The 230686-nt window shown below is 41.8% G+C and carries 184 protein-coding genes, 4 tRNA genes, 7 pseudogenes and 3 CRISPR repeat arrays (2 of these 198 cut by a window edge); of the genes and pseudogenes, 82 read left to right on the top strand and 113 right to left on the bottom strand.

Features of this window, described 5'->3' with window-relative positions; translation table 11 throughout:
- The 4 genes in view from BDD30_RS17620 to BDD30_RS17605 are tightly spaced (at most 50 nt apart) and all read left to right on the top strand, a layout consistent with a single transcriptional unit that may run on beyond the window.
- Window positions 1–4686: the end of a hybrid non-ribosomal peptide synthetase/type I polyketide synthase gene (locus tag BDD30_RS17620; protein WP_231849137.1), read on the top strand. The gene continues 7764 nt to the left of window position 1, outside the view; the window shows 4686 of its 12450 coding nt (coding positions 7765–12450); the start codon falls outside the window, past its left edge; its stop codon occupies window positions 4684–4686.
- The gene (locus tag BDD30_RS17615; protein WP_015834811.1) at window positions 4683–5948 is read left to right on the top strand and encodes a tetracycline resistance MFS efflux pump; all 1266 of its coding nucleotides are present in this window, start codon (window positions 4683–4685) and stop codon (window positions 5946–5948) included. Before BDD30_RS17620 ends, BDD30_RS17615 begins: the two co-directional genes overlap by 4 nt.
- A gap of 28 nt (window positions 5949–5976) precedes the next feature.
- Window positions 5977–9174 (top strand): non-ribosomal peptide synthetase, encoded by a 3198-nt coding sequence (locus BDD30_RS17610; protein WP_015834812.1) that lies wholly within the window; start codon window positions 5977–5979, stop codon window positions 9172–9174.
- Between the two features lie 50 nt (window positions 9175–9224).
- Window positions 9225–9584 (top strand): nuclear transport factor 2 family protein, encoded by a 360-nt coding sequence (locus BDD30_RS17605; RefSeq protein ID WP_121302772.1) that lies wholly within the window; start codon window positions 9225–9227, stop codon window positions 9582–9584.
- Here BDD30_RS17605 and BDD30_RS23230 read toward each other — a convergent pair.
- The 16 genes from BDD30_RS23230 to cspE form a co-directional block, all read right to left on the bottom strand.
- Window positions 9516–9722, bottom strand: a complete 207-nt coding sequence (locus BDD30_RS23230; RefSeq protein WP_147408140.1) for a hypothetical protein — start codon at window positions 9720–9722, stop codon at window positions 9516–9518. The two genes, BDD30_RS17605 and BDD30_RS23230, sit on opposite strands and share 69 nt — an antisense overlap.
- Window positions 9723–10000: 278 nt before the next feature.
- A complete protein-coding gene (gene cheZ, locus BDD30_RS17595) occupies window positions 10001–10651 on the bottom strand; it encodes a protein phosphatase CheZ (protein WP_015834814.1) in 651 nt (216 codons plus the stop codon).
- A gap of 9 nt (window positions 10652–10660) precedes the next feature.
- A complete protein-coding gene (gene cheY / locus BDD30_RS17590; RefSeq protein ID WP_015834815.1) occupies window positions 10661–11050 on the bottom strand; it encodes a chemotaxis response regulator CheY in 390 nt (129 codons plus the stop codon).
- A 196-nt stretch (window positions 11051–11246) separates the two neighbouring features.
- The gene (locus BDD30_RS17585) at window positions 11247–12299 is read right to left on the bottom strand and encodes a protein-glutamate methylesterase/protein-glutamine glutaminase (RefSeq protein WP_041382014.1); all 1053 of its coding nucleotides are present in this window, start codon (window positions 12297–12299) and stop codon (window positions 11247–11249) included.
- Window positions 12292–13179 carry a protein-glutamate O-methyltransferase CheR gene (gene cheR, locus BDD30_RS17580; protein WP_041382016.1) on the bottom strand — a complete coding sequence of 296 codons (888 nt, stop codon included), beginning with the start codon at window positions 13177–13179 and terminating at the stop codon, window positions 12292–12294. Before cheR ends, BDD30_RS17585 begins: the two co-directional genes overlap by 8 nt.
- Window positions 13180–13185: 6 nt before the next feature.
- Window positions 13186–14820, bottom strand: a complete 1635-nt coding sequence (locus tag BDD30_RS17575; protein WP_015834818.1) for a methyl-accepting chemotaxis protein — start codon at window positions 14818–14820, stop codon at window positions 13186–13188.
- 53 nt (window positions 14821–14873) lie between these two features.
- Window positions 14874–16568, bottom strand: coding sequence for a methyl-accepting chemotaxis protein (locus BDD30_RS17570; RefSeq protein WP_015834819.1), 1695 nt, complete (start codon window positions 16566–16568; stop codon window positions 14874–14876).
- Between the two features lie 167 nt (window positions 16569–16735).
- Window positions 16736–17233, bottom strand: coding sequence for a chemotaxis protein CheW (gene cheW, locus BDD30_RS17565; RefSeq protein ID WP_015834820.1), 498 nt, complete (start codon window positions 17231–17233; stop codon window positions 16736–16738).
- A 53-nt stretch (window positions 17234–17286) separates the two neighbouring features.
- Window positions 17287–19332: a chemotaxis protein CheA gene (gene cheA / locus BDD30_RS17560; protein WP_015834821.1), complete on the bottom strand. Its 2046-nt coding sequence runs from the start codon at window positions 19330–19332 to the stop codon at window positions 17287–17289.
- A 15-nt stretch (window positions 19333–19347) separates the two neighbouring features.
- Entirely contained in the window at window positions 19348–20331 is a 984-nt protein-coding gene (gene motB, locus BDD30_RS17555) for a flagellar motor protein MotB (RefSeq protein WP_015834822.1), read from the bottom strand.
- On the bottom strand, window positions 20328–21215 hold the full coding sequence (gene motA / locus BDD30_RS17550; protein ID WP_015834823.1) for a flagellar motor stator protein MotA: 888 nt from the start codon (window positions 21213–21215) through the stop codon (window positions 20328–20330). The genes motB and motA overlap by 4 nt, the downstream gene beginning before the upstream one ends.
- A gap of 137 nt (window positions 21216–21352) precedes the next feature.
- Window positions 21353–21934 (bottom strand): flagellar transcriptional regulator FlhC, encoded by a 582-nt coding sequence (flhC, locus tag BDD30_RS17545; RefSeq protein WP_015834824.1) that lies wholly within the window; start codon window positions 21932–21934, stop codon window positions 21353–21355.
- Between the two features lie 2 nt (window positions 21935–21936).
- Window positions 21937–22287 carry a flagellar transcriptional regulator FlhD gene (gene flhD / locus BDD30_RS17540; protein ID WP_015834825.1) on the bottom strand — a complete coding sequence of 117 codons (351 nt, stop codon included), beginning with the start codon at window positions 22285–22287 and terminating at the stop codon, window positions 21937–21939.
- A gap of 2303 nt (window positions 22288–24590) precedes the next feature.
- Complete coding sequence (locus tag BDD30_RS17535) at window positions 24591–24911, bottom strand: hypothetical protein (protein WP_015834826.1); 321 nt, start codon at window positions 24909–24911, stop codon at window positions 24591–24593.
- Between the two features lie 799 nt (window positions 24912–25710).
- Window positions 25711–26409 carry an MgtC family protein gene (locus tag BDD30_RS17530; protein ID WP_041382020.1) on the bottom strand — a complete coding sequence of 233 codons (699 nt, stop codon included), beginning with the start codon at window positions 26407–26409 and terminating at the stop codon, window positions 25711–25713.
- A 455-nt stretch (window positions 26410–26864) separates the two neighbouring features.
- The gene (cspE, locus tag BDD30_RS17525) at window positions 26865–27077 is read right to left on the bottom strand and encodes a transcription antiterminator/RNA stability regulator CspE (RefSeq protein WP_015834829.1); all 213 of its coding nucleotides are present in this window, start codon (window positions 27075–27077) and stop codon (window positions 26865–26867) included.
- 481 nt (window positions 27078–27558) lie between these two features.
- Between cspE and BDD30_RS17520 the strand changes: the two genes are divergently transcribed.
- Both BDD30_RS17520 and BDD30_RS17515 read left to right on the top strand, forming a co-directional pair.
- Window positions 27559–28077 carry a YlaC family protein gene (locus BDD30_RS17520; protein WP_015834830.1) on the top strand — a complete coding sequence of 173 codons (519 nt, stop codon included), beginning with the start codon at window positions 27559–27561 and terminating at the stop codon, window positions 28075–28077.
- Between the two features lie 117 nt (window positions 28078–28194).
- A tRNA-Asn gene (locus BDD30_RS17515) sits at window positions 28195–28270 on the top strand.
- Between the two features lie 127 nt (window positions 28271–28397).
- On the opposite strand, the gene BDD30_RS17510 is transcribed toward BDD30_RS17515, so the two are convergent.
- Window positions 28398–29471 carry a hypothetical protein gene (locus BDD30_RS17510; protein WP_015834831.1) on the bottom strand — a complete coding sequence of 358 codons (1074 nt, stop codon included), beginning with the start codon at window positions 29469–29471 and terminating at the stop codon, window positions 28398–28400.
- Window positions 29472–30208: 737 nt separating this feature from the next.
- Here BDD30_RS17510 and BDD30_RS17505 point away from each other — a divergent pair.
- From BDD30_RS17505 to BDD30_RS17485, 5 genes are all read left to right on the top strand, one after another.
- Window positions 30209–30284 (top strand) — tRNA-Asn (locus BDD30_RS17505).
- 249 nt (window positions 30285–30533) lie between these two features.
- Window positions 30534–30609: transfer RNA gene (locus BDD30_RS17500), tRNA-Asn, on the top strand.
- A 212-nt stretch (window positions 30610–30821) separates the two neighbouring features.
- Complete coding sequence (gene pyrC / locus BDD30_RS17495) at window positions 30822–31880, top strand: dihydroorotase (protein WP_041382864.1); 1059 nt, start codon at window positions 30822–30824, stop codon at window positions 31878–31880.
- A 201-nt stretch (window positions 31881–32081) separates the two neighbouring features.
- On the top strand, window positions 32082–32336 hold the full coding sequence (gene bssS, locus BDD30_RS17490; protein ID WP_015834833.1) for a biofilm formation regulator BssS: 255 nt from the start codon (window positions 32082–32084) through the stop codon (window positions 32334–32336).
- 199 nt (window positions 32337–32535) lie between these two features.
- Window positions 32536–33138: a response regulator transcription factor gene (locus BDD30_RS17485; protein ID WP_015834834.1), complete on the top strand. Its 603-nt coding sequence runs from the start codon at window positions 32536–32538 to the stop codon at window positions 33136–33138.
- A gap of 59 nt (window positions 33139–33197) precedes the next feature.
- Here the strand turns inward: BDD30_RS17485 and trhO are convergent, their stop codons facing one another.
- Complete coding sequence (trhO, locus tag BDD30_RS17480; protein ID WP_015834835.1) at window positions 33198–34256, bottom strand: oxygen-dependent tRNA uridine(34) hydroxylase TrhO; 1059 nt, start codon at window positions 34254–34256, stop codon at window positions 33198–33200.
- 207 nt (window positions 34257–34463) lie between these two features.
- Complete coding sequence (locus BDD30_RS17475; RefSeq protein ID WP_015834836.1) at window positions 34464–34700, bottom strand: DinI-like family protein; 237 nt, start codon at window positions 34698–34700, stop codon at window positions 34464–34466.
- Window positions 34701–35033: 333 nt separating this feature from the next.
- Between BDD30_RS17475 and BDD30_RS17470 the strand changes: the two genes are divergently transcribed.
- Both BDD30_RS17470 and BDD30_RS17465 read left to right on the top strand, forming a co-directional pair.
- Window positions 35034–35975, top strand: coding sequence for a Kdo(2)-lipid IV(A) acyltransferase (locus BDD30_RS17470; protein ID WP_015834837.1), 942 nt, complete (start codon window positions 35034–35036; stop codon window positions 35973–35975).
- A 580-nt stretch (window positions 35976–36555) separates the two neighbouring features.
- Window positions 36556–38094, top strand: a complete 1539-nt coding sequence (locus BDD30_RS17465; RefSeq protein WP_015834838.1) for a peptide MFS transporter — start codon at window positions 36556–36558, stop codon at window positions 38092–38094.
- A gap of 67 nt (window positions 38095–38161) precedes the next feature.
- Here the strand turns inward: BDD30_RS17465 and BDD30_RS17460 are convergent, their stop codons facing one another.
- The 4 genes from BDD30_RS17460 to BDD30_RS17445 all read right to left on the bottom strand — a co-directional run bounded on the left by BDD30_RS17460 (window position 38162) and on the right by BDD30_RS17445 (window position 40820).
- Window positions 38162–38872 (bottom strand): AraC family transcriptional regulator, encoded by a 711-nt coding sequence (locus BDD30_RS17460; protein WP_015834839.1) that lies wholly within the window; start codon window positions 38870–38872, stop codon window positions 38162–38164.
- Between the two features lie 56 nt (window positions 38873–38928).
- The gene (locus BDD30_RS17455; RefSeq protein WP_015834840.1) at window positions 38929–39264 is read right to left on the bottom strand and encodes a tRNA-binding protein; all 336 of its coding nucleotides are present in this window, start codon (window positions 39262–39264) and stop codon (window positions 38929–38931) included.
- A 144-nt stretch (window positions 39265–39408) separates the two neighbouring features.
- Window positions 39409–39780: a hypothetical protein gene (locus tag BDD30_RS17450; RefSeq protein WP_015834841.1), complete on the bottom strand. Its 372-nt coding sequence runs from the start codon at window positions 39778–39780 to the stop codon at window positions 39409–39411.
- A 206-nt stretch (window positions 39781–39986) separates the two neighbouring features.
- A complete protein-coding gene (locus BDD30_RS17445) occupies window positions 39987–40820 on the bottom strand; it encodes a MurR/RpiR family transcriptional regulator (RefSeq protein ID WP_015834842.1) in 834 nt (277 codons plus the stop codon).
- A gap of 304 nt (window positions 40821–41124) precedes the next feature.
- Between BDD30_RS17445 and BDD30_RS17440 the strand changes: the two genes are divergently transcribed.
- The 8 genes from BDD30_RS17440 to iolB all read left to right on the top strand — a co-directional run bounded on the left by BDD30_RS17440 (window position 41125) and on the right by iolB (window position 53011).
- Window positions 41125–42636: a CoA-acylating methylmalonate-semialdehyde dehydrogenase gene (locus BDD30_RS17440; protein WP_015834843.1), complete on the top strand. Its 1512-nt coding sequence runs from the start codon at window positions 41125–41127 to the stop codon at window positions 42634–42636.
- 16 nt (window positions 42637–42652) lie between these two features.
- Window positions 42653–44587 carry a 3D-(3,5/4)-trihydroxycyclohexane-1,2-dione acylhydrolase (decyclizing) gene (gene iolD / locus BDD30_RS17435; RefSeq protein WP_197535138.1) on the top strand — a complete coding sequence of 645 codons (1935 nt, stop codon included), beginning with the start codon at window positions 42653–42655 and terminating at the stop codon, window positions 44585–44587.
- Window positions 44588–44950: 363 nt separating this feature from the next.
- Window positions 44951–45937, top strand: a complete 987-nt coding sequence (gene iolG / locus BDD30_RS17430; RefSeq protein ID WP_015834845.1) for an inositol 2-dehydrogenase — start codon at window positions 44951–44953, stop codon at window positions 45935–45937.
- Between the two features lie 125 nt (window positions 45938–46062).
- Complete coding sequence (locus BDD30_RS17425; protein WP_041382024.1) at window positions 46063–47730, top strand: solute:sodium symporter family transporter; 1668 nt, start codon at window positions 46063–46065, stop codon at window positions 47728–47730.
- Between the two features lie 365 nt (window positions 47731–48095).
- Window positions 48096–49229 (top strand): Gfo/Idh/MocA family protein, encoded by a 1134-nt coding sequence (locus BDD30_RS17420; RefSeq protein WP_015834847.1) that lies wholly within the window; start codon window positions 48096–48098, stop codon window positions 49227–49229.
- A 72-nt stretch (window positions 49230–49301) separates the two neighbouring features.
- On the top strand, window positions 49302–51206 hold the full coding sequence (locus BDD30_RS17415; RefSeq protein WP_015834848.1) for a bifunctional 5-dehydro-2-deoxygluconokinase/5-dehydro-2-deoxyphosphogluconate aldolase: 1905 nt from the start codon (window positions 49302–49304) through the stop codon (window positions 51204–51206).
- A 39-nt stretch (window positions 51207–51245) separates the two neighbouring features.
- Window positions 51246–52136, top strand: a complete 891-nt coding sequence (iolE, locus tag BDD30_RS17410; protein ID WP_015834849.1) for a myo-inosose-2 dehydratase — start codon at window positions 51246–51248, stop codon at window positions 52134–52136.
- A gap of 47 nt (window positions 52137–52183) precedes the next feature.
- Entirely contained in the window at window positions 52184–53011 is an 828-nt protein-coding gene (gene iolB, locus BDD30_RS17405) for a 5-deoxy-glucuronate isomerase (protein ID WP_015834850.1), read from the top strand.
- Between the two features lie 98 nt (window positions 53012–53109).
- A CRISPR array of direct repeats spans window positions 53110–53557; the repeat unit is 28 nt; unit sequence TTTCTAAGCTGCCTGTGCGGCAGTGAAC.
- 129 nt (window positions 53558–53686) lie between these two features.
- Here iolB and cas6f read toward each other — a convergent pair.
- The 6 genes from cas6f to cas1f form a co-directional block, all read right to left on the bottom strand.
- A complete protein-coding gene (gene cas6f / locus BDD30_RS17400; protein ID WP_015834851.1) occupies window positions 53687–54241 on the bottom strand; it encodes a type I-F CRISPR-associated endoribonuclease Cas6/Csy4 in 555 nt (184 codons plus the stop codon).
- Between the two features lie 9 nt (window positions 54242–54250).
- Complete coding sequence (gene csy3, locus BDD30_RS17395) at window positions 54251–55264, bottom strand: type I-F CRISPR-associated protein Csy3 (protein ID WP_015834852.1); 1014 nt, start codon at window positions 55262–55264, stop codon at window positions 54251–54253.
- A 22-nt stretch (window positions 55265–55286) separates the two neighbouring features.
- Entirely contained in the window at window positions 55287–56249 is a 963-nt protein-coding gene (csy2, locus tag BDD30_RS17390) for a type I-F CRISPR-associated protein Csy2 (protein ID WP_015834853.1), read from the bottom strand.
- Complete coding sequence (gene csy1 / locus BDD30_RS17385) at window positions 56246–57601, bottom strand: type I-F CRISPR-associated protein Csy1 (protein ID WP_015834854.1); 1356 nt, start codon at window positions 57599–57601, stop codon at window positions 56246–56248. The genes csy2 and csy1 (BDD30_RS17385) overlap by 4 nt, the downstream gene beginning before the upstream one ends.
- A 91-nt stretch (window positions 57602–57692) precedes the next feature.
- On the bottom strand, window positions 57693–57815 hold the full coding sequence (locus BDD30_RS25145; protein WP_479687542.1) for a hypothetical protein: 123 nt from the start codon (window positions 57813–57815) through the stop codon (window positions 57693–57695).
- 8 nt (window positions 57816–57823) lie between these two features.
- Window positions 57824–58804, bottom strand: a complete 981-nt coding sequence (gene cas1f / locus BDD30_RS17380; RefSeq protein WP_041382026.1) for a type I-F CRISPR-associated endonuclease Cas1f — start codon at window positions 58802–58804, stop codon at window positions 57824–57826.
- 147 nt (window positions 58805–58951) lie between these two features.
- Window positions 58952–59399: direct repeats of the CRISPR family, unit length 28 nt; unit sequence TTTCTAAGCTGCCTGTACGGCAGTACAC.
- Between the two features lie 923 nt (window positions 59400–60322).
- On the opposite strand from cas1f, the gene BDD30_RS17375 reads away from it, so the two are divergent.
- Window positions 60323–60640: a hypothetical protein gene (locus BDD30_RS17375; RefSeq protein WP_041382028.1), complete on the top strand. Its 318-nt coding sequence runs from the start codon at window positions 60323–60325 to the stop codon at window positions 60638–60640.
- 483 nt (window positions 60641–61123) lie between these two features.
- Here the strand turns inward: BDD30_RS17375 and BDD30_RS17370 are convergent, their stop codons facing one another.
- From BDD30_RS17370 to BDD30_RS24775, 5 genes are all read right to left on the bottom strand, one after another.
- Entirely contained in the window at window positions 61124–61519 is a 396-nt protein-coding gene (locus tag BDD30_RS17370; protein WP_015834856.1) for a DUF1240 domain-containing protein, read from the bottom strand.
- Window positions 61516–62481 carry a hypothetical protein gene (locus tag BDD30_RS17365; protein ID WP_015834857.1) on the bottom strand — a complete coding sequence of 322 codons (966 nt, stop codon included), beginning with the start codon at window positions 62479–62481 and terminating at the stop codon, window positions 61516–61518. Before BDD30_RS17365 ends, BDD30_RS17370 begins: the two co-directional genes overlap by 4 nt.
- Window positions 62482–63023: 542 nt before the next feature.
- Window positions 63024–65360 (bottom strand): primase-like DNA-binding domain-containing protein, encoded by a 2337-nt coding sequence (locus BDD30_RS17360; RefSeq protein WP_015834858.1) that lies wholly within the window; start codon window positions 65358–65360, stop codon window positions 63024–63026.
- A gap of 96 nt (window positions 65361–65456) precedes the next feature.
- Window positions 65457–65816, bottom strand: a complete 360-nt coding sequence (locus BDD30_RS17355; RefSeq protein WP_015834859.1) for a hypothetical protein — start codon at window positions 65814–65816, stop codon at window positions 65457–65459.
- Entirely contained in the window at window positions 65809–65934 is a 126-nt protein-coding gene (locus tag BDD30_RS24775) for a hypothetical protein (RefSeq protein ID WP_269450416.1), read from the bottom strand. Before BDD30_RS24775 ends, BDD30_RS17355 begins: the two co-directional genes overlap by 8 nt.
- A gap of 189 nt (window positions 65935–66123) precedes the next feature.
- On the opposite strand from BDD30_RS24775, the gene BDD30_RS23740 reads away from it, so the two are divergent.
- Window positions 66124–66435 carry a YlcI/YnfO family protein gene (locus tag BDD30_RS23740; RefSeq protein ID WP_041382032.1) on the top strand — a complete coding sequence of 104 codons (312 nt, stop codon included), beginning with the start codon at window positions 66124–66126 and terminating at the stop codon, window positions 66433–66435.
- Between the two features lie 601 nt (window positions 66436–67036).
- Here the strand turns inward: BDD30_RS23740 and BDD30_RS17345 are convergent.
- The 6 genes from BDD30_RS17345 to BDD30_RS17320 all read right to left on the bottom strand — a co-directional run bounded on the left by BDD30_RS17345 (window position 67037) and on the right by BDD30_RS17320 (window position 71055).
- Window positions 67037–67843: a phage antirepressor Ant gene (locus tag BDD30_RS17345; protein ID WP_015834861.1), complete on the bottom strand. Its 807-nt coding sequence runs from the start codon at window positions 67841–67843 to the stop codon at window positions 67037–67039.
- Between the two features lie 21 nt (window positions 67844–67864).
- Window positions 67865–68140 (bottom strand): helix-turn-helix transcriptional regulator, encoded by a 276-nt coding sequence (locus BDD30_RS17340; RefSeq protein ID WP_041382034.1) that lies wholly within the window; start codon window positions 68138–68140, stop codon window positions 67865–67867.
- Window positions 68140–68355, bottom strand: a complete 216-nt coding sequence (locus BDD30_RS17335) for a helix-turn-helix transcriptional regulator (RefSeq protein ID WP_041382036.1) — start codon at window positions 68353–68355, stop codon at window positions 68140–68142. The genes BDD30_RS17340 and BDD30_RS17335 overlap by 1 nt, the downstream gene beginning before the upstream one ends.
- A 121-nt stretch (window positions 68356–68476) precedes the next feature.
- Window positions 68477–69433: a hypothetical protein gene (locus BDD30_RS17330; protein ID WP_015834862.1), complete on the bottom strand. Its 957-nt coding sequence runs from the start codon at window positions 69431–69433 to the stop codon at window positions 68477–68479.
- Between the two features lie 144 nt (window positions 69434–69577).
- Entirely contained in the window at window positions 69578–70792 is a 1215-nt protein-coding gene (locus BDD30_RS17325; protein WP_015834863.1) for a tyrosine-type recombinase/integrase, read from the bottom strand.
- Between the two features lie 175 nt (window positions 70793–70967).
- A tRNA-Ser gene (locus tag BDD30_RS17320) sits at window positions 70968–71055 on the bottom strand.
- Window positions 71056–71237: 182 nt separating this feature from the next.
- On the opposite strand from BDD30_RS17320, the gene tusE reads away from it, so the two are divergent.
- Window positions 71238–71567, top strand: coding sequence for a sulfurtransferase TusE (gene tusE / locus BDD30_RS17315; protein WP_041382868.1), 330 nt, complete (start codon window positions 71238–71240; stop codon window positions 71565–71567).
- A gap of 12 nt (window positions 71568–71579) precedes the next feature.
- Here the strand turns inward: tusE and yccX are convergent, their stop codons facing one another.
- Entirely contained in the window at window positions 71580–71858 is a 279-nt protein-coding gene (gene yccX, locus BDD30_RS17310; protein ID WP_015834865.1) for an acylphosphatase, read from the bottom strand.
- 207 nt (window positions 71859–72065) lie between these two features.
- Here yccX and hspQ point away from each other — a divergent pair, with 207 nt between their 5' ends.
- Window positions 72066–72386 (top strand): heat shock protein HspQ, encoded by a 321-nt coding sequence (gene hspQ, locus BDD30_RS17305; RefSeq protein WP_071823725.1) that lies wholly within the window; start codon window positions 72066–72068, stop codon window positions 72384–72386.
- Window positions 72387–72505: 119 nt separating this feature from the next.
- Here the strand turns inward: hspQ and csy1 (BDD30_RS17300) are convergent, their stop codons facing one another.
- The 5 genes and pseudogenes from csy1 (BDD30_RS17300) to BDD30_RS17285 form a co-directional block, all read right to left on the bottom strand.
- Complete coding sequence (gene csy1 / locus BDD30_RS17300; protein ID WP_015834867.1) at window positions 72506–73861, bottom strand: type I-F CRISPR-associated protein Csy1; 1356 nt, start codon at window positions 73859–73861, stop codon at window positions 72506–72508.
- 555 nt (window positions 73862–74416) lie between these two features.
- The gene (locus BDD30_RS23735) at window positions 74417–74593 is read right to left on the bottom strand and encodes a hypothetical protein (protein WP_158307072.1); all 177 of its coding nucleotides are present in this window, start codon (window positions 74591–74593) and stop codon (window positions 74417–74419) included.
- Between the two features lie 660 nt (window positions 74594–75253).
- Window positions 75254–78538, bottom strand: coding sequence for a type I-F CRISPR-associated helicase Cas3f (cas3f, locus tag BDD30_RS17295; RefSeq protein ID WP_015834868.1), 3285 nt, complete (start codon window positions 78536–78538; stop codon window positions 75254–75256).
- A 104-nt stretch (window positions 78539–78642) separates the two neighbouring features.
- A pseudogene (locus tag BDD30_RS17290) lies at window positions 78643–78789 on the bottom strand (type I-F CRISPR-associated endonuclease Cas1f); the annotation flags it as partial.
- 208 nt (window positions 78790–78997) lie between these two features.
- Window positions 78998–79866: direct repeats of the CRISPR family, unit length 28 nt; unit sequence TTTCTAAGCTGCCTGTACGGCAGTGAAC.
- Window positions 79867–80281: 415 nt separating this feature from the next.
- Window positions 80282–80695: a CoA-binding protein gene (locus BDD30_RS17285; RefSeq protein WP_015834871.1), complete on the bottom strand. Its 414-nt coding sequence runs from the start codon at window positions 80693–80695 to the stop codon at window positions 80282–80284.
- Between the two features lie 114 nt (window positions 80696–80809).
- Between BDD30_RS17285 and BDD30_RS17280 the strand changes: the two genes are divergently transcribed.
- Window positions 80810–81268 (top strand): methylglyoxal synthase, encoded by a 459-nt coding sequence (locus BDD30_RS17280; protein WP_015834872.1) that lies wholly within the window; start codon window positions 80810–80812, stop codon window positions 81266–81268.
- A gap of 48 nt (window positions 81269–81316) precedes the next feature.
- On the opposite strand, the gene helD is transcribed toward BDD30_RS17280, so the two are convergent.
- Window positions 81317–83371 carry a DNA helicase IV gene (gene helD / locus BDD30_RS17275; RefSeq protein ID WP_015834873.1) on the bottom strand — a complete coding sequence of 685 codons (2055 nt, stop codon included), beginning with the start codon at window positions 83369–83371 and terminating at the stop codon, window positions 81317–81319.
- A gap of 119 nt (window positions 83372–83490) precedes the next feature.
- Between helD and yccS the strand changes: the two genes are divergently transcribed.
- Window positions 83491–85638 (top strand): YccS family putative transporter, encoded by a 2148-nt coding sequence (gene yccS / locus BDD30_RS17270; RefSeq protein ID WP_015834874.1) that lies wholly within the window; start codon window positions 83491–83493, stop codon window positions 85636–85638.
- 51 nt (window positions 85639–85689) lie between these two features.
- On the opposite strand, the gene BDD30_RS17265 is transcribed toward yccS, so the two are convergent.
- A complete protein-coding gene (locus tag BDD30_RS17265) occupies window positions 85690–86292 on the bottom strand; it encodes a TfoX/Sxy family DNA transformation protein (RefSeq protein WP_015834875.1) in 603 nt (200 codons plus the stop codon).
- A gap of 245 nt (window positions 86293–86537) precedes the next feature.
- Here BDD30_RS17265 and sulA point away from each other — a divergent pair, with 245 nt between their 5' ends.
- Together sulA and ompA are read left to right on the top strand one after the other, a co-directional pair.
- The gene (gene sulA, locus BDD30_RS17260) at window positions 86538–87056 is read left to right on the top strand and encodes an SOS-induced cell division inhibitor SulA (protein WP_041382041.1); all 519 of its coding nucleotides are present in this window, start codon (window positions 86538–86540) and stop codon (window positions 87054–87056) included.
- A gap of 557 nt (window positions 87057–87613) precedes the next feature.
- Window positions 87614–88714 carry a porin OmpA gene (ompA, locus tag BDD30_RS17255; RefSeq protein ID WP_015834877.1) on the top strand — a complete coding sequence of 367 codons (1101 nt, stop codon included), beginning with the start codon at window positions 87614–87616 and terminating at the stop codon, window positions 88712–88714.
- A gap of 139 nt (window positions 88715–88853) precedes the next feature.
- Here ompA and matP read toward each other — a convergent pair whose 3' ends face one another.
- Complete coding sequence (gene matP / locus BDD30_RS17250; protein ID WP_041382042.1) at window positions 88854–89309, bottom strand: macrodomain Ter protein MatP; 456 nt, start codon at window positions 89307–89309, stop codon at window positions 88854–88856.
- A 204-nt stretch (window positions 89310–89513) separates the two neighbouring features.
- On the opposite strand from matP, the gene BDD30_RS17245 reads away from it, so the two are divergent.
- Together BDD30_RS17245 and fabA are read left to right on the top strand one after the other, a co-directional pair.
- Window positions 89514–91244 (top strand): AAA family ATPase, encoded by a 1731-nt coding sequence (locus BDD30_RS17245; protein WP_041382870.1) that lies wholly within the window; start codon window positions 89514–89516, stop codon window positions 91242–91244.
- An 83-nt stretch (window positions 91245–91327) separates the two neighbouring features.
- Complete coding sequence (gene fabA, locus BDD30_RS17240; RefSeq protein ID WP_041382044.1) at window positions 91328–91846, top strand: bifunctional 3-hydroxydecanoyl-ACP dehydratase/trans-2-decenoyl-ACP isomerase; 519 nt, start codon at window positions 91328–91330, stop codon at window positions 91844–91846.
- A gap of 1159 nt (window positions 91847–93005) precedes the next feature.
- Here the strand turns inward: fabA and rmf are convergent.
- From rmf to rlmKL, 6 genes are all read right to left on the bottom strand, one after another.
- On the bottom strand, window positions 93006–93173 hold the full coding sequence (gene rmf, locus BDD30_RS17230; RefSeq protein ID WP_041382046.1) for a ribosome modulation factor: 168 nt from the start codon (window positions 93171–93173) through the stop codon (window positions 93006–93008).
- A 246-nt stretch (window positions 93174–93419) separates the two neighbouring features.
- A complete protein-coding gene (gene pqiC / locus BDD30_RS17225) occupies window positions 93420–93983 on the bottom strand; it encodes a membrane integrity-associated transporter subunit PqiC (protein WP_015834882.1) in 564 nt (187 codons plus the stop codon).
- On the bottom strand, window positions 93980–95629 hold the full coding sequence (pqiB, locus tag BDD30_RS17220) for an intermembrane transport protein PqiB (protein ID WP_015834883.1): 1650 nt from the start codon (window positions 95627–95629) through the stop codon (window positions 93980–93982). Before pqiB ends, pqiC begins: the two co-directional genes overlap by 4 nt.
- Before the next feature lie 20 nt (window positions 95630–95649).
- On the bottom strand, window positions 95650–96897 hold the full coding sequence (gene pqiA, locus BDD30_RS17215) for a membrane integrity-associated transporter subunit PqiA (RefSeq protein ID WP_015834884.1): 1248 nt from the start codon (window positions 96895–96897) through the stop codon (window positions 95650–95652).
- Between the two features lie 88 nt (window positions 96898–96985).
- On the bottom strand, window positions 96986–98896 hold the full coding sequence (locus BDD30_RS17210; protein ID WP_015834885.1) for an ABC transporter ATP-binding protein: 1911 nt from the start codon (window positions 98894–98896) through the stop codon (window positions 96986–96988).
- Window positions 98897–98901: 5 nt separating this feature from the next.
- The gene (gene rlmKL, locus BDD30_RS17205; protein ID WP_041382048.1) at window positions 98902–101019 is read right to left on the bottom strand and encodes a bifunctional 23S rRNA (guanine(2069)-N(7))-methyltransferase RlmK/23S rRNA (guanine(2445)-N(2))-methyltransferase RlmL; all 2118 of its coding nucleotides are present in this window, start codon (window positions 101017–101019) and stop codon (window positions 98902–98904) included.
- A 104-nt stretch (window positions 101020–101123) separates the two neighbouring features.
- Here rlmKL and BDD30_RS17200 point away from each other — a divergent pair, with 104 nt between their 5' ends.
- The 4 genes from BDD30_RS17200 to BDD30_RS17185 all read left to right on the top strand — a co-directional run bounded on the left by BDD30_RS17200 (window position 101124) and on the right by BDD30_RS17185 (window position 106828).
- Window positions 101124–102236 carry a YcbX family protein gene (locus BDD30_RS17200; protein WP_015834887.1) on the top strand — a complete coding sequence of 371 codons (1113 nt, stop codon included), beginning with the start codon at window positions 101124–101126 and terminating at the stop codon, window positions 102234–102236.
- Window positions 102237–102485: 249 nt separating this feature from the next.
- Window positions 102486–103784 carry a glycosyltransferase gene (locus BDD30_RS17195; RefSeq protein ID WP_015834888.1) on the top strand — a complete coding sequence of 433 codons (1299 nt, stop codon included), beginning with the start codon at window positions 102486–102488 and terminating at the stop codon, window positions 103782–103784.
- A 226-nt stretch (window positions 103785–104010) separates the two neighbouring features.
- Window positions 104011–105294, top strand: a complete 1284-nt coding sequence (locus BDD30_RS17190) for a glycosyltransferase (RefSeq protein ID WP_081461593.1) — start codon at window positions 104011–104013, stop codon at window positions 105292–105294.
- Between the two features lie 235 nt (window positions 105295–105529).
- Window positions 105530–106828, top strand: a complete 1299-nt coding sequence (locus tag BDD30_RS17185) for a glycosyltransferase (RefSeq protein ID WP_015834890.1) — start codon at window positions 105530–105532, stop codon at window positions 106826–106828.
- A gap of 478 nt (window positions 106829–107306) precedes the next feature.
- Here the strand turns inward: BDD30_RS17185 and BDD30_RS17175 are convergent, their stop codons facing one another.
- From BDD30_RS17175 to BDD30_RS17165, 3 genes are all read right to left on the bottom strand, one after another.
- Entirely contained in the window at window positions 107307–107852 is a 546-nt protein-coding gene (locus tag BDD30_RS17175; protein ID WP_015834891.1) for a cell division protein ZapC, read from the bottom strand.
- 191 nt (window positions 107853–108043) lie between these two features.
- On the bottom strand, window positions 108044–109054 hold the full coding sequence (pyrD, locus tag BDD30_RS17170; protein ID WP_015834892.1) for a quinone-dependent dihydroorotate dehydrogenase: 1011 nt from the start codon (window positions 109052–109054) through the stop codon (window positions 108044–108046).
- A gap of 197 nt (window positions 109055–109251) precedes the next feature.
- The gene (locus tag BDD30_RS17165; protein WP_041382050.1) at window positions 109252–109458 is read right to left on the bottom strand and encodes a hypothetical protein; all 207 of its coding nucleotides are present in this window, start codon (window positions 109456–109458) and stop codon (window positions 109252–109254) included.
- Between the two features lie 393 nt (window positions 109459–109851).
- Between BDD30_RS17165 and BDD30_RS17160 the strand changes: the two genes are divergently transcribed.
- Entirely contained in the window at window positions 109852–110388 is a 537-nt protein-coding gene (locus tag BDD30_RS17160) for a hypothetical protein (protein ID WP_015834893.1), read from the top strand.
- Between the two features lie 234 nt (window positions 110389–110622).
- Here BDD30_RS17160 and pepN read toward each other — a convergent pair whose 3' ends face one another.
- The gene (gene pepN / locus BDD30_RS17155) at window positions 110623–113235 is read right to left on the bottom strand and encodes an aminopeptidase N (RefSeq protein ID WP_015834894.1); all 2613 of its coding nucleotides are present in this window, start codon (window positions 113233–113235) and stop codon (window positions 110623–110625) included.
- Between the two features lie 345 nt (window positions 113236–113580).
- On the opposite strand from pepN, the gene pncB reads away from it, so the two are divergent.
- The 5 genes from pncB (at window position 113581) to BDD30_RS17130 (ending at window position 120981) form a co-directional block, all read left to right on the top strand.
- Complete coding sequence (pncB, locus tag BDD30_RS17150; protein WP_015834895.1) at window positions 113581–114795, top strand: nicotinate phosphoribosyltransferase; 1215 nt, start codon at window positions 113581–113583, stop codon at window positions 114793–114795.
- Window positions 114796–115003: 208 nt separating this feature from the next.
- The gene (gene asnS, locus BDD30_RS17145) at window positions 115004–116404 is read left to right on the top strand and encodes an asparagine--tRNA ligase (protein ID WP_041382052.1); all 1401 of its coding nucleotides are present in this window, start codon (window positions 115004–115006) and stop codon (window positions 116402–116404) included.
- A gap of 323 nt (window positions 116405–116727) precedes the next feature.
- Window positions 116728–117873, top strand: a complete 1146-nt coding sequence (locus tag BDD30_RS17140; protein WP_015834897.1) for a porin — start codon at window positions 116728–116730, stop codon at window positions 117871–117873.
- A 518-nt stretch (window positions 117874–118391) separates the two neighbouring features.
- Window positions 118392–119555 carry a porin OmpC gene (ompC, locus tag BDD30_RS17135; RefSeq protein ID WP_041382054.1) on the top strand — a complete coding sequence of 388 codons (1164 nt, stop codon included), beginning with the start codon at window positions 118392–118394 and terminating at the stop codon, window positions 119553–119555.
- A 235-nt stretch (window positions 119556–119790) separates the two neighbouring features.
- On the top strand, window positions 119791–120981 hold the full coding sequence (locus BDD30_RS17130; protein ID WP_041382056.1) for an amino acid aminotransferase: 1191 nt from the start codon (window positions 119791–119793) through the stop codon (window positions 120979–120981).
- Window positions 120982–121226: 245 nt separating this feature from the next.
- Here the strand turns inward: BDD30_RS17130 and BDD30_RS17125 are convergent, their stop codons facing one another.
- The 4 genes from BDD30_RS17125 to BDD30_RS17105 form a co-directional block, all read right to left on the bottom strand.
- Window positions 121227–121874 carry an MBL fold metallo-hydrolase gene (locus BDD30_RS17125; RefSeq protein ID WP_015834900.1) on the bottom strand — a complete coding sequence of 216 codons (648 nt, stop codon included), beginning with the start codon at window positions 121872–121874 and terminating at the stop codon, window positions 121227–121229.
- 45 nt (window positions 121875–121919) lie between these two features.
- The gene (gene mepK / locus BDD30_RS17120; protein WP_041382058.1) at window positions 121920–122468 is read right to left on the bottom strand and encodes a peptidoglycan L,D-endopeptidase MepK; all 549 of its coding nucleotides are present in this window, start codon (window positions 122466–122468) and stop codon (window positions 121920–121922) included.
- Window positions 122469–122567: 99 nt separating this feature from the next.
- Window positions 122568–124274: a L,D-transpeptidase gene (gene ldtD, locus BDD30_RS17115; protein ID WP_015834902.1), complete on the bottom strand. Its 1707-nt coding sequence runs from the start codon at window positions 124272–124274 to the stop codon at window positions 122568–122570.
- 441 nt (window positions 124275–124715) lie between these two features.
- Window positions 124716–125372 (bottom strand): TetR/AcrR family transcriptional regulator, encoded by a 657-nt coding sequence (locus BDD30_RS17105; RefSeq protein WP_015834903.1) that lies wholly within the window; start codon window positions 125370–125372, stop codon window positions 124716–124718.
- A gap of 171 nt (window positions 125373–125543) precedes the next feature.
- On the opposite strand from BDD30_RS17105, the gene BDD30_RS17100 reads away from it, so the two are divergent.
- The 3 genes and pseudogenes from BDD30_RS17100 to BDD30_RS17090 form a co-directional block, all read left to right on the top strand.
- Window positions 125544–126857 (top strand): FAD-dependent oxidoreductase, encoded by a 1314-nt coding sequence (locus BDD30_RS17100; protein WP_015834904.1) that lies wholly within the window; start codon window positions 125544–125546, stop codon window positions 126855–126857.
- Between the two features lie 532 nt (window positions 126858–127389).
- Window positions 127390–127632, top strand: a pseudogene (locus BDD30_RS17095) (IS110 family transposase); the annotation flags it as partial.
- 210 nt (window positions 127633–127842) lie between these two features.
- A pseudogene (locus BDD30_RS17090) lies at window positions 127843–128271 on the top strand (Tn3 family transposase); the annotation flags it as partial.
- 105 nt (window positions 128272–128376) lie between these two features.
- Here the strand turns inward: BDD30_RS17090 and BDD30_RS17085 are convergent.
- Together BDD30_RS17085 and BDD30_RS17080 are read right to left on the bottom strand one after the other, a co-directional pair.
- Window positions 128377–128754 (bottom strand): type II toxin-antitoxin system VapC family toxin, encoded by a 378-nt coding sequence (locus tag BDD30_RS17085; protein ID WP_041382062.1) that lies wholly within the window; start codon window positions 128752–128754, stop codon window positions 128377–128379.
- Window positions 128754–128957, bottom strand: a complete 204-nt coding sequence (locus tag BDD30_RS17080) for a type II toxin-antitoxin system VapB family antitoxin (protein ID WP_015834907.1) — start codon at window positions 128955–128957, stop codon at window positions 128754–128756. The genes BDD30_RS17085 and BDD30_RS17080 overlap by 1 nt, the downstream gene beginning before the upstream one ends.
- A gap of 300 nt (window positions 128958–129257) precedes the next feature.
- Here BDD30_RS17080 and BDD30_RS17075 point away from each other — a divergent pair.
- Window positions 129258–129704: pseudogene (locus BDD30_RS17075) on the top strand (IS110 family RNA-guided transposase); the annotation flags it as partial.
- Between the two features lie 104 nt (window positions 129705–129808).
- Here BDD30_RS17075 and BDD30_RS17070 read toward each other — a convergent pair.
- The 13 genes from BDD30_RS17070 to BDD30_RS17010 form a co-directional block, all read right to left on the bottom strand.
- Window positions 129809–130900 carry a type II secretion system F family protein gene (locus tag BDD30_RS17070; RefSeq protein WP_231849138.1) on the bottom strand — a complete coding sequence of 364 codons (1092 nt, stop codon included), beginning with the start codon at window positions 130898–130900 and terminating at the stop codon, window positions 129809–129811.
- A gap of 13 nt (window positions 130901–130913) precedes the next feature.
- Window positions 130914–132470 carry a GspE/PulE family protein gene (locus BDD30_RS17065; protein WP_015834910.1) on the bottom strand — a complete coding sequence of 519 codons (1557 nt, stop codon included), beginning with the start codon at window positions 132468–132470 and terminating at the stop codon, window positions 130914–130916.
- Between the two features lie 23 nt (window positions 132471–132493).
- The gene (gene pilP / locus BDD30_RS17060; RefSeq protein ID WP_049795209.1) at window positions 132494–133033 is read right to left on the bottom strand and encodes a type IV pilus biogenesis protein PilP; all 540 of its coding nucleotides are present in this window, start codon (window positions 133031–133033) and stop codon (window positions 132494–132496) included.
- Window positions 133020–134288 carry a type 4b pilus protein PilO2 gene (pilO2, locus tag BDD30_RS17055; protein ID WP_121302768.1) on the bottom strand — a complete coding sequence of 423 codons (1269 nt, stop codon included), beginning with the start codon at window positions 134286–134288 and terminating at the stop codon, window positions 133020–133022. The genes pilP and pilO2 overlap by 14 nt, the downstream gene beginning before the upstream one ends.
- A gap of 36 nt (window positions 134289–134324) precedes the next feature.
- Window positions 134325–135926, bottom strand: coding sequence for a PilN family type IVB pilus formation outer membrane protein (gene pilN / locus BDD30_RS17050; protein ID WP_015834913.1), 1602 nt, complete (start codon window positions 135924–135926; stop codon window positions 134325–134327).
- 4 nt (window positions 135927–135930) lie between these two features.
- Window positions 135931–136272 carry a toxin co-regulated pilus biosynthesis Q family protein gene (locus BDD30_RS17045; protein ID WP_041382064.1) on the bottom strand — a complete coding sequence of 114 codons (342 nt, stop codon included), beginning with the start codon at window positions 136270–136272 and terminating at the stop codon, window positions 135931–135933.
- Between the two features lie 85 nt (window positions 136273–136357).
- Window positions 136358–136882 carry a hypothetical protein gene (locus tag BDD30_RS17040; RefSeq protein ID WP_015834915.1) on the bottom strand — a complete coding sequence of 175 codons (525 nt, stop codon included), beginning with the start codon at window positions 136880–136882 and terminating at the stop codon, window positions 136358–136360.
- Window positions 136883–136966: 84 nt separating this feature from the next.
- The gene (gene pilV, locus BDD30_RS17035) at window positions 136967–138520 is read right to left on the bottom strand and encodes a shufflon system plasmid conjugative transfer pilus tip adhesin PilV (protein ID WP_015834916.1); all 1554 of its coding nucleotides are present in this window, start codon (window positions 138518–138520) and stop codon (window positions 136967–136969) included.
- Between the two features lie 114 nt (window positions 138521–138634).
- Window positions 138635–139432 carry a prepilin peptidase gene (locus tag BDD30_RS17030; RefSeq protein WP_015834917.1) on the bottom strand — a complete coding sequence of 266 codons (798 nt, stop codon included), beginning with the start codon at window positions 139430–139432 and terminating at the stop codon, window positions 138635–138637.
- 72 nt (window positions 139433–139504) lie between these two features.
- Entirely contained in the window at window positions 139505–140071 is a 567-nt protein-coding gene (locus tag BDD30_RS17025) for a type 4 pilus major pilin (protein ID WP_041382067.1), read from the bottom strand.
- A gap of 651 nt (window positions 140072–140722) precedes the next feature.
- A complete protein-coding gene (locus BDD30_RS17020; protein ID WP_015834919.1) occupies window positions 140723–141511 on the bottom strand; it encodes an ABC transporter permease in 789 nt (262 codons plus the stop codon).
- 1 nt (window position 141512) lies between these two features.
- Window positions 141513–142325, bottom strand: coding sequence for an ABC transporter permease (locus tag BDD30_RS17015; protein ID WP_121302743.1), 813 nt, complete (start codon window positions 142323–142325; stop codon window positions 141513–141515).
- 36 nt (window positions 142326–142361) lie between these two features.
- The gene (locus BDD30_RS17010; protein ID WP_015834921.1) at window positions 142362–143327 is read right to left on the bottom strand and encodes an ABC transporter ATP-binding protein; all 966 of its coding nucleotides are present in this window, start codon (window positions 143325–143327) and stop codon (window positions 142362–142364) included.
- A gap of 1129 nt (window positions 143328–144456) precedes the next feature.
- Between BDD30_RS17010 and BDD30_RS17005 the strand changes: the two genes are divergently transcribed.
- The 20 genes from BDD30_RS17005 (at window position 144457) to BDD30_RS16905 (ending at window position 170342) form a co-directional block, all read left to right on the top strand.
- Window positions 144457–144906 carry a phage tail protein gene (locus BDD30_RS17005; protein WP_015834922.1) on the top strand — a complete coding sequence of 150 codons (450 nt, stop codon included), beginning with the start codon at window positions 144457–144459 and terminating at the stop codon, window positions 144904–144906.
- A 214-nt stretch (window positions 144907–145120) separates the two neighbouring features.
- Entirely contained in the window at window positions 145121–146200 is a 1080-nt protein-coding gene (locus BDD30_RS17000; protein WP_015834923.1) for a phage tail sheath family protein, read from the top strand.
- Between the two features lie 11 nt (window positions 146201–146211).
- Complete coding sequence (locus BDD30_RS16995; RefSeq protein WP_015834924.1) at window positions 146212–147624, top strand: phage tail sheath family protein; 1413 nt, start codon at window positions 146212–146214, stop codon at window positions 147622–147624.
- Window positions 147625–147672: 48 nt separating this feature from the next.
- On the top strand, window positions 147673–148878 hold the full coding sequence (locus tag BDD30_RS16990) for a phage tail sheath C-terminal domain-containing protein (RefSeq protein WP_015834925.1): 1206 nt from the start codon (window positions 147673–147675) through the stop codon (window positions 148876–148878).
- A 13-nt stretch (window positions 148879–148891) separates the two neighbouring features.
- On the top strand, window positions 148892–149350 hold the full coding sequence (locus BDD30_RS16985; protein ID WP_015834926.1) for a phage tail protein: 459 nt from the start codon (window positions 148892–148894) through the stop codon (window positions 149348–149350).
- A complete protein-coding gene (locus BDD30_RS16980; RefSeq protein WP_041382070.1) occupies window positions 149347–149526 on the top strand; it encodes a DUF5908 family protein in 180 nt (59 codons plus the stop codon). The genes BDD30_RS16985 and BDD30_RS16980 overlap by 4 nt, the downstream gene beginning before the upstream one ends.
- The gene (locus tag BDD30_RS16975; RefSeq protein ID WP_015834927.1) at window positions 149513–150196 is read left to right on the top strand and encodes a CIS tube protein; all 684 of its coding nucleotides are present in this window, start codon (window positions 149513–149515) and stop codon (window positions 150194–150196) included. The genes BDD30_RS16980 and BDD30_RS16975 overlap by 14 nt, the downstream gene beginning before the upstream one ends.
- Window positions 150193–151794, top strand: coding sequence for a phage baseplate assembly protein V (locus tag BDD30_RS16970; protein WP_015834928.1), 1602 nt, complete (start codon window positions 150193–150195; stop codon window positions 151792–151794). The genes BDD30_RS16975 and BDD30_RS16970 overlap by 4 nt, the downstream gene beginning before the upstream one ends.
- A gap of 12 nt (window positions 151795–151806) precedes the next feature.
- Complete coding sequence (locus tag BDD30_RS16965; RefSeq protein WP_015834929.1) at window positions 151807–152253, top strand: GPW/gp25 family protein; 447 nt, start codon at window positions 151807–151809, stop codon at window positions 152251–152253.
- Complete coding sequence (locus tag BDD30_RS16960; protein WP_015834930.1) at window positions 152250–152666, top strand: hypothetical protein; 417 nt, start codon at window positions 152250–152252, stop codon at window positions 152664–152666. Before BDD30_RS16965 ends, BDD30_RS16960 begins: the two co-directional genes overlap by 4 nt.
- A gap of 208 nt (window positions 152667–152874) precedes the next feature.
- Window positions 152875–155583, top strand: a complete 2709-nt coding sequence (locus BDD30_RS16955) for a hypothetical protein (protein ID WP_015834931.1) — start codon at window positions 152875–152877, stop codon at window positions 155581–155583.
- A complete protein-coding gene (locus tag BDD30_RS16950; RefSeq protein ID WP_015834932.1) occupies window positions 155580–158933 on the top strand; it encodes a hypothetical protein in 3354 nt (1117 codons plus the stop codon). Before BDD30_RS16955 ends, BDD30_RS16950 begins: the two co-directional genes overlap by 4 nt.
- A gap of 109 nt (window positions 158934–159042) precedes the next feature.
- Window positions 159043–160263 carry a tail fiber protein gene (locus tag BDD30_RS16945; protein WP_015834933.1) on the top strand — a complete coding sequence of 407 codons (1221 nt, stop codon included), beginning with the start codon at window positions 159043–159045 and terminating at the stop codon, window positions 160261–160263.
- A gap of 63 nt (window positions 160264–160326) precedes the next feature.
- Complete coding sequence (locus BDD30_RS16940) at window positions 160327–161982, top strand: contractile injection system tape measure protein (protein ID WP_015834934.1); 1656 nt, start codon at window positions 160327–160329, stop codon at window positions 161980–161982.
- A gap of 9 nt (window positions 161983–161991) precedes the next feature.
- The gene (locus BDD30_RS16935; protein ID WP_015834935.1) at window positions 161992–164079 is read left to right on the top strand and encodes an ATP-binding protein; all 2088 of its coding nucleotides are present in this window, start codon (window positions 161992–161994) and stop codon (window positions 164077–164079) included.
- Between the two features lie 24 nt (window positions 164080–164103).
- On the top strand, window positions 164104–165006 hold the full coding sequence (locus tag BDD30_RS16930) for a Pvc16 family protein (RefSeq protein WP_015834936.1): 903 nt from the start codon (window positions 164104–164106) through the stop codon (window positions 165004–165006).
- 71 nt (window positions 165007–165077) lie between these two features.
- The gene (locus BDD30_RS16925; protein WP_015834937.1) at window positions 165078–166061 is read left to right on the top strand and encodes a hypothetical protein; all 984 of its coding nucleotides are present in this window, start codon (window positions 165078–165080) and stop codon (window positions 166059–166061) included.
- Window positions 166062–166252: 191 nt separating this feature from the next.
- The gene (locus tag BDD30_RS16920) at window positions 166253–167221 is read left to right on the top strand and encodes a hypothetical protein (RefSeq protein ID WP_015834938.1); all 969 of its coding nucleotides are present in this window, start codon (window positions 166253–166255) and stop codon (window positions 167219–167221) included.
- Window positions 167222–167807: 586 nt separating this feature from the next.
- The gene (locus tag BDD30_RS16915) at window positions 167808–168701 is read left to right on the top strand and encodes a hypothetical protein (RefSeq protein ID WP_041382073.1); all 894 of its coding nucleotides are present in this window, start codon (window positions 167808–167810) and stop codon (window positions 168699–168701) included.
- Window positions 168702–169292: 591 nt separating this feature from the next.
- Window positions 169293–170342, top strand: a complete 1050-nt coding sequence (locus BDD30_RS16905) for a fucose-binding lectin II (protein WP_041382075.1) — start codon at window positions 169293–169295, stop codon at window positions 170340–170342.
- Between the two features lie 250 nt (window positions 170343–170592).
- Here BDD30_RS16905 and BDD30_RS23930 read toward each other — a convergent pair.
- The 8 genes and pseudogenes from BDD30_RS23930 to cmoM all read right to left on the bottom strand — a co-directional run.
- A pseudogene (locus tag BDD30_RS23930) lies at window positions 170593–170832 on the bottom strand (Txe/YoeB family addiction module toxin); the annotation flags it as partial.
- A 301-nt stretch (window positions 170833–171133) separates the two neighbouring features.
- Entirely contained in the window at window positions 171134–172084 is a 951-nt protein-coding gene (locus tag BDD30_RS16890) for an Rpn family recombination-promoting nuclease/putative transposase (RefSeq protein ID WP_015834941.1), read from the bottom strand.
- A 146-nt stretch (window positions 172085–172230) separates the two neighbouring features.
- On the bottom strand, window positions 172231–172470 hold the full coding sequence (locus BDD30_RS16885) for a type II toxin-antitoxin system prevent-host-death family antitoxin (protein ID WP_015834942.1): 240 nt from the start codon (window positions 172468–172470) through the stop codon (window positions 172231–172233).
- A 110-nt stretch (window positions 172471–172580) separates the two neighbouring features.
- The gene (locus tag BDD30_RS16880; RefSeq protein WP_387794786.1) at window positions 172581–172757 is read right to left on the bottom strand and encodes a hypothetical protein; all 177 of its coding nucleotides are present in this window, start codon (window positions 172755–172757) and stop codon (window positions 172581–172583) included.
- A 139-nt stretch (window positions 172758–172896) separates the two neighbouring features.
- Window positions 172897–177345 (bottom strand): chromosome partition protein MukB, encoded by a 4449-nt coding sequence (gene mukB / locus BDD30_RS16875; protein WP_015834943.1) that lies wholly within the window; start codon window positions 177343–177345, stop codon window positions 172897–172899.
- The gene (mukE, locus tag BDD30_RS16870; RefSeq protein WP_041382077.1) at window positions 177342–178064 is read right to left on the bottom strand and encodes a chromosome partition protein MukE; all 723 of its coding nucleotides are present in this window, start codon (window positions 178062–178064) and stop codon (window positions 177342–177344) included. Before mukE ends, mukB begins: the two co-directional genes overlap by 4 nt.
- Window positions 178045–179367 carry a chromosome partition protein MukF gene (gene mukF, locus BDD30_RS16865; protein ID WP_015834945.1) on the bottom strand — a complete coding sequence of 441 codons (1323 nt, stop codon included), beginning with the start codon at window positions 179365–179367 and terminating at the stop codon, window positions 178045–178047. The genes mukE and mukF overlap by 20 nt, the downstream gene beginning before the upstream one ends.
- A complete protein-coding gene (gene cmoM, locus BDD30_RS16860) occupies window positions 179364–180149 on the bottom strand; it encodes a tRNA uridine 5-oxyacetic acid(34) methyltransferase CmoM (RefSeq protein ID WP_041382079.1) in 786 nt (261 codons plus the stop codon). The genes mukF and cmoM overlap by 4 nt, the downstream gene beginning before the upstream one ends.
- 153 nt (window positions 180150–180302) lie before the next feature.
- Here cmoM and elyC point away from each other — a divergent pair, with 153 nt between their 5' ends.
- Entirely contained in the window at window positions 180303–181139 is an 837-nt protein-coding gene (gene elyC, locus BDD30_RS16855) for an envelope biogenesis factor ElyC (protein ID WP_015834947.1), read from the top strand.
- 82 nt (window positions 181140–181221) lie between these two features.
- Here the strand turns inward: elyC and kdsB are convergent, their stop codons facing one another.
- The 6 genes from kdsB to BDD30_RS16825 all read right to left on the bottom strand — a co-directional run bounded on the left by kdsB (window position 181222) and on the right by BDD30_RS16825 (window position 188266).
- Window positions 181222–181971 carry a 3-deoxy-manno-octulosonate cytidylyltransferase gene (gene kdsB / locus BDD30_RS16850; RefSeq protein ID WP_015834948.1) on the bottom strand — a complete coding sequence of 250 codons (750 nt, stop codon included), beginning with the start codon at window positions 181969–181971 and terminating at the stop codon, window positions 181222–181224.
- Between the two features lie 3 nt (window positions 181972–181974).
- The gene (locus BDD30_RS16845; protein WP_015834949.1) at window positions 181975–182154 is read right to left on the bottom strand and encodes a Trm112 family protein; all 180 of its coding nucleotides are present in this window, start codon (window positions 182152–182154) and stop codon (window positions 181975–181977) included.
- A gap of 370 nt (window positions 182155–182524) precedes the next feature.
- Window positions 182525–182740 (bottom strand): cold-shock protein, encoded by a 216-nt coding sequence (locus BDD30_RS16840; protein ID WP_041382082.1) that lies wholly within the window; start codon window positions 182738–182740, stop codon window positions 182525–182527.
- Window positions 182741–183162: 422 nt separating this feature from the next.
- Window positions 183163–184158, bottom strand: coding sequence for a tetraacyldisaccharide 4'-kinase (gene lpxK / locus BDD30_RS16835; protein ID WP_015834950.1), 996 nt, complete (start codon window positions 184156–184158; stop codon window positions 183163–183165).
- Window positions 184155–185903: a lipid A ABC transporter ATP-binding protein/permease MsbA gene (msbA, locus tag BDD30_RS16830; RefSeq protein WP_041382084.1), complete on the bottom strand. Its 1749-nt coding sequence runs from the start codon at window positions 185901–185903 to the stop codon at window positions 184155–184157. The genes lpxK and msbA overlap by 4 nt, the downstream gene beginning before the upstream one ends.
- A gap of 35 nt (window positions 185904–185938) precedes the next feature.
- Window positions 185939–188266 carry a ComEC family protein gene (locus BDD30_RS16825; protein WP_121302741.1) on the bottom strand — a complete coding sequence of 776 codons (2328 nt, stop codon included), beginning with the start codon at window positions 188264–188266 and terminating at the stop codon, window positions 185939–185941.
- Window positions 188267–188851: 585 nt separating this feature from the next.
- Between BDD30_RS16825 and BDD30_RS16820 the strand changes: the two genes are divergently transcribed.
- Both BDD30_RS16820 and BDD30_RS16815 read left to right on the top strand, forming a co-directional pair.
- Window positions 188852–189664, top strand: a complete 813-nt coding sequence (locus BDD30_RS16820; protein WP_041382086.1) for a 2OG-Fe(II) oxygenase — start codon at window positions 188852–188854, stop codon at window positions 189662–189664.
- A gap of 4 nt (window positions 189665–189668) precedes the next feature.
- Window positions 189669–190304: a LysE family translocator gene (locus BDD30_RS16815; protein ID WP_015834954.1), complete on the top strand. Its 636-nt coding sequence runs from the start codon at window positions 189669–189671 to the stop codon at window positions 190302–190304.
- Window positions 190305–190454: 150 nt separating this feature from the next.
- Here the strand turns inward: BDD30_RS16815 and BDD30_RS25100 are convergent, their stop codons facing one another.
- The 3 genes and pseudogenes from BDD30_RS25100 to BDD30_RS24765 form a co-directional block, all read right to left on the bottom strand.
- Window positions 190455–190598, bottom strand: coding sequence for a bacteriocin immunity protein (locus BDD30_RS25100; protein ID WP_015834955.1), 144 nt, complete (start codon window positions 190596–190598; stop codon window positions 190455–190457).
- A gap of 37 nt (window positions 190599–190635) precedes the next feature.
- Window positions 190636–190701 carry a bacteriocin immunity protein gene (locus BDD30_RS25095; protein ID WP_422615916.1) on the bottom strand — a complete coding sequence of 22 codons (66 nt, stop codon included), beginning with the start codon at window positions 190699–190701 and terminating at the stop codon, window positions 190636–190638.
- A 2-nt stretch (window positions 190702–190703) separates the two neighbouring features.
- Window positions 190704–192153 (bottom strand): annotated as a pseudogene (locus tag BDD30_RS24765) (S-type pyocin domain-containing protein).
- Window positions 192154–192581: 428 nt separating this feature from the next.
- On the opposite strand from BDD30_RS24765, the gene BDD30_RS23730 reads away from it, so the two are divergent.
- Window positions 192582–192731 carry a hypothetical protein gene (locus BDD30_RS23730; protein WP_170152968.1) on the top strand — a complete coding sequence of 50 codons (150 nt, stop codon included), beginning with the start codon at window positions 192582–192584 and terminating at the stop codon, window positions 192729–192731.
- Between the two features lie 119 nt (window positions 192732–192850).
- Here BDD30_RS23730 and ihfB read toward each other — a convergent pair whose 3' ends face one another.
- The 8 genes from ihfB to ansB all read right to left on the bottom strand — a co-directional run bounded on the left by ihfB (window position 192851) and on the right by ansB (window position 200835).
- Window positions 192851–193135 (bottom strand): integration host factor subunit beta, encoded by a 285-nt coding sequence (gene ihfB / locus BDD30_RS16800; protein ID WP_015834958.1) that lies wholly within the window; start codon window positions 193133–193135, stop codon window positions 192851–192853.
- Between the two features lie 64 nt (window positions 193136–193199).
- Complete coding sequence (rpsA, locus tag BDD30_RS16795; protein WP_041382882.1) at window positions 193200–194873, bottom strand: 30S ribosomal protein S1; 1674 nt, start codon at window positions 194871–194873, stop codon at window positions 193200–193202.
- Window positions 194874–195046: 173 nt separating this feature from the next.
- Window positions 195047–195739: a (d)CMP kinase gene (gene cmk / locus BDD30_RS16790; protein ID WP_015834960.1), complete on the bottom strand. Its 693-nt coding sequence runs from the start codon at window positions 195737–195739 to the stop codon at window positions 195047–195049.
- 180 nt (window positions 195740–195919) lie between these two features.
- On the bottom strand, window positions 195920–197206 hold the full coding sequence (gene aroA / locus BDD30_RS16785) for a 3-phosphoshikimate 1-carboxyvinyltransferase (RefSeq protein WP_041382091.1): 1287 nt from the start codon (window positions 197204–197206) through the stop codon (window positions 195920–195922).
- A 128-nt stretch (window positions 197207–197334) separates the two neighbouring features.
- Window positions 197335–198423: a 3-phosphoserine/phosphohydroxythreonine transaminase gene (gene serC / locus BDD30_RS16780; RefSeq protein ID WP_015834962.1), complete on the bottom strand. Its 1089-nt coding sequence runs from the start codon at window positions 198421–198423 to the stop codon at window positions 197335–197337.
- 165 nt (window positions 198424–198588) lie between these two features.
- Window positions 198589–199080, bottom strand: a complete 492-nt coding sequence (locus BDD30_RS16775) for a GNAT family N-acetyltransferase (protein ID WP_015834963.1) — start codon at window positions 199078–199080, stop codon at window positions 198589–198591.
- Window positions 199081–199088: 8 nt separating this feature from the next.
- On the bottom strand, window positions 199089–199364 hold the full coding sequence (locus BDD30_RS16770; protein WP_015834964.1) for a type II toxin-antitoxin system TacA family antitoxin: 276 nt from the start codon (window positions 199362–199364) through the stop codon (window positions 199089–199091).
- A 427-nt stretch (window positions 199365–199791) separates the two neighbouring features.
- Window positions 199792–200835, bottom strand: a complete 1044-nt coding sequence (gene ansB, locus BDD30_RS16765; RefSeq protein ID WP_015834965.1) for an L-asparaginase 2 — start codon at window positions 200833–200835, stop codon at window positions 199792–199794.
- A gap of 138 nt (window positions 200836–200973) precedes the next feature.
- On the opposite strand from ansB, the gene ycaO reads away from it, so the two are divergent.
- The 4 genes from ycaO to pflA all read left to right on the top strand — a co-directional run bounded on the left by ycaO (window position 200974) and on the right by pflA (window position 207064).
- Window positions 200974–202737 carry a 30S ribosomal protein S12 methylthiotransferase accessory factor YcaO gene (gene ycaO / locus BDD30_RS16760; RefSeq protein ID WP_041382095.1) on the top strand — a complete coding sequence of 588 codons (1764 nt, stop codon included), beginning with the start codon at window positions 200974–200976 and terminating at the stop codon, window positions 202735–202737.
- Window positions 202738–203053: 316 nt separating this feature from the next.
- On the top strand, window positions 203054–203911 hold the full coding sequence (gene focA, locus BDD30_RS16755; RefSeq protein ID WP_015834967.1) for a formate transporter FocA: 858 nt from the start codon (window positions 203054–203056) through the stop codon (window positions 203909–203911).
- Between the two features lie 56 nt (window positions 203912–203967).
- Window positions 203968–206250, top strand: coding sequence for a formate C-acetyltransferase (gene pflB, locus BDD30_RS16750; RefSeq protein WP_015834968.1), 2283 nt, complete (start codon window positions 203968–203970; stop codon window positions 206248–206250).
- Between the two features lie 73 nt (window positions 206251–206323).
- On the top strand, window positions 206324–207064 hold the full coding sequence (gene pflA, locus BDD30_RS16745) for a pyruvate formate lyase 1-activating protein (RefSeq protein ID WP_015834969.1): 741 nt from the start codon (window positions 206324–206326) through the stop codon (window positions 207062–207064).
- Between the two features lie 193 nt (window positions 207065–207257).
- Here pflA and BDD30_RS24315 read toward each other — a convergent pair.
- Window positions 207258–207365: pseudogene (locus tag BDD30_RS24315) on the bottom strand (type VI secretion system tube protein Hcp); the annotation flags it as partial.
- 370 nt (window positions 207366–207735) lie between these two features.
- On the opposite strand from BDD30_RS24315, the gene BDD30_RS16735 reads away from it, so the two are divergent.
- Together BDD30_RS16735 and BDD30_RS16730 are read left to right on the top strand one after the other, a co-directional pair.
- Window positions 207736–208539 (top strand): BPSS1780 family membrane protein, encoded by an 804-nt coding sequence (locus tag BDD30_RS16735; protein WP_041382097.1) that lies wholly within the window; start codon window positions 207736–207738, stop codon window positions 208537–208539.
- Window positions 208540–209262: 723 nt separating this feature from the next.
- Window positions 209263–210063 (top strand): BPSS1780 family membrane protein, encoded by an 801-nt coding sequence (locus BDD30_RS16730; protein WP_041382099.1) that lies wholly within the window; start codon window positions 209263–209265, stop codon window positions 210061–210063.
- An 83-nt stretch (window positions 210064–210146) separates the two neighbouring features.
- Here the strand turns inward: BDD30_RS16730 and serS are convergent, their stop codons facing one another.
- From serS to lrp, 5 genes are all read right to left on the bottom strand, one after another.
- A complete protein-coding gene (gene serS / locus BDD30_RS16725) occupies window positions 210147–211436 on the bottom strand; it encodes a serine--tRNA ligase (protein ID WP_015834972.1) in 1290 nt (429 codons plus the stop codon).
- Window positions 211437–211540: 104 nt separating this feature from the next.
- A complete protein-coding gene (locus BDD30_RS16720) occupies window positions 211541–212884 on the bottom strand; it encodes a replication-associated recombination protein A (protein ID WP_015834973.1) in 1344 nt (447 codons plus the stop codon).
- Between the two features lie 7 nt (window positions 212885–212891).
- Window positions 212892–213503 (bottom strand): outer membrane lipoprotein periplasmic chaperone LolA, encoded by a 612-nt coding sequence (gene lolA / locus BDD30_RS16715; protein WP_015834974.1) that lies wholly within the window; start codon window positions 213501–213503, stop codon window positions 212892–212894.
- 74 nt (window positions 213504–213577) lie between these two features.
- On the bottom strand, window positions 213578–217066 hold the full coding sequence (locus tag BDD30_RS16710) for a DNA translocase FtsK 4TM domain-containing protein (protein WP_015834975.1): 3489 nt from the start codon (window positions 217064–217066) through the stop codon (window positions 213578–213580).
- A gap of 130 nt (window positions 217067–217196) precedes the next feature.
- The gene (lrp, locus tag BDD30_RS16705) at window positions 217197–217691 is read right to left on the bottom strand and encodes a leucine-responsive transcriptional regulator Lrp (RefSeq protein WP_011145896.1); all 495 of its coding nucleotides are present in this window, start codon (window positions 217689–217691) and stop codon (window positions 217197–217199) included.
- 507 nt (window positions 217692–218198) lie between these two features.
- Between lrp and trxB the strand changes: the two genes are divergently transcribed.
- From trxB to infA, 5 genes are all read left to right on the top strand, one after another.
- Window positions 218199–219161 (top strand): thioredoxin-disulfide reductase, encoded by a 963-nt coding sequence (gene trxB / locus BDD30_RS16700; protein ID WP_015834976.1) that lies wholly within the window; start codon window positions 218199–218201, stop codon window positions 219159–219161.
- Window positions 219162–219289: 128 nt separating this feature from the next.
- Window positions 219290–221059 (top strand): heme ABC transporter permease/ATP-binding protein CydD, encoded by a 1770-nt coding sequence (cydD, locus tag BDD30_RS16695; RefSeq protein WP_015834977.1) that lies wholly within the window; start codon window positions 219290–219292, stop codon window positions 221057–221059.
- A 1-nt stretch (window position 221060) separates the two neighbouring features.
- A complete protein-coding gene (gene cydC, locus BDD30_RS16690) occupies window positions 221061–222812 on the top strand; it encodes a heme ABC transporter ATP-binding protein/permease CydC (protein WP_015834978.1) in 1752 nt (583 codons plus the stop codon).
- A 6-nt stretch (window positions 222813–222818) separates the two neighbouring features.
- Window positions 222819–223520 carry a leucyl/phenylalanyl-tRNA--protein transferase gene (gene aat, locus BDD30_RS16685; RefSeq protein WP_015834979.1) on the top strand — a complete coding sequence of 234 codons (702 nt, stop codon included), beginning with the start codon at window positions 222819–222821 and terminating at the stop codon, window positions 223518–223520.
- Between the two features lie 144 nt (window positions 223521–223664).
- A complete protein-coding gene (gene infA / locus BDD30_RS16680) occupies window positions 223665–223883 on the top strand; it encodes a translation initiation factor IF-1 (protein ID WP_002211347.1) in 219 nt (72 codons plus the stop codon).
- A 70-nt stretch (window positions 223884–223953) separates the two neighbouring features.
- Here the strand turns inward: infA and clpA are convergent, their stop codons facing one another.
- Both clpA and clpS read right to left on the bottom strand, forming a co-directional pair.
- Window positions 223954–226230, bottom strand: a complete 2277-nt coding sequence (clpA, locus tag BDD30_RS16675) for an ATP-dependent Clp protease ATP-binding subunit ClpA (protein ID WP_041382101.1) — start codon at window positions 226228–226230, stop codon at window positions 223954–223956.
- Between the two features lie 31 nt (window positions 226231–226261).
- Window positions 226262–226582, bottom strand: a complete 321-nt coding sequence (gene clpS / locus BDD30_RS16670) for an ATP-dependent Clp protease adapter ClpS (protein ID WP_015834981.1) — start codon at window positions 226580–226582, stop codon at window positions 226262–226264.
- Between the two features lie 345 nt (window positions 226583–226927).
- On the opposite strand from clpS, the gene cspD reads away from it, so the two are divergent.
- Window positions 226928–227149: a cold shock-like protein CspD gene (gene cspD, locus BDD30_RS16665; RefSeq protein ID WP_015834982.1), complete on the top strand. Its 222-nt coding sequence runs from the start codon at window positions 226928–226930 to the stop codon at window positions 227147–227149.
- Between the two features lie 71 nt (window positions 227150–227220).
- Here cspD and macB read toward each other — a convergent pair whose 3' ends face one another.
- Window positions 227221–229164 (bottom strand): macrolide ABC transporter ATP-binding protein/permease MacB, encoded by a 1944-nt coding sequence (gene macB / locus BDD30_RS16660; protein ID WP_015834983.1) that lies wholly within the window; start codon window positions 229162–229164, stop codon window positions 227221–227223.
- The gene (macA, locus tag BDD30_RS16655) at window positions 229164–230276 is read right to left on the bottom strand and encodes a macrolide transporter subunit MacA (protein ID WP_015834984.1); all 1113 of its coding nucleotides are present in this window, start codon (window positions 230274–230276) and stop codon (window positions 229164–229166) included. The genes macB and macA overlap by 1 nt, the downstream gene beginning before the upstream one ends.
- A 315-nt stretch (window positions 230277–230591) precedes the next feature.
- On the opposite strand from macA, the gene BDD30_RS16650 reads away from it, so the two are divergent.
- Window positions 230592–230686 carry the start of a LysO family transporter gene (locus BDD30_RS16650; RefSeq protein WP_041382103.1) on the top strand. Its footprint extends 805 nt past the window's final position, so 95 of the gene's 900 nt are visible here — the first part of the coding sequence; its start codon is at window positions 230592–230594; the stop codon falls past the right edge of the window.

Here is a 230686-nt window from a genome sequence, read left to right as displayed (position 1 = left end):
AAAACGCCGCAAGCCTTGCTTCAGCAAGGGGAACGTTTAGCGATAGCACTAACTACCAGTAATGAGCCACTGGCAGATATTGCCGGGACCTTGCAACAAGGACGCAGCGCCTTCAGTGAACGTGCTTTTGTTCTGGGAAAAGATCGGCAGCAACTAATTAATCAACTACACCAGCTGTCGCCGCAGACTGTTAATCGCAAACAACCGCATCGAGCCGTAATTTTTATGTTTCCTGGGCAAGGAAGTCAGTCTATTGAAATGGGTCAATCGCTCTATCTGCATGATGGCGTATTCCGCCAACAATTTGATCGCTGTGCCGAACTGCTACAACCACACATCAAACTGGATATCAGGCAATTAATTTATCCGCAATCGGAACGTGACAATGCGATTAGCCGGTTAAATGCTACACGTTATACCCAGCCTGCACTGTTCACTGTTGAGTATGCGCTGGCCCGTCAGCTACAAGCTTGGGGCATTACACCCCAGGCAATGATTGGTCATAGCCTCGGTGAACTGGTTGCTGCCTGTGTAGGGGGGATGTTAGAGCTGGAAGATGCACTGGCATTGGTAGCCAATCGTGCTGCAATCATGCAACGTCAGCCTACAGGGGCAATGCTGGCAGTACAAGCATCATCTGAACGCATGGCTTCGCTGGCACCAGAGTGTGAATTTGCAGCGATCAACGGACCTGAACAGTGCGTGATAACTGGCAGCCATGACAATATTTCGGTACTTGAAGAGCAGTGTAACAAGGCAGGTATTGCTTGCCGACGGTTAAGGACATCACATGCATTTCATAGTTCATTGATGGATGCTGCCGCACAGCAGATGCGGGAATTCAGCGCTGGCTTCACGCTACAATCCGATACTATTCCGGTGATATCCAATATCAGTGGCAGTTGGTTCAATGAACAGGATCGCAATAATTCTGGCTATTGGGGGGATCATCTGCGTCAGCCGGTACGCTTCTATGACGGTATTCTTACGTTGCTAAACCATTATGATCATCCAATCCTGCTTGAAGTGGGTCCGGGGAGTGCACTGACCAGCATGCTGAAAGATCTACAGCAGAAAGGCCAGGTTCAGATACTGACCACGATGCGCCATACTCGCCAGCAAAAACCGGATGAAGAGGTGCTGCTCAATACCATCGGGCAGTTGTGGCAGCAAGGCGTCGCCATCGATTGGGCTGCATTTGGTCATTCACACAAATTACATCGGGTTATTCTGCCAGTGTACCCCTTCCAACGCCAACATCTCTGGTTGGAACCCCCTGTTACTACATCAGATACCGTAATAAGTACACAGCGTGAAAAACTACCGGCTTTCACACAGTCATCAGATAGAGAGGGGGTCACACAATTTACTGGTAAGCTGGATGATCATATCTGGTTTATTGATGAACACCGCATCTTCGAAGGGCAAGGAGTATTACCGGGCACAGGTTGTCTGGAATTAGTGCGTCGTGCTTTTCACGAATTGCAATCCGGTGGCACAGCAACTTTCAGTGAGGTTTATTTCCCCTCACCGTTGGTACTATCGTCAGGTGTTGAGCGTCAGGTTCGCATCAGTTTGACCACCATTGATAGCGGCTTTGCTTTTACGCTGGAGTCTCACAGTGATAGTGATGACAGATGGCAACTCCACGCAAACGGCAATGTGACTGCCGTATGCCCTCCACCAGCAGAGATTGCTTCGCCTGATGAGTTATGTCGGAATTTGCAGCTTGAAGAAGTTACCGATGCGCCAGAGCGTTTCAATCAGGCATTTACTGACTATGGACCACGCTGGCAATGTGTTGCAGGTGTCTGGATGGGTGATCGCTGTGCATTGGCACAATTGCGGCTCAATCAGACATTTATCGATGATTTGCCTGATACTGCATTACATCCGGCTTTGCTTGACTTGAGCACAGCATTCTTACATGCCTGTCTGTTACCGGGTGATGCTTCAATACCGTTCCATTATGGTTCGCTGACGCTGCACCAACCATTATGCGCCGAATTTTACAGTCTGGCGGTTGAGACAGCACCACGAACCTATGACATCACATTATTTAGTTGGGATGAGAACCAAAATTGTAAGCAAGTACTGGTTGAAATCCACGGTTACCATTTACGGCAGTTCAACTCGTTACCTCTCCAGACAGCGCGCGAGTCGAATGTAGCCCAGTGGTGTCGTCACCCTCGATGGTTGCCGAAACCACTGGACGAAGCAAAGCAGAATCGTGCGCCGTGGCTGATTTTTGGCGCTCAAGCCGCTGAGCTGAGTGATTTATGGGAAGCAGCAGCACCCGGTAGTATTGTTGTTGAAGATGCAGATGAGTTTCAGCAACAGGGTACTTACCGCTTCAGTTTGCGTAAGGATCAGCTTGAAGATTATCAACAACTGATAGATTGTCTGATACAGCAACAACTGTTGCCAGAACGTATTATCTGGTGCTGGACTGCAGCAGTGGTTCCTCAACCAGAGGCTGCGTTTGAACAACTGGCGGCTGCGATTAAAGCGCTTACCGGTCATCACAGGGTTTTTGATATCACCCTAATTTCCCGTGGATTGCAGGCAGCCAGGGTACTGGAAGCCTGTCATGCCGCACCCGCGCTTGGTTTACTGGGAATCCTGGCGGCAGAGTATCCGGGATGTTCTGCTCGTCATATCGATCTGGATGACAACACCTTTGCTACACATCAATCACTAATTGCAGAACTGTACACGGATATACAACCGGACGAGGCAACCGAAGGAATGCCGGTTACCAGTATTATGCTTACACAGGGTAAGCGTGAATTGCAGACATTTGCTGAGCTTGATGAGATACCTCACCGGCAAATTCTGCGTGATGGCGGTGTTTACTTGATTACTGGTGGTCTGGGGGGTATCGGTCAGTTACTAGCGCGCTACATCAGCAATAAATGCAGTAAGGCTAAACTCGGTATTTTGAGCCGCCGGGAAACTCATCCGGCAAATGAAGCTTTCCTTGATGCATTACGGAAATCTGGTGCTGAAGTCATAATATTGCGCGCCGATGTCGCTGATGGTGTGGCATTAACCGAAGCACTGGCACAGATGCGGGCAAGATTTGGTGCTATCAACGGAGTGATTCATTCAGCAGGTATTGAAGCCAGTGGATTACTGGAGCATAGCACATCGCAGGATTGGCGGCATGTGATGGCGGCAAAGATAAGTGGTACACAGCAATTGATGACAGCAATTCGACAGGACTCTCTCGATTTTGTTCTGTTGTGCTCTTCACTTGCCTCATTGATAGGTGGAATTGGTCAAGCAGACTATGCGGCAGCTAACCGTTATCTTGATGCCGTAGCGCATTACTGGCGACAACAGGCTATACCAGTAACATCCGTTAACTGGGATACCTGGGCTGAAGTGGGGATGGCAGTGAATTATGCTGCACGCCGTAAAGAAAGTGTAATTGGTCTCAGTAATCAAGAGGGCTGCGCTATTTTCGATCTGGCTATTACCGGAATGGAAACACAGGTCGTTGTCAGTAAATTCACTCCAGTGCGACGCACCCAATCACGGAATTTATCGGCGATAGCTGATTCCGCCAGCCCAGAGGAAGCGGTTCGTCAATTGTGGTATGAGCTACTGGGTGAAGAAACGATTAATCTAGAAGATGATTTCTTCGAACTGGGTGGTCATTCACTGTTGGCAACGCAGATGATCTCCCGTTTGCGTGATCATTTCCAGCACTGTCTGACGCTAGCGGAGTTTCTCGAACAGCCGACCATGGCACGTGTTGTCCGTTCACTATCTGATGAGAAAAAGGCCCAGGCTCCTGAGAATGCCCATATCCGCTATTGCCTGGTGCCAATTAATCACGGTGGTAATGGTAATTATTCACCCTTCTTTTGTGTACCGGGTATGGGCGGCAATGTTACCCAATTTATGCCCCTGGCCGCAGCGTTACCACGAGAACTCCCATTTATCGGTATGCAGTATTTGGGGCTTGATGGAAAAACAGCGCCGCACCAATCGGTGGAAGAGATAGCAACACATTACATTGCCTGTTTGCGCTCGGTACAGAAGCAAGGGCCATATCATATTGGCGGTCATTCATTGGGTGGCAAAGTGGCTTATGAAATGGCGCGGCAGCTTCATGCTGAGGGAGAAAGCGTCGGTTCTCTAGTGCTACTCGACTCTGCCGCGCCACCCTATGCACCGGTTCCGTATCAGGAAGATGCTGATATTGCCAAAGTTATTCTAGGTATTTTTGCCTACTACACTGACCGGCTGGAAATGATCGACAGTTTGGATGACGACAAAATGCGGGCATTACCGCGTGAGGCGTTACTGAGCTATATCAAAGATCAGCTAAAACGTTTCTCGTTGATTCATGCACAAAATGATATGGGCTCAATTAACGGATTGTTCAATGTCTATCGGGCTGCGTCGGATATGTCACCGAAATACCGCCCAACACCACTACAGTTGCCAATTCCTATGCTGTTAGTAAAAGCGGTGGAACCACTACCGAAAGGGGTTGTTGTGCCGGAAATACGGGAGACCAATGCCTGGGGTTGGGAGAAGTTTTCCACCCTTCCCATTCATATCGCAGAAGTGCCGGGGAATCATTATAGCTGTCTGATGGAAGAGCACGTAGCACATGTATCGCAGGCAATAATCCATCACTTTCCGTCAATCATAAAAGGAGGACAGGTATGAGTGATTCTTTCTCAACGACTAGCCTTCCTGATACCCGGCAGCATAAACGCCGATTGGCAGTCATTCTAATGACATTGGCTGTGGATGCTTTGGGTATCGGGATTGTCCTTCCTGTTTTACCCAATCTGTTGCGGGAGATTGCTCCGCAACCACCAGAAGCGGGTGTGCCGTTAATCGGGTTATTTGTCTCACTATACGCTTTTGCACAGTTCCTTTTTGCCCCGTTGTTAGGGACGCTTAGCGACGCTTGGGGAAGGCGACCGGTATTGCTTTCAACACTGTTTGGCACAGCGCTGAGCTATACGCTGGTGGCGACTGCGCCATCGCTAGGATGGTTAGTGGCCGGTATATTTCTTTCCGGTTCCACCGCCGCCAGTACTTCCGCTGCATCGGCTTACGTAGCAGATGTTACACCAGAAGCACAGCGGGCCGCACGTTTCGGTCTGGTCAGTGGTGTTCTTGGCTTCGGCATGGTTGCCGGGCCCGCCTTCGGTGGGTTATTAGGCATGATTGCACCGCGTCTGCCGTTTGTGATTGCTGGATCACTGGCAGCAGTGAACGCTATTGCCGCTATGTTTGTTCTGAACGAAAGTCTCACCAAGGAGAACCGATGTTCGTTCGACTGGCGCCGTGCCAATCCTTTGGGTAGCTTGAAACTACTGGCGACGGATGGGGTACTGAGACGATTAGTTTATGCTTCAGCTCTTGGCATGGTGGCTTATGGTATTTTTCTGGCCTGTTTTGTCTTACTCAATGAGATGCGTTTGAACTGGGGACCACGTGAAAACGGTCTGGCACTTACCGGGCTTGGCGTCGGGATCATCATCACGCAAACTTGGTTGCTAAAAATATTCGTGGCGCGCTGTAACGAATACCGCACTGCAATCATCGGTTACGGATTCTATATGTTGGCGTTCATCGCTTATAGCCTGGCCGTATCTCCCCTTATTGTTGCCGGTGCAATTGCTTTGCATGCATTGGCGTTGATCAGCGATTCAACGCTGCGTGCTCTGATTTCATTGCGTGCAGGCAATGAGCGACAAGGGGAATATCTGGGCGCGCAGAACTGTATGTTAGGTCTGGCTATCACTGCCTCGCCGCTGTTGGGTGCGTTCTTGCTGCATTTTTCATCTCGTCAGGGACAATCACTCTATTTTCAAGGGGTTCCCTTTATCGCTGCTGTAGTTGTTTGCTTCTGCGCCATATTGATTTTGCTACGTGGCTCTCTGGCAAACATTAAGTTACGCAATTTGCATAAATAAAAAGATCACCAGCCTGTGAGGATTAATTATGACACAACATCAAGGGACCTATTACCCCCTGACCGCAGCACAGCAGGAAATTTGGCTGGCTGAACAATTAAGTGCAAGTGCAGGAATTTATAATACGGGTTGTTATATTGATATTTCAGGCGCTATCGATATTGAGACACTTAACACGGCATTGTTCCAGTTGATAGATGAAGCTGAGTGTTTACGAGTGGTGGTTGTGCCTCATCCGCAAGGACCACAGCAACAGATCGTGACCAATCTGCAATGGACATGCCCACTTATTGATTTATCTAACCATGTGGATGTGTTGACAGAAGCTGAAATCTGGATGAAGGCTGAATTAGTGCGGCCAATGGATTTAACACAAGGGCCGTTGTTTGGTTTTGCGCTGCTAAAAATCAGTGATGAACGCTATTTTTTGTTCATCCGTGTCCATCATCTGGCTAGTGATGCTTTTGGCACTACGTTACTGATTCAGCGGCTTGCTGAACTGTATACCCAGAAATTGACTGGTGCCGATGAGCTGGAAAATCCTTTCGGCCCCCTTAGCGCTCTGCTGGCTTTTGATGAAGAATACCGTCGCTCGGAAAATTTTCAATGTGACCGTCAGTGGTGGTCACAGTATATGGCAGACCGAAGTGAGCCACAGAGTCTTGCCGTGGGAGCGAAACCCGGTCAGTTCGCCGACTTGGGTTCGTTCAGTTGTACCCCGTGTGAAATCCCGGCAAAGGTCAATGATATTCTGCGTACTCAGTGTGAAAAGAGTGGAAGTAGTATGGCGCAAATTATTATTGCTATTGTTGCTTCCTGGATTTCTCGTATGACCGACAAACAGGATATTACTTTAGGTATGCCAGTCACCGCGCGTTCAGGGCGTGTGTTACGTAGTATCCCGGGTATGGTATCCAATGTATTACCTCTGCGTCTGACAATAGATCCTGCTCATTCCATAGGTGACATTGGTAAACAGGTCAGTCAGGAAATTCGCCAGTTACTCCGACATCAGCAATATCGTTCTGAAGATATTTATCGCGATTTACAGCGAAATGGTTCTGCCTCCCGCTTGTTTGCACAGAATATTAACGTAATGTTGTTTAACAGCAATGTAAGCTTTGCGGGTAATCTTGGACGTACCCAAAATTTGTCCAGTGGACCGGTAGAAGACCTTACTGTGACCATTTATGATCATGGCGAAGGCCAAAGTTTACAGTTTACGCTCGATACCAATGATAACCTCTACACTCCCTACGATATTAACCTTCAGAAATCGCTTTTTCAGCACTTCCTCACTGAATTGCTAACCGATATATCACGCCCCATTGGTGAACTGACATTACCAAATTGGCACATAGGAAACAGCCTACTACCAGCACGGCGTACCGTATTAAATGAGGAAACACTAACCGCATGCTTTGAACAACAAGCAATTGCAATGCAAGATAGGGTGGCACTCACTTATCAGCAGGAAAATGTTAGTTATACAGTACTGAACCAACGTGCTAACCAACTGGCGCGCTATCTGGTATCACGACAAATAGGGCCGGAACAGCGTGTTGTAGTCTGTTTACCGCGTTCCATTGAGATGATGGTGACACTGCTGGCTATCATCAAAGCGGGTGCTGCTTACGTACCCGTGGAGGTGGATTATCCGCAAAGTCGACTTGATTTTATGATTGATGATGCTGAACCTGCCTGTGTGATCACCACCAGCGAAATTGCACAACGCCTGACAACCAATACACCCATGTTATTGCTAGATGATACGGCGTTGATTGCCAGTCTGGAAATGCAGAGTGTTGCTGATCTGTCCGATAAAGAGCGCTTGCAACCGCTGATTTCAGCACATCCTGCTTATATCATTTACACTTCTGGCTCCACCGGTGTGCCCAAAGGCGTGGTAGTGACTCATCACAATGTGATGCGTTTGCTACAAAGTACTCAGCGCTGGTTTAATTTCTCTGAAGCCGATTGTTGGACAATGTTTCACTCTTATGCTTTTGATTTTGCTGTCTGGGAGTGTTGGGGAGCATTGTTGAATGGCGGGAGACTAGTGATTGTTCCCTGGGAAATCAGCCGTTCATCCACAGATTTTTTGCAGCTTTTGATTAACGAAAAAGTGACGGTGTTAAACCAAACGCCTTCAGCGTTTCAGGCGCTGATCCATGCTGATCGAGAAACTCCTCAACTTGGGCAAAATTTGACGCTACGCACGGTGATTTTTGGCGGAGAAGCGCTGAATGCACACATCCTGGTAGAGTGGTATCAAAGACATGATGATAACGCTCCTCAGTTGATCAACATGTATGGTATTACTGAAACTACTGTACATGTGACCTATTTCCCTCTTTCACGTGAAATCGTTGCGCAGCCTGCTTCAAGTCTTATTGGTGAACCTATTGATGATCTCAGTATTTATATTCTCGATGAGGCTCAGTGCCCAGTTCCGGTAGGTTTTGTGGGTGAGATATATGTGGGCGGTGCTGGGGTAGCACATGGTTATCTGAATCGTCCTGAACTCACTGCTGAACGCTTTATTGCTGATCCTTTTGTTGACGCAGACGCACGCATGTATCGCACTGGTGACCTGGCAAGATTACGTCGAGATGGGGTACTGGACTTCCTTGGTCGCATTGACGATCAGGTTAAAATCCGCGGCTTCCGTATTGAATTGGGCGATGTGGCGGCAGCGCTAAATGCACACCCTGATATCATGCAGTCTGAGGTCGTTGTGCGTGAAGATGAAGGCCAACAGAAGCGGTTGGTGGGTTATGTCATTGCTCATCATGGGATTACGCTTGAATCACAGTTAATACGGGCCAGTCTGGCCACATACTTACCTGAAGCGATGATTCCAGCGGCAATAGTGCAACTTGATCATTTTCCATTGACCATTAACGGCAAGCTAGATCGTAAGGCGTTGCCGAAACCTATATGGAACAGTGCAGTAGTCAATGAAAGTAAAACCTTCAGCCCACGAGAACTCTCGCTTTGTTGTCTGTTTGCCGAGTTGTTGGGAGTAAAAAATATCTCTCCAGAGGATAATTTCTTTGAGCTTGGTGGCGAATCATTGGTTGCAATGCGGGTAATAGCAAGAGTGCGTAGTGACTTCGGCGTTGAAATAACGTTACGCGATCTCTTTAACGCTCCGAGGATCAGCCAATTGGTGCAACGATTAGACGCTTTACAACAGGAAAATGAAGTCGTCAGCCAAAACTAAATTTTTAACGCGATGATGCTGCCAAGTAAATAAACAGAGGACAAAACATGATGAGCCAAATAGATGAGTTAACCACAGAGCTTATCTGTGCAATGAATCAGTATGACCTTAAACAACTGGATAATATTTTTTCTGAGAATATTTCACTTCATTATCCGGGGCTTCGTCCAATGGTAGGTAAAAAGATGTCGCTTATTTTTCTCAAGAAACTTTTCTCAAATTTTAAATATTTACATTTTACGCAAACCGGTTTCATTGCCAGTAATAACAAGGCTTGCATTATTTGGGAAAATGAAGGACGTCGTAAAAATAGTGATATTTATAGCAATATGGGCGTAACATTAATCGAAGTTATGGACGATAAAATAGTTTTCCTCAGCGATTACTTTAAATTTGAAGTGCCTAATTGAGCAGAGTATCGCCGTAATAAAAATTTTGTGCTCTCTGGGTGTTGTATTTGGTTTATCTAAATGGCCTTGCACATTATCGCTATACCCTTCATCTTTCAAGCTGCTGCTTTGTTGGCTGCTTTCACTCACCCCAGTCACATAGTTATCTATGTTCCTGGGGATTCGTTCACTTGCTGCCGCGCCGCAACTCGAAATCTATTAGGTATACACCCTTGTTTTATTAATGAGTCTAGCCTCCAGAGAAAGGTGAAACGGTGACCATAAACCGTTTCACCTTTAACAACCATTGCCAAAAGATAACCACAACCGTTCTATTTTATTCCGTCAGGAAGAATAAGATTAATGTCGAAATACCATCAATATCTTCCCAAAGAATCTTTAATCTTAAAATAACAGGCTTACCCCACCACTTTTATTCAGAAACCTAAGCTATCCAGTAGATCATCAACCTGGGCCTGATTAGCAATCACACCCACGCCATTTTGATTCACTTGCGGGCCATTTAGTAAGCTATCCGTTTCTTTCTTCGCGTTCACCATTTGGTCAGCCGGTATGTTTTCCATCAAGACCATCACCAACTGTTTTTCTATTTCCTGAATAACATCCATCATGCGCTTAATAACCTGGCCGGTAAGATCCTGAAAGTCTTGTGCCATCATGATCTCCAACAGTTGGGCATTGGTAAACGCAGTATGCTCAGGTACAGTCTTGAGATAATTTCGAGTATCCATAACCAATGAGCGCGCCACAGGCATTTCAACGGGATTTTCAAACCACTCATCCCAGCGTTTCGTCAGAGATACTGCCGATGATTCCAACTCATTTTGACGAGGTTGCGCCGCCTCAACACAATTAAGCGCTCTTTCAGCTGCCTGCGCAGTCATCTGCACAACATAGTCCAGACGCTCTCTCGCATCAGGTATTGCCTCAGCAGCCTGGGCAATGGTTTGATCCAATCCCAATTCACGTAAACTATCGCGCAACATCCGCGTAAGCTGGCCGATACGGCTGATAATTTCACTGGCACTAATGGTCTCATCCCTTGGCATGACCGGATTTACACTCATTATGTCTCCTTAGAGGCCCAGTTTTTCAAATATTTTGTTGAGCTTTTCTTCCAGAGTAGCTGCGGTAAAAGGTTTAACAACATAACCACTAGCCCCGGCTTGTGCGGCAGCAATGATATTTTCTTTCTTCGCTTCTGCGGTCACCATCAAAACCGGTATCTTAGCCAATTGTGCATCTTCACGAATGATTTTTAACAACTCTAAACCATCCATATTGGGCATATTCCAGTCAGAGATAATAAAGTCAAATTGAGATGAACGAATCTTAGTCAGAGCCTCTGATCCATCCTGAGCTTCTTCTACGTTGTTGAAACCCAACTCTTTCAGTAGATTACGAACTATGCGTCGCATGGTTGAGAAATCATCAACCACCAGAAATCTAAGATCCTTATTCGCCATAAAAACTCCTTGAAATTATTTATCAGTCAGCACAGAGCCGCTTAAGAAATTAAATTTATATACCCTTCATCCTTCAAGTTGCTGCTTTGTTGGCTGCTTTCTCTCACCCCAGTCACAGAGTTATCTATGCTCCTGGGGATTCGTTCACTTGCCGTCGCGCTGCAACTCGAAATCTATTAGATATATACGACTGTCATTAAATACGAACAGCCTGCCCCGAGCTTATTTTTGCCAGCATTCTCTTACTCATTTTGAGTATATCCATGACCTCATCCACAGCTCCCAGCTGTATTGCCGCCCTTGGCATACCAAATACGACACAACTTGCTTCATCCTGAGCTAACGTGTACGCTCCGGCTTGCTTCATTTCCAGCAATCCCGCTGCACCGTCACTGCCCATTCCTGTCAGCAGTACACCAACAGCATTCCTTCCCGCAAATTTAGCGACGGATCGGAACAATACATCTACAGACGGACGATGACGATTAACAGCCGGTGCATCAGTGATCAAAACCTGATAATCAGCACCATTACGACACAGTTCCATATGACGATCACCCGGAGCAATGTACGCATGCCCTGGCAAAATTCGCTCGCCGTTTTCAGCTTCTTTTACCGTAATTTGGCTAAGTTTATTCAGTCGTTCAGCAAAAGAGCGGGTAAAACCAGGTGGCATATGTTGAGTAATAAGCAGTGCTGGGCTGGTTACAGGTAATGGTTGCAACAAACTCTTTATTGCTTCCGTTCCTCCCGTAGAAGCCCCTACTGCAATCAGTTTTTCGCTGGATAACAGAGGCTTAAAACTTAAAGGAGCAGAATCTGCCGGTGGGGTTATTTGCACAGACAATTTAGCCTGCGCGGCTGTCCGCACTTTTTCTGCAATAAGTTCACTGTAAGCCAGCATCCCTTCACGAATACCCAATTGGGGTTTGGTTATAAAATCAACAGCACCAAGTTCTAATGCTCTTAATGTGATTTCAGAACCTTTAGCAGTTAGAGAAGAAATCATAACCACAGGCATTGGCCGTAAACGCATTAATTTTTCCAAAAAATCAATACCATCCATGCGTGGCATTTCGACATCTAACGTTAACACCTGTGGGTTATGTTTTTTAATGAGATCACGAGCCACCAGTGGATCTGGCGCACAAGCCACTACCTCCATATCCGGATGGCTATTGATGATCTCTCGCATGATTTGTCGCATAAGCGCTGAATCATCGACACAAAGAACAGTAATTTTATTCATGACCTCTCCTTGCCTGGCCTACACCGTAAACGGTCTGTCCTTGCAAGTAGAATTCCCGGCTGATTTGAGTGACATTTTCGGAATGCCCGGCAAAGAGCAATCCATCGGGTTTTAATAAAGTAACAAAATGATGCAGTATCCGTTCCTGCGTCTTTTTATCAAAATAAATCATTACGTTACGACAAAATATGGCATCAAATTTACCTTCGAGCGGCCAATTGGCATCCAACAAATTGAGGTGTTGGAATGTCACCATGTCAGCAATCTGCGGCCGGACTCGGGCATAACCTTCATAAGAGCCAGTGCCTTTAAAAAAGTAACGTTTCCTCTGTTGATCGGTTAGCTGACGCAATTCATCCAGACGATAAACACCTTTACGCGCTTTCTCCAATACATTGGTATCAATATCACTGGCAATAATCTTTACCCGGTGAAAACGAGGCCCTAATACATCACTCAGTGTCATCGCAATTGAGTACGGTTCTTGTCCCGTAGATGCTGCCGCACTCCATACCCGGTACGATCCATTTTTTTTACTCGCATGCTTGGCTAACAAAGGGAAATGATGAGCTTCCCTGAAAAAAGCCGTCAGGTTAGTCGTCAATGCATTGATAAATTCCTGCCACTCATCACTATCAAGATCGTTTTCAAGAATGAATAGATATTGACCAAAATCACGGATGCCAAGTGTACGTAAGCGCCGAATTAAACGGTTGTAAACCATCTCCCGTTTATGTGCAGCGAGCACAATACCCGCACGTTGATATATAAACTGGCAGATGCGCTCAAAATGCGCATCTGACATGGTATAGCGCTGAATCATGTGACTCAGCGGTGGAGACGGCAAGCTTGCCGCTGAAGCAATTAAATTTGATTTCATCTGGCCTCAGCGAGTCTGACTGACTGCCCCTTCGCTATCCGCAGATCTCAGCGTCCGTGCAAGTTCATTTTCAAGCTTGTTTTCTGAATTATTGGGTAACTCAAATTGCGCTACAGTTTTCACCAGAATATCAGCTTGATCTTCAAGCGCCGCTGCTGCCGCAGCTGACTGTTCGACCAATGCTGCATTCTGCTGAGTAACCTGATCCATCTGGGTAACAGCTTGGGCCACTTGATGAATACCCCGACTCTGTTCATCGGATGCCGCAGCAATTTCGGCCATGAGATCTGTGACCTGATTTACTGAAGTCACCAATTCATTCATGGTTTTCCCTGCATGGCTAACCAGCTCAGAACCTTGGCTTACCCGCTGAACTGATTCACTAATTAATGTCTTAATTTCTTTCGCTGCTTCAGCACTTCGCTGTGCAAGATCCCTCACTTCGCCAGCAACAACAGAGAAGCCACGACCTTGTTCGCCTGCCCGCGCAGCTTCTACCGCCGCATTAAGTGCCAGGATGTTAGTCTGGAATGCAATGCCATCAATAACACTGATAATTGCACTGATTTTCTGCGAACTGTTAGCAATTTCATCCATCGTCTCGACAACACCTGCTGTCAATTCACCACCTTTAGAGGCTGTTTTCGATGCAGATACTGCCAATTCACTAGCCTGACGTGCATTTTCAGCATTTTGTTTTACCGTTGCAGTCAATTGTTCCATACTGGCGGCTGTTTCTTCCAGTGATGCAGCTTGTTCTTCGGTACGAGAAGAGAGATCGGTATTACCCTGAGTAATTTCCTGAATACCGCTATACATCAGGTTAGTATTCTCTTTAATCAAGGTAATGGAATTAACCAGTGAATGCTGCATATCACGCAATTTGAGGAATACTTCACCAATTTCATCATTAGTGAAAACAGCAACTTCTTTGTTTAACTTCCCTTCTGCAACATGCTGGAAGTGACTACGCATATTGGCGAATGGCCTGAGAAGATTTCTTTTTAACCACCAATGAGCCGCCCAGGCAACCACCAATACCATTAGGATCGCGCCCGCAAACATGGCAGTTGCGATTTGATAATAAAATCGACCATCTTGGACGGCGGTAGTAATCTCTTCGCCAATGTACTGCATATAATGGTTGAAATCAGATTCCAGTTGCTGCTGATATTTTTCTGTCGGCTGATCTAAAAAAGCATCATAATTACCCTTTTCTAAGAAAACCGAAAGTTCCCTAAGTGCTTTTATATATTCCTTGTAGCTGGTTTCCACTGATGCCAGTAATACACTGCTGCCATCTTCCTCATTTAATTTAGGCAAAGAAATAAACTCTGCAAAATGCATCTCAGCCTTATCCAGCGTTTCTCTGACATTAGCGACCATACCACTAATATGATCCTCAGATTGCTGTAGTGTTTTGCCTACGGCAATTCTATTAAGTGTATTACGCGATTGCAGCAAAGCTGCCCAGCTCAATCCTAATGAATCTCTTTTCTGCGTCCCCAGATCAATCCGTTCGATATAAGCCTGATCTGTGTGAATTATTCCAAGAGATAAACCACTTGAGATTATCTGCATTAAACAAAACATCATCAGTAACAGATATAAACTGGTTGATATACGAAGCCTGCCCAACATGTAATCACCTCTGTTAACGGCTGCATATGCAGCCGTAGCTATCGCTTAGTGTTTTAAAATGTTTCCCAATTAGACTGTTCTTCCACGTTACTGACTTTTTTCAATACAGGTGAATTCGATTTAACAGGAAGAGTTTTGACCACAGGTAAATGCTCAGTTTTTGTTTCAGGCTGAGGTTTATCGTCAAGATTCGGTAATTGGAATAGAGAAACCAGCTTCTTCAATCCAGCTGCTTGATCTTCCAATGCAGCAGCAGCAGCCGCTGACTGCTCAACTAAAGAAGCATTTTGCTGTGTTACACGATCCATTTCAGAAATCGCCAAGCCAACCTGAGTTATCCCTCTGCTTTGTTCATCTGAAGCAGATGCAATTTCACCCATAATGTCAGTTACGCGGGTTACTGAACTGACAATGTTGTTCATTGTTTCACCAGCACTTTCAACCAGAACAGAACCCGTATCCGCACGGCTAACTGAATCTTCTATTAATGCTTTAATTTCTTTTGCTGCTTCAGCGCTACGCTGTGCAAGGTTACGAACTTCCCCTGCAACAACCGCAAAACCTCGTCCATGTTCACCCGCACGCGCTGCTTCTACCGCAGCATTAAGCGCCAGAATGTTAGTCTGGAACGCAATAGCATCAATAACACTGGTAATATCAGAAATTTTCTGTGAACTCCCAGCTATTTCATGCATTGTCTGCACAACATTCGCTACGACTTTCCCGCCCTGACGGGCAATCTCAGAAGCACTATCAGCCAGGTTACTTGCCTGACGAGCATTTTCAGCATTCTGTTTTACTGTTGCTGTCAGTTGCTCCATGCTTGCTGCCGTTTCTTCCAAAGAAGCAACCTGCTCTTCCGTGCGTGAAGAAAGATCATTATTTCCGGCAGCAATTTCACTGGTTCCGTCATAAATACTTTCACTGCTCTGACGAACACTACTCACCGTGTTGATGAACTCTTTCTGCATATGCTTCAGGCCAACAGCTAACATACTCATCTCATTTCTGCCTGAAATCGCAATATTCTGTGTCAAATCACCGGTAGAAAGCGCTTTGATATTCTCCAGCAATTTATTTAATGGATTCAGTAAACTATGCTTGATACCAACCCAGCTGAAAATCATGGCTGAAACCAGAATCAGCATGATAATACCCAGCATAATCATCGCATTTCTGTAGGATATGCCGGCATCAAATACCACATCGGAATAGAGATGATCGTTTTGAGTCAGATAGAAATTATATTCTTCCTCAAAAGCACTCTGATATTTGCTAGTTGGCTGATTGAAAAATTCGACTGCCCGATCATGTTCAATCAGGACAATGAGATCATGAAGCGCCGAAATATAAACATCATAAGCTTTTCTAAGACGATTCAGACTTTCTGTTTCATGAATAGGCAATTTAGCGGTCTGTTCGTATTGTTCAAAACGCTGCTCTGCAATAGAAAGGTTACTTCTGGCATCAGTCAGTAACTGCTCCAACGTGTAGTAATTATCGACACCCTCATCTTTTTTCATCATGTAACGAATGCCAGCACGGTTTAAACTGTTACGGGCCTGTAACAAATTAACCCAAGTGTCATTCAAAAATGTCTGCTGTTCCCGCATCTTATCCAGTATTTCTAGATTTTCTTTGTTACTTTTCAACTCATGGAAGAAAAGTCCCCCGGATATAAATTGCAGAGCACCAAATAATATGATGACCGCCATCAGTCCGGTCACTATTTTCATTCGGTTAAACATGTTTTCCCTTTTTACAATAGATCAGCATGGGTCTGTTATCGGCATCACCAAAGAAAACTTTATTATTTAATTAAAAGAAATTTGAATATTTTTTCTGATTTGGCATTTACGGGAATACAGACAAAAAATAGCTGCCATCTGTCGATGACGGCAGCCATATTTAATGATTAGTTTTTAGCCACAGAATCTACCAGAGCCATCTCTTCACTGTTAAGCAGCTTCTCAATATCCACCAGAATCAGCATGCGATCATCAAGTGAACCCAAACCAGTCAGATACTCAGTAGACAATGTCACTGCAAATTCTGGAGCCGGGCATATTTGTTCAGCTTTGAGCGATAAGACATCTGAAACACCATCAACAACAATGCCGACCACGCGGTTTAATAGATTCAAAACAATTACAACGGTATTATCATTATAGGTAACCGTTTCTTGAGCAAATTTAATTCTCAAATCAATAATAGGAACAATAACACCGCGTAGATTGGTTATTCCTTTAATGAACGCAGGCGTATTCGCAATACGAGTGACCTGATCATAGCCACGGATTTCCTGCACTTTGAGTATTTCAATACCATACTCTTCATCACCCAAGGTAAAAACCAGATATCCTTCTCCGGCAGTTTCTCCTGACAATTTATTAAAAGCTTCTATGGCCGACATGATCTTACCTTTTACTGTGAGATTGACTATTTTTCTATGGAGGCAAGCCCCACTTAGTGCTTATTTTTTTCTAATAATTCAGCTTTACTGACCGCCAATTGGTCATGGTTAAGTTGCTGCAATGCAGAAACATCAATAATCAGCGCCACACTACCATCTCCCATAATTGTAGCAGCAGAGATCCCCGGTATTTTGCGGTAGTTACTTTCGATATTTTTCACAACTACCTGATGCTGTCCAACTAACTGATCAACCAGTAAGGCATAACGCCGACCCGCACTTTGTACAATCACAACAATTCCTTTCGTCGGATCTGTCTTCGCATCAGGAATATCAAAAACCCGGTATAACTTAATCAGTGGCAAATATTCTCCTCTCACATGCAGTAATTTTTCATCACCAGCCAGTGGATAAATATCTTCTTCCTGTGGCTGAAGAGAACTCACTACTGCACTTAATGGCAAAATAAACACTTCCTCGTTGACTTTCACTGACATACCATCAAGGATTGCCAATGTTAGAGGTAACAGAATCCGTGTAACTGTCCCTTTACCGGCCTGGAAACTAATTTGGATTTGTCCACCCATTTCTTGAATATTTCGCTTAACCACGTCCATGCCCACACCGCGACCAGATACATCTGTCACAACTTCAGCAGTGGAAAAACCGGGAGCGAAAATCAACATAGCAACCTCTTCGTTACTCATGTTTTCACTCACTGACAACCCTTGTGACATTGCTTTAGCTAGAATCTTTTCACGATTTAAGCCAGCACCATCATCAACAACTTCGATACAGATATTTCCCCCCTGATGCTCAGCAGAAAGGGTCAGGTTGCCCGTTTCAGGTTTGCCTGAAGCGAGTCGAATTTCAGGTTCTTCAATACCATGATCAAGGCTGTTACGGACCAGATGGGTCAACGGATCAATAATGCGCTCAATTAAACTCTTATCCAGTTCAGTAGAACTGCCAACCAAAGTCAGATCCACCTTTTTATTCAGTTTGCCCGCAAGATCCCTGACTAAACGAGGGTAGCGGCTAAATACATATTCCATTGGCATCATGCGGATAGACATAACAGACTCTTGCAAGTCTCTGGAATTTCGCTGTAGTTGAACCATACAATTCAACAAATCACCATGTGAAGTCGGTTCAAGATCGTTGCAATGCTGTGCCAACATAGATTGGGTAATAACTAATTCACCAACCAAGTTTATAAGCTGATCAACCTTCTCAACTGCAACCCGAATACTGGAAGATTCGGCACGTTGACGTGGTGAACCAGCTGGTGGCACAGGTGCAGGACGCCCGACAGGCAGTGTAGAATTTTTTTCCGGTTCAGTAGATTTGGCTTCAGCTGTGTCTGTATTTTTAACTTCAGCTTTTTTGAGTTCAGCGACTGGCAAGAAAGTTATCTGCTCCGGTTCAATGACAAAACAGAGTACTGCCGTAATGTCATCTTCTGTGGCTGATGTTACCAATGATGCTTCAACACTATCTCGAGTCTGTTCCGCATCATAAACCTCCCCTAGATTACCCAGTTCCTCTAGCATTAAAGAAACTTCGCGCTCTTTTAGACCAGAAAGATGAACTCGGATTCTACCTTGTTGGCTTTTAGTCGCAGCAGGCTCTGGTTTTAATTCTGGTTCGGATTCAGGTAGCTGCGATGTCGTCACAGATACGGCGGGCTCAACCTCACCTTCATTTTCTTTCTGTACTTCCAATGCAAGCTGGCGCAATGTCTCACAGATGTAGGTAAAAGTACTTTCATCCGGTTCCTGAGAACTTTTATAGGCATCCAACTGTTGCTGCATAATATCTTTGGCTTCCAAAAACAAGTTGATAATGTCAGTTGTCAGACTCATTTCATCTCGTCTGGCACTGTCTAACAAATTTTCCAGAACATGCGTAGTTTGCTGTAGTTTAATAAAACCAAAAGTCGCAGCCCCACCTTTTATTGAGTGTGCACTACGAAAAATAGCATTCAATTGTTCTTGATCTGGCGCATTTGGATCGAGCTGCAATAAATGCTGCTCCATATCCTCAAGCAATTCATCTGCTTCATCAAAAAAGGTCTGATAAAACGCGGTAATATCCATTGTTACTTTGTTACCTTAATCGGTATCACGATGAGGCTCAGCACCCGGTGATATTGGTTGAGCCAATATTGTGATTTTGTTGGATTGTTGTGATGACCCACTCTCAGCCGAATCTTTTCCTATCACCTCGTTAATTTCCTTACTATCATTAATAATCAAGGAATTGCTGCCGGTGTTTTCCTGTTCAATCTGCTTTTCCGCTTGCTTATTGAGTACTAGAATACTTATACGACGGTTAACGGGTGAACTCGCATCTTCCTGCTTTAGACGAACCGTTGAAGCCATACCGACAACTCGCAGTATTTTTTCTTCATCCAGTCCACCTATCAACAACTCTCTCCTTGACGCATTTGCACGATCCGCGGATAGTTCCCAGTTACTGTAGCCACGCTCGCCATTAGCATATTTCAAGTCGTCTGTATGACCGGACAGGCTGATTTTATTTGGAATATCGTTCAAGATGGGCGCAATCGCTCGCAAAATATCGCTCATATAACTTTCAACTTTTGCACTACCAATCATAAACATTGGCCGATTTTCCCGGTCTATAATCTGGATGCGTAACCCCTCATCCATCATGTCAATTAGCAAATGTGGACGTAATGCTTTAAGACGGGGATCAGTAATAATTAACTGATCGAGTTGCTCACGCAATCTGTTCAATCTGCGAGCGTCATCGTTAGCTTCAACAACTTCAACCTGACGAAGAGTATCGCCTTCCTGATAAAGCACATCCAACCCTCCCCCTGGAATAGGATTAGAGCTATCGCTACTACGTTCCCCTTTATTTATTGCAACTTGCAATGGAGTACGAAAATATTCTGCAATGCGGGTCAATTCCTGCGGGCTAGAAATTGCCAGTAACCACATAACCAGAAAAAATGCCATCATCGCAGTCATAAAGTCAGCATAGGCAATTTTCCATGAACCACCATGATGCTTGATGTCATTCCTTTTACGTCTTTTTACCTTAATGACAGAGACGTTTCGTGCCCTCATATTTGCTCTTCAGCTTCTTGCTGGATAGGCGCTTTCACCCGACGAACATGTTCTTCCAATTCAGTGAAAGAAGGGCGATCTGTGAGATATAAGGTCTTACGACCGAACTCAACCGCAATCTGAGGCGCATAACCATTCAAGCTTGACAATAACGTTACTTTAATGCATTGCATCATTTTGATGTGTTCACCGCTGCGCTGGCGTAAAAGCGTTGCAAGTGGAGAAATAAAGCCATATGCCAACAAAATACCAAGGAATGTTCCAACCATTGCATGGGCAATCAATGCACCAAGTTCTCCTGCCGGACGATCCGCCGAACCCAAAGCATTAACAACTCCCATCACAGCAGCAACAATGCCAAAAGCAGGAAGTGAATCACCAACCATCATAAGACTGGTTGCTGGGATCTCACTTTCCTGCTCATAAGTTTCAATTTCTTCATCCATCAAAGCTTCAATTTCGTGAGGATTCATATTGCCGCTCACAATCAACCGCATGTAATCGGTGATAAAATCCATCAAATGCTTGTCCTTAAGCAAACGCGGATACTGGGTGAAAATATCACTCTGCTGAGGATGTTCGATATCTCGTTCTAACGCCAAAACACCATGTTGGCGGGATTTGGCTAACAATCGGAAAAGCAAAGCCATCAGATCCATATACATCACTTTGTTATATTTGGATCTCCGCATGACTTTGGGCAAAACACGCAATGTTGCCTTAATCGCTTTTCCGTTGTTACCAACAATGAAAGCACCGATACCAGCACCAGTGATAATTAAAAATTCAGCGGGTTGATAAAGTGCGCCCAAATGACCACCTACAATCAGGTAACCACCGATTACCGCACCAAAAACTACGATATATCCTAAAAGTACTAACACGCGATATCCTTTAGCTAAGTTGGTGAGCGGATGGGAAGTTGAACAGTTTGAGAATTCAGAATGGCGGCAATTTCAATACAGGTTACAGGAAGAAAAATATAAGTCCGTAACCTGTAGGAACAAATTCCCATTTAAATTCACATTGCGCGCTGAGCAAGTCCATCCAGCAGTTGTGAATTAGTATCGGCAGATTGAGAAGAAAGTTTACGTTTTTTTACTGCACGTGATGGTGGTTGGCAAAGGCTACAAACAAAGCTATTTACAGGTTGATGAGCATGAGTAATAAAAGTTCCTCCACAAGTACGGCATTGTGAAGGTTGCAACATACCACTGTCTACAAAACGTACCAGAGTCCAGGCACGAGTCAGTGCCAAGACAGGTGCATCTCCTTCAACAGGAGGACATTGTTCAAGATAGAGCCGATAAGCTTTAACAACTGCCTCTACACCATCACAATAACCACTCTTGAGTAAAAAACGATAGGCATTGTAGAACATTGATGAGTGAATATTCTGTTCCCAAGTCATAAACCAATCTGTTGAAAAAGGTAACATTCCTTTGGGCGGAGGACTTCCCCTCAATTCTTTATAAAGCTTAATTAATCGCCCTCTGCTCAGTTGTGTTTCACTTTCAAGCATTTGTAACCGTGCGCCCAAAGTGATGAGTTCCATCGCAAGCTGTATATCCTTAGCTTCTTGAACTATACTTTTCCCGGTCATCTCTATGCTCTTTTCTTCACTGAAGTATCGTCTTTCGAAGATAACTGCTGAAATAAATGACTAGATAACAAAATGCCTGTGTGTATTTGTTGTAAATCATCTACCCGAGATTCTCTGGTAAGCTGCTGAATAGTTTCACTGTCTTCGAACCGAAAATTGCAGACTAATTGATTAGTCTCGGCGAGCTTTACCAACTGAGGTAATGTCAATTCAGACAACGTATCAGCCATAGAATCACTAATACCTAAACGGAACATCGCGGATGCTTTTTCATGGTTAATTAATCGCTGAGCTAAAAGCAGATACGATAAATTTATGTCATAAATATGTTTGAGCAATTCAACCGTACTCATTTCTCTATCCCGTCCGATTACATTAAAAAATCAGTTAAGTGTTCGAAAAACCACTCGTGACAAAATTCCTAAAATAGCTTAGGGATTAATAATCTCTTACATAACTAAAATATACAGGCTTAGTCAGAGTAGTAACCATCCCTTGTATTACTTTTGATTCGTCCAACTTCAAAAATATTACGGTAGTGAGTTGCAAAAGTATTATTGCATTACCTGATATAACATTTTTTACTGTCGATTAAGAATATTCTTAATGCAAGACAACTTTACTCCTGAATCATCAACTTATACAACGTAAATAGAACGCCATTTTAAATACTATGTGACATGACTCACAAAAACAAAGGCTTTTAATATGCATTTAATCGATGGATTGCTCACTAACCATTCAAACAATTAAATAAAATCCGAAATCTCGATTTTAATAAGTTAAATTATCTAAATAAAAATATTAGATATATTTTTTGGTTTTATACGATCTATTAAACTTATAAATTTAAAAAAACGATAAAAAATCCTACCCTTAGTCAAACAATCGATTGAAAAGGCAGTTTTATCTTTGAGTAGTAAGTATAAACAATAATCTTATTCTGAGATCTGATATCTCCACTGACACAATGAAACTGATTAAATTTATGTAAAATTTAGTTACAAAAAAGATACTGGTATGATCACTTTTAGTTTAGATTTGTTCTTTTTTTAATCTCAAGGTCTATCTAAAAATGCGTACCATTATGTACCGATAACACTAACCATACAAAAATAGCATAAAATACAGTAAGATAATGCATAAAAAAACAACTACAACAGTATTTTATTGCTGACATAGTAACCAATATCTAGCATACAGATAATCCTAAAAATCAGTCTATTTTGACTCATTATCGCTCAACCACCAGATAAAAACATTAAAAAAACTTATCAAAATATCAGGTTTCATAATATAATAACACGCAAAATAACTTCGTTAATTACTTTATACTTTTCACCTTTAATTTTCATTTTTCATAATGACTCATTAGTCAAATTTACACATAACGCGTATATATATTTTAAAAACATTAGGTCTTTTAAATGAATTTAAGATCACTTATTAACCTACAACTTGCTTTAAAACTTTATTAAAGCATAAAATGATAGAAATAAAGACTTTCAAACCACATAAATATATAACCATATTAAATACTAATTATAAATGGCATCACGACTCCTTATATAATTCAAAAAAAATATAATTCACACATTAATTTTCATATAAAAAACTCAAGTCATTTCAGAGTTCATATCCTTATGATACAAATTAAATTAAATACTAAAAGACATTTTTTCTATTTTTCATTATTTCATATAATATTTACGACTCTCATCCCAAAAATGCTATTTATCCGTGCAAATAATACAAATAAGGTTTTTATTAATGTATATTATAGGTACCATCTTTAAAATCATTATTATAGATAAAATAATTAATTCATGCTCATTATAAAAATGACCGATAACAATAGGGTGATAAAATAAAATTCAATGCTATTTCTTACCAAGATAAAATTATCAATAATAAAAATACTATAATATTTTTATGAAAAAGATGAAGTAAATACGATTTTGAGGAGAAATTTATTTTCCCATATAAATAGTAATGCTAATTTTTCAAACAATTATAACTGTTTATCAAACATGGCAAAGAATGCAACAACTAATTACAGTTTCCATCTCATCACAGAAAATATTCTCGGAGCAAAAACTCCATATCCACTAGTTCTTCAAACCAAGAGAAAGGAATATAGATATCGAGAATCATTATCAATTATGCAATCAATAACACGAGAAATGCGGTTACGGTTTAGATAAAAGACACTCCCTCTATACACAATAAGAACCTGGAAAAATAGCCATTTAATGCACTAACTTTGCATAAATACAACATGATTATTAATATTTTATTCTAAAAAATAAAAAACAAACAGAGATATATATCGACACACTAAAAATAAAACAAACTAGATTTACAAAAAATATAAAACATCTAGCATTTTTAAAACCTCATTTATGGAATTTTATCAGGAGCATTCTATCCATTTTATCTCAATGAAAAAAATGACAAAATACCACATATCAGATGTTGTACTAGTAAATGAATATTCTCTATCGACCAGAATAGAATAAAAATATCAGTAAACAACACTGAAAAAACATTACTAAAGTATGAACTTACCGTTATATTCAAGTAGTTGATGATATTTCTATCCGTCAATCTTCCCTTAACTATCCTGTGTGTCTAACAGACTCAGATTTTTATCAAGTCAAGCAATGCCCATTACTTTTTTTGATATATCTGTACTTGTGCTAACAAAAATTCCAACATCAGTGTATCTCAATACCACAGTATCAATTAACGTTATCATCAAAGAAACTAACTGTATGCCGGTTCTTTTATAATGCAGAATTCTTACAATACACAGTTTGTTAAATATCGATCGTATTCCCATTTCATTTTTCAGGATTTCAGTACACATCGGCTCAATCTGTTGGGTTGCCAAAATAGCTTCGGAATCTAATCCTAGATCATGACAAATTATGACAGTAATGGCAGAACTATCTTCGGTAAGAACTTTTGCTATCACCCCATTCTCCCTAATGCAGAAATAGCAGAAACTGCTCTCTTTTCTATCAGATCAAGAAAAGTTAGTAACCCTTGTAATATCACTAATCTTTCTCACCAAAAAGCAACAAACGTTCTCACTTTATCATAGGATAAATATCGAACTGCTAAAAATTAATACTCTGAAATCTTGCCTGATAGTAACCATTAGCCAGTGCCATTATTTTTTCACAACATTCTTCATCAAGCAGAATTATTATCTATTTTACTCTTATATGAGAACAAACTTAGATCATTTCTTCTACGATGCCTTTGCAGGTTAATTGATATTTCTTCTAAAGATCCTAAACAGGAATAAGTAACCGACACCGAACAAAATATCAACTCATCAATTTTTCTGTATCCACACATAATCGCCATATCAAACTCACCATAACTGAGTCTGATTTGAAAATGATAATCATCCACAACGTTTCAGCAGCCAACCCGACGACAATTACTAAAACAAAAAATGCTGCATTTATAATCAACTGAACTGACATTTTACTCAGATGGTAGCAAGAACATTATATTGCCCGACTCAAGACATTTGATAGGTATTTAGGGATGAGATTTGCAAAGCGGCCCTTAATCACTGTTGTCTTAATCACAGACTCTGCCGCTTTGCTCGTAAGGTATTCTTAGTTAAGAAAACAATTCTAAATAGTTTCTTAATTATGCGTTGCCTAACTGAGAAAACACCTCATTGGCAACGCCTTATCTGTTTCATATGACGAAAGGTAATTCATCAAACATAATTGTTGTTCTACATAAATAGACTCTCAGACTTGTAGTTCCGATGAGATTTTCCAGTTTATTGAACTAACACTCTTTTCCAGACTCATGCGACTAACAATCGCTTCTACCTCTTTTTGCTCAGTCGATGTTGCTAATACTTCAATGCACACCTCAAGTTTTCCAGGTTGAATCATATCAGTGAAGCTGAGTGATTGTAGTCTCACTGCCACTCCATTTAGAGCTTGTAGTACTAAAGTTCTAACCAGAATTCCATCATTACTGTCACATACTACGTGAATTCTATAGCACTGTATCAAATCAGCAGTCTGCTGCCTGGGATGTAAATTAATACGTTGAGCCGCTTCACGTAACAATATATTCGCACAAAGAATAATAACCGTCGCCATCGCGGCCAGCCAATATTGCCCAAGGCCACATAACACACCAATTCCAGCAGAACACCACAAAGTTGCTGCGGTATTTAATCCACGGATATTCATACCTTCTCGCATAATGACGCCCGCACCCAAGAAACCAATACCTGAAACAACCTGAGCAGCAATACGACCTGCACTATCTGGTGAAGTTGTTATTGAACTAAGGATAAAAACTGCAGCACCAGTCGCAACTAATGCATTTGTTCTTAAACCTGCCATACGCTGACGCCATTGACGCTCAGCGCCAATTAACGCACCAAAACACATGGCTGATAATAAATGAAAGACAAAAGGAGTTATTAACATGACATTCTCCATATAACTAAATGGATAAATAATCATGTGCATTTATTTTGCACACAGAAATTTGTACCGAATGTTTAATTCAGCATTATTTTCTGAACATACCTGGAGGTAATAAAGTGTGAAGATACAGCAGCATAATAAAAAATCCGATATACTATCTCCCGTTACCCTACCGAGTACCGGATAATACTATTTTTTTAGGTAAGTACAGCTCAGATATTTTGAGTGGTACCGCCCGCCTTGTTTGGCAAGCAGCAAATCGGGAGGAAATGAACAGCTTGCCGTTTTATTTTTTATTTAATCGAAAACTTTGACTGTCCAATGATAATTTCTCCAATAAAATTTGCACGGAGTATAATCAAGAGTAATTAATAAGTAAAGAAAGATATTGCCATGACCAAAGAAAAAGTCCACCACTACAAAAATAGCGACGGACTTAAAAATCATTCAGGCAATCAGATAGCAGTTACATTTGCTGCCGCTGGGCCTTTAGCACCACTTTCAATGGTGAATTCTACGTTCTGGCCTTCTGCCAAAGTTTTGAAACCGTTACCCTGAATGGCAGAGAAGTGAACGAATACGTCTTTGCTACCGTCAGCTGGGGTGATGAAACCGAAGCCTTTAGACTCGTTGAACCACTTCACTTGACCTTTCATTTTGTCAGACATTGTGACTTTCCTATATATCAAAAAAATTTTGCCACCATGGGCATGTATTGGCCAGTTATCAGCTATTACTTATGGAGGCACTAAGAAGGAAACGCGTCAACAAAGGCTATCTGAGGATAACACTTACACATAACTCATTAACTCAAGATGTCGTACATAAAGTAGGTCTGTTTATCAGGCCGGCAGCATTAACGCATGATAGAAAAGGAATAGCAACCTTTTTATGCATTCATGTTTTAAAAAACACGTCTATGCTCACTATTAGCGCAATAATACAACAAGTAAAATAAACGAGTTATAAATTTTTTTGATTTATTCAACTATTATCTTAATGAAAGCGTTAGGATTAATCTCAGTCAATAACAGATCACAGATTAAAATAAAACAACTGATCTACGTAAGATCGTTTCCCTCATGCTAACCTTAAGAACCAATAACTATGAAAACATTCCACTTTTTCTTCATCTAATCAGGTTAATATATGAATATCATTAAACAGATACTGATTCAGGACCTTGAACGAATCAACATTGAAGAACAGCGTGATGGCAAACCTCGCTTTAACAGCCAGTTTCTCAGCAACCACCCTTACCTTTGCCTGGCTATGCTCGTCTCCTATCTATTTCTCGCTGTACTTATCTGGTTCGCCCCATACTTTGGTTTATTTTCACTACTAGGTTTTACTGTTCTCTTCATTGTTATGACTACTGTTCTGCTATTTGAAATCAAACCTGTATATCGGTTTGATGATATTGGCGTGCTTGATCTACGGGTGTGCTATAACGGTGAGTGGTTCGCCAGCGAAAAAATATCAGACGATGCTCTCGAAGAGATCTTTTCTCATCCTCATGTCCCACTAACAATAAAAGATGAAATCAAACGTATTATGAAACTGAAAGGTGAAATACATTTTTATGATGTTTACATAATGGCATTTTCTGAACAGTCAGACAAAGCAACACCACTGACGATGATGAATAAAAAGACTCAATTTCAATAAAATAGCACAGTTATAACACAATATGCTCATATGACGAACAAACAATAAAATAGTAAGACTTTTGCGTTGACAGTGTCTCAGTTCATCGCTAATATTCGCCCCGTTCTCAGGAATGATTCCTCCATAGTTCAGTCGGTAGAACGGCGGACTGTTAATCCGTATGTCACTGGTTCGAGTCCAGTTGGAGGAGCCAAATTCAAGTCTGGAGATGCTAAAAAAATCTCTGGTACTATCAGGCAGATAAGTCTGTAAAAAAGCCCAATGAAAATTGGGCTTTTTTATTTTGGCTTGTAGAACACGCATTTTGGGCGTCTGAGTGATTAATCCAAAACTACTTTATAAACTCTCTCTTTAGATTTATGCAGTATATTTACCTCGCCAACAAATGCTATTTCGTAATGAATTATTACCTGACCATTACCTATATAATTAAAGAAATCAATTCCACCTGGCTGGCCATCGGCATTTGTTTCAGGATTAATTACACCCAACCGGACAACATTATCTTCACCAACCACTAAAGATTCTATTTTTAATACTAGCTCTCCTGTATCCTGATTATTATCAGAATAACCTCTTACATGAACTGTACCTTTTCTTAACTCCTTACCTTTAAGTTTAGCATCTTTGACCATAATATTGATGTCATATTCAATAATACTCTCACCAATTGGCCGGCCTTTAGTTTCATCGTATTCATCAATATAAGGTACTTCCAGATCACGGCGAACCTGAACTGTTCCAGGATCTTCATCGAGTTTTACAACTATGCGTTGAATAGTAGAAAATTTAGCGCTACCGCTTTCACTAATAGTATAATAAACACTCTCGTGTTTACCACCAGTAAGGAGATCACTTTTTACCGATAAACTACGGATATCATTGCTATCCTGTATACTTGGAACAGATACAATAGTATTATCAAGAATAAATTTTACTTCATGATTTTTCAAAATATTAGAATCAGCAAAAAGTACTTTAACTCCTGCTTTTATATCACTGCTATCAATTATATTATCATAATTTGCTGGATATATAGGTGCTGCTAATCCCACTGACTTCAGTTTGAATCGATCTAAAACAGGTTCCGCGACCACATTGCCATTAGCATCAGACACTTCAGCAACAAACTTAATTGTAGCGTTAACTTTTTGATCTGTCTTAATTTTTACTAAAATTTCAGATGCTCTTCTAATAGGATCGAATACATTATTGTTATTTACAATTTCATATTCGCCTTCGCTCAAGCCATTCACTACAATTTTACTTTTATAAGTATCTAATGGTACAGAGCCATCATCATCTTTTAGAACTATAAATAGTCGCAATGGAACGTTAAACCAGTCTTTATGTGAAACCCAGTTAGTTACATCAGTATTAATTAAAAAATTCATGACTTTTCCTCATCTTTTATAAAAATCACAAAAAAATCAGTCACTATTTTCTGGTAGAATATTATTTACTGCATTTATATGGAAAGTTATCTTAACCTCCTTAAAAATTAATTTTTTCAATGCTTTAATATTTGTGAGTTTCATTTGGCAATATTTTTTCTAAATAACGAATATTTACTTCATTGCATCTTATATGCGAATATAAATTTATTATCAAGTTAATAAAATATAAATATTGAGATATTAGCAGCAGATAAAATCTTATTATCAATAAAAAACTCTTTTATATCTTTCATTTAAACTATAATTATCAAATGAGAGATCAAATAATTAATCACTCTTTCAATTAAGAATTATAGACGAGTAAAACCACTAATAAACATCAAAAGACAATAAGTGATCTGTTAAAATAAATAAAATAGGAAAATTAGTATAAAATATTAATTAATCTATAGAAAACATTAAAAAATCAATTAAAAATATTTTTAATTATATATTTAACACCCCAAATCAATTATTCCCTAAATAAAATAATAGATAATATTTTCTCTACCTAATTATCATAGATAAATATCAATTAGTATTCTTACTTCTTGTCCTGGTAAATCTGATTGACTAAAAAATGGTAAAAAAACACCATCTTGAACACCAGTTAATCAATTAAACTCAATTTTCACTTTTCTCCTTTGACAAGCCAAAAATACCCAGCTATTATTCGCCTCGTTCTCAGGAACGATTCCTCCATAGTTCAGTCGGTAGAACGGCGGACTGTTAATCCGTATGTCACTGGTTCGAGTCCAGTTGGAGGAGCCAGATTATGAAAAGCCCGCTTGATGCGGGCTTTTTGCTTTTCTAATTTACAAAACTAATTTCACAAACCAATCCTCAACATCATAATTCGATTCAACCTACGCTCATCGCATACAATCCCAGCAATTAACTATTATTCAGTACAAAAACAGATCCAGAAGTTCAGTTTGTCGGCAAACAAACCATATTTTTTGTTTTATGCTTTGACAAAGCAAAAACATACCGCTAATATGCGCCCCGTTGTGAAGGAGTTCCTCCATAGTTCAGTCGGTAGAACGGCGGACTGTTAATCCGTATGTCACTGGTTCGAGTCCAGTTGGAGGAGCCAACTTCATATCTTTTACCCTCATATTTCGTTCTTCCCTTTTTATAAGAAGCCTACCTCTGATTACCCTAATCTAGTTGATTTGAATGGAATTTTCTCTGAAAGTTACATTCATTAATAGCTATTTAATCTATTTCACTTTATTATCCGTTCCCGGCTTGAATATGCTGAATTCAGCACTTGTCTTTCCTATCATAATAACTGGAGCCGGTTTCATGACCACTGAACCATACACCATAAAAATCCGCCGCCCTGATGACTGGCATATTCATTTCCGTGATGGTGAAATGCTAAAAACCGTCGTTCCGTATACTAGTCACTATTTTGGCCGAGCTATCGTCATGCCTAATCTGCTTTCTCCCATAACAGAGATTGGCAGCGCCAAAGCTTATAGAGACAGAATATTGGCAGCTATCCCTAAAGAGCATAATTTTCAGCCTCTTATGACTTGTTACCTCACTGATTCTACCAACAGTTCCCAAATAGAGGCCGGTTATAAAGAAGGAATTTTCACGGCCTGTAAGCTCTACCCTGCCAACGCAACAACCAATTCAAGTCACGGTGTATCTGATATTAAGAACATTTATCCATTATTAGACGTTATGGAAAAATTGGGGATGCCTTTGCTCGTCCACGGCGAAGTTACGGCTTCTCATATTGATATTTTTGACCGTGAGGCCCGCTTTATTGAACAAATCATGGAGCCATTACGTAACCAATTTCCCTCACTGAAAATCGTGTTTGAACACATAACAACTAAAGAAGCAGCGCAATATGTACTGGAAGGAGATGACAATCTAGCCGCAACATTAACTCCACAGCATTTAATGTTCAACCGCAACCACATGTTAGTTGGTGGTATCCGTCCAAACCTGTATTGCCTGCCCATTCTGAAACGTAATGTTCATCAAAACGCTTTACGCACAGCCGTCGCCAGTGGCTGTGATCGTTTCTTCCTAGGTACAGATTCTGCACCACATGCACAACACAGAAAAGAATCATCCTGTGGTTGTGCTGGCGTATTTAATGCCCCATCAGCATTACCCGCTTACGCAACAGTATTTGAAGAGATAAACGCATTACAGCATTTTGAAGCTTTCTGCTCTTTTAATGGCCCTAAATTTTACGGATTACCCATTAATGAAGGTTTTGTCGAGCTGACTCGCAAATCTACTACAGTCACTGAACACATTGACTGCGGCAATGAAAAGCTTATTCCGTTTCTGGCTGGCGAAGATGCTCGTTGGGAAGTCAAAATAGCCAACTACGACTAATATACACATGGGGATGACCTATCATCCCCATTAATTTGTATAGTTATCAACCCACAACCGAACCAGATAATAATTCCTAACAAAAAACCTTCTTACTTTCATTAAAAAGCATATACTAATAATGACTCATTCAAGAATGAGGTAGTTTGCTCTTAGTCAATGATATTAATAATTAATGCAGTGATCTGATTAGGAGGTTTTATGGGCAGTAAAGATGAAGTTATTCAAACGCATCCTGTTGTAGGTTGGGATGTCAGTACGGTTGATACGTATGATGCAGTGATGTTACGCCTTCACTACTTGTCCTCCCAAGATCAAACACCAGAACATGTTATGGTAGACCGAACTTTATGGTTGACAACTGACATTGCAAAGCAATTGATATACATCCTCCAAGCAGGAATTGAAAAGATCGAATCCTCAGAATACAACGATCTGAATCATATTAAGCACTAATCTCAAACCCGGACACCCAAATAAATGGGTGTCCAGTTTGAAACACATCAATTCATCTAAACGATTTTATCTGAAATACCATATCATTAAATAATAACTTCGGATTAAGCTGGTTTTATTATCGCAATTCCCGAGTTGACTCTTAATGGATAAGGCGTTTATTGTGAACTCCGCCAAATAGGAACAGGGATGTACAATAATGAAAATCTTAGTAGTTGAAGAATGCTATTATACCCGTTCAGGTATCAGTGAATTTTTAAAGAAAAATGATAGCATTGAAGATATTGAAATTGTTGGATTTTCTTCAATTAATGAGGCTATAAATATTATAAATTGTTTTTCTCCTGATATTGTTTTAGCAAACTTGACTCACTATTGTCACCATGCCAGTTATTGCTCTAATTTACATAAATTTGTTACCCTTTTAGATAATACCCGTATCTATATATACCTCGATAATCCATATCCTTACTGTGATAACTATATTACATTGAAAAGTAATGCTTTTCTTCTAACAAAGAAAAACCTTTCTTATTTACTTAATAAATTGAGTAAAACAACATTACAAGAAATCCAGCAATACCGGGAGAAAATTGATGAATGCTGTTCTATTTTTAGTCCACAAGAACATAAAATCATCAATTATTGGATGAAAGAGGTTCCAAATTACCAGATATCCCAAAAGCTAAAAATCAGTAATAGTACAGTATATTCTCACAAAAGACATATTGCAGAAAAAATCAATGTACGTAATAGAATTGAACTTTGTTTTATTTACAATGTTTTTAAATATCTCTATTAAAGAATCCATTACCTAAAAATAAACTGGCACATGAATATCAGTGCCAGTTATTAACATTATTACTTGGTCAACTGCAATGAAATGATATTCATTCCATCCTGCAAACGATGCCGAGATTTATTAAATATTTTTGCTCCATTTTCACGACCAGCCCGGCGAACTCGCTGTTCCACTTCTGGCAAGCTAACTTCTTCCCTACATGCTTCGCTACAACAACCTTCAAATTTATCCGCACATTCCGAACACTGAATAAATAACAGATGGCAACCATCATTTTTGCAATTAGTATGACTATCGCAAGACGTACCACATTGATGGCAATGAGCAATTACATCATCTGAAATACGTTCACCCATCCGCTCATCAAATACAAAGTTCTTACCAATAAAACGTACCGGTAATTCCTGTTCCCGAGCTTTACGGGAATATTCAATAATACCGCCTTCTACGTGATACACGTTTTTAAAACCATTATGCAACATATAAGCACTGGCCTTTTCACAACGGATACCACCTGTACAATACATCACAATATTCTTATCTTTATTATCCTGCAACATTTCTACTGCCATTGGCAATTGTTCGCGGAAAGTATCGGACGGAATTTCAATTGCATTCTCAAAATGTCCTACTTCGTATTCATAGTGATTGCGCATATCAACAAATAGCGTATCAGGATCATCCAGCATTTGGTTAACCTGCTCTGCTTTAAGATATTCACCGGTTTTTGATGGATCAAAAGTTTCATCTTCAATACCATCAGCTACGACGCGATCACGTACTTTCATACGCAAAACCCAGAAAGATTTTCCGTCATCATCAAGTGCAATATTCAATCTCAGATTATCTAAGGCAGGATCAATTGAATACAATAAACCTTTCAACGCTTCCAGATTATGGGTTGGCACACTTATCTGCGCATTAATCCCTTCTTTAGCAATATAAACCCGGCCAAATACTGAAAGCTCAGTAAATTGTTGATAAAGATTATTACGAAAAGCCAAGGGCTCTAATATATTAAAATATTTATAAAAAGAGATGGTAGTACGAGGCTGAGTCTCCGCTAGCATACGTGCTTTCAGCTCTTTATTAGAAATGCGGTTATGTAACACTGGCATGGTGTACTTTCCTGAATGATAAGTCATAAGAGTGGATGTTATAAGTGATGGACTCCGCCACCAAATGTATATGATAACGAAAATGATTTTCGACGAGTAGCAATTTATAGCAGAGTGATAGAAATAAAGGAGGAATCCATCCTCCCTTCAATGGATTGCAAATTATTTACACACAGGCAATGGAACAAACTGATAGCAGTTTAATCCTTAGGGTTGGAACCAATCATCAGCACTTTCCCATGTCTCTTGCAAAATCTCTTCAATGATTTCTCTATCATCGGAAGTACCACCACGAATAGATAACCCATCACTACTTGCTAACTTCACATTGGTCTTAATATCAGGCCAACGATACTTAAGACGTTTATCCAGTTCTACAGCCAGGGCAGGGACGGCATCTTTTGGTAACTTCTTAGATTTGTTGATAGTCACTTCTACATGCATAGTTTTTCCCCCTACGAATATAACTGTTTAAATATACAGTAATGTTATTCATACAAATTGTAAATAGCTTCTGAAAAACTATTTTAATAGCTATATATCAATATGTTACAAACATACGTTTTCGCAGACACCAAAATGAGGTAATCAACAAGTGCACCTGCACCATATCTACCAAAAAAGTTGCTGGCAGTTTGACAGAATTGGTCAGAATATTACCCATTATCGATCTCATGAACATTTCATGCCTGAAAACTTCGATATCTAGCCAAAAAGTGTCACAATAGGCATATTGTTTTATCCATATTGTTGGAATTATAAATAGCCTGAGAACCCATGATACAAGCACCTTCTTTTCAACGTTCACTATTTCATCCTCGCTACTGGCCTACCTGGTTTGGTATCAGTCTGCTTTACTTATTAGTTCTGCTCCCATATCCGGTTATTTACTGGCTAGGAACCCGTCTGGGCAGACTTTCCATGCGTTTCCTGAAAAAACGGGCTAAAATCGCCGAAAGAAATCTCGAATTATGTTTTCCTGACATTCCTCAGGAAAAGCGCAATGAGTTGTTAATAAAAAATTTTGAATCCGTCGGCATGGGAATATTTGAAACGGGTATGGCCTGGTTTTGGCCGGACTGGCGAATAGAACGCTGGTTTAAAGTTACCGGGCGGGAAAATATCCAGAACATTCAGGCTACTGGACAAGGAATTATCGTTATTGGTATCCACTTCCTGACATTGGAACTGGGTGCCAGAATCCTTGGTATGCTAAATCCGGGTATTGGTGTCTATCGCCCGAATGACAACCCAGTTATGGACTGGTTGCAAACCTGGGGAAGACTGCGCTCTAACAAATATATGTTGGACCGAAAAGATCTCAAGGGCATGATCCGCTGCTTGAAAAATGGTGAAATTGTCTGGTATGCACCAGATCATGATTACGGCCCACGAAAAAGCGTATTTGCACCATTATTTGCGGTAGAACATGCTGCAACGACGACAGGCACCTCGATACTTGTACGTCTTGCCAATCCAGCAATGATCCCATTTACTCCCCGCCGTTTGCCTGACGGAAAAGGCTATGAACTCATTATTCAACCCGCCGTAGATGGATTCCCAACAAGTGATGAAGTGCAAGCCGCTGCTTTTATGAATAAAGTCGTAGAACGGGAAATTTTACAGGCTCCTGAGCAATATATGTGGTTGCATCGTCGCTTTAAAACTCGTCCTGAAGGTATGCCTTCTCTGTATGGTCAAGCTGATAGAGTCCATTAAATATCCTTAGTGGCTGTTTCTTCATTCAAGAAACAGCCATAGTAATTTTACCCAATAATCCTCACTCTTATCTGAATGTTGATGTTACATCTTCTAGTCTGATTCATCTCCAACCTTTATATAAAAAACAAAATCCAATCTAAAATTTAACAATAAACACAAAGATGACAATTAAACAACTTTATTTTTTTACTATTTATTATTATCTTTAATAATTAGTCACTAAAATTAATATTTATATATTATAAATATTATTTGGTTTTTTACTTCGAATTCTTGTTAAGAAGAGGACACTTAATATAAGTAAGTCAATAGTTTTCATTCTTATTTTAATTAACTAGTGGTGAGAAATGAGATTTATATCGGATTTTGCTCTAAAAAATGGAATACTAAGTAAGAAATATCCTGTTTATCAATAAAATTGGTCAAAAAGTATGTTAAAAATATATTAATAAGACAGGATGTCATTTAATAAGAACGAGGCTTTTTTGCTCCAGACATAAATCTGAAAGAGCTTTTTAAAAGCTTTATTTGTCGCACACGCCACACTCCAGGAGTGTAGTATTATAGGAAAACTTAAATGCAATCCTCTATTAACAATACAAAAAATCGAACCTTCCTCGGACATCCTTATCCATTAAACTCTCTATTCTTTACCGAAATGTGGGAACGTTTCTCTTTCTATGGCATTCGCCCACTCTTAATCTTGTTTATGGCAGCAACTATTTATGATGGTGGAATGGAAATTCCCCGTGAACAAGCATCTGCTATCGTCGGTATTTTTGCCGGGAGTGTTTATCTAACTTCGCTGCCCGGCGGCTGGCTGGCGGATAACTGGTTAGGTCAACATCGGGCAGTCTGGTATGGTTCTATCATTATTGCATTAGGCCATCTGTCTATCGCCCTTTCCGCTTTCTTAAGCCCCCACCTGTTTTTTATTGGCCTACTGTTGATTGTATTAGGTACCGGATTGTTTAAAACCTGTATCACAGTTATGGTCGGAACTTTGTACAAAAAAGATGATCCTCGTCGTGACGGCGGTTTTTCCTTATTTTACATGGGGATTAACATAGGTTCTCTTATCTCTCCACTGATTACCGGCTGGTTAATTCGTGACTATGGCTGGCACTGGGGTTTCGGCATCGGTGGACTAGGCATGTTGGTTGCTCTATTGATATTCCGTTTCTACGCGGTTCCCTCGATGCGCCGCTATGATAAAGAAAGTGGTTTTGACTCAAACTGGGATCACCCTACGGTTAAACGTAAAAGCGTTGGCAAATGGGTCTCTACTACTGTTATCGCTATGATTGCTATTATTACTTTACTAATCCTTGGTGTAATCCCATTCAATCCGATAGCTGTAGCTAGCACAATGGCCTATGTGATCTCATCTTGTGTAACACTTTACTTTATCTATCTATTTCTATTTGCTGGCTTGAGCAGTAGTGATCGTTCCCGTTTACTGGTTTGTTTTATTCTGCTGGTATCTGCTGCATTCTTTTGGTCTGCATTCGAACAAAGCCCAACTTCATTCAACCTGTTTGCCAATGATTATACAAACCGAATCGTGATGGGATTTGAGATCCCAACAGTATGGTTCCAGTCAATCAATGCACTATTCATTATTCTACTAGCCCCGGTATTCAGTTGGCTCTGGCCTATGTTGGCAAAAAGTAATGCTAACCCGAGTAGTATCAGTAAATTCATTATTGGTATTCTGTTTGGTGCCGGTGGTTTTGGTTTGATGATTCTGGCAGCACAAGATGTACTGGCAACAGGCGAAACCGTTTCTCCACTCTGGTTGGTAGCAAGTACCCTGTTAATGACGCTCGGTGAACTATGCCTCAGCCCGATTGGGCTTGCCACGATGACTCTGCTGGCACCATCCCGTATGCGCGGTCAAGTTATGGGCCTGTGGTTCTGTGCAAGTGCTCTGGGTAATCTGGCCGCTGGCCTGATCGGTGGACACGTTCGCGCTGACCGACTGGACAGTCTGCCTGACCTGTTCTCCCGCGTATCTTTGGCTCTGGTCATCTGTGCAGCTGTGTTGATGGTATTACTCGTACCAATACGCCGCCTGCTCAATAATGCTGATAAATCAGAAGCAAAAGCTCAGTAAATATTTATGCTCACAATCAAGCCATCTGCTCATAAGATGGCTTTATGTATTTCAATATCTGAAAATATCATTTTGTCTTACGCAACCGAGCCGGCGTACAACCATAATGCTGATTAAATGCAAAGGTAAAAGCAGACTGGGATGCATAACCGGACAAAAAAGCGATATCAGCCAAAGACTGATAACTATTGACCAATAACTTATAAGCAAGTTTCATCCGGCATGTTTTCAAATAAGCCATTGGACTCATTCCCGTTGCGATAAAAAGTTTTCGGTGCAAGGTACTGACCGATACCGCGCAAATATCAGCCATATCCATGACGGTCATTTTCTCATGTAAGCGCCCAGAAAGCCCTTGATCCAGTTTTACTATCAGCGCTGAAGATGAGCTTATTTGCGGTAACTGAGCAAGTAGCAAACGGGCAACATCGACATGACTGGCTGAAGGTTGTGGGTAATCATGCAACCATTTGATAAGAGCAAGTGCAGATTCAGGTAACGGTTGCCAAAAAGAATCACCATGCTGTAATAGCCCAAACTGCGCCGAAGGTAATTCCAGCACTAATTGCTGATTTTTACCGCTGGCAAAAAAACTATGCTTAGTATCAGGGGGGATCACAACAACATTCCGGGAATTAACAACTCCTTGTTCTCCTTCTATATTTAATTCCAATTGCCCATCATAACCAAAAACAAACTGCCATAACCCCTGGTGGCTATGGCTGATAGTTTCAGCTGAATACTGACGCAAATGTAGTGAAGGTAATTGAACAGCCATGTTTATCGTCGATAATTAAAATACACTTCATTTATTCGACAATAAAATAGCGCTGGTTACAATAATTTATGACCATTTGGAACAGGAAGAGTAAATTCTGCGATCACCACTGCACCGTTTTCATCCATACTACCTGTTAACAATACCTCTGATTTGACACCCGCGATCCGCTTTGGCGGAAAATTACATACACAAAGAACTTGGCGGCCAATCAATTGTTCAGGTGTGTAATGCTCCGTTATCTGAGCGCTTGAACTTTTAACACCCAGCTCGCCAAGATCAATGTGTAATTTATAGGCAGGTTTGTTGGCTTTAGGATTCAATTCTACCGAAACAATTGTGCCAACTCGCATATCGACTTTTTCAAAGTCAGCCCATTCAATCTGCTCCATAACTTTCTCTCCTTGTATATGAAATCACTATATTCACATAACAGCAGAGGAAATTCTTTCGAAAGGCTGTCAACAATTATCGACAAACTGCCAGTTTCTTCCGACAGATCTCTCAATTTACTATTCAGTCTCTTTGGGCAGTACTCACTGCCTATCAAAAAAGTTACTTCTCGTCATGCCGCCATTCTCTCTGATTTTAATTTCCCGTTCAATTTCCCGATTGAGTCTCCTATTAACTTCATCATTAAATCTCTGGCTCTCTTGCCAATTTGCAGCATATTTCTTTTCATATCTTCCTTGTTTTTCCTGATCTAACTTCTCTGCGGCTTCATTATCCTCAATGAGTTCATTGACATTCCAATGCTTGGATTTGAGATTTTCCCGCTTCTTCAAATAGTCTGCTGATGGCTTATTGTCAGCCGGAATTTCGCTTTTGTAATCAAAATTTAAGGCAAATGCCTGGAAAGAAACTGCCGATAAGATGACAAAAATATAACGCGATCCTTTAATTATCATATTGATCCCTCTTTAAAACCATAACTTCGAATAATTATTAAATAATTATTGCCAATAAGAATCAATAACATTTATACATAAAAAATCAGTTATCAATATCAGGTTTAAACTTTATTTAAATTAAGCTCTTTCATTGGTCTGGTAAAACATTAACCCGCTGAATCTGCGGGTTATTTGTTTATCTGGAATATAAGAATATTTTAAGATTAAATAGCACTTCCTTGCCGATAAGCCAGAGCAACCGCCAAAGATTGCACTAAACACAAAGTAGCAGACTGAGAACGGAATGCATCCACCTGCGCTTCTTTAACCACAAAACAGACATCACTAAAACTAGCAAGAGGGCTAATCTGGCTATCAGTAATCACAATCTGTTTCGCCCCTGCCTTTGCAGCCCTCTCACTGATCATCAATGTCTCTTCTGCATAAGGAGAAAAACTGATTGAAACGACAGCATCCTCTTCCCCAATCAAGTTAATTTGCTCCCTGAACATGCCCCCCAAGCCATCTACCAGCAAAGGGCGACATTCCAGATGACTCAGAGCATAAGAAAGATAAGCAGCCACACTGAAAGAGCGGCGCAATCCAATAATGTAGATACTCTTAGCCTGAGCTAATAAATCTACTGCGTTCTTTAAATCTTCAGGAGCGGTTCTGGCAGCTAACTGTTGCATCGCTTGTACATTAGAGCGAGCAAATTCCTGCAAAATATGTTGGGGATCTTCTGGCGGCTCCTGCTCGCCATCCAATGCTCTGAATAATCTGGCTCTGTCCGCATAACTGGCAGTCTCTTCCACCATATGCATGCGAAATAGCTGTTTCATTTCATTAAAGCCACTGAAATCAAACGCATTAGCAAAACGAATTAATGTTGATGGAGGAACATCTGCTTCTCTGGCTATCACAGCAACAGTATCAAAAGCCACACTGTTGGTATTATCCAGCACATATCGAGCCACTTGTTGTAGACGTTTACTCAATTCACCATAGCGGGAACGAACTTGTTCTTGAAATTCATTCAGATTCGATGCTACAGACATAAGTCCCCCATAAAATTTATTGTCAGCAATTGTAATAGTTTTACCGTATAAGTTGAATCATATTTCATTTTTACCGTTAAAAATGAAATATATAATCCACTCAATGTAACGAGTTATTATTATCACTTTATTGATTAATATATCATTATTCATTCAATTACCCATAATTCATAAAAACTTTACTCCGATCACATTAATCGTCTTTCATTCTAAATTAATTTGAAAATGAAATAAATATTTCATATATCTATTACTAACACTTCTGATTCAGTACAAACATCAAAATTCACGAGAGAGGCTCAGCATGGAACAAATAAAGAATTATGTTAACGGGCAACTCATTCCCAGTCACAGCTCCCGTTTTTCTCCTGTTTTTAATCCAGCCACAGGTGAACAAATTCGTCAGGTAACATTAAGTTCCGCCTCTGAGGTTGAACAAGCGATTGAAATCGCCCATCAGGCCTACAGCGAATGGTCTAAAGTTTCACCGCTTAAACGGGCCCGTGTGATGTTCCAGTTCAAAACATTACTGGAAGCTAATATGGACAAACTTGCACGCTTGATTACAGAAGAGCACGGAAAAATCTATTCAGATGCTATCGGTGAATTAACACGTGGTTTAGAAGTTGTTGAATTTGCCTGTGGCATTCCTCATTTGCAAAAAGGTGAACATTCCGCCAATACCGGAACCGGTGTGGATAGCCATTCATTAATGCAGCCTTTAGGTGTTTGCGCCGGAATTACCCCTTTTAACTTCCCAGCCATGGTTCCTATGTGGATGTTTCCTATCGCGTTAGCTACGGGAAACACCTTTATATTAAAACCATCAGAAAAAGATCCTTCTCTTGCTGTTGAATTAGCACTCCTGCTTCAACAAGCCGGTTTACCCAATGGGGCATTTAACGTTGTCAACGGTGATAAAGAAGCGGTCGACGTATTACTGACAGACCCGAGAGTGCAAGCCATCAGCTTTGTTGGTTCGACTCCTGTCGCTGAATATATCTACACCACCGCCTCTGAACATGGGAAACGCTGCCAGGCACTAGGTGGTGCCAAAAATCACTGTATTTTGATGCCAGATGCCGACCTTGATATGGCTAGTCACGCTATTACAGGTGCAGCTTTTGGCGCAGCAGGTGAGCGTTGCATGGCATTGTCTGTTGTATTAGCAGTTGGAGACGCAACGGCTGATGCACTCATTGAAAAATTGCGTCAACAGATCAACAAAATGTCTGTCGGTCCCGGCATTGTGGCAGGCAAAGAACATGATATGGGGCCAGTTATCTCCGCCCAGCATAGGGTTAAAATCTGTGACTATATCGCGAATGGCGAACAACAAGGGGCCAGCTTGTTAATTGATGGCCGTCAACTCAACATCCCCGGTTATGAAAATGGCTATTTTATTGGCCCGACATTGTTTGATAACGTCACACCAAATATGAAAATCTATCAAGAAGAGATCTTTGGTCCAGTGCTGGCAATCGTTCGTGTACCCGATTATGCCACCGCGCTAACATTAATTAACGAGCATCAATATGGTAATGGTACCGCTATATTCACCCGCGACGGAGAAACTGCCCGCCAGTTCAGCGAAGATGTACAAGCTGGAATGGTAGGCATCAATATTCCCATTCCAGTACCCATGGCATTCCACAGCTTTGGCGGCTGGAAGCGCTCAATTTTTGGTCCACTTAACGTTCACGGCAACGATGGTGTTCGCTTCTACACTCGCATGAAAACCGTCACCAGTCGCTGGCCGGCAAGTATCCGGTTAGAACATCATTCCAGCAGCTTTGTGATGCCAATAATGGAATAAAATGGGATTCTGTGACATGAACAAATCAACAATGACAACCGCTCAAGCACTGGTGAAATTCCTGAATCAACAGTATGTCGAAATAGATGATGAACAATACCCATTCATCAAAGGGATTTTTACTATTTTCGGCCACGGTAATGTTGTCGGATTAGGGCAAGCACTAGAGCAAGACTCTGGTCACTTGACCGTTTATCAAGGATGTAATGAGCAGGGAATGGCCCATATCGCAACAGGCTTCGCTAAACAGAAAAAGCGCAAACAGATTTTTGCAGTCACCTCATCTGTTGGCCCCGGCTCTGCCAATATGGTCACTGCTGCGGCCACTGCCACTGCTAATCGTATTCCTCTGTTATTACTACCCGGTGATCTCTTCGCCTGCCGTCAACCTGACCCAGTTTTACAACAGGTTGAACAGTTCCATGACTACACTATCAGCACTAATGACTGCTTCCGTCCCGTTTCTCGTTACTGGGACCGTATCTCCAGGCCAGAACAGCTAATGAGTGCGATGATTAATGCGATGCGAGTTTTGACCGATCCCGCTGATGCCGGCGCTGTCACAATTTGTCTACCGCAAGATGTTCAAGGCGAGATTTGGGATTTTCCTGACTATTTCTTTCAAAAACGGTTTCATCGCATTGAACGTCGCCCAGCTTCTGTCGCCATGATCAACGATGCCGTGGCACTCATAAACCGCAAGCAAAAACCCTTACTCATCTGCGGTGGCGGTGTGCGTTATTCAGAAGCACATGAAGCTTTCCGTCAGTTCGCAGAAAACTTCAATATCCCTTTTGCTGAAACACAGGCAGGTAAAAGCGCTGTGATTGCCGACCATCCACTGAATTGTGGTGGTTTAGGCACAACGGGTTGCCTTGCTGCAAACCTGATAGCCAAAGAAGCCGATTTGATTATTGGCATCGGTACCCGGTTTACCGATTTCACTACTGCATCTAAATCGCTATTTCAGCATCCGGATGTTGAATTTCTCACTATCAACGTCGCGGAATTCGACGCCTGTAAACTGGATGCCGTTCCCGTCGTAGCAGATGCCCGTGAGGGATTAAATGCCATTGCAGAGAAGCTTACTCAGTTAAGTTATCGCAGTGGTTATCAGAATGAAATTTCTCAGGTACGGGAAGCATGGAGAAAAGAATTAAACCGCCTGTTCGAAATTCAGTATCAGCAAGGTTTCATTCCAGAAATTTCCGGCCATCTTGATAATAAATTGGAAGAGTACAGTCAGGCATTACAAACCCAACTAACACAAACCAGGGTATTGGGATTATTAGACAAATACCTTGAACCTGAAGCGATTATTGTTGGTGCATCAGGCTCTCTGCCTGGTGACTTACAGCGGTTGTGGCAACCTAAACAACCGGATACCTATCATCTTGAGTATGGCTATTCCTGCATGGGTTATGAGATAGCCGCTGCTATTGGCGCCAAACTAGCCTGCCCCAACCAACCCGTTTATGCCATAGCTGGTGATGGCGCTTATATGATGCTGCATTCAGAGCTGCAAACCGCAGTACAAGAAAACATCAAGATCACCGTATTGCTGTTTGATAACGCCGGATTCGGCTGTATTAATAATCTACAAATGAGCCAAGGGATGGGCAGTTTTGGAACAGAAAACCGTTACCGGAATCCAGAAAGTAACAACATGGATGGCAGCCTGATTAAGGTCGATTTCGCCAAAAATGCAGAAAGTTACGGCTGCAAAAGTTACCGAGTCCACGATGAGCAGCAACTGCTTTATGCATTACAGGAAGCCAGAAAACAAACTTTACCCGTGTTAATAGATATCAAAGTTCTACCCAAGACCATGACACACGACTATGAGTCATGGTGGCGAACAGGAACGGCACAAATAGCCAAAAACCCGGCCGTAGAATCCGCCTCAGATAAGATAAAGGAGATAATTGCAACCAAAATACGCCAATACTAAAAGTTAGTGGCCTGTCAGATGACAGGCTATTTTCCCTTTATTGACCATTCCCAATTATTATTTCGAAATTTTCATTTCGAAAAAAAATCCATTTTTCCTTCCTAAAATCCCCATTACCAAACGTAGTAATCACTTAACAAAATTCACATTATAATTTGTTTTTAAAGGAAAATTTAATTAATCCATTTAGTGAAAATCTGACTTTAAGTGATCTGTTTAACATAAATTTAATATCATCATTAACAAAATGCTATCCGACACACAAAAATATAATTTCCAATTATATTAAAATTGAAATAAATATTCTGAATGATATATTTCTAAGTATACCCAAAGCAGATATTCAGGTATCAAGGAGCATCTATGTTCAACATCGCATTATTTGGCGCTGGACGGATTGGACAAGTACACTCGGTAAATATCACTAACCATAAAGAAACCTGCCTTTATTCCGTTGTCGATCCACATCAAAAAAGTGCTGAACTTTTAGCACAGAAATATCAGGCAAAAATACAAACTATTGAACAGGCAATGTCTGATCCCAAAATAGATGGTGTCCTTATTGCTTCAGCAACAGACACCCATGCAAACCTGATTGAACTCGCAGCAAAGCATCGCAAAAAAATCTTCTGCGAAAAGCCTGTTCACCTGGATATTGAACGTGTTCGTCATTGCCTTGAGACGGTCGAACAATATCAGATTCCGCTATTTGTTGGCTTTAATCGTCGTTACGATCCTCAATTTCGTCGAGTAAAAACTCTATTTGATGCTGGCACAATAGGAAAAGCTGAATCTCTGCTGATTACTTCCCGTGATCCCTCTCCTCCCTCTGTTGAATATGTCAAAGTTTCCGGTGGGATGTTCCGAGATATGACAATACACGACTTTGATATGGCACGTTTTATTATTGGTGAAGAACCATATTCGATATATGCACAAGGCAGCAACTTGGTTGATCCCGCAATTGGTCAGGTCGGTGATATTGATACCGCCTTTATTGTTATGAAATTCCCATCAGGTGCAATAGCCGCCATTACCAATAGCCGACGTTCCGGTTATGGTTATGATCAACGGATTGAATTACACGGTGAAAAAGGGCTACTTAGCGCCGGTAATATCAAAGAAAACAGTGTTGAACTTTGGGAAAACTCGGGTTGTTTAACGGCCAAACCAGAGCATTTCTTCCTGCAACGTTATCGGGAAGCATATATTGCAGAATGGGATCATTTTGTCGATGTTATGGCTGATCGCGCTATACCAGAATGCAGTGGCTCAGATGGCGAACAGGCTCTTTATCTGGCAGACAAGGCGCTTGAATCTCTACACTCCGGCAAAGAAGTCAGATTATAAAACAGGCCCAAGGCCCACGCCTGAATAACTGACTCACATTTATTTTCACAACAACAACGGGAAAAACCTTTTTTCCCGTCAGCACATTGCTGCCTGAAAAAAATAAATCAGGCGTGGAGGATAGTATGTTAGCTTTTCTCTCATTTCTCAGTTTTACCCTATTAGTCGCGGGCTTTGCTTATTACAAAACACATAATGCCCATCTGACAAAATCTACTGAAGGTTATTTTCTCGGTGGCCGTTCTTTGACGGGTATTTACATCGGCAGTTCAATGTTACTCATGAATCTCTCCACTGAACATTTAGTTGGATTAAATGGCTTAGCATTCCGAACTGGGTTTATCGTCATGGCCTGGGAAGTCATCGCAGCAATGACCATCGTTCTATTTGCTATTTATTTTCTGCCTAAGTACTTGAAACTTGGCATTTCTACTATACCAGAATATCTAGAACGCCGGTTTGATAAAAACACCCTGCTTATTACCTCAATTCTATTTCTGGCTATGTATGTTATTTCCTTGCTGCCCATTGTGCTATATACCGGTGCAATTGCACTGGAAAGTCTGTTTCAGGTTTCCAATATATTCCACGTGGATAAAACAACAGCCTTATGGATTATGGTTTGGGGAGTAGGTGGATTAGGAGCAATCTATGCCATCTTTGGTGGTATAAAAGCAATTGCAGTAGCGGATACCATTAATGGTGCTGGTTTAATCGTTGGCGGGTTAATGGTGACAATATTTGCTTTGCTTTATGTCGGTAATGGTAATGCCTGGAGTGGATTAGTTGAAGTTTATCAAGCTAACCCCGACAAATTTAACTCTATCGGTAGTGAAGATTCACTTGTTCCGTTTTCCACGTTATTTACTGGCCTAATAATTTCCAATATGTTTTTCTGGTGTACCAATCAATCCATTGTTCAAAAAGCCCTTGGTGCAAAAAACCTGGCAGAGGGGCAAAAAGGTGTCATGCTGTGTGCTTTCTTTAAGTTAATTATTCCCTCCATTATTATTCTACCAGGCATTATTGCTTTCCATATTTTCAAAGGGCAAATAGACAATCCAGATAACGCCTATCCAGAATTAGTACATCTGGTTTTGCCTGAAATATTAGTTGGCTTCTTTGCTGCCGTTGTTGTTGGCGCAGTATTTTCTACATTTAGCGGTGGCCTTAATTCATCCGTGACACTCTTTATCGTTAATATCTACAAACCACGAATCAACAAAAATGCAACTGAAGCTCAAACAGTCATTGTTAGTCAATATCTGGGGCTTGGGCTGGCGCTCATTACTATGATCGTTGCACCGTTAGTCGCAAATGCACCAGATGGTTTATTTTACCTCATTCAACAATTACAAGGGATTTTTAACGCGCCGATTCTTAGCGTAGTATTGATCGGCCTGATGACTAAACGTGTACCCCCTATTGCCGCTAAACTCGGCCTGTTATTTGGTATGTTCGCTTATATTACCTGTAATTTTATTCTGAAAATTGATCTGCATTTCTTTCATCTGGTTGGTATTCTGTTTGCTATTAATGTTATTTTCATGCTGATTATTGGCTATTTCTTTCCAGCCAAACCATTTGAAGATATTTATACCGAACAGGTAAATATTACACCGTGGTCTATGGTGAAACCTGTTGCATGGTTAATTATATTGGCTTCGATTTCTATGTATATATTTCTCGCACATCACGTCCCCCAAATAATCATGGTTATTTATTACCTGTTTGCTGCATTAGTGTTGTTTTATGTGTTCTATAAAATGGGTAAGTCCTTGCTCAGTAAGTAAAATAATAGAAAAATCTCTTCCCTACAATAATAGGGAAGAGAGCATTTACGCAATTTGCTCCCACCATTAAGTCACTAGCATCATATTCCAGAACATCAATGGAACAAAAGTTTCAAATTCCATTTATTTCACTGTTATTTATCTATGATAAATAAATAATTATAAAATTATCCATATTTAACATAATTTTATATTGAAAACCCTTATCAGATCACATATTAAAACAAATAATCCAAATTAAATTGAAAATGAAATAAATATTTCTTATAACGAAAATGCGACAACAACCAGGGTTAACTGCAACACTCAAGAACTTACTGTAAACAATAGACAATCTGTCAACTTTCATTCGGAGAAACACAGCTATGAAAGAGATTCGTATCGGCTTAATCGGTACTGGTTACATCGGGCGGACGCATGCAATTGCATATGCACAGGCTCCCACTGTTTTCCCGCTGAAAGGCAGGTTAGTTCGTGACATGGTAGCGGAAGTTTCTACTGAACTTGCAGCAAAACAGTCTGAAGCATTAGGCTTTCGGCGTTTTACCGATAATTGGCACGAATTAGTAGCAGATCCTGATATTGATGTTGTTGATATCTGTTCACCAAATTTTCTTCACAAAGAGATGGCACTCGAAGCAATCAAACACGGTAAGCACGTTTATTGCGAAAAACCATTAGCATTGAATTCAACTGATGCAAAACTCATGGTTGAAGCAGCCCAAAAAGCCGGAGTAAAGACACTGGTAGGGTTTAACTATGTAAAAAATCCTACTTCACAGCTGGCTAAAGAGATCATTGTCAATGGAGAAATTGGTGAAATCATTCACTTCTATGGCACTCATAACGAGGACTATATGGCCGATCCACTTAGCCCTATTCACTGGCACTGCTTCAAAGATAAAGCTGGATTAGGTGCATTAGGCGATCTTGCTGCTCATATCATCAATATGGCGCAGTATCTGGTTGGTAATATCCAAACTGTTTGCGGAGACATGGAAATCATCGTCAAAGAACGCCCAGAAAAAACCGATTCCCGCATTATGATTACAGTAGAAAACGAAGATCAAGCGCATGCTATGGTACGTTTCAGCAGCGGAGCAATGGGTATTATTGAGACTTCACGTGTTGCCTGTGGCCGCAAAATGGGCTTGAGCTACATCATCACAGGAACAAAAGGCACTTTAAGTTTCACCCAAGAAAGAATGGCTGAATTGAAACTTTACCGCCATGATGAACCAGCAAACCGCCAAGGATTTAAAACCATTCTTATTGGCCCTGAACATCCTGACTACGCACCATTTTGTCATGGTACCGGTCACGGCATCGGCTTCAATGATCAAAAAACAGTGGAAATCAGGGACTTGATTAATGGTATCGCCAGCAATAAAGAGATGTGGCCAGATTTCACTGAAGGTTGGAAAGTCTCACGTATTCTGGATGCTATTGCACGTTCTTATAAAGAACAACGTTGGGTGAATGTTACTGAAATCAATTAAATTTCCTCGTCAACGCTTAGCTACCGGAGCACATAAGCAACACCTGATGTTGTACTCAGAAGGAGTTTTTCAATGGACCAACGAAAAAAGTTTGATGTCATCTGTATGGGACGAATTGCCGTTGACCTTTATGGTCAGCAAATTGGGGCACGTTTGGAAGACATGGGAAGCTTCGCAAAATATCTTGGTGGCTCTTCCGGCAATGTTGCCTACGGTACTGCCCGCCAGGGACTTAAATCTTCCATGCTAGCCAGAGTCGGCGACGAGCATATGGGGCGTTTTCTCAGAGAAGAATTACAAAGTGTTGGCTGCGATACCAGCCATCTAATCACTGATAAAGAGCGTCTTACCGCACTGGTGGTGCTAGGAATCAAAGATAAAACAACTTTTCCACTGATCTTCTATCGTGATAATTGCGCCGATATGGCAATCACCCGTGATGATTTCAGTGAAAAATACATTGCATCAGCCCGTTGCTTAGCAATCACTGGCACACATCTTTCTCACCCGAATACCCGTGATGCAGTATTGACCGCCCTCAATTACGCCCGCCGCAATGGTGTCAAAACAGTTATTGATATTGATTATCGCCCTGTGCTTTGGGGGCTGACTTCTCTGGGAGATGGTGAAACCCGTTATATCGCATCGGAGCAGGTAACCTCTCAGTTACAGGAAGTGTTATCTCTATTTGACCTGATTGTTGGAACAGAAGAAGAGTTTCACATTGCAGGTGGATCAACAAATACCATCGAAGCACTACGCAATATCCGTAAACTGACTGCTGCTGAATTGGTCTGCAAACGCGGGCCACTGGGATGCTCTGTTTTTAGCGCAGAAATTCCTGCTGATCTGGACGATGGCATTACTGTACAGGGAGTTCAGATTAATGTACTCAACGTACTCGGTGCAGGAGATGCTTTTATGTCCGGCCTGTTACGCGGTTATCTTAATAACGAAGGTTGGGAAAAAGCCTGTACCTACGCTAATGCTTGCGGTGCATTAGTCGTCTCCCGTCATGGATGTGCCCCAGCAATGCCAGACAAAACAGAACTTGATAACTATCTGTCACGGGCCAATCAGGTACTACGCCCCGATTTAGATGAAACACTGAATCACCTTCACCGTATTGGCGCCCGTAAAAAGCAATGGGATGAACTGTGTGTAATGGCATTTGACCACCGTATCCAATTCATCGAAATGGCCCGTCAAGCAAATACCAGTATTAAGCGTATTTCATTATTAAAACAACTTTTACTGCGTGCCAGCCAGGAAGTTGCTGTAGAAGCTGGATTACAAGGGAAAGCAGGCCTGTTGTGTGACAGTACTTTTGGTCAGGATGTTTTAAACGAAATTACCGGTCAAGGTTGGTGGATAGGTCGCCCAATCGAGCTACCGGGCTCTCGTCCTCTTTGTCTGGAACATGGCAATATCGGTTCCCAACTGATTGACTGGCCGCTGGAACACATTGTCAAATGTCTGGTGTTTTTTCATCCAGAAGATACTCACCCACTCCGCCTGGAACAAGAGAAAAAAATTCGGGAAATTTATACCGCATGCTGTAAATCTGGTCACGAACTTTTACTGGAAGTGATTCTACCTGCGGAAATGAAGCACTCAGATGAATTCTATATCCGCGCACTTAGACGCTTTTACAACCTCGGAGTTAAACCGGATTGGTGGAAACTTCCCCCGCTCAGTGCCGATAGTTGGGACAGCATTAACTCTCTTATCCAACTGCTGGACCCCTATTGTCGTGGCGTCGTTATTCTTGGCCTTGATGCTACACAAGAAGAACTAGAAATAGGTTTCAATGCCACAACCGGCAAACCTATCGTCAAAGGTTTTGCCGTTGGAAGAACCTTGTTCGGTCAACCCTCCCTCCAATGGCTAAAAAACGAGATTGATGATAACCATTTGATAAAAAAGACAAAAACTAACTATCACAACCTGATTAGCCTGTGGCGTCAGCGAGGATAACAACATAACAAAATTATTTTATTCAACAGGAGTCTCATCATGGCTGTTCAACTTGGTATCAACCCTCTGACCTGGACTAATGATGACTTACCCACTCTCGGCGCAGAAACCTCACTGGAAACCTGCTTAACCGAAGGTCGTCAGGCTGGATTTGCTGGTTTTGAACTGGGCAATAAATTCCCTCGTCAAGCCAGCATATTAGGTCCGATTCTTACCGCACATGATCTAAAACTGGTTTCTGGCTGGTATTCCGGCGAATTACTCACCCGTTCGGTCACAGAAGAGATTAAAGCGGTACAATCTCACCTGACCCTGCTGCGCGAGCTTGGGGCCAATGTCATGGTATTTGCGGAAGTGACAAATTGTATTCACGGCGATCAGAACAAACCCGCTTATCTTCGTCCTCAATTTCCGGCTGATCGCTGGCAAGAATATGGTGAAAAACTGACTGCATTCGCCCGTTACACTCAAGAACAAGGCGTTCGGATTGCTTACCACCACCACATAGGAACCGTCATTGAAACTTCAGAAGATGTTGATCACCTGATGGAAAATACCGGTGATGAAGTTGGATTATTACTGGATACCGGTCATCTGACATTTGCTGGCGCTGACCCTCTAGCTGTCGCAGAACGCTGGGCAAAACGCATTAATCATGTTCACTGTAAAGACATCCGCCCTGATGTACTTAACGATGTGAAAAACCGTAAAACCAGCTTCCTTGATGCTGTATTGAGTGGGGTATTCACAGTACCGGGGGATGGTTGTGTTGATTATTCCGCAATTTTTCAGGTACTAAAAAAGCATCATTATAACGGCTGGTTGGTGGTTGAAGCAGAACAAGATCCTGCTGTTGCTCACCCATTCACCTACGCAACAATGGGTTATAACAATTTACATCAACTTGCCAAAAACGCAGGGTTACTTTAATTAGCCACTTATTTGACTCATGCAAAAGCAATACTGAGGTAAGTAACATGTCCAGATTATTATCAAAATATCATGCACCGGATCAGAACAAACGAACTCAACACATCACGCCTGAATCTGCAAACTGGCGATATGTCCACTTTGATGTTTATGAATTGGCCGTAGGTGAAAAAATCACATTACCCGCATCAGAAAATGAAACCTGTCTAGTTTTGGTGATAGGGAAAGCCACAGTGACTACACCACATCAGCAATTTGAGCATATTGGCGATCGCATGGACCCATTTGAACGTAAAAAACCTTATGCTGTTTACATCACTGTGGGGGAATCTGTTGAAATTATTGCGGATACAGCTCTTGAACTGGCTGTATGCCAAGCACCGGGAAAAGGAAACTACCCAACCCGCCTGATTACACCACAGGATATTGATGCAGAACAACGGGGAAATGGTTACAACCAGCGCTATGTTCACAACATCCTACCAGACAGTAAACCTGCTGATAGCTTATTGGTGGTAGAAGTCTTTACCGACGAAGGTTGTACCAGTTCCTATCCCAGCCATAAACACGATACAGACGATGAACCACAAGAAACCTATCTGGAGGAAACCTATTACCATCGTCTAAACCCATCTCAAGGATTTTGTATGCAACGCGTCTATACTGATGACCGTTCACTGGATGAATCAATGGCTGTTTACAACAAGGATGTGGTGATGGTTCCCAAAGGCTACCATCCAGTGGCAACCATTGCCGGTTATGACAACTATTATCTCAATGTCATGGCCGGACCAACCCGCAAATGGCTATTTACTTGGGAAAAAGATCACCAATGGGTTAATAGTGAAGAATATGCTCATAAGCACAATAAATGATGCATATTTAAGCGGAAGCATTTAGCGCACTCAATTGAGTGCGCTGCTGCCTGTACGGCAGTGAACTTTAGCGCTGCCCCTGCCACCGTGTGCCCCCCTTTCTAAGCTGCCTGTGCGGCAGTGAACCTCAAACCTACGAGATTTGTTACGTCGATTCGTTTCTAAGCTGCCTGTGCGGCAGTGAACACCCGCGAGGGGCGGGTCTCTGTTTTTTTCTTTTTCTAAGCTGCCTGTGCGGCAGTGAACTTCATTTTATAAAGCCTCGATTTTATACCCCTTTTCTAAGCTGCCTGTGCGGCAGTGAACGCGCAGTCATATCAGGGTTTACTGCGACGGCCTTTCTAAGCTGCCTGTGCGGCAGTGAACAGCTACTTGTTGATGAAGTATTGGAGTATGCATTTCTAAGCTGCCTGTGCGGCAGTGAACTCCGGCTCGTTGCGGAATGTCTTGATTGAAAATTTCTAAGCTGCCTGTGCGGCAGTGAACGTGGCTGCGGCACAAGCGCGGGTTTCGTTTGATTTCTAAGCTGCCTGTGCGGCAGTGAACTGTTAAGAATTAATTCTAACCGACTGATTATTAAAGAGCATAGTTATAAAAAGTGGAAAAACCCTTTTTATTAGTAGCGGCTAATCCCTTAAATAAATCAATAAGTTATGATTAACCGCTAAAAAAGGGTCAAAACCAAGGAATGGTAGCTGATGCACTTAATCCATAAGAGCTAAAAACTCCCGGTGTTGGCTTATCTTCTATTGGTCCCTGTTCGATAAACAATGGAAAGGTTTGCCTTGATGACAAACTCTTAACAAGCAAAAAAGGTAAATGAGTACGTTGCTCTTTGCTTATTGGAATACGCTGCCGAGCCTGTTCCTCCGTTAACCACCCTTTTTTAATCGAACGACGACGAAGCCGTTCCGCACTGCTTTTAACCTGTACCCGACTAACACGACGATATTGAGTATCTTGAGGCACTGGTTGGATATCCATAATCTCAGTATAATCCCTGAGTCCTTTTAACCAAGGTAATGCTTGCAAGTCATTCAATGCCTCGCTTGCACCGTGAATCCTCAGCTTGTCCCCCAGTGTTTTTCTCGCACACGGAAAACTAACCCCAATACGCCCGTTACCTACTTGCCCCAGCGCCCGATGCAGCTTAGCAAATAGTGCTTCCATCAGACTTTGCTTGCTAAATTCAGGATCGGGAAGGACAAGGATTTCAAAGTAATAATCCATTGCGGCCCCTTATTCACCTTTTTCACCGAAAACACCACCGCGGATTAAAATCGCCATAACATAGTGCTGTTGATCTACTTCTTCTGGCTTTTTTCCCTTGACAACCCAGTTATCCAGCAATGTATAAAAATCCATTTTTACTTTGGGCTGGCGATAAGCTTTACCGCGGCTGGTTACAGAGCCATAGGGTTCAACAGCAATTGGGCCAAGACCCAACTCCGTAGCGTCTGGATACCAAGAATCAATAGTGCGAAGCGCATTACCCACTTTCTGCGAATGTAATGCAGCAATTCCATTCACCTGATATAACACTTTGCTTTTTTTACTGTTACTGTCGAGAACCAATTCTTGAGAGGGGAAAATTTCCTGCCCATAACCCAAACGAACAAAAGCCTCAACGTTAAAGAAAGTTGATCCATTACCGGATAACCCTTCTTCAATTTCAGCAGCCAGTTCAGCTAAATCACCCTCTACCTTACCAAACTCACGTAAACTAAAATCTTCGCCATTAAACTCCCACCATTTACTGTCCTTACCCTTTACACGAACTTTAATTTCTTCTGCACCAACCCGGTTACGCCATAAAAACCGGCCATTAGCCAAGTTTTCTGCATAACGGGCTGCAAGTGTTTTAAATCCATGTTCAGCGATATAACCGTTGATTATGTTTGCTAGTTCAACTTGATAATCCTGATCGTTACATACCGATGGCGTTGAAAGATTGCCTAAGACCCGCAATGTGAAACTGACTTTTAGAGTATCAGAATCAAAAGGCAATGCAGCAACATCGACACGTTGTAGGTTTGCATTTTGAATCTCTGCATCCAATTTGGCCGGATCGCTGGTTAATGCGTTTTTTAATCGGTTAGAGATAGTCCCTCTAACAGCTTTCTCCTGAATAGCAATAGGTTGCCATTCACCATCAATTTGTTTCCAGTTTCCAGCAAACATTAAAGCATCAGAATTAGAAAGTTTACGTTCAAACGCCAGTACAGAAGCCGTTTTAATAGTTGATTTAGACATGTAAATATCCTTCTTTAATTAATCAGTCGATTATTCTTACTTTCTTATTGGGTTTGGATTGACGGGCAATAGTCTGTTGATTGCAACACCTGTAGACACCTTCTTGATAGTCATAACACCAAAGTAACTGGCGAATATCGTTAATATGATGCGGACTTTTCCATTCACCTATCCCATAGATTGCTTCTACAAAACGAAATGGCGTATTAGGATCACGGGTTTTATCTACTTGTCCAGCGGGATACAACGGCGATATAGCTTGATAACCTGTCATTAGAGGAACTAAATATCCCGAAGCAGGTTTGGGAACATATTCCCAATATGCCGGGTCACCAATTTCAGGCTGCTTATCCCTTTGTTTAGGGATAGCCTGCATTTTAATAGTAGTAAAATCAAGCCACGCATCAATCATTTCTACCTGAGAATTATCTTGTTTCAATTTTTCGTAGTGTTTAGCTAACAATTCAGAGCGATCTAACAGAGCAAAACCCGGCAGGAGACGACGCATTAACTTACAGGTTTCCTGTTCTTCCTGCGGAAAAGCAATAATATCCACTTTATCAATTTCAGTGATAGTACCACCCGCTAATCTCTGAGTTGGACATATTTCTAATAAATATTTCACCAATTCATTAGCTTTTGTATCGCCTGCAATTTCTCCAGAACATTCTATTAATAAAGAAACCGTCATATGCATACGACCTTCTTCATTAAATGCAGCGGTTTTTGCTTCTTTGGTAAGTGGTTTGCGGGTTAATGAGAAAGCTGCATCTCTAATTGGATCTGACTGATGAACATGCAATTGATGGTTATGACAAATAACGCCACAGTTTTCCAATTTTAAACCATAACTTTGTTGTAATTTGCGTGAAAGCACATGGGTAAACCCAAGAAAATGGGTTATTGCTGGAAAACCATAAGTTAATCCCGCAATAGCATTAGCATTTTCTACCTGTAGATGACGTAAAACAATCAGATGACTCATAGCGGCACCTTTGGTAATTCATTTTCGAATTCACGTAATCGCTTTCTGAACACAAAGGCCCACTCACGACGTTCAGGGTAAGCAACTTCTAATTCTTTATGCTTTAAGGCTGCATTCAGCCAGTAACCAAAATCTTTAGCAACCTCTTTTTTCCAGTCCCCCCCCTCACGCTCATATTGGAATATTTCATCAAATTCACAACGGTAAGGATCTAGCCAAAGTTGCTGAGAACGTTTTAATTCGCAGTCATCACTGGCACTCCAACCTTTAAATGCAACAAGACTTTGAACACTAGTAACATAATCAAACAGAGTATCTATAATTTCATCAACAAACTCCTGCCGCCGCCGTCGAATTTCTGCATTATTTTTACAATACCGTACACGCCTTAAATAACTTTTCATCTCCCAGATAGTATTACGTGCCAACGAATCAAATTCACCGCGTGAACGAAAAATAGATTTATGTTTTATTGGAGGTTTAGAAATCGTTTTCCAATTAGGAATAGAACAAGGTAAAAGCCAGACTCGTCCACCACGCACGCTATTAAGATAAGAGATATTTTGTGGCTTCGTACCACCAAAATTCTGTACCGCAGTATTAGGGTAAATCACTCTGATTCCTGGGTGCCAACCTTCCTCCTTTCTGGCTTTATTAATTTCCTTGGATAATTCACCAAAACGGGTTTCAATAATACGCTGATGCATAGCGTCTACCAAAGATGAAGAAAATAGTGGACTCAATAAATGATATTCGTCACATTCACTATTTACTGGAAAATAAATCTGTTTTGCTAGTTTATGCGAAGAGAGCGTTTCATCTGACAAAGCTTGGCGAAATCCATTCACCCAACATTCAAGTTGCTGCTCATCTTCCGCCAATTCAGCCAATGCTGAATAATCCCCCCGATTTAGACATGCTACCAATGAATCTTCTTGACATTCAGTTTGCAACAATTTTGCGACGTCCAAAGCAGCTGCATTTCCCACTGAGTCAACTACCGGTTTATACAATGTTGCAGTAGAAAGATATTCTGCATTTCTAGCCGAATTTAATGTTATTGCAAAAACGCTACTGCCTCTTGCATCACTATGAGTAAATTTCAGAGCATGTGTTACCAGACTAATTTGCTTTGCCCGGCTCGCTGCATCATCCAACCAATTTCTGACTTCATAGCGTTTTTCCAACTCTTTACGTTGCTCAGCGATATCCTGTTGAACAAGCGTTATATCTTCGGAAGTAGATAGCTTAGCCAGTTTCTTTTCTGCCTCTTTATCAAAAACCTCCAGCTTCGACTGCTTACGACTTTCAATATAGTCGACAATAAATCGACTCAACCCATTTTCATTCATAACCTCTTATTTCACCTTATCAATAATGGTTATCAGAATGCACTATCTCCCTAAAACAGAGAGATAGCACTATGCTTATTAGTCAATCAGTCTACTCGTAAGCAGAACTTTGACTGATAGTAACAGATACCGTGATTACTTTTTGGCTCTGAACAATTTGATCCAGAATTCGATGGGTTTCTGTTAGCGCCCGTTCGTTACATTGAGATATCAAGAGAATATTTATCGTGCCACTTGACTCAGTTGTTGAGCGGTTGTTTGCAGTGCATCAATCATGGTGTCCAATGCATCAGCTTTTTGAAATCCACTGATACAGCGTTGACGAAATTCCTGTTCATCTTCTCCAGCCATTGCTGCAATAAATGCTTGTGGCAATACCAACGCATCTTTAATTAGATCAGCAACATCAAAAACCAAACCACCACGACGAGTTTTGCCATGTAACACCGCCAAACCATGTGGTAAGCCAATGACCCAAGTCGCAACAGCCGCTAATCCATAAGCCAGATAATTACCGTGATCAAGAAAACGATTTGCCAAATCAACACCGCCACCACGTTTTGCCCGGACAAAATCGCCATAACTCACTGCATTTGCTGCCAGTTTATATAACGCTTTAGTCATCACAGCTTCTTGTGCCATTAAATCTTTATTATCACAACAATTTGCAAGATTCTGTTCATAACGTGTAAGTAATGACAATAAACTCTCACGATTAAGCATAAAAGAGTTGTCTCGCAACATTCGACTACTTAGCCAATGTTCACGGATTTGTGCGATGCGAATTTTCTGAAAAGCAATCGCTGCTGCTAATCGTTTTTCGTCATCAAACCAGAAACTCACCCAATCTTGTAAATATTCAGTAGGACGATATTCACTTTGTGGTGTCAGCCAAGATACATCCACTTCAACTTCATTAGCCGCAAACAGGGGTGTACCGCCACCACCACAAAAACCAACCAAAACACCTGCTTTAGCAAATTCACGCATTGCCGCCTGGGTAATAGAAGTCCCCGTTCCCAGCATAATTACCGTGGTATTTGCAATTGGAATATTCCAATATAGTGATTGTTTTCCCTCATCAGTGACATATTCAACACGGCCACCATTAACCAATACTCTGCAATATTGCAGGTAATAAATATTAGAGCGTTTGGAATGCAAAATCGTTTTGAGATCACTTGGAGAAAAGCTGTTATCCATAATAAGCATTACCTAAATTAATTTTACTTATGGCAAACATTATGCATAGATTTTACACAAGGTGAAATATCGCACATGTAAATTAAAATAATTTACAATTCTTTACTAATTTACAGTCATAGAGCCTTTACCGAAGAGAATAATTATATTCTAAGCTGCCTGTACGGCAGTACACTATGAACATTATCTTCATCAAATCTCAGCTCTTTTCTAAGCTGCCTGTACGGCAGTACACCGCTATGTTCATTCATCTTCAATTGCGGCGCTTTTCTAAGCTGCCTGTACGGCAGTACACTTTTAGACCTGTAGCTATTTCACCAACTGACTTTTCTAAGCTGCCTGTACGGCAGTACACAGCCTCTTGTCAGAGTAACGCATCCAATTGACTTTCTAAGCTGCCTGTACGGCAGTACACTTTTCTATGACATTCTTTTGTCAGATGGATTTTTTCTAAGCTGCCTGTACGGCAGTACACCTACGTTAGTCAATGTTACGAGACCGGCTGTATTTCTAAGCTGCCTGTACGGCAGTACACGCTTAGGTCACTTCATGGCTAAACATGATGATTTTCTAAGCTGCCTGTACGGCAGTACACTGTTACATATTAACTCTAACCTGTTGATTTTCAAATAGCATAACTGTTAAAAAGTGAAAAACCCTTTTTATAAGGGATAATTAATTTTACTATAAAATCAATTAGTTATAATTCACCTCAAAAAAAGGGTAAAAATAGGGTTTAGCAAAAATACCATCACACACTTAAATCACCAGTTCTAATATCTATACAACAAGTGAAAGAATTGCATATAAAACACTCAATAATGACATAATCATCAAATAAGATAAACTTTACACTCACTCTATTTAGAATATTCTGACCTAATATTTTTAAGTGCATTTACCAACGTGTGATATTGAACAACGTTAACTGAATACATCATATTTCACTCCATTCTTGTATAATTCCTATATGAAAATATAATTAAATTACTCTGGATTAAAGCAATAAATGTAATATTATTGCTCTAAAAATAATAATTAGAATTCCTTTAAATAATTCATTACTCTTTTTACTATCCCAATTAGAGCTATTTTATTTTTCATTCTTTTCTATAAAGAACAAAATCAAACAATACTTCAACACAATCGATAGCTTTTGAATGCAATTGAGTACAGAATGGTAGATGAATGAAACGAATCACTCCTTACGTACTGAGTGCACGTTCCGGGTTCTATTCGCTGTTCATTTATAAGAATAATGTGCAACAATTACTCCAATTAGGATCAAATCTTAGCTGATATTGGATTTAACCGATTTACCACAATATAATGAACACTTACTGCGTATTAATTATATGCAGAAATTTTGCTTACCACCTTTATGTTTACCTTATTCCTTTTACATCACTGATAAAATTCAATATTTAACTGCTTGAAATAAGTGTTAAGTTAAATATCACCGATAAATCACCTGCTATATAGGCAGTTAAGTAACCGTAACAATAAGGAAACAATAAAATGGCAATAATATACATAACCCCTAATCAGACCGTTGAGATTTATAATAAAGGCAATATATTCATCCCTTTTATACACAATGACGCAATTATAAAGAACAATGGCCCAGCACCAGTTAGGCTTATAAATTACTGGGCCCCTCCATCTGGAAATTATAATCAATATATTTCTATAGATATCCTACCAGGAGAAACCAGAACGCTTTCAGCACCTCCCAACCTTATTTACTATTATAAAGTTGAAGCGATCAATCTCAGCAATAACGAACCCACAGAAATTGAGTTTCTTGTGTTAACATCTGATCCTGATTGGAATTAATAGGTAAGACCTTCATTCTCTGCCCCAAACAAGGAGTTAAAAGATGGGGCATTCGGTCTTATCATCTCGGCAATTGTTATCCAATGTACTTATCTACGGCTTTACCTTCTTATTATAAACAGACATTAGCAATGAGGGATTACAATGAAATTTATCTGGGGTACGTTTCTTCCGCGAGAACTACCGCTTTAATTAATGAGAAGAAAGCCGCTACGACCAATGCTAAAAGTATAGTTATTTGATGCATATATCAGAAGGTAAAAAGTTATAAGTCTTTTTACAGAGATCATGAGACTCTTAAAGATATTAGGGGCGGATTCAACTAATAAGTGCAATTTTTTAGAAAGGCGGTCAGTTGCTATAGTCGGTATCTTTCCCACCACAGGAAAATGCGCTATGGCTTATATACAACTGACCGAAATAGAAAGATACCCGATTTCCAGTTTAAAAAAAGCCGGTTTTTGAAGTGACCCCCAAAAGTTTTCATTTACACAGTGATAAATCTTTTATATAGGTGGTTGGTGACATCCACGATAATTTATCACATGTCAGATAACCATCACTTTTTAATTTATAATCAACATAAAAAGAGATAGGAAAACTAATTATAAATGATGCAATCATCAACCTACTAAGATATTTAACAACTATCTTGTTAAATTTAGGTGGTCTATCAAATATAAAGAAAAAAATAGATACTGATAAAGAGTAAAATATTACAGGGAAAGATAAAATGCTTATAATAATTGCACCAGAGAATGTTATTTCATCTTTCATTAATACTAATGAAACAGCAGATTTAATAACGAAACACATCAGGAAAGTAAGGAATAATAACAATATTACTCCACCCAATGCTTTTAAATATTTGCTATTCACCTAATTCTTCCCATCGTATTAAAAAAATATTGTAAGTCTGCTTCCTGTGTTCTTGGCTTTCTCTTCATTGCTTCTTTTAGGGGAGCTATTAGTTTTTCACTTATTCCATATTGCTTATCAACAAGATCTAAACCAATAGCCACTAGAATTCCAACAGCTAAAACTATTCCCGCAACAGCAATAATACTGCCACCTAAAAAAGCAGCTGTAGTTAAAAGTGACCCTGCAATCCAAGAGGAAGCGGCAATAATAGCTGTTTTCGCCATGTCCATTGTTATGTTGCCAATAAAATCAGCCAATGTATATTCATCTTTAAATATACCTTCAATAATTCGATAACCAATAGAAAAAATAATACAAAACCTAACTCCACCAATGATACTTGAATTAAGACCTTGCTGCCCTATTCCCATCATTAACATTTGAGGATGATTGGCACAATATCGCGTTCCTCGGATAATACGTCTAAGACCTGCATGCCCTGATATATGAATATACCTTCTTCCATTTTCTCCTATATGCTCTGTGGCTGTAATACCCAATCTCTTAAATTCTCGAATAACATCATATAAGCCACGTGAATCATAGATATTTCCAGCATAGGTAGAAATAGGATCTGTGACAGAAAACACATATGACATAGGATTTTTTTTATTGTTATCTACTTCCATACCTCTTGCAAATGCTTCTCCGTAACTTGGATTTTCTGCTTCCGTACCTCTTGCAAAGGCTTCTCCATGACTTGGATTTTGTGGACGGAGGGGACTGATATCCTCAATAATACTTTTGGCTTCTGATAATGAAAGAACGATGTGATATTGGGTATTATCACTCAATACTTTTTCTAACCCAATGGCATCAAAAAATTCATGCTGGGGTTTTAGCTGATTAATTCCCACATTACCCCTTAAAACATCGCCCATATAACCATCCCAAGTGGGATTATATTTCTTATGTGTCATTCCTCAATTCTCCATAATATCCGTTATAAATAATTTCATTAGTTACTATTAAGGGATTTGTGCCACGACTCCCATATAGCATCAATTAAACAGGATATAACAGCAATGCTTATCTGTTCCAGCATGAATAAAAGATCACCAGTAAAATTGTGATTAACCTCTCTTCTTAAATAAAATCAGATAATTACCTAATTTAAATTTCAGATAGTACCCTAATAAAAAAACAAATTGATGCACTAAATTTATCTTCTTAGATTCCTCCGGCTTTTATTTGCCTGCCAGAAGATGCCCCCTAAAAATCTTTTTCACCCTCTCAGTTATGCACCCTCTGCATAATACCCTGAAAGCCTTGCTACATCTGGGGTTGATGCAATTAATATGATATTCACTGACTGTATCATCTGTTCACCCATTTTCTAGATTAATGAAGAGAATGTAGAGTTGATGTATAGTTAAAAAATAACTATACATCTATTATTTTCTTTTAAATATAACTAGATATTTGAAATGATGTATGGAATGCAGACTTAAAGCCAAAAATTTTATACAGGCGACTTGAAATCTCGACATTCAGGCACTGACGGTAGCCATTCTTCGGCTTCTTCCGATAACTCAACGTTATAAGAGTAACCTTTCTTGGTTCGCACTTTCCGATACTCCTTCCTATACTCCAGCATAATTTTGGGGAGTGATTCACCAAACTTGGTTAATGTCAACGGACGTTCAAACCCGTGTGCTTCCATAAAAGAAAGATAAGCATGATATAAATACATTCTCGGTGCGCGCGGGCTGATATTCTTATTACCCATCTTCATTCCAGTTGTATCATTGACAGACACCAGATAACCGCAAAAGCGATACAACGGATCAGAATTGCTTTTCACTGTTAATGCTTCGTTAGAATCGCGTTGCGTCTGTAGCAGTTTCTTAGCCTTATTCTGGTCGGCAAATTCGTTTAATAAATGACGGATAATCACCGGCAGTTCCCGACTGATTTTCTCCGGCAATTGTGGGTCTTTCTCGGATTCTTTGACCGGAATATTAAACGGGAATATTACTCGTCTTCTGGCAATACCGCCATTGCGTTCTGTAAAGCTCATCGGTTCATTATTGGTGGCTAATACGACAGCTTTAATAATGGTAGAAAATTGCTTCTCGTATTTTCCGTCAATTTCAATCAGGTCGCTGCCGGTAATGGCCTTAATGCCTGCCCCTTCACCGACATATTTAACCTGATCGGGCAGCGTAATCAGACTTTTCCCGACAAACTGATAGCGTCCTCTTGCTTCATCCAGCGCTCTCATATTGCCACTGGCCGTATTGTGTTCTCCCGCTAATAAGGTCGCAATATACGTAAAAATGCTTTTACCGCTGCCGCCTTCGCCTGTCACTTCAATAAAGAGCTGCCAGTCATAACGGTTTGCCAGAATCATAAACAAGGCGGCTTTGATGCGATTCATCTTGTTTTCATTCTGACCCGCTGCATGGGATAACCAACGATAAAAGTCAGGGGCATGATCCGGCAAGTTTTCACCAATAGCGGGCTGGGTAAACTTAATGCCATTATGGTTCATGAGCCAATGTTCAGGCTGATGGGGAATAAATTTCTGTGTCGATAGCTCATACACACCATTACTGAACCCAATTAAATCCTGCCGTTGTTCGCCGATAATCGGCACTTGTAATTTCATGGCACAAATAGCGTTATTGATCCCGTTTGGACTGTACGGGGTGTCGTGCTGGTCAAAGATCGCCACCATTGCGCGACGCAGCTCGTTATCCGATACGGTTTCCCATGTTGTGCCGTTATAGTGATAAACCATTTCGCTATCAGGATTAACAGCTACTTTGCCGTAACTTTCAACCAATAATGCCCCGCGTTGACTGGCGGCCATTTGTGCCAGATTGTTATTGGCCTTTTTGGGCTTTGCTTCGTGGATCTGCGCTGCTTCTGCGTTCACTGCCTTTTTCTCCCCCACCTGATATAGCCCGTGACTGAATGCCTGCTTTGCTGCCTCAATGCCGTGGCGCTGGCGATAGTCATCCCAATCGGCTTTATACTCTGTGGGCGGCAGCGTTACCCAACCATTAATCGCTTTGGCGGTCTTCTCTGCCGCTATCTTGCCGACGTTCTTCTTGGGTTTGCCGTTTTTGTCCAGCGCTCCCGGTTCGTACCAGTCGTTATCGGCGGCAAGAATGATCTTCGCGTCTGGCCACCGTTCTCTGACCTGTTCGGCCACGTTAGGTAAGTTGCCTTCATCAAGCGCTGCCAGTACCACACCTTCATGTAGCTGACTGACCGTTAAGGCCGTTGCATAACCTTCGGTAATGATAAGCGTGTCCGGTGTGCCGGTTATCTCAGACACGGGGATAACACTCCCCTTTTTCTGTGAGCCTGCAACAAGACGCTTTTCACCATTGGGCTTGATGGTTTGCGCACCCGTGATAGTGCCGTTCAGTGTCTGAGTGATCAGTAATAAAATCCCTTCTTTCAATAGCCGTTGTTTGGGGCATTGCAGCCCCTTTTTCGCCAGATAGCCGGATTGTCCAAATGTGGCACGAGCCAAGAGCCTGTTCACTTTCTCGATTATTGAGGGAGCCTCTTTTCTGGCAGGCTTAGATTCCGGTAAGGGCAGAGCCAGCGCACCCGAAACTAACTTAGCGGCTGCAAAGATAGTGATCCCTTTAACCCTTGCCACTAAATCCAGCCCGTCCCCGTGATTCGGCTCATCACACTGGCGACAATGCCAGTCGCCGTTACCGTGATCGTCGATGAAGTGAAAGCGGTCAGTTCCCCCACATATCGGGCAAGCGCCATGCTTACCCTTTGCCGGAACCTCAACGCCACAGGCGGACAATAGACTGTGCCAATGATTCATGGCGGATTTTTTTACCGTATGGATAAAGTCGAGGGGGAGAATTTTTTCATTGCTTTGACGGCTGTTATATCCATATGCAGATGATTGACTCATGGCTTATTCCTCATAAACAGCCGCTTGAAGCGCATGGTAGACCTCCTGATTGATATCACAAGCCAACGCAATCAGGTTATTTAAATCGATAGAACATTCAGACTTGGCTTTTTCAAGAATGACGTAAAATAAGGAGGCCGCCAGCCTTGTATTGTGCATGGCCTGATCCAATGAGATGGGCGCTCTGCGCTCGTACACGCTGACGATTTCAGTATCAACGGTTTCATTATCTGGCATACAAATATCGCGAATACGTTTGGCGGCTTTTTCCACACCGCGCAATGTTTTGTATTTGTAGCGGACAGCTTCTTTTTTTATCTCGCCTGTATGCTGATTTGTCGTGGTGACAATGATCTTAAACATGGCTTACCCCCTGAACGGAGATAAGGCGCACTGGGTGAAGATCTGTTAGTCGTTGATTATCTGATGCAATTAGGCATGTAAATTTAGGGCGAGTTTGAGTATGCTGTGGTGTAGCCATGATGTAAGACTCCTTTACATTGTGGTTAGAGGCTCAGTCAGTGTTCGCGCACTACTGGGCTTCGCTGTTTGTATACCTTGAATACCTAAAGTGTGTTTCATATTATTTTCATTAGAAACACACGTCAAGACTTTTTTGTATTTCTTTTTTGTGTATAATGAAACACACCAATTGTAAGGAGTTTCATTAATGCCAACACCAAACAAAAATGCAAAGTCACAGTTAACTACTGTTCGTGTACCCCATGATGTAATGGAGGGAATGGAAGAGGTAAAACAAGGCAATGAAAGTAACGCCGGATTTATTGTTACTGCAATGCGTGGGGAAATAGCCCGGCGACAAAGTGAAGGCAATGGCAAAGATCCACTCCTTTCCTCCCTTGATGCCCTTGTTCGTGTCGAAGAAATCGGCACAAAAGCCAATGAAGAAATAAAGCTCCTTATCAGTATTGCGCGGGAAGAACTCCAGCAGCGCAAAGCCAAAGCATCATCTGAGCAGTAGCCAACCAACAGACAATTAGTCCGGTGGTTTACATCATCTGAGCAATAACTAACCAAGTGAATATTATTCACTGGGTTCAAATCAACTGTGGTGTAAATCCCCACGGTTGCCGTAGGTGGGAAGGTATTGGGTATTGAGGAAATCCCAATACCTTCAAAAGGTGAGTTACAATCAGTGCGTTTACTAACCAACCCGATGTTATCGGGGAACCTAACTGAACCTCTTAAAGAGGGGAAGTTAACTGATTGATTCAAAGCTGATTGACGCCAAAGGGTAGCATTCGCCGTGCTATCCTTTTCTTTTTGTGCTCCACTCAATGAGGATCGCAAAGTTTGCGAGTAACTATCAGTTACGCCCAAAGTCCGATTATCGGATATTGAATTTTGCATACCGATATTTTCGGCGCTCAAATTATAAGCAGACTGCAAATTTGCAGCTTGATTAAATACCAGTGAGTTAGTGTAATCAGACAATTTTTTGGCCGATTGGAACTGAGCGAAATTTTTCGCTGATTGACAGGCCAAAGTGAGGACTTTGACAGTAGGACTCCTTAAACTCAAGGAGCCACTAGAAATAATTGGATAACTTAAAGTTATAGAATTCATTGCTTCGCTTCCATGCGCTGCGCTAACCAGCGTTGAGCCAGTTCCGTTAATTGGGCTTTCCGTGTCTCTGACGGTGTATCCAAATCAAGAAATGCACAGTTACGTGACTCCAAGTAAGCCAGTAGCTGTAACTGCTCTACAGTCATATTGTCTCTGACTTCTTTAGATTTAATACCCTTATTTTTAGCCCATCTGACAGGATCTATACCCAGCACCAATTTATTGATGAACCTGGATTCATTGCTGTAAGCAAAGCCCTTTTGATTGTCTCCGGTGCGCTCAATATATCCTTTCATCGCATCAGCCATGCTTTTATGATCTTCACAGGCAGCGACACGATTTTTACGCCAGTTCATCAGCGCAGCTTGGTGTTCTTCTGGTGCAACACGGCGCAGACGTTTTTCACAGTCGATAAAGTACTGGCGAGCCTCTTTACCTTCTTCGGTGCGTTCCACCATAGAAAGCTCTTTCGCCATATCAGAGCTAATCCGGTATTCAGTTCTCGGACGACCTTTTTTGGAATTTTCCAAATAAGTCTCGTAGTCCTCATTTTCAATAAAACCGTATTGCTCAATGCGCTGTTTTATCCAGCTAGCGAACAGTTCCTTATTGCCAAGAAACTTATGCAGGTTTCTGGCATCAGTAACCATTGCTGCTTTTCCATTAATAGTTCCCGCTGTTAACGGGATCATTTCGGCATAATTCTTTTTTAGGTTCTCTTTGCGCTGAACTAAAATAGGCTCTTGGTTGTTTTCAGCGTGAGCAAGTTCCTGACCGATTAAGGCCATATTTTTAGATATCATATTTTTTTTACCCTGTCTTAGTTAATTTGATTTTCGGCTGTAAGGGTTATTGATGTTCTCTACTTTGGGCGGATTGCGCATCCACCATAAGACATCGCTTAATAACCACGCACAAGAATTACGTCCGAAATGACAACGTGGCGGAAATAAACCTAATCCCTCTAATTTATGGCAATGGCTGCGAGAAATGCCGGATATTTTTTCCCGTTCTCTTTCCCTGATTCGCCTTTCAGATTCACCATAGGCGGAAAGAATATATTTCCTCTGTTCATCGGTAGGTAATATAAATTTTGTCATTACATCACCTCGCCGCGAGATTCAGCGATACGTTGTGATATCCAGTCATCAACTTCTGACTCAACGAAAGCGACTGAGCGAGTGCCGATTTTTATTTGCTTTGGAAATTTATTGTCTGCAATGAGTTTGTAGATCCATGCCTTGCCGTAACCAGTACGGCGCTGAACTTCGGGTAAACGAATAAGATTTTCTTTTGATGTGATAGTTGCTGGCATGTTGCCCCCTGTTATCTAGTCCTTGTTCCACCTTAGTGGACGTTTGTTGATTACAGGGGATATTAAGAATGATTTTTAGTGAGGAAGCATTGCACACAAAATTGTAATCTTGCATGCAATATTAATTAATTGATTTATATAGTTTATTTGCCTTTGAAAAAATTCCATTTATAGCTCTTTCTTTCATGTTTTTTATCTTTTTCTCATCGATGGATAATGCCAAGTCTCCTTGAGTCCATTTTTTAGTTCTGGATGTCACTTCTTGCAATACAGCCCCTAGCAGCATCATAATTTGTTCCCTTGAAACAGACTCATTAACATCAGATAGGGATCTTTCAAAATTAGATAAATTAATGGGTGACATACCAATTTCACAATCAACTGGAAGTCCATCAGCAGGATAATAATGCCTATCATCTAAGTATAAGGATTTAAAATTAATATCTAAGTCATCATCCCAACTAGATAAAATTTCATCATTAAATTTTGACATTAAATTATACAATCGGCCATCACTATCTCTAAGAAAAACTCCATCTATATTATAAAAAGCACATGGTTCTCTTTTGTTATTTATTTCAATGAGAGACTCAACATCAATTCGTTCTGAGCCAATAAGCGGAAGTTCGAAAATAAAATCGTTCATACTCTTGACACTGTCTACATAATCCCAATAAAAGTATCTAGCTTGATTAAGAAAGAAATCATAAGACATTTCATGCTTTTCAATGTTTGATTTTCTAATCTTGGAAATATAAAGATCGTATTCCTCTTTATAAAAAATTTCCTGTAACTTTTTATACTCTTTTTCACCAATATTATTTTTTTCGGTTGAAAATAGTTCAAACTTAAACATCTTATCTAAATATTCTATGTATGGAGTAGATTTTTTTTCAATCTCTCTAATTACATGATACTGATTCCGGGGAAATTTTACAGAAAGAATTAATTCGTTATCTAGTGCTAACTCCATTAAATCCAAAGCATTTATATGTTCTTCAAGGGATAAAGATAATCTCGTAGCTGCCTCATTTAGATTAATCCATTTTTTTACTTTAAGAATTTTACTTGTAACCATTCCGCCACCTCACGTCCTCTATTGGTAGAAGCTATGCCAGTCCGTAGAGGTGTACGGATTTTCGGGGATCAGCCTAGGCATAGCTTTATTCTTTAACGTCTTGGATAGTCTACTAAAGTCAATTAGCGCTGTCTATTCATCCAGTTAAGCACGCTTCCCAAATTTGCCATGTACCACATTTTCGCCTCGTTCAAGTGCGTCCATGTAGTCGGCATACCATTGAAGCATCTCCCTACGACCATCCAGATATTGAGCATGGTTATACGTTCCACGAATAGAATTCTTATCAACGTGTGCAAGTTGCGTTTCAATCCACTCAGAGGGGTAATTTTGTTCGTGCAAAATAGTACTCATTGTGTGGCGGAATCCGTGGCCTGTAGCTCGCCCTGAATATCCCATTCGGCGGATCATGGTATTGAGTGCCATATCAGAAAGATGCTTTCTATAATCTGTACGACTTGGGAAAACATATTGATAACTACCACTAATAGGCTGTATCTGCTTCAATAAATTAATAACTTGCTCTGATAATGGCACAATATGAGCACGTCGCATTTTCATTTTCTCAGCCGATATTTCCCAAATAGCCTTATCTAAATCAATCTCTGACCATTCAGCTTTGCGTAATTCACCGGGGCGAACACCTGTTAATATAAGAATACGCAAAGCCGTTCTGACAATTTGGCTACCCATATATTTATCAATAGAGCGCAGAAATTCAGGCAATTCACCGACCGAAAGATGGGCGTAATGTTCACGCTTATGAGGGATAAAGGCACTCGCTAAATCTGGCGCTGGATTATACTCTGCCCTACCAGTAATAATTGCATATTTCCACACCTCACCGCAGCGTTGCCGAACTTTCTTCAACTTTTCTGTCGTTCCTCTCTTTTCCATAATAGAAAGGACTTCCAATAGTTCGAGTGGCTTTATTTCTGCAATCGGGCGATCGCCTATATAAGGAAATACATCATTTTCAAATGCGGACATCATATCTTCACGGTAACCGACCGACCACCTATCCTTGCGGCTGTTATACCATTCAAGCGCAATATTCTTAAATGTGTGTTCTGTTTGATTAATAGCTGCCGTTTTTTCCGCTTTTCTGGCTTCACTCGGATTAATTCCATTGGCCACCAGCTTTCTTGCTTCATCACGTTTAGCTCTAGCTTCCGTGAGTGTTACTACTGGATAAACCCCTAATGAGATCATTTTGGTTTTACCCGCAAATTGATAACGGTATCGCCAACCTTTAGAACCCTTGGTATCGATTAACAAAGATAGCCCGTTACCATCCGCCAGCGTATAGGCTTTTTCCTTTGGTTTGGCTCGTTTGATTGCCAAGTCTGTTAGCTTCATAAACCACCCGATATTGTATAGAAAAAATGTATAGGGAATTTCTATACAAAAAACTATACAACAAATTGTAGAGATTTAGGAAGACGACAGTAGACCTTGATATAAGGAGATATTAGTTTTTTGTTTGATTTTGTTGGAAAAAGTAGACTTTAAGAGATGCTAGTAGAAGTGTAGATGGCGGAGGAGGAGAGATTCGAACTCTCGGATGGTTTCCCATCGGCGGTTTTCAAGACCGCTGCCTTAAGCCGCTCGGCCACCCCTCCGCAATGGGGTGCACTATAAACAGCACCAAGGAAGATGTAAAGACTCTTCCTGTTCGATTGCCGTAATTTTACCCTTTTTCACCATTGTTAGCTTATTTTATCCGCACAGACACATCCCCTCCTTGGGCATAAAGGTGATTTTTGCTAAATTACTACCATCTTTTTTTGATGGTGAAGGAATTATGTTGGTATTCGAAGGTCGTGAGATCGAAACCGATGCACAAGGTTATCTGAAAAATAGCTGTGACTGGCAGGAAGCAATAGCTTTACTTCTCGCTGAACAGGAAGAAATAGTTTTGACTGAACAGCACTGGGAAGTCATTAATTTTGTCAGGGGATTTTATGAAGAATTTAATACATCCCCAGCTATCCGTATGCTGGTAAAAGCAATGGCACAAAAGTATGGCGAAGAAAAAGGCAACAGCCGCTATCTTTACCGTTTATTTCCCAAAGGTCCGGCAAAGCAGGCAACTAAAATCGCAGGGCTGCCAAAACCAGTAAAATGCATCTGATAATAACCGGGTTCAGTGGCGGACGCCAAAATCTGCAATATCCTCCACTGCACAGGGATGAGACGAAAAGCTATCTATTCGCGCTCCCGGTGGTCCCCCTTGTTCTAACCAATGAGTCAATTTCTTCAGTTGTTCAGCATCACCATAAGCAACGATTTTGACACTACCATCATGCAAATTACAAACATAGCCTGTCAGCTTATTAGATTTCGCCCAACGAAAAGTTTGATAGCGAAATCCAACCCCTTGAACCCGGCCATAAGCATAAATGATTAACCCATATTTAATCATAATTACCCAGTCACCTTGCGGTATCGCTCACATATATAACTTATAGTTAAGCACATTATTCCTAGTTGTGTTTTATATTTACTACAGCTAATCTGAAATGGATGAAGCACACGCAAAAAAAAATGGCTTCAACTACCGGGTATGCTCTTGTAATTCACCTTACTGCCCTTATATCAGTGTCAATACAAAATCTCTTTGGAGGTGACTATGATTATCGCCAGCAAATTCGGTATCGGCCAACAGGTACGTCATAAACTTCTCGGATATCTGGGAGTCATTGTAGACATTGATGTGGAATACTCTCTAGAACAACCTCAAGAGGATGACATTGCATCTAATGCTACTTTGCGCTCAGCTCCTTGGTACCATGTTGTGATGGAAGATGACGACGGCCAACCCGTACATACTTATTTGGCCGAAGCGCAATTAGCCTATGAAGCATCAGACGATCATCCAGAACAACCTTCTTTGGATGAGCTAGCAGAATCTATCCGCAATCAGTTACTCGCTCCACGACTGCGTAATTAACCCCTTTATATTTCAAAAGGGCAATTATTATGTTTTTAAACTGACTGTACTACTTAGGCGTCAGTGCTTCTATTTATTACCCAGGTCCTTTTTAACATGGTACAAAACAATTAGATAACTCATAACGGTACCTCTGGTAATTCATCCTCAAATTCACGTAGGCGTTTTTTAAACACAGAGGCCCACTCATTACGTTCAGTCAATCCAACTTCTAACCGTTCATGACGCAATTCGTTGTTCAGCCAAAGACCAAAGTCGTCGGCAATTTCTTTCTTCCAGTCTCCACCTTCACGTTCAAATTTGAATATTTCATCCTGTTGACAACGATAAGGATCAAGCCAAAGCTGCTGAGAACGTTTTAAATCACAATTCGCACTCCAACCTTTAAATTCAACCTGATCCTGTACGCTAGCAACATAATCAAATAAAATATCAATAATTTCATCAATATATGCTTGACGCTTCTGCCGAATTTCTTCCGTACGTTTTTGTGCACGAAATAGATATTTCCGCATCAATCTGACAGTATCATAAGATAACCGAACAAACTGACTACGCTGTTCAAAAATAGATCGCTGCCGTTCCGGAAGCTTGATATTACTCTGCCAATTAGGAGGAGAACAAGATAAAAGCCAAACTCGTCCACCTAGTACATTATTAAGGTAAGAAATATTTTGTGGCTTAGTTCCCCCCATATTCTGTATAGCCGTATTGGGATAAATTACTCTAGTTCCAGGATGCCAACGTTCTTCTTTCTTTGCCTTATTAATGTCTTTCGATAATTCACTAAAGCGGGCTTCAGCGATACGCTGATACATAGCATGAATCAGAGATGACGAAAATAGTGGACTTAATAAATGATACTCACCACATTCACCGTTTACCGGGAAATAAAGTTGCTTTGCTAGTTTATGAGAAGAACGCGTTTCATCTGACAAAGCTTGACGGAATCCATTCACCCAACGCTCAAGTTGCTGTTCATTTTCCGCAAGTTCAGCTAATGCGGAATAATCCCTCCTACTCAAGCACTCTATTAATGAATCTCCCTGATATTCCGTTTGTAATAATTTTGCGACCTCAAGATATTTCGCATCCACTACTATATCGATTACCGGTTTATACAAGACAGAAGTAGAAAGATACTGAGTATTTTCTTTTGCATCTGACAATACTAAAAGAATACTGCTTCCTTTTGCATTACTATGGGTATATTTCGGGGCATGGGTTGCTCGGCTGATTTTCTTTGCGTGGTTGGCTGCATTATCTAACCAATTCCTAACTTCATAAGATTCTTCCAACTCCTTACGTTTATCTGCGAGCTTTTGTTGAATCATTGTTATATCCTCCGAAGAAGTTAGCTTTGCCAGTTTTTCCCCCGCCTTTCTATCAAAATCTTCCAACTTTGACTGTAGCTTTAATTGCTTACAACTTCCAATATAATCGACAATAAATCGACTTAATCTATTTTCATTCATAGGCTCTTACCTACCTTATCAAAATGATAATCTGGGTACTCGCTAAATTTAGCGCGAAAACATAATTTGGCACATCAACCCCAACCAATAAATACTCCAATCCTGCATTCATCACCCTAACCAGGGTATTTTAATTTATTTCGTTCATTTTCTTTACCAAGATTTCTCCTCTGTCTATTTCACAACAAAATACCTAAAAATCATCCTATTTTCACTCCAAAAGTCATGGCATTAAACCTGTTTCTTCTGTCAATTCAAAATGAATGAACACGCCCATAAAACATCTCATCATCAATGACACATTTATTAGAGAGTTTATCTCTTTAAACGTTCAATTTATTTTAAAAAAAAGAACCCTCTTCTTTAAGTACTTTTGAAGGATAATCCGCAATTTTATATAGAATTTAATCCTTCAAACATTTATGATTCTAAGTGCAGGTACTGCCGTACAGGCAGCTTAGAAATATCTATATATCTACTACCTTAAGACAAAAACCAACTGCCGTGCAGGCAGCGCGGGCAAAACCATTCAAGGACCTTGCCCGCGCATATTCATTACAAACTACCAATATCCCCACAAAGCTGCTCTCCATAGCGACAAAATATGCATACCTCCTGCTGCCTTACTATCTTCAATTCATCATGAGAAATATTTGCACAATTTAACCACACTACAAAAAATACAATGTACATCAATCCCCCTCTCCTTTTCTCCTCCATTTTCTTTTTCATTCGACACCTTTAGCTTATGATTCTGAACAAAATGATTATTTATTGATCTATACAGACAATAAATAACAATAAATCAATACAATTTACAAAAACAATTTAATTAAAATTTTTTATAATATATAAAGATAGGTTTATATAAATTAAAACGTCGACAGGCAGAGAATTTGAAGAGGCAATACCTGTTGCATTGAGCGCATTCTTATTGCCGCACAATGATCAACCCTACTTCAATATCGAATACAGAATATGTGCCAAAAAACTGAGGTTAGTTCAACCACCACAGACAAACGGAATACCACGTATTACCCAGCAATATCGGCATAATCATAATAATGTCCCGAATTTTTCGATAGCATAAGTTGAAGGATTGCTACTAATTCAATAGTCATTTGGCTTGGGTTGATCGAGATTTCAAAAACTGAACTTGAACGCTTCGATGTTTTCATATTCATCCATTGATTGATAGAGCAACCGGCTTGCCGTTCTTATTAATCTGGATTAGGGCACGCTACGCTCTTAACAGCATATCGCCAAAGTGAGTTTTGGCTTCATTGGCAGAAAATACACCCATATTTGTGAGCCTCACAAATATCGTTCGATTCATTTAATATAATCGAACGATAATCACCACGATTATTACCTAAAAACACCGCATGTCATTCAGGAAACTTCTTTAAACACACCTAAAAACGGGTGGTAACACCATGCTTCTCCATCAGCTTTTTTCCTAAGACGAATCTCACCAAAATGTTGACTTACATTTCTTAACTCCATTTCTTTGGTATCAGCCAAATTCTGGTAAATTGTCTCAGTATCAAGTTCAATCCAGACACTCACACCCGGCGCAAACGATAATTCCGATACATAATCAAAAGAGCCGTTTTCTTTCATTCCTGCCGGACCACTGTCCAGAGCCATAAACTTCGCTTCCTCACCCTCTTCTTCAAGCCACAAATAATATAATTCGTCGGGTTCTGACTGACGAAATGGCTTATGACGCTGTAATTCCGCACACCATGAAGCCTGCTCTCGCCACCAAAAAGCAGCACAGTAACGATATTTATCATCAGGATCACCTTGAAGCTCTTCCCACAAACGTTGATGTTCAAGATCAACCAGATTTCCAAAAGGTGAACTATTCCCAGCTTCATTGCGTTCCTTTATTCTGGGCAATGCACTGATTAATTCATACTGATAAGGTTCCAGTAATTCACATAAATCATGGCTGGCAAGGCGATAATTCGTTGACTCAAACCCTGGGCGACAATAAGCCGGATGTTCTAAATTAGTCGCTTTCAGCGCCTTATAGTTTTTCGCTAGAATATGAAGATTGGGCATCTTTGGCTCTTTTTGCCGATGCCGTTGGATACGTCCGGCAAGTTGTATCAATGAACGCATTGAACTCGGCTCTGCAATGCTCCAATCGTAATCATGATCCCGACCAACTTCAGCGACAGATGTGGCGAGTACGACAAAAATATGATGCTTCTCTGGCAGCTTCTCTAATGCCTTACGGATTTCTGCCACCTGCCACAATGCCTTTTCATCGTAACGCGTTAATGTGGAATCCAACCGATGTTCAAGATGGGAACGTACCGCCAATGGATGCTGGCTGTGATAGATACAATAATGGATATGTACATTTTTAGAAGATGGTATCTGCAACAGCCGCTGTGTTACGGCAACCAGTGGATTGATGTTTGCCATACGGATTAAACCAATAGAAACAGTTTTACCCGATGAATGGGTTTGATGATGTTCTCTACGTAGTTTCAACATAGAGCGATGCATTGCCTTTGCCATAGCCTGAATTACAATTTCAGTTTTATGTTTTTCAGCCGTTATAGGCACCAACTCTGCTTTACGTAATGGCACCTGTTTTTCTAAACAGCTCACACGCTTGACGACAAAGGCAGCATGCTGATCTTTAAACTGCTGCGCATTGATAACATCCAGTTGCGCCACATTATATTCATCAAACCAAGCACAACAGATATTCACTGGGGCGCCTGGTTGACCACATGCCAACTGGTAATCTTGACGTCCGGCCCGATAAGCATTGAACAATGTTTGAATCTGCGCTGGGGGTAACGTGGCAGATGAAAGCAACACCCGCGAACCCAATAGTCCTGCCCAGTTCACTAATCGGCATAAAGCTGACAAATCGTTAATATCAAAATCATCTGGCTCATCTAACACCAAATCAGATGTGAGTAATCTCAGCATGGGTGCAATTTGCTTCCCACCACGAATTCCTTCAGTAGCCGGAATTAAATGGTCAATGGTTGCCACCAAAACAGGTGCGCTAAGCAGCCGATTAAGTTTATTATCTTTACGTAGCCAATGACTCAGACGCCCATCATCTAAGCTGCCGTCGTAACTAATATATTGATGCTCTGCAAATAACTCTTCCGCAGATATACTGCCCACGTCAGGCTCCAGCGCCTTTTGCTGGAGGTAATGTAACTCCTTCACTGCTTGCGAACCAATCAGTACCGCTAAATCATCTTCTTCTAAATGCAGCCTTTTACGTAATGCCCCACCCGTTTGTAACGTTAACGTTCTTAACCCTAAGGCAATAGAAAAACGGCATCCTTGTTTTTCATCCGCTAATCCATACATGATGCGTGCATTCGCAAACGTTTTACCACAACCCGTAGAAGCCATATTAATGCCAAAAAAGCCCTGCTCTGCTGAACGCTCACGTAAAGCACATGCAACATCAAATGCCTGATCCTGCCAGCGATATTTTTCATCTTTACTGCGTTGTTTAAATCCTTTATGGCGGGTAATCGCAGGCAGCGTTTTACGAATATGCGGCAAACTTCTCCCCAGTAATAAAGCATTCTGTCCGACACCAATATTGTGTTCATCTAACCGCTGTTTGCACTCGCCAGTGGTTCTGTCGGTATTGGCAAATACATTATAGTTGACATCCTGCCAACCCAAAGTTGCTGGCAATGATGAATAGTGATGATCGGCCAGCATTAAAATCAATCGAGACATATGGCTAGTAAAACGCTGATTCAGATTGCCATATTGCAATAATAATAATGATGTTGATTGCAGCGCTCTTCGCGCAAATTTTTGCGCTTTCTGACACCAAGTCTGACTACGGATAGGTGTACCATTTGGGAATGTCCAAACATCACGCTTATCCTGAACACTCCAAACCTTCTTATCCATGTTGACTGAGTTCCACGATGGTTCTAAGTACTTAGTCAACCAATTATCAATGTATTTCAATTGCGGTTCGTTTGAATAATTACTGTCATAAGAAGGATAAACAGGCAAACGATGATGAGAGAGGATTAGCCAAGCGACAGTAGTTGCCAATGGCGGTAAATTATCAAAAGGGTTTACATAGGGAACAATACCATCCTTAATCAAATGGGAAAGAATCTTATCCTCATTACCAGAATCAATCTGACTCAACGAAGTCAGCCATTCCTTATCATTTTGCTTATCAACAAATGCCTGAAATAATCGCAGAGATACCCATTCATGTCGGTACGGTTGAAACCGCCCATCTCCTTGTAAACCTTGCTGGAACAATGCATTAGCTTTACCAAAATCATGAAATAGTCCGGCAATCGCTGCCAGCAAACTGATGGCTTCAACACTGTGCCAATGATTCTCATCCTGACTTTTTAATACATCACGCTGTGTCGTATTAGTGGGTACAACTCCCCGTGAGTTAAAACGTCGCAAATTCCCGACTATCCATAACAGCTCAGTTTGGCTGCCACTTTTTATCCAATGGCAGGCCACCGCCGTATTACGACGTGCCGTTTTACGTAATAGCTTACGTAAAGTACTTAAGCCTTCTAGTGTGATAGCCGTTTGCCAGGTTCTATCACCTTTACGTTCAGCAAATTGATCCAGAATTCGGCGGGTTTCTGTTAGTGCGCGTTTGTTACATTGAGATACCAAGAGAATATTCATCGTACCACCTGACTCAGTTGTTGAGGGGTTGTTTGCAAAGCATCAATCATGGTGTCCAATACATCTCTTTTTTGAAATCCACTAATGCAGCGTTGGCGAAATTTCCAATACAGTGATGGTTTTCCCTCACCAGTGACATATTCAACACAGCCACCATTAACCAATACTCTGCAATATTGCCGGTAATAGATCTTAGAGCGTTTAGAATGCAAAATCGTTTTGAGATCACTTGGAGAAAAGCTGTTATCCATAATAAACATTACCTAAATAATTAATTTTACTTATGGTAAATATTATGCATAGATTTTACACAAGGTGAAATATCACACATGCAAATCAAAATAATTTACAATTCTTTACTAATTTACAATAGGGCCTTCACCAAACGAGAGTGATTATATTCTAAGCTATCTATATGGCAGTACACGCAGTCTTCTGTATACAACTTTGCCATACCCCAAGCTAAGCTGCCTGTACGGCAGTGAACTCTGCTTCTTTGGAATTACTAAAAACAGGAATTTTCTAAGCTGCCTGTACGGCAGTGAACTTCCGATCATACGTTCGGGCGTTCGTTGGCATTTTCTAAGCTGCCTGTACGGCAGTGAACGCGGCGAAAATGAAAAAACCCCGTTAATACGATTTCTAAGCTGCCTGTACGGCAGTGAACTCGTTATCACTTTTAATCAATGCAACTTCTCTTTTCTAAGCTGCCTGTACGGCAGTGAACATAAAAGAATTTGACGAACACGTCAGCAAAAATTTCTAAGCTGCCTGTACGGCAGTGAACTGTATTTGATCCAGAAAAAGGCGCTATTTTTCTTTCTAAGCTGCCTGTACGGCAGTGAACAAGCACATATCCATGATGATGAATTTTGTTATTTTCTAAGCTGCCTGTACGGCAGTGAACTAACATTAACTCAATATATTGATTGCTACTTTTTTCTAAGCTGCCTGTACGGCAGTGAACTAACATTAACTCAATATATTGATTGCTACTTTTTTCTAAGCTGCCTGTACGGCAGTGAACATGCTTTGAAATATAGTAACGGTCAAGCAAAATTTCTAAGCTGCCTGTACGGCAGTGAACAGAGCGAGGTCGATAAGTATGTCTCAAATATTTTTCTAAGCTGCCTGTACGGCAGTGAACATGAATCATCCTCAGATAGAATTAAATGTGTATTTTCTAAGCTGCCTGTACGGCAGTGAACCATCATCAGAATCGGGAAGCTTTGGCGCATCATTTCTAAGCTGCCTGTACGGCAGTGAACGGATCTGTACGCTGTTGCATAGCCAGCCATAGTTTCTAAGCTGCCTGTACGGCAGTGAACTGTTGCATATTAACGCTAATCTATTGACTATTAAAGACTATAGTTACAAAAAGCGAAAAAACCCTTTTTATAAGAGATAATTTATCTTACTTTAAAATCAACAAGTTATTATCTCGCTATAAAAAAGGGTCAAAAACCAGTATGTGGCAGAAACACGATATCTTAATCAATGTAAGTACAAATTTAGGCAGAATTTAGCAGTCACAGAAATAACTGAATCCGTCTTAAGATATTGTAATAAATGTATAAATTAGATTTTAGAGCAGTGAATTCTGCTAAGTTTTCATTTCAGGTATGATCTACATATTCAGAACCTGACGTAGTGTCCCATCTAACTCTTTAGTTTGGTAACTTAAATATTAACGCCAGGCTCCTTTCGTTCATTGACAGGATATCAAGTAGCAAGCTGGAGATATTACTTTTCCAATCCCAACCTTGGAATTTCAATTTTCGGACAGCGATCCATCACAACATCCATGCCTGCTTTTTCTGCCAATTCTTTCGCTTGTTCGTTAATAACACCAAGTTGCAGCCAGAGTACTTTTGCTTTGATATTTATCGCTTCCTGAGCTACACCATAAGCAGCTTCAGCATTGCGGAATACATCTACCATATCAATAGGCTGAGTAATATCTGCTAACTGCGCATAAACGTGTTGCCCTAGTAGTGTCTGCCCAGCAAGTTTTGGGCTAACAGGAATAACTTCGTATCCTTGCTCCAATAAATAAGCCATAACTTTATAGCTCGGACGCTCAGCTTTTTCGCTGGCACCCACCAACGCGATAGTTTTCACCTGTTTTAATATGTCTACAATTTGTTGATCATTCATCTATCATTCCTTACAAATCCAGTATTTTTGCTTTGTTTATTTATTACAGTGTATATGATAAACATTGTTATCAATTTACTATGATCGAAAATAACGATTATCAAAGGTACCACCATGGAATTGACAACCCGTACACTAGCAGCTTCTAAAAATATAGCGCTTGTTGCACACGACCACTGTAAAACTTCTCTGCTGACCTGGTCCAAAAATCATCAGAATTTACTTAAGAAACATAATTTATATGCTACCGGCACAACCGGTAATCTGATCCAGAATGAAACTGGATTGCCAGTCACCAGTATGCTCAGCGGACCAATGGGCGGAGATCAACAAATTGGTTCTCTAATTTCAGAAGGAAAAATTGATGTACTAATATTTTTCTGGGACCCACTTAATGCCGTTCCTCATGATCCTGATGTAAAAGCACTGCTGCGCCTCGCCGCGGTATGGAATATCCCAGTAGCAACAAATCTGGCAACGGCGGATTTTATTGTTAATTCCCCATTGTTTTCTAAGCCAGTAGATATTCAGATCCCCGATTATCAACACTATCTGAATCAACGTCTAAAGTAAGTCTTCACAATATTTACGATTGAACAATATGTTCTCTTCAAAGATATCTTAAGGCTTGCGTTGAACAATTACCCCCAACCGTTCTAATTGGCGCACAAATACAGATGGATTTTTCTTATCCTGCATCAGCCACACCTGTTTCTTCGCCCGCGTTAATGCAACATATAAAAGACGGCGTTCCTCTGCATCAGGAAAATTTTCCAATTGCGGCAATAAAACCCGTTCCATCACAGATTCCCTTGCTGGTGCAGGAAAACCATCGTTCCCCTGATGTAATCCAAAAATAATCACATAATCCGCTTGTTGTCCTTTCGAAGCATGAATAGTCATAAATTCTATTTTGAGCTTAGGCCAACGAGTCATTGCTTTTTTCAGTAATTCAGGTTTCAAGTGATGATAGCGGGCTAACAACAAAACCGTTTCCTGCTCTGTGACATAGCCACTCATTTTATTTAGCAAAGGTTCAAGCTGTTCTTCTGGCAGGATTACAACTGATTTTTTGTTACCTTTAGTTAAACTATTAAGTGGTTTGTTTAACTGATTCGGATTTTGTTGTACAAATGTGTTAGCAATCTTGCCAATCCGATCATTAAACCGATAAGACGTATCCAGTACACATTCAGCCCTTTCACCAAAATAATCAGCAAACGCAGCAGTCAATACCGACTCTGCACCACGAAAACGATAAATTGCCTGCCAATCATCTCCTACAGCAAACAAACAACTTTGGCTATTTTGCGTTCGCAATGCGATAAGCAATTTGGCCTTTAATGGTGAAATATCCTGAAACTCATCGACCAAAATATGCTTCCATGGGCTAATAAACCGCCCTTTTTCCAGAACATTAATTGCTTGATGAATCAATCCTGAATAATCAACAGCACATTCTGATTTCAATTCAGATTTCCACGCTTTTAATAGAGGTCCCATCAAGCGAATACGTTTTTGAAACAGATCCATATACTCGCCCTGAGCCTGTTCAGTCATAGTTTTTTGACTACCACCGTGCATACGCATTAATTCCAGCCAACGCTCAAGTCTGCCAGACAAGCGGCTAACCAGCTGTTCATCACACCAGAATTCCCCTTCTGGTACTTCCCATTTAAGCTCTTCTGTCAGCCATTCCCGCCAACCTTTGGCTTGTGCTTTCTTTTCTCTGCATTGTTGCTGCCAGTGTTTAATTAGAAAATCCCTTCTCTTTTGTTCGTCAGTTTCCAATATGCTAATTTTCAGCACCTTATTGCTCCCTTGCTGAATGATATGCAGTGCCAAAGCATAAAATGTTTTCGCTTCGACATCTTTTACACCAAGACGAGTATAAAGCCGTTCATTCATTTCATCTGCTGCCGGGTTATCAAACGCTAACAGTAATATCTGTTCGGGAATCGCCTGTTGGCGAAGCAACAACCAGCCTACCCTCGCCACCAACACAGATGTTTTTCCACTACCAGCACCAGCAAGCACCAATACTGAATTTTCACCGTTAACAATAGCCAAGCTCTGAAGAAGGCTTAAAGAAGAGGTTTCTACCCGCTGAAAAAAATCACGATATTGCGCCAGTACATTCTCTGTCCATTGCTGATTAATCTTTTCAACGGATTTTTCGCCATTCTCAAGCCAATGTAGACAAATTTGATAGTCGTCCCGGCAATTATCAAATTTTTCCAGACGTTGTAATGGCAGTGGTAAAGCCTGAAATGCTGCCTGAATCTGCTGTTGCAATTGGTGCAAGTCAGCTTTTTTAAACCAGCGATCCTGCTGTCCAATTTTATCTATTTCATTAGCCTGAGCCGCCAGTACATTAGCACTAACAATACTCATTTCCCGACTCCATTTCTGCCATTCACCGAGCAGATAATGGTAAAAATGCTGTGTCTGCTGCCATTCAGTGCCATGAAGACGAACTGCTTGTCCATCAAGCAACTCAAACTCCAACTCACCCCAGACAATACCCCGTTTACACTGAATATCAATTAACTGATTAAATGGGATGAGGTATTGATGCTTTTCGCCACTGACTTCAATACCTGCATTCAGCAGTCGTACTCGGTTGTAAGGGTGCTGAGCAAGACGTCGGCCAATTTGTGTTGCTTTTAGTTCCATTATCGTAGCGCTATACCTGAAAAATAGTTGAACTATGTCTTATAAAGGTTTTTTATCACTAATAAACCTTATATCCTAATGGTCATTTATGGCCGTTATCATTACCTTAGAGGTATTTTGTGCTAACTGTTTTCTCCGGTCTGCGTCGTTTTCTCTATAACAGTCATCTTCTCTATTACACCCGTATCCTGATTGCCCTAACTGGAACAACGCTAATACCTTGGTTTCTGGATAAAGAACCTAAAATAACCATCCCACTGACTTTAGGTGTTGTTGCCGCAGCACTGGCCGACCTCGATGATCATTTGATCGGCCGTTTACGTAATTTAATGATCACGCTAATTTCTTTCTTTATCGCGTCAATCTCTGTTGAATTACTATTCCCTTACCCTTGGCTTTTTACCATCGGACTAGCGTTATCTACTTGTAGTTTTATCTTACTAGGTGCACTTGGGCAACGCTATGCAACCATTGCATTCGGCGCGTTGCTGATTGCCATTTATACCATGTTAGGTACATCTATTTTCCCACTATGGTATCAGCAACCACTATTACTGCTGATAGGCGCAGTTTGGTATAACCTGCTAACCCTCACCGACTATTTACTGTTTCCTATCCGTCCGTTACAAGACAATCTGGCGCGTTGTTATCAGCAACTTTCCGCTTACCTTGATGCCAAAGCCAACCTGTTTGATCCTGATATAGAAGAAGGATACCAGCAATCTGTCGTCGACGTAGCAATGGCAAATCGTGCTTTGGTAAACACACTAAATCAAACCAAAACCTCCTTGTTAACCCGTCTGAAGGGAGATCGCGGCCAACGTGGAACTCGTCACTCGCTACATTATTACTTTGTTGCACAGGATATTCATGAACGAGCGAGTTCAGCTCATGTGAAGTACCAAAGCCTGAGGAACTCTTTCCGTTACAGTGATGTCTTGTTCCGGTTTCAACGCCTTCTCTCCATGCAAGCTCGCGCATGTGAACAAGTTGCTCAATCAATCCTTTGGCGCAAGCAATATCAGCATAGCCCACGCGTTGAACGCGCTTTCAACTATCTGGAAAGTTCACTACAACAATTGAGTGAACAACAGAAATATAATCCCAAGATCAGCGCATTATACAATCTGCTAAAAAACCTGCGTGCGATTGACGCACAATTAACCGGTATTAGTTCTGGACAATACAATTTTACTAAAGAAAGAAGAGATGAAACTCAACTCTTTGATGAACCACTAACTGGCTTACGCGATATCGGTCTAAGGATCAGCCGTCACCTGACACCACAATCAGCCCTATTCCGTCATGCCATCCGTATGTCTGTTTTACTATGCAGTGGCTACGCTATGATTCAGTTACTGGATTTACAACGTGGGTATTGGATTTTACTAACTAGCCTATTCGTTTGCCAACCCAATTACAGCGCCACCCGCCGCCGTTTGGCACTGCGAATAATAGGAACTGTTGCCGGGGTATTAATCGGCTTACCAATCCTCTACTTCGTACCTTCTATTGAAGGACAATTGATACTGATGATCATCTCTGGTGTGCTATTCTTTGCCTTCCGTAATATCCAGTATGCACACGCAACCTTATTTATCACACTGCTGGTATTATTATGTTTCAATTTGTTAGGTAAAGGTTTTGAAGTCGCATTACCAAGAATTCTTGATACATTAGTTGGTTGTGGTATCGCCTGGTTAGCGGTGAATTTCATCTGGCCGGACTGGAAATTCCGCCAGCTACCACAAGTGATAAGCAAGACAATGAACACAAATTGCCGCTATCTTAACGCTATTTTAGCCCAATATTATCAGGGAAAAGATAATGGATTGAGCTATCGAATTGCCCGCCGCGATGCTCACAATAGTGATGCAGAACTGGCATCAGTAATTTCAAACATGTCTGCTGAACCGAAAAGTTATCGAACCTCTCAGGAAGAAGCATTCCGACTACTGTGCCTAAATCACACAATGCTAAGTTATATCTCCACGCTAGGAGCACATCGGGATAAATTGGATAACAAAGTTATTCTGGACATCCTTAACGACGCTATTTGTTATGTCGATTCAGCATTAAAACTAGTATCAATAGATGATGATAGAATTAAGCAAATACCTGTCAATATCGCGAAAAAAATTGAACAAGCCTTGGCAGAAGGAAACAATAAGGAACAATTGGTATTGCAGCAAACAAGTTTATTAATAGAATTGCTACCCGAACTCATCAATATTATTAATAAAATTAATCAATTAGAACCCCATTAATATACTGGGGCAGTTGACTGCCCCTTTCATTTAGCTGTTCACGATAAAAATTTAACAGACCAACTCCTTGTGCCAGCGTAATAAGTCATTACGAATTTGTGCCGGTAAAACGGCTGAATGACATCCTTCAATTGCACCAGCCAGAGCAAGTAACAAACTAACATTACGTTTTCTTTTATATTGATGTAGTTTTAAATAACTGGCTTTCGCACCTAACAGCCGTAAATCTTCAACTTTACATATTCCTACTTTCCATAACTGACGTTCAAGAGACATCCCAAGGTTAGGCAAATCCTTTAAGCGCGCTGGTATTTTCTTTTTACCCACCACTTCAATCAACGAGTAGTGATAGGCTAAATGCGCATATTGAGACAACAACGCTTGATCTTGCCAAAGTGATTCACCAACTCGGTAATAACGCAAAGTTACAGGTACTCCTCTTTTCGAGTAAATATAATTTTTCATTCCCCTGGCTTTGAATAACACTTCAGCATGACCATTTCCCCGTAAATACAATTCCCCATCAGCAATAATAGCAAACATAACCCCATCAGCTAGCAGGCTGTAGCCGCCAAACTGCGGTTTCCTTGTCAATCTTCCAAACGAAGAAAAACCATTTTTGAGTTGAGTAAAACGTCCCTCAGACAAAAACATACAGATCACTCCATGAGTTTAGTGCAAATAAATCTTGTATCCATAGATTTGTCCCAGTTATTAGTAAAATAGATAAGAGGAACAAGCAATTGAAAACATACGCAATCCAATTTTCTCTGCCAATGATTAAATGAACTTAAAGCGATTTATAATCAATATTTGCGAAGCTCTTTGAAAAAATAGGCTTGATCTTAGCCCAACATGAAGATACTGTATGTTTATACAGTTACTTGGCGAGGTTCATTATGGGCATTCAATTATCCTGGATTTACCCTTCTAAACATCAGTCAACAGAAAGACAGTCATCACTCTTTACACAAGATAATTCAGTGGGAAGTGGGGGTATAGTGAGTGAATTGATTTATAGTGATAACCAATCTGTCATTAACCATATATTATTACCTTTATTACGTAAGTCAGGGAATGAGTCTCGCTGGCTGTTATGGGTTAGCCCACACAAGAAATTGAGTCGCCAATGGTTAATTAACTCTGGATTACCTTTAGATAAAATTGTTCAACTAAATCACATCAACTCCATTACCACTGTAGATGCAATGGAAAGAGCATTAGCCAGTGGTAATTACAGCCTGGTACTTGGCTGGTTGCCTAAAGTATCAGAAAGAGATACGGTAAGATTGAAGTTTGCAGCGAGAAAAGGTAATGCCTTGGGTTTTATTATGCACCCACAAAACGCAAATAAAGGAACTGACTGTACCGAACCACAACCAAATTTACCAAAAATTCATTCTATTTACTATCATTGACCAAAACTAGGAATTATCCCAATATCTATAACACAAAATAATCAGTTTAGGCCAAAAATTACTAATCACAATTAAAATCAATTAATTAATATAGGATTAGTTGTAAAGAATAGTAAAGTTTTTCTAAAATAATGCATTATCTTTTAAATTTTTTACTCCATTAATCAATGGCCACTTGTAACTTTTTAACTTCGTTGTAGACTTTACATCACTAAAGACTACTTCACTTAGTACTCTTGTATTGTTTGGTTAACTAGTTTGCGAAGGTACGGTATTCTTAAACTGAGTTTTTAATCAATATGGCTAATAGCCTATCTCAGTAGACGTAAGTAATTAGTGCAGGCCGTTTTTGTGAATGTGTGGATGAATAATGAACATGGATAGTTCGCAGAATATCAGAGCGTACATGCAGTATGAGAAGCTTAAGCACGACTCAAGTTCGCTCCTTAATAATTACAAAGAATGGCAAATGTAAATAGCCTAATGGGGTAGGCAGTAAGTAAAAAGGCTCTCAAAGCCAATTGCCTATTGGGTGATGATAATAACGAGGCGTTAAAATGAAAAAGACAGCTATCGCGGTAGCAGTGGCAGTGGCCGCTTTCACAACTGCAGCGCAAGCAGCTCCAAAAGACAACACTTGGTATACCGGTGGTAAACTGGGTTGGTCCCAATACCATGACGTAAACTTCTACGGTAACGGTTATACCAATGAGATCGGTAATGGTCCTACGCACAAGAACCAACTAGGTGCTGGTGCTTATTTGGGTTACCAAACTAATCCATATCTCGGTTTCGAAATAGGTTATGACTGGTTGGGCCGTATGCCTTATAAAGGCAGCGTAAACAATGGTGCCTTCAAAACTCACGGTTTCCAACTGGCGACTAAGCTAAGCTATCCAATTACAGATGATCTGGACATCTATACTCGTCTGGGTGGTATGGTTTGGCGTGCAGATTCCAAAGCAACTTATGGCGCAACTAACACTCATCGGAAAGACCACGATACCGGTGTTTCTCCGCTGGCAGCGATCGGTGTTGAGTATGCTTTGACCAAAAACTGGGCTACCCGTCTGGACTACCAGTGGGTCAACAATATCGGTGATGCGGGTACAGTAGGTGCACGCCCTGACAACGGCCTGTTGAGCGTAGGTGTTTCTTACCGTTTTGGCCAAGATGAAGTAGCAGCTCCAGTTGTTGCTCCAGCTCCGGTTGTTGCTCCAACCCCTGCTCCAGCCCCAGTTGTTGAAAACAAACGCTTTACTCTACGTTCTGACGTTCTATTTGCATTCGCCAGTTCTGAGCTAAAAGCAGAAGGCAAGCATACCCTGGATCAGCTGTACACTGAATTAGCACACATCGACCCTACTCAGGGTAAAGTGCTGGTTCTAGGCTATACTGACCGTATCGGTAAAGACGTATACAACCAGAAACTGTCTCAAAAACGCGCACAAAGCGTTGTTGACTATCTGGTAACTAAAGGCATCCCTGCTGGTAGCATTAGTGCAGAAGGCCACGGTAAAGCAAATCCAGTAACTGGTTCTACTTGTGATAAGGTTCTCAAACCTAACTTAATCAGCTGCTTGGCTCCAGATCGTCGCGTAGAGATCGAAATCCAAGGCACTAAAGAAGTTCTGACTCAAGCACAAACTGCTCAATAATAGTCTTTATTGATTACATTAGTAATCAAATGATCAGAAAACCCCGTTTGAAACGGGGTTTTCTTTCTGTTTATTAAAACTTTATATCAACTTCATTAAGATTTCTATTGTAATACCAACCCACAATCAATAACTGAAATTACTCACTTTTACCCAAAATAACCTCTAGATCATGTTTCAGGCTAGACATCTGATTTTCATATTTTTCCTTACGTTCAGCATCCTCAATAAGTTGTATGATCGTTTCAGACAGCGTATTACTCCGTCGCTGAGCAAGTGCAGACAAGCGATTCCATACAGGAAAATCTAAATCGATAGATTTTTTACGGGTATGCTGATGCTCTGCATTAAAATGCCGTTTACGCCGAGCACGGATAGTTTGTTTCATACGGTTGGATAAATCAGGATTCATATGCTGTTGAATCCAGTTAAGTACCTTTACTGGCTCACTCTCAAGCTTGATGAGCTTATCAACTGCTTCACGAGCTGCGCTGTTTTCAATATATTTGGTAATTAACTCACCTTCCTGATGTTTTTTCATCAGATAAGCCCATTTCCAGCCACATTCCAGATTTTCCAGTTGTTGATATTTCATCTTATTTCTCAGTGACAGCGTAACTAAAATAAGCATAGCAACTATTCTAGTGAATTGCTTATAAGTGACATGATTAATGCCCGTTTTTCGTTCATAAGATGCTTTACATAAAACGTCTGAAACGACAAACATTCAAGCATGTTGGTTTATATCTTAATCTTGTATAATCGGCACTTTTCTACTTTACAATATATAGCGATCACTTTGACCAATAACAAACTAGACTGGCAGGCATTACTGCCGGATAACGCTCCCTATAATGCGTTTTTTCATTCTGCGTCTCAACAGGCTTCTGCCGGTATGGAAGCTGTTCAATCACGGCTACATAGTGGCTTGAAGCTTTTCTGCCAGATGGATTCCCGCCAGCCTTTTACGCTATTGAAAGCTGAGGAATGTGATACTTATTTGTCAGCATTAGCTGAATCTATCCACCGATTACTCCCCAAAGAAATACCCCAAATTAGGGGCGATTATCAGATAGAACAACAAAAAATTAGCTGGCAATCATCAGCAGAAGGCCATTTCACACCTAAATTGCAAGTAGCTTATCGTGAATGGATAGAAGCAGAACAATTATTTGGCTGTGTCCATTCTCACCATGGAGAAATCCATCTGCAACCTGGGTTAGTCCATCAAGTAAATGGTGGCGTACTTATCCTTCCATTACGCACCCTGTTGTCCCAGCCATTAATGTGGGTTCGCCTAAAACAGATGATTATTCAACAGCGCTTTGAATGGTTATCTCAGGATAATAATAAATCCTTACCATTACCCATCCCTTCCATGCCATTAAATCTGCGTTTGATTTTGGTTGGAGATCGCCTCAGTCTTGAAGAATTTCAAGTTACAGAGCCTGAATTAGCAAAAAGCGCTCTGTATGGCGAATTTGAGTTGGATATGCCACTGCATAATGAGCAGGATTTAAGTCTATGGTGTAGTTATATCAATGGGCTTATCCAACAGTGGCAATTACCACCACTGAGTTATGATGCTTGGCCTGAGCTTATCCAACAAGCAACTCGTTATGTAGAAGATAAACACCGCCTACCTTTGGATATTCTTTGGCTCCAACAACAACTGATAGCCGCGGCACTTTATCAGCAAGAAAACCAAATTACAGCTCAGTCAATTAAACAAGCTGTAGAAAATCGCCGCTGGCGTCATAGCTATCTGTCTGAACGTAGCTTAGATGAGATTCAGCAAGGCCAGGTTCTGATTCGTACTCAGGGGATGGTCATTGGCCAGATTAACGGATTATCAGTGCTGGAGTATCCTGGCCATCCTGATCCTGTCGGAGAACCATCTCGTATCACTTGTGTGGCTCATATGGGAGATGGAGAATTTATCGATGTCGAACGCAAAGTCGAGTTAGGTGGCAATATCCATGCGAAGGGAATGATGATTATGCAAGCATTTCTGATTTCCGAGTTAAAATTGGATCAACCGCAACCTTTCTCCGCATCTATTGTATTTGAACAATCCTATGGTGAAGTTGACGGTGACAGCGCTTCACTTGCCGAACTATGTGCACTGATAAGCGCTCTTTCCCAACAACCCATTGATCAACAACTGGCCGTCACCGGTGCAGTAGATCAATTTGGTTATGTTCAGCCAATTGGTGGTATCAATGAAAAAATCGAAGGCTTCTTTGAAGTATGCCGCCGCAGAAAGCTAACCGGCCAGCAAGGTGTCATCCTACCAGCAGCGAATGTCCGCCATTTATGTCTTAATCAAGCCGTTGTAGACGCAGTAAAAGAACAAAAATTTCATTTGTGGTCAGTAAAACATGTTTCTGAAGCACTACCTTTGCTGACAGGAGTCCCTTATTATGATCAACAAGAAATACATTTGTTAGCTATGATACAGGAACGTATAACCCAAGCGAATAATCAGGAACGGCCTAGGTTTCCGTGGTTTCTTCGTTGGCTAGGTTAATTCAAAATGTCTGATCGGAGTTGTTCAGCGTACAGGTGTACTCTATTATTTACTCTACACTAAATATAAGGCTACCTGATAATATGGTTGATAAACGCAAATCCTACACAAAAGAAGATCTTATCGCATCTGGACGCAGTGAGCTGTTCGGAGAAAATGGGCCACCATTACCATCTGGTAATATGCTAATGATGGATCGCATCATTGAAATGACAGAAAACGGTGGTGCCTACGATAAAGGTTATATAGAAGCCGAGCTGGATATTACCCCTAATTTATGGTTTTTCGATTGCCATTTTATTAATGATCCAGTAATGCCCGGCTGCCTTGGCCTTGATGCCATGTGGCAATTGGTTGGATTCTTCCTTGGCTGGTTAGGCGGCGAAGGCAAAGGCCGTGCCCTTGGCGTTGGTGAAGTTAAGTTCACCGGCCAGGTATTACCAACAGCTAAAAAAATCACTTACCGCATCAACTTTAAACGCGTTATTAACCGTAAATTGATTATGGGACTGGCTGATGGTGAAGTGTTAGTAGATGGCAAAATCATCTACACGGCAACAGATTTGAAAGTAGGCTTGTTTAAAGATACTAGCGCTTTCTAATAAATAATCAGTAACATATCTAAAAGGAAGGTGATTGGCTAACTGCTTTTCACCTTTTTTACTAAAAGCACACCACCAAGTAAATAAGACACTCTGTTGAAAAAAATAGTTGGTGTTATTTTTGCCTCTCAAAGACAATTCCTGATATATCTCAAAGTATGAGATTCAATACCCACATAGAAAAAAATCAAATCAAGTTCTAACCTTAACCTACCCCAGCTACAAATATGAATAACCTGCAATACAAGCACCTAATTTATTTCTGTCTAATTAGCATACAATTGACAAATTGTGCTATGATCAAATTGACCTGATATATCAAATAGCTCACAGAAGCATACTGGTAACAGGCAAAAACATTAATAACATTTATAATTAGTAATTATTATTAACAAACACAACCAAGGGTAATTTATATGAACATCAGAAAAATACTGCTCATAATCGTAGCATTAACTCTTACACCGACCGCCATAGCACTAAATAAGATTGAGGGTACCATCGAAATGCTACAAGCATCTAATAGTAATGGCGATTGTCTTGGCAAAATAGTCACTCCTACTCGCATCCAAGGATTTAGATGGGTATGTACTTATAGTGCCGGGTCGATACTTTTATCATTGCTTCAAACAGCCTATTCAAGTCACGAACCTGTAGCTATAGCAGTCGAAGGGGAGACAGAATATAGCCCTCTCTATAAGGTTCAATTACGCCATAGTAAATGTTTATCAAACCCTGCTAACTGCAATTATTGAATCGCGTCATCCCCCATATTAGCAGGTAATTACTTAATGGCCGCAATATCAACTATATTGGATAGATTAAATATGACGTGTCACTAGAGCGGCCATTAATTCATATTTTATCGAATTAACCAAAAACCCCCATGAATGGATGAATATAAATATCTACCGAGAAGTGGTAATTAAAATCGCTATGCTACTACCAATGACGATAAGAATCATCTTGCTTTAGCCAAGTGAGTTTCAATTTAAGCATATCCAAAGGGAAGTCTAAGCCGAAAAAATATAATAAGATTTAATCTGACAGATATCTGCATATGTATAAACAATCAGTTCTGTCAGATCAAATTTAGCCTAGTAAATACATTGATAAAAAAGAAGAGGTTTTACTTAATTTGTAGCCTCAGTTTGCCAGACTAGGCCATGGCCGCCCTGTCTTCCATAGCCTGCCGCCATCCTCCCAACCAATGAGAGCGGGCATCTAACGAATAATAGGGACAATGCTCCCTTGGACGCCCTAAAATGCCAGCCTGATACCCTTTAGATAACGCACGTGCTAAACGATCTCGTTTCTGTCTCTTCATGCTTTACTTACCTCATAAGCTACATCAGTAGAAAGAAAACAGTGATTGTTCTTTATCCAACCACAATTTAGAAATACCCCTATAAGTTTTGAAAATCAAGTCAAGAAATTCATATTAATGTAATATTTGTTATAATCAGCACAAAACAATAGATAACAGGCTAATAATAAAGGAGAATTTTTATCTTACTGATAATATTTATCTTCTCCGGACACAAAGGACTTTATGACCGGAGAATGACAAAGGTTATGTCTGGGAAGTTAATTGACTGGCAATAGCTTGTGCCAACTGACTCCATCCTTTTGCCAATGTGCGGACTAAATCATCGTAACCATCTTCTGCCTGTTCCAACTCTAAGTTAAAAGGCTGTTTAACGACACCGCCCTGACGGGTTAAAGTCCAATAACCTTGCAAAATTACCTTACCGTCATAACGGCCATGAAAACCAGTGATTGTCACATCCAAAGTATCTGGTTTGTTTACCAATGGCTGAGCTGAAACCAAACGCTGAGGTAATGCCATTGTTAATTCAGCTACTAGCACTTGCTGCAGTTGTTGCTCCAATGGACCTGCCCACAAATGATTTGCCGCACTGATATAACTAACATCGCTACTCTGGTACACCACACCTGAAGATGATAGATAATCAGACAACATAATCCGTTGTACCCACAACTGGCGATCATGCTGTATTGCAGCACTATTCTGTGATGCTATTTTCACGGTCGGCAACTGGTAATAAGTTTTTTCCGGCTGATTACTACAGGCCGAAATAAAAATCACTAAAATCAATGCCAATCTTTTCATCATTTTTTAGCCTTCTTCGGTTCTGGATCTTCAATTGGCTTAGCTTCAAAAACTAATGCATTGCTCTTATTGTTCAGTGTCCTCAGAACAGGCCGCAACTCACTCAATACTTGATCCAGTCGTTGCATATTATCCAACATCTTATTATAAGCCGGTGAACCAGTCTGGAAACCTTGCATACTGCGATTAAACTCCTGCAATGTTTTCTGTATGTCTTTCGGCAGATCTTTCGTTTCAGGATTTGCCAGCACCTTATTCAATTCATCAAGGGTTTGTTGTGCTTTTCTGATCGCTTTTTGACTCTCTTCTAGAGTGCGGACAGCCTGATTAAACATTGGCTCAACTGGCATATTATTAATTTTATCCAGCGCTGAAATGACCTTATGCTGAATTTGAGCAAGACCACCGCTGATTGTTGGTAACAACGGATAACCTGAAATTTCATACGGGCCAGTCCATCCTTTTTCATTCGGATAAAAATCCAAATCAATAAACAGCGCTCCAGTCAGCAAGTTACCTGATTTAAGTGAAGCACGCAGGCCACGTTTAGTTATACTATTTAACTCTTTCTCAACATCAAATCCTTCACCCAATTCTTTTTCAAAGCGTCCAGGTTCAATAGAAATAAGTACTGGAATGCGAAAATCATTATCCAATCGCTGTTTCATCCCCTCTGAATAGAACGGTACTTTTGCCACAGTTCCCATACGAATACCGCGGAACTCCACTGGCGCTCCCGGCTGCAATCCGCGAACTGAATCAGAAAAGAGCAACAAATAATCTTTATGTTCGGTATATAAAGAATCTTGAATACTTTTTATGTTGTCGAAAAGTTTGTAAGTACTTTTTTCTTTAACGGGTTCACCCAATTCCCAACCTTTAGGTACATCAAAGCTGACACCACCACCAAACAGAGTTGATAATGAAGCCATTTCAACACGTACCCCTTGAGAAGACAGATCAACAGTAATACCACTATCTTTCCAAAAACGAACATTAGTTGTTAATAAGCCATCATAAGGTGCATTAATAAATAACTGATAACGCATCAAGTGGGATTTTGGTTCAAACTCACTGGTTTCAACAGAACCAACTCGATAGCCACGAAACAACACGGGATCACCTGGATTGAGTTGACCCGCTTTATCACTGCTCAATATGACACGGATACCTTTTGCATCAGGTGAAGCCAATGGTGGTGAGTCCAACAAATAAAATTTATCTTCTTCATTACCAAATGTTCCCGGCTGAAGCTCAATAAAAGCACCAGAAAGGAGTGTACCAAGCCCAGATATTCCATCACGCCCAATCTGCGGTTTCACCACCCAGAAAGCGCTGTCACTACGCAACAGTTTTTCCATTCCATCATGCAAACGAGCTTTGATAATAACCTGGCTAAGGTTATCACTTAGCATAACTCTCTCAACTACCCCAATGTCTACGCTGCGACTTTTAATTTTAGTTTTGCCTGCTTCAATCCCTTCTGCGTTAGAGGTAACCAACGTTACTTCCGGCCCTTGGTGGCTAAAATGGTAAAACAATATCCAAGCACCAATAAGCACTGTCACAATCGGTACAATCCAGACTGGCGACCAACTTTTAATTTTATCGATTTTGGCCTGACTCTGGTTTTCAACTTTATCCGTCACTTTGACACTCCTTTATTGCCTTATAACGAATGCTTAACGTTGGCTCTATCCCAAATTAAACGTGGATCAAATGTCATTGCCGCAAACATAGTAAGGATCACAACTAAAGAAAAAATCATCGCCCCCATAGCAGGGTAAACACTTATCAGCTTTCCCATACGCACCAATGACGACAATATTGCGATAACAAATACATCAATCATTGACCAACGACCGACAAATTCTACAATTTCATAAATAAAATGCATTCGGGCAGAATCCCGTTTACCGTGGCCTTTGGCATCCCAACACAACCAACCAATTGCCAACATTTTCAGTGATGGCACCATAATACTGGCAATAAAAATAACCAAAGCTACAGGGTATGAACCTATGCTCCACAGTAATATCACTCCAGCCATAATAGTAGAATCACTCTGATTTCCGAGCGATTCTGTCACCATCATTGGCAGGACATTAGCGGGAATATAAAGCATTAAAGCAGTAACTAACAGTGCCATTGTCCATTGCAAGCTGTTACGTCGACGAGCATGCCCACAAGTACGGCAGCGTGAACATATCAGCTGGTCTACCGGTAAAATAGCCGTACAACACTGACATAACCTAACCCCCTGTATCAAACCCGATTTCCCCGCCTGCAACGATATATCCACCTTAGGCGCAGACTCAATTTGGTTCCATAACCAATGACGATCCAAGCACTGAAACGCTCTCACCTGAAGCAGGCAGAACAGACAATATGGCAAAAAACTCAAACCTAATCCTATATCACCATAAGCTATTAATTTGACAAAACTGACTAATACCCCCGCCAGAAAAATTTCAACCATACACCAGTTTTTCATCTGAAACAGAACTCTGGCTAGCCAGATCCTTATTTTCTGAGGCATAGCAACACCCTGGCATAGCAAGATAATCGCTACCATACAAAACGCAGGCACCAGTTGAACACAAAATAGAAAGAAGATGCCTATGCTGGCATAATCTTCATTGAACATCGTCTGTGGGATTTGGGATAAAGTAATTTCGCTGTCAATTCCTGTCACATTCATGCTGACAAACGGAAACAGGCAAGCAATTAATAACATGAATAACGCGCTGATTGCATAACCTGTTGGTTGGTGTTTAGGCTCCTTCCACCATGCGATTAATGTCGTTTTACAACGAGGACAAACCGCCTTCGTTCCTTGCACCCATTCTGGTAGTGCCACCAGCAAGTCACACTGAGGACACAATACCATTTCATGATGATGGTTATTGGAACACAAGGTTTTTCTCCTATTTTAGGAAAATGGCAATATTCACAGAACCACACTAAGAAGAATCACAGCATGATTCTGTAAATCATGATGACTATCAACCGTTTTTCAATGTTTCCAACTCCTGCCAGCGCTCAAAAGCAGTTTCTAATGCTTGCTCTTTCTCAGACAGTTCAGTCAGTACTTTTTGAGTCACGACATGAGGTTGGTTAAAAAATTCGACATCACTCACCTGAGATTGTAATTGCTCAATCTCTTCTTCCAATCTCTCTAGCAATGATGGAAGTTGTTCTAATTCACGCAATAAATGGTAACTCATTTTATTGCCTGAACGTTTTGGTGATTCCTTAACTTTCTCTTCTTTGATTTCAGTTCTAGGTTTTTTTTCACCTTGTTGGCGTAACGATACAGTCTGCTCACGTTGCTGCTGAGCATCATAATAACCACCAACATAGTTATTAATCACACCATTACCTTCAAAAATCCAGCATTCAGTCACTGAATTATCAACAAATTGACGATCATGGCTGACCAGTAATACAGTACCTTGATAACTATCTACCAGCTCTTCCAGCAATTCCAATGTTTCCACATCCAGATCGTTAGTTGGCTCATCAAGCACCAACAAATTACTCGGTTTCAGGAACAAACGCGCCAGTAACAATCGGTTCCTTTCACCACCGGAAAGCGCTTTAACCGGTGTCATTGCCCGTTTGGGATGGAACAGAAAATCCTGCAAATAACCCAAGACATGACGGGGACGGCCATTGACCATTACTTCCTGCTTACCTTCGGCCAAGTTGTCCACTACTGTTTTTTCAGGATCAAGTGCTGCACGATGCTGATCAAAATAAGCAATCTCTAGTTTAGTACCACAACGAGCGCGGCCACTATCAGGTTGTAGATCGCCTAGCATTAGTCTTAATAACGTTGTTTTACCACAACCATTTGGTCCTACTAATGCAATTTTATCGCCACGCTGAATCTGAGCACTGAAATTATTGACTAATTTCCTGCCGTCAATCTGATAATTAACATTTTCCAGCTCAAACACAATTTTGCCGGAACGGCTTACTTCTTCCATCTGTATTTTGGCTGTTCCCATCACCTCACGGCGCTGAGAACGTTCAACACGTAACGCTTTCAATGCCCTAACGCGCCCTTCATTACGAGTACGACGCGCTTTAATCCCTTGGCGAATCCATACTTCTTCCTGCGCCAGCTTGCGATCAAATTCAGCATTCTGCATTTCTTCCACACGCAGCGCTTCTTCTTTGCCGTCAAGAAACTTATCGTAATTACCCGGCCATGAAACCAATTTACCGCGATCCAAATCAACAATACGGGTTGCCATACTGCGAATAAATGAACGATCATGGGAAATGAAAACAATACTGCCTTGAAAATCTTTCAAGAAATTTTCCAACCACTCAATCGTATCAATATCCAGATGGTTAGTCGGTTCATCAAGAAATAAAACTTTTGGTGAGCTGACCAGCGCCCTTCCCAATGCAGCTTTACGCAACCAGCCACCAGAAAGAGAAGAGAGTTTCTCTTCCGCAGGTAAAGAGAGTTGTTTCAATACGTCATTAATACGGCTGTCCAACGACCATAGCCCACGGATATCCAACACCTCCTGTAATTCTGCCAGACGGCTGAGGTTTTTTTCACTGGGATCTTGCTCCACCATGCGGGAAACCTGATGGAAAGATTTAATGTATTCGGCTTGCTCCTGAACACCTTCAGCAACAAAATCAAAAACAGTTCCTTCCACATCACGAGGTGGGTCCTGCTGTAATCGGGCAACAACTAGATCCTGCTCATAAATAACCTGACCATCATCTAATGATTGTTCTTTTGCTAATACTCGCAATAAAGTGGATTTCCCGGCACCGTTACGGCCAACCAGACAAACCCTTTCATTTTCTTCTATATGCAATTCTGCATTATCAAGTAGCGGTGCATCACTGAACGACAACCATGCACCGGATAAATTGATTAATGACATAGTAATTATTTTTCCTCACCAGCATGACGTAATAGCCAGCAGTTATGAATCTGACGGTTACGGGCAAAATCCTGGGACTGGGTTTTGCTGGTGATTTCTTCTGCCACCAAGCCAATTTTTTCCAGCTCAGAAAAATCCATTTTAAAACCGCGTTTATTGTTGGAAAACATCAGCGTTCCACCGCGACGTAACAAACATTTAAGCTGTTTCATCAACATGATATGGTCGCGTTGTACATCAAACGTATCTTCCATCCGTTTAGAATTAGAGAAAGTTGGCGGATCGATAAAAATCAAATCAAATTGTTCATGGGTTTGGGCCAACCAAGAGAGGCAATCAGCTTGAATCAAACGGTGCTGACGGCCAGTTAACCCATTAGCTTGTAAGTTCCGTTCAGCCCATTCAAGATAAGTACGGGACATATCTACCGTTGTTGTTGAACGCGCGCCGCCTATCCCAGCATGTACAGTCGCTGATCCGGTATAGGCAAATAGATTTAGAAAATCTTTTCCTTCACTCATTTCCGCCAGCATTTTCCGAGCAATACGATGATCAAGGAACAATCCCGTATCCAGATAGTCAGCCAAGTTAACCCAAAATTTTGCGCCATATTCATTTACCAGAAAAAACTCTTGTTTCTCCGCTATTTTTTCATATTGGCTTTTACCTTTCTGACGCTGGCGGGTCTTGAGCACCAATTGATTGGATGAAAGCCCAAGAACTTGCATCGTTGCACTGATAACATCGAATAAACGCTGACGCGCTTTATTAGCATCAACACTTTTCGGGGGAGCATACTCCTGAATCACCACTTTACCCGCATAATAGTCAACAGCAACGTTATACTCAGGTAAGTCAGCATCATACAGACGATAGCAATCAATCCCTTGTTGTTTTGCCCATTTAGTTAATTTCTTTTCATTTTTGCGAAGGCGATTAGCATAATCTCCCGCTATATCTATCTCAGATGAGTGGGGTTTATCTGATAACTGGTAGTTTTTCTGTACGCAATCCAGTGGACCATTTTTAGCTTTAAACTCACGTTCAGCTCGTAATTGCAAGCAGCTTAGCAATTCAGGTGATGCACTAAACAGCGACAGACGCCAGCCAGGAAAACGACTTTTCATCACCCGGCCAAATAAACTGTGCAGTGCAACTAATGCTGGCTCACTTTCGAGACGTTCGCCATATGGTGGATTACTTAATACGGTTCCGGCAGAATCTTCCGGTAACGGGTTTTCCAAACGGCTGGCATCCCCTTGCTGGAAAGTTATTAACTGTGCAACCCCTGCTCTGCGGGCATTCGACCGCGCCATATCCAGCACCCGGCGATCAATATCAGAACCAAAGAAACGGGAAGTTGTCTCCTGAAGACCTTTACGGAAACGAACTTGTGCTTCTGCGCTTACCTCACACCAAATTTCTTTATCGTGCTGCAACCATGCAGCAAAACCCCAGTTATTGCGATGTAACCCCGGAGCACGATCAGCCGCCATCATTGCAGCTTCAATCAATAACGTGCCTGAACCACACATGGGGTCGACCATCGGAGTATCCATCCGCCAACCTGAACGCAGGATAATCGCCGCCGCCAAATTTTCTTTCAACGGAGCCTGACCCGCAAGATCTCGGTAACCACGAATATGCAAACCTTCACCACTCAAGTCTAGAGCAACACTGGCTTTCTCTTTATTCAAGAAAACATTAATTCGAATATCAGGCTGTTGCTTTGCCACATTTGGACGTTGATCCAACTTACGAACAAAGCTATCGACAATGGCGTCCTTAACTTTGAGTGCACCATATTGAGTGTTCCGGATCTCTTCATTCGTACCACTAAAATGTACAGAGAAAGTGCTGTCTACAGAGAAAATCTGGCTCCAATCAACAGACTGAACCCCAAGATAGAGATCTAAATCGCTATAAACATTAAATTCGTTTAGTGGCAGTAAAATACGTGATGCCAGTCTGCTCCACATCAGACTTTTATACATCACTCTGACATCACCTTGAAAATGAACTCCGCCCTGCGCAATTTTGCATGATTGCGCACCCAGCATTTCCAGTTCGTTCTTTAGCAGTTCTTCTAATCCACGTGCCGTACTGGCAAACAAAGAGTTCATATTGTGTATCACCAAAAAGAAAATTGTTACGCATTATAGCTAATCCGGGTGACATGTCATAAAGTTGCTCATGCTAAGAAAATGTTTCTCATAGAGGTTAATGGATGATAATTCTGTCTCGCCTGTACACCCATCCGGTAAAGTCTATGCGTGGTTTGCAACTTTCCCATGCATTAGTGAGTGAAAGCGGCCTTATATTCGACCGCAATTTTATGATAACTACCACAGACGGAACTTTTATTACGGCTCGTAAATATCCCCAGATGTTGTTGTTCACCCCGGCTATCTTAAACAACGGTATTTATCTGCTTGCGCCTAACGGAGAAAATGCCACAGTGCTCTATAGCGATTTCCTGCCTGAGCAGCAACCCACTGAAGTATGGGGCAATCATTTTGCTGCCCTGATTGCCCCAGAAGCGATTAACCAATGGTTAAGTAGTTTTTTTGATATTCCAGTGCAATTACGCTGGTTAAGCCATGAATTAACCCGTAGGGTAAAAAAACATCCTAAAGTTCCGTTATCATTTGCTGATGGTTATCCATTCTTGCTTATTAATGAGGCTTCATTTCATTTATTACAACAACGTTGCCCTGCCAGTATTAGATTAGAACAATTTCGTCCAAATATTGTTATTACCGGTGCGGAAGCATTTGCAGAAGACAGTTGGCAGTCAATCCAAATTGGGAATGTTATTTTTGACTTACCTAAACCATGTAGCCGTTGTATTTTAACCACTGTCAGCATTGATAAAGGAATTAAAAATCCAAACGGAGAACCCTTAGCAACATTGCAATCATTCCGTACCGCAGAAAATGGTGATGTCGATTTTGGTCAGAATCTCATTGCCCGTTCAAGTGGCATTATTCGTGTCGGAGACACTGTAACTATATTAGCTAAAAAAGATCCTCGTAAATATGGCAGTAGTGAAATAGTTGAAAGCATTGATGTGCCAAAAACAAATAATCAAACTGTAACTATTGAATATAATGGGCAAACTTTCACAGGTAATAATCAACAAATCATTTTAGAACAGCTGGAACAACAAGGAATCAGAGTGCCTTATTCATGTCGAGCTGGCCTATGTGGATGCTGTAAAATTTCTTTAGTTAAGGGAGAAGTTTCTCCATTAAAAGCGACAGCAATTAAAAACGACGGTCATATTCTGGCTTGCTGCTGTATTCCTAAGAATAATCTTATTCTTAAAAGTAATAGCTAAGAATAGATCTTCAATCAAAATTATACCGCAGCGCTATAAATTAGCGCGCGGGTGACTTCATGAATTACACCAATTCCTTGATAACTCTTATTAGCTATTTTAATTTTGTGAGTTATGCATTAACCCCCATTCCACCCAAATTAATCGACAATAATAATCATTATTATTATAAACTGGTTGGGTCTTAAGCTAATTATATACTACACAAGTACTTAAATAATTCTTTCAAAGCACATAAGGAGTGAATTTATGGCACGTATTGTTATTGCCTCAATCGCAAGTCCTGGGCATTTCTACCCCATGTTGAAAGTTGCCCAATCATTGATTTCTCAAGGACATCAAATTACTTTATTCACCGGAGCCGTATTTCGTCAACAAGTAGAAGCAATCAATGCACAATTTGTCGCTTTTGATGAAAGAATAGATTATGACTATCGCCACTTCGTACAACACTTTCCCTTACGTGCACAGCTCCCTCCTGGAAACCTGCAATTAGCACACTCGTTAAAACATATCTTCGCTGAACCTATCCCATTTCTTAGCCAACAGCTACAACAAATTATTCGTGAACAACAGGCGGAACTCGTTATAACCGAGAACTACTTTTTTAGTATATTACCACTACTGCAAGAAGAGAGAATTTGTCGCCTTCCAGTCATCATCTTAGGTTTAGGTCCTCTGTCTTATTCTTCTAAGGATACCGTTTTATTTGGACCTCGTATTCCTCCCGTGCTCATACCACCAGAATTAACACATGAACAATTAGTCGATGAAGAAACCCGGCAACTGATGGCAGAAGTACAAACTTATTTCAATGATGCACTCATCCAATCAGGATGCTCTGCATTAACCAGACCTTTCAACGATGCAATAATTCTCGGAGCTGATCGCTTCTTGCAACTCTCAACCCTGGCATTCGAATACGAACGAGAAGAATTACCTGATACAGTCCATTTTATTGGTCCAATATTGGACTCCGTACCGATGACAGAAGCACCTCATTTATGGGAAGAAGACGATCCTCGTCCATTAGTTATAGTCACTCAAGGCACTATTTCCAATTCAGATTTGAATCAGTTACTTTTTCCCACACTACGGGCGCTAGCCACATTACCGGTTCGTGTACTGGCAACAACTGGAGGTAGAGCTGTAGAAACACTCAATGAAACCATCCCGGAAAACGCCTGCGTTACAGACTTTATCTCGTTTGAATACTGGCTACCCAAAGCCGAACTTTTAATCTCTAATGGTGGCTACGGAACCATTAATTACGCCCTCAGCCATGGCGTGCCGTTACTTATTGCAGATGCAGGTGAAAGTAAGCAGGAAACCGCCTTTCGTGTCATACTGGCAGGATGCGGTATTAGTCTCAACACAGCATATCCTACTGAAACTGCACTAAGGAAATCAGTCGAAAAGATTCTCAACACAGACTTATTTAAACAACGAACACAAATCGTCCAACAAGACTACGCAAGACATGATGCATTTGCAGAAATATCTAAGCATGCAGAACAATTAATTCTTGAACGAAGCTACATGAACTAATCCTCAGGTCTTTTGTACTTCCTCCCCATTTTTGGATTAACGCGGTCTAAAAGGGGAGGAAATCAGCGTATGTAATAATCTAATAAAAAAGTCAACATAAATGATTATTATCATAATGAATTAATTATTACTATAATGAATTTACGGCAACCGTCATAAAATGATTACACTCTGAGTCAGGAGCTAGAGTAACTCAATCAAAACAATATGTATGAAGGAGCAAATCATGGCACGTATTGTCATTGCAGCGGTTGCAACACCTGGGCATGTCTATCCGATGTTAAAGGTTGCTGAATCACTGATAGCACAAGGGCATCAGGTAACAGTATTTACCGGTGCGCTATTTCGCCAACAGGTAGAAGCTTTAAGCGCACAATTTGCCCCTTTTGATGAGCAAATAGACTTTGACTACCGTCATTTAGAACAGCATTTCCCTAACCGTGCTCAACTTCCTCCGGGAAATGTACAAATGGCACTCGCATTCAAGAACTTCTTTTCCGCCCCAATCCCACTGCTCGATCGTCAATTACGACAAATCATTCGTGAACAACAAGCGGAACTGCTTATAGCCGAAAACTGCTTTTACGGTATATTACCTCTGCTGCAAAAAGAAAAAACCCATCGTCTTCCCGTGATAGTTGTTGGCATAACCCCCTTGGCTTACTCTTCGAAAGACTCAGTTTTTTGGGGACCACGTATCCCACCTGCGGTATTACCACCAGAATTGACACATGAACAACTGGTAGATGAAGCCAACCAACAACTAATAACCGAAGTACAGGATAGCTTCAATGATTCATTAATCCAGTCCGGAGGCTCTGCGTTAACCAGACCTTTCAATGATGAAATGATTTTTGATGCTGATCGCTTTTTACAACTCTCAACCCTAGCGTTTGAATACCCACGGCAAGGGTTACCTGATACAGTCCATTTTATTGGACCGCTTCCTAACCCCGCACCGGAAATAGAATCACCTCAATTATGGGAAGAAGATGATCCTCGTCCATTGGTTATCGTCACTCAAGGCACTATATCCAATACCGATTTAAATCAGTTGATTCTCCCCACATTACACGCACTGGCGACATTACCTATTCGTGTATTGGCAACCACCGGAGGCAGACCGGTAGAAACATTGAGTAAAGATCTCCCCGAAAACGTACGTATCGAAGAATTCATTTCATTTGAGCATTGGCTACCGCAAGCTTCACTACTGATATCCAACGGTGGTTATGGAACCATTAATTATGCCCTTAGCCACGGAACACCATTACTGATTGCAGATGCAGGAGAAGGCAAACAGGAAGCCGCTTTTCGGGTTGTATGGGCTGGATGCGGAATTAACCTGGAGACAGCACACCCCACTGAATCTCAACTTAAGCAAACAGTAGAAAATATGTTAAATACAGACTTGTTTAAACAACGCGCACAAATTGTTCAACAAGATTATGCAAGACATGATGCATTAACAGCAATATCCAATCACGTAGAACAGTTAACTCTCGCATAAAGCTACATCAGCTAAGCCTCAGACACTTCGTCCTTCCTCCCCATTTTGGTGCTAACACAGACTAAGCGGGGAGGAAATCTGCATATTTCATAACTTCATAAAAAAATAAACCATAGTGATTATTGTCATGATGAATTATTGTTACTACAATGAATTTATGACACCAGTCATAAAATAATCACACTATGAGTCAGGAGTTAGCGTAATTAAATCAAAACAGTAGAAGGAGTAAGTTATGGCACGAATTGTCATTGCAGCGGTTGCAACACCCGGGCATGTCTATCCAATGTTAAAGGTAACTCAATCACTGATAGCACAAGGACATCAAGTAACTGTATTCACTGGCGTGTTATTTCGCCAACATGTAGAAGATTTAAACGCAACATTTATCCCCTTTGATGAACAGATAGATTTTGATTATCGTCACTTAAAACAACGTTTTCCTGACCGAGCGCACATTCCGCCAGGGAATCTGCAAATGGCACTAGCGTTTAAAGATTTCTTCTGTAGCCCCATCCCATTCCTCGATCGCCAATTACAACAAATCATCCATGAACAGCAAGCAGAATTACTTATAGCCGAGAATTGCTTTTATGGCATATTGCCACTGCTGCAAAAAGAAAAAACTCATCGCCTTCCAGTAATCATCATTGGCATAACACCTCTAGCTTACTCTTCAAAAGATTCAATTTTCTGGGGACCACGTATCCCACCCGCATTACTACCATCAGAATTGACACATGAACAACTCGTGGATGAGGAAGCTCGACGACTAATAACCGAAGTACAGGATAATTTCAATGACGCACTAGCGCAGTCAGGATGCGCTACGTTAACCAGATTTTTCAACGATGAAGTCATCTTTAGCTCTGATCGCTTCTTACAACTTTCAACCCTGGCATTTGAATACCCACGTGAAGGATTGCCTGATACCGTCCACTTTATCGGCCCACTCCCCAACCCCGCACCGAAAATAGAATCACCTCAATTATGGGAAGAAGATGATCCACGTCCACTGGTTGTAGTCACTCAAGGCACCATGTCCAATACTGATTTAAATCAGTTAATTCTCCCCACATTGCGGGCGCTTGCGACATTACCTGTTCGTGTATTAGCGACAACCGGTGGCAGATCAGTAGAAATACTGCAAGAGAACATACCTGAAAATGCACGCATCGAAGAATTTATCTCATTTGAGTATTGGCTACCGAAAGCTTCATTGTTAATAACCAACGGGGGTTACGGAACAATTAATTATGCCCTCAACCACGGTACACCATTGCTTATTGCCGATACAGGAGAAGGAAAACAGGAAACAGCATTTCGCGTCGTATGGGCTGGATGCGGTATTAATCTGGATACAGCACAACCTGCTGAATCTCAGCTTAAGCAAACAGTGGAAAATATGCTGAATACAAATTTGTTTAAACAACGCGCACAAATCGTCCAAGACGATTACGCCAGTCACGACGCATTAGCAGCAATATCCAATCATGCAGAACAATTAATCCTCGAACGAAATCGTGCTAATTAACCCCTGATATATACCCAATAGATTTCGAGTTGCAGCGCGGCGGCAAGTGAACGAATCCCCAGGAGCATAGATAACGATGTGACTGGGGTGCGTGAAAGCAGCCAACAAAGCAACAACTTGAAAGATGAAGGGTATATTGTCTCTCCTCCTTATCTCGAGGCTAATGTTTATCCAGAGGGGAGGAACGACTAAAATGCTTCCTATATATTTTCCACGACTGCGTCAAATGAATGAACTGTAGCTTACATATACCCTATGGATTTCAAGATGCATCGCGACGGCAAGGGAGCGAATCCCCAGGAGCATAGATAACTATGTGACTGGGGTGAGTGAGTGCAGCCAACAAAGAGGCAACTTGAAAGATGACGGGTATATACATGTAATAAGCTAGTTTCTGTGATGATAGCCAGCAGATGATTTTAGAACACAAGAAAAAGTGACTTTGCTCTTAAAAAGAGAGTAGAACAAATAACTCAAATCAAACCGCAGTGCCATAAATTGGCATACAAACAGGTTCTACAAACGGTATCAATCTATCGTTCATAATCTTAATTGGATCACAAAAATTCATTACCCGATCAGATAACGTTAATTTCGGTTGAGCCAGCAAACAAAGGCTCGCACTATCCCCCGCTTCTGCTACTAAAAATATAGCCTCGGTTCCACAATCCTGAAGATGTACTTGAATCAACTCCCCTTGTACAGGTTTTTCTATCATAGCAAAACGAGAAAAATACCAGCTTCTTGGCATTTGTGGCTTAATAAAACGAAAAGCCACTAACGCATTAAGAATTAATTCAGCTCTTAATTCATCTGAAATATTAATTCGGCGTGTCTGTTCTTCAAAACAATAATAAAGTGTCGCATCTTCTACAGAAAACGACACCTCCCCCATTGCATAGGGTATCAGCATCTTTGCAGGAAAACAGGAACGAAAAACCATACCATTAGACAGATCGAGCATTACACGGTCATGGTCAGCATCAAAATACCAGCGCCATTGGTCATCAGGTTTAATTTTCATAGGTTATCCTTTTATGCCAGAAAAGCTTACATCGCTAAACAGATTGTAAATAACTTGCCTGCTATTCAGTGAAATAAGTCCCGTCATAATTAAAAGATATGCGAAGATACAGATAAAATTTAGGTGATCAGAGCGAATATAGACGAGTTGGGGGCAAAAATAAACCCCCAATGATAAATTACCAGAAAGATTTAGATATGATTGACGATATCTTTGATTAATTTTGGACCATGATAGATAAATCCAGAGAAAATCTGTATTAAAGAAGCTCCTGCTACTATTTTCTCTCTGGCCGCAGTGAGTGAATCTATTCCTCCGACACCGATAATAGGAATTTCACCCTTTAACTCTTGCGATAGTCGACGAATAACTTCTGTACTACGTAACTGAACCGGTCGGCCACTTAACCCACCAGCTTGTTGGCAATAATTAAGTCCTTCAACTAACTTCTTGTCTAACGTTGTATTCGTTGCAATAGCACCATCGATATTATGACGAATTAAACTATCTGCAATTTGAACCAACTCCGCCTCAGAAAGATCCGGAGCGATTTTCACCGCAACAGGGACATATTTTTGATATTTTTTCTGAAGCTCACTTTGTTTATCTTTAATCGCAGAGAGTAAATCATCCAGCGCTTCGCCGTATTGTAATGTTCTTAAACCCGGCGTATTCGGTGATGAGATGTTAATCGCAATATAGCCAGCATAAGGATAAACTTTATCCATGCAGATTAAATAATCATCTTTCCCATGTTCTACTGGCGTATCTTTATTTTTGCCAATATTGATCCCAATAACCCCACCATATTTGGCTTTTCTGACATTTTCCACCAGATTATCAACACCAAGGTTATTGAAGCCCATACGGTTAATTAACCCTTCTGCTTCAACAATACGAAATAATCTCGGTTTATCATTTCCTGTCTGAGCGCGTGGGGTTACGGTGCCAATTTCAATAAAACCAAATCCCATTGCACCAAATGCATCAATACAATCTCCATCTTTATCAAGACCCGCAGCCAGACCAAGGGGATTTTTAAATGACAGGCCCATGCAAGTAACAGGTTTTGTAGCAACTGACTGATGGATAAGAAATTCGAAAGGAGTACCGGTAATACGTTTGAGCTGGCGGAAAGTTAACTCGTGCGCTCGTTCCGGATCAAGCTGGAACAACGCTTTCTTGACTAGTGGGTAGAACATCATCCTCAACCTGTTAATTAATTCATATACCCTTCATCCTTCAAGTTGCTGCTTTGTTGGCTGCTTTCACGCACCCCAGTCACATCGTTATCTATGCTCCTTGGGGATGCGTTCACTTGCCGCCGCGCTGCGGCTCGAAATCTATTGGGTATAAACACTAAGTTATAAAAATAAAACTAATACGTTTCTATACACATTCATGTACCACTTAGAAATTTTTGAATGACACTATACTCATTGCTAATCTCCAAGATATCTTGGTAAGAGATTAACCGAATAGCGTGGGTTGAAGCCACAGAAATATGCTCACCAAAAGCAAATTTTTTCCATCCATGACGAAAACTGTCACTTGGCTGTCCCAGGCCAGTAATAATACCATTAAGGACACAAAGATTAACCGCCATTCAGTGTCTTATCGTGCTTTCTGGTGAATTTCATTTCCAGCTCATCCAATATCATTATTGCTGTTTTTTATACTGCAAAGATAAAAAACCATTTAATATCAAAGTAATCCATTTCTCGACTACAATTCTGAAAGATTAAAAACAAATCAAAAGGTTAAAAAACACGAGAAATTCTTGTAAAATCCCAAAGTATTAAAAGCATCTTGCTAAAGTACATACAGAATTTTTCCACATTTAAAACTTACACTACCCAAGAGTTAAGTAAAATCATTCAAGATTATCACAGATTCATTTCGTTATTGAATAATTCTTCATATAATGATAGAAATATGTGACTCATTTTATCTCCTTTTTAATAGAAAAAAATCTTAAATAGATTGTAACTTTGAACATATGAAAAAATTAATCCTTGTTATCTCCATCTCTTTACTTTCAGGCTGTGCAATTAGTTTAACAAAGCCTATGGAAGATTATTCAGGTACTGATTCTGCCAGAATTAGAGTCAGAAATTACCTCCCGCCACTGACACTGGAAACTTACGAAAAATCGGGGGAATGTTTTAAACTTGTTGACCTCAGAACTCTGACTGCTGGTGTTAACTTTATTGGCATTAAATCAACATACAATAAAAAAATACCAGGTATGACTCCCCCATCACTGCAAATGCAAGGCGCAGACGCTCTTGAGTATGTGATTAAAGCAAATCAACATATGAGGATTACTTCCCAAGAATACACTAACAGGTCTCCTAGCGGATACATATCAAGCTCTTTCATTCCTGAAGTTGGCCACGATTATGACATATTTCCATATGACTCTAGTGTAATTATTAAAGATCTATCCAGCAAAAATGGCTATCGAAATTGGAATGATGACGATAAAGAGTGTAAATATAAAACAAGCCTATTGGGTGGTAGAAATTACGAATAACGGTTACCTTTTTCACTATAATAGCCCTCTCCTTATGAGGGCAACAAATTTCTGCTTATCTTTACTATTAACTTCTCTCTATTTTCAATTCCAGATTAAATTTTCAAATATTTGAACATCAGCATTCAATTGGTATCACACCTATTTTACACTGACCATTGCAAGAAATTTATATCCAGAAAATAAAGCAGAAAGAATATCGGGCTAAATAACCATTAGCCCGATAGATAGTTATCAGCTTTCTAACGCCTTAGTGATTTTCTCAAACAAATCCCCAGACAGATTTTCCAACCCTTTTAACTGTTCCAACACACTACGCATCATATCTTTACGTTTATCGTCATAACGCTTCAAACGCATTAACGGTTCAATCAAACGGGAAGCAACCTGTGGGTTACGGCTGTTGAGATCAGTCAAGATTTCCAACAAGAACTGATAGCCACTACCATCTTCAGCATGGAATGCCACCGGGTTATTAACAAATGCACCAACCAGAGACCGCACTCGGTTTGGATTCCCCATGCTAAATGATCGATGATTCAGAAGATTACGCACATTCGCCAGAACATCTGCTGACGGGCTACTTGCCTGTAAACTAAACCATTTATCCATAACCAGACCATCTTGATGCCATTGCTCATCAAATTCAGCCATTAGCTGATCACAGCAAGGTAACTCAGCTACCACTGCTGCAAATAATGCTGCTAGCGCATCAGTCATATTGTCAGACTGGTGATATTGATTTGATATCAGCTTATCAGCCTGGTCTTGATGACCAAAGGCTAGATAATATAGGCAAATATTACGCAGAGAGCGCTTGGCGATATCTTGGTGATCGACACGGTATGCACCTATATTGATAGAGTTATAAACTGCCGCAAACTCATCAGCCATTTCCTGAGCCAAAGTACGGGTAGTTGCCTCCAGAACTTCATGAATCGCTTGCGGATCAATAATCGTAAACAATTCCGCTATCTCACTTCCTGATGGCAAAACCAGAATTAGAGCAGCTAAAGCCGGATCAAGATCCTTATCTAATAACACGCTACGGAAAGCATCTACCACATGCATTGGCAGTTCAAACGGCTGCTTCTGCTGATAACGAATGACATTCAATTTGATATAGTTTGCCATCAGCGACTGAGCGGCATCCCAGCGTGAAAATTCATTACGGGCATACTTCATCAGGAATACCAACTGCTCATCACTAAATTTGTAATCTAGCTTCACTGGCGCTGAGAATTCACGTAATAAAGAAGGGACCGGCAATGACGGCACATTATCAAATACAAACGTCTGCTCTGCATTGGTTACATTCAGCACATGATGTACTGGCTGGCCATTATAATGCAGGGGGAGCACACAACCTTTACTGTCATAGAGTTCAATATCCAACGGAATATGCAGAGGCTGTTTCTCTTTTTGATCAGCTGTAGGTGGTGTCATCTGCGTAACATGCAACTTATACTGCTGCTTTTCTGCATCATATTCATCACGGACTGTCAGCACCGGTGTCCCAGATTGGCTATACCAGCGGCGGAAAAGTGACAAATCCACATTTGATGCATCTTCCATTGCCTGAACAAAATCATCGCATGTTGCAGCACTACCGTCATGACGATGAATATAAAGCTGCATCCCTGCCTGAAATTGTTCTTCACCCAGCAAAGTATGAATCATACGAATAACTTCGGCCCCCTTTTCATACACAGTCAGCGTATAGAAGTTATTCATCTCAATCACTTGATCAGGACGAATTGGATGAGCCATGGGGCTACCATCTTCAACAAATTGTGCTGAACGCATAACACGCACATTATCAATACGATTAACAGAGCGTGAGCCGAGATCAGAGCTGAATTCCTGATCACGGAAGACAGTCAGTCCTTCTTTCAGGCTAAGCTGAAACCAATCACGGCAAGTAATACGGTTACCTGTCCAGTTATGGAAATATTCATGGCCGATCACAGCTTCTATATGAAGGTAATCTTTATCAGTCGCTGTTTCAGATTTTGCCAACACATATTTGGAGTTAAAGATATTCAGCCCTTTATTCTCCATTGCGCCCATATTGAAAAAATCCACTGCAACAATCATGTAGATATCGAGATCATACTCAAGACCGAAGCGGGTTTCATCCCATCTCATCGCATTCTTCAGGGAAGTCATTGCCCAATCAGCCCGGTCAAGATTACCGCGGTCAACAAACAGTTCCAACGCAACTTCACGGCCACTACGGGTCGTAAAAGTATCGCGCAGAACATCAAAATCACCCGCAACCAGAGCAAACAAATAACCTGGTTTTGGGAATGGGTCATGCCACTTCACCCAATGACGTCCATCATCAGTTTCTCCTTGCTCAACTCGGTTACCGTTTGAAAGCAGATACGGATATTTAGATTTATCAGCGGTGATACGAGTTGTAAAACGAGCCAATACATCAGGGCGATCAAGATAATAGGTAATGTGACGGAAACCCTCTGCTTCACACTGGGTACAAAGTGCATCGCCAGAAACATACAAGCCTTCGAGAGCTGTATTTTTCGATGGATGGATGGTATTCACAATTTTCAAAGTGAACTGAGCTGGCAACTGCTCAATGATCAGAACACTATCCTGCTCACGGTAATGTTCCCATGGCTGATCATCTATATGAAGACTTTTTAGTGTCAAGTCTTCTCCATTCAACACTAATGACGTTATTTCATGACTCAGACGTTTTACCTGGCTGATTGCAGTAACTTCTGTGCTATCGGCATCAAGATTAAAATCGAGTTCAATATCAGAAATCGTATAGTCGGGAGCGCAATAATCCCGGCGATGTTTAGCTTGTCGCTGTTGTGTCATAAGAAACCTTTTGTTTCATATTTATGGAATTAATTCAATACCAAATCTTACGCTGCCACAGAAAGAGGTTGAATTTCAAGAGTGAAATAACGCACCTTCTGGCGTTAAACATTCATTCAAAACGAGTATGATGTTATGTAAAGAATATGTTTGCTCTTTGGTGCTTGTTGTCACGCAATGATCAAATAACATGATAACATTTAACCAACGGCCCCTTTTAGCTTCGATCATTTGGTGAACTATATGATGTTATGTGACTTCAATAACAAAATAATATCGGTATACTCTCCCAACTTTATCGATTTAGCTGACATGAATACGCTCCGTGAGGATGCATAACGCGCCATGACCTTAGACGCTACCCCAATTATTAAATCACTGCTTGATACTGATGCTTATAAGCTTCATATGCAACAAGCAGTGTACCATCGCTACAACAGCATACCTGTAGTTGCAGAATTCCGCTGCCGCGGTGATGAACTACTGGGTGAATATGCCAAAGAATTACGCCATCAAGTTAACATGATGGCTGATCTGGCATTAACCGATACTGAATTTAATTATCTTGCCAGTCTGCCTTTTTTCAAAGCTGATTATCTAAACTGGTTAAAAACTTTTCGTTTCAACCCACAGCAAGTCAATATTTCTGTTACAAGTGATGGCCAGTTAGCTATCCGTATTTCAGGATTATGGCATGAAGTCATTATGTGGGAAGTCCCATTACTGGCGCTAATTAGTGAATTAGTTCATCACCATCACTTACCAGATAACGCTGTTGAAAATGCAGTCAACCAGTTGCGCAAGTTGATCAAACTGTTCTATCAAGATGCTAAAAATGAAGGCATTGATCTCTCCAGTTTCAAGCTGATGGATTTCGGTACACGCCGGCGTTTCTCGCACAGTGTCCAACATGCTATCGTCAGTGAGCTGCAACAGAATTTCCCTTACCTGATTGGCACTAGCAACTATCAACTGGCACAACAGCTTGGACTCAATCCTGTTGGTACACAAGCACATGAGTGGTTTCAAGCTCATCAACAAATCAGCCCTGAACTGGCAAACAGTCAACGGGAGGCGTTACAAAATTGGCTAAATGAATATCCCAACCAATTAGGTATCGCCCTGACTGACTGCATTACAATGGATGCTTTCCTGCGGGATTTTGATGCTCAGCTTGCCAACAGCTATCAAGGTTTGCGCCATGATTCGGGTGATCCAGTCCAATGGGGTGAAAAAGCTATCGACCACTATCAAAAACTAGGCATCGACCCGATGACAAAAACCCTGGTATTTTCTGATAGCCTGGATTTTCAGAAAGCGTTGACGCTCTATCGTCATTTTCACAACAGAATAAACCTAATTTTTGGTATCGGTACACGGCTGACTTGTAATATTCCAGGAGTTAATCCGCTAAATATCGTCATCAAACTTGTCGAATGTAATGGCAAACCAGTAGCAAAACTTTCAGACAGCCCCGGCAAAACCATTTGTGAGGATAACGAGTTTGTTAACAGGCTACGTGCAGCTTTTGATATACCGCAGATCAAACAAGCTTGTTAGCCCAATTTTTATTTAAAAATACAACAGTGCCGCTAGCAGAAAAGTAGCGGCACATATTAAAAAGACCTTTTTCCCTCTATTTCACCCGCTAAATTAGTGATTTCCTCTTGTTTCCTGAAATATGGCAAGTAACATAGAACAAGTTGCCCCCTATGGGTATATACATTTTCACAAACCTGAATTGATAATATACAGAAGAGAGAAATTTATGAGCGTAGCGCCTGTAGTCGACGTACTGCAAGGCCGGGTTGCGGTTGATAGTGAAGTCACCGTTCGCGGCTGGATACGTACAAGGAGAGATTCTAAAGCTGGTATCTCTTTCCTCGCCGTCTATGACGGTTCCTGCTTTAATCCATTACAGGCCGTCGTTAATAATAATTTACCCAATTATCAGGATGAAGTTCTGTATTTAACTACCGGCTGTTCTGTAGAAGTGACAGGGACAGTCGTTGCTTCCCTTGGTCAAGGGCAGAATTTTGAACTACAAGCGACGAAAGTCGTGGTCATTGGCAAAGTTGAAGATCCTGACACTTATCCGATGGCAGCTAAACGCCATAGCATTGAGTATCTGCGAGAAGTGGCTCACCTGCGCCCACGTACCAACCTGATTGGTGCCGTTGCCCGTATGCGTCATACCCTTGCACAAGCACTACACCGTTTCTTTCATGAGAACGGTTATTTCTGGGTTTCTACTCCATTGATCACCGCTGCTGATACAGAAGGTGCCGGTGAGATGTTCCGAGTCTCCACACTGGATCTGCAAAATTTACCTTTGACTGATAAAGGTGAAGTGGATTTCAATGAAGATTTCTTCGGACGGGAAGCTTTTTTGACCGTATCAGGCCAATTGAACGGTGAAGCATATGCTTGTGCATTAAGTAAAGTCTACACATTCGGTCCAACTTTCCGTGCGGAAAACTCTAACACCAGCCGCCATCTGGCAGAATTCTGGATGCTTGAACCAGAAGTTGCTTTTGCTGATCTCGACGATGCTGCATCGCTAGCTGAAAATATGCTGAAATATGTTTTCAAAGCCGCACTAGAAGAACGCGCCGATGATCTGCAATTCTTTGCTGAACGTGTAGATAAAGACGTCATCACTCGTCTGGAAAAATTCATCAATTCTGACTTTGCTCAGATTGATTACACTGATGCGATTGAAATTCTGCAAAACTGCGGCCAGAAATTTGAGAACCCAGTATTCTGGGGAGTTGACCTTTCTTCAGAACATGAACGTTATCTGGCAGAAAAACACTTCCAGGCTCCAGTTGTCGTGAAAAACTATCCAAAAGATATTAAAGCCTTCTATATGCGCATGAACGATGATGGCAAAACTGTCGCTGCAATGGATGTACTTGCACCGGGCATCGGCGAAATTATCGGCGGCTCACAGCGTGAAGAGCGTCTGGATATGCTGGATAAGCGCATGGAAGAAATGGGCCTTAATAAAGAAGATTACTGGTGGTACCGCGATCTACGTCGCTATGGCACTGTACCTCACTCCGGGTTCGGTCTTGGCTTTGAACGTCTGGTCTCTTATGTGACCGGTGTCCCAAATGTGCGTGATGTCATCCCATTCCCACGCACGCCGAGAAGTGCCAACTTCTGATAAACTTGCCAATGTAACATTAAAAATTTTTATGTATAAAAGCCAGCAAAAGCTGGCTTTTTTATTTTTTTAATCCAAAAACATATCATAAATCTCTCCTTATTTACATTTTATCATATATTATTTTCACTTTATTACAAAAACCTTCACTTTGTATCACTTTATTGGTGGATAAAGCCCATTACCGATGGAACACTGAGCCCCGCACGGACGGCACTACACTCTCATAAATAGTTTCAAAGATTTTCTTAAAGGAATTATTTCTGTCAGTAACAAATGTCCGAATAACGCCAATGATGGTAACTAATAGAAGGTAGCAATTAATGAAGGGTAGTATTCTTGCAGTGGTAATCCCAGCTCTGTTAACTGTTGGGGCAACAAATGCCACTGAAATTTATAATAAAGACGGTAACAAACTGGATTTGTATGGTAAAGCTGATGCACGTCATCAATTCTCTAAAGCCATCCAAAAATCAGATAGTTCTCCTATCCGGAGTGAAGATGGTGATGCAAGCTATGTTCGTCTGGGTTTCAGAGGTGAAACCCAAATAAATCACCAGTTGACGGGTTTTGGTCGCTGGGAATACGAAATTCAAGCCAACAACTCAGAAGCAGACGGTGCTAAAGGTAACAAAACCCGTCTGGGCTTCGCTGGTTTGAAATTTGCTGAATACGGTTCTTTGGACTATGGTCGCAACTACGGTGTTCTCTATGACGTCAACGCCTGGACCGACGTATTGCCAGTATTCGGTGGTGATTCCATGTCTCAGGCTGACACCTACATGACTAATCGTGCTACTGGTGTTCTGACTTACCGCAATACTGATTTCTTCGGCTTAGTTGATGGACTGAACTTCGCCCTACAATATCAAGGTAAGAATGATGAAGACAGCAAAAATGGTCGTAATTCACTTCGTAAGCGAGGCGATGTCATCAAACCCAATGGTGGTAGTAACGGTGACGGTTTTGGCTTATCTGTGACTTATGATATGGGATATGGAATCAGCGTAGGTGGTGCCTATTCCAACGCAGACCGGCCTATCATACATGAAAGATTAGTGACCTCTATCGCTCGCGGTGAAAGAGCCGAAGCATGGAACATTGGTGCTAAATATGATGCCAACAACGTCTACCTGGCGGCTATGTATGGTGAAACCCACAATATGACGTCTTTCGGCTACCAAGACTTCGTCTCTGCAAAAACCCGTAACATTGAATTAACTGCTCAATATCAGTTTGATTCAGGTCTGCGTCCATCTCTGGCATACGTTCAATCCAAGGGAACAACTTTTATCACCAATCAGGACTGGGTAAAATACATTTCTATTGGTTCTTATTACCACTTTAACAAAAATATGTCTGCCTACATTGATTACAAAATCAACTTAGTAAAAGACAACAAAGATACCAACTATTTCGAAGTTAATACCCAAAACGCGGTTGGTGTAGGCTTGGTATATCAGTTCTAATTATCCGAAATAAAATCAAACAAACCTACGGAAAACCCAATTAATACGTCATGGCGTTCATTTGAAGTGAGCGCCATTCTTTTTTTCAAAGAATAGTAACCATCACACTATTGATTAAAAATAGCACAGCAACTGAGGTAATATGCAGACAAAAACATCAGTAAATTACTTATAAAAAACTTGATGACAAATTAACACTTTATTTTACTTTTTTTACTAAGATCAACAGATACTTTTTCCCTTCACTGACTCCTATTCATTTTCCGCTCTTTTGAACAACTGGACCGACCACAGTTTAAAAAACAACCCGCCATTTACATTTTGAAACACTTTGTTTCACATTATTACTAAATTCTTTTTTTTATAGCACTTTGTGAGTGGATAAAAATCACAACCAATGAAACACTTGACAGCGAAAAAGACGACACTAAACTCTCACAAATAGTTCCATAGATTTTTAAAGAATTATTTCTGGCAGTGGCAGGTGTCCGAATATAACACCAATGAGGGTAATAATAATGATGAAACGCAATGTTCTTGCAGTGGTAATCCCAGCTTTGTTGGCTGCTGGCGCAGCAAATGCAGCTGAAGTTTATAACAAAGACGGCAATAAACTGGACCTGTACGGTAAAGTTGAGGTACGTCACCAATTCGCTAACAATAATAGCGGTGAAGACGGCGATAACTCCTTCGCTCGTCTGGGTTTCAAAGGCGAAACTCAAGTTAATGACCAACTGACCGGCTTTGGTCGTTGGGAATACAACATTAAAGGTAACCGTGCAGAAGCTACTGACGAAGAAACTAAAACTCGTCTGGCTTTCGCTGGCCTGAAACTTTCTGACTACGGTTCACTGAACTATGGCCGTAACTACGGTGTTGTGTATGATGTCAACTCCTGGACCGACGTGTTGCCAGTATTTGGTGGTGACTCCATGGCTCAGACTGACAACTTCATGACCGGCCGTTCTACTGGCCTGTTAACTTACCGTAATACTGATTTCTTCGGCCTGGTTGATGGCCTGAACTTCGCTCTGCAATATCAGGGTGAGAACAGTGAAAACACCGCTAATAGTCGTGCTAACCGCAAAGACAACGGTGATGGCTACGGTTTCGCGGCAATTTATGATGCAGGTTACGGTATCAGCGTAGGCGGTGCATACTCTAACTCTGCCCGTACTACCGCACAAAAAGCTACTTTTGGTATTGATAGTAGTAATAAACCTTATGGATCTACTGCCTTAGGTGATCGCGCTGAAGCATGGAACATTGGTGCCAAATACGACGCTAACAACATCTATCTGGCTGCCATGTACGGTGAAACCCGTAACATGACTCGCTTCGGCGGAAAAGTTGATGATATAAACAAGGAAAATATCGCCAACAAAACCCAGAACATCGAATTGACTGCTCAGTATCAGTTCGATTTTGGCCTGCGCCCATCTCTGGCGTACGTCCAGTCTAAAGGTAAGAACCTGTTCGGCGACGTTCGTGGTTATGAGAAAGAATCCGGCAATCACGATCTCGTTAAATATATCTCCGTCGGCACTTTCTACAACCTGAACAAAAACATGACTACCTATGTTGATTACAAAATCAACCTGCTGGATGACAATGACTTCACCAGATCATATGGTATCAGCACTGACAACGTTGTTGGTGTAGGTATGGTCTACCAGTTCTAATTACCACTGATGAATATGTTTAACTGAACAAGTTAGGCATAATTGAAATAAAGCAGCGCTTCAAGTGCTGCTTTTTTTGTACCTATCTTTTGTTACTGCTATTTAAACTTTTTTTCACTCCGCAAACTGCTTCACAAGATTATATTCTTTTTGCTACAAATAGTTGGCAAACTGTTTCAGCAGCGTTAACCTGACTACCCTTTTAGGCTTAACTCTGAGCTTTGGAATCACAAATATGTTTGAGAAAATCACCGCAGCGCCTGCCGATCCTATTCTTGGCTTAGCCGATAGTTTTCGTTCTGATCCTCGTACAAATAAAATCAACCTTGGTATTGGTGTCTATAAAGATGAAACAGGAAAAACCCCCGTTCTGACCAGTGTCAAAAAAGCAGAGCAATACCTGCTGGAAAACGAAACGACCAAGAATTACCTGCCAATTAGCGGTTTAGCCGAATTTGGTCATGTCACTCAGGAGTTGCTGTTTGGGAAAGATAACCCCGTCGTAACAGATAAACGCGCCCGTACAGCACAAAGCCCAGGTGGTACAGGTGCTTTACGTGTTGCCGCAGATTTTGTTGCCAAACAGACTAATGCTAAACGAGTCTGGATTAGCAACCCAACCTGGCCAAACCATAAAAATGTTTTTTCTGCCGCTGGCCTGGAAGTTTGCGAATATAAATATTATGACGCTGAAAAACACGCGCTGAATTTCGAAGGCATGCTGGAAAGCCTGTCTGAAGTTCAGGCAGGTGATATCGTTTTGTTCCACGGCTGCTGTCACAACCCGACAGGTATTGATCCAACCCCAGCACAATGGGCTCAACTGGCAGAAATATCTGCGGAAAAAGGTTGGTTGCCTATTTTTGATTTCGCTTATCAGGGATTTGCCAAAGGTCTAAATGAAGATGCCGAAGGCTTACGCACTTTTACAAAAAATCACGATGAACTGATTGTTGCCAGTTCCTACTCCAAAAACTTTGGCCTGTACAATGAGCGTGTTGGCGCTTGTACTATTGTCGCCAAAGACAGCGATACGGCAGAAAAAGCTTTCAGCCAAGCTAAAGCGATTATCCGTTCTAACTATTCCAACCCCCCCGCTCATGGTGCGTCCGTTGTCGCCACTATTTTATCAAATGAAGAGTTGAAAGCTGTCTGGGAACAAGAGCTGACTACCATGCGCGAACGTATCCAGCGTATGCGTCAACTGTTCGTGAACACCTTACAAGAAAAAGGGGCAAACCAAGATTTCAGCTTCATTATCAACCAAAATGGTATGTTCTCATTCAGTGGTTTGACAAAAGAACAAGTAGAACGTCTGCGTGAGGAATTTGGTATATATGCGGTCAGTTCCGGTCGTATTAACGTCGCTGGCCTGACACTAGAGAATATGGCTCCACTATGTGAAGCCATTATTGCAGTCCTCTGAGTCAATATTTGCCTCGCTATGAAAAACCGCTGAAAATTTAGCGGTTTTTATCATTCAGAAGCTGCAACACCACCATCAGACAGACATCTAAACCAATGCTTTATTTAATATATACCCAATGGATTTCAAGATGCATCGCGACGGCCAGGGAGCGAATCCCCGGGAGCATAGCTAACTATGTGACCGGGGTGAGTGAGTGCAGCCAACAAAGGGCAACTTGAAAGATGACGGGTATAAATATTCTATTACCAACTTGGTACTTCATCTTGTAAAAACGGATTAGTCTGCCGCTCATAACCTAATGTAGACATTGGCCCATGACCGGGAATAAATTCATAATCATCACCAAGTGGCAGAAGTTTATCTTTAATTGAGTTAATTAACTGCTGGTGATTACCACGTGGAAAATCGCTACGCCCAATCCCGCCTTTGAACAGTACATCTCCCATATAAATCAGTTTATCGGCATGATTCACAAATACAACATGCCCTGGTGTATGCCCCGGACAGTGCAATACGGATAAATCGATCCCACCAACACGTAATTCATCACCTTCATTCAACCAGCGATCAGGCTCAAATGATGGACATTCTTCAATGCCAAACATCCGGCTTTGAGCCTGTAATCCTTCTATCCAGAAAGCATCTTCCTGCTGTGGCCCGTAAACTGGAACATTAAAATGCTTAGCGACTTCTGCTGTTGCACCAACATGATCAAAGTGACCATGAGTCAGTAAAATCTGGGTCAATTTCAAACCGCGATTCTCTATCTCAGCAATCAGCTTTGCTGCTTCACCGCCCGGATCAACAATTGCCGCTTCATTAGTCTCTTCATTCCAAATAAGGGTACAATTTTGCATAAAAGCAGTAACAGGAATAATTTGGTATTTCATTATTTCATTTACTCCATAGTCAAAACAAAATAGTTACTCACCAGATTACCATGTCCTGACGGGACCTGTATCAATATGAATAAAATTACTATTTGGATAGTATCCCACACCACCCGCTTTCATTTTCAAAGCAGCTTTGCGGATTCGACTAAGCTCAATACCCTCAATATGGAAATCCATCGCCCTCCCAAGGGTATGGTAACTCTGTTTAGCAACACCTTTACTTTGTTTGCGCAACTGATTGTTGGTCATCAGTGAGCGATAACCAGAAATAAGTTGTACAGGTTTATTAACACCCAGCATCATTTGCAGTAAATAAATTTGGTCAAATAATTTAGGATCGATAGTCTTAACTCTATTTTGGCGATAATCACGAAACAGATGATTCAGACGAGCCAATTCTTCTTTGTTATAACGATGACCATCGAAAAATTCAGCCTTGATCGTTTCGCCCGTATGTAAGTTGTCAAAATGTAAAATTCGCGGGAGGGGAGTAGTCAAAGTAGCCAAAACCTGCCCCGGCAACACACTCAAGCCTAAAGCAGCCATTCCCATACTCAGCCACTTGCGGCGGTTATGATCGATTATATCCATGAAGAAACATCTACCCAGATTATGGAAAAAATAAGCCAACTAGCAGCCAAATAACCGGTTACTATGACCGGTGATAGTGAAAATTAGTTGCATTTAGTTTTATAAAGGTAATAACTTTGACAAAAACTGGGAACCTTGTCTCACACTGTTATCGTAATCATAAATATCGGTGCGGTACTGTGCGACTCCAAGCTCATCTACCCAGGCGGTCAAATAATACAAATAAACAGGAATACGCTGCGGGATATTAACATAAGCTGTATTACCCTGCTTCAGAGTATTACTCACTCTATTCTGGTTCCAACCGGCATCTCCCAATAACATGCTTGCCAATTCCGAAGCTTTGTTAACCCGGACACAACCGGAACTAATTGCTCTAATATCTTTGTCAAATAGACCATGGTTTGGCGTATCATGCAAATAGATAGCATCAGAATTTGGCATATTGAATTTATAGCGACCTAATGAATTAGTCGGCCCCGGCGCTTGCCATATCCGATAAGGAAAATTAGCGGGTGTAACCACATTCCAATCAATTGTATAAGGGTCGATCACACTGGCATCAGCACGCCAGCTTGAAAAGATAACATACCCACGGCGCTGGAAATATCCGGGATCATTAACTCCTCGTGGTGCAATATCTTTTCTTGCCAGACTGGTTGGTACACTCCAGGGAGGATTAATCACCACGTTATTCAACACATTATTCATAATGGGTGTTTTACGGCTTGGGCGACCAACAATAACTTTCGAGTTCAGCACCTCCTGCTCATTAAGATAATACTGTAATGAATAATCAGGAATATTGACCATAATCCCTGTGGATACATGACCAGGGATTATCCGCAGGCGCTGGATATTAAGTGCCATCAATCCAGCTCTATCTTGAGGTGAAGTATTCAGCCAATCTCTTGTGCGTTTGCCAATCACACCATCTGGTGCCAACCCTTGCCATTGCTGAAAATTTCTCACCGTCGCGACCAATTCAGGGCTGTAGGTATTATCTGATTTGGTTGTCAGTTCATCCAACATACCGATACGGATAAGTACTTCTCGTAACGCCGTAACATCAGAGCTACTCTGCCCCGGCCTTAATACTCCTTTGTCAGAAAGTTGTGGCCAGGGTTTACTATCAGCCAGTTGCTTCATCATCTCCTTACGCATATTTTCATATTGAGGATGTTGTGGTGCCAATGCGGTGACATAAGCAACTATATTGCTACCTGCAATAGCTTGTTGCCACTGGTCTATAACGACTGGAGAAGGTAAAACAATTTTGTATGGCGTAGTACGATAAAGCCAGTTTTGGCCCTGCTGGCCGACATCTGAGACAAACTGTAAATAACCCAGCATAGCATCCGATAAGATGATATCGCGTCCCATATGACTTAATTGAGAATTATTGAGTTCAGTCAGCCATTGACCAAATTGCGGTTGAAAGCCCGCCAATGCAAGTTCTGAAAGTTGTTGTTCAAAACGTTGAACGGCGTCTTTATTCTGCCATAAAGGTTGCATCTGGTTAGCGGAGTACAGACTAACCAATCGGTCAAAGAAAACAGGCTTAACTTGTACTGGTAACCAGCTTCGAAGCATTTCACGACTTTCTGTTTCTGAAATCGCAGCAGTTTGAATATGCACTTGTTCAGGTATTATCGTCTCAGATATCTTTTCAGACTGTATTTTTGACAGATTTTGAATATCACCTTCAATCGAGCTACTCTGATCATTAGCTAAAGCATATCCAGCTACCACCAATGTACTGCAAATAACCGAAATGCGCAGTGGCTTTATTACTCTTTTTACCATATCAACATACTCATATTCGGAACATCTTCACAAATTAATTTTAATTATGACAAATTCGGACTCTAATTAAAGAAAAACAATAAGTTAATTACATTGTAAACTATTTACCTACAAAGGAAATACAATAAACAATCGCAAGTAACCCAAACACAAAAGAGCAAAAGAGCAAAAGAGCAAAAGAGATGCAGAAGCACCTATTTCAAGACATTCAAATCGCGTTACGGGTATATTCTCGCAAAGAGACCTGCCTGATAACAGGCAGGCCATTACTTAACTCAATTCTCACAATAACTTTCAGGTTACGACAATATATACCCAATAGATTTCGAGTTGCAGCGCGACGACAAGGGAACGAATCCCCGGGAGCATAGATAACTATGTGACCGGGGTGAGTGAGTGCAGCCAACAAAGAGGCAACTTGAAAGATGACGGGTATAACTATCATGAGGCGGTACTACTATATGCAGCAAGAAATGACTGAACAGCGACAGCAATTCGCTGAGATTTTTCCTCTGGAGTAGGTAAACCAATGCCTAAAGTAGCCTTGAGCCTTGGCGTGCCAATGATGCTATCGATAAACACCTCTGCGGAGATTTCCGGGTTTACTATGTTCAATTTTCCCTCCTGTATCTTTCGCACCAGATATGCAACTAAAAAATCTACGATTTTTTTCACCCCTTTTTCATAATAGATCTTACCCAATTGTGGAAAACGTTGAGACTCCAAAGTGACCACCCGGTAGTTTTCGATCATCGTTTCAGAAAGGATTACCGTGCACATTTCCTCGGCAAAAATCGTTAACGCTTTCCTAATATCCGGTTCGGAATTCATGGCCTTATCCAGACCGACTTCAACTTCTTGTATTCTCTGACTAATAACGGCCACTAACAGCTCTTCTTTAGAAGGGAATCGACTATAATAAGTCCCCTTCGAAGCGTTAGCACGTTTTGCCATCTCATTGACACTGGCACCATCAAAACCCCGTTCTGCAAATACTTGAGCAGCGACTTTCAACAGCTCGTTAACTCGTTCTCCTGAAATTCTAGAGTACGAACGGGTCCTTTTGTGATCTGTTTGGGCTTTAGACGTATTTGTCATGTAAAAACCTAAAATTTTATTGGTACCGAACGGTACGGTATACTATTATTAAAACTATAGCATAAACTATAACAGCAACACGACTGATGCCTGAGAGCAGATGGTCCCAGACAGCTACAGTCACCATGATTCTTTCAGAATCACATCGTACTACTTACGGGGAAAAAAGAAATGAAGGTTGGAATAATTGGTTCAGGAATTGGTGGCGCATGCCTGGCTCATGGTCTGCGCAAAAACGGAATAAAGGTGAAAGTCTATGAACGTAGCGCTTCCACATTATCCATGCCCCCCGGTTATGGAATTTATGTCAATACATTCGGCCAACAAGCAATGCAAGAATGCCTCCCGGAAGCCAACTGGCGGGCGTTTACAAAAATGTCAAAATCTGTTGGTGGACAGATAAGATTCTATGATGAACATCTGCATCTTCTTCTTGCGACGCAAAGTGACATTCGTCAGGAGGACGGACAGCTCACTTTCGAAAATCGAATGCTAATCAACAGATCTGATCTGATAGAAGCACTACACGAGGGACTCTCAGATACAATTCAATGGAACAAAACGTTCGAGCGTTATGAGCATATTAAAAACAGTGGCATCAGACTTTTTTTTGCAGATGGAAGTCACGAAGATGTTGATGTTCTTATCGGTGCAGATGGTAGCAATTCAAAAGTACGCAGGCAGTACCTGCCCGCAATAGAAAGGTTTGATATTGGTGCCACTCTCACTATTGGCCGTTCGCGCCTTACCCCAACCCTTGCAGCCTTGTTACCCTCACATATGCAAGATGGATCGCCCAACAATATCGTGCCTAAAAGCTCCGATGGATTGTTTATCTCTCAATGGTGTGCTCCAGTCAATTCCCGAGCAAAGACCACTACGACAGAAAATGATCATTCTGTGGTATGGGCCTACGCAGCGGCAACGAACAGCTACCCAAATACGATTGCTGATTTTTCTGCTGAATCTCTGTGTGCGCTGATCCGGTCTCGTATTACTTCATGGGATCAAACCCTGTATACCCTGATTAAACAGAGTGATATGGAAAACATATCTATGCTGCCTATGCGCAGTATGGCCTATCTCTTACCCTGGCGATCCAGCTCTGTTACGCTACTTGGAGATGCCATTCATAACATGCCGCCAGTGATGGGAATGGGGGCAAACACAGCGCTGCGAGACGCACTTTTACTCACGCAAGTCCTAACTCGCGTCGCATCCGGGCATGAAGACCTAATTAAGGGAATCTCAGATTATGAACAACAGATGCGCTTATATGCTAATGAAGCTGTTGAAATTTCGTTACGTACCACCCTAAATACAACGAATAGCTCGACAATCAAACGAATACTGTTTCGAACTGCACTTCGGGTTGCCCAAACTTTACCACCAGTGAAGCGACGGCTATTCCCGTCAGCAAAATATGTCCAACACCAGGGAAAAATAAAATTAGGTACTACCAATTTCTTTAGTAGTACGCAATAAAGAGACTTTCACTTTACCTTAAATAACTTGAAATGAACAATTAGCAGCAGGTTTACCACAATATTGTTTCAGATCAAGAATAGAATCTATTTTGGGTAAATAAGTGAGATCCTCTTTTTAAAAAAATAATAATAAATAATCCACGCCTGGATTATTCGTAAATTCTTGCCATATTTACGGGACTTGAATATATATATTATCCAGGTAAAAAATAACATTATTTAGGAGACTTAATATCTAAGAGAATCTTTAATTTTCAACTTAATAAAACATAAAGGAGGATATAATTAGGAAATTAAAAACTGCCAAATTAAAGTGAATGCCAATTATTGAGCAGTTTACCCAGTGGTTAACGTGACCTAAGTTCGGTATTACGCCGGACTTAGGCCATTTAATTTTGGTTTTATTCTCTCATAATTGTGCATACCCCATAGATAATGGGATGGTCCCCCTCACACTGTAGGCGTATTTTGACAAGGTGATTTCTTTTACATGAGGCCATCGCCATGAATAAGATGACACTTATCGGTCTGCAACCGTGGTGATGGAGGCTTGTGCCGGCGCGCATTTTATAGCAAGACGAATAAATGATTTAGGCCATGAAGCTAAATTAATTTCACCCCAGTTTGTCCGGCCTTTTGTTAAAAGTAATAAAAATGATTTTATTGATGCGGAAGCCATCTGCGAAGCGGCCTCACGTCCTTCCATGCGTTTTGTCCGACCCAGAACGGAAACTCAGCAGGCTATGCGTGTATTACATCGGGTCAAGGAGTCACGGGCCAAAAATAGTTAGCTACCTAGTCTATAAGAAAGTTTTATTATTGTCTTTTAGAGATAAACTCTAATTAAAATAATAAATTGTGTGGAGAAATTTTCACGATAATTTAATATGTTTATTATGAAATGACATTTTTTAATTCTAGGAGGATATATGAGTCAAAAAAATTATTTTAAAGCTTTTTCTATTAGTAATAATGCTAATTCCATTACGCCGCTCACCCTGCAACAGGAGCCCATGAATCTGGCCTACCTGAAACGCGAGATTACCGGTCGATGGCCCATGACCAGCCTGCTCGATGTCCTGAAGGAAGCCGATTTGCGGATCGGGTTCAGCGACCATTTCAAGACCGTGGCCGACAGGGAAAACCTCGACCGTCAAAGTTTACAGCAGCGGATATTGCTCTGCCTCTATGGTATGGGCACCAACACCGGATTAAAATGGGTCAGTGGCCGCCGTTATGGGATCAGCTACAAAGAACTGCTTAATGTGCGTCGCCGCTTTATTCACAAAGCCGCACTGCGCAACGCCATTGGCCAGGTTACCAACGCGATTTTTACTGCCCGCAATCCCTCGATATGGGGCGAAGGCACAACATCCTGTGCCTCAGACTCCAAGAAGTTTGGCTCCTGGGACCTGGGATCAAAACTTCCGGTGTGGGATATCGTTCTCGGCAGACACCAGTTAACTGGCTGAATGAGGCGCTAATGCTGGCAGAGCGTGACGGTATAATGTTCCCGGTCAATGAATCGGCTGATAACTTACATTAAGACGTTTAGCCAATCTCTCAAGTCGCTTATCCAATGTCCAAAGTCTTGCTCCTGGAGTTATTAAGGTTGATGCCAGCAACGTAATATCAATAAAACCACATCCAAGCCCGTACAGTTTTTCGTTTTCAATAAACGCCATCACTTCGGCAATACTGGCCTGATGGCTCGGTGGTAAGAGACCTAGATCACCAAGTGTTCGCCGCCTTGGAGCCGGAGGGGTACCACATGCTATCTCTGCCAATACCATTGGATGAATCAGAACCAGATTCCGGCTCAGCAACTGAATCAACCCGTCATTCCGGTTTTTGAAATGGTCAACCCAGACGGATGTATCAACCAAAATAGTCATTATGCGGATGGCTCCTCGCGGCGGCGGGGAATCGTCTGCATTTCAGGCGATGTACCGCCGAGCGAAGCGAGCCGCTTTGCAGCCTGCACCTGAACAAACGTTTTCACTGCTTCCCGGAAAATATCAGCTTTGTCCATGCTAGGATCGGCCATTTCCAGCGCCTGTGCATACAGCACATCATCAATCGTGACAGTAGTTCGCATTTGATTACCTCATTGATTCAGATATTGATGCAATATTGCATCAATATCTGAATCAATGCAAGAGCATAAATCATTGGGGACAATTTTGTTAACCTGTCACCATTTGAAGAGGGTTGGGAAATGGATCAGTCACTGACTGAAATAGTTAGATAATTTTAACATCATGGAACTTTTCGCTGAATTGGGCGCAAACCCCTTATGCCACCAGATGAACGGGGTGCCCCAAGATTAATGGGATGGTCCCCCTCACCCTGTAGGCGTATTTTGACAAGGTGATTTCTTTTACATGAGGCCATCGCCATGAATAACATGACACTTATCGGTATCGATCTCGGCAAACATACCTTTCATATCCACTGCCAGGATAAATCAGGTAACGCCCTTCTCCGTAAAAAATTTACCCGAACCAAGTTAATGGCGTTTTTAGCCGGATGCCCTTCTGCAACCGTGGTGATGGAGGCTTGTGCCGGCGCGCATTTTATGGCAAGACGAATAAATGATTTAGGCCATGAAGCTAAATTAATTTCACCGCAGTTTGTCCGGCCTTTTGTTAAAAGTAATAAAAATGATTTTATTGATGCGGAAACCATCTGCGAAGCGGCCTCACGTCCTTCCATGCGTTTTGTCCGACTCAGAACGGAAACTCAGCAGGCTATGCGTGTATTACATCGGGTCAGGGAGTCACGGGCCAAAGATAAGGTTAAAACGACCAACCAAATGCAGGCTTTTTTACTGGAATTTGGTATCAGGGAGCATAGATAACTCTGTGGCCGGGGTGAGTGAAAGCAGCAACTTGAAAGATGAAGGGTATAAAACACATTACGTCTTTAATAATATAATCACTGCATTATCTAAACAGATGGCATAGATAGTGATTGTTCAATCGCATTCTCAATGCCAGACACTGCCGTAACCACCAGCATCAACATACCACCGATCATAATAATTGAAGCCAACAGGAATCCACGAGTGACTATCTGAACCTTAATTATCGTTTCATCCAACCAATGCCGCGCAAACTTCGCCATTGATTGATCAAAACCTTGCAATCGTGATAATAACCTAATGTAACTTATCGCTTCATCGTCAGGAAAACGATAACCGGTATCGCGCAATGCTTCACCAAAACCGGCCCCCATTGAAATATGCTCGAGCGTAGCAGCGATACGCACATACAACCAGCGTGAACCGGCTTGTTCTAGCAGCAATTCCAGCGCAGATTGCAACATCATTCCTGAACGGATCAACAATGACACATTCAGTATGAACATACTGCCATGAATCGTTCTATACAGTGACCATGGCGGAAGCCGATCAAGTACTGTTCGCAAGCGGCCTCCCAAAAAAGACAATGAGAACAACAGTAAAATGATCGATATCACCAGAAATATCAGCGAATAAAATCCATAATCATTGACAAATATTCCCATCAAATAAAGGGTATAAGCCGCACCATCCCAAGTCTCCGGCTTAGAAACAGCAGCCAATTTGGGCACCAGACTGCCTGCCACAATATGCAACAATACACATATCATTCCAATGAGTACCACTGGATAAATAGATGCACCAATAACCGCACTACGGATCTTATTACCCGCTTCGATCATAGCGATCGCATCCATAAAAGCGCTACATATATCGCCGGAACGCTCACCGGCAGCAATCACCGCCACCTCATTAGGGTCTACCCATTGCTGCAAACTTTCTGCCAACGTACTGCCCTGACTCACAGATTCATAGCAACTACTTAACACCAATGCACAACCATTGTTAGGTTTATGGCCCTCGTTGCTGGCAATATTATACATCTCGCGTAATGCATCAATCAGCATGACCCGATTTTCCAACATCATGATAAGGTGCCCGTAAAAACGAATCCGTGCTTTCTTACCAAACTGTATCTTCGCCAATTGATAGTTCAATCTTTCAACAAAATCGGTCATGGACATATTCATTTCACTCTATTTGATGGATCGCAGGAATAATCGGGCCCATCACACGTTCTGCCGCACGGGGATCGATGATTCCGTCATTTATTTTGCAAATGAGTGCATCAACCTTGCTTAATCCCCCCATCTCTGAAATCCAATATCGGGTCGCTCCATGGTGGTGACCCATTCGATAGGCCTGCATCAAGCCGGGGGAAGTGCGTACCACTTCAGCAACGACTGTTCGGCCCAAAATGCCGCTCTGCTTGCAAAAATCACAGCCAGCTCCCTGTAGACAGACCGATTCCGACTGGCAGTAAAGATTCAATCGTTTCAATAGACGCTCAGAAACTTCCCATTCATGCCCTTTCAGGGGGACTTTACAGTGAGGGCATAACACCTGGATCAGCGATTGATTAACCAAACCAATCACTAGCCGCGAATCCATCAATAACGACTCCATCACCGCCTCGTCCTGCAAGCGGGGCAAGATCGCCAAAGCATCGTTTGCATGGATCGTAGTCCAGATAAGATGGCCCGTCATTGCTGCCCGAAATGTCATCTTTGCAGTCACTGCGTCGCGTATCTCACCAACCATAATCACATCAGGATCGAGTCGCATTGCATCAGCAATCGCCATTGCCCATTCTTGTTCGACCACGACGCTATCACCTCGATCACCGGTTATGGGGGATTGATTAGCACCGGCTATCTCATATTCAGGTGGATCTTCAAGCGTGAGTAGATGAATGCCAGCTTGTTCGGCTATCATCTTTTGCATTACGACTTTCAAGGTGGTGCTCTTCCCACTACCAGTCGCACCAGACAAGAGGACTACACCGGTCCGATGGTCCATCAATTCTTCCAGTATCTGACACTGTTCGGGCAAATAACCAAGGTCGCTTAGGGTACACATCGTTCCGGGGCTGTCCGCATACAACAATCGCAATACCATCAACATGCCCCGATCGAGTGGACGAGTATTAATACGCGCCCCGGAAAGTCCGCATTCGGTCAGGAATTCATCCTTCATTCGCGCGCGCTGTGCCTGCATCGGCTTAAAAGTCGGTTCGGCCACATCACACATACTTTGATAGATAGTCGCGCATAATCGTAACCCTTCTGCCGGACGCAGTTGTCCTATTGGTCGTAAATGACCATCAATACGACAACGGATTTCACAATAATTGTAGCGAGCAACAATATGTAAATCTGACGCACGCTCCTCAGTCGCTTCGCCGATCAAGCGAATGATATAACGCTGAACATCCGACTCTGTACCTCCCAGTCCATGACAATGCCCCTTACCAAGACGGTACAATTCTAATATGTTCCCCATGCCACAAGTGACAATTTGGTAGATGAGACCGTGTCTTTTCACCGTTTCTTCATAGGCCAGCACATGTGGATCAAGCCTGTGGGATGCAGACACGGCAAGTATGCATTGCCCTTTTTGCTGGGGTAACTCAACAAGACAAATCAAACTGCGGTTAGCCAACTCAATTTCAAGTGCACCATTCAAGGCAGATAAAACTTTTGCACCCTGCCTGACCATACACAACAGATCGGAGCTTGTGATTGCCATTAGAAATCTCCATCCATCAACAACTAATGGTTTAATGGCAACGGTGGGGCAACCATCAAGTCAAGGCTATCCAACAACGATGCATCATTTGTAGCCGTGAGACCAACATCATAGAGTCGCCCTTGTTTGGCGAAAGTCACTACTCCTGTATCTATTCGGATTACTTTATAACCATTCGGTAACTGATCCCCCGTTTTCACGTCCATAATGCCGCCTGAACGAAATCGAAGTGTAGCGGTCAATGCCCCATTTCGCCCAAAGATTGACTTAACCAAAGGCAAATCATTATTGACAACACCACTTTTATTCACCTCTCTGGAAATTTTATCGAATTCAGCCTGAGCATTTGCCCTTGCGGTTTCAGCTTTAAGTAACATCAAATCTGTCTGTAACTTTTCCAGTTGCGCCGCAACACTGTCAGTCGTTACGGTTGGCAATGAAGAATTCTGTGCAACGGATTTTGCCTGAACTGCCGGACTCTCAGTAGATGATACTTGTGCATAAGCCAGAGAAAATCGCGACACCACAAATATACTGATGACAAACTGACTAATTTTTTGCATAGAAAACCCCACTTAGCTCCCACTCAGGAAAACCATCAGATAACACAATTTTGGCACTGATTACCCTCAATCCAGGTAGCGTTTTACCTGAAAACAGTGCATCTGGTGATAATTGAGAAGTCAGTGTCCAGTCATAAGTCTGCCAATCAGGGTTAGCCCACACGCGTGTTTCACCCCCCGACAAAGGCGGCGGCGGAGGGGGCAAAACAGAAGCACCCTCCGTCAAAGCTGGAGGGGGTAAACCGAGCGCCTGAAAATAAGACATCAGCTCAATCAACGCCTGATCTGACGGCTGCAACACATCGTCATTGTTTTCCCGATCATGACTCTGCAACTGCTCAAACGGTATTAATACCTGTGCCTGCTCCCCACCATTGGAAATCACCGGGCCAGCCCGGAAAATATTGATCGCGGCAACCTGAAAAATATTGATCGGCATCCCATCATGACGCTGATAACTCACGGAAACCGCATCAGCGTCCAGCATAATGGATTCAACCTGCCAACCCGCGAGCGATAAGGGAACCCTGGCTAACGCTTTGTTCCACGCGGAAAACTGCCATGCCATTTTTGGCTGCGCAATCCACGGATGCGGCGGTGGAACCTCCACCACCTCATTGGATAAATCTGGCACCCTTATTTCTGTATTCTGCTTACAGAGGTGCCACATCCACCAACCACCCGCCAGCAAGAATGCCGTACCCGCGGTCATACCAAAGACCTTAATTTGATGCTTCGACATTTCGCCAGTTAAACTCTCAAGCTGGCCAACAGATTTTCTCAATGCAGACTTCGGTAACAATTGCACTAATGACATCTCTGGCCACGGCGACTCAAACTCCTTCGGCGCATAGATCGCATTCCAAACCCCATTGGCTCCCTCTACCAACTGCACCGTATCACGCAATTTCGCTTCAATTTCTTCACGAGTGCCGATCAAATCACGTCCAGCCATTATCGCGCCTTGGTGTACTGCAACCAATGCATACTGTCCATCAGGCAAACAAAACGCACCTATCCAGTTAGACTTATCCACGGCTTTAGCCAAAGTCACCGCCAATGAATAACAACCTGGCGTTCCTGCCTCCTTTGGCACATACCCGACCTGTATACTTCGCCCAACACGATGCCGAACAATCAAGGTAAACCCTGCCGCAATCCCACTCCTACGTATATTAGAACGTGCCAACATAGTAACGGGTGGCCGCCAAATGATGCCTGCTACCAAAGTCTTACCATATAACTTGATTTGCATAGCTCGCTCCGCGCCTGTTTCAGTCTGGGTCATTTTTCAATCTACCACTATCGGGGTAATCATGACTACGATCACATTATGGTTTCTTTTACCTTCACGGCTCCCACCCAAGAATTGATTATCCGGGCTACCCAAGCCACTGCGATCGCTGGCATCTGACTGTTGCTCGAATCCTGACAGCACCAGAGTTTCACCTGAATGTAGCCGCACTTTCTGACTGAATGCACGTAAGTCCACGGTCGGTAACTGCACCTGACCGGTCTCTTCCTTACCAAATTTCTCCAGCCTTTTTAAATCGCTCAAGCTAATGTTGTACTGTAACAATATTTGCTTGTCGGCCATTGCATAAGGCAACATCAACATATTAAAGCCCGTCGTCACAGTCGCTGGCTCAATCCCTACCGAAGTTCCAACTTGTGGTGTTGAAGTATTAGAAATGGATGCAACATAACCGGTCTGCGTTGCTACCTGCATCGGTACCGCCTGCAAATTTAGCGTAGTAACAGAAGGTTGAGTCACTATAGAAACTTTACCTTGAGCCGATAACGCCTTGATCAGTAAAGTACTGTCACTAAATGGCCCTTTGAGAATATGAATATTCGTGCTAATCCCGCTCCCATCAACGGCACTACTGCCCTCACCACCCACTCCTATGTGAGCGCTTTTATAAGCCAGAGACCAATCAACACCATACTGATCAGCCCGATCAAACATCAGGTTAAGGATCTTGACATTAAGCACCACCTGCGTTGTCAATAATTTATTCTGCTGATCGATATAATCCTTAATTCTATCAAGTACTTCAGGGGAATCTGTTACCACTAATGACGCTGTCGCCATCGACAAAGTTAATTTACCTTCACCGGGCGTCAGCATATTTGATACCGTTTTTTGGATCTCATCCATCACCGAACGAGTTAAAGAAGTCGCAAGCGTTTGGGAACTACCGCTGTTACCACTATCTTCTCCACTTAAGCCGCCACCGCCGAACGTTGCACTGGTTGTCGCCGTCACACTGGAAGACAACGCATCCGTGCCCGGCAATGCATATATTTGAAATACCCGTGTCTCTGTTTTGAAAATATGCACCGCACCATTGTGCACTTTCCAATGCAATCCTGCTGATAAAACGACCGAATCAAGTAAACCTGCCAAAGAGCCATGCCAGTTCACGTTGATTTTCATCTCTTCTGATTCACTGCGTTCAGATAGCGGCTGAGTGTTCGAATTAACAACAACCTCTCTGCTACTTCCTTTCTCATCCGATACTGAACTGGGATACACCGCAAGCCGTGCATCAGCACTGATCAGCACCGGTACGCCACAGATACGTTTAATCTTTTCTGCAAACTGGTTCAGAGTCATCGACTCGGCTTCCTCCAGAGTCAACATACAGGAAACCGTCTCACTCTCCTTCTTTGATGGAATCTCCTTGGTTGACACCCAATAGCCATGCTCGTGAACATGCACCACTGCCGCCGCGGGAGTCTTGCGTAATTCCTTGATAATATCGGTAGCCCTTGCCATCTCGGTATCTGCCCGATGATCGACCTTAGAAATCGCAACACAACCTGACAAGCCAGCGACTATGCAGGGCAGCAATATCAATCTACAAAACGGCAAAAATTGAATACACATGCTATTACCCCTGAGCCTGTACATGGACCAGCCGCTGTTCCTGATAAATATCAACGGTGAAAGGACGATTCGCCATGGCGTAAGCTTCGAACAACTCACTGACCGCATGGATAAACGAGCCATCGAAACGCAAACCAGCTCTGATCGGAAAATCATAGGAAGCATCCCATATCACCTGATAGCCGGACTTATTGGCCCATTCTTGGGTCACAGCACGCAGAGTTTGCCCAGGCGTAGCTATCCATACCGCGGCTAAAGGAACCGATATTGGCGTAAATGCTGCGTAAACGGCGGTATTTGACATACAGAAAAACGCCGCCAAAACATATGCGATTATTTTATTCATCGATCTTTCCAAAGAAAAAGAAGTAGCCAAACAACCTATTAATAAAGTTCAGTGACCCGAAGAAAGCCCACTAGCCAAGCAGCAACTACAGTATTTCTACCAGCGCTCCGTCAGATACAAACTGTCGAACATCATTGGGTAATTGTCTGGCAAGCGGGCTTCCTATTCGCCTCGCTCTACCGTCAATCAGTCTGGAGCCACTCTTGAAACCAATCTGATCAGGTTCTGCTCCCCACTTAAGCAATTCTCCGAAAGCACCATGCAATAATCGATTGTCGCCAGAGTTGATATTTTTGCGGAAAATATAGACATGTGCCCCTGAAATAAATGCCCCCCAGAGACATCGTTTGGAAAAGTTGTCACACCAGGCATCGGTGTTCACCCACGTTATATGCAGGGCGGTCAATGCTTGCTGCATATCCCGACGCCTGACCGCTCCCTGAACATGATCATTAAGTAAGTGCACACCGGCTGAAGCATAGCAACGAAACAACACGGCTATATCAGTCCTGGCCCGCACTGACTGCACACGCACTTCATACAATAGCTCACCGAAAATCAGTTGCATGAAAAATATGACGGCGATCCCGACAATAGCTAATGGCCACATTGATATTCTCCTGCTTAGGTTAAAAACAGCAGCAATCCTCTGAATTTGGTTAATTCCAAATAATCAGATACAGAGTGCTGTTGATCATCGATTATGACGGCCCAAAATATGGATACTGTTTTTAGAAGAGTGGAACATGCTGGTAATGCTATATTTGCGATGTGGTCCTGCAATGAATGTCACTACACAAGTACTTGCATTCTGTAGACTTACATTAGCACTCACTTCTGGATAATCCACCAACTCTAATTGTTGAAAAACAAGCGGTACGCCAGATTCCTGACTGTGGCCATTTTTATCCGCTTCATATACAGCCAACACACAACGCAGATGATCACCATCGGAAATCGGCGGTGTAGAAGCAGTGACTAACACCGGAACATCAGAGTGGTTAAAGAAAGGCCGACTATTTGCCTTACCGCTTTCACTCATCATCTCCGGTAACATCTCTGGTGCAGACCTGTCACCATGAGCGATTACCGTTTGATTCGCAAATAACTGTTTATTTCCGCTAGCATTTTTCCATTGCAACGCTAGACCCATGTCGGCTTCCTGACACACCAACAATTCACCCTGTTTACTCATGGATACATTACCTAACGCAGGACAAGTGCCACCGACAAAATTTCCAGTTTTGGTGCTTATCACTAGGTTATTGCCAACAATGACATTTTTATCTGCCTGAACATCGCCAGCAGCCAAAGTGCCTTTATTACCAGGATTAGCATTACCATCAAGAATAAATAACGTGCCATGCTCTGGATTGATAACAATTGCACCGTCATTATTTTGTTCAATATAAGCTTGCTTCCCTTGAGAGCGGGAAGAAAAGGCTATCTTATTTGCACCATTAATCATTCCAGAGCCTTGCATTGACAACATATCCACCTGATCAAGACTATTGCCGCCCATACTGATGCTGGTTTCCATCTTATTCCACTCTGGATGCCCACCTGTTTTTTGTCGGTGAAGCAAGTCACCCGCCAATGTCCCTGGACCATAGATTGACGCATCCCGCATGAATGGCGCGTAAAAAATACGTCCGATCTCATTGGGTTGTTCACGGAAAAAACCAGCAAAAGATTTAGGCGCATTGACCTGACCATAACTATTCCAATAAGTGGCCGGATTACGATTGTCCCGATTTATGTAATCCAGATACAGCCCGCCAACACCAATCAATTGCGCGATCTTCATCGAATGATTGGCAACATTTGGCTGTTTGCCACCAATCATTGCCGGAACCGTGTAAATCAACGGATCGATACGTTTTTTACCATTGGGTAACATGACGATACGCAAAACACCATCATATTTCTGACCAAGCGGATTGACCGTATTCTGATCAAGCCCTGGAGGTAAATAGGGGGTCATCTCTGCCCAATTAATTGATATTGGTGTTGGTCCATGACTTAAAGCGACATAATTATCATTAACATAATCCACTACCGCATCACCAAGATGTTGAATCTGCCCGGCAACAACTTGGTTCACCAGCATGTCACTTTGCCTGTTGAGATAAACCACACCAACCACCATCATTGATGCCAGTACTATCAGTGCAACAGTCACTTCCAGTAACGTGAAGCCTGCATCATGGCGGCGTATCGTCAATGTCGATATAGACTCATCATGCATAAAAAGCCCTTCTTACATAATAAGTACGGAGATTTCTTCCATCCGATAACCTATTTTCCCCAAGAGAGATCCTAGCTCAAAGGGAGTGCACCGCTGTTCCTATCACTCCGCTGGCTACCTTTGGCAAAACGCAACAATCAATCCAGCCACCGCCAGACCTGGGCCGAAAGGTATTTGTGGTGCGGTCCTTATGCTGCGAAACCGCCAAATTGTCAGATAACTTATTAGGGTGAGACTTGCTGCAAGTAAAACCACCCATGGAAGCGCTGCTACCCCCAACCAGGCACCAAGTGCCGCCAGAAATTTAGCATCTCCCATTCCCAACGCATCACGCTGGAACAATTGCCGAGCAATCCACTCCACCAGCCTAAAAAACAGATATCCACAAACCGCACCACTGATTGCCAGAGGTAATGCCACAAATCCGGCAGAATCCAGATTGAACAACAGCCCTAACCACAACAAAGAAAGTGTCAGTTGATCAGGTAGCAACATATATTCGACATCAATGACAGCCAGCGCTACCAACATCGAACTCAGCCCCCATAGCCCCAACAGCGAGTAATGCCATCCTGTAAACAACGCCAGCAAAGAAAAGAGCGCCGCCATAGTGCCTTCAACTAATGGATAACGTAATGAAATCATACCATTACAGTACCGGCAGCGCCCTTTCCGGCATAAATAACTCAACAGGGGAATATTATCGCGGACGGCCAACACGCGACCGCAACGTGGACAATGAGAACTGGGAAAACAGAGATTAAAACCGGTAGTCTCATTATTGCTTTCAGAGATAATCATGATCGGCAGACGACAGATCACCACATTCAGAAAACTGCCGACACATAATCCCAGCAATCCTGATGTCAGGACCAAACACCCGATAGAAGATTGCAGCCATCCCATCATCATGATGTTCTCCCAGTAGATTCAACACAAAAGAACCTTATAAACACACCTCACATCACAAAATCAATCAATGCCCTAACTGGCAGAAATAAGTGTCACTGTATTTGCGTCCTTGGCATTACATGCAGCATCAATTTGAGCCAACGTCGAATCTGGTTTAATTTCCGTAGCCGATTGCTGCCCTTTCCCGTTACCAACAGTCATTTTCGACCAGCCCTCCACCCGCAATTTCAGAGAAAGTTGCTGACAAGCCTCATCAGGTACATTCTGATATTCAATCTTAAAGGTCTGAGCGGTCGCATCTCCCTGAGAAATAGTGACCTTACCATTCCAACTATTAAAAATAATCCCGGTTTTACCATCCTGAGTCATATTAGCCGGAACAACTTTGTAATTAATGGCCACCTTGTTATCCAAACTGTCATAGCCTTTGGCTCCGTTTTTAATTGATTTCACATTTGCTGCCATCTGAGTGATATTTGATGATTCTGTTGAGATTTCCGAAGCCCGGAACAACTTCCCGATACCTGCTGCGGCTGCGGCTAATATCACAATGCCAACAATCATCACAACCAATGCCTCAATCAAAGTAAAGCCAGATTGACGTTTGGCACTACGTAGCACATTGACTTTCTTATTCATACTCATCACTCCAAAATCAAAATAATAGACGCACTACAACTCACTACCTGGAAGACTAAACACTCCATATACTTTCAATGCGAAATAAAAAACATAGAAATAATCACTTAAATAAAAATATTTAAAATACTTCAATGTTTCAAATTGAAATGAATTCTATAAGTTATAATTTGAAAAATAAAATTGCTTAAAACGTTCAAAAATCATACAATCGATCGGTAAAAACTATCAAATTTATTAATTTGGATCGCAAATATCAATCAAAACTAATGATGCAGCTTGTTAAAAAGTCAGTAAATTTTATTCTGTCAATTATCTGCAAATCACAATATATAAATATTTTTTATAAATTAAGTATGTTTGTTGTTAAGCCTTACTGTTGTACTGCATCTGACACAGATCACATTTTCGCAAAAATGGTGCACACAACTGTGTTCTTCAGTTGAGGAAAAATACCTTTCATTAACTCAGGTTTTTTAAGTACGAATGGAGATTTTTTTGATCACTATCCAATCAGGACAGTAGCAAATGGGACCTCAGTTGGTTCTTGATTTACAAGGGACTGTAACGTAATTTCCAGACGTTCTGGCTTATTCCTCGTAATAATAAGAACACTTGCATATATTTGATACATTATACATTCCTCCTTTCTCAGCTACCTGTGCTGGAATATGATTTTAATCCCAATTGCCAAATTATCCTTGATAGAATTAAGAAAAAAATCGAAATGAAAACTGACATTATCCCTAATTCCCATCCAATATTTCCAAATAATGCCATGGCAGCAGGGTTTGCAATTAATGCTAGAGGAATTATCATCTTAAAAATAAAACCAAACCCTCCATTAAAGATATCGATAGGAAAACGAGCAATAATAATATTATTTAAGAACAAAGAATCTCTGTGTTCATTGCTAGGCCACCAAAACGAAGTAACAGTCCAAATAAACCAAATACTGTAATACGTTATCATTCCAGTCAGTAACAGCAAAATATACAGAAGTAAATCGATAAAATGAAAACTCACTGAAGCAGAATAATATCCATACACGACAATAAATACACCGCTGATTGTGTTTGTTAATTGAGGAAAATCAATTCGCCTAAAAGATGCATAAAATTGAGAGTCGATTGGCTTGGTCAGATAAATATCAAGTTTTCCTTCTATAATATCATCCTGGAGTTCTCCCATATTGTTTATCAATAATCCCATCATCACAGAATCAATAATGACATAGGTACCTAGTAATATAATAATATCTTCCCATGCCCAACCTGCAATACTATCAACATGTCCATAAATGGCTTTAAAAAGAATAATAGGAACTGAAATCCATAGTAATGACGAAAAGACAGCAGCCACAAAATTAGGACGAAATTCCATATCTTGTTGCAGACTTAACACAAGAATCTTTTTCATCAGTTTTAAATATCGAAACATATTACCCTCCTACCTCTACATACCTTTTCAATCCTTGCTTCCAAACTATTCTTCCTAAAAATAAGAATATAAGACACCAAATGGCCTGTATAAATAATCCGAATATCACATTCATTCCATTCATATCAGTAAGTAATACTCTTAATGGGAAGTATGCAAGATATGGAAAAGGGGTTTTATCAATGATTGTGACAATATATGAGGGAAGAATATCTATTGGGAAAAATATTCCAGCCAAGCTCATAATAACTATTTCTTTCACAAACAAAATCATATCTGCTTTTTGAGTCCAAAAAACATAACAACCAATCGTCCAAGATACTAAGAACCACAATATACAAGACAAAACAATAGATAGAAAACCAGAAAATAGATTATAAATAGATATTTGGAAATCAAAATAACTCCCAAATATAACCGTCAACAATACGAGTGGAACAACGCCTAAAATAATATTAACCAATCGATCCCCGATCATTTCCCAAAAATAATAAATTTGCACATCTACAGGCTTTAGTAATAATGTACTAAGGTTTCCTTCGTGAACTTGTTCATGTAACTTCCAGTCAATTGCATACCATACAAAATAATTAATAAGCCTGGCACCGATAAAATATATAACCAACTCAGAAAATGTATATCCTTCCAATGTATCGCCATTTTCATAAATAGCCTTCCATAAGAAAATCATTGCAATAGCTGGAATTAACGCTTCAATAATCATATAAAATACGCTAAAACGATATTCAATACCCTTTTGCCAAGTGATATAAAAAACCTGCAAATATTTTTTTATCGACAACTTATTAACCATATAGACCTCCATCTCAATTCTTGAGGTTTTTTATTTTTATTCTTCTTTCGAATACACCTTAGCAATGATATCTTCCATTGATAATTCTTCTACATTCAGATCTTCAACTAAGAATTTTTCCAGAATATTTGCTACTGTTTGTGACACCCTTTCACGATCAATTCTCAATGTAACTTCTAAATCCTCCTGATTCGTAATTTCACCGAATAGTTCAAGCTCTCCATTAGCGACCCCGCTCTTTAATTTCATCTTTATATATTTATAGCGACTAAATGCATTAATGATATCAATAGTTTTCCCATCATAGATAATATTTCCCTGATGAAGAATAATCAATCTATCACACAATTCTTTTATATCTTCAAGATAATGACTGGTTAACAAGATCGTTGCCTGGTAGGTCTTATTATACTCCCGTAAAAAAGATCTAATATTTTTTTGCGCAAAAATATCTAAGCCTATTGTTGGTTCGTCCATAAACATAATTTCCGGATTATGCAATGTTGCACCAATTAATTCCATTTTCATCCTTTCGCCTAACGATAGTTTTCTCGTTTGTATTTTTAGCAATTCTGTAACATTCAATAATTCTGAAAGTTTATTTACTCTGTTATTAAAATCATTTGTGGAAATATTATAAATATCTTTAATCAGACCAAAATAGTCCATAGGCGGCAAATCCCATATCAATTGAATTTTATTGCCCATCACCATAGAGATTTTATTCCGGTATTTTAAAGAGCGTTCCCAAGGTATTTCCTGCCAAACTGTAGCCGTTCCACTTGTTCCACTTAACATTTTAAGTGTAGTTGTTTTTCCAGCCCCATTGAGGCCAATTAATCCTACGAACTCACCTTTGTTAATTTTTAAAGAAATATTATTAACAGCATTATTATATTCATATTTCCTATTAATTAATGACTTAATCGAACCAACAAAACCAGGTTCTTTTTCATGATACTTATACACTTTGGTTAAATTTTTTACATCTATTATTGTCATGATTTCTATAATGAACGTTTCTCGTTTACAAAACTGCCGTTAATGTTGACATTGACGAGTTTTAATCCTACAAAAAACAAGTCCCGGTCTTACCTATCTTTAACACCATCCACGGCTGTTCATGAAACTTTCCTGCATTCACCCTTTATTAAGTGTTAATGTTTACCTGATATCAGATTAAAAAGTTCTGACATCAACGTTATCTTTCTGGCACATCTATACTCAATAGATTTCGAGTTGCAGCGCGGCGGCAAGTGAACAAATCCCCGGGAGCATAGATAACTCTGTGACCGGGGTGAGTGAAAGCAACCAACAAAGCAGCAACTTGAAAGATAAAGGGTAAAAGTTATGGATAATGATCTTCCATACTATTCTCCCTGGTTTATTACCATCTATTGTGAGTGATTGCAGATTATACCTATTAAATAGAGCCATCTGTTAGCAAAACAGGCTAATTAGCTGTTCCAAATAATAAATCACATGAAGAGAACCAGTCGGAATTAACCGTTCTGATTAATATAAAAATTAAAACAAATCATTAACCAGATAAGTTATTAAGAACTAATTTATTCTTATATATCTATAAGAAGATGCTGGTTATATTCATGAAATTTTATATATGAAAGTCATAAGAAAATAATAACCTGTAAATAGATTGAATGAGAAAAAACTCCATATTCAAACTTTTCCATCCTTAAGCGCAAACAACTTGAAACCACCAAGCAATAAAACCGTGCTAATACCTAAAATGGCTAACCTCTGCCATACCAATTAATAATTAACCTTCATTATTAATTAATATTCCTTCTGAATATTGATTACTTATAATCATGTCGCTTTATTAAAGACGATTTAAATAATCGCTAGATAAATCTTTTCAGTATAAATAATAACCTCTATATCAGGTTGTTGCGGTAGCTATACCCAATAGATTTCAAGTTGCAGCGCGGCGGCAAGTGAACGAATCCCCAGGAGCATAGATAACTATGTGACTGGGGTGAGTGAAAGCAGCCAACAAAGCAGCAACTTGAAGGATGAAGGGTATATACCCATAACTCAGTGCTAGTCAAAACAAAGCAATAACCCTTTGTTTATCTTTTAAACGAAAATAATCCATTAAGGAAACATTATGTCTACAACTCCAGAACAAATTGCTGTTGAATATCCAATTCCTACTTACCGATTTGTTGTCTCTCTCGGCGATGAGCAAATTCCTTTTAACAGCGTTTCCGGCCTTGATATTTCTCATGACGTCATAGAATACAAAGATGGTACTGGCAATTACTATAAAATGCCGGGTCAACGTCAGGCGATTAATATCTCGCTGCGTAAAGGGGTATTCTCTGGCGATACTAAACTTTTTGACTGGATTAATTCTATTCAGCTTAATCAGGTTGAGAAAAAAGATATTTCAATTAGTTTAACCAACGAAGCCGGCACTGAAATTTTAATGACCTGGAGCGTGGCAAATGCGTTTCCAACCTCATTAACTTCCCCTTCTTTTGATGCCACCAGCAACGAAGTTGCCGTGCAGGAAATTACCCTGACCGCAGATCGAGTGACAATTCAGGCAGCTTAAGAGCGGAAGACTTTATATCCATCTCAGGTATCAGGTGTTTATATTGAGGAACGTCATCTCTTGCACTATCGGTTATCCATGCGTAAACAATAACGCCCATTTTCACCTGTGATGCTTCCGATACTGACCCACCTGAAACAATCGTCCGAATTCATTCGCTGACCCACTTTATCAATCTGTTTACTCAGAATATTGCACAATAATTGGAGGCAACATGCCAACATATTCATATCCCGGCGTTTATATCGAAGAGGACGCCTCACCGGCACTCTCCGTTCGTTCCGGTGCAACAGCAGTGCCTGTCTTTGCCGTGGCAACAAGCAATTCATTAATCACCGATAATTCCTATCTTCGTGTTAACAGCTGGCTGGAATATCTGTCACTCAAAGGTGGACAATTTACTGCCACTGACAAACTTGATATCGCCCTACGCGCTTATTTCATTAACGGTGGTGGATATTGCTATCTCGTTAAAACCGAGGAGTTAGAAAAACACGTTCCAAAACTTGATGATGTGACATTACTGGTCGCTGCCGGAGAAGAAATCATCACTGCCGCAGACGCACTTTGCAAATCTGGCAAAGGATTATTCGCCATTTTTGATGGTCCAATCACCCAAATAACCTCAGACCAAAAACCTGGCGAAGTGCTTAAATCCTATACCGCTACAGCCTATGGCGCAGTTTATTATCCTTGGCTGACCGCTGAATGGGGAGAAAATAAAGCCGTCATTGATATCCCACCCAGTGCCGTGATAGCCGGTATCTATGCCCGTGTCGATAACAACCGGGGTGTTTGGCAAGCACCGGCAAATGTGGCTATTCAAGGCGGATTGCAACCTAAATATCCAGTAACAGATGATTTGCAAGCGCAATACAACCAAGGTAAGGCGCTGAATATGATCCGTACCTTTCCTAAGAGCGGCACGCTGGTCTGGGGTGCTCGCACACTTGAGGACAATGATAACTGGCGTTATATCCCGGTTCGTCGCCTGTTTAACAGTGCGGAACGGGATATTAAAAACGCCATGAGTTTCGCGGTCTTCGAACCCAACAGCCAGCCCACCTGGAAAGCTGTCCACCGCGCTATCGATAACTATCTTCACACCCTCTGGCAGCAAGGCGGCTTAATGGGTAACAAAGCCGAACAAGCCTACTTCGTTCAAATCGGTAAGGACACCACGATGACCGATGACGATATCAAGCAGGGCAAAATGATTGTCAAAGTGGGTCTGGCGGCGGTTCGTCCAGCCGAGTTTATTATCTTGCAGTTTACGCAGAACATTGCTCAATAATTGGAGGCAACATGCCAACAACACCAACTTATCCTGGCGTCTATATCGAAGAAGACGCATCACTGGCACTTTCTGTTAGCCAGGGAAATACCGCAATCCCCGTTTTTATTGGGCGTTTCTTACCCCAAAAAACCAGCACAACACCTCAAATAACACGTATTAATAGCTGGTTGGATTTTACTAACCTATTTAACGTGGGTTGTGCCAGATCAATAGCAATCACATCAACCGAACCCACTCCTGCTGAAAAACCTAAAAAAGTCGAAGGCGATGTATCAGTCAAAGACAATGAAGGAGCTGAAAACGATACAGAAGTGACTACCGCAGCAAATGCCACAACGCCTAATGTAACGGAAGAAACCCCCGGTTACACTTACCAGGTAGTAGTTGATAGCTACACAATAAGCAGTGATGCGGTAAAACTTTATTTCCAAAATGGCGGCGGACCTTGTTATATCCTGCCAATTATGGATACCAGCAAGACTGACATTCTGGCCTTAATCCCTCAGTTAATTGAACAAGCGTTAGACATCACTTTAATTGTCTGTCCTGAACAAGATTCTGATTATCAGAGCCAGATATATAACAACCTGACACCTTCATTATTGAATAACGGCTATTTTCTTATCGCCGACAATCAGGATAAAGCAACCGCTATTAGCGCGAATGTCCCTTCACAAACTGCAACCTATTATCCCGCAGTGAAAGTCTCACAGCTGATGCAAACCAAAGAGGAGCTTGTTGCTGTTTCAGGCTATAAGGATGCAGATACAACAGCAGACAAAGTCACCAATCTGGTGCAGCTCAAAGATAAAAACCCAGATGTCTATCAGAAAGCTGTGACTGCAATACAGAACATAAACAAAACGATTCCCGCCAGTGCAGTGATGGCCGGTGTCTATTGCGCCACCGATGCCCGCCGTGGCGTCTGGAAAGCGCCCGCTAACGTGGTGCTGAGCGGGATTAATGATGTAGCCGAACGACTCACTGACGATGAACAAGGTACCATGAATCAAAACGGTATCAATGCCATTCGCTATTTCAATGGTCGTGGCTTTGTCGTGTGGGGTACGCGTACTCTGCAAGATGATGACAACTGGCGCTACATTCCGGTTCGGCGTCTATTCAATGCGGCAGAACGAGATATCAAGCAAGCCATGCGATTCGCCGTTTTTGAACCCAATAGTCAGCCAACCTGGGAACGCGTCCGTTCAGCCATTGATAACTATCTCCATCAACTCTGGCAACAAGGGGCGCTGGCCGGTAACAGCCCGCAGGAAGCTTATTTTGTTCAAGTTGGTCAAGATCTCACTATGTCCGACACTGACATTAAGCAAGGCAAAATGATCGTCAAGGTTGGTATGGCGGCGGTCCGTCCGGCTGAATTTATTATCCTGCAATTTTCGCAAAATGTAGCACAGTAACCGTACTGAGGCGCGGTTCGCCGCGCCTGTTCTATTGAGGAACCGAGAATGGAAATAAAACAGCCCGGCGTCACCATCACGGAGAACCTGATATCCCAGAAACAAGATGATGCATTTATTGGTGTACCGGTTTTTATCGGCTATACCCAACCTGCTAAAAACAATCGTGTTAGTGACCAAACCGCTGTCAAGCTAAACAGCCTGACCGATTTTACCCTGTCATTTGCTGAATCAGGTTTAATGTACTATTCCGTGCGTCACTTTTTTGAAAACGGGGGTCAGCAAGCCTATGTACTGTCGCTCGGATCTGATAAACGCCAAGACGATTTTCAATCATTGACCACCACCCTACAACAAGATTGGGTTAAACAAGCGATCTCCGCCCAGAGTGCTATCACGCTGATTGTAGTCCCCGATATTGTCTATCTGAATCAGATGAATGATCCCGATTCAGGAATAGATCAACACGATAAGATTCAGTTCTGGCTACAGTTTTGGCAATCCGTACTTAACCTTTGCAACAGCCGACGCGGCATCATGGGATTGCTGGATGCCCCAGATGATCCCGTGCTGGCCGCTGAATGTTTAACACAGTTTTCCTCAGATGATCGGCAATGGGGCGCCGTATATTGGCCAAGATTGAAAAGTGCTTATCAGGAACAAAATCAGCCGATTGTGCTGTCACCTACCGCAGCGGTGGCCGCCATCATTCAGCGTAACGATAACCAAATGGTTGTCTGGCATGCACCGGCAAATGTCCCATTAGCCAAAGTCATCAACCCGGTACGTTCTTATATTGAAGCTGATGAGCTGTTTAATCAGAACGGTACCTCGTTGAATCTGGTGCGCAGCTTCCCCGGCAAAGGGACAAGGATCTGGGGATGCCGCACGCTGGACAACTCGCCCGGTTCTCCCTGGCGCTACATCCAGACTCGCCGTCTGGTTTCCTATATTGAAGCCCATATGACTCAACTGGGCCGAGCCTTTGTATTTGAACCCAATAACGCCATCACCTGGATGAAGTTTAAAGGCCAGGCTTACAACTGGCTGCGTCAGTTATGGCTAAACGGCGGATTACGGGGCACTCAGGAAGATCAGGCATTTGAGGTTTTACTGGGGATTGACGAATCGATGAGTGAAGCGGATCTGCGGGCTGGAAAAATGATCATGAAAATCAGGCTGGCGCTGTTAATTCCGGCAGAATTTATCGAGCTAAGCCTGACATTCGATACCCGTACCGGGATCACCCATTAAACAGGGGCAAAATATGAACAACTTATACACCCCGTCGGTGTCACACCGTTTTATTGCCAGTTTTCTTTTCAACAATATTCCCAGCCCACTCGACATTGCCTTTCAACGGATATCTGGCCTCAGCCGTGAGTTGCAAACCAGTCAACACAGTCAGGGCGGGGAAAATGCCAGAAATACCTGGCTGTCCGAGAAAATCCAGCATGGCAGTCTGGTACTGGAGCGCGGCGTGATGACCGTTACGCCACTGACACTGACGTTTGATCGCGTCCTGCGTGGTGAAAAAGCAATTTATACCGATGTGGTCATCATTCTACTGAATGAAAATTCAGCCCCCGTAGCCAGCTGGACGCTAAGTAACGCGCTGCCAGTTCGTTGGTCTACCGGGGATTTTGATGCCAATAGCAATACGGTTCTGGTCAATACCCTGGAGCTACGCTATCAGGATATGCGCTGGTTAGGAGTGAAAGCATGACCGTCGAAATTAAGGAGCTGATTATTCAGGCTAAAGTTACCGATCCAGCGAGTCACGCCGTCGCACCACGCACGCTGGCGCAAGAAGTGCTGGATAACACCCGCCTGATTGAACAGGTGAAACAAGCAGTGCTAGATGCATTGCGCGAAACAGGAGGTCATTATGAGCTTAATTGAACGCAGCCTGTCCAGACTCACCCTCACCGCTTTCAAGGACCGTGAGGGGAAAATTTCGGTAGGGAGTTTGCAGGCGATGTATAACCCTGATGCCATCCAGCTCGACTACCAAACCCGTTATCAGCAGGACGAAAGCGTTAACAGTGCCAGTCAAAGCAGCCGCTATGTGTTATCCCAACCGGCTGGTTTGTCATTAGTTCTGCTATTTGATGCCACTATGCCCGGCAACAACACCTCGGTGGAAACGCAGCTGGCGACCTTGAAAACCCTGTGTGCCGTGGATGCCAGTACTAACGTCCCCCACTTTCTTAAAATTAAATGGGGCAAAATGCGGTGGGAAAACAAAGGCTATTTTGCTTGCCGTGCCAGCGGCCTTAGCATCAGTTACACCCTGTTTGATCGGGACGCCACACCGTTGCGAGCCGGCGCTACCCTATCTCTGGTGGCAGATGAAAGCTTTGTTATTCAGGCTACTGAGCAACAGTTAAAATCACCGCCAGTCACCGCAATCAATGTAGCCGATATGCTCTCCCTACCCTTGATCGCCTTAGGTGCCGGAGCCTCCCTGGCAGGCGGTATTGATTATCTCTCGCTAGCCTGGCAAAACGATTTAGATAATCTTGATGATTTCACTCCCGGTCAAACGCTGCAAGCGCAGGGGGATGCATGAAGATACCCGCAATCACTATCAAGATAGGTGGCAAAGCCCTCAGTCAATTTACTGTTATCAGTCTGACCGTCAATCATCAAATCAATGGCATCCCCTCGGCTAACATCACCTTAGGTATTGCCGGTGATGCAAATCATATTTTTGATGCCAAGGCGCAAACTGAACTGGCAAGTTGCCGCCCCAATCATGAACTTAGCGTGCAGATCGAAAAAACCGTAGTGTTTAAAGGGATCATCGTTCGGCAAACATTGGGGCTTAAAGGTCAGGACAGCCTGATTACCCTGACTGCTAAACACTCATTGCAAAAATTAACCCACAACTTCCACTCGCAACTGTTCAACAAACAAAGTGATGAGGCGATTCTCAAAAAGCTATTCAGCCAAGCCGGTATCCCTGTCACGATAAAACAAGCACCACAGCTTAAAACGGTGCATGAGCAAATGGTACAGTTTCGCTGCAATGACTGGACTTTTCTAAAAAGTCGGCTGCTCGCAACCCACACCTGGCTACTGCCCGGTAACGATAACGTGACGCTGGTAACCCCGGAATCACTTAATCGATCAACTGTGCATACTCTCCACCAGCGAGCTAACCCTCAGGATGCCGTCCTATTTGAAGCGAATCTGCAATGGGATAACCAACGCAACGCCAAAACCGTGAGTGTACAGTCCTGGGATATTGCCCAACAAAAGCTGTCTCAAGCCAATCAGGCAAAAAGCAGCGGACTAGGTCGTAATCAACTCGCCACAGACAACCTGGCATCATTGACCAATCAAGAGTGGCAATGGACTTTCAGCTACCCGTTGGACAATGAACAAGCCAAACATCTTGCTCAAGGCATCCTGAATAACCGGCGAAGTCATAACGTCTCCGGTAATTTCGAGGTCGAAGGCAATGACCGTTATCAAGCAGGCGATGTACTCGCGTTAAACGGCTTCGGTCAGGGGATGGATGGTCAGGCGATTATCACCGGCGTCAGTCATACCATCAATCAGCGGCAAGGCTGGCGTACCCGACTCACTCTGGGACTATTACCGGAAGTAGAACACGTTGTACCGCTGGTGAAAGAGCTGCATGTCGGGATCGTGGAAAAATATCAGCGGGATAGTCAGTCACTGGGACGTATTCCGGTCAAAATACCGGCTTTGAACTTAACCAACGGCACCCTTTTTGCCCGCTTAGGTAAACCTTACGCCAGCCATGAAAGCGGATTCTGCTTCTACCCTGAACCGGGGGATGAAGTGATTATTGGCTTCTTTGAATGTGATCCACGCTTCCCAGTGATATTAGGCTCTATGCACAACCCCAAAAATAAATCACCGTTAGAACCGAGTGAAAAAAATCCGGTGAAAACCTTAGTGATTAAACAGGGGGAAAAACAACAGGCATTAATCTTCGATAATCAAGATAACACCCTCGCATTAAATAGCGGCAAAAATACCTTATCTTTGCAACAGGATAAAGATATCACGCTTAATTCCGCTAAGAATCTTATTACCCATGCCCAGGAAATTAAAATAGAGGCCGAAAAATCTCTATTCGCCACCGGTAAATCCGGGGTTGATATTAAAGGTGCGAAGATTAACTTAACCCAATAATAAGGTAATGAGATGACAAACAAAATATTAGCCGATATTTATGGTCGGGGTTGGGCATTTCCGCCGCAATTTTCTATCAAAGATAATGCGCATCCTGAAATACCTACAGGTGTAACCATGGCGGAAGGGGCAGAAAATGTTCGCCAAAATATGAAAATTCTTTTTCTAACTGAACCCGGCGAAAGAATTATGCATGAGAATTATGGTTGCGGCCTGAGTGATTATCTGTTTGCCAATATCCGTGACGAAATGATGGCAGAAATTCAAACTCGGATTGAAGAACGCGTATTGCGCTATGAACCTCGCGCAGATATCCGTGAGATCCAAGTGAACCAAAGAATAGACCTGCCCAATGCACTGCATATTCAGGTTACTTACACCCTAAGAGGCAGCGAAATCAGCCAGCAGATTGAAGGCGTCCTTGAAGTTAATGAGGGTCGGGTACAGGTGAGTTTATGAGTAAACAACTGGTGATTGATGGCGACAACCTGCTATTCGAACCGCTATTCGGCAATCGACAAGTTACCATTTTGGGGCCAGCAACCATTCGAGGTAGCGGGCACGCCAAAATCCAGGGCAAAAAGATCGTCATGGTGGGTGATGAAAAAAAGGTGCAACTTCAGGCGCAATATATTACCCCAAGCCATCCAGTGCCCGGCATAGGTATGGTCACTATTGCTCAGTTGGATACCAGTCAACAAGCCAACTTTTGCCGCAGCCCAGCCACAGTCATTGTTGTCGGGCAACAATTTATCGCCCGATTTACCCCAACCCAACTAGCCAATAATCCATCGAGTGGCCCGGATGTGACAGCCCCCAGTATGGGTAAAGGCCGTTTTATCGCCAGTCAATATGCAGTCACAGCCGGATAAATAACCTCTTCAACTTTATTTTCAATAACAACGAACTCCTGAAAATCTATACCCTATGGATTTCAAGATGCATCGCGACGGCAAGGGAGCGAATCCCAGGGAACATAGATAACTATGTGACCAGGGTGAGTGAGTGCAGCCAACAAAGAGGCGACTTGAAAGATGACGGGTATATCAGGGATATATTCAAACAACAGGTGGTATAAATATGAGACAGGCCGAGTTAGACAATAAACTCTCTGCTATTGTGCCAGATACTGTATTTAAACTTGACGAAAGAAGCACACTGGATATTTTAAACTGGCTTAAGGCTTATGCTGAAAAAATCCCTTTCGATCAAGAGAAAAAACAGTTCTGGGACAATTTCTACTTTATTCAAGCAAATAATCCGCAACAATTGGCGGATATTTACCAAAATGTGAATAAAGCGGATGGCCTTTTACCGGCACATCAAGCTTTTATATTGGCCTTTTTAAAGTTATTAGAAACACCCAACCGATTATTAAATACCTTCCCAGCCCGGCACCGTGATCTTTATTACCGGGAATTATTGGGACTAAAACCTAAAAGCGCCCAAGCGGATAAGGTTGCGCTAGGAATTACCCTCAATACCAACAGCACAGAATCACTGATAGCCCAAGGCACGCTATTTGATGCAGGACAAGACAGCGCCGGCAATCCGTTACAATATGCATCAGATACAGATTTACTGGCAAACCAAGGAGAACTGACCGACCTATATTGGTACCGCAAAGATAAAGATGGCTGGCAATCAGCAACACCACTGAACCGTTCAGATAATATGGCATTACCCGAAAACGGTATTCGGCTTTTTAGTCCAATGCCTAATGATATTCCGGTTTTGTCCGGTTATCTGATCACTTCTCCTTTATTTGCCATGTCAGCAGGAGAACGCCGCATTAAAGTGACTCTGGCAAGCGAATGGGCGGGTAATGCTGATCACATCACCGCTAAAATCAGCGCTGGAAATCATTGGCTCTCCTTGTCGGTAAAATCTATCGACAAAACAACCCTTGAGCTTGGATTATCATCCAGTGATGCCTCTGTCACTCCGCCTGATGCCTTGGATAACCTGGTGTTTAATGTACCGGCATTAAAACTGGGCACCACTCAGGGCCCTACTCTGCCTGAGATTAAAGGCATCGAAGTCAGCATTGACGGTAACCGCAGTGTGCGCTATGCCTCTGATGGCGGTATTGAACAGACGGATACCACCAGCTTCCCCTTTGGTCAATCACCGTCGCTGGGTTCCGGTTTCAATCTGATTGCTCCGGAATGGTATGGCTCGGACAACGCAACATTGACGATTACGCCTCAATGGGTTGGCTTGCCTACAGGTAGTTTTTCAACATGGTATGACAAATACAATCCGAAACCAGCCAATAATAGTGTATTCAAGGTACAAGGCTACTTAGTCACATCTCAAAAGAGAGCTGTTCTTAATCAATCTAAATCTCAGTCATTATTTAGTGGAACAGGCGCTCCACAAGGACAAAGCCTGACATTTACCTTACCGGCGATGAATTATCCCCTTGTAGACAGCCCATCGCCCAATGAATGGCCTGCATCAGTGCGCATAGAGTTAGCTGAACAGGATTTTATGCACGCCCAATACTGGCAAAATCCCACAAGTAAAAATGTCCCCTACACCCCGCAAATCAGTGCATTGCAGGTACAATTCAGTGCTAAAGCCAAACCTGAGCAATTCACCGTTTACCCTCTGACGCCTTTTGGTCGAGGTGAGGCAACAGCAAAAATGCCGCCACTCACCCATGAAGCCTTCTATTTAGGCTTTACAGGTGTATTGCCGGGACAAACTATCTCCTTATATTGGCAACTAGAAGGGATTAAAGCCCTCAATTTATCTTGGTTTTATCTCAACGAAAGCAATAGCTGGAGCACCTTAGACAAATCAGTTAACGATCAAACGGGTAACTTGTTTGACCAGGGTATCTGGTACACCTTATTACCACAAGATGCCGCAAATCAGGCCACTCTGATGCCGGCAGGACGGTACTGGCTGAAAGCAGAGATAACCGCGCAGATTGATCCTCAGGATTACCCACGCATTAAAGGTTTGCTGTATAACGCCACGACAGCGACATTAGTTAATGCCCAAGCCGTTGAGCAGGCTCATTTTATCAACGGATTGGCCGCGGGTAGCATTAAACAACCAACCAGCACATCAGTCGCAATCAGCAACGTCACCCAACCTTGGGCCTCGTGGAACGGTCGTCCGCCAGAAACCGAGCAAACTTTCCTGACGCGTCTGCCTGCCCGGTTGTCTCACCGTCATCGGGTACTGAGTTGGGGCAATATTGTCACCTTATTAAAAGAACAATTTATCAGCCTGTTTGATGTCAAATATCCTTCGGCTAATGAATTAACCAAAATCCCGGCACCAAAAACACAACGACTGATTGTGATCCCTAACAGCCGCTACAAAGATAACGATGATGTCCTACGACCAAAGTTAAACCCTGCCCGGCTGGCAGAAATGGTCGCATGGATCAAACACCTCAGTAGTCCCTGGGCAACGATTGAAATTAATAATCCCACCTACGTTGATGTTAATGTGAACTACCAAGTGACCTTTATATCAGGTATTAACTCTGACTACGGCCATCATCAGCTACAACAGCAACTAAGCCGAAAATATATGCCATGGGGAGAGAATCCGACTATTGGCGTGAAAACCGGTAACCGTATTGACTATTACCAGCTGTTAGCCAACATCCAACAATCCCCTTTGGTAGAACGCGTCACCAATTTAAGCATAACGATAGCTAACCGAACCACGGGTGCTATAGGTGAAAGTATCGAAGCTGCCGATGATGAAGTACTGATTTTGGTCTGGCCAGAGCCGCGTCCCGCAAACCAAGGAGTTAACCAATGAGTCATCAGGATGCCCTGTTTCCCATCGTCAAAGACGATATTACTTTCGATGCCTTACTTGCTCAGGCCAAAACGGTCATTGAGCAACAATCAGGCCAACGCTGGAGTAATACCAGTGAAAATGATCCCGGTATCACCTTATTAGAAGCCTGTTGTTATGGTGCGTCTGATCTGGCTTACCGTCACTCATTACCCCTGAAAGATCTTCTTACGCCCAACCCCACGGAACAGATACCTGGCGACGGTATTTTCCCCCAAGAGTTCGGTCCACAACAAACGCTGACCTGTGGCCCAATCACGGCGGAAGATTATCGCCGAGCCTTACTGGACCTGCACAGTAGCGACACAGTTAATGACACCAGCAAAGGTTATTTTTTCTTTAATGATGTCCAACTGATTCGTGAGCCTAAAGAACAACGCTATAAATATTGGTATAACAAACAGGAACGTAAATATACCTTTAATGATTTGGGAGAAGATGGCAAATTAACCTTGAGAGGAAATTACTGGCTTTATTTGCTTCCTAGTCAGGAAACTCAGGCTAATAATAAACTGGCTCAGGAGAAGCTCAACGATTTCCTAAAAAATAACCGTAATCTGGGGGAATCCGTTAGCAAAATTATCTGGCTGCAACCCATTAATTTCCCTTTGCAGATTGACATTGAGCTTGATGATAACGTCATCGATATTCCTGACATCTTCGCCCAAGTTTATATGACGGCGGAACAAATGGTGCTGGAAAAGCCTATCCGTTATACCACTCAAGCCATGAAAAATTTAGGCTACAGTAATGAAAAGATCTTCTCCGGCCCTTATTTACATCACGGCTGGATACCTGCATTACCTCAAGCCAAAGATTACACCAGCGCTACCATATTAAATCTCAGCCATCTGGTTAACCGATTATTGGCGATTAAAGGGGTTCAAAGTGTAAGCCGACTGGCATTAGCTAATCACGATAAAACCATTACTCCGCTGTCGGACGATAATTGGTCCTGGGAAATTGCCCAAGGATATTACCCTAGATTATGGGGTAACAATCCACTGGCATTAATTACCTCAGCAAATAGCCCACTCACCATTACTGCCAAAGGCGGCGTTAAAATTGTTGTTTCTAAACAAGATATCGAGGAAAAGCTTATTGCAGAGCCGCTAATCGATACACAGCCGGAATTACTGGACTGGGGTAAATATCGTAAAGTTTTGGATTACTACCCGGTGAGCAATAAATTACCCGCCTGTTATGGATTACAAACCAAAAAACGTACTCCACAGCAGGTACAATTACACCAATTTATTCTGCCGTTTGAACAAATATTGGCTAACGGTTGTGCTGAACTTGCCCTATTGCCGAAACTCCTGGCCTTTAAACAACGGGGGGAGACAGTATATGGTGTGCAATGGCCTTTTAAAGAAAACACGGTCAGTTACAGCGTTCATCAACAGATCATCTCTGACTTAACCACAAAACTAAATTACGATTCACAAATCTATATCGATGATGATATTCAAAGGCCAAACTATATAAAAGAATTGGAAATCTTAGATCATCTGTTGGGTTATTTTGGCGCTCAACTTGCCGCCAGACCACTTACCCTAGATTTTCGAGATTTTCTGGACACCCAACGCGGTTATCTCGCTCAACAACCGGAACTGACCTATCAACGTAATAATATTCGTATTGATAAAGTGTCGGCACTACAAAAACGGATTGCGGCCCGGTTAGGTTTAGGCGGGGAATGTTTCAGTGATACCCCTGATCTGGCTAATTTGCCTTTCTATTTAATTGAACATCGTCAATTACTGCCGGTAAAACCCGATATCCAATTCGATACTAAGCAAAAGCCTGATTCTCTGGTAGTTGCAGATGATCAATTAAAAATCACCCAGAAAGGTACAGCCGGCCGTTTATTGCAAGGCCAGGTGATTAACCTAATTATCATTGAAGGTGACAGAGAATTCACTTTGCGGGGCCAAATGATCACCGAGGTGACAGGAGAAACATTCACCCTTAACACACGCAATAGCACGGATCTAAAACACAATTTAGAAAGAGTGCTGATGGCATTTGAGCAAGACAAGCTATTCTGGCAAAACAGCCCAGTGTGGTTGGAAGATATGGATTATCAATTAGTTTATGCCGATGCCACATATAACAACGATGTTGAAGATGAACGTTGGATTACCTCCAGCGCCCAAAGCCCTTTCCCGGCCATGATTGAAGAAAATGACGAAATCACGCTGAAATATGTCATTACACCATCTGGGCCTGCCAAAAAGATATTAGCCCGTACAGTTCGCGCTGAAAAGAAATCCGAATATGAGCTTAAAGCACAGGTAGTCAAATTTGATCGTATTCAAGGCAAGATATTAATTAAACGCACCCAAGACTCACGGGATAATTTTCCACCCGAGACAGAAGCATGGCGCTATCGCTGGTATTTCTCCAGCGAAAAATATGCCTTGGCTGATCGCTTTTCATTTGTGGTTAGCGTAGTAGTCAATCACCTGTTAATTGAAAGCAACAAAGTTGACCCTTACAAACTGGAAGCTTGGGTAAAAACGGAGATTCTCGCTGAATTTCCCGCGCATATTTCGATGATTATTCACTGGTTATCACCGAAACATTTTGAAGACTTTGCTAATACCTATAAACGCTGGCAAAACAATGATGCGCCTTTAGGGGACGAGGCATACCATATTTTAGAGACCTTAACCCTGGGAAGATTACCTTCCGCTGCAACCGGTATTGGCAGTATGCGAATTGCCACCGAACAGCAACGTATTGAGGTCATTGGTCAATCGGGCGATCAATGGAACGAAGAAGTGATAAAAGATAATCAGCTATTATATGTGCCTTATGCTAAAGGTATATTGCGGATAGATATTGACCTTAATAAGGAGAATAATAAAGAAACGGCTATTTCAGAATATTTGTATCAACCAGTAGATAATAAAGGCAAGCTGGTATTTTTAACCGATAACAGCCAAATAGGGCCTGAATATGCCGTACTGAAATCAGATAATGCATGGACAGATTATTATATCAAGGTGAAGAAGAATAAAAACGGGGTTATTACTGATGAAACATTACATATTAAAGGCCGGAAGAAAGTAGGACTTAACTTATCATGGAAGGCAATGAATTTATATGACCCTCCAGCCGGAAATAGCTGGTCATTCTATTATGGATTTGTATTAGGCGATAACCCAAATCTTTCTGGCGCATCATTTTACACCGAGGAACCGCTTATCTTATCACTGAATTACCTCTCTGATCCTAATAATCTTAAAGGAGAAGCGCGTACAAAATTTGGTTTTTATTTCGCCTATGATGGAAACAAACTTTAACAATATAAAATAAACATCTCGTTTATTCATATATCAAAATATCCCAAGAATCTCGCTATTATTTGCATCTCTCTTAATATAATAGCCCACATAATATAAGGTGATAAACATGGAAAAGAAATATAATCTGCAAAATTCCGAAGCTAATCTGGAAAATATCAATATTAAACCACAAGGGCCTTCAGCCGATGATTTGAAAATCCGTTTTAAAGAAGGCAGCATTCCATTACAGACCGATTATGCTGACCTGATTAATATTGCAGATATTGGGCGTAAAGCATGTGGTCAAGCGCCACAACAAAATGGGCCAGGAACAGGATTGAAATTGGCTGATGACGGTACGCTTAATTTAAAAATAGGTACGCTTTCCAACCAAGATTTTTCACCATTAATGCTAAAAGATGATATTTTATCTATAGACCTTGGTAGCGGTCTGATTAATAAAACCAATGGAATATGTGTCGGTCAAGGCAATGGTATTGTTGTCAATACCAATGACGTGGCTGTCAAAGCTGCCAACGGTATTACCGTCAATGGTAGTGGTGTTGCCGTTAAAGCCAATAATGGTATCAATGTTGATACTAATGGTGTTTCTGTAAAAGCCAAAGATAAAACAATTAACGTCGAATCTACAGGGATATCGGTAAGACTTGGTTGGGGAATCAAAATAGGTGATGGGTTAGATGTTAAGGCCAGTAATGGTATTAACGTCGATAGTAATGGTGTTTCAGTCAAAGCCGGTAACGGTATCACGGTTAATTCAAGCGGTGTGAGCATTGATCCCAATAAAGTACTCCCCAGAGGCATGATTGTAATGTTTTCTGGTAATAGTGCTCCCACTGGATGGGCTTTTTGTGATGGTAACAGCGGAACCCCAGACTTAAGAAGCCGTTTTATAATGTGCGGTGAAACTATTTCTGAAACAGGGAAAAGCAGTAATAAAGCCAGTGGGAGTGGGAATGGAAAAAACTTTTCCAGAAATACAACATCAACTACGGTTTCGGTAAATGTTACTGTGCAAAACACGACATTAACAGAATCACAAATACCAAAACATAAACATATTGAAGCACTTCCATATTATAATACTCTAGGATTTGCCTATGGTAATACCCCCATAGGATCAACAAAATACCAAATAAATAATACAAGTTCTTCTATGTTTTTCTGGCACCCAAGTCCAACTGGAAATGATTATCATCCATACACATCAGAAGTCGGGGGTGGACAAGGGCATAATCATAAGGCAACAGCATCATCCTCTTCACATACTCACAGTGTTGATGTAGTTCCACCTTATTACATCTTGGCATTTATTATGAAACTTTAATTCCATCCCATACAGAAAGATTTAAATTATCTATTATTTGTCAATCACCAAGGAAATATCAATATGACTTCGGAGCCAAATCTGTTAAACCGGATTACCATTACTATTGAGGCTAATAATCAACAGGTGGCTAAAAAAGTATTGCATGGCTCCCTACTTAATCAAGCCAGCATAAATAAATTACTCAAATCATACTTTGATGAATATAACATTCATCAGGATATCTCTTTAGATAGCTTAACCTTGGACCTTGGCGAAATAAGTTTCCATGACTTTAATACATTATTCCCGGCTCGCCTCAAGTTTGCGCTGAATAAAGCACTGAGCCAATATCAGATAAATAACCACCAGGAAGAAATTCTATTGAATAAACCAACATCCAATAAATTGACCGATAAGATATCTTTATCCAGTGAAAATCATTTAATTGATGCAGAGAATTTCATTCATTTCTTATATCAAAAAGATCCGCAACTCAATCCAATGGAGGTAATAACCGATAATAAGAATAGCGATATCAAAATTAAACCATTAATCAATCAATTAATACAGATAGAAAACAAATCAGCATTATTATTAGCAAAAGGCTGTTTATCTGAACATGGCCTACAACGGCTTTTAGCTATCAGACAACCGGCCTTATTCCTCGCCATTAACCGCAGATTATCCGACAGAGTCAACAAACCACAACATCAGGAGGAGCTTGTCTCCTCCGGACAATTGATACTTAATGCACTGCAATATATCCAGCGGCACAATACTCAGGAAATACCTAAACCCGATGCGAAAATCATCTCGCGTATTACCACTGAATTCAATAATGGCATACTTAATGCTGCATCTGTTATTACATTATTCCGCCAGGCTATGACCGACAACAGTCCATTAAATAGCTGGCTAAAACAACTCTGGCAAACCGTTTCTGTTTCACAACTTTGCAAAAAGCACCTGTCAGCTGAAGAATATCAATATCTACTGGAATGCTTTATGCCAAATCACATGGAGAAGAATATATCTGATAAAAAACCAACCATTACTCCCGTTGATATTTCAAATATTCAGACATACCAACATCTGGCAAATCAGCAGGTCATCACCGACGATCAGAAAATACTATCAGCACCAGATAACACACCTATTACAGGCAATAACCATAACCGACATCAAATTATCAACAGGTCACATTCCGGACAGGCTTTATTACCTGAACAACCTCTTCCATATCAGGTAAAAAATGCCGGCATATTAATTCTATGGCCGATGCTTCCCGCACTATTTAATCAACTTGGCCTACTTGAGAAACAGAAATTTATCCACCGTCAAACCCAGTTCAGCGCCGTTAATTTCCTTGACTATCTGATTTGGGGAACCGAAAAAACACCGGCAGAACGCAAGAGGCTTAATAACGTTCTGTGCGGACTCATGGTCAATGAAAATACAGAATCAATCTCTCTTGAACCAGAAAAACAATTGATAGCAGATCAATGGCTGGATGCGATGACTGTCCAGCTTCCCAGCTGGAAAAAATTAAGCCGTAATGATGTACGGCAATTATTTTTACAACGACCGGGTGAATTATTGACAAATGAGCAAGAAATCAAAATCACAATCCAGCAACAACCCTTTGATGCGCTATTGGCCGATTGGCCTTGGCCATTAAATATCGCCAGACTTCCCTGGCTGGATCTCCCTTTACGCATCGATTGGCAAAATATTTAGAAGGTTTATATGGATTACCCAGTTACCTATAGCCACAATATAGTGGCAGAATCACATTGGATTTATCCCCATTTGGAACGTATCGATCTGCGGTTACAGCATTATTATTACCAAAAGAGTCACAGATACGATTCCTTACCGGAAAGTTTTTTACTTACCGAAGATGAATTAGATCAGCACTTGAAAAAACCACAGGGAATACCCCATTGGCTAATTCAATCGAATGATATTATTAGTCTGCCAAAAACAGAGGAAAGCCCAGCAGCTATTGATCCATTATCAATATTGGTTGATCGTTTTGAACTGACTGAATTTGAGCGAGATGCCTTACTATTAGGTTTATTACCCCATTTTGACAGCCGTTATCATGCGCTATTTGCTGCTCTGCACGGTAGCAGTAGAAAACAGTGGCCTACTTTTGCTTTAGCCATTGAACTATTCAGCCAACGCCAAAGTGATCGACAATTACAACAAAATAGCTTTTTACCATCAACACCATTAATCAAGAATCAACTATTACGACTCAATAATCACGAAGAATCTATTTGGCTACAGACACAATTCTCAACTCATAGCGCGGTCTGGCATTTTCTATCAGGCCAGCAGGTTATTTTACCCCCCCTGACAATTTGTGCTTATTGGTATTTTCCTGCCTCGCCAACTTGGTATCCTCAAGCCCTTTATCACTCATTTGAAAAAATATTGCTGAATGAAACAGATGAAGTGCGCCCATTAGTCATACTTAGAGGAAAACCAGGCAGTGCCAGAGAATTGGCGGTAAGCCATATTATGGCATCCCATGACATAAGTACTTTAACACTTGATTTAGCCCGCCTGCCCGACGAAGACAATATAAGGGCAATCGCTAACTTATTGACTGATGCAGTGCGGGAAGCCCGGCTACATAATGCTTGTTTATTAATTCGCAATTTCTCTTTACTGGCAGAGAAAAAGAAAATATTAAATAACGAATTATCCACTTTACTGAATCACCCAAAATTACGCGTGGTTTGTCTAATAGAACCACAAGACTCATTAATCTGGATTGAACATCTGCCCATGGTGCAAATTGATATGCCAGCACTCACTCTGGCAGACAAAAAAATCATGCTGGAAACAAACTTACCGGCTAATATCATCCAGAAAATAAACATCGCTCAATTATGTCAGCGTTTTTCATTTACTGCGGAAACATTACCGCAAATCCTTCAAGAAGCGAATCAATACCAAATACTCCGACAACCAGAAGGTCAATTAGAAGAAACCGATCTGCGTAAAGCACTAAACTTCCGTGCTCAACAAAACTTCGGTAAATTAGCTCAGCGAATCACCCCCAAACGCTGTTTTAATGATTTAGTTATTTCAGATGTATTAGCACAACAATTAAAAGAAATTATTGCCACCATTCATTACCGTGACCAGATTCTGGGCGCTGGTTTTCAGCAAAAAATAGGTTATGGCACCGGCATTAGTGCGCTATTTTACGGAGAATCCGGGACCGGGAAAACCATGGCCGCCGAAGTAATTGCCGGACATCTTGGTGTTGATTTGATTAAAGTCGATCTCTCTACAGTGGTGAATAAATATATCGGCGAAACAGAAAAAAATATCTCTCGCATTTTCGACTTAGCCGAAGCAGATTCTGGCGTGCTATTTTTCGATGAAGCCGATGCTCTATTTGGCAAGCGTAGTGAAACCAAAGACGCCCAAGACAGACATGCCAATATTGAAGTTTCTTACCTATTGCAACGACTGGAAAATTATCCGGGATTAGTGATTTTAGCCACCAATAATCGCAGTCATTTAGACAGCGCGTTTAATCGTCGTTTTACCTTTATTACTCGTTTTACTTATCCCGATGAAATGCTACGTAAAAAGATGTGGCAAACAATCTGGCCTGAACAATTGAGATTATCTGATGAACTTGATCTTGAACATCTGGCTAAACGGGCTGATTTAACTGGCGCTAATATCAAAAATATTGCTTTATTAGCATCTATGTTAGCGAAACATGATCACTGCGAACAAATCGAAAATAAACATATCGATCGTGCCGTTACACTCGAATTAAATAAAACTGGCCGATTGATTTTTTAAATATTCAATAGAATAGGAATAAATATGACAACCCTAATTGCTTCTGACAATGCGATCATTGAAATTAATCAAGCATTAAATACTATTTTATCCCAATACTTAAATACTAATGGAAATAAAATTGATATCCGTTTTGATCTACCAGAAATTAATTCCATTCAATCGGAACCGACAGTGAGCGTATTTCTTTACGATATACACGAAGATTTGCAATTACGCTCCGCCGAACCAAGACGTTATAATCCAGCAAACAACTCATTATTACCGGGCTGGGTAAATATCAATTGTAACTATTTAATTACTTACTGGGATGTGAATAAACCATCGAGCGACGGTTCCAGCCCAGACAGTCAACCCAACAATCAAGCCGCACAAGTCATGACACGGGTTTTAAATGCCTTGATAAATAATCGTCAATTAACCGGCATTCCCGGTGCATATACCCGAGTGATTCCCCAACAGGAAAATTTAAATAGTTTGGGTAACTTTTGGCAAGCGCTTGGCAATCGTCCACGCCTCTCTTTATTATATTCCATCACCGTACCAATGAAACTTCAGGATATTCAAGAAGGTATTACACCAATTAAACAAATTTCCGCTTCTGTGGATCATAAACAAAACCTAAATAATTCACAAATCAATCAAGCTCTGGCAGATAAATTGTGTACCGATTTAGGTGGTACAGAAGATGTTCGTCTTGCTCTGACTAAAGTAGAACTGATCACGGAATTCTCTACAGTCAATAATGAAAGTCAGGAAAATAAAAACGTTATTCTTCATGTCTTTGGTATTACCCATTTAAATTATTTACCTAAAATAGAAAATATTCTCTCAGCATGGAAAAATAGTCAGGATGCCGTAATTAAGATAAACGGTATAGGTATTATGATTGTTGAAGAAAATACTGATAAATTAATTGGAATTTAGTATTGCCCTATTGTGATAGGTAAAACTCGAACTATCACAATCATTTTCATATATTAAATAAAGGTGATGATATGCCAAACAAAAAATACAGTGAAAATACGCATCAAGGCAAAAAGCCGCTAATAAAATCAGAGGCTAATAATGAACATGCTATAGATAATTCCCCGTTAGGCATTGGATTAGATTTAAATAGCATACTGGGGAATAACTCTGCCAGTTTAAGTCAGATTCATGATTATTCATTTTGGAAAGAAAACATTTCCGAATATTACAAATGGATGGTTGTCGTTAAAGCTCATTTAAAACAATTAGACTGGACCTTAAAATCAATGGATTCCCCTGAATCTGCTGGAGCTAACATAGCCAAAAATATAGGAACGACCACACTGCAAACTCTATTAAATACCGGAGGCAGTATAGCTGGCGGCGCTATTGGCGGAGCTATAGGAAGTGCTATAGCACCCGGTGTTGGCACTATAGCGGGCATGGGTATTGGTGCATTAGCCGGAACGGGATTAAATTACCTTAATGATACAGCTATTGAAAAATTAAATGAAAAGTTGGAAATCGCTTATCCTTATCCTAAAACAAGAAACATGATATTTGATATCAATAATTACGATAAAAACCCGCTCATCAAAGCAATCAAAAAGAAAACCAAGAAAGATAACTTAAAAGTCATGGCTGGCAGTTCATTAACATCACAACTTTTAGGAAGAATCACCCCAATAAAAATTCCTGCCTATAAACTTGCTGATCTGGCTGTATCACATCACCGGGCATTAGCAGGACTCAGCAGTGATAAAGCCAGACATATATTAGATTTCACCAATAGTATCCGTGAAGTTCTCAATGAAAGCCATTCTGATGCCGTCGCATTTATGCGTAAAAACTATGGCGATAATGCAATGGGTCTTTCTGGACTCTCTTCTAAAATAAAGGGAGACAAATTAACCTTAGATACATTAGCCAGGACAAGAAATAAAATAGAAAATAGAATTAATAGCATTAATAAACAAACATTAAAACTTTCCTCAAAAAACAGCAATGAATAATTAATGCATAGTAATGAAAAATCATTAGCAATATATACTCTTCATCTTTCAAGCTGCTGCTTTGTTGGCTGCTTTCACTTACCCCAGTCACATAGTTATCTATGCTCCTGGGGATGCGTTCACTTGCCGCCGCGCTGCAACTCGAAATCTATTGAGTATAAAATTCTTACGAAAAATAAATAGGTAATAACATGGAACGAGAATATAGTGAAAAAGAAAAACATAAAAAACACCCAATACAGTTAAGGGATGCAATTGAACAACATGCAGAAGAAACCGCTAATAATTCATTAGGATTAGGGCTGGATTTGCATCAGGCAATAAATACCCCTAAAGTACCGAAAGATAATTACAATGAAGAAAATGGTGATCTATTCTATGGTCTGGCAGCTCAACGGGGGCGATATATAAAAAGTGTCAATCCCAATTTTGATCCAGACAAAACAAATAGCTCGCCAATGGTTATAGATGTTTATAATAATCATGTTTCCAATACTATTTTGAACAAATATCCATTAGATAAACTGGGTAAATTATATGGTAATCCTCAGAAATATGCTAAGGATATTAAGGTAACAAATAGTTTACAACAGGATGTCGCTGCAAGTAAAAGAGGATGGTATCCATTATGGAATGACTATTTTAAAGCTGGAAATGAAAATAAAAAATTTAATATTGCCGATATATATAAGGAAACCCGTAACCAATACGGTTCTGATTATTATCATACATGGCATGAACCTACAGGTGCCGCACCTAAATTACTTTGGAAAAGAGGCAGTAAACTAGGCATAGCAATGGCCGCCAGTAACGAAAAAACCAAGATACATTTTGTTCTTGACGGTCTGAATATACAAGAAGTCGTGAATAAACAGAAAGGCTCCACTCCTTTAGAACAAGGACGGGGTGAATCAATCACTGCTTCCGAACTCCGTTATGCTTATCGAAACAGAGAAAGACTCGCCGGAAAAATTCATTTTTACGAGAATGATCAAGAAACTATTGCCCCCTGGGAGAAATCGCCAGAATTATGGCAAAATTATATTCCTAAGAATAAAAGCCAAAATGAAAGTAGCACACCTCAAAGAAATAATGGAGCACTATACAGATTAGGTGGACCATTCAGAAAATTACGGGCATCCTTAAGAAAAAGGAGCTGACAATATATACCCTTCATCTTTCAAGTTGCTGCTTTGTTAATAATAATATCGACAAATAAAGAATAACTCATCGATCACCTTCCACTTTATAGATATTTAAGAAGCGTGTTAAATGGATTAACGCGCTTCTTATCATTCTGTTGCCAGTAAAAATAATCCCGCCGGAATTCGTTAGAGAAAACGCTTATTTATCTTATTATCTTTCCTGAAAGTTCCCGCTATTTATCTACTCTAATGAGTGAAGCAAAAAAGCATATCTGAGACATAGCAATGCGGCACTCTATTTCACTACTTCCAACAATAAATTCTCTTTAAAATCCATCTATTTTATTATTTTTCTGATTAGTCATATTTTTACTGTACCAAAAGAAATTTGTGAAAAAATAAGATAAGTCTGAAAATGTATTTTAATTAAGAATCTATTTTTATAATTTTATTATCAAATACAACCAGTTAAATAATAATATAAAAATATTCGATCTTATATCATAGCTTAAAGCTATTGAATTAAATATAGACTGTTAATATATTATCTATTCACAATATACTTCATATACTTCCTACTCGAAACTAATAGGTGATAATTATGGTACACGAATATAGTATAAACGACAGACAAAAAAGGCACTCATTCTCATCGGCAAATCCTATTGATCCCGAGGTGACAAACAGAGAAAACAGCAGACATAGATTCCCGAAAGATAATTATAATAAAGGTCATGGCGATCTGTTTTATGGTCTTGCTCCTGAAAGAGGAAAATATATAAAAGAAGCCAATCCCAAATTTGATCCGAATAATCCAGAAAATGCTGCAATGATCATAGATGTTTATAACGATGAAATATCGAGGGTTATATTGAACAATAATGCAAATAAAATCTCTACCAATAGACTATTGAATTTCATATATAATTTCAGAAAAAATAGACTAGAAAATCTTATGAAAAACCCCGAGAAATATGCAAAAGATATTAAGGTCAAGGATAATTTACGGGAAAATATTTCACCCAAAAAAATAGAAAAATATCCATTATGGAATGATTATTTTGAAGCAGGGATTAGAAATAAAAAATTTAATATTGCAGAGATATTTAAAGAAACAGCCAGTCAATATAATTCTGATTATTATCATGCATGGCATATAGGAGGAAATTCTGCTCCCAGATTACTCTGGAAAAGAGGAAGTAAATTGGGTATAGAAATAGCGGCAAGTAATCAGCGAACAAAGATCCATTTTATTCTCGATGGCCTGAAAATTGAAGATGTTGTTAATAAAACAAAAGGTCCTGCTCCTTTAAAAGCCGGACCCGGTGAATCAATTACCGCTTCCGAACTACGTTATGCTTACCGAAATAGAGCAAGATTAGCCGGAAGAATTCATTTCTATGAGAATGGTAAAGAAACCATTGCACCATGGGATAAAGACCCAGAATTATGGCAAAAATATACGCCTAAAAATAGGAGTGGAATGGAATTATAGCGGTTCAGAGAAATGATCGCATCATATATACCCTATGGATTTCAAGATGCAGCGCGACGGCCAGGGAGCGAATCCCCGGGAGCATAGCTAACTATGTGACTGGGGTGAGTGAAAGCAGCCAACAAAGCAGCAACTTGAAGGATGAAGGGTATAAAAACTTAGGAGAATGATCAGGCCAACTCCTAATTATTCTCCTTGCTAAAACATCCATGCATTATTGTTTAACTTTATTTTATACATTTAACTTATCGGCAAAACGATAAACATAGAAATAAAACCAATCCATTTATCCCCATCAATAAAAACACCTCATTAATTACCCTTTATTTGTCACGTTTAAAACTGAATAGTCTGAAAAATAAATAAAAAAACCTGCCAATAAGAGATACTAAGGTTATCAATATTATTAAACTGCGATTATCAGAGTCACATTCTATACCCAATAAATTTCGAGTTGCAGCGCGGCGGCAAGTGAACGAATCCCCAGGAGCATAGATAACGATGTGACTGGGGTGAGTGAAAGCAGCCAACAAAGCAGCAACTTGAAGGATGAAGGGTATATTACTTTCTAACTACAAAGGATACATAACAATGAATATATCTAGTTATTTCTTCCTGAATGAAGAAAACATTAAGTTCAATAATCAATATTTAAATACATACATTGGTTACCCCCAACCCATCAGTAAAGATTGGCCCAATCTGCCTGCCGGGTTTCAAAGATATATTGACGATGTTATTAATTTAAATGGTTTTTTATATTTTTTTAAAGGTTCACTATATCTTAAATTCGATATCGCGAAAGCACAGGTCGTTGATGGACCGAACTTCATTATAGATGGGTGGCCTGGATTAAAAGGAACAGAACTGGAAAATGGAATAGATGCAGCCATAGAATTGACTACAAACACCGTCTGTTTCTTCAAAGGTGAACATTGTGTAGATTACACTATCGATTTACACACAATTAAGACCAGCACTATTTCAGATCGGTGGGGAATGACCGGGAAATATGCAGCATTTAGTCGCAATCTGGATGCTATTATTTTATGGCCAGATATCGATGGAAATTTTATTTATTTTTTCAAAGGTGATTCTTTTATTCGGTTCGACCCAAATTTGAATGCACTTGATGCCGGGCCAATCATCATCTCCAACGATAATAATGGTTGGAGAGGATTAGTCTTCAAAAATGTTCAAGCGGCAGTATCGGTCGATACCGATTTATTAGGCAGTCACCGAGATAATAATGGAGGCAATAGTAAAGTCTGTAATGGAACATGTGGTACTAATGATACGGGTAAATATTGTTTCCAGTTACCTCAAAGTATTAGATTCGGCCTGATAGCCTACGCTAATACAGATAAACCGCAAACTGTAAAAGTATATATTGACGATCTTCTGGTAGATACATTAACCAGTACCAGTAAAGGACAAAATAATCTCATGGCAACTAAAGCCTACACATCAGGTACAGGCAAAATCTGTATTGAGATTGCAGGAGATGGCAAACCATGCAAACTTCGTTATTTCGATAATATATTTGATGGAAATCCGGGAACAGCTATTATCAGCGCTGAAAATGGTACCAATAATCATTACAATGATAGCGTGGTGTTCTTAAATTGGCCTTTGACATAAACTAAAAATACTTAGATAAATGTCACTATCAATTAATAAAATCGATATTATTCCGTAACAAAAATATTTAAATAAAAACACTTAGTTTAAGATAATGATTGCGCCCTCCGGGGTGCATTTTTTCCTACTCATATGACTACCGTAAAATAAATAGAATAAATAGTAGTATTTGGCGGATTATCCTGATTTTATTTACTCTTAAAAATTTACAAATAATTTCAAACAAGAAATATGAAGTACTACCCCACGAATAATGATACCAGCAAGAAAGAATAATCAATCGATCAACCTTCCTCTTTATAGATTAGCCTATGTTTATCGGTAATACGACGTGACCAATAACCTGTGAGATTATGTTTCAATGGCTCAGGTTTACCAATACCTCGAAATGGCGTTCTTTCTATATCTTTAAAAAGCTCATTAATCCGCTTAACGAGCCTCTTTTATCATTTTGTTGCCAGTAAAGATAATCTTGCCAGAATTTACCCACAAAACGCTTATTTAATTAACCTCAGTTCTGCTTAAGAACAGAGATTTCAGAAGCACGTAAATTCAGACTCGGTCTTATCGCTTGGAATGTAAATGTGCCGCTTCTATGCGTTTCGTGCATTGACTCAATCATCGGTCTTCTTGCAATCCTTCCTAACGTCCCTCCAGGCGTCCTTTCAGCTCCAGTTTCTGCGCTATTGTCATCAGTACCTCTTCATACTTCGGGGACTGTTCTGCCCGTCGCCGTAAGATCCTCTTTTAACACGAATCGTTGAATGCTGATTAAGAACTCTCAATACGAGTTAGTGGCGTATTTGCTCAAGTTCGTTTTGGCTCAACCCGGTGGCTTTCATCACCGTTTCACGATCGATTCCGCTGTTCAGCAATGCATGCGCGATTTTTAGAGTTGCCTCTTGGCGCCCTTCCTGACGCCCTTCCTGACGCCCTTCCTGACGCCCTTCCTGACGCCCTTCCCGACGCCCTTCCTGACGCCCTTTCTGCTCCAGTTTCTGCGCTATTGTCATCAGTACCTCCTCATACTTCGGGGACTGTTCTGCCAGTCGCCGGATAAAACCCTCTGGATCGGCGGTATCTCCCACCTGTAATAAGTAGTTTAGCACGCTTTTTAGCTGTTCATCCGTATAGTAATCATACGTCAGCAGCATAATCAGTTCTTGCAGTAACTCCGCCATATCTCGCTGCCGGATATGCTTTTGCACTATTTCCAGTAGCGCAACCCGTTTGTGCGTTAGAATTTTATCGTCCGGGATTACCGTCACATCCACCAGCGGGAATGCGTCGGAATAGATTTCCTTCGCCAGGGCCGGAGCATCGAAGCAGTCGAGCCAATTGGTACTCCAGGGATACGGCTGTATTTTCCCGTGATAGAACAAAACCGGAATGACCAGCGGCAATTTTTCATGTCCCTGCTCCAGATGCCGCTGCATTGCGGAAATACCGTAGCGCATCAGCCGGAATGCCATCATCTTGTCCGGGGAACTCTGATGCTCAATCACGCAATATACGTATCCGTCACCCTGCGCCGTTTTCAATGAATACAAAATGTCGGAATAATGCGCACGCAGATTATCCTCAATAAACGACCCTGATTCCAACCGCAGTGTATCCAGATCACAAACTGCCCGTAATGTCGCAGGTAAATGGATCTCCAAAAAGTCTCTGGCAATATCAATATGACTTAAAAACTGTTTAAAAACAGCGTCATGTGGCGTTGGTGTATTTTTTCTCTTCATCGGTAAATGGTAGCATACTTTCTTTTATATTGAAGGAATATTAAGCAAGAAACCAAGCGGACTGAGATGCCTTGAATTTTCTTTGACAAAAACTTTGATCGTATCTCAGATACTTTAATTTCCTTCTTAAGCTAAGTTCAGGTTAGTTACCTTTCCTGCACATTTCCGCTACTTACCCGCTCTAATGATTTAAGTAAATGTTTTGCATTAGCGGATGAACGTAACAAATAGGCTGTTTCTTCAAGGCTTACATATTCTGCACTTGAAATAATCACACAATCACCACCGTTTTGTCTGGTGATCAATATAGGTACACCATCCTGAATAGCCTGATCCATAATTGAAACAAGATTTGCCTTTGCAACGCTATATGTTGTTTTCCGCATAATATGTCCTTTTCTCGTATCAATAATATCTAATCTGATAAGCAGAAAATAAACTGTAAAATCTCAAGCTAAATATCTATTGCGCCATCCATTTTCCTCATTAACCCGGTTTAATTCCCCACCAGAGCATTATTATTGTGGCAATACAATGGAGCAACTAATTCGCGGATAAATAAATTCGAAATCAATGGCGGCATCGACTTGACGGACCAAATGATTTTTAGAAACCAGCTCGTCAAACGAGAACGTTTCTGACGGGAAAGTCTGGAAAGGGGTGTTCTTAACATGGTGGCAAGCCCCGTTTAGTGAAAGGAGCTGAATTAAAATAGAGTACCGGATAAAAAAACAGTACTTTGTCAATAATCTGTTGCGCCATCCATGGCGCATTTTCTTTATTTTTATGGCTATCGCAAATCATCCATGTAATTAAGCAGTAGCATCTGGAATCAATTGAGTTGCCGGCACATCCTGCCCAAATCCTCGCAGCCCAACCACATGAACATGTTCGTGGTTGTTAAATACTTTACGCACCAATTTATAGGTGGTCCCTTTTTCAGGGCTGATATTTTCGGGCGCGGCGATAATTAACTGCATTTGTAGGCGTTCGCATAATTCAAATAAGGTGGCGATAGATTTAGCATCCAGACGCGCCGCTTCATCGAGGAATAGCAACCGGCAAGGGGAAATATCTTTACCACGCAAACGGCGGGATTCCTCTTCCCAACTCTGCACCACCATCACCAGAATCGACATGCCGGTCCCAATCGCTTCACCGGTCGATAACGCCCCACTCTCTGCTTTTAACCAGCCATCAGATCCACGGTTAACTTCAACGTCCAATTCCAAGTAGTTACGATAATCCAGCAGCTCTTCACCGACGGTTTGCGGCAAACGTTGCCCGATATCCACTTGTGGATTCAGGCGCTGATAAAGTTTTGCCATTGCTTCCGAGAAGGTTAATCGCTGGCTGTTAAAGAGATCTTGATGTTGCTCCTGCTGTTCAGAAAGCACATCCAGCAATAGCGCGTGGCTTTCACGTACATTGACATTCAACCGCACACCACGGACTTGTCCAAAGGAGACCGCTTGTAACCCTTGGTTCAGCATACGAATACGGTTCTGCTCACGCTGAATGGTTTTGCGGATAATATTCGCCACGCTCTTCGAACTAATGGCTAACTTTTGTTCACGGGCTGTCAATTCTTCCGTCAAACGAGCCAGCTCAATTTCCATCTGTTCAATCGCATCAACCGGATCGTCAGTGCGGATAATATCCTGACGAATACGTTCACGCAGATGCTGATAAACCGCAATGAAGAATTGAATTTTACGCTCTGGACGTTTTGGATCTTCGGATAAACGCAGCGCATCACGTAGATGTTCATTATCAGCCACCGCCAGACGCAATGCCCCCAACGCCTTATCCGACATGGAACGTAACGCGCCACCTTCCATATACGCCAATTCACGACGATGCAAGCGACGTTCAACGCCATTGTCTTTCACCATGCGCATCACTGCGCACCAACCCGCTTTAGCCGCAACCACATGTTCGCGGATTTGATGATAATCGCGCTCCAGTTTCCGCAGTTTCTTCTGCAAGCTTTCCATCTCTGCTTCACAAAAAGCGATCTGCTTCTCAAGCTGATTGACTCTGGAACGGTTAGTGCTGAGCGCTTCATGGAGCCGATCACGGTGCTCACGGGCACGCATTTCAGCATTGGTATCCGCTTGAACACCAATATCTTTCATCTCCTGTTCCAGCTCTTTCAACATATCTTGTTTGGTTTCGTAAGAACTTTTTAGAGATGCCAGCACTTGGTTAAATTGGGAATACTGCGCTTGCTGTTGACGCAGTTGTTCGCGGGCGCGGCTGCGATCCGATTCTGCATGCTCCAGACGCTGACGCAGTTTGTCATTTAAATCCGCATTTTCGTTGAGCATACCGGCAGAATCACTGTAGCTAAAATGCGCACGACGCTGTACCACTTCCACCAACGCAAATGCCTGTTGTTTAGCCTGATGCTGGCTATGTCTGGCGATTTCATAGTTCCGTTGCAACTGTTCATGTTGCTGTGGATCGCTTTGCAGAACAGCCACCATCGGTTCCAATTTTGCCAACGCCGAACCATGCTGTTGCAGGAAACGGAACGCTTCCTGTGCTTCGTCCATCTCTTCGCGTACTTCCTCAACGCGATCGATCAAAGTTTCATCCAGCAAGAGCGTAACCTGAGGGATCAGGCGATTTAATACGGTCAGGCTCTCTTTAGCCTGAGTATATTGCTGGCGCTGCTGTTGGGTTTGTTCCTCAAACCGGGACAGTTCACGTTCCAGTTCCGTGTGACGCTGCCTCAGTTCACGGATTTCTGCTTCTGGATCGGTATCAAATGCCACAGACAGATGTTTACCCACAAACTGACTAAACGTCTGGTGAGCACGCTGAATTTTCTGTACATCAAAAGAGAGCGTGGCATAGCGTTCCGCCAAAGTATCGCGCTCCAGATTCAAGACTTCTAAACGATTTTCTCTGGCAGCACGACCAAATAGCGGCAATTCAGGGTAACGAGAATAACGCCATTGACGATCAGAGGATTTCACCAATACCGCATTGGCTTGTTCTTCCGCATTAAATACGCTGTCATCAAAGGATTGCGGATCACCTTCAATAAGATAGAGATCTTCAGGGCAATCTTCCAGCGCTTCAAGCTGTGGGCGCACTAAAGAGAGATCGGGCACCACAATGCCATGACGCGCAGGCCCATACAGGGCCGAGAAATAAGGTGCGTCATCAATGGTGATATCGTCATAAATTTCTGACAGCAAAACCCCGCCGAAACGTTCTGCCAAGGCGATCATCCTGCTGTCTTCCGCACCACTCGGCTGACTGAGGCGCTCAATCTGCTTTTCCAACTCACGTTTTTGTGCAGCGACTTCATCACGTTCTACCGTTGTCTCACGTTCCCGTTCAAGCAACTGCTGCATATATTCCGTCACGTCACTGCTGCTCGTCAGCGTTTCACCACTCTGTTCACACAGTTGGTTCAGGGTATCCTGCGCAGCCAGCCAAACCGGGGCACGGGCAGTCAATGACTGGATTTTCTGTTTCAGTTGTTCAAGCGCCTGTCGCATCTCCATGCGACGCTCACCGCTTTCATTGACACTTAAACTTAACGCTTCCTGCCGAGCTTCAAGTTCATTTTGTAATCCTTCCAGATCTTCAGCCTGATATTGCTGCCCCTGACGTTTACAAAATTCGCTTAATAAATGTTCCGCATTTTGTTGGTTGTTCAAGCGCTGCTCCAGTTCAGCCAACTGCATGCGTAACGGCTGAACACGATCCGCCAGATGTCGCTGTGATGGCCAATCACGCAGCAATTCCCGGGCGTTCAGCCAGGCCTCACTGCGGTTGATTTCGCCAACCATACCTTTTACTAGTTGATATGCCTGTTCAAACTGGTTATGAGCCGCATCAGCAACACTTAATTTCTGTTCCAACATCAACAGAGCTTCTGTTGCCTGCTGCTCTTTATCCTGAAAAGTTTCCAGCCATGTTTCTGCATTATCGGCGGTAAGATCCGGTAGCTGGCAAAGTTCACGAGCACGTTCCAGCGCTTGTAACGCCTGTTGATACTGAATAGCGCGGGTTTGCTGAACATCCAGTGCTTGCTGATAATCAGCCAACTGGCTTTTCAGCTCATCAACTTCCTGCTCTGCTGCTTCTGCTCTGGCTTCATATTCAGCCTGAAGCTCTCCGGCGTCTTCAACAACTTCTGTCTGTTCTTCCAGACGGTAGGAAAGTTCTTCCAAATCTACCTGATAACGGTCGATTTTTTCCTGCTGGCGCATGGCTGTCTGCACCAGATTCAGATGATCACTGGCAGCCTGATAATCCGTTTCTAAATCAGAGGAGGCACTATTTTGTTCAGCCAACTCCCGCGCCATTTCAACATGGCGATATTGCTCGGTAGCTAGTTGTCTGTGGCTACCAAATAGTTCACCCCGCAATGCCAGTGCTTGATCCAGATAAGTACGCCGCTCATTGGCATGGCGCATATAGTCAGCTGACACGTAAGCCGTTGCTTCGGTGATCAAGTGCTTAAACAGATCGCGATCAGATTGTGTGACTCGAATCGCTTCCAGCGTTATACGGTTTTCACGCAACGCCGCTTCCATATCCTGAAATGCCTTCCGAACACCGCTGTTTTCCGGCAACAGGTAATCACGCAGTGAGCGGGTAATAGCACTGGAAATCCCCCCGTACAGAGAAGCTTCGATCAGACGATAAAACTTACTGCGATCACCGGCTGAACGCAGGCGTTTGGGTATTACACCCAAATCAAACATCAAGGCGTGATAATCCGTGATGGAGTTAAATTGCTTGAACTGCACGCCCTCCATCTCATCAAGGCGATCTTTCAGTTCATTAAGCGGCAATACACGCGCCTGTCTTTCGCCAACATTTTCAGTCAGCAACTGTGTAGGCTGGATAGCGGTTGGTAATCCTTGGATCATAAAGGATTTGATATCAACTTTACGGTCACGACCGGCAACCTGTTGCAGCCTCACACCAACAATTACCCGTTGATGACGAGAATTAATCACATCCAGAGTTGAATAACAGACCCCAGCGCGCAACTTGCCATGCAATCCCTTATCACGGGAACCGGAAGTTGCACCAGCTTCAGTCGTGTTACGGAAATGGAGCAACGTTAAATCAGGAATCAGTGCGGTGACAAAAGCCGCCATAGTGGTAGATTTACCCGCACCATTACCGCCTGATAAGGTTGTTACTAATTCATCAAGATCAAAAGTTCTGGCAAAAAAACCATTCCAGTTAACCAGCGTCAGCGAACGAAATTTACCGCGTTCAATCATGGTTGTTCATCTCCCGCGCCCTCTGCTGAGCTATCCGGTGTTTCATCATTTTCACTATCATTAAGCGACAGGCTGCCTTCAACCGGCATTGCCTCACCATCACGGATCATCCTCAGTTGTACTTCACGAGGATCGTCGCCACTGCGTACATCTGCACCAAAACGGAATACCGCCTCAGTGATGGTAAATTTGCTATTGTCATTTGGCAGGAAATAGACCATTCCCAAACGACGCAGGCGATTAAGCGCAGTACGCACTTTTTCCTGCAACTTCTGTTTATCCAAGTCGGAACCAGAGGAACGCTGGTTGACAAACTTCATCAGTTTGCCCTCATCAGCCAGCGAGATCAGCTCTTCATACAACTCCTGAGAAGTAAAAATCCCCTGATTAGCCAGACGTTCCGGGCTGAGATAGAGATAACAGAGGATTTTTCCCACCATCATATCCAGCTCTGATAATACCGAGCGCGGGATCAAGGTCGTTGAACGGGGCCGCAGATAGAAGAAACCTTCTGGTGCACGGATCAACTCCACATTATAGCGGGCGTAAAACTCTTCCAATTGCTCCTGAAAATCCATCAGAAAAGCGTGATTATCAAGATCATCCATCCCAATATGACGACCCGCACGAAGCTGGCTGTCCAGTTCCGGGAAAAGTGAATTGGCTAACGCCTGTGCCAGTTTAACCGGCATAAATTGTTCAATATGTGTCGATGACATGTGCCTGCACCTTGGCTCCGTAATCATTAATCGCTAACCATTCCGCTGGCAACCCAGAGAAATCCGCTTCTGCTATACCCAACCGTACAGCCTGATCCACCAAAATACGTGCCACATCAAAGTGGCGAGGAAGCGGATGTTGAGCAAGGTAATCCCTTAACACCGCACCCAAATCCAGTGGACGTTGCTCCTGCTGATATATCAACAGCGCTTTTTCAATCATTTCTGCCAGTTGTTCGTTTATTTCACTGAATTCTTCATATTCCAGTTCTAACGGCAATTCACCGGTAACTTCTTCATTAGATAACGTCAACTCTTCATCCCGCATATCCAGCAAACGCTCCGCATTCGCAACAGTGAGGGTCCACGGGTTATCAAAATAGTGTTGAACTGATTGACGTAAGCGCTGAGAGAAAATACGGTTTTTATCCATATCAATCGCAGTACGGATAAACTTATGAACGTGGCGATCGTAGCCTATCCATAAATCAATCGCCTGCTGACCCCAATTGATAATACGATCCAGTTTGCTTTGCAGATCAAATACCAATTTATCAACCAGCTCTGATCCACCACTGCCCATGTTCGCATCCTGAATCCGCAGCAAATTGGCCTGGAGTTTATCTCCAGCTGCTTCCAGTGTGTCCTGCAGCTCTCGCAACGTACCGGATGTTTCCGATAACAATTGTTCACAATTGGCAATCGCCGCTTGCCAATCTTGGTTCAACAACGCCGCGATATCTTCTTTAACCGAGTTTTGCAGCTCATCCATCACACGCTGAGACATATCAATGCTATCGAATATTTCTGCAACAGAATATTTCAGCGGCGCAAAAACATTCCGGTGCCAGTGGAATTCATCTCCCCCTTCCTCTGCCGCCTCTGCTGCCCGATGCAACTCACTTGCCACTACCGAAAGTTGCATCGAAAGACGTAAGGTGGAAAATTCCCGCTGACGGATGTAGTAGTCACTGATACCGATACCAAGCGGCGTTAAACGATAGATTGCATTGCCATCAGCCAATTCACTGGTGAAACGATTGAGAAGTTTCTGGCGTACCATATCATTGATGGCATTGTTAGCCCGTACCGTAACCGATTCTGTGGTCTGTTCAAATCCTTTACAAACTTCACGAAAGGCATCAACCAGTTCCCCTTCGCTCATCTCTCCGTCCAGGCGTTCGCTGTTCAGCACCGCAATTGCCATCAGAAAAGCTAATCTTTCCGCCGGCAATGAAATGGAAAAATCATTTTTTCTAGCCCAGGACACCAATTCCGGGACGGTCTGGGAATATTCACTCATAATTCTTCCTTCAAAGCTGGCTTGCGTGCCATAACATGAATGTAGCGCCCCAGACTGATATAAGGTTCCTGTCGGCAATAACGCTGTTCTAATTCCAACAACGCCGGAAAATTCTCATTCTGTAATTGGCGACTTTGCAAATAATCGTGGAAAACCCGTACACCCGTTTTACCAATAATTGCCAAATTTAATTCAACAAGCCATTGATATACCTGTTCAGGCGCCAATGGATTTTGAGGAGACAGTGAACGTTTTCTGCGACGTTGCATATTGGGTGTCGCCAAATGAAAATTACCTAAAATAGCATTTCTCATTACCAAGCCATTAGCGTTATAAAACATTAAAGACAACGCACCACCAGGATTAATGATATTCGTTAACACTTTTATTACATATTTCTGATCGGTAATCCATTCCAATACTGCATGGAATAATACCAAATCTACCGGCTGCTCTATATATTGGCTAATTTCCTGTACCGGGCTTTGTATAAATCGCATATTTTGGCTGACCCCTTTTTCTTGCGCGGCCAACCTTGCTCGCTGGATCATCTCTTCTGATAAATCACAAAGTATCACTTGATGACCTAATTCAGCTAATTGGCATGCCATATTACCCTCACCGCCACCTGCATCTAAAATACGCAATGGACGTTGAGGTAATTGAGCCAGTAATTCGCTGATATCCTGCCAGACAACGGCTTGCCTGATTTTACCTTTGGTTGTGCCGTAAATATTACGAGAGAATTTGTCTGCAATATCATCGAAATTGCGATCCCGCATGAAAAACTGCCTCACTAATGGAATAAATCTGATTTATCTGTTGAGATTTCATTATGCTAGCTGCTATTTTGGCACAGCATTCATTGACATAACCACTTTTGACTACAAACCGTGGGCCATATGGTTATAATTCAACCAAATTAAGGCAAACAAATGCTATTTCTATTCAAAAAGTACTTGGGGGCGATGCTGATGCCTCTATCATTAATATTACTGATTTCACTTGTTGCCTTATTACTGTTGTGGTTTACCCGTTGGCAAAAAACAGGAAAAACAATTCTCACATTTAGTTGGCTTGCGCTGCTTCTGCTAAGCCTGCAACCCATTGCCGATAAGCTGCTGTTACCACTGGAATCAATTTATGCTAAAGGTTATCAATCTGAGTCCAGTGATATCAATCCACCGGTTGATTATATCGTGGTTCTTGGCGGTGGCTTCACTTATAACCCAAATTGGGCACCCAGTTCAAACTTACTCAGCAACAGTTTGCCACGAGTAACTGAAGGTATTCGTTTATATCACCTGAACCCCGGTTCTAAAATGGTTTTTACCGGTGGTAAAGGAACGAATTCTAAAAGCAGCGCTGAAGTCGCCGCTATGGTAGCACAATCACTAGGTGTACCCGCCGAGGATACTATCGCATTAACAGAACCCATGGATACTGAACAAGAAGCCCATGAAGTTGAAAAATTAATTGGTAAGCACTCTTTTATTTTAGTCACCTCCGCTAACCATATGCAGCGAGCAATAACATTCTTTCAACAACAAGGGCTGAATCCCATTCCCGGCCCAGCAAATCAGTTGGCGATCACTTCACCGTTACATCCTTGGGAAAAATACTTACCATCTTCTTATTATCTGTCTCATTCAGAGCGGGCATGGTACGAAATTTTAGGCACCATTTGGCAACGTATTAAATGGTCGAAATATTCAGAACATTCACAAAAAACCGATAATTCTCAACCGGTAAACCCACAATCTGAGCCGTAAACCACTTCCTGAAAAACTGGGAGAAACGAAAGCGCAACGCAATATGCAATAAATGCCGCGCTTTCGTTAATCAAACAAGTGATCAGATTTCAGTAAACGCCTTTCTGACCGCGGCTAAATCCTCTGGCGTATCAACCCCCGCTCCCGGTGCTTGCAATGCAGTTGCCACATGAATTTTTTCGCCGTACCAAAGTACTCGTAATTGTTCCAGCATCTCAATCTGCTCTAACGGGCTTGGCTCCCATTGTACATAACGACGGATAAAACCTGCACGATAGGCATAAATACCAATATGGCGCAGGAAATTATCACCAATCGTTTCCCGCGATCGAATAAAACGATCACGTTCCCAAGGGATCGTCGCCCTGGAGAAATAGAGCGCATAACCCTGTTTATCCATAACGACTTTTACAGCATTGGGGTTAAAAGCTTCTTCTGCATGATGAATCTGGACGGCCAACGTTGCCATTCCCGCGTCGCAACCCGCTAAATTCTCCGCAACCTGTTTAATAATCTCTTCAGGAATTAATGGCTCATCCCCCTGAACGTTAACGATAATTTCATCATCAGCAAATTGATATTTATCGATAACCTCAGCTAACCGTTCGGTACCAGAATGATGATTTTCATTGGTCAGACAAGCCTCTCCCCCCGCAGCAATAACCGCAGCAACAACATCGTGATTATCCGTTGCCACAATAACGCGTTTAGCCCCGGAGCGCATAGCTCGCTCCATAACACGAACAATCATTGGCTTACCGTGAATATCAGCTAATGGTTTACCGGGTAAACGGGTAGAAGCAAAGCGGGCAGGAATAATAACTGTGAACATTCCTTATCTTCCCTTATCCAACGGTAATTCGCGAGCTTCATGATCTAACAAGACTGGAATGCCATCACGCACAGGAAATGCGAGTCGATCTAACTTACAGATGAGTTCGAAATTCTCTTTATCGTAGCTGAGCTTCCCGTTACACACAGGACAAGCAATAATTTCGAGTAAACGGTGATCCATACATCCTCCAATTACGGAGCCTCAATTTAATACGGCTCAGAATAACATAAGCCCGGTATCACCGTTAACTCTTGTTATTTGATCTTTCGATCCTTTTCCCAATATCATCTACAGGAATTCAAATGAGGTAAGTTGCGGAAGGTTTGAAACTATCTTCAGTGGATGCAAAACCCCTGCTAGTTAATAAATCGTGAACATAGGCTGCGAGAAACCGGAGAGTAAACGTAATACATGAATAGAAATATACTTCGTTCTCCCTCCGGATTCACCGAAAGTACCTTCAAAAAGAGCTATTGCTTTTGCCCGAAACATGGCTCAAGCTCCCTCTTTATTAAAGAATAACAATAAAATAGCTCCATAGGATAAAGAACTAGAATGCAATTACATCTGCTGCGGTTAAACTATAACCGTTGCGAATAATTGAAAATTCTACATTCTGCCCTTCTGTGAGTGACTTATTTTTTGTATTAGCAATCGCTTTTCTACTGACAAATATGTCTTGTCCCCCATCCTGTGGAGAAATAAAGCCATATCCTTTATTTTCATCAAACCATTTTACTTTACCCATTTGTAATTGTAATGTCATGATAATTTTCCCTTCTGTTCATCTCACAATAATTCGATCTATTGTTTTGATGTTTACTACTCTTTATTAAGCTTTCGAATAAAGCTCCATCTCCATTTCAATACTTAAAATACACTTAACTCGAGTAGTGCATTTGCTTGAGTAAATTGGGTACAAACAAGTATCCCGCCGACATTGCGGATGCCTGAATCAACGATACAACCTGAATCAACGACACAAAACGGTTGTTCAGCCGCTCAGCCACAATGGATAATTTTAATATCATTCAACAATAGCAAAAAATCAAATAAATCTGGGAACGACTGTTAAAATTGTATATATCGACAAAGAATGACTTAACAAGAAACGTTAGAAATCCTTATCAAAATGCGGTTGTCGCAGAACCCCAAGCCCAACCAGCAGTCACTGTATGTTTTTGAAGTTTACTCAGGTTTTTTATTAGCTGGTAATAGTGAACAGATTTCATCCAACATCGCTCGCCCCTTTTCCTGCGGTAATTGGGCATCTACCGGTAAATACCACCAATTCGGCTGAGCAAAATTAAAACACTTAACTGCGTCTTTTTCCGTCATCAATAAATTCTGGTTTGTATCAGTCAGATGGCTCAGTTGCTCTTCGGTGTACATTTGATGATCGGCAAATGCACACTCTTTTTGTAAGTCAGCACCTAACTGTAGCAAAGTAGCAAAAAACCGTGGTGGGTGCCCAATGCCAGCCATGGCAACAACATCAGGTATAAGGTTCACCATTCGCTTTTCACCACTAACCATATTCACCGCCAACCCACCAGCTAATGTCATGGATAACTCGCCTGATTGGGATGTACCACCATTTGTAATAATGGCATTGACCGTATTCAACCGCCCGGATAATTCACGCATCGGACCAGCCGGCAGCCACCAACTATTACCAAAGCGGCGCACACCATCAATAACAACGATTTCAAAATCCCGTTGTAAAGCATAGTGCTGTAAACCATCGTCAGTAACGATGATATCCAATGGCGTATTTGCCAATAATGCTTTTACTGCTTCAACCCGTCTTGGAGCAACCGCTACAGGTGAACCGGTACGACGGTGAATCAATACGGGTTCATCACCGGCTTGAATCGTTGTGATATTTTCAGTCACCAGTAAAGGATAACTTTCCGCTTTACCACCATAACCGCGAGAAACAACACCAACTCGATAGCCTTTACGCTGTAGCTGTTCTACCAGCCAGATAACCACTGGGGTTTTGCCATTACCCCCAGCTGTCAAATTACCCACAACCACAACAGGTACAGGCGCTTTCCAGGACTTACTTAGCCCAATTTTATAACTCAACCGCCGTAATCCACTTATCAGCCCATAAAGGGCTGAAAAAGGTAATAACAGCAAATAAAGCCATGAACGGCCTGACCATATGCGTTCAATCATTGCCCAAATTGCATCCGATGTAGTTGAGAATAAACGCCATTTTGCTCCAGTAAAGAGAGATGATTACCTCGTTCAACAATATACCCGTCTTCAATAACCAGAATCTCATCCGCTTTTTCAATGGTTGACAGACGATGTGCAATCACCAGTGAAGTTCTATTCTTCTGCAATTCATCCAGCGCCGCCTGTATTGCCCGTTCGGATTCAGTATCCAGCGCTGAAGTTGCTTCATCAAGAATAAGTACCGGAGAATCACGCAACAAAGCACGTGCAATAGCAATACGCTGACGCTGGCCACCAGAAAGCAAGACACCATTTTCACCGATCATGGTATCCAGGCCGTCATCCAACTTCCTGATAAAATCCATGGCATAAGCCATCTCAGCCGCCCTCTCAATCTCTTCGCGGCTGTATTGGTTTTCACGAGCATAAGCGATATTGTTTGCTACTGTGTCATTAAATAAATGTACATTCTGTGATACCAAAGCGACCTGGTTGCGCAAAGAAGAAAGCGTATATTCTCGTAAATCATGACTATCAAGCAGAATACTGCCTTCGTTAACATCATAAAAACGGGTCAGCAAATTCGCTATGGTGGATTTACCCGAGCCAGAACGCCCAACTAAAGCGACAATTTTTCCCGCAGGAATACGTATAGAAATATCTTGTAACGCGGGTTGTTCCTTGGTCGGGTAGCAGAAAGTCACATTGCGGAACTCAATATTACCGTCCGCTTTCTTAAGCTCCAATTTGCCATCATCTTTTTCCTGTTCCATATCCAGAATAGTAAACAGAGTCTGACAGGCCGCCATACCACGTTGGAATTGCGCGTTAACATTAGTCAAAGATTTCAATGGACGCATCAGCGCAATCATTGATGAGAATACTACGGTAATTTTACCCGCTGTCAGTGTATCCATAATCTCTGGGAAACTTGCTGCATACAGGACGAAAGCCAAAGCAAATGAAGCAATCAGTTGAATAATTGGATCAGAAATCGATGAAGCCGAAACCATCTTCATGCCTTGCTGACGCATATGGTTACTGACTTTATTAAAGCGTTCAGTTTCTACTTTTTGCCCACCGAAAATCAGCACTTCTTTGTGACCTTTCAGCATCTGTTCAGCGCTGGCAGTCACTTGCCCCATGCTGTTTTGCATATTTTTACTGATATCGCGAAATCGCTTCGATACGACGCGAATGACCCATGACACCATCGGCGCAATCACAATCAAGATCAGAGATAACTGCCAACTATAGTAGAACATCAAAATAAACAGACCGATAATTGATGCCCCTTCCCTGACCACGGTAATCAATGCACTAGAAGAGGAAGAAGCAACCTGCTCAGAATCGTAAGTAATACGAGAAAGCAACGTGCCGGTGGATTGCTGATCAAAAAATGATACCGGCATCCCCATCATATGACTGAACAGACGGCGGCGCATCTGCATCACTACTTTACCGGAAACCCAAGAGATACAATAACTTGATACAAACCCGGATAACCCGCGCATAACCATCAAAGCAATCACAATCAGCGGCATCCATTTCAGTACATCACTGCTTGCTTTGCCGAATCCCTCATCAAGTAAAGGTTGAAGCAATGAAAGCATCAATGTATCACCGGCAGCATTAACAATTAGTGCAACCGCAGCAACTATCAGTCCAATCCTAAACGGAGAAATGATTGGCCATAGTCGGCGAAATGTCTGCCAGGTAGAAAGGTCTTTATCATTCATTATTGAGTTACCAACACCAAAAGAAATAGCGGGTTATTCTACTCATGATCGCCACGAATACCAAACCACTGATGATACCAACGTGACATAATTTGTTGCCTGTATCCTGTAATCTCAACATGATCGCCATAAAAACAACCTGTTATCTGCCCTGACACTGCGGTACTACGCCATTCCACCCCAGCTTTGCGATAACGTTGCAGCACCTTAATCGACGGAAGCCGCCACGGGCTATAACGTGCAACAGAAGCAAATGCATACTGCGGAGCAACCTTGCGAATAAAGGCGGCGGTAGATGAAGTATTACTACCATGATGCGGAACCTGCAATATTGTCGATCTTAAATTATCTTTTTCTATTCCCAACAGCTTATATTCCCCCTGTTTTTCCAAATCTCCGGTCAGCAACAAACTATGTTTGCCATCTTCTACACGAATGACACAAGATTCATTATTACCCGCCTGTACCACCCTCTCCGGCGGCCATAATACCCGGAAGTTCAATCCTTGCCATTGCCACTGTTCACCTCGTATGCAGGGGAGATGTTTATTGTCAGTTAACGGACTTCTGACAGAAACATCAGGATATTTCCGTTGTAAGAATTCCAATCCACCAGTATGGTCCAGATGATTATGACTAATAATAATTTGCTCCGGCGTTAATCTGTGCCAACGCAAATAAGGAGTGATGACTCTCTCAGCTACACTGCCCGTTTCCCAGCGATTACCGGTATCAAAAATCAACGCCTTGCCATTTTTCTCAATGATAACAGCAAGCCCATGCCCAACATCCAGCATAGAAAATCGCCACAGATATTCTTCATTGCGTCTCAAATAACAGAGCATGACACCTAAAGAAATGCCAATCAGCAATTTATATGATTGCCACCAAGCGAATCGCCAAACAATAACGACAAACCAGCCAATAAACGTTATCAAGATGGGAAAACTACCTGTTTCACTCCATGACTGCTGCAAAACGGGTAAAGGGATCAAAGAAAAGGTTACAGAATAATCGACTAATTGCCATAGTAAAGTGTGAATAAAGGGGCAAAAGGTGCTGATTAATGCCAGCATGATCAACGGCACAGTAATAAAAGAGATAATTGGCACTGCCCAAAAATTAGCAAATAGAGCAGAAAAATTAACGCCATGAAACAATAATAGTTGGAGAGGAATAAGCATCAACATCATGCCCATTTGCATATATAACCCACGCAGCCATAACCATTTCCAACCATAACGAAATGGTTCACCCAACGGTGCCCAGAAAAACCAGAACATCAGCGCCATCACTGCAAAGAAAGAGAGCCAAAAGCTGTCAGAAAGCACCGTCAGAGGATCAAATAACAGAATAATTGCAGCGGTCCATAATGCCCACTGCCAAGGGAAACACAGAATATTTCTGTGGCGTAAATACAACCAAAGTGTCAAACCCAGTAAGGCGCGGATAGCCGGGATGCCCCAACCCGACAGCCAAACATACATTATTGCTACTATCCAGCCAGAGATTAGTGGAAATCTGTGCCCTATCCAATGAAGAGGAAAAGAGAGCTGCAATAATCTTGCCATCCACCAACCAAACATACTGGCAACGGTAATATGCAACCCTGAAATCGCCATAAGATGAGCCGTACCCGTTTGTTGTAATAATAAATTATCCTCCTTGTTTAGCCATTGACGTTCACCGAATGCCAATGCCATTGCAATGCCACGATGTTTTAACTCACGGATAGCCGGAGCAATATGACTGACCAATTGCTGGCGTAAGTTACATTTTTCATCAATTAATTCAGCATGAATCACTTTCCCTGTCAGCGGTTGCCGAACAGCTAATGCTCTACGCTGACTATCATAACCACCTTGATTTAGCTGACTATGAACGGGCCGTAATTTCATTTTTAACTGCCATTTTTGGCCAGCACACAAAGAGTCAGGGAAAAAATCCCAATAAGCAGAGACATACAGCGGCGGAAAAATAATTTTATCCTCCGTTTTAATTAGGCGAAGAAGAACTTTGTTTTTTCCCTCATCACCCAATGACAAGCTTTCAACAATAGCCTGCGATATATGTCCTCTCTCACTGAGATAGATTATTTGTTCAAGCAAGTGATTTCCCTGCCAACATCCTACCAAAAATGCCAGCAATGAAATTGAAATCATCCGGCAAATACAAAATGGCAGAAATAAACAGAATAAAGCTAATAATACAAATGCAATCATCTGCCATTTCTGGGGTAATTCAGGCAAAAAAAGCAGAGGTATAATACCGATAATAATTGCTATCGCAGCCTGATTAACACTGATTACCGGAATCGGCTGCTTCCAGTTTATCGTTATCCTGTTTATCAAAACTGAAAGCCACATCCTTATCCACCTCTGCTCATTTACTTTTTTCAACAAAGTATTTCCTATTACTTAACAGGCGACCAGAAGCATCCGAAGAATTATCAAACACCTTCGCAGATTAATTTTAAGCTAAAAGTAATTTCACAAATTAATGCGAACAGCTTCGCAAATACAGAAACTACGGTTTACTAATTACCTTTTAAGTATTACCTTGGTTCTAAATACAACATTTCAATACTAAAATTAAATATTTCTTAAGGCCTTATCTGTGTGCCCACATGATAAATATATATTCCAAGTCATCATAAACTCACAAGGAGTTATATTATCTAGCCGTTATTATCATTGAATATTAAATTCATATAAAAAAATCATCATCCCAGTATTCATAAAACAACTGACTAACTGAATGTAAAACAAGAAAAATCATTATTCACTGACATTATTTCAATTACTGGATACGTGAAACTGCTAAAATAAGTATCCACGCTTTATTTTGTGATTAAGATCGCATTGATTAAACATGAATAAGATTAAATTAATATCCTATTTTTAGGTGAAAAATCATCAAAAAATAATGGTAAATATAACAAGGTGGTTTTTATGAAAAATGAAGTCATCGTATCCAACTCTTTGAAAGAAAATGAACTCGCAAAGTTATTTAATAATGAGGTATTAGCAATCCATATAAAAGAATATGTAGATAGTCACATTGCAAATAAACTCTCTGATTTCTTCCTCTCCCATAAAAATTTAGAATGCCATCCTCATGACCTGAAAAAAGGAGATGATGTTGTTTTAGTCGATTATGGTGTTGATAGAATTGGTGTCTCTTACAACACCACTTTTGGCAAACCCAAAGATAGCGATAGTTATAAAAAATATTTTGATAATGCATTATCAGCAATAAGAGACGTCAGAAATTTCTGTGCTCCAATGCTAGCCCCTTTCGACAAATTCCGTTTAGAGTTGGATGAAGTATGGTCAGCGGGTGCCAGTATTGCCAATTTTGAAGGTAAAAAGATGCATGCGGGTATTGCCAGAGTTATGCGAAGGCCCGAACGTTCTTTCATGGTTGAAAAACAACCTCACTTTGATGGCCTTCAGCAACAATCCGTCAATTTACTGGGGCAATTCTCTGTGAATATATACCTAAAAACACCGACAAATGGGGGAGAGCTAGAGCTGTGGGATGTCCCTGCTATTCCTATCACCGAATTGATTGAAGATAATCCAGAATATAATTGGCGCGGCACTCTTCCACAGTCCATCCTCATTAAACCAGAACAAGGAGATTTAATAATAATAAACACCCGGAAACCTCATGCAATTCGTAGTTTTCCTGATGGGTGTAGAATATCTTTGCAAAGCTTCATAGGATTATCGCTAAATAAACATCTCATGTTATGGAATTAACTATATGATCGCTGTAATGAGTACATTAGGGACATTTTTTCTTTTAGGTCTGGGAGCTGCGGCTCCCGTTGGTCCTATAAATATAGAGCTTATGCGTAGGCATTTGAATATCAGTTGTCTTCACGCAATGGCTTTTGGTTTAGGTGCTTGTTTTGCTGATATAATTTATTTATTACTTTTAGGCTTTGGTATATTGCAATTGTTTTCCCATACTATTTTTATGCCTATTTTAGGTTTTTTAGGTGCATTAATGGTAATTTGGTTTGGTATTATCAGTTTTATCAATAAGAAAAATGAAGAAAATATCAATATCATCGCCATGCCCTATCATAGACAATTTTTTGATGGTATATTTTTAACACTATTAAATCCATACAATATTATCTTTTGGTTATCTGTAAGTGCACAACTCAACAATATTACATCAGACAAATACGGTTTGGCTATCGGTGCATCAGGAACAATTATTGGTGTTATTTTTTGGGTTGTATTTATTAATACCATTATATTTTTCTCCAAAAAAATGCTCAGCCATCGTGTTATCAAGTTTATCAATTATGCCAGTGGCGTAACTTTGATTATACTTGGACTCTATTTCTTTTCATATTCAATAACATTATTCAACCAGAATTTCTCTTAAGTAATCAATTCTGGTTGAGCCAATTCATCTGCAATTTGGTTCTTGAGGTTATCCGTGGATGAATCGGCATTTCATATGATAGTTGTGAGGTATTAACCTTGGCCGTGATGAAAAGGATTAAAAAAATCCTTTTCATCACTGACTTAATTGCTATTTTTTAAAGCCCGGTTTACCGTTTTTGGCTCGCCATTCTTTGATTTCATGCACTATGGCACTAGGACCACTTTTCCCATTTTCTGGATAATATAGAAGATCAGACCCAGCTGGGTATTCTGATAGACGCTCAAATTCCATGACAGCAGCTATATGATCTTCCTCTGTGGAGTATGTATCAGATACAAATGCCTATGACAAAATCAAGGAACTCTTTTTCTGTATAATCAGATATCTTTTTCATATTCATTTACCATTTTTATGAGTTTCAATATGTTGCTTAGGCGTTATTGCATTGATATTGTCGAGATTGTATACATCGCCTTCTTTTGATATTTGCTGTATGTGATAAAGTTCTATTTTTACTCGTTTACCTACTTGTTCTGTCTTCTTGGCATATGGTGCCCGGCCATTTTTCATAGTTGACAAGTTATTTGGATCAAATTGCTTAGACAACTCAAGATCATTACCAACCTCTTTCCAAAAGGCTCTTCTGAAATCATCAAAGTTATTAAATCTCCTCCCACGTAACTTATCCGCTATCTGACTGGGAATCGGTAATACCGTTATCTGCGACGGAATAAACGGCGGTTCCTCATTCCCGGTATGAGATGAAACCTTGAATTCCTGTTCGTTCAGCGTCCACAAAATCGTCGGCCTGTTTTCTCCCGGTTCCCAGAACTCATAATTACCGGTGGTCCGATTCAGCCTCATCATATGAACCGGCACTTTATCCAGACCACTTTCCGGGCTGACATGATATCCCTGAACCGTCATCCTGCCACTTTTTTCATCTCTGACCCAGCGAAAACGAACACGCGTCGGAGCTTTACCGAACTGTTCGGCTATTTGCCTGAGATGATACTGACTTAAGTAATCTTCCTCGCCCTGATTTAGCTCTGGCGAATAGAACACTCCCATTAATCCTACCGTCAGCGGATTAGGTGCTGCCAACCAGCGCCCTGCACTGACCGCACTGCCACCAATATAACGCATCACCAGTGCTTCACCTTCCGCTACCGCGCTGCGGGTGGTTGCAGCCACAGCGGTAGCGGCGGCTTCAGCCTTTATCTTTGCTACTGCTAAACCAGCGCTTATACCACGGTACTTTTTTATCCTGCGGTTTAAGCGGGTATTTGTTACTCTGTGGCGGTTGTTCAGGCTTTGGCTCCGTCGCGGGTGCAAAAGATGACGAAACCTGATATATCGCCATCCTGCCAAAGTTATTTGCAGGTTCAGCCTCCGTACCGGCATCGCTACAGCCTTTACCTCGCTGTAGGGATTTGGCAAATACCGGAATTGGTGGAAGAGATGCCTGTGTTACAGGCGGCGGTGAGGATTGGATATTTCCCACTTCCTTCACCGGTGATGAGAAGTTTTGCACCGCCATATGAGCAGGCGCTTGTTGACGAGGCTGATCTTGCTGCTCATAGCTGTCCATAATCGAGTTAATGAACCGAGCCTTACACGGACAAGTACTGACGCTATCCAATGTGCCAGCCAGTCGTCTCCCCATGTCAAACATATTTGAAGTACCACCGACAATCAGGTAAGTACCGGAATGTTTACCACAGGTAACCTTATCCCCTTCACGAGCAGTTGCCCGCCCATCAAACGTCATGGTGTGATCACCAGAAATAATCTGACCACCGCAGGTCGTTTTATCACCAACGAGCAGATAATATCCTATTGCCATCTATTCACTTCTCCATTGATTTACAACATGACGAATGGATCTAACTGAAATCGTCATCATGTTTTTACCTTTTATGGACTAATAAGCGATCAATAATGCAATGAATTTAACTTAAGAATATATAGGAATACTCTGAAATTTATAGAAATTAGGTTGATTGATGCTTGTAATTACCCATGATTTATAATAATTACGAAACAAATTTACAACAAGAGTAAGGATCACGAATAAATTTATATCCTATGGATTTCAAGATGCATCGCAACGGCAAGGGAGCGAATCCCCGGTCACATAGATAACTATGTGACCGGGGTGAGTAAATGCAGACAACAAAGAGGCAACTTGAAAGATAACGGGTATATACCCAATAGATTTCAAGATGCATCGCGACGGCAAAGGAGCGAATCCCCGGGAGCATAGATAACTATGTGACCGGGGTGAGTGAGTGCAGCGAACAAAGAGGCAACTTGAAAGATAACGGGTATAAAGCCAATGATGATATTGGTTTCACCTATCAAATGATTTTTGGGAAAAAATGTCAGATTAGCAAGATCATTAGGAAGGATTTTTCAATATAAAAATTCGCTCTTTTTGTATGAACTTTAATTAAATCAAAAGGCCAAACTATCAATATAAAAACAGCACCCAAAGGTGCCGTTTGAAATTAAAAATAAGTAATAACTCGTTATCTTCAAACTTAATCGTAGATATTTACGCGATCACGCAACTCTTTACCGGGTTTAAAATGAGGAACGTATTTACCTTCCAATTCCACTTTATCACCCGTTTTAGGATTACGACCTACACGCGGAGCACGGTAGTGAAGAGAAAAACTGCCGAATCCGCGCACTTCTATCCGCTCACCATCTGCCAAGGTTACTGCCATATGATCGAGCATTTCTTTCACTGCATCTTCAACGGTTTTGGCCGAAATATGAGATTGCTGGCCAGCAAGCCTTTCAATTAATTCAGACTTGGTCATTAGTACCTCCCTAAACTACCGTTTGGATAACACACTAATGTGTTATCCATCGTTATAACTTAAATTATTCGCCTTTAGCTGCTTTGAAAGCTTCAGCCATTGCATTGTTAGCAAAGTTTGCGTCTTCTTGTTTGTTCACAGAAGCGATAGCGTCTTTTTCGTCAGCTTCGTCTTTAGCGCGAACAGACAGGTTGATTACGCGGTTTTTGCGATCAACACCAGTATATTTAGCTTCAACTGCATCACCAACGTTCAGAACCAGAGTTGCATCTTCGACACGGTCACGAGAAGCTTCTGATGCGCGCAGGTAACCCTCAACGCCATCAGCCAGTTCTACTGTAGCACCTTTAGCATCAACTGCGGTGACTTTACCAGTAACAATAGCACCTTTCTTGTTCACAGACAGGTAGTTATTGAATGGATCTTCCGCCAGTTGTTTGATGCCCAAAGAGATACGCTCACGCTCTGCATCAACTTGCAGAACGACAGCTGCAATTTCGTCGCCTTTTTTGTATTCACGAACTGCTTCTTCACCGGTAACGTTCCAGGAGATGTCAGACAGGTGAACCAGGCCGTCGATGCCGCCATCCAGACCAATGAAGATACCGAAGTCAGTGATTGACTTGATTTTACCTTCAACACGGTCATTTTTGTTGTGAGTTTCAGCAAACAGCTGCCATGGGTTAGCTTTACACTGTTTCAGACCCAGAGAGATACGACGACGTTCTTCGTCGATATCCAGAACCATAACTTCCACAACATCACCAACATTAACTACTTTAGATGGGTGGATGTTTTTATTGGTCCAATCCATTTCTGAAACATGTACCAGACCTTCAACGCCTTCTTCGATTTCCACGAAGCAGCCGTAATCAGTCAGGTTAGTTACGCGACCAGTCAGTTTAGTACCTTCTGGATAACGTTTAGCGATTGCTACCCAAGGATCTTCGCCCAGTTGTTTCAGGCCCAGAGATACACGGGTACGCTCACGGTCGAATTTCAGTACTTTAACTGTGATTTCATCGCCCACATTGACGATTTCACTTGGGTGTTTAACACGCTTCCAAGCCATATCAGTAATGTGCAGCAAGCCATCAACGCCGCCCAGATCAACGAATGCACCGTAGTCAGTCAGGTTCTTAACGATACCTTTAACTTCCATACCTTCTTGCAGGTTTTCCAGCAGTTGATCACGTTCTGCACTGTTTTCAGATTCGATAACAGCACGACGAGAAACAACGACGTTGTTGCGTTTCTGATCCAGCTTGATGACTTTAAACTCAAGCTCTTTGCCTTCCAGGTGAGTAGTATCACGAACTGGACGAACATCAACCAGAGAACCGGGCAGGAATGCACGGATACCGTTCAGTTCGACTGTAAAACCGCCTTTCACTTTGCCATTGATGATGCCCATAACTGTTTCTGCATCTTCGTAAGCTTTTTCCAGCATCAGCCATGCTTCATGGCGTTTTGCCTTCTCACGGGACAGTACAGTTTCACCAAAGCCATCTTCTACAGCATCCAGTGCAACATCAATTTCATCACCAACCTGGATTTCTAGCTCACCCTGAACATTTTTAAACTGTTCTACAGGAATAGCAGATTCTGATTTCAGACCTGCGTCAACCAGTACAACGTCTTTATCGATAGCAACAACTACGCCGCGAACAATAGCACCCGGACGAGTTTCGATAGATTGCAGGGATTCTTCAAAGAGTTGAGCAAAAGATTCTGTCATGTTAATGGTCTTCAAGAGTTTTAATTTAACGTCCATTTAGCCTCCAGCCGAATGGGGTTGTTTTACATGCCTTGCCACAATTCCCTGTTACAAGGTTGCCCGGTATGTAGAAAAATTTTATTAATCCGCATACCTAATTTTTAGTACATCACCATCAATTATAAGCTAAAAACTTAAAATCGCTCAGGTAATGAAAGAATTTTTTTCGCATAATTTAGCGCTTTATCGATAACTTCTTCGATAGACATACTGGTTGAATCCAGTATTAAAGCATCTTCAGCGGGCGCTAATGGTGCAACTGCCCGATTACGGTCACGATAATCACGCTCCTGTATCTCGGACAAAAGACATTCAAAGTTAACACTAAAGCCTTTTTCCTGCAACTGTAGCATACGTCTGCGTGCGCGTTCTTCTGCACTGGCATCAAGAAATATTTTCACTGGCGCATCAGAAAACACAACAGTTCCCATGTCACGACCATCAGCAATCAAACCTGGGGCAACCCGAAAAGCTCGCTGACGCCGTAATAATGCTTCACGCACCCGTGGGAAAGCGGCTGCCTGTGAAGCGGTATTTCCTACCGTTTCAGTACGGATTTCATTACTGACATCTTCGCCTTCGAGTATCACACTGAGTTTCCCTTTCTCCGGGACAAAGCGTACATCAAGATTAGCAGCCAGAGGAACTAATGCATCTTCGGACCGAATATCCACCTGATGATGAATCGCTGCCAGTGCCAATACCCGATAAATCGCACCAGAATCAAGCAATTGCCAGCCCAAAGCTTCTGCCAATGCCTGACATAAAGTTCCTTTACCGGCACCACTTGGCCCATCAACAGTTATTACTGGGGCTATCGCCACCATTATTATTCTCCTTTAGCATGGCAAATTCACTCTTCGCCGAATGCTGAATCTTACTCAATAAAACAATCAATATCTGTAGTTTATTATACGCACTCAGAGGGTGATCGGAATAAGCACATTCTTCATGAAATAGGTTTCGATCAAAGAAATGCACTTTAATTGAACAATAATCCTCGCCGATTATGATTTACGCTGGCTCAATCTTTCCAGTTGATTGAAATAATCAGGGAACGTTTTTGCCGTACAACCTGGGTCAAGAATAGTAACCGGCGTATCAGACAACGCTACCAGTGAAAAACACATCGCCATCCGGTGATCGTTATAAGTGCCAATTTCAGCCGGCAATATTCTTTGTGGTGGTGTGATTCGGATGTAATCTCGCCCTTCTTCTACCTCAGCACCAACTTTACGCAATTCAGTTGCCATTGCATAAAGCCGGTCGGTTTCTTTTACCCGCCAGTTGTATATATTGCGAATCACTGTTTTCCCCTCTGCAAATAATGCCGTCGTTGCAATTGTCATCGCCGCATCGGGGATCTCATTCATATCCATATCAATGCCAGTTAATGTGCCACGTTCACATTCAACGAAATCATCACCCCAACGAATCTTCGCGCCCATTTTTTCCAGTACATTGGCAAATTTGGTATCCCCCTGAAGGCTATTTTTACCAATCCCGGTCACGCGCACAGTACCACCTTTAATTGCCGCAGCCGCCAAAAAATAGGAAGCAGAAGAAGCATCACCTTCAACCAGATAATGACCCGGAGAGTGGTATTTTTGCTGACCTTTAATATGGAAAACCTGATATTGATCGTGCTCGACGGTAATACCGAAGCTTTTCATCAATGCCAAAGTGATATCAATATAAGGCTTAGAAACCAATTCACCCTGAATATGAATCTCACAATCATTTTCCGCCAATGGCGCAGTCATCAGTAATGCAGTAAGAAACTGGCTGGAAACCCGGCCATCTACGGTGACTCTACCGCCGATAAAACCGCCTTTAATTCGTAACGGTGGATAATTTTCTTGTTCCAGATAATCAATTTCCGCGCCTCCCTGACGCAAAGCATCCACAAGATGACCAATCGGACGCTCTTTCATCCGAGGTTCACCGGTAAGAATGATGTTATTTTTACCAAGGCATAATGCGGCGGCCAGTGGACGCATCGCCGTCCCAGCGTTACCAAGAAACAGCTCTACTGGCCCTTTACCGGTAATCAAGCCACCCATACCGTCAACTTCACAGCGGGTACGATCATCAGATAAACGATAACTCACACCGAGTTCAGTCAATGCATTGAGCATATGGCGGATATCATCACTATCCAGCAAGTTAGTCAGACAAGTTGTGCCTTCTGCAAAAGCTGCCAGTAATAATGCGCGGTTGGAAACACTTTTTGACCCTGGCAGGTTAACGGTTCCATTAATGGAGGAAATAGGTTGTAGCGTCAGGGATTGCATAAACAACAAGATCTCCGATTGTTGATTAAATTGTTCTAATTATTAAGTGAGTCAGTTTTATGTTTGAGGAAATATTCTGCTAGCACTGAATATTCCGGGAACACATGTTCCCGGTTAAAGTTGACAAATCAACCGTTACGGCGTTCAAAATCAGCCATAAAATCGACCAAAGCCCGAACACCTTCTATCGGCATCGCATTATAAATAGAAGCACGCATACCGCCGGAAATACGGTGCCCTTTCAGTGCCTGCAATCCTTGTGCTTCTGCTTCTGCCAGAAACTTGCTATCTAATGAAGCATCTGCCGTTTGGAACGGTACATTCATCAGAGAACGATTTTCAGGGGCAATCTGGTTACGGTAGAATTCACTGTTATCAATGGCATTATAAAGCAGTTCCGCTTTAGCCTGATTACGTTTTACCATCTCTTGTAATCCACCTTGTTCTTTCAGCCACTTAAAGACCAGACCAGAGAGATACCAGGCAAAAGTTGGCGGCGTATTGAACATGGAATCATTCTCTGCCAGAACAGCATAATCAAGAATAGACGGAGTTTCTTGACGGGCTTTGCCTAATAAATCTTCACGAATAATAACCAGAGTAAGCCCCGCAGGACCAATATTTTTCTGCGCTCCCGCATAAATCATACCGTAGCGGCTGACATCCAGTGGCTTAGAAAGTATTGAGGAAGAGTAATCAGCAATAACAACTTTGTTATCATCAAAATCCGGCTCTTGATGAATTTCGATCCCATCAATGGTCTCATTTGGGCAGTAATGAACGTATGCTGCATCATTACTCAATACCCATTCGTTCATTGGCTTAATGCTTTTCAAGCCATTAATTTCAGTTTTGATATTAATCACATTCGGCGTGCAGTATTTTTTTGCTTCTTTAACGGCACATGCAGCCCAATAACCACCATCAATATAATCAGCTTTAACCTTGTCACCCAACAAGTTCATTGGGATAGCGGCGAATTGCCCGCGAGCGCCACCATGGCAAAATAATACTTTATAGTTTTCAGGCACTGACAATAAATCTCGCAGATCATTTTCTGCTTCTTTTGCCACCGCGATAAATTCCTTCCCACGGTGACTAATCTCCATAATCGAAGTTCCAATACCATGCCAGTTGCACAGTTCCTGTTCTGCTCTACGCAATACTTCAACCGGCAACATAGCGGGACCCGAACTGAAATTATATACCTGATTCATTTACCTCACCTTATCTGACGAAATAACAATGATTGATAACAATTAAGAATCTAATCTGTCGGTTGTATCATTCCCATTTCATTGCTGCAATGGTTAATCAAACGTGAAGCAAAACTATCATGAAAATAGCCAATAAACTTGTTCATACGGCAACAAATGGGATTCTTATTTTTTTCTCTTTTTATTTACGGTCATCAGCGGCAAGAATAATGTGAATGGCGAATCGGGTAAGGCAATAAAACCGTGATACTGGTAAAATTGCGCTGCATTATCGTCTTTTGCGTCAACAAGCAGTGCATAAGACGCAATTTCGGAACGAATAGTCCTCTCAAGCGCATCAGCTAACAATGCCCCACCAAGTCCCTGATTTCCGAATGTATGATCAACAGCCAATCTCCCCATCCGAACTGCCGGCACTGTTGGATATCGAGGCATTTTCCTAATAATGGCTGTCGGTAGGTCAGTCAACTGAATACTGGCAGCAGCCAGAGTGTAATACCCCGCCACTTGATGATCATAAAGAGCAACAAAACAAGCCGCTACACGGCGCTTCACATCCTGACCGACCTGTTTTTGAAAATAGCGATCTAGCGGTTCTGAACCACTATAAAACGAATTGCGATCGTGTCTTTCGTTAAGTTGCATAACATCGAACATCGTAGCACTCATTTTGATCGTAATAGCGCGCGGCGACGTGCAAATGCACGTTTAAGCGCCGGCGTAGGTTCCTGTGGATTCAGTAACGCCTGCGCAAAACATTCCTGATCAGCCAGAGACAAACGGAGTACTTCTGACCGTTCAATCGCGCGCTGTGCGGCATCTTGCGCAGCAGACACAACAAAATCAGTCATAGTACGTCCCTGAATCTCAGCGGCACGTTTAATCAGAGCGTGTAGATCAGAACTCATGCGCGCCTCAAAACGCGCGGTAGAAGCAGCCATAATAAACCTCGACTAAAATTACCCGGCAAATTTCCGTACAAATAATATCTTAGTCACTTCTTGAGCAAAATGCTACTTTCAACTACTGGTTTTAATTAGCATTCCCTCGCTTGATGCAAACTGGCCTACAGTTGGCATCATTCACTCCAAATATTAAAGGGCCTTAACTAGATTGAGAAGGCAAATCCAGGGTGCTTCCGGTCCAACGGGCTTTCAGCTTGTCTTTAGTAACTTGCAATCGTTGTGCTTCAATTAACTGCCTCTGTTGGCTGGATACTTATACTTCACCCACATTTAAATATAAGCAGATGAGAAAAACTTCCAATATACGTACTGCTTATTTCATATCAATGACAGGTATTTCGAAGAAGAGGAAGAAATATCAGGGCGTACTGAATACACCCTGTTAGTCTCTTTAAATCAGGGATTAAAATTTAACAAACATCTCGTGAATTTTCGCCGGATCGTGGGTTTCAGTCAGCGCTAATTGTAAAAGCACTCTGGCTTTTTGCGGATTCAGGCGTTCAGATGCGACAAAACCATATTTACTATCATCCACTTCCGCATCTTGAGTGACATAACCTACCGGTACACGGCTTGCTCTCACAACTACAACCCCGTCTTTAGCTGCCTTGGCCAAAGTATCGAAAATCGTTTTGTACATATTACCATTGCCAACCCCTGCGCTGATGATCCCTTGATAACCATCCTTCAACAACGCTTTCGCAGGCAGATCAGAGGCATTCGCATAGTTATAAACGATGCCGACTTTTGGCAACTTATCCAGTTTGCTGACATCAAAAATAGCCTTGTCCGCTCTTGGCTTAGCTTCAGCGTAATAATTGACTTTGCCGTTATGAATAAAACCTTCAGCACCAGCATTAATTGGCTGGAATGCCTGAACTTCAGTAGTACTCATTTTTACCACGGTACGCCCGCTGATAACCGCATCATTCATTGCCATCAATACGCCACGTTTGGCCGATGCTTTATCTCCGGCAACCACTACCGCGTTATACAGATTTAATGGGCCATCAGCCCCCATTGCTGTCGATGGGCGCATAGCCCCAACCATAACAATCGGCTTTTGACACTGAGTAGTCAGATCGAGAAAGTAAGCAGTTTCTTCCATCGTGTCTGTGCCGTGTGTGATAACAAAACCATCGGTCTTATCGCAATCAGCATTGATTTTTTTCGCCAAAGTCAGCCACACCTGATCATTCATATCCTGCGAGCCGATGCTCACCACCTGCTCACCTTTCAGGTTCGCGATATCTTTGATCTCAGGAACAGCGTTGACTAATACATCAATACCCACTTTTCCCGCAACATAGTTGGATTCCGTTGCAGATTCGCCCCCACCTGCAATCGTTCCTCCAGTCGCCAAAAGCGTAATATTTGGCAAAGCAATAGCAGAACTACTAATTAATGCCAATAAACTGGCTAATGCTGTGTGTTTCATCTTTTTCATGCTTCTTCCTTAATAAAAAATATCCTGCCAAATTATGGATGATGATAACAATAAATCTGTGATACATACTAGACTTTAGCTACTGAAAAAAAACTCGTATGATGAGCGCCCCGTAACGAGCATTCATAAGTGAATACCATGACGCAAACCTTTATTCCCGGCAAAGATGCCGCACTGGAAGACTCAATCAATCGCTTTCAGCAAAAACTGCAACATCTTGGTTTTAATATCGAAGAAGCCTCCTGGCTGAATCCGGTTCCTCATGTCTGGTCAGTGCATATCCGTGACCGCGATTGCCCTTTATGTTTTACCAACGGTAAAGGGGCAAGTAAAAAAGCCGCTTTAGCTTCTGCTTTAGGGGAATACTTTGAACGTTTGTCAACCAACTATTTTTTCGCTGATTTCTATTTAGGACACGCTATCGCTAACGGTGATTTTGTCCACTATCCCAATGAAAAATGGTTTGCTTTACCCGAAGATGATTCGCTACCAGCAGGTATTCTGGATGCCCGGTTACGTAAATTTTATGATCCTGAAAATGATTTATCTGCAAGTCAGTTAGTCGATTTGCAATCAGGTAATGAAGAGCGTGGTATCTGTTCACTGCCATTCACCCGTCAATCTGATCATCATACCATCTATATTCCAATGAATATTATTGGCAATCTTTATGTTTCCAATGGTATGTCAGCAGGTAACACGGTTAATGAAGCCAGAGTTCAGGGGTTATCCGAAGTTTTTGAGCGCTATGTCAAAAACCGGATTATTGCAGAAGGCATCAGCCTGCCAGAAATCCCGCAGGAAGTCATGAATCGTTATCCGGGGGTTGTTGCAGCAGTCAACACATTACAAGATGAAGGTTTCCCGCTCTATTGTTACGACGCCTCTCTAGGTGGACAATTCCCGGTGATTTGCGTGGTTCTGTTTAATCCCAATAATGGGACTTGCTTCGCCTCATTTGGTGCACATCCTGATTTTGGTGTGGCGCTGGAGCGTACCGTTACCGAGCTGTTGCAAGGTCGCGGTCTAAAAGATCTGGATGTGTTCAATGCACCGACTTTCGATAATGAAGAAGTTGCAGAACATACCAATCTGGAAACGCATTTTATTGATTCGAGCGGTTTGATCAGCTGGGATTTATTCAAACAAGATGCTGATTATACTTTCTCTGACTGGAGTTTCAGCGGTACGACAGAAGAAGAGTTTGCTACCTTAATGGCTATCTTCAAGCAACTGGATGCTGAAGTTTATATTGCTGATTACGAACACCTCGGTGTTTATGCCTGCCGTATTTTGGTTCCGGGTATGTCTGATATTTATCCAGTGGAAGATTTACATATTGCCAATAACACGATGGGAACTCATCTGCGAGAAACTTTATTAGCACTACCGGATAGCCAATGGCAGCCTGAAGAATATCTGGCACTGCTTGAGCGATTAGATGAAGAAGGTCTGGATGATTTTACCCGCGTTCGTGAGCTGCTTGGTATTGCGGTTGGTAAAGATAATGGCTGGAGCAATTTACGTATTGGTGAACTGAAATCCATGTTGGCATTGGCGGGCGGTGATCTGGAACAAGCGCTGATTTGGGTAGAATGGACTCAGGATTTTAATGCCTCAGTCTTCACGACCGAGCGAGCTAACTATTATCGCTGTCTGCAAACACTGCTCTTACTTACTCAGGAAGCAGACAAAGAACCTGCGCAATATTATCAGGCATTCGTAAAAATGTACGGACAGGAGGCTGTTGAAGCAGCTTCAGCAGCTATTTCTGGTGAAAATTGTTTTTACGGCTTGTGGTCAGTCGATGCAGATTTAAAATCACTATCCGCTCATCAGGCTTTATTAGCCGCTTATGAGAAATTGCAAAAAGCAAAACGCGATTTCTGGAACGCAAAATAAAATTGTAGAAAAGACAATTTATCGTTAAAGGTAAAATTCAGGTTAAATTCAATTTATTTAAAACAACAAATAAATAACAATTTAGCCTGTAATTTTACTTATCAAACTTCCTTTCGGTGGTTAAATAAAAAAATATAATAATTTTTAAAATTTTTTTATTTTATTAAAATCAATAAATTAACTGGAATTTTAACCGTTTTAACCCTCAAAACAGCGTCCACTCTTTGAGGATTATGATCTATATCAAATTCATACCATCGAGCCTTTGTTACTATCGTTACGTACCATGACTAATTAATCATAAAGAGAAGTTAGTATGAAAGCTGACACCCCTTTTAATTTATTATCTCCTGCGGTAATAGCAAAATTCGCTGATGATGTTGGTGTTTATAAAACCACTAAACATCCTGCAACCACCTATATATCAGCAATAACCGCCGGTTTTTTTATTTCTATTGCCTTTGTTTTTTACATCACCGCGACCACAGGCACTGAATCTGTCCCTTATGGATTAGCTAAATTAGTCGGCGGAATCTGTTTCTCACTTGGATTAATGTTAGTTGTGGTTTGTGGCGCAGATTTATTTACTTCCACCGTGCTGACGATTATTGCCAAAGCAACCGGACGTATAACCTGGAGTCAAATGTTTAAAAACTGGCTTAACGTTTATTTCGGTAATTTAGTTGGCGCGTTATTTTTTGTCACCATTATCTGGTTTGCCGGTCAATATCGTGTCGCTAATGGATTATGGGGCCTGAATGTACTACAAACTGCTGACCATAAAGTGCACCACACTTTCATTGAAGCCATGTTTTTAGGCATTCTTGCCAATTTGATGGTTTGTCTCGCCGTTTGGATGAGTTATGCCGGACGCAGTTTAATAGACAAAATATTTGCCATGATTTTACCCGTAGGCATGTTTGTTGCTAGCGGTTTTGAACACAGTATTGCTAACATGTTTTTAATTCCGCTTGGTATTGTTATTAAGAATTTCGCCCCCACTGAATTCTGGATCAATGTGGGAGCAACACCTGAACAATTCTCTCAACTCACTGTTTCGCACTTTATTACTGATAATTTAATTCCGGTCACTATTGGCAACATTATCGGTGGCGCTGTTTTAGTGGGTTTGACTTACTGGTTAATTTATCTGCGTAGCGAGCAAAAACATTAATTAGCTCCCGCGCCTGATTTTTCAAAAGTTCGATTATTAAATAAGGTAGAAGTATCATGACTGAGTTAAATGAAAAATTCTCTGTAGCATGGCAAGGTTTTAATCAGGGTGACTGGCAACACGAAGTCAACATTCGTGATTTCATCCAGAAAAACTATACGCCATATGAGGGTGACGAATCTTTCCTCGCAAGCTCTACCAAAGCAACCGATGTTTTGTGGGAAAAAGTCATGGAAGGTATCAAAATCGAAAACCGTACTCACGCACCGGTTGATTTTGATACTGATATCGCTGCTACCATTACTTCCCACGATGCGGGTTACATCGAAAAAAATCTGGAAACTATCGTTGGTCTGCAAACTGAAGCACCATTAAAACGCGCACTGATCCCCTTTGGCGGTATAAAAATGGTGGAAGGCTCATGTAAAGTTTATGGCCGTGAACTCGATCCTAAATTAAAACAAATTTTCACTGAGTACCGCAAAACACATAATCAGGGTGTTTTTGATGTTTACACACCCGATATTCTAAAATGCCGAAAATCTGGCGTGCTAACAGGTTTGCCTGATGCCTATGGCCGCGGTCGCATTATTGGTGACTACCGCCGTGTTGCAGTCTACGGCATCGATTTCTTGCGTGACGATAAATTAGCCCAATTCAATTCATTGCAGGAAAAACTGGAAGGCGGTGACGATCTGGCGATGACCATCCAGTTGCGTGAGGAAATTGCTGAACAGCATCGTGCTCTGGGCCAAATTAAAGAGATGGCAGCTAAATACGGCTATGATATTTCTGGCCCGGCCACTGATGCCAAGGAAGCGATACAGTGGACTTATTTTGCTTATCTGGCGGCAGTTAAATCTCAAAATGGCGCTGCGATGTCTTTCGGTCGCGTTTCCAGCTTTCTGGATATCTACATCGAACGTGACCTACAAGCCGGTAAATTAACCGAAGTTGAAGCGCAGGAATTAATCGACCATCTGGTCATGAAGCTACGTATGGTGCGTTTCCTGCGTACACCTGAATATGACGAACTATTCTCCGGTGACCCAATCTGGGCAACAGAATCTCTGGCAGGTATGGGGCTGGATGGCCGCACACTGGTGACTAAAAACAGCTTCCGCTTCCTGAACACCCTGTACACCATGGGTCCGTCACCAGAACCCAACATGACTATCCTGTGGTCCGAAAAACTGCCGGTAAATTTTAAAAAATTCGCGGCAAAAGTTTCCATCGACACCTCATCTTTACAGTATGAGAACGATGATCTGATGCGTCCTGATTTCAACAACGACGATTACGCGATCGCTTGTTGTGTCAGCCCGATGATTGTAGGTAAGCAGATGCAATTCTTCGGTGCCCGTGCAAACCTGGCTAAGACCATGTTGTACGCAATCAATGGCGGCGTGGACGAAAAACTGAAAATGCAGGTTGGCCCGAAGGAAGAGCCAATGAAAGATGAAGTACTGGACTACGACAAAGTGATGGCCCGCATGGACCATTTCATGGATTGGTTAGCAAAACAGTATGTCACAGCATTAAATATCATCCACTATATGCATGACAAATACAGCTACGAAGCCGCACTGATGGCTCTACATGACCGTGACGTTCATCGTACTATGGCATGTGGCATTGCCGGTCTGTCTGTCGCCGCTGACTCACTATCTGCGATCAAATATGCCAAAGTCACGCCGATCCGTGACGAAAACGGTTTAGCTGTTGATTTCAACATTGAAGGTGAATATCCACAATTTGGTAACAACGACTCACGCGTCGATGATATCGCCTGTGATCTGGTTAAGCGCTTCATGAAGAAAATCCAGCAACTGAATACTTACCGTAACGCGGTTCCTACTCAATCCGTTCTGACTATCACTTCCAATGTGGTTTATGGCAAAAAAACCGGTAATACGCCTGATGGACGTCGCGCTGGCGCACCATTTGGCCCCGGCGCAAACCCAATGCATGGTCGTGATCAGAAAGGTGCCGTTGCTTCTCTGACCTCTGTGGCTAAACTGCCATTCGCCTATGCGAAAGACGGTATTTCTTACACTTTCTCTATTGTCCCGAATGCGTTAGGCAAAGATGATGAAACACGTAAAACTAACCTGGCTGGTTTACTGGATGGTTACTTCCACCACGAAATTGACATTGAAGGTGGTCAGCATCTCAACGTTAACGTGATGAACCGTGACATGTTGCTTGATGCCATGGAAGACCCTGAGAAATATCCTCAGCTCACCATTCGGGTATCTGGCTATGCCGTGCGTTTCAATTCATTAACTAAAGAACAACAGCAGGATGTGATCACCCGTACTTTCACTCAATCTATGTAATAATTCACTATCAAAGGCCCTGAATTTCGGGGCCTCTATTCGTTTATCCTGCCAGTTTTGGAGAAATTCTGTTATGTCGGTACTTGGCCGTATCCACTCTTTCGAATCCTGTGGCACCGTTGACGGTCCCGGTATCCGGTTTATTGTCTTCTTTCAAGGCTGCCTGATGCGCTGTCTTTATTGCCATAACCGCGATACATGGGATACCCACGGCGGCAAAGACGTTACTGTCGAAGAACTCATAAAAGAAGCGACAACCTATCGTCATTTTATGAATGCATCAGGGGGTGGTGTTACCGCATCGGGGGGTGAAGCCATTCTTCAAGCTGAATTTGTGCGTGATTGGTTTCGAGCCTGTCGTGCCGAAGGTATCCATACCTGTCTTGATACCAATGGATTTGTCCGCCGCTACGATCCGGTTATTGATGAACTCATGGATGTGACCGATCTTGTCATGCTTGATTTGAAACAGATTAATGATGAAATTCACCAAAAATTAGTCGGTGTTTCAAATCACCGCACTTTGGAATTTGCTCGCTATCTGACTAAACGTAATCAAAAAACCTGGATTCGTTATGTTGTAGTGCCGGGTTGGTCTGATGATGATGAATCCGCTCATAGGCTGGGTGAATTTACCAGTGATATGAAAAATATTGAAAAAATCGAGCTTCTACCCTATCACGAACTGGGTAAACATAAATGGACAACTATGGGGGAAGAATATCAGTTGGAAGGTGTGAAACCGCCGGCAAAAGAGACCATGGAGAGAGTGAAAAATATTTTAGAAAGCTACGGGCATAAAGTTATGTATTAATTAAACGACTTAATTTTTATTTCTAAAAATAAAGAACTTGAATGCATTTTTGATTTTTATAGAACGGATAACCATGAATGCTATTTCAATAAAATAACGAATAAAATATTAAGATATAAGTCGTTTATACCCAATAGATTTCGAGTTGCAGCACGGCAGCAAGGGAGCGATGCATCTTGAAATCCATAGGGTATATATGATCCAATTGACCTTTATTTCCAATTGAATCTATAGACGAACAACCTGCCGATATTAACCCCTGTTTATGGCCCTTTAGGGTTAAATAAATTAAGTCTGACATATACACTCCTGCTTAGCGTTAAAATACCAATGACTAACTATTAACGGGAATTTCCATTCTACATAAAAAAACATTCAATGGAATTAAAACCATTCCAATCATATGGGTTGTAGGTTAATTAAATTCATCCACAGGTAACATTGAAACACTTTGTTACAGTTATTTTCAATTTAATACAATTAAAAACATTTAGAAACATATTGTATAAAAACAATCAATGATTTTGGCTTATTTTCCTTATTTAAGATTTGATGATTAATGAGATTAATATAATATACTTACCAGATCTCTCAAGCTGACTGTACCATCTGAGATGCAGCCAAAAAGCGATTTAAAGTATTATGAATCAACAAATAAATTGGAAAAATATATGGATAATCAAAACCAAAATTTTAACTCCAACACTATACCCGACCATCAAGAACTATTTATTCCTAATGGTCAGTCCCTCAGTAGCATAGAAGGTGTGAAATGGATTAGTGAAGCGTGGAAACTTGCCAAAAGTAATTGGGGGATGTGGATACTATTCTGCGTTATCTATCTTATATTTGTAGCTGGTTTCCAGTTTATTCCTTTTATTGGAGGATTTGTTGGAATTTTTAACCCAGTATTTATCGGTGGCATTATTGCCGCGTGTGAACAACAGAGAACTACCGGGGAATTCGAACTCGAACTGTTATTCAACGGATTTCAGAAAAATTTTGCATCACTACTTGGCGTTGGTGCTTTATCGTTTGGAATTATATTCCTTGGTATTATTGCAATGCTTATTATCGATGGAGAAGAAATAACTGAGATCTTATTTTCCATACTTCTCAATCAAAATGCTTCATTAAAAATATTTGAATACAGCTCACCTACACTATTTTTTAGCGTCTTTGCTTTGACAATTTCCTACATTATTGCTATCGCTTTAACATGGTTTGCACCCGCATTGATCATTATCCACAATTTGAAATTTGGCGCTGCTATATCCATGAACCTGAAAGCAGTGAAAAAGAATTTATTGCCCGGCCTATTATTCTTTATCATCTCGACGGTCCTTATTATAATCTCGTTGATAACTTTCGGTTTAGGTTTTCTTATCTCTATGCCAATACTTTTAGTTAGCTATTATTCCTCTTACCGTAGCATTTTTATCAGTAAGGAAAACGTATCCTCTTTAACTGCCTAAAAAAATACATCTACTACCTGCTGAAAATAGCCACTTTATTTTCAGAAAATAAATAAAAATATCCACAATTGTTAAAGAAGGCAAGGAAGCCTTATATTAATCAAATTAACAGAGAAAAAAGAATAGAGCAGTTTAAAAACATGAATAACTATTAAATAAATAGGTTTTAATTTTAGTGCCATTATATACCTGTTGCTTTTTTGGTTCTAAACCTAAAAAATCAAATATAAGAAAAGGAAAAATGAGAAAGCCAAAGGTTAAGACAATGACTTTTAATAACAGTGTAAAACATACCCACCATAAAGCCCAATATAACCCAGTAAAAAAGATAAATCAGGATAATAATAGATTAATTAGGCCATTTATTTTTCCAAGAGGTCATATTTTAATAGCGTTTTAACCGCAAGAGAAAACTTTTTTATAAAAAATTAAATGTCTATGTTTAAAAATCGACATTGAAATATAAATGTTAATTAATTTACATGAGGAAACTGCAATATATTACATAAATAGCTTAGCGAATCGCTTTGATAAAGTTAGCAATGCAAGTAACCTTTTGTTTAAAAACACATCAAAAATTTCTCCTTAATTATGTCCATTTACTACTTGTCGATTAATAAAATTAATATAATATATTCGCCGGCTTTCTCAAGCTGGCTGTAGTTTTTGAAATGCAAATAAAGAAGTTATTCATATAAATCAACAAATAAATTGGAAAAATTAATGGATAATCAAAACCTCAATTTTAATTCTGGCTCTATATCTAACAATAACGAGGTATTTATTCCTGGTGGTCAGTCCGTCCGTGGCGGAGAAGGTACGAAATGGATTGGGCAATCATGGGAACTTGTTAAAAGCAAATGGGGTATGTGGATACTACTTACCATTATCTATTTTGCAGTTATATCTGGTTTACAGTTTATTCCTTTTCTTGGGCTATTTTCGGGAATCTTAGGTCCAGTATTTATTGGTGGAGTTATGGCTCTATGTGAAAAACAGAGAACTACTGGAGAATTCGAATTAGGACTGCTATTTAGCGGATTTCAGAAAAATTTTGCGTCGCTAATTGGCGTTGGGGCTTTATCATTTGGTATTATGCTCCTTGGATTTATTGCAACTTTTATCATAAGCGGTGGTATATTAACCAATATATTGTTAGCCAGCCAATATGGTGAACCTTACGCTGAAATTTCCCAAAACGACCTGTCTCCATTATTTCTTGCTCTCCTTGTTTTGTTTGTCTTCGGCCTCGTTGCCAGCGCTTTAGCTTGGTTTGCCCCAGCGTTAATTGTTATCCATAATTTGAAATTTGGCGCTGCCGTATCAATGAGCCTGGAAGCCGTGAAAAAGAACTTATTACCCGGTCTCTTATTCTTTATTACCATTGGGGTAATATTCATAATCTCCATAATTCCTTTCGGTTTAGGGCTCTTAATCTCTATGCCTATAATTTTAGCGAGTTATTATTCATCTTACCGTAGTATTTTTATCAATAAGGGAAAATCATCTGCTGTCATTAGCTAAACTGAGTAACTTTATTTTCAGCAAATGAGTAAATAAGATAAAAAAAGCGCCAATTTGGCGCTTTTCTTTTAATTAACACAATATCAATCAATATATTCTAAGCCGCCCATATATGGACGCAATACTTCTGGAATTTCAATACGGCCATCGGCTTGCTGATAGTTTTCCATAATAGCAACCAAGGTACGGCCAACCGCCAAACCAGAACCATTGAGAGTATGGAGCAGTTGTGTCTTCTTGTCCTCTTTACCACGGAAACGCGCTTGCATGCGGCGAGCCTGGAAGTCCCACATGTTAGAGCAGGAAGAAATTTCACGATAAGCGTTTTGAGCCGGTAACCAAACTTCCAGATCATACGTTTTACATGCACCAAAACCCATATCACCAGTACACAGTAAAACTTTACGGTAAGGCAGATTCAGTAATTGCAACACTTTCTCTGCATGACCAGTCAGCTCTTCAAGGGCATTCATTGATTCCTCAGGATGCACAATCTGAACCAACTCAACTTTATCAAACTGATGCATACGAATCAGACCGCGTGTATCACGGCCATAAGACCCCGCTTCTGAACGGAAGCACGGAGTATGAGCCGTCATTCTCAACGGTAATTCGCTTTCATCCAGAATTTCATCACGGACCAGATTTGTTACCGGAACTTCAGCGGTTGGAATTAGCGCGTAATGACTTCCTGTTTCTTCTTCCAGCGGCTTAGTATGGAAAAGATCTTCACCAAATTTTGGCAACTGTCCCGTACCATATAAGGTGTCATGGTTTACCAGATAAGGAACGTAAGTTTCCAAATAACCGTGCTGTTCTGTGTGAAGGTTCAGCATAAATTGAGCCAAGGCACGATGCAGACGAGCAATCTGCCCTTTCATCACCACAAAACGCGAACCAGTCAGTTTAACCGCAGCAGCAAAATCCAATCCATTTGCCAGTTCACCTAATGAAACATGATCTTTGACTTCAAAATCATATTTACGCGGCTCACCCCAGCGGCTTACTTCCAGATTATCATTCTCATCTTTACCTACCGGTACAGAGTCATCTGGAACGTTAGGGATATTTAAAGCCAAATCGCGGATTTCAGTCTGAAGTTTTTCCAGTTCGGATTTCGCTGTATCCAACTTTTCACCTAACTGGTTCACTTCCTGACGTAATGGATCAATATTTTCACCACGGGCTTTTGCTGCACCGATAGCTTTCGATCGAGAATTACGTTCTGCTTGCAGGGTTTCAGTTTCAACTTGTAAAACTTTGCGGCGCTCTTCTTGTTTGCGCAGCGTATCCACGTCAAGGGTATAGCCCCTGCGAGCCAGTTTTTCGGCGACTGCGTCTAGCTCATTACGCAGTATGTTTGGATCGAGCATGCTAGTCCTGTGCTTGTCGTTATTAAGATAGATGATATGAACAGGCCCACAAGTTAATGGACCATAAGATATTTTTACCTGTCAACCTTACCGCAACAATAACGTTAGCGATAGCGTTTTATAGGGCTATTTTGATCCTGCTCTGCAAGCCAGGCCAGTTTTTCACCTATTTTGCCCTCTAAGCCTCTATTTGACGGATGATAATAGCGGGTTTCCTGCATTTCAGAGGGAAAATAAACTTCACCCGCCGCATAAGCATTAGGTTCGTTATGAGCATAGCGATATTCCGCGCCAAGCCCCATCTCTTGCATCAGTTTTGTCGGTGCATTACGCAAATGGGCGGGAACATCATAATCAGGTTTTTCCCGCGCATCGGCCATCGCTGCTTTAAATGCGGTATAAACCGCATTGCTTTTCGGCGCACAGGCAAGATAAACAATCGCTTGAGCAATTGCCCTTTCACCTTCTGCTGGCCCAACACGGGTAAAACAATCCCATGCAGCAATAGCAATCTGCATTGCTCTGGGATCAGCATTGCCAACGTCTTCAGAAGCAATCGCCAATAAACGACGTGCAACATACAATGGATCACCTCCGGCGGTAATAATCCGGGCATACCAGTAAAGCGCAGCGTCAGGTGCAGAACCACGTACAGATTTATGCAGTGCTGAAATCAAATCGTAATAACGATCGCCTTTATTATCAAAACGGGCGCTGCGTTCTCCGCTGATTTCATTCAATAGTTCAGGTGTCAAAACCCTTTGCCCCTGAACATTGTTTTCTGCCATATCCGCCATCATCTCCAGAAGGTTCAGTGAACGACGGGCATCACCCGTAACCAGTTCCGCAATCATGTGACGGGTATTTTCAGGCAAAACGATATTTTGACCATGATAACCGTTATTTTTATCATTCATGGCCTGATTAAGGACCTGTTCAACTTCTTCTGTTGTCAATGATTTAAGCAGATAGACACGCGCTCGTGAGAGTAAGGCAGAATTCAGCTCAAAAGAGGGATTTTCTGTCGTAGCACCGATAAAGGTAATCGTGCCGTCTTCAATATGCGGTAAAAAAGCATCCTGTTGGCTTTTATTAAAACGATGTACTTCATCAACAAATAGAATAGTTCTCCGCCCTGCATTACGGTTTTGACGTGCTTTTTCAATCGACTCGCGTATTTCTTTAATGCCAGAAGTGACCGCAGATATCCGTTCAATATCAGCCTGTGCATAATGCCCAATAATTTCAGCTAATGTTGTTTTCCCGGTTCCCGGTGGCCCCCATAAAATCATAGAGTGTAATTGTCCCGCCCGGATAGCTCTTGGCAGTGGTTTCCCCTCAGCCAACAAATGCTGCTGACCGATATATTGCTCTAATGTTATTGGCCGCATACGCGCGGCCAGCGGCTGGAATTCATTTTGTGAAAAATCGAGGGACAGATTGCTCACTTAAACCTCACTGGCGCTGATCATCCAGCGTGACGCCTTTCGGTAGAGTAAAACTGAATTTTGCCGCATCCACATAGGTGTTTTGCTGCCCTTTTAATTGATAAGTGCTTTTTTGTCCATCCTGCTCAACAGCCGAGAATTTCTGGATAGTGCCGTCAGCCGTTACCGTAATAAAGAAACGTTTCAAGTTGCCATTTGCATTATTCGGTGTCAGTTTAAAATCATTCCCTTTCTGAATGATTTTATATTGAGACCACTCTTTAGCATCGTTACGGGTAATCAGCATAAATGGAGTGTTTCCTGTTGCATCTTTTAGCCAAGTGGCCGTTACTTGTTCAACAAATGGATTATAGAACCACAACGTTTTGCCATCCGATACCAAAACACTTTCATCCGGTGATGTCATATGCCAGTTAAACAAGTTTGGGCGTTTAACCCACAATTGCCCTTCACCTTCCTGAATTGTTGTACCATCATTACTGGTCACTGTTTGAGTAAAACTGGCATGAAAACTACTTACTTTGCCCAAACGGTCCTGTAAATTCCGACTAGCATTCGCCCATACAGAAGTGACACTTATGCTAGCCATCAAACAACCCATCAATATCAACTTTTTCATGTAAGAGATACCTTCACTCAGCGTTATTCCCCGGTGTATTTATTATCGGAGTTTTCTACATTCAAAATTAACCATCAGCACTCATGCGGCGGCGGTGCCAATACTTCACGATTACCATTATGACCTGGAGCGCTGACAATCTGCTGTGCTTCCATCTGTTCGACAATCCGCGCAGCACGGTTATAACCGATACGGAACTGACGCTGTACACCAGAAATAGAAACCCGCCGTTTTTCAATAACGAATTCAACCGCCTGATCGAACAGTGCATCTAATTCTTCACCACTATCTAAACCCAAACTACCTTCAGCATCATCACCACCACTAAGAATACTGTCAACATACTCTGGACGACCGCGCGCTTTCCAATCATTAACCACTTCATGAACTTCTTGATCCCGTACAAATGCGCCGTGAACACGCACCGGAATAGAAGAGTTTGGTGCCAGATAAAGCATGTCCCCCATGCCCAACAGAGATTCAGCGCCCCCTTGATCAAGGATAGTGCGAGAATCAATCTTGCTGGAAACCGTAAAGGCAATACGGGTTGGAATATTCGCTTTAATCAGGCCGGTAATAATATCGACAGATGGACGTTGGGTTGCCAGAACTAGGTGGATACCCGCAGCACGTGCTTTCTGTGCCAAACGGGCAATTAGCTCCTCCACTTTTTTACCAACTGTCATCATCAAGTCAGCAAATTCATCTACCATGACAACGATGTACGGCTCTTTTTTTAGCACCGGATGAGTGACATCCATGCTGTCGCCCGGTTTCCAGAATGGATGAGGAATTGGACGTCCCATCTCTTCAGCCTGTTTAACCTTTTCGTTATAACCCGCCAGATTCCGTACACCTAATGCGGACATCAGTTTATAACGGCGTTCCATTTCATTAACACACCAACGTAGCGCATTAGCTGCATCTTTCATGTCGGTGACAACTTCCGTCAACAGATGTGGAATGCCTTCATAAACCGACAACTCCAGCATTTTCGGGTCAATCATGATAAAGCGAACATCTTCCGGTTTTGCTTTATAGAGGATGCTGAGGATCATGGCATTGACACCAACAGATTTACCCGAACCGGTTGTACCCGCCACTAGCAAGTGCGGCATTTTACCTAAATCAGCGACAACCGGCTGACCACTAATATCTTTACCTAACACAATTGTCAGTGGTGATGGATTATCGCGGAATTTTTCGCAATCCAATACTTCACGCAAATAGACCGTCTGACGTTTTTTATTCGGCAATTCCAAACCAACATAAGGTTTACCCGGAATCACTTCCACAATACGTACCGCTACCGCCGACAAAGAACGCGCAAGATCTCTCGATAAGTTGGAAATGCGTGATGCTTTAACACCGGGAGCCAGATCCAATTCAAATCGAGTGATCACCGGGCCAGGCGAAGAACCAACCACATCGGCCTTAACCCGATAATCACTCAGACGCGCCTCAATCAAACGAGCGGTTTGCTCTAAAGCAAATGTATCAACCGGTTCCTGTTCCTCCAAAGGGCTGGCTAACAGATCGAGCGAAGGCATTGGCGTCGTAGGTTTTGGCAATGGCTGATCATTACGAACCAAAAATGGATGGAACAAGCTATCTTGCTGCGGTTGCTGCGGTTGCTGCGGTTGCTGCGGTTGCTGCGGTTGCTGCGGTTGCTGCGGTTGCTGCGGTTGCTGCGGTTGCTGCGGTTGCTGCGGTTGCTGCGGTTGCTGCGGTTGCTGCGGTTGCTGCGGTTGCTGCGGTTGCTGCGGTTGCTGCGGTTGCTGCGGTTGCTGCGGTTGCTGCGGTTGCTGCGGTTGCTGCGGTTGCTGCGGTTGCTGCGCAACAGTGTGCGCTGGCGCTGGCATAAAAGCAATTTCTGTAGGCCTTTCTGCGTTATTTTCTGGCCCTGATTGAACAGAAGGCGTAAACAACGGCTCTGCCGGTTCTTCTTTTACTAAATCTTCAACTGGTGAGAAATTATCAACGATAGATAAACTTTCCAGAGCAACATTCTCTTTTTCCCGTTGGTAGCTCTGTTCCTGATAACCCTCACGCTGCTGCGGTTCAACTGCCCGTTTAACAATTTCTGTCTGAACTTTCTCTTCCACTGAGGGCTGGTTTTCTGCTTCAAACAGGCTCGGTATTATTTGGAGCTCAATTGGAGCATCTTCTTCCTCTGTACCCGCAGTCATGCGGTAACGTTCACGCTGCTGTTCAAGAAACTGCTGACGCAATAGCTCTTCTTGCTGCTTATCAGATTCAGCATCATCCCATTCATCTGCTTGCTGTCTGATCTCTTCTTCACGCTGTTTCTGTTCTGCAAGGCGCTGTGAAGGCACTTTGATGCCATATAATTCACGACGGGTTGGAATACGGACAGGATTAGGTCGGGGTAATTCTGGCCCAATTCCTTGTTTAACCTGAGTGTTGCCTGTAGTAACCACTGCCGACGTTGCCGCTACTGCAACCTCTTTTGGCTTGGTTTCAGGCATAAAAGTAAAGGTGTCATGATTGTTTTGTCTGTTTTCAACCGACTCAAATGTCGGAGCCACATCAATAGCCTGTTCAGATACGGGGTAAAAATTATGCTCAGCAGGAATTTCAAATGTGTAACGAATTGGTTCGTCATTATTTTTTTCATGTTCTTCTGCTAATGACCGGGACTCTACGGCGGCATCAGATGTATTAACCTGAATTTCAGGTTCTGCATCAATTTTAGTCATATTAATGGCCGGACTAGCAAATTGCTGCTCTTCTTCAATTTCTACTTTCGCCAATTCCGGTTCATTCAACTCAGCTTTTACTAATTCCGTGACTGAAGGGGTTGTAAACAGCACATCATCATGATCAATATCAGCCACTTTGAATTCTGGTTCTGTTTTACTATGAGCAACATCATCTTGCTCGATAACCATTTCATCATAATATGGCTTATATTCCTCCTCATTACGGCTACGATTAGTAATAAATCCTATTGCTCCCAGAATAACTGCACCGGTTTTTTCAGCAATGGTCAACCACGACCAACCAGTAAATAGCGTAAACCCAATTGCCCAAACACACAGTAATACCAACGTTGCTCCTAGTTCATTAAACCAAGGCAACATAGCACTACTAAACAGGCTGCCAATAATGCCGCCAGAGGCAAAATAATGAAGATCATCAACATTCAATGCCGCTAATCCACATGAAGTCAGAATGATTGCCAATGCCCCAATTACACGTAACGCAAGCACAAAGAAATCGACATATTCTCGATCATCACGTTGTATGAAAGCCGTCCAACAACCCAATATCATCAATGGAGGAATGGTGTAAGCCAGAATACCAAATGCAGAAAACAGGGTATCAGCCAGCCATGCGCCAACACCTCCCCCCAAATTATGAACTGGTTCATGCCATGCAGTCTGAGACCAACTGGGATCAGAGGGGTTAAAACTGATAAGTGCGACCATTAGATAAGCCGCAAGGATAACCATGACAAGCAACACAGCTTCTAACAACCTACGCCCACTACTTAGTCTCTTTAACTTAATATTTTTATCTTCTGTATATTCCTGGCTCAAGAAAGGCTCTCCAGGTTTCCTGTTGATTTAACGGAACAACGCCGAGATAGCTCAGCGTTGAAACTGTATGCATAAACAGGAGTGTACCTAAGTTCTTCCAGTTTTGCACCTGTACATTTTTGGCAAGATTTCAGCGAGTCTTAATGACCAGACGGTTACTCTGCTTCACTTCTTCCATCACAACATATGTGCGGGTGTCATTAACACCTGGTAGACGTAGCAAAGTTTCGCCCAGTAACTTACGATACGCCGACATGTCCGGTACACGGGTTTTCAATAGATAGTCAAAATCACCGGAGACCAAATGACATTCCTGAATTTCTTCCAATTTCTGCACGGCAGCATTGAATTGTTCAAAAACATCTGGGGCACCACGGTTCAGGGTAATTTCAACAAATACCAACAATGATGCATCCAAATAATGAGGATTCAACAGGGCGGTATAACCAGTAATAAACCCCTGACGCTCCAAACGACGCACACGCTCCAAACAAGGCGTTGGTGACAATCCGACCCGTTTAGACAGCTCTACATTGGAAATTCGACCATCTTTTTGCAACTCATTGAGGATATTACGATCTATACGATCAAGATCTTTTCCCGGACGCTTTTTATTATCTATCATCTTAATGATCTCTCTTTATTTTCCTATACCCATAACATTTTCCCCTTTCTCTCTTGAGCTTGAGTTGGAAAAGATGTCCTAAATTAAAGCCCAGCCCTATCAGAGTGAAGTAGCTCACAGGCTATTTTCTTCAATACTATACAGAGAGGATTATCCGCATATCGATTTGTCGATTTTTATGGAAACGAATTTAGCGAGGTGGATAATTATCTCTTACAGTGATGTTTTCGCAAATGCACAGCCGATTGTCAAAGTAAATGAACAAAAATCAGGACAACCTGTGGAACAAATTTTCAGTTAATCGTTTCGATAGCCTACCATTGATTAAAAAGCAGCAAATGAAATTCAAACAACATTAAAAGAACACTTTTCTCAGGTTAAAGTCGTTGTTAGGTAATATCTATCGGTAAAATCGTTAGTAACATGAGTATTTTAGCTTTTTTTACCCTCCTATTTCTCCTACAATCGCCCGATATATGATATGCGATAAATGGAAATGAGGTATTCATGAGCACCGCCCACCACAAACTCATTATTCTTGGCTCCGGTCCTGCCGGCTATACAGCCGCAGTTTATGCTGCCCGAGCAAACTTAAATCCAGCTCTTATTACCGGAGTTGAAAAAGGCGGTCAGTTGACTACAACCACTGAAGTCGAGAACTGGCCAGGTGATCCTGAAGGTCTGACCGGTCCGGGGCTAATGGATCGTATGCACCAGCATGCTGAAAAATTCCAGACCGACATCATTTTTGACCACATTCAAAAAGTTGATCTGCAAAACCGCCCTTTCCGCCTTTATGGTGATGAACAAGAATATACCTGTGACGCATTGATTATCGCAACAGGCGCTTCTGCACGTTATCTTGGTCTGCCTTCTGAAGACGCATTCAAAGGTCGCGGTATTTCAGCCTGTGCAACCTGCGATGGTTTCTTTTATCGTAACCAAAAAGTTGCCGTTGTCGGCGGCGGTAATACCGCTGTAGAAGAAGCTTTATACCTGGCTAATATTGCCTCAGAAGTTCATCTAATTCATCGCCGGGATACATTCCGTTCAGAAAAAATCCTGATTAGTCGTCTGATGGATAAAGTAAAAAACGGTAATATTATCCTGCACACTGATCGTACTCTGGATGAAGTTCTTGGTGATGATATGGGCGTTACCGGTGTTCGCCTGCGCGATACCAAAAGCGATACAACAGAAGAATTGGCCGTTACTGGTGCATTCATCGCTATCGGCCATACTCCCAACACCGCTATCTTTGCAGGCCAATTAGAGCTGGATAATGGTTATATTAAAGTCCAATCCGGTTTACAAGGTAATGCAACTCAAACTTCAATTCCTGGGGTATTTGCCGCAGGTGACGTAATGGACCACACCTACCGCCAGGCAATTACGTCCGCCGGTACAGGTTGTATGGCAGCCCTTGATGCAGAACGTTTCCTGGATAAGTTGGCAACTGAACCTAAATAAATTCTTTTTCTTTCAAGGCGCTATTTCGGTAGCGCTTTTTAACATGTAACATATTGACGGGATGCTGACATCAGTCCAGCCTCTTTAATGCATCGTTATCATCACCCGCTAAATCAGAAGTTTTTCCTATGGACAAAACAAGACAGTATGAATTAATGCGCTGGCTAAAGCAGCAAAGTGCTCCAGCCCAGCGCTGGCTCCGCCTGTCCATGTTATTTGGCTTAATCAGTGGATTGTTGATTATCGCTCAAGCCTGGCTATTGGCCTCAATCCTGCAAGCTTTAATCATGGATAATATTCCCCGCGAACACATCACAGATAAGTTTTTGATGTTGGCATTGGCTTTTGCTCTACGGGCAATGACCAGTGCGATCCGGGAGCGAATCGGTTTTATTTGTGGCAAAGTCGTGCGCCAGAAAGTCCGCGCTATGGTATTAGATAAGCTTGAGCAACTTGGCCCTGTCTGGGTTAAAGGCAAGCCAGCAGGTAGCTGGGCAACAATTATTCTTGAGCAGATCGAAGATATGCAAGATTATTACTCTCGCTATCTGCCACAGATGTATCTCGCCGTGATGATCCCTATCCTTATCCTGATTACCTTATTGCCGATTAATTGGGCTGCCGGGCTGATTTTGTTCGCTACTGCCCCACTTATTCCCCTGTTTATGGCATTAGTTGGTTTAGGTGCAGCGGATGCTAACCGACGCAATTTCGTCGCCTTAGGGCGATTGAGCGGTAATTTCCTTGACCGTCTGCGCGGATTGGAAACACTGCGCCTGTTTTATCGTGGTAAAGCAGAAATACAACAAATTAGTGAATCCACCGATAACTTCCGCCGTAGAACGATGGAAGTTCTACGGATGGCGTTTCTTTCTTCAGCTGTACTGGAATTCTTTGCGGCTATTTCCATTGCCATTGTCGCAGTCTATTTTGGTTTCTCTTACCTCGGTGAACTTAATTTTGGCAGCTACGGCATGGGAGTTACCCTATTTGCTGGTTTTTTAGTGTTGATCCTCGCGCCAGAATTTTTCCAGCCGCTACGTGATCTTGGTACTTATTATCACGCTAAGGCACAAGCCATTGGCGCCGCCGAGTCATTAGTGACGCTGTTAAGAAGTGATGGCGAGCAAGCCCCCGCTGGGGGCGATAAAACGCTCTCCTCCCAAGATTCAGTGACGATAATCGCTAATAATCTGGAAATCCTGGCTCATAATGGCAGTCTACTCGCTGGACCGTTAAATTTTACTATAGAGAAAAATCAACGAATTGCATTAGTTGGCCAAAGCGGTGCGGGCAAAAGCTCGCTCTTGAATTTACTGTTAGGGTTTTTACCCTATCGCGGCTCAATTCAAATCAATGGCACCGAACTGCGAGAATTAGATCCACAGAAATGGCGAGATCAACTGAGTTGGGTTGGACAAAATCCACATCTCCCTGAACAGACTTTGCTCGATAATATTCGTCTTAACCAACCTGATGCCAATCAACAACAAATCGATCAAGTTATGAAACAAGCATACGTCACCGAATTTGTTAATGATTTGCCTAATGGACTGAATACTATCATCGGTGATAATGCAGCACGATTGTCCGTTGGTCAGGCCCAGCGTATCGCTGTCGCCCGTGCCTTACTGAAACCTTGCCAGTTATTATTATTAGATGAGCCTGCCGCCAGCCTGGATGCTCGTAGTGAACAACAAATTATGGAAACACTAAATCAGGCATCTCACCATCAGACTACTCTATTAATAACTCACCAATTGGAAGAAACGCAGGGGTATGATCAGATCTGGGTCATGGAAAAGGGTCTAATTATTGAACGGGGAGATTATCAGACGTTAAGCCAATCTGAGGGAATATTTACCCGTTTGTTATCCCATCGAAGTAAGGAGCTTTAATATGCGGGTATTGCTTCCGTTTCTGGCACTCTATCGCCGCCATTGGTTTCTTATCAGTCTGGGAATGGTATTAGCTATTGTAACTATGCTCGCTAGCATAGGCTTGCTGACGCTCTCTGGTTGGTTTCTTGCAGGCACCGCATTGGCAGGTTTTACCGGAATCTATACGTTCAACTACATGCTACCGGCTGCAGGTGTCCGTGGCTCTGCCATTCTCCGCACTGCCGGGCGTTATGCAGAACGGCTGGTTAGCCATGATGCGACTTTCCGGGTACTGGCACATTTGCGGGTATTCACATTTCAGAAAATTTTACCCCTTTCACCAGGAAGTATTACCCGTTTTCGCCAGGGTGAATTACTAAACCGACTGGTTGCTGATGTTGAAACGCTGGATCATCTCTATTTACGGGTAATTTCACCGATATTTGTAGCTTTTGTCATTATTATCATCTTGACTTTTAGCCTTGGTTTTCTGGATCTCACACTGGCCTATACGCTCGGCAGTATTATGCTGGCTCTGCTGCTCCTGCTGCCATTCGTATTCTATAACGCAGGTAAACCCGTTGGCCGCGATTTAACTATTCTGCGTGGTCAATACCGTACTCAACTTACTACCGCATTACAGGGACAAGCTGAATTGATGGTATTCGGTGCTATTGGCCGTTTCCGCAAATCGATGACGGATGTTGAGTCCCGTTGGTTAGAGCGTCAGCAACAGCAAGCTAATCTAACAGGCTTATCACAGGCAATCATGATCTTTGCTACCGGAATGACTGTTACCTTGATCCTGTGGATGGCTGCTAATGGTGTCGGTGATAACCACCAGCCAGGCGCATTGATTGCACTGTTTGTTTTCTGCGCTCTTGCGGCTTTTGAAACGCTAGGCCCCGTCACTGTCGCATTCCAACACCTGGGGCAAGTTATCACCTCTGCAACCCGCGTTTCCCAATTGATGCAACAACAACCAGAAGTCGTTTTCCGCGCATCAGGACCAAAAAGCTCTGAACAGCTCAGTATTAACATTGAGAATCTCAGTTTCACTTATCCCAATCAATCATTACCGGTCTTAAAAAATATTTCTCTCTCTTTGCAAGCGGGAGAACACATCGCTTTGTTAGGAAAGACCGGTTGTGGTAAATCTACTTTGCTACAGCTGCTAACGCGCGCATGGGATAGTGATACAGGCACTATCTGTCTGAACCAGCATCCTATTTCTTTTTATGACGAATCCACCCTGCGCAGTATGATGTCTGTCGTTTCACAACGTGTTCATGTATTCAGCCATACTTTGCGTGAAAATTTATTACTGGCAAAACCCAATGCAACCGATCATGAACTGGAAACTGTGCTAAAACAGGTAGGCTTAAGCAATTTGCTGGAAACGGATGAGGGACTGAATTGCTGGATGGGTGAAGGTGGTCGCCAGTTATCAGGCGGTGAACAACGCCGCCTGGGAATAGCCAGAGCACTACTGCACTCAGCACCACTAATGATATTGGATGAACCCACCGAAGGGCTTGATGCAGATACTGAACAGCAAATTTTGTCCCTGCTACACCAACATTGTCAGCACAAGACATTGATTGTCGTTACCCACCGCCTATACGGACTTAACCATATGAGCCGCATTTACGTTATGGATGGAGGTGCAATTGTTGAACAAGGACAGCACGACGAGTTACTGGCTCAACAAGGTTGCTATTATCAGTTTTATCAGCGGCAATATCGTATTGATTCTGAGTCGGAGCTGTAACACACAATGCCAATAATTCAGTTGGATGATTCATATGATTTTCCTCTACCGGAAGAGGCATTAACGGAGCCCAATGGTCTGCTGGCAGTAGGTGGGGATTTATCCTCTGGGCGGTTGAACGCGGCTTACAATGAAGGAATTTTTCCCTGGTTTTTGCCAAGTGAAGCGCCACTTTGGTGGTCTCCTGATCCACGTGCGGTAATCATTCCTGGCGAGTTGCATATTGGCCGGACATTACGCCGATTTCTGCGAAATCACCCGTACCGTATTACGGTAAATCATGCTTTTGAGCAGGTGATCTACTCCTGTGCTCAACGGCAGGAAGGGACCTGGATAGGGGGAGATGTTAAACAGGGTTATCAAGAATTACATCAGACAGGACGGGCACACTCCGTAGAAGTCTGGCATGGTGAAAAGCTTGTTGGTGGTCTGTACGGCGTCAGTGTTGGTAAGTTATTTTGTGGTGAATCTATGTTTAGTAGAATGGAAAATGCATCCAAATGCGCGCTTATTGCCTTCTATCACCATTTTCTGCGACATGATGGTGAATTGATTGATTGCCAAGTACTGAATCACCACACAGCTTCTCTGGGGGCAAAAGAAATCCCCAGGGAAACATTCATTCAGTATCTTTATCAATTCAGAAACCGATCATTAAGAGCTGGCTGCTGGTTGCAACAAGTGCTGGATTTACAATCAACATTTTAGCTACTCATGTTGATTATGACGGGAATATCGTAATGAACCATTCGTAAAATAGCGGTTTAAAATACAACATTCCTTTACATAATGAGGGTTTTTCGGCATTATCGTGCCCGTTAAAAACTATGGTTGTTAAACTTAGAGGATTAGATGGCCAAAGAAGACAATATTGAAATGCAAGGTACCGTGCTAGACACGCTGCCAAATACTATGTTCCGCGTTGAATTAGAAAACGGGCACGTAGTCACTGCTCACATTTCAGGTAAAATGCGTAAAAATTACATTCGCATCCTGACAGGCGACAAGGTTACAGTTGAGCTGACCCCATATGACCTGAGCAAAGGCCGTATCGTCTTCCGTAGCCGCTGATTCATTACCACTTTAGGTATTACACCACAGGCATAGCAACGTTTTACCCGCCTGTGGTGCGATCCTATACTCAATGCACTACATCTTCTGGTTTCTGCTTATAAGCACTGCTGAAATCGTAAGTCAACGCCTGTTTTACCTTATCCAAACCAATACTAACTGAACCGCCGTGAACTAATGAACCAAACAACAATTCATTTGCCAGCGGTTTCTTCAGGCTATCCTGAATAACCCGAGCCATTGGACGAGCGCCCATCGCTTTATCATATCCTTTATCACATAACCATTGACGAGCGTCCATACTGACCTCTAGTGAAACACCTTTCTCATCCAATTGTGCTTGCAGTGCGACAATAAACTTATCCACTACCTGCTGAATTACCTCAATAGAAAGCGCATTAAACCAGATAATGCCATCAAGGCGGTTACGGAATTCTGGAGTAAATACCTTCTTGATCTCATCCATTGCATCAGAGCTATTATCCTGCTGCTTAAATCCAATAGATGTGCGCTGAGTTTCACGTACACCAGCGTTCGTTGTCATGACTAAAATAACATTGCGGAAATCCGCTTTACGACCGTTGTTATCGGTTAGGGTACCGTTATCCATTACCTGTAATAACAGATTGAATACATCAGGATGTGCTTTTTCAATCTCATCAAGCAACAATACTGAATGTGGGTGTTTAATCACAGCATCTGTAAGTAATCCCCCCTGATCAAAACCAACATATCCCGGTGGCGCACCAATTAGACGGCTTACTGTATGACGCTCCATATATTCCGACATATCAAAGCGCAATAATTTAATATTCAGCACTCTGGCAAGCTGTACGGTGACTTCAGTTTTGCCAACACCTGTTGGGCCGGCAAGCAAGAAAGAACCCACAGGTTTATTATCCTGCCCCAATCCTGCACGACTCATTTTGATGGCTTCAGTCAATGCCGCAATCGCTGTATCCTGACCAAACACCAGCATCTTCAACCGATCATCCAGTGTTTTCAGAACATCCTTATCACTGGCAGAAACGGTTTTTTCAGGAATGCGAGCAATACGCGCGACGACAGATTCAATATCCGACACATTGATCGTTTTCTTACGACGGCTGACCGGCACCAAACGAGTACGCGCTCCTGCTTCATCAATAACATCTATGGCTTTATCTGGTAAATGACGATCAGTAATGTATTTCACTGACAAATCAACCGCAGCCCGGATAGCTTTCGTGGTATAACGCACATCATGGTGCGCCTCATATTTAGTCCGCAAGCCTTTAATAATCTGTACTGTCTCTTCTGGTGAAGGCTCAACAATATCAATCTTCTGAAAACGACGAGCCAGCGCCCGATCTTTTTCAAAAATATTACTGAACTCATGATAGGTCGTGGAACCAATCACCCTGATTCGACCACTGGATAACAATGGCTTAATCAGATTCGCCGCATCTACCTGCCCTCCTGATGCCGCACCCGCCCCGATAATGGTATGGATTTCATCTATGAATAGAATGCTTTTTCTATCCTGCTCAAGAGTTTTTAACAGAGATTTGAAGCGCTTCTCAAAATCACCACGATATTTAGTACCTGCCAACAATGAACCAATATCCAGTGAGTAAATCGTACAATCGGCCATCACTTCCGGTACATCTTTTTGCACAATCCGCCATGCCAAACCTTCGGCAATAGCCGTCTTACCTACTCCAGATTCACCCACCAACAACGGATTATTTTTCCGGCGACGACACAATACCTGAATCGTTCTTTCTAATTCGTCCTGACGACCAATCAGTGGATCAATCTGCCCTTTCTGGGCAAGTTGATTAAGATTAGCGGTAAAATTCTCCAAACGCTCTTCACCTGCCGCATGCTCTTCCGCAGATTGAGTGCCTGTTCTCTGATGATCCGATTCAGTGTCTTCTTTCTGGGTCCCATGAGAAATGAAATTAACCACATCCAAACGACTAACATCATGTTTACGCAGCAAATAAGCCGCCTGAGACTCCTGTTCACTGAAGATAGCTACCAGCACATTAGCACCGGACACTTCGGAACGCCCAGAAGACTGAACATGAAACACCGCACGCTGAAGAACACGCTGAAAACTCAATGTTGGCTGAGTCTCCCGTTCATCATTTTCAGACAACAACGGTGTAGTATGTGAAATGAAATTCTCCAGTTCCTGGCGCAATTGGGCCAGATCGACCTTGCAAGCTTCCAATGCTTCACGCGCTGATGAATTGCTTAACAACGCCAGCAACAGGTGCTCCACGGTCATAAACTCATGTCTGTTATCCCGCGCTTTAGCAAAAGCAATATTAAGACTAAGTTCAAGCTCTTGGTTGAGCATAAGCACCTCCCCCTAAAATCAGTATGACTGGTTAGATTTTTTCCAGCGTACAAAGTAATGGATGCTGTTGCTCCCTGGCATACATATTTACTTGAGCCGCTTTCGTTTCTGCCACCTCAGCAGTATAAACCCCACAAACAGCCTTCCCCTGATAATGGACATCCAACATTAATTGCGTTGCCCGTTCAACATCATAAGAAAAGAACTTTCGTAATACGTCAACTACAAACTCCATCGGAGTGTAATCATCATTGTTAAGAATGACCTGATACATTGATGGCGGTTGCAGCTTGTGCTGTCGTTCATCCTTAACTGATTCTTTATTTTTCAAACTATTATGATACTCGCTCATTATTCTTCCAACAAAATTCATCTCAAACTACCAACTACTGCCGGCAAATAAATTATATTCCAATTTATCTTATCATTATCTGGGTAACTCCGTTTGCCGCAGACTATTCCCCTATAAAAACTTGGTATAAAAGTGAATGAACGAAACTCATATCGTTATCTATATCAAATTTTAGCTATTCAAAACAACCAGACATTTGTTCTGAGCTTGACGAGAAATTGGTTTTTACTACAGTATGTTTTGTGAACAAACACAGATGATGTAACTGCTTACATGTGATTGTTTACAACTGTTATTATTAATGACTCATCTCAACCGAAATAATTAAACGAGGGATGTAGAGGTATGGAGACAGGTACTGTTAAGTGGTTCAATAATGCTAAGGGCTTTGGGTTTATTTGCCCGGCAAGCGGCGGAGAGGATATCTTTGCCCATTACTCAACCATTCAGATGGACGGTTACCGGACGCTGAAAGCGGGCCAAAAGGTGCATTTCAGCGTTCACCAAGGCCCAAAGGGAAATCATGCCAGCATTATTGTTCCTCTTGAAAACGACCCCAAAGGCTAAATAATTTAGCCTATCAGTTACAACCAGGTATGACCTTACACGCCGCTGACAATTGTCTGCGGCGTAACACATTATTCTCTTGCCAAGGCTTCTATTGGATCAAGGCGAGCAGCATTACGGGCCGGTAGATAACCAAATATCACACCAATTGCAGTAGAACAGGCAAAAGCACTGAGTAAAGCAACAGGTTGGAAAACAAAACGCCAGCCGGGGAGCGCTAATTGAGCAATAAATGCAATCATATAAGACAGTGCGATTCCCAAAACGCCGCCGACCAGACAAACCAAAATAGCTTCTATCAGAAATTGCTGCATAACATCACTGGTCCTGGCCCCTACTGCCATACGGATACCAATCTCTCTTGTTCGTTCTGTCACCGAAACCAACATAATATTCATAACACCAATACCGCCAACGATCAGCGAAATTACCGCTACCATCGTCAAAAACAGTTGTAAGGTGCGGGTAGTTTTTTCCACTGTTTTTATCAGCATATCCGTGTTATAGGTGAAAATATCCTTTTTTCCATGGCGTAAAGTCAGCAATTGAACAATCTTCTGTTCTGCATCTTTGGAATTATGACCATCATTTATTCTTACGGTAATAGAATCCAAGTAATTGCGGTTCATCAGACGACTAGCCATCGTGCTGTAAGGTAACCAAACATGTAATGAACTATCACTACCGAATGCAGATTTTCTTTCAGCTATCACCCCTACAATAGTCGCGGGCATATTCCCCATCAGGATCACTTCCCCAATTACATTTTTTTGATGTGGAAATAACTTACGTTGGGTATTTTTATCAATAACCACAACTTGTCCCTGACGGCGTACCATATCCGATGTAAAATTCATTCCCTGGGCAAAGCGCTGGGCATAAACCTGAAAATACTCGTCACCAATACCCGATACTCTCGCCGCAACATCAATGTTCCCTTTACGAAGGCGCATTCCCCCCTCAATGACAGGTGAAACCGCCAAAATATAGGGTTGCGCTTTAATAGCATCTACATCTGCTATTTTCAGCGCCTGCTTACTGACCGGATCATCACTACCAAAATCTTCTCCCGGATAAACACTGATGGTATTCGTGGCAATCTCTTTAATATCGGATAACACCAACGCCTTAGCTGCATCTCCGATAACCAAAATCGTCACTACGGACGCAATACCAATAATAATTCCCAACATGGTCAACAAAGTTCGCATCTTGTTAGCAACCATCGCTCTCCATGCCATCAACAAAGCTTCATTAAATCGACCAAAGATTTGGCGTATTGATGATATTTTTGATGTCACTGACTGAGCTTTAATCACTTCTTTACGCAATTGTGAACCAGAGTCACTCATAATGTGGCCATCTTTTATCTCAATAATCCGCTGAGCCTGAGCCGCAATTTTGGGATCATGAGTGACAATAATGACGGTATGCCCCTGTTCGCACAGCTGTTTGAGGATTGTCATCACCTCCTCACCGGAATGGCTATCCAACGCCCCCGTTGGCTCATCTGCTAAAATAACCTGACCACCATTCATTAACGCTCTGGCAATACTGACTCTCTGCTGCTGTCCCCCAGAGAGTTGTCCTGGTCGATAGCTGATTCTCTCTTCAAGCCCTAGACGACCAAGCAATTCTATCGCTCTCTGCCTGCGCTCTGTTTTAGCGGCTCCTGCATAAACAGCCGGAATCTCTACATTCTGTTCAGCGGTTAAATGGGTCAACAAATGATAGCGCTGGAAAATGAATCCAAAATGCTCCCGTCTCAATGCAGCCAATTCATCATTATTCAATTCAGCAATATTCTGTCCCGCAACCCGGTATTCACCCCCACTGGGTTTATCAAGACAACCAAGAATATTCATCAGTGTCGACTTACCCGATCCTGAAGCACCGATAATCGCTACCATCTCACCCGCGTAAATGGATAAAGTGACATTATCAAGTACTTTTACCTGTTCCTCGCCAGCGGGATAGCTGCGCGTTATGCCTTGTAGCTCAAGTAATGCATTCATTACTCATCCCCTACTTCACCGCGGCTGGTAATCACCTGCTCGTTTTCTTTCAAGCCGGATAAAATCTGTACATCTACATCATTGCGTACACCAATGTTCACTTCCTTCTTCTCTTCCTTACCACCATTCAAAATATCTACTTCATAACGGGTTGAGGTGATTTGTTTACCCAGAGCAGAAAGCGGGATCATTAAAATGTCATGATAGGAATCCAGTTGAATTTTCACCTGAGCGGTCATTTGCAAACGCAAAAGTTGCTGAGAATTAGGCACCTCAAAACGGGCATAGAAAAAAATTGCATCATTAATCTTTTCTGGCGTTGGTAGAATATCTTTCAACACCCCGGTGAAATTCTTATCAGGTGCGCCTAATACGGTAAAAGAGGCTTTCAGACCTGGTTTCAGGTAAATAACATCCGCTTCTGAAACTTCGGCTTTTACTAACATCGTGCCAAGATCGGCCAGTGTCAGAATAGTCGGGGCTTCCTGTGCCGCAATTACCGTTTGTCCCTGAAGTGTTTTGATATTGACAACAATTCCATCCATAGGAGCAGTAATACGGGTATATTGTAAATTAGTTTGGGCAGTATCAAGGCTAGCCTGATTTTTGCTGATTTGCGCCAGCAACGTTTCTACCTTCGCTCTTTTCACTTCAACATCTGTTTTAACCTGATCCAACTCCTGATGAGATACCGCCTGCACTTTTGCCAGATCATTCTGACGTTGCAATGTCAGCTGTGCCAGTTTCAACTGCGCCTTGGCCTCCATCAAATTAGCATTCAATTCTTTGATCGTCGCTTCAACTTCTTTCACTTGGTTTTGGGCAGGTTTAGGATCGATCAATGCCAATAACTGACCCTTTGTCACCTTATCACCCACTTCAACATACAAATTCTGCAACTGTCCGCTAACTTGCGCCCCAACATCCACTTTTCTGACCGCATCCAGCTTGCCTGTTGCCAGTACATTTTTTTGCAAATCGCCTTTAATGACGGATACAGTCTGATATTTAACTGTTTCTGGCCTGTGCAGAAAATAGGCCAAAACCGATGCGATAACGGCCATAATAACTAACAACACTATCCATCGACGTTTCGAACTCATAAAATTCATTTAAATATCATTGCCTTAATCATTGGATCAAAGGAATGGCAAACACAATTTCTCTTGCAATGCCACGAAAAACGGAAATTTCCACTTATTTCCAGATAGATGCAACTCCGTTTGAGTTTTATACTCACTGAAAACCATTAATAACACACCAACATTAAGAATAAAAAAATTCTTTGAATAGCAACATACTTCTCTCTATCCTGACTATTCTCTTAGTGTAAAAAAATTGTTATATTTATTTTCGTGGTCTTTCCAGTCAATTTTTCGTACTGAATTTAGATAAAAAGACGTTAACTGTTTTAAAGGATGTTAATTATGTATTCTGGACTGCTGATCATTCTTTTACCGTTAACGCTTGGTTATTTTGTTCGTTTGAGTAATAAAACGCTGCTAAATGCTGTTCATCGCCT

Origin of the sequence: Photorhabdus asymbiotica (assembly GCF_003634575.1) — a bacterium.
Classification (GTDB): domain Bacteria; phylum Pseudomonadota; class Gammaproteobacteria; order Enterobacterales; family Enterobacteriaceae; genus Photorhabdus; species Photorhabdus asymbiotica.
The sequence above is the reverse complement of the archived record's forward strand: the minus strand, read 5'-3'. Positions and strand labels throughout refer to the sequence as shown.

What these genes read in the sequence shown, in the direction of transcription:
- BDD30_RS17375 (WP_041382028.1), top strand. Translation starts at nt 60,323, where the DNA reads ATGGCAATAATATACATAACCCCTAATCAGACCGTTGAGATTTATAAT.
- BDD30_RS17125 (WP_015834900.1), bottom strand. Translation starts at nt 121,874, where the DNA reads ATGAAATACCAAATTATTCCTGTTACTGCTTTTATGCAAAATTGTACC.
- cas1f (WP_041382026.1), bottom strand. Translation starts at nt 58,804, where the DNA reads ATGGATAACAGCTTTTCTCCAAGTGATCTCAAAACGATTTTGCATTCC.
- lpxK (WP_015834950.1), bottom strand. Translation starts at nt 184,158, where the DNA reads ATGATTGAACGCATATGGTCAGGCCGTTCATGGCTTTATTTGCTGTTA.
- BDD30_RS16985 (WP_015834926.1), top strand. Translation starts at nt 148,892, where the DNA reads ATGAACAACTTATACACCCCGTCGGTGTCACACCGTTTTATTGCCAGT.
- BDD30_RS16960 (WP_015834930.1), top strand. Translation starts at nt 152,250, where the DNA reads ATGAGTAAACAACTGGTGATTGATGGCGACAACCTGCTATTCGAACCG.
- pyrC (WP_041382864.1), top strand. Translation starts at nt 30,822, where the DNA reads ATGACCACTGAACCATACACCATAAAAATCCGCCGCCCTGATGACTGG.
- BDD30_RS17000 (WP_015834923.1), top strand. Translation starts at nt 145,121, where the DNA reads ATGCCAACATATTCATATCCCGGCGTTTATATCGAAGAGGACGCCTCA.
- BDD30_RS16890 (WP_015834941.1), bottom strand. Translation starts at nt 172,084, where the DNA reads ATGAAGAGAAAAAATACACCAACGCCACATGACGCTGTTTTTAAACAG.
- pflA (WP_015834969.1), top strand. Translation starts at nt 206,324, where the DNA reads ATGTCGGTACTTGGCCGTATCCACTCTTTCGAATCCTGTGGCACCGTT.
- pilO2 (WP_121302768.1), bottom strand. Translation starts at nt 134,288, where the DNA reads ATGCAAATCAAGTTATATGGTAAGACTTTGGTAGCAGGCATCATTTGG.
- focA (WP_015834967.1), top strand. Translation starts at nt 203,054, where the DNA reads ATGAAAGCTGACACCCCTTTTAATTTATTATCTCCTGCGGTAATAGCA.
- hspQ (WP_071823725.1), top strand. Translation starts at nt 72,066, where the DNA reads ATGATTATCGCCAGCAAATTCGGTATCGGCCAACAGGTACGTCATAAA.
- cydD (WP_015834977.1), top strand. Translation starts at nt 219,290, where the DNA reads ATGGACAAAACAAGACAGTATGAATTAATGCGCTGGCTAAAGCAGCAA.
- BDD30_RS17280 (WP_015834872.1), top strand. Translation starts at nt 80,810, where the DNA reads ATGGAATTGACAACCCGTACACTAGCAGCTTCTAAAAATATAGCGCTT.
- BDD30_RS17325 (WP_015834863.1), bottom strand. Translation starts at nt 70,792, where the DNA reads ATGAAGCTAACAGACTTGGCAATCAAACGAGCCAAACCAAAGGAAAAA.
- cas6f (WP_015834851.1), bottom strand. Translation starts at nt 54,241, where the DNA reads ATGGATTATTACTTTGAAATCCTTGTCCTTCCCGATCCTGAATTTAGC.
- trhO (WP_015834835.1), bottom strand. Translation starts at nt 34,256, where the DNA reads ATGCCAGTGTTACATAACCGCATTTCTAATAAAGAGCTGAAAGCACGT.
- cmoM (WP_041382079.1), bottom strand. Translation starts at nt 180,149, where the DNA reads ATGCGGGATCGCAATTTCGATGATATTGCAGACAAATTCTCTCGTAAT.
- iolE (WP_015834849.1), top strand. Translation starts at nt 51,246, where the DNA reads ATGGCTGTTCAACTTGGTATCAACCCTCTGACCTGGACTAATGATGAC.
- BDD30_RS17355 (WP_015834859.1), bottom strand. Translation starts at nt 65,816, where the DNA reads ATGTTTAAGATCATTGTCACCACGACAAATCAGCATACAGGCGAGATA.
- BDD30_RS23735 (WP_158307072.1), bottom strand. Translation starts at nt 74,593, where the DNA reads ATGAAAAAGAAAATGGAGGAGAAAAGGAGAGGGGGATTGATGTACATT.
- BDD30_RS17070 (WP_231849138.1), bottom strand. Translation starts at nt 130,900, where the DNA reads ATGACCGATTTTGTTGAAAGATTGAACTATCAATTGGCGAAGATACAG.
- BDD30_RS17585 (WP_041382014.1), bottom strand. Translation starts at nt 12,299, where the DNA reads ATGAATAAAATTACTGTTCTTTGTGTCGATGATTCAGCGCTTATGCGA.
- bssS (WP_015834833.1), top strand. Translation starts at nt 32,082, where the DNA reads ATGGGCAGTAAAGATGAAGTTATTCAAACGCATCCTGTTGTAGGTTGG.
- ihfB (WP_015834958.1), bottom strand. Translation starts at nt 193,135, where the DNA reads ATGACCAAGTCTGAATTAATTGAAAGGCTTGCTGGCCAGCAATCTCAT.
- BDD30_RS17140 (WP_015834897.1), top strand. Translation starts at nt 116,728, where the DNA reads ATGAAGGGTAGTATTCTTGCAGTGGTAATCCCAGCTCTGTTAACTGTT.
- mukB (WP_015834943.1), bottom strand. Translation starts at nt 177,345, where the DNA reads ATGATTGAACGCGGTAAATTTCGTTCGCTGACGCTGGTTAACTGGAAT.
- BDD30_RS25100 (WP_015834955.1), bottom strand. Translation starts at nt 190,598, where the DNA reads ATGGAATTTGAGCGTCTATCAGAATACCCAGCTGGGTCTGATCTTCTA.
- BDD30_RS17345 (WP_015834861.1), bottom strand. Translation starts at nt 67,843, where the DNA reads ATGATATCTAAAAATATGGCCTTAATCGGTCAGGAACTTGCTCACGCT.
- BDD30_RS16730 (WP_041382099.1), top strand. Translation starts at nt 209,263, where the DNA reads ATGGATAATCAAAACCTCAATTTTAATTCTGGCTCTATATCTAACAAT.
- BDD30_RS17610 (WP_015834812.1), top strand. Translation starts at nt 5,977, where the DNA reads ATGACACAACATCAAGGGACCTATTACCCCCTGACCGCAGCACAGCAG.
- cmk (WP_015834960.1), bottom strand. Translation starts at nt 195,739, where the DNA reads ATGGTGGCGATAGCCCCAGTAATAACTGTTGATGGGCCAAGTGGTGCC.
- iolD (WP_197535138.1), top strand. Translation starts at nt 42,653, where the DNA reads ATGAACAAATCAACAATGACAACCGCTCAAGCACTGGTGAAATTCCTG.
- BDD30_RS16775 (WP_015834963.1), bottom strand. Translation starts at nt 199,080, where the DNA reads ATGTTCGATGTTATGCAACTTAACGAAAGACACGATCGCAATTCGTTT.
- BDD30_RS17185 (WP_015834890.1), top strand. Translation starts at nt 105,530, where the DNA reads ATGGCACGAATTGTCATTGCAGCGGTTGCAACACCCGGGCATGTCTAT.
- csy1 (WP_015834854.1), bottom strand. Translation starts at nt 57,601, where the DNA reads ATGAATGAAAATGGGTTGAGTCGATTTATTGTCGACTATATTGAAAGT.
- BDD30_RS16935 (WP_015834935.1), top strand. Translation starts at nt 161,992, where the DNA reads ATGGATTACCCAGTTACCTATAGCCACAATATAGTGGCAGAATCACAT.
- flhC (WP_015834824.1), bottom strand. Translation starts at nt 21,934, where the DNA reads ATGACCGGGAAAAGTATAGTTCAAGAAGCTAAGGATATACAGCTTGCG.
- BDD30_RS17165 (WP_041382050.1), bottom strand. Translation starts at nt 109,458, where the DNA reads ATGGCGGTTAATCTTTGTGTCCTTAATGGTATTATTACTGGCCTGGGA.
- BDD30_RS16845 (WP_015834949.1), bottom strand. Translation starts at nt 182,154, where the DNA reads ATGGATCACCGTTTACTCGAAATTATTGCTTGTCCTGTGTGTAACGGG.
- asnS (WP_041382052.1), top strand. Translation starts at nt 115,004, where the DNA reads ATGAGCGTAGCGCCTGTAGTCGACGTACTGCAAGGCCGGGTTGCGGTT.
- cheW (WP_015834820.1), bottom strand. Translation starts at nt 17,233, where the DNA reads ATGTCGGCCATAGAAGCTTTTAATAAATTGTCAGGAGAAACTGCCGGA.
- iolG (WP_015834845.1), top strand. Translation starts at nt 44,951, where the DNA reads ATGTTCAACATCGCATTATTTGGCGCTGGACGGATTGGACAAGTACAC.
- BDD30_RS17420 (WP_015834847.1), top strand. Translation starts at nt 48,096, where the DNA reads ATGAAAGAGATTCGTATCGGCTTAATCGGTACTGGTTACATCGGGCGG.
- BDD30_RS17485 (WP_015834834.1), top strand. Translation starts at nt 32,536, where the DNA reads ATGAAAATCTTAGTAGTTGAAGAATGCTATTATACCCGTTCAGGTATC.
- iolB (WP_015834850.1), top strand. Translation starts at nt 52,184, where the DNA reads ATGTCCAGATTATTATCAAAATATCATGCACCGGATCAGAACAAACGA.
- BDD30_RS16880 (WP_387794786.1), bottom strand. Translation starts at nt 172,757, where the DNA reads ATGTTAAGAACACCCCTTTCCAGACTTTCCCGTCAGAAACGTTCTCGT.
- BDD30_RS16980 (WP_041382070.1), top strand. Translation starts at nt 149,347, where the DNA reads ATGACCGTCGAAATTAAGGAGCTGATTATTCAGGCTAAAGTTACCGAT.
- cas3f (WP_015834868.1), bottom strand. Translation starts at nt 78,538, where the DNA reads ATGAATATTCTCTTGGTATCTCAATGTAACAAACGCGCACTAACAGAA.
- BDD30_RS16950 (WP_015834932.1), top strand. Translation starts at nt 155,580, where the DNA reads ATGAGTCATCAGGATGCCCTGTTTCCCATCGTCAAAGACGATATTACT.
- BDD30_RS17330 (WP_015834862.1), bottom strand. Translation starts at nt 69,433, where the DNA reads ATGGTTACAAGTAAAATTCTTAAAGTAAAAAAATGGATTAATCTAAAT.
- macA (WP_015834984.1), bottom strand. Translation starts at nt 230,276, where the DNA reads ATGAATTTTATGAGTTCGAAACGTCGATGGATAGTGTTGTTAGTTATT.
- aat (WP_015834979.1), top strand. Translation starts at nt 222,819, where the DNA reads ATGCCAATAATTCAGTTGGATGATTCATATGATTTTCCTCTACCGGAA.
- BDD30_RS17445 (WP_015834842.1), bottom strand. Translation starts at nt 40,820, where the DNA reads ATGTCTGTAGCATCGAATCTGAATGAATTTCAAGAACAAGTTCGTTCC.
- mukE (WP_041382077.1), bottom strand. Translation starts at nt 178,064, where the DNA reads ATGTCATCGACACATATTGAACAATTTATGCCGGTTAAACTGGCACAG.
- serS (WP_015834972.1), bottom strand. Translation starts at nt 211,436, where the DNA reads ATGCTCGATCCAAACATACTGCGTAATGAGCTAGACGCAGTCGCCGAA.
- cspD (WP_015834982.1), top strand. Translation starts at nt 226,928, where the DNA reads ATGGAGACAGGTACTGTTAAGTGGTTCAATAATGCTAAGGGCTTTGGG.
- rmf (WP_041382046.1), bottom strand. Translation starts at nt 93,173, where the DNA reads ATGAAGAGACAGAAACGAGATCGTTTAGCACGTGCGTTATCTAAAGGG.
- BDD30_RS17040 (WP_015834915.1), bottom strand. Translation starts at nt 136,882, where the DNA reads ATGTGGCCATTAGCTATTGTCGGGATCGCCGTCATATTTTTCATGCAA.
- BDD30_RS17285 (WP_015834871.1), bottom strand. Translation starts at nt 80,695, where the DNA reads ATGAATGATCAACAAATTGTAGACATATTAAAACAGGTGAAAACTATC.
- ansB (WP_015834965.1), bottom strand. Translation starts at nt 200,835, where the DNA reads ATGAAAAAGATGAAACACACAGCATTAGCCAGTTTATTGGCATTAATT.
- BDD30_RS16915 (WP_041382073.1), top strand. Translation starts at nt 167,808, where the DNA reads ATGGTACACGAATATAGTATAAACGACAGACAAAAAAGGCACTCATTC.
- BDD30_RS16965 (WP_015834929.1), top strand. Translation starts at nt 151,807, where the DNA reads ATGACAAACAAAATATTAGCCGATATTTATGGTCGGGGTTGGGCATTT.
- BDD30_RS17175 (WP_015834891.1), bottom strand. Translation starts at nt 107,852, where the DNA reads ATGAAAATTAAACCTGATGACCAATGGCGCTGGTATTTTGATGCTGAC.
- cheY (WP_015834815.1), bottom strand. Translation starts at nt 11,050, where the DNA reads ATGGCGAATAAGGATCTTAGATTTCTGGTGGTTGATGATTTCTCAACC.
- pflB (WP_015834968.1), top strand. Translation starts at nt 203,968, where the DNA reads ATGACTGAGTTAAATGAAAAATTCTCTGTAGCATGGCAAGGTTTTAAT.
- BDD30_RS17025 (WP_041382067.1), bottom strand. Translation starts at nt 140,071, where the DNA reads ATGAATAAGAAAGTCAATGTGCTACGTAGTGCCAAACGTCAATCTGGC.
- pilP (WP_049795209.1), bottom strand. Translation starts at nt 133,033, where the DNA reads ATGCAAAAAATTAGTCAGTTTGTCATCAGTATATTTGTGGTGTCGCGA.
- flhD (WP_015834825.1), bottom strand. Translation starts at nt 22,287, where the DNA reads ATGAGTACGGTTGAATTGCTCAAACATATTTATGACATAAATTTATCG.
- cspE (WP_015834829.1), bottom strand. Translation starts at nt 27,077, where the DNA reads ATGTCTGACAAAATGAAAGGTCAAGTGAAGTGGTTCAACGAGTCTAAA.
- BDD30_RS17520 (WP_015834830.1), top strand. Translation starts at nt 27,559, where the DNA reads ATGAATATCATTAAACAGATACTGATTCAGGACCTTGAACGAATCAAC.
- kdsB (WP_015834948.1), bottom strand. Translation starts at nt 181,971, where the DNA reads ATGTTCACAGTTATTATTCCTGCCCGCTTTGCTTCTACCCGTTTACCC.
- BDD30_RS24775 (WP_269450416.1), bottom strand. Translation starts at nt 65,934, where the DNA reads ATGGCTACACCACAGCATACTCAAACTCGCCCTAAATTTACATGCCTA.
- BDD30_RS17130 (WP_041382056.1), top strand. Translation starts at nt 119,791, where the DNA reads ATGTTTGAGAAAATCACCGCAGCGCCTGCCGATCCTATTCTTGGCTTA.
- BDD30_RS17020 (WP_015834919.1), bottom strand. Translation starts at nt 141,511, where the DNA reads ATGTTTCGATATTTAAAACTGATGAAAAAGATTCTTGTGTTAAGTCTG.
- BDD30_RS16825 (WP_121302741.1), bottom strand. Translation starts at nt 188,266, where the DNA reads ATGTGGCTTTCAGTTTTGATAAACAGGATAACGATAAACTGGAAGCAG.
- pyrD (WP_015834892.1), bottom strand. Translation starts at nt 109,054, where the DNA reads ATGTTCTACCCACTAGTCAAGAAAGCGTTGTTCCAGCTTGATCCGGAA.
- infA (WP_002211347.1), top strand. Translation starts at nt 223,665, where the DNA reads ATGGCCAAAGAAGACAATATTGAAATGCAAGGTACCGTGCTAGACACG.
- BDD30_RS17605 (WP_121302772.1), top strand. Translation starts at nt 9,225, where the DNA reads ATGAGCCAAATAGATGAGTTAACCACAGAGCTTATCTGTGCAATGAAT.
- BDD30_RS17460 (WP_015834839.1), bottom strand. Translation starts at nt 38,872, where the DNA reads ATGGCTGTTCAATTACCTTCACTACATTTGCGTCAGTATTCAGCTGAA.
- motB (WP_015834822.1), bottom strand. Translation starts at nt 20,331, where the DNA reads ATGAGGGCACGAAACGTCTCTGTCATTAAGGTAAAAAGACGTAAAAGG.
- BDD30_RS17475 (WP_015834836.1), bottom strand. Translation starts at nt 34,700, where the DNA reads ATGCATGTAGAAGTGACTATCAACAAATCTAAGAAGTTACCAAAAGAT.
- BDD30_RS16885 (WP_015834942.1), bottom strand. Translation starts at nt 172,470, where the DNA reads ATGCGGAAAACAACATATAGCGTTGCAAAGGCAAATCTTGTTTCAATT.
- BDD30_RS16970 (WP_015834928.1), top strand. Translation starts at nt 150,193, where the DNA reads ATGAAGATACCCGCAATCACTATCAAGATAGGTGGCAAAGCCCTCAGT.
- ompC (WP_041382054.1), top strand. Translation starts at nt 118,392, where the DNA reads ATGATGAAACGCAATGTTCTTGCAGTGGTAATCCCAGCTTTGTTGGCT.
- BDD30_RS17015 (WP_121302743.1), bottom strand. Translation starts at nt 142,325, where the DNA reads ATGGTTAATAAGTTGTCGATAAAAAAATATTTGCAGGTTTTTTATATC.
- BDD30_RS17575 (WP_015834818.1), bottom strand. Translation starts at nt 14,820, where the DNA reads ATGTTGGGCAGGCTTCGTATATCAACCAGTTTATATCTGTTACTGATG.
- BDD30_RS17365 (WP_015834857.1), bottom strand. Translation starts at nt 62,481, where the DNA reads ATGACACATAAGAAATATAATCCCACTTGGGATGGTTATATGGGCGAT.
- BDD30_RS17615 (WP_015834811.1), top strand. Translation starts at nt 4,683, where the DNA reads ATGAGTGATTCTTTCTCAACGACTAGCCTTCCTGATACCCGGCAGCAT.
- BDD30_RS17005 (WP_015834922.1), top strand. Translation starts at nt 144,457, where the DNA reads ATGTCTACAACTCCAGAACAAATTGCTGTTGAATATCCAATTCCTACT.
- cydC (WP_015834978.1), top strand. Translation starts at nt 221,061, where the DNA reads ATGCGGGTATTGCTTCCGTTTCTGGCACTCTATCGCCGCCATTGGTTT.
- rlmKL (WP_041382048.1), bottom strand. Translation starts at nt 101,019, where the DNA reads ATGAACTCTTTGTTTGCCAGTACGGCACGTGGATTAGAAGAACTGCTA.
- csy2 (WP_015834853.1), bottom strand. Translation starts at nt 56,249, where the DNA reads ATGAGTCATCTGATTGTTTTACGTCATCTACAGGTAGAAAATGCTAAT.
- yccX (WP_015834865.1), bottom strand. Translation starts at nt 71,858, where the DNA reads ATGATTAAATATGGGTTAATCATTTATGCTTATGGCCGGGTTCAAGGG.
- BDD30_RS17465 (WP_015834838.1), top strand. Translation starts at nt 36,556, where the DNA reads ATGCAATCCTCTATTAACAATACAAAAAATCGAACCTTCCTCGGACAT.
- BDD30_RS17360 (WP_015834858.1), bottom strand. Translation starts at nt 65,360, where the DNA reads ATGAATCATTGGCACAGTCTATTGTCCGCCTGTGGCGTTGAGGTTCCG.
- BDD30_RS17450 (WP_015834841.1), bottom strand. Translation starts at nt 39,780, where the DNA reads ATGATAATTAAAGGATCGCGTTATATTTTTGTCATCTTATCGGCAGTT.
- lrp (WP_011145896.1), bottom strand. Translation starts at nt 217,691, where the DNA reads ATGATAGATAATAAAAAGCGTCCGGGAAAAGATCTTGATCGTATAGAT.
- BDD30_RS16995 (WP_015834924.1), top strand. Translation starts at nt 146,212, where the DNA reads ATGCCAACAACACCAACTTATCCTGGCGTCTATATCGAAGAAGACGCA.
- BDD30_RS16955 (WP_015834931.1), top strand. Translation starts at nt 152,875, where the DNA reads ATGAGACAGGCCGAGTTAGACAATAAACTCTCTGCTATTGTGCCAGAT.
- BDD30_RS17510 (WP_015834831.1), bottom strand. Translation starts at nt 29,471, where the DNA reads ATGAATTTTTTAATTAATACTGATGTAACTAACTGGGTTTCACATAAA.
- BDD30_RS17045 (WP_041382064.1), bottom strand. Translation starts at nt 136,272, where the DNA reads ATGAATAAAATAATCGCATATGTTTTGGCGGCGTTTTTCTGTATGTCA.
- elyC (WP_015834947.1), top strand. Translation starts at nt 180,303, where the DNA reads ATGCTATTTCTATTCAAAAAGTACTTGGGGGCGATGCTGATGCCTCTA.
- clpA (WP_041382101.1), bottom strand. Translation starts at nt 226,230, where the DNA reads ATGCTCAACCAAGAGCTTGAACTTAGTCTTAATATTGCTTTTGCTAAA.
- BDD30_RS23740 (WP_041382032.1), top strand. Translation starts at nt 66,124, where the DNA reads ATGCCAACACCAAACAAAAATGCAAAGTCACAGTTAACTACTGTTCGT.
- BDD30_RS17210 (WP_015834885.1), bottom strand. Translation starts at nt 98,896, where the DNA reads ATGTCATTAATCAATTTATCCGGTGCATGGTTGTCGTTCAGTGATGCA.
- matP (WP_041382042.1), bottom strand. Translation starts at nt 89,309, where the DNA reads ATGAAATATCAACAACTGGAAAATCTGGAATGTGGCTGGAAATGGGCT.
- csy3 (WP_015834852.1), bottom strand. Translation starts at nt 55,264, where the DNA reads ATGTCTAAATCAACTATTAAAACGGCTTCTGTACTGGCGTTTGAACGT.
- BDD30_RS16990 (WP_015834925.1), top strand. Translation starts at nt 147,673, where the DNA reads ATGGAAATAAAACAGCCCGGCGTCACCATCACGGAGAACCTGATATCC.
- trxB (WP_015834976.1), top strand. Translation starts at nt 218,199, where the DNA reads ATGAGCACCGCCCACCACAAACTCATTATTCTTGGCTCCGGTCCTGCC.
- ompA (WP_015834877.1), top strand. Translation starts at nt 87,614, where the DNA reads ATGAAAAAGACAGCTATCGCGGTAGCAGTGGCAGTGGCCGCTTTCACA.
- BDD30_RS16735 (WP_041382097.1), top strand. Translation starts at nt 207,736, where the DNA reads ATGGATAATCAAAACCAAAATTTTAACTCCAACACTATACCCGACCAT.
- BDD30_RS17530 (WP_041382020.1), bottom strand. Translation starts at nt 26,409, where the DNA reads ATGTTAATAACTCCTTTTGTCTTTCATTTATTATCAGCCATGTGTTTT.
- BDD30_RS17455 (WP_015834840.1), bottom strand. Translation starts at nt 39,264, where the DNA reads ATGGAGCAGATTGAATGGGCTGACTTTGAAAAAGTCGATATGCGAGTT.
- BDD30_RS17415 (WP_015834848.1), top strand. Translation starts at nt 49,302, where the DNA reads ATGGACCAACGAAAAAAGTTTGATGTCATCTGTATGGGACGAATTGCC.
- BDD30_RS17440 (WP_015834843.1), top strand. Translation starts at nt 41,125, where the DNA reads ATGGAACAAATAAAGAATTATGTTAACGGGCAACTCATTCCCAGTCAC.
- BDD30_RS16925 (WP_015834937.1), top strand. Translation starts at nt 165,078, where the DNA reads ATGCCAAACAAAAAATACAGTGAAAATACGCATCAAGGCAAAAAGCCG.
- cheZ (WP_015834814.1), bottom strand. Translation starts at nt 10,651, where the DNA reads ATGAGTGTAAATCCGGTCATGCCAAGGGATGAGACCATTAGTGCCAGT.
- helD (WP_015834873.1), bottom strand. Translation starts at nt 83,371, where the DNA reads ATGGAACTAAAAGCAACACAAATTGGCCGACGTCTTGCTCAGCACCCT.
- mepK (WP_041382058.1), bottom strand. Translation starts at nt 122,468, where the DNA reads ATGGATATAATCGATCATAACCGCCGCAAGTGGCTGAGTATGGGAATG.
- BDD30_RS16930 (WP_015834936.1), top strand. Translation starts at nt 164,104, where the DNA reads ATGACAACCCTAATTGCTTCTGACAATGCGATCATTGAAATTAATCAA.
- BDD30_RS17425 (WP_041382024.1), top strand. Translation starts at nt 46,063, where the DNA reads ATGTTAGCTTTTCTCTCATTTCTCAGTTTTACCCTATTAGTCGCGGGC.
- pilN (WP_015834913.1), bottom strand. Translation starts at nt 135,926, where the DNA reads ATGTGTATTCAATTTTTGCCGTTTTGTAGATTGATATTGCTGCCCTGC.
- sulA (WP_041382041.1), top strand. Translation starts at nt 86,538, where the DNA reads ATGGGCATTCAATTATCCTGGATTTACCCTTCTAAACATCAGTCAACA.
- BDD30_RS16975 (WP_015834927.1), top strand. Translation starts at nt 149,513, where the DNA reads ATGAGCTTAATTGAACGCAGCCTGTCCAGACTCACCCTCACCGCTTTC.
- serC (WP_015834962.1), bottom strand. Translation starts at nt 198,423, where the DNA reads ATGAATCAGGTATATAATTTCAGTTCGGGTCCCGCTATGTTGCCGGTT.
- ycaO (WP_041382095.1), top strand. Translation starts at nt 200,974, where the DNA reads ATGACGCAAACCTTTATTCCCGGCAAAGATGCCGCACTGGAAGACTCA.
- BDD30_RS17265 (WP_015834875.1), bottom strand. Translation starts at nt 86,292, where the DNA reads ATGTTTTTGTCTGAGGGACGTTTTACTCAACTCAAAAATGGTTTTTCT.
- pqiC (WP_015834882.1), bottom strand. Translation starts at nt 93,983, where the DNA reads ATGATGAAAAGATTGGCATTGATTTTAGTGATTTTTATTTCGGCCTGT.
- BDD30_RS17105 (WP_015834903.1), bottom strand. Translation starts at nt 125,372, where the DNA reads ATGACAAATACGTCTAAAGCCCAAACAGATCACAAAAGGACCCGTTCG.
- BDD30_RS16905 (WP_041382075.1), top strand. Translation starts at nt 169,293, where the DNA reads ATGAATATATCTAGTTATTTCTTCCTGAATGAAGAAAACATTAAGTTC.
- BDD30_RS16820 (WP_041382086.1), top strand. Translation starts at nt 188,852, where the DNA reads ATGAAAAATGAAGTCATCGTATCCAACTCTTTGAAAGAAAATGAACTC.
- clpS (WP_015834981.1), bottom strand. Translation starts at nt 226,582, where the DNA reads ATGAGCGAGTATCATAATAGTTTGAAAAATAAAGAATCAGTTAAGGAT.
- mukF (WP_015834945.1), bottom strand. Translation starts at nt 179,367, where the DNA reads ATGAGTGAATATTCCCAGACCGTCCCGGAATTGGTGTCCTGGGCTAGA.
- BDD30_RS17030 (WP_015834917.1), bottom strand. Translation starts at nt 139,432, where the DNA reads ATGATGATGGGATGGCTGCAATCTTCTATCGGGTGTTTGGTCCTGACA.
- BDD30_RS16815 (WP_015834954.1), top strand. Translation starts at nt 189,669, where the DNA reads ATGATCGCTGTAATGAGTACATTAGGGACATTTTTTCTTTTAGGTCTG.
- BDD30_RS16945 (WP_015834933.1), top strand. Translation starts at nt 159,043, where the DNA reads ATGGAAAAGAAATATAATCTGCAAAATTCCGAAGCTAATCTGGAAAAT.
- tusE (WP_041382868.1), top strand. Translation starts at nt 71,238, where the DNA reads ATGTTGGTATTCGAAGGTCGTGAGATCGAAACCGATGCACAAGGTTAT.
- BDD30_RS17195 (WP_015834888.1), top strand. Translation starts at nt 102,486, where the DNA reads ATGGCACGTATTGTTATTGCCTCAATCGCAAGTCCTGGGCATTTCTAC.
- BDD30_RS17100 (WP_015834904.1), top strand. Translation starts at nt 125,544, where the DNA reads ATGAAGGTTGGAATAATTGGTTCAGGAATTGGTGGCGCATGCCTGGCT.
- BDD30_RS17335 (WP_041382036.1), bottom strand. Translation starts at nt 68,355, where the DNA reads ATGCCAGCAACTATCACATCAAAAGAAAATCTTATTCGTTTACCCGAA.
- BDD30_RS17085 (WP_041382062.1), bottom strand. Translation starts at nt 128,754, where the DNA reads ATGACTATTTTGGTTGATACATCCGTCTGGGTTGACCATTTCAAAAAC.
- BDD30_RS17010 (WP_015834921.1), bottom strand. Translation starts at nt 143,327, where the DNA reads ATGACAATAATAGATGTAAAAAATTTAACCAAAGTGTATAAGTATCAT.
- macB (WP_015834983.1), bottom strand. Translation starts at nt 229,164, where the DNA reads ATGAATGCATTACTTGAGCTACAAGGCATAACGCGCAGCTATCCCGCT.
- BDD30_RS17200 (WP_015834887.1), top strand. Translation starts at nt 101,124, where the DNA reads ATGATAATTCTGTCTCGCCTGTACACCCATCCGGTAAAGTCTATGCGT.
- BDD30_RS16940 (WP_015834934.1), top strand. Translation starts at nt 160,327, where the DNA reads ATGACTTCGGAGCCAAATCTGTTAAACCGGATTACCATTACTATTGAG.
- BDD30_RS16840 (WP_041382082.1), bottom strand. Translation starts at nt 182,740, where the DNA reads ATGACATTACAATTACAAATGGGTAAAGTAAAATGGTTTGATGAAAAT.
- aroA (WP_041382091.1), bottom strand. Translation starts at nt 197,206, where the DNA reads ATGCAATCCCTGACGCTACAACCTATTTCCTCCATTAATGGAACCGTT.
- BDD30_RS16920 (WP_015834938.1), top strand. Translation starts at nt 166,253, where the DNA reads ATGGAACGAGAATATAGTGAAAAAGAAAAACATAAAAAACACCCAATA.
- ldtD (WP_015834902.1), bottom strand. Translation starts at nt 124,274, where the DNA reads ATGGTAAAAAGAGTAATAAAGCCACTGCGCATTTCGGTTATTTGCAGT.
- cheA (WP_015834821.1), bottom strand. Translation starts at nt 19,332, where the DNA reads ATGGATATTACCGCGTTTTATCAGACCTTTTTTGATGAAGCAGATGAA.
- BDD30_RS17080 (WP_015834907.1), bottom strand. Translation starts at nt 128,957, where the DNA reads ATGCGAACTACTGTCACGATTGATGATGTGCTGTATGCACAGGCGCTG.
- BDD30_RS17190 (WP_081461593.1), top strand. Translation starts at nt 104,011, where the DNA reads ATGGCACGTATTGTCATTGCAGCGGTTGCAACACCTGGGCATGTCTAT.
- pepN (WP_015834894.1), bottom strand. Translation starts at nt 113,235, where the DNA reads ATGACACAACAGCGACAAGCTAAACATCGCCGGGATTATTGCGCTCCC.
- BDD30_RS17340 (WP_041382034.1), bottom strand. Translation starts at nt 68,140, where the DNA reads ATGACAAAATTTATATTACCTACCGATGAACAGAGGAAATATATTCTT.
- csy1 (WP_015834867.1), bottom strand. Translation starts at nt 73,861, where the DNA reads ATGAATGAAAATAGATTAAGTCGATTTATTGTCGATTATATTGGAAGT.
- BDD30_RS17570 (WP_015834819.1), bottom strand. Translation starts at nt 16,568, where the DNA reads ATGTTTAACCGAATGAAAATAGTGACCGGACTGATGGCGGTCATCATA.
- lolA (WP_015834974.1), bottom strand. Translation starts at nt 213,503, where the DNA reads ATGAAAAAGTTGATATTGATGGGTTGTTTGATGGCTAGCATAAGTGTC.
- fabA (WP_041382044.1), top strand. Translation starts at nt 91,328, where the DNA reads ATGGTTGATAAACGCAAATCCTACACAAAAGAAGATCTTATCGCATCT.
- pncB (WP_015834895.1), top strand. Translation starts at nt 113,581, where the DNA reads ATGACCTTAGACGCTACCCCAATTATTAAATCACTGCTTGATACTGAT.
- BDD30_RS16770 (WP_015834964.1), bottom strand. Translation starts at nt 199,364, where the DNA reads ATGGCTGCTTCTACCGCGCGTTTTGAGGCGCGCATGAGTTCTGATCTA.
- pilV (WP_015834916.1), bottom strand. Translation starts at nt 138,520, where the DNA reads ATGCATGATGAGTCTATATCGACATTGACGATACGCCGCCATGATGCA.
- BDD30_RS17160 (WP_015834893.1), top strand. Translation starts at nt 109,852, where the DNA reads ATGAAAAAATTAATCCTTGTTATCTCCATCTCTTTACTTTCAGGCTGT.
- BDD30_RS17065 (WP_015834910.1), bottom strand. Translation starts at nt 132,470, where the DNA reads ATGGCAATCACAAGCTCCGATCTGTTGTGTATGGTCAGGCAGGGTGCA.
- BDD30_RS17470 (WP_015834837.1), top strand. Translation starts at nt 35,034, where the DNA reads ATGATACAAGCACCTTCTTTTCAACGTTCACTATTTCATCCTCGCTAC.
- rpsA (WP_041382882.1), bottom strand. Translation starts at nt 194,873, where the DNA reads ATGACAGAATCTTTTGCTCAACTCTTTGAAGAATCCCTGCAATCTATC.
- cheR (WP_041382016.1), bottom strand. Translation starts at nt 13,179, where the DNA reads ATGAAATCAAATTTAATTGCTTCAGCGGCAAGCTTGCCGTCTCCACCG.